The 230686-nt window shown below is 65.6% G+C and carries 185 protein-coding genes, 8 tRNA genes and 1 pseudogene (1 of these 194 cut by a window edge); 112 read left to right on the top strand and 82 right to left on the bottom strand.

All coding sequences use genetic code 11. The features are described 5' to 3' along the window. Together GTZ97_RS10350 and GTZ97_RS10345 are read left to right on the top strand one after the other, a co-directional pair. Positions 1-400, top strand: the final stretch of a protein-coding gene (locus tag GTZ97_RS10350) for an amidohydrolase family protein (RefSeq protein WP_161650513.1). The gene continues 983 nt to the left of window position 1, outside the view; 400 of the gene's 1383 nt are visible here — the last part of the coding sequence; its start codon lies beyond the left edge, outside the window; it ends in the stop codon at positions 398-400. A 29-nt stretch (positions 401-429) separates the two neighbouring features. Further along, a complete protein-coding gene (locus GTZ97_RS10345; RefSeq protein WP_201748244.1) occupies positions 430-939 on the top strand; it encodes a nucleoside deaminase in 510 nt (169 codons plus the stop codon). Positions 940-960: 21 nt separating this feature from the next. On the opposite strand, the gene GTZ97_RS10340 is transcribed toward GTZ97_RS10345, so the two are convergent. The 3 genes from GTZ97_RS10340 to GTZ97_RS10330 are packed head-to-tail and all read right to left on the bottom strand — an operon-like array spanning position 961 to position 3553. Further along, positions 961-1884 carry a prenyltransferase gene (locus GTZ97_RS10340; RefSeq protein ID WP_161650512.1) on the bottom strand — a complete coding sequence of 308 codons (924 nt, stop codon included), beginning with the start codon at positions 1882-1884 and terminating at the stop codon, positions 961-963. A 20-nt stretch (positions 1885-1904) separates the two neighbouring features. Then, complete coding sequence (locus tag GTZ97_RS10335; protein ID WP_161650511.1) at positions 1905-2450, bottom strand: DUF1415 domain-containing protein; 546 nt, start codon at positions 2448-2450, stop codon at positions 1905-1907. Between the two features lie 41 nt (positions 2451-2491). Continuing rightward, on the bottom strand, positions 2492-3553 hold the full coding sequence (locus GTZ97_RS10330) for an aromatic ring-hydroxylating dioxygenase subunit alpha (RefSeq protein ID WP_161650509.1): 1062 nt from the start codon (positions 3551-3553) through the stop codon (positions 2492-2494). A 212-nt stretch (positions 3554-3765) separates the two neighbouring features. Between GTZ97_RS10330 and GTZ97_RS10325 the strand changes: the two genes are divergently transcribed. Together GTZ97_RS10325 and GTZ97_RS10320 are read left to right on the top strand one after the other, a co-directional pair. Continuing rightward, positions 3766-4611, top strand: coding sequence for an urease accessory protein UreD (locus GTZ97_RS10325; protein WP_161650507.1), 846 nt, complete (start codon positions 3766-3768; stop codon positions 4609-4611). Between the two features lie 183 nt (positions 4612-4794). Continuing rightward, complete coding sequence (locus GTZ97_RS10320; protein WP_161650506.1) at positions 4795-5511, top strand: response regulator; 717 nt, start codon at positions 4795-4797, stop codon at positions 5509-5511. Between the two features lie 4 nt (positions 5512-5515). On the opposite strand, the gene GTZ97_RS10315 is transcribed toward GTZ97_RS10320, so the two are convergent. The 4 genes from GTZ97_RS10315 to GTZ97_RS10300 all read right to left on the bottom strand — a co-directional run bounded on the left by GTZ97_RS10315 (position 5516) and on the right by GTZ97_RS10300 (position 10226). After that, positions 5516-6478: an NAD(P)H-dependent flavin oxidoreductase gene (locus GTZ97_RS10315; RefSeq protein ID WP_161650505.1), complete on the bottom strand. Its 963-nt coding sequence runs from the start codon at positions 6476-6478 to the stop codon at positions 5516-5518. A gap of 119 nt (positions 6479-6597) precedes the next feature. Continuing rightward, positions 6598-8403, bottom strand: a complete 1806-nt coding sequence (locus GTZ97_RS10310) for an acyl-CoA dehydrogenase (protein WP_161650503.1) — start codon at positions 8401-8403, stop codon at positions 6598-6600. Positions 8404-8530: 127 nt separating this feature from the next. Next, entirely contained in the window at positions 8531-9463 is a 933-nt protein-coding gene (locus GTZ97_RS10305) for an electron transfer flavoprotein subunit alpha/FixB family protein (protein ID WP_161650501.1), read from the bottom strand. Positions 9464-9476: 13 nt separating this feature from the next. Continuing rightward, the gene (locus tag GTZ97_RS10300) at positions 9477-10226 is read right to left on the bottom strand and encodes an electron transfer flavoprotein subunit beta/FixA family protein (RefSeq protein ID WP_161650500.1); all 750 of its coding nucleotides are present in this window, start codon (positions 10224-10226) and stop codon (positions 9477-9479) included. Positions 10227-10373: 147 nt separating this feature from the next. On the opposite strand from GTZ97_RS10300, the gene murI reads away from it, so the two are divergent. After that, the gene (gene murI / locus GTZ97_RS10295) at positions 10374-11225 is read left to right on the top strand and encodes a glutamate racemase (protein WP_161650498.1); all 852 of its coding nucleotides are present in this window, start codon (positions 10374-10376) and stop codon (positions 11223-11225) included. Positions 11226-11274: 49 nt separating this feature from the next. On the opposite strand, the gene GTZ97_RS10290 is transcribed toward murI, so the two are convergent. Next, on the bottom strand, positions 11275-21441 hold the full coding sequence (locus tag GTZ97_RS10290; RefSeq protein ID WP_161650497.1) for an SPM autocatalytic domain-containing protein: 10167 nt from the start codon (positions 21439-21441) through the stop codon (positions 11275-11277). 341 nt (positions 21442-21782) lie between these two features. Here GTZ97_RS10290 and GTZ97_RS10285 point away from each other — a divergent pair, with 341 nt between their 5' ends. From GTZ97_RS10285 to GTZ97_RS10275, 3 genes are read left to right on the top strand one after another with little or no spacing between them, the layout of a single operon-like run. After that, a complete protein-coding gene (locus GTZ97_RS10285; protein WP_161650495.1) occupies positions 21783-23750 on the top strand; it encodes an O-linked N-acetylglucosamine transferase, SPINDLY family protein in 1968 nt (655 codons plus the stop codon). Position 23751: 1 nt separating this feature from the next. Beyond that, positions 23752-25005 (top strand): O-fucosyltransferase family protein, encoded by a 1254-nt coding sequence (locus GTZ97_RS10280; protein WP_161650494.1) that lies wholly within the window; start codon positions 23752-23754, stop codon positions 25003-25005. 8 nt (positions 25006-25013) lie between these two features. After that, positions 25014-26123, top strand: coding sequence for a glycosyltransferase family 92 protein (locus GTZ97_RS10275; RefSeq protein WP_161650492.1), 1110 nt, complete (start codon positions 25014-25016; stop codon positions 26121-26123). A gap of 2 nt (positions 26124-26125) precedes the next feature. Here the strand turns inward: GTZ97_RS10275 and GTZ97_RS10270 are convergent, their stop codons facing one another. From GTZ97_RS10270 to GTZ97_RS10245, 6 genes are all read right to left on the bottom strand, one after another. Then, positions 26126-27241, bottom strand: coding sequence for a glycosyltransferase family 92 protein (locus tag GTZ97_RS10270; protein WP_161650490.1), 1116 nt, complete (start codon positions 27239-27241; stop codon positions 26126-26128). Positions 27242-27253: 12 nt separating this feature from the next. Then, a complete protein-coding gene (locus GTZ97_RS10265; protein ID WP_161650488.1) occupies positions 27254-28600 on the bottom strand; it encodes a TolC family protein in 1347 nt (448 codons plus the stop codon). A gap of 46 nt (positions 28601-28646) precedes the next feature. Continuing rightward, positions 28647-29879: an HlyD family type I secretion periplasmic adaptor subunit gene (locus GTZ97_RS10260; RefSeq protein ID WP_161650485.1), complete on the bottom strand. Its 1233-nt coding sequence runs from the start codon at positions 29877-29879 to the stop codon at positions 28647-28649. A gap of 3 nt (positions 29880-29882) precedes the next feature. Next, on the bottom strand, positions 29883-32195 hold the full coding sequence (locus tag GTZ97_RS10255) for a type I secretion system permease/ATPase (protein WP_161650484.1): 2313 nt from the start codon (positions 32193-32195) through the stop codon (positions 29883-29885). 156 nt (positions 32196-32351) lie between these two features. Then, a tRNA-Cys gene (locus GTZ97_RS10250) sits at positions 32352-32425 on the bottom strand. 42 nt (positions 32426-32467) lie between these two features. Then, positions 32468-32543, bottom strand: a tRNA-Gly gene (locus GTZ97_RS10245). 145 nt (positions 32544-32688) lie between these two features. Here GTZ97_RS10245 and GTZ97_RS10240 point away from each other — a divergent pair. From GTZ97_RS10240 to GTZ97_RS10205, 8 genes are all read left to right on the top strand, one after another. Then, positions 32689-32780, top strand: a tRNA-Leu gene (locus GTZ97_RS10240). A gap of 194 nt (positions 32781-32974) precedes the next feature. Beyond that, positions 32975-33997, top strand: coding sequence for an FAD-binding oxidoreductase (locus tag GTZ97_RS10235; RefSeq protein WP_161650482.1), 1023 nt, complete (start codon positions 32975-32977; stop codon positions 33995-33997). Continuing rightward, complete coding sequence (gene rfbF, locus GTZ97_RS10230; RefSeq protein ID WP_161650480.1) at positions 33994-34767, top strand: glucose-1-phosphate cytidylyltransferase; 774 nt, start codon at positions 33994-33996, stop codon at positions 34765-34767. Before GTZ97_RS10235 ends, rfbF begins: the two co-directional genes overlap by 4 nt. 6 nt (positions 34768-34773) lie before the next feature. Further along, on the top strand, positions 34774-35859 hold the full coding sequence (gene rfbG, locus GTZ97_RS10225) for a CDP-glucose 4,6-dehydratase (RefSeq protein ID WP_161650479.1): 1086 nt from the start codon (positions 34774-34776) through the stop codon (positions 35857-35859). After that, complete coding sequence (gene rfbH / locus GTZ97_RS10220) at positions 35856-37193, top strand: lipopolysaccharide biosynthesis protein RfbH (RefSeq protein WP_236651127.1); 1338 nt, start codon at positions 35856-35858, stop codon at positions 37191-37193. The genes rfbG and rfbH overlap by 4 nt, the downstream gene beginning before the upstream one ends. After that, positions 37193-37741, top strand: a complete 549-nt coding sequence (rfbC, locus tag GTZ97_RS10215; protein WP_161650478.1) for a dTDP-4-dehydrorhamnose 3,5-epimerase — start codon at positions 37193-37195, stop codon at positions 37739-37741. Before rfbH ends, rfbC begins: the two co-directional genes overlap by 1 nt. Next, entirely contained in the window at positions 37734-38639 is a 906-nt protein-coding gene (locus GTZ97_RS10210; protein ID WP_161650477.1) for an NAD-dependent epimerase/dehydratase family protein, read from the top strand. Before rfbC ends, GTZ97_RS10210 begins: the two co-directional genes overlap by 8 nt. Then, the gene (locus tag GTZ97_RS10205; RefSeq protein WP_161650476.1) at positions 38636-39544 is read left to right on the top strand and encodes a hypothetical protein; all 909 of its coding nucleotides are present in this window, start codon (positions 38636-38638) and stop codon (positions 39542-39544) included. The genes GTZ97_RS10210 and GTZ97_RS10205 overlap by 4 nt, the downstream gene beginning before the upstream one ends. A gap of 13 nt (positions 39545-39557) precedes the next feature. Here GTZ97_RS10205 and GTZ97_RS10200 read toward each other — a convergent pair. Beyond that, positions 39558-39631 (bottom strand) — tRNA-Cys (locus tag GTZ97_RS10200). 102 nt (positions 39632-39733) lie between these two features. Between GTZ97_RS10200 and GTZ97_RS10195 the strand changes: the two genes are divergently transcribed. Beyond that, a complete protein-coding gene (locus tag GTZ97_RS10195; RefSeq protein ID WP_161650475.1) occupies positions 39734-40768 on the top strand; it encodes an SDR family oxidoreductase in 1035 nt (344 codons plus the stop codon). On the opposite strand, the gene GTZ97_RS10190 is transcribed toward GTZ97_RS10195, so the two are convergent. Next, a complete protein-coding gene (locus tag GTZ97_RS10190) occupies positions 40769-41164 on the bottom strand; it encodes a sensory rhodopsin transducer (protein ID WP_236651125.1) in 396 nt (131 codons plus the stop codon). It lies immediately after the preceding gene. A 144-nt stretch (positions 41165-41308) separates the two neighbouring features. Here GTZ97_RS10190 and GTZ97_RS10185 point away from each other — a divergent pair, with 144 nt between their 5' ends. Continuing rightward, positions 41309-41761, top strand: a complete 453-nt coding sequence (locus GTZ97_RS10185; RefSeq protein ID WP_161650474.1) for a CopD family protein — start codon at positions 41309-41311, stop codon at positions 41759-41761. Positions 41762-41795: 34 nt separating this feature from the next. Here GTZ97_RS10185 and GTZ97_RS10180 read toward each other — a convergent pair whose 3' ends face one another. After that, positions 41796-42281 (bottom strand): DUF2231 domain-containing protein, encoded by a 486-nt coding sequence (locus tag GTZ97_RS10180; RefSeq protein ID WP_161650473.1) that lies wholly within the window; start codon positions 42279-42281, stop codon positions 41796-41798. 33 nt (positions 42282-42314) lie between these two features. Between GTZ97_RS10180 and coxB the strand changes: the two genes are divergently transcribed. Genes coxB through GTZ97_RS10150 form a run of 6 tightly spaced genes read left to right on the top strand, consistent with a single transcriptional unit; the run spans position 42315 to position 49085 of the window. Next, positions 42315-42986 (top strand): cytochrome c oxidase subunit II, encoded by a 672-nt coding sequence (coxB, locus tag GTZ97_RS10175; protein ID WP_201748243.1) that lies wholly within the window; start codon positions 42315-42317, stop codon positions 42984-42986. Then, positions 42983-45523: a cytochrome c oxidase subunit I gene (gene ctaD, locus GTZ97_RS10170; protein WP_161650471.1), complete on the top strand. Its 2541-nt coding sequence runs from the start codon at positions 42983-42985 to the stop codon at positions 45521-45523. The genes coxB and ctaD overlap by 4 nt, the downstream gene beginning before the upstream one ends. Then, positions 45520-45882 (top strand): hypothetical protein, encoded by a 363-nt coding sequence (locus GTZ97_RS10165; RefSeq protein ID WP_161650470.1) that lies wholly within the window; start codon positions 45520-45522, stop codon positions 45880-45882. Before ctaD ends, GTZ97_RS10165 begins: the two co-directional genes overlap by 4 nt. After that, positions 45873-46730 carry a cytochrome c oxidase assembly protein gene (locus GTZ97_RS10160; RefSeq protein ID WP_161650469.1) on the top strand — a complete coding sequence of 286 codons (858 nt, stop codon included), beginning with the start codon at positions 45873-45875 and terminating at the stop codon, positions 46728-46730. Before GTZ97_RS10165 ends, GTZ97_RS10160 begins: the two co-directional genes overlap by 10 nt. Continuing rightward, entirely contained in the window at positions 46727-48565 is a 1839-nt protein-coding gene (locus tag GTZ97_RS10155) for a glycoside hydrolase family 15 protein (RefSeq protein ID WP_161650468.1), read from the top strand. Before GTZ97_RS10160 ends, GTZ97_RS10155 begins: the two co-directional genes overlap by 4 nt. A gap of 46 nt (positions 48566-48611) precedes the next feature. Next, a complete protein-coding gene (locus GTZ97_RS10150; protein WP_161650467.1) occupies positions 48612-49085 on the top strand; it encodes a DUF4426 domain-containing protein in 474 nt (157 codons plus the stop codon). 51 nt (positions 49086-49136) lie between these two features. On the opposite strand, the gene GTZ97_RS10145 is transcribed toward GTZ97_RS10150, so the two are convergent. From GTZ97_RS10145 to GTZ97_RS10110, 8 genes are all read right to left on the bottom strand, one after another. Continuing rightward, positions 49137-49212, bottom strand: a tRNA-Gly gene (locus GTZ97_RS10145). Positions 49213-49318: 106 nt separating this feature from the next. After that, the gene (gene lon / locus GTZ97_RS10140; RefSeq protein WP_161650466.1) at positions 49319-51751 is read right to left on the bottom strand and encodes an endopeptidase La; all 2433 of its coding nucleotides are present in this window, start codon (positions 51749-51751) and stop codon (positions 49319-49321) included. Between the two features lie 114 nt (positions 51752-51865). Beyond that, positions 51866-53143: an ATP-dependent Clp protease ATP-binding subunit ClpX gene (clpX, locus tag GTZ97_RS10135; RefSeq protein WP_161650465.1), complete on the bottom strand. Its 1278-nt coding sequence runs from the start codon at positions 53141-53143 to the stop codon at positions 51866-51868. Between the two features lie 135 nt (positions 53144-53278). After that, positions 53279-53887, bottom strand: coding sequence for an ATP-dependent Clp endopeptidase proteolytic subunit ClpP (gene clpP, locus GTZ97_RS10130; RefSeq protein WP_161650464.1), 609 nt, complete (start codon positions 53885-53887; stop codon positions 53279-53281). Positions 53888-54126: 239 nt separating this feature from the next. After that, positions 54127-55443: a trigger factor gene (tig, locus tag GTZ97_RS10125; protein ID WP_161650463.1), complete on the bottom strand. Its 1317-nt coding sequence runs from the start codon at positions 55441-55443 to the stop codon at positions 54127-54129. 37 nt (positions 55444-55480) lie between these two features. Beyond that, positions 55481-55567, bottom strand: a tRNA-Leu gene (locus GTZ97_RS10120). 103 nt (positions 55568-55670) lie between these two features. Continuing rightward, on the bottom strand, positions 55671-58820 hold the full coding sequence (locus GTZ97_RS10115) for an efflux RND transporter permease subunit (protein ID WP_161650462.1): 3150 nt from the start codon (positions 58818-58820) through the stop codon (positions 55671-55673). An 18-nt stretch (positions 58821-58838) separates the two neighbouring features. Beyond that, positions 58839-59972: an efflux RND transporter periplasmic adaptor subunit gene (locus GTZ97_RS10110; protein WP_161650461.1), complete on the bottom strand. Its 1134-nt coding sequence runs from the start codon at positions 59970-59972 to the stop codon at positions 58839-58841. Positions 59973-60083: 111 nt separating this feature from the next. On the opposite strand from GTZ97_RS10110, the gene GTZ97_RS10105 reads away from it, so the two are divergent. Further along, entirely contained in the window at positions 60084-60995 is a 912-nt protein-coding gene (locus GTZ97_RS10105) for a squalene/phytoene synthase family protein (protein ID WP_161650460.1), read from the top strand. Positions 60996-61040: 45 nt separating this feature from the next. Here the strand turns inward: GTZ97_RS10105 and GTZ97_RS10100 are convergent, their stop codons facing one another. Beyond that, positions 61041-62036 (bottom strand): TIGR03790 family protein, encoded by a 996-nt coding sequence (locus GTZ97_RS10100; RefSeq protein ID WP_201748242.1) that lies wholly within the window; start codon positions 62034-62036, stop codon positions 61041-61043. On the opposite strand from GTZ97_RS10100, the gene GTZ97_RS16490 reads away from it, so the two are divergent. Continuing rightward, positions 62035-62214, top strand: a complete 180-nt coding sequence (locus GTZ97_RS16490) for a hypothetical protein (protein ID WP_201748241.1) — start codon at positions 62035-62037, stop codon at positions 62212-62214. The genes GTZ97_RS10100 and GTZ97_RS16490 overlap by 2 nt on opposite strands. Positions 62215-62326: 112 nt before the next feature. Next, positions 62327-63079: an IclR family transcriptional regulator gene (locus tag GTZ97_RS10095; RefSeq protein WP_161650459.1), complete on the top strand. Its 753-nt coding sequence runs from the start codon at positions 62327-62329 to the stop codon at positions 63077-63079. Positions 63080-63124: 45 nt separating this feature from the next. Here GTZ97_RS10095 and pbpG read toward each other — a convergent pair whose 3' ends face one another. The 6 genes from pbpG to GTZ97_RS10065 form a co-directional block, all read right to left on the bottom strand. Continuing rightward, a complete protein-coding gene (gene pbpG / locus GTZ97_RS10090; protein ID WP_407926739.1) occupies positions 63125-64147 on the bottom strand; it encodes a D-alanyl-D-alanine endopeptidase in 1023 nt (340 codons plus the stop codon). Positions 64148-64577: 430 nt separating this feature from the next. After that, positions 64578-66119 carry a 2-isopropylmalate synthase gene (locus GTZ97_RS10085; RefSeq protein WP_161650458.1) on the bottom strand — a complete coding sequence of 514 codons (1542 nt, stop codon included), beginning with the start codon at positions 66117-66119 and terminating at the stop codon, positions 64578-64580. A 258-nt stretch (positions 66120-66377) separates the two neighbouring features. Further along, entirely contained in the window at positions 66378-67214 is an 837-nt protein-coding gene (gene pssA / locus GTZ97_RS10080) for a CDP-diacylglycerol--serine O-phosphatidyltransferase (protein ID WP_161650457.1), read from the bottom strand. Further along, complete coding sequence (locus GTZ97_RS10075) at positions 67211-67858, bottom strand: phosphatidylserine decarboxylase (RefSeq protein WP_236651123.1); 648 nt, start codon at positions 67856-67858, stop codon at positions 67211-67213. The genes pssA and GTZ97_RS10075 overlap by 4 nt, the downstream gene beginning before the upstream one ends. Continuing rightward, entirely contained in the window at positions 67855-69189 is a 1335-nt protein-coding gene (locus GTZ97_RS10070; RefSeq protein WP_161650456.1) for a mechanosensitive ion channel family protein, read from the bottom strand. Before GTZ97_RS10070 ends, GTZ97_RS10075 begins: the two co-directional genes overlap by 4 nt. 15 nt (positions 69190-69204) lie before the next feature. Beyond that, positions 69205-70140: a histone deacetylase family protein gene (locus tag GTZ97_RS10065; RefSeq protein WP_161650455.1), complete on the bottom strand. Its 936-nt coding sequence runs from the start codon at positions 70138-70140 to the stop codon at positions 69205-69207. 49 nt (positions 70141-70189) lie between these two features. On the opposite strand from GTZ97_RS10065, the gene GTZ97_RS10060 reads away from it, so the two are divergent. The 5 genes from GTZ97_RS10060 (at position 70190) to GTZ97_RS10040 (ending at position 76073) form a co-directional block, all read left to right on the top strand. Beyond that, positions 70190-71170 carry an AAA family ATPase gene (locus tag GTZ97_RS10060; protein ID WP_161650454.1) on the top strand — a complete coding sequence of 327 codons (981 nt, stop codon included), beginning with the start codon at positions 70190-70192 and terminating at the stop codon, positions 71168-71170. Continuing rightward, positions 71167-72198, top strand: a complete 1032-nt coding sequence (locus GTZ97_RS10055; RefSeq protein ID WP_161650453.1) for a DUF58 domain-containing protein — start codon at positions 71167-71169, stop codon at positions 72196-72198. Before GTZ97_RS10060 ends, GTZ97_RS10055 begins: the two co-directional genes overlap by 4 nt. After that, positions 72195-74348, top strand: coding sequence for a transglutaminase TgpA family protein (locus GTZ97_RS10050; protein WP_161650452.1), 2154 nt, complete (start codon positions 72195-72197; stop codon positions 74346-74348). Before GTZ97_RS10055 ends, GTZ97_RS10050 begins: the two co-directional genes overlap by 4 nt. A gap of 51 nt (positions 74349-74399) precedes the next feature. Beyond that, complete coding sequence (mltB, locus tag GTZ97_RS10045; protein WP_161650451.1) at positions 74400-75599, top strand: lytic murein transglycosylase B; 1200 nt, start codon at positions 74400-74402, stop codon at positions 75597-75599. Positions 75600-75731: 132 nt separating this feature from the next. Beyond that, positions 75732-76073: an H-NS histone family protein gene (locus tag GTZ97_RS10040; protein ID WP_161650450.1), complete on the top strand. Its 342-nt coding sequence runs from the start codon at positions 75732-75734 to the stop codon at positions 76071-76073. 114 nt (positions 76074-76187) lie between these two features. On the opposite strand, the gene GTZ97_RS10035 is transcribed toward GTZ97_RS10040, so the two are convergent. Next, a complete protein-coding gene (locus GTZ97_RS10035; protein ID WP_236651121.1) occupies positions 76188-78974 on the bottom strand; it encodes a M16 family metallopeptidase in 2787 nt (928 codons plus the stop codon). Between the two features lie 149 nt (positions 78975-79123). Between GTZ97_RS10035 and GTZ97_RS10030 the strand changes: the two genes are divergently transcribed. From GTZ97_RS10030 to GTZ97_RS10020, 3 genes are read left to right on the top strand one after another with little or no spacing between them, the layout of a single operon-like run. Continuing rightward, positions 79124-80260, top strand: a complete 1137-nt coding sequence (locus GTZ97_RS10030; protein WP_161650449.1) for an HlyD family secretion protein — start codon at positions 79124-79126, stop codon at positions 80258-80260. After that, positions 80257-83004, top strand: coding sequence for a ribosome-associated ATPase/putative transporter RbbA (gene rbbA / locus GTZ97_RS10025; protein ID WP_161650448.1), 2748 nt, complete (start codon positions 80257-80259; stop codon positions 83002-83004). Before GTZ97_RS10030 ends, rbbA begins: the two co-directional genes overlap by 4 nt. Further along, entirely contained in the window at positions 83001-84161 is a 1161-nt protein-coding gene (locus tag GTZ97_RS10020; RefSeq protein WP_161650447.1) for an ABC transporter permease, read from the top strand. The genes rbbA and GTZ97_RS10020 overlap by 4 nt, the downstream gene beginning before the upstream one ends. Before the next feature lie 18 nt (positions 84162-84179). Here GTZ97_RS10020 and GTZ97_RS10015 read toward each other — a convergent pair whose 3' ends face one another. The 8 genes from GTZ97_RS10015 to GTZ97_RS09975 form a co-directional block, all read right to left on the bottom strand. Next, positions 84180-84680 carry an outer membrane lipoprotein gene (locus GTZ97_RS10015; RefSeq protein ID WP_161650446.1) on the bottom strand — a complete coding sequence of 167 codons (501 nt, stop codon included), beginning with the start codon at positions 84678-84680 and terminating at the stop codon, positions 84180-84182. A gap of 76 nt (positions 84681-84756) precedes the next feature. Beyond that, complete coding sequence (ntrC, locus tag GTZ97_RS10005) at positions 84757-86490, bottom strand: nitrogen regulation protein NR(I) (RefSeq protein ID WP_236651120.1); 1734 nt, start codon at positions 86488-86490, stop codon at positions 84757-84759. 40 nt (positions 86491-86530) lie between these two features. Next, complete coding sequence (gene glnL / locus GTZ97_RS10000) at positions 86531-87628, bottom strand: nitrogen regulation protein NR(II) (RefSeq protein ID WP_161650445.1); 1098 nt, start codon at positions 87626-87628, stop codon at positions 86531-86533. 44 nt (positions 87629-87672) lie between these two features. Continuing rightward, positions 87673-88233, bottom strand: a complete 561-nt coding sequence (locus GTZ97_RS09995; RefSeq protein ID WP_236651119.1) for a hypothetical protein — start codon at positions 88231-88233, stop codon at positions 87673-87675. Between the two features lie 157 nt (positions 88234-88390). Then, complete coding sequence (gene glnA, locus GTZ97_RS09990) at positions 88391-89809, bottom strand: type I glutamate--ammonia ligase (protein ID WP_161650444.1); 1419 nt, start codon at positions 89807-89809, stop codon at positions 88391-88393. 300 nt (positions 89810-90109) lie between these two features. Beyond that, the gene (locus GTZ97_RS09985; protein WP_161650443.1) at positions 90110-90910 is read right to left on the bottom strand and encodes a competence/damage-inducible protein A; all 801 of its coding nucleotides are present in this window, start codon (positions 90908-90910) and stop codon (positions 90110-90112) included. Further along, the gene (locus tag GTZ97_RS09980; RefSeq protein ID WP_161650442.1) at positions 90907-91791 is read right to left on the bottom strand and encodes an EI24 domain-containing protein; all 885 of its coding nucleotides are present in this window, start codon (positions 91789-91791) and stop codon (positions 90907-90909) included. Before GTZ97_RS09980 ends, GTZ97_RS09985 begins: the two co-directional genes overlap by 4 nt. Next, positions 91788-92603 carry a TIGR00266 family protein gene (locus tag GTZ97_RS09975; RefSeq protein WP_161650441.1) on the bottom strand — a complete coding sequence of 272 codons (816 nt, stop codon included), beginning with the start codon at positions 92601-92603 and terminating at the stop codon, positions 91788-91790. The genes GTZ97_RS09980 and GTZ97_RS09975 overlap by 4 nt, the downstream gene beginning before the upstream one ends. A gap of 138 nt (positions 92604-92741) precedes the next feature. Here GTZ97_RS09975 and GTZ97_RS09970 point away from each other — a divergent pair, with 138 nt between their 5' ends. Both GTZ97_RS09970 and ubiE read left to right on the top strand, forming a co-directional pair. After that, positions 92742-94019 carry a BaiN/RdsA family NAD(P)/FAD-dependent oxidoreductase gene (locus tag GTZ97_RS09970; RefSeq protein ID WP_161650440.1) on the top strand — a complete coding sequence of 426 codons (1278 nt, stop codon included), beginning with the start codon at positions 92742-92744 and terminating at the stop codon, positions 94017-94019. A 16-nt stretch (positions 94020-94035) separates the two neighbouring features. Then, complete coding sequence (gene ubiE, locus GTZ97_RS09965; RefSeq protein WP_161650439.1) at positions 94036-94767, top strand: bifunctional demethylmenaquinone methyltransferase/2-methoxy-6-polyprenyl-1,4-benzoquinol methylase UbiE; 732 nt, start codon at positions 94036-94038, stop codon at positions 94765-94767. Here ubiE and GTZ97_RS09960 read toward each other — a convergent pair. Together GTZ97_RS09960 and GTZ97_RS09955 are read right to left on the bottom strand one after the other, a co-directional pair. Then, positions 94757-95383, bottom strand: a complete 627-nt coding sequence (locus tag GTZ97_RS09960) for a chalcone isomerase family protein (protein WP_161650438.1) — start codon at positions 95381-95383, stop codon at positions 94757-94759. The two genes, ubiE and GTZ97_RS09960, sit on opposite strands and share 11 nt — an antisense overlap. A 3-nt stretch (positions 95384-95386) precedes the next feature. Continuing rightward, on the bottom strand, positions 95387-97066 hold the full coding sequence (locus GTZ97_RS09955) for a long-chain-fatty-acid--CoA ligase (protein WP_161650437.1): 1680 nt from the start codon (positions 97064-97066) through the stop codon (positions 95387-95389). Positions 97067-97134: 68 nt separating this feature from the next. On the opposite strand from GTZ97_RS09955, the gene GTZ97_RS09950 reads away from it, so the two are divergent. Then, on the top strand, positions 97135-97998 hold the full coding sequence (locus tag GTZ97_RS09950) for a MerR family transcriptional regulator (protein WP_161650436.1): 864 nt from the start codon (positions 97135-97137) through the stop codon (positions 97996-97998). Here GTZ97_RS09950 and GTZ97_RS09945 read toward each other — a convergent pair. The 12 genes and pseudogenes from GTZ97_RS09945 to aceA all read right to left on the bottom strand — a co-directional run bounded on the left by GTZ97_RS09945 (position 97982) and on the right by aceA (position 109619). Next, positions 97982-98614, bottom strand: coding sequence for a flavin reductase family protein (locus GTZ97_RS09945; RefSeq protein WP_161650435.1), 633 nt, complete (start codon positions 98612-98614; stop codon positions 97982-97984). The genes GTZ97_RS09950 and GTZ97_RS09945 overlap by 17 nt on opposite strands. Before the next feature lie 75 nt (positions 98615-98689). After that, positions 98690-98766: transfer RNA gene (locus tag GTZ97_RS09940), tRNA-Pro, on the bottom strand. Between the two features lie 325 nt (positions 98767-99091). After that, positions 99092-99430: pseudogene (locus tag GTZ97_RS09935) on the bottom strand (MerR family transcriptional regulator); the annotation flags it as partial. A gap of 61 nt (positions 99431-99491) precedes the next feature. Continuing rightward, positions 99492-99851 (bottom strand): integration host factor subunit alpha, encoded by a 360-nt coding sequence (locus tag GTZ97_RS09930; RefSeq protein ID WP_161650434.1) that lies wholly within the window; start codon positions 99849-99851, stop codon positions 99492-99494. Between the two features lie 19 nt (positions 99852-99870). Further along, complete coding sequence (gene pheT / locus GTZ97_RS09925; RefSeq protein WP_161650433.1) at positions 99871-102300, bottom strand: phenylalanine--tRNA ligase subunit beta; 2430 nt, start codon at positions 102298-102300, stop codon at positions 99871-99873. Between the two features lie 23 nt (positions 102301-102323). Then, positions 102324-103355 (bottom strand): NADPH-dependent aldehyde reductase Ahr, encoded by a 1032-nt coding sequence (ahr, locus tag GTZ97_RS09920; protein ID WP_161650432.1) that lies wholly within the window; start codon positions 103353-103355, stop codon positions 102324-102326. Positions 103356-103466: 111 nt separating this feature from the next. Then, entirely contained in the window at positions 103467-104504 is a 1038-nt protein-coding gene (pheS, locus tag GTZ97_RS09915; protein ID WP_161650431.1) for a phenylalanine--tRNA ligase subunit alpha, read from the bottom strand. A 114-nt stretch (positions 104505-104618) separates the two neighbouring features. Continuing rightward, complete coding sequence (gene rplT, locus GTZ97_RS09910; protein ID WP_161650430.1) at positions 104619-104978, bottom strand: 50S ribosomal protein L20; 360 nt, start codon at positions 104976-104978, stop codon at positions 104619-104621. A 62-nt stretch (positions 104979-105040) separates the two neighbouring features. Continuing rightward, entirely contained in the window at positions 105041-105244 is a 204-nt protein-coding gene (rpmI, locus tag GTZ97_RS09905) for a 50S ribosomal protein L35 (RefSeq protein WP_161650429.1), read from the bottom strand. A 145-nt stretch (positions 105245-105389) separates the two neighbouring features. After that, entirely contained in the window at positions 105390-105938 is a 549-nt protein-coding gene (infC, locus tag GTZ97_RS09900; protein ID WP_161650564.1) for a translation initiation factor IF-3, read from the bottom strand. Positions 105939-106052: 114 nt separating this feature from the next. Then, positions 106053-107972 carry a threonine--tRNA ligase gene (gene thrS, locus GTZ97_RS09895; protein WP_161650428.1) on the bottom strand — a complete coding sequence of 640 codons (1920 nt, stop codon included), beginning with the start codon at positions 107970-107972 and terminating at the stop codon, positions 106053-106055. A gap of 330 nt (positions 107973-108302) precedes the next feature. Next, complete coding sequence (aceA, locus tag GTZ97_RS09890) at positions 108303-109619, bottom strand: isocitrate lyase (protein WP_161650427.1); 1317 nt, start codon at positions 109617-109619, stop codon at positions 108303-108305. A 223-nt stretch (positions 109620-109842) separates the two neighbouring features. Between aceA and aptA the strand changes: the two genes are divergently transcribed. Then, entirely contained in the window at positions 109843-111150 is a 1308-nt protein-coding gene (gene aptA / locus GTZ97_RS09885) for an omega-aminotransferase AptA (RefSeq protein ID WP_161650426.1), read from the top strand. Positions 111151-111250: 100 nt separating this feature from the next. On the opposite strand, the gene ppa is transcribed toward aptA, so the two are convergent. Further along, positions 111251-111784 (bottom strand): inorganic diphosphatase, encoded by a 534-nt coding sequence (gene ppa, locus GTZ97_RS09880; RefSeq protein ID WP_161650425.1) that lies wholly within the window; start codon positions 111782-111784, stop codon positions 111251-111253. A 228-nt stretch (positions 111785-112012) separates the two neighbouring features. Between ppa and phaP the strand changes: the two genes are divergently transcribed. The 3 genes from phaP to GTZ97_RS09865 all read left to right on the top strand — a co-directional run bounded on the left by phaP (position 112013) and on the right by GTZ97_RS09865 (position 114282). After that, the gene (gene phaP, locus GTZ97_RS09875; RefSeq protein ID WP_161650424.1) at positions 112013-112567 is read left to right on the top strand and encodes a TIGR01841 family phasin; all 555 of its coding nucleotides are present in this window, start codon (positions 112013-112015) and stop codon (positions 112565-112567) included. A 213-nt stretch (positions 112568-112780) separates the two neighbouring features. Further along, on the top strand, positions 112781-113518 hold the full coding sequence (gene aat / locus GTZ97_RS09870; RefSeq protein ID WP_161650423.1) for a leucyl/phenylalanyl-tRNA--protein transferase: 738 nt from the start codon (positions 112781-112783) through the stop codon (positions 113516-113518). Next, the gene (locus GTZ97_RS09865) at positions 113515-114282 is read left to right on the top strand and encodes an arginyltransferase (protein ID WP_161650422.1); all 768 of its coding nucleotides are present in this window, start codon (positions 113515-113517) and stop codon (positions 114280-114282) included. Before aat ends, GTZ97_RS09865 begins: the two co-directional genes overlap by 4 nt. A 50-nt stretch (positions 114283-114332) precedes the next feature. Here the strand turns inward: GTZ97_RS09865 and GTZ97_RS09860 are convergent, their stop codons facing one another. Next, positions 114333-115073: an SIMPL domain-containing protein gene (locus GTZ97_RS09860; protein WP_330863587.1), complete on the bottom strand. Its 741-nt coding sequence runs from the start codon at positions 115071-115073 to the stop codon at positions 114333-114335. Between the two features lie 189 nt (positions 115074-115262). Between GTZ97_RS09860 and ompR the strand changes: the two genes are divergently transcribed. Together ompR and GTZ97_RS09850 are read left to right on the top strand one after the other, a co-directional pair. After that, a complete protein-coding gene (ompR, locus tag GTZ97_RS09855; RefSeq protein ID WP_161650421.1) occupies positions 115263-116000 on the top strand; it encodes an osmolarity response regulator transcription factor OmpR in 738 nt (245 codons plus the stop codon). 3 nt (positions 116001-116003) lie between these two features. Beyond that, positions 116004-117332, top strand: coding sequence for a sensor histidine kinase family protein (locus GTZ97_RS09850; RefSeq protein WP_161650420.1), 1329 nt, complete (start codon positions 116004-116006; stop codon positions 117330-117332). Here GTZ97_RS09850 and ispF read toward each other — a convergent pair. Further along, a complete protein-coding gene (gene ispF / locus GTZ97_RS09845; protein WP_161650419.1) occupies positions 117316-117810 on the bottom strand; it encodes a 2-C-methyl-D-erythritol 2,4-cyclodiphosphate synthase in 495 nt (164 codons plus the stop codon). The two genes, GTZ97_RS09850 and ispF, sit on opposite strands and share 17 nt — an antisense overlap. A gap of 336 nt (positions 117811-118146) precedes the next feature. Between ispF and GTZ97_RS09840 the strand changes: the two genes are divergently transcribed. The 3 genes from GTZ97_RS09840 (at position 118147) to GTZ97_RS09830 (ending at position 120629) form a co-directional block, all read left to right on the top strand. Continuing rightward, on the top strand, positions 118147-119349 hold the full coding sequence (locus GTZ97_RS09840) for an ammonium transporter (RefSeq protein WP_161650418.1): 1203 nt from the start codon (positions 118147-118149) through the stop codon (positions 119347-119349). Between the two features lie 86 nt (positions 119350-119435). Next, positions 119436-119807 (top strand): type II toxin-antitoxin system Phd/YefM family antitoxin, encoded by a 372-nt coding sequence (locus GTZ97_RS09835; protein ID WP_161650417.1) that lies wholly within the window; start codon positions 119436-119438, stop codon positions 119805-119807. Between the two features lie 126 nt (positions 119808-119933). Beyond that, positions 119934-120629, top strand: coding sequence for an ATPase (locus GTZ97_RS09830; protein WP_161650416.1), 696 nt, complete (start codon positions 119934-119936; stop codon positions 120627-120629). Here GTZ97_RS09830 and ispD read toward each other — a convergent pair. Further along, positions 120568-121320 (bottom strand): 2-C-methyl-D-erythritol 4-phosphate cytidylyltransferase, encoded by a 753-nt coding sequence (gene ispD, locus GTZ97_RS09825; RefSeq protein ID WP_161650415.1) that lies wholly within the window; start codon positions 121318-121320, stop codon positions 120568-120570. The genes GTZ97_RS09830 and ispD overlap by 62 nt on opposite strands. 91 nt (positions 121321-121411) lie before the next feature. On the opposite strand from ispD, the gene mfd reads away from it, so the two are divergent. The 11 genes from mfd (at position 121412) to GTZ97_RS09770 (ending at position 135772) form a co-directional block, all read left to right on the top strand. Continuing rightward, positions 121412-124906 carry a transcription-repair coupling factor gene (gene mfd / locus GTZ97_RS09820; RefSeq protein ID WP_236651118.1) on the top strand — a complete coding sequence of 1165 codons (3495 nt, stop codon included), beginning with the start codon at positions 121412-121414 and terminating at the stop codon, positions 124904-124906. 340 nt (positions 124907-125246) lie between these two features. Further along, positions 125247-125771, top strand: coding sequence for a hypothetical protein (locus GTZ97_RS09815; RefSeq protein WP_161650414.1), 525 nt, complete (start codon positions 125247-125249; stop codon positions 125769-125771). A 924-nt stretch (positions 125772-126695) separates the two neighbouring features. Further along, on the top strand, positions 126696-128207 hold the full coding sequence (locus tag GTZ97_RS09810) for a caspase family protein (protein WP_161650413.1): 1512 nt from the start codon (positions 126696-126698) through the stop codon (positions 128205-128207). Positions 128208-128377: 170 nt separating this feature from the next. Further along, positions 128378-128761, top strand: a complete 384-nt coding sequence (locus tag GTZ97_RS09805) for a DUF3592 domain-containing protein (RefSeq protein WP_161650412.1) — start codon at positions 128378-128380, stop codon at positions 128759-128761. 297 nt (positions 128762-129058) lie between these two features. Continuing rightward, entirely contained in the window at positions 129059-129937 is an 879-nt protein-coding gene (locus tag GTZ97_RS09800) for an HNH endonuclease (RefSeq protein WP_161650411.1), read from the top strand. Between the two features lie 128 nt (positions 129938-130065). Continuing rightward, on the top strand, positions 130066-130503 hold the full coding sequence (locus tag GTZ97_RS09795; protein WP_161650410.1) for a hypothetical protein: 438 nt from the start codon (positions 130066-130068) through the stop codon (positions 130501-130503). A gap of 157 nt (positions 130504-130660) precedes the next feature. Further along, a complete protein-coding gene (locus GTZ97_RS09790) occupies positions 130661-131623 on the top strand; it encodes a DUF2971 domain-containing protein (RefSeq protein WP_161650409.1) in 963 nt (320 codons plus the stop codon). Positions 131624-131923: 300 nt separating this feature from the next. Next, positions 131924-132943 carry a toll/interleukin-1 receptor domain-containing protein gene (locus tag GTZ97_RS09785; protein ID WP_201748240.1) on the top strand — a complete coding sequence of 340 codons (1020 nt, stop codon included), beginning with the start codon at positions 131924-131926 and terminating at the stop codon, positions 132941-132943. 224 nt (positions 132944-133167) lie between these two features. Next, on the top strand, positions 133168-134046 hold the full coding sequence (locus GTZ97_RS09780) for a restriction endonuclease (protein ID WP_201748239.1): 879 nt from the start codon (positions 133168-133170) through the stop codon (positions 134044-134046). A gap of 76 nt (positions 134047-134122) precedes the next feature. Next, the gene (locus GTZ97_RS09775; RefSeq protein WP_161650406.1) at positions 134123-135238 is read left to right on the top strand and encodes a hypothetical protein; all 1116 of its coding nucleotides are present in this window, start codon (positions 134123-134125) and stop codon (positions 135236-135238) included. A 132-nt stretch (positions 135239-135370) separates the two neighbouring features. Beyond that, positions 135371-135772, top strand: coding sequence for a hypothetical protein (locus GTZ97_RS09770; protein ID WP_201748238.1), 402 nt, complete (start codon positions 135371-135373; stop codon positions 135770-135772). 884 nt (positions 135773-136656) lie between these two features. Here the strand turns inward: GTZ97_RS09770 and GTZ97_RS09765 are convergent. Next, a complete protein-coding gene (locus tag GTZ97_RS09765; protein ID WP_161650405.1) occupies positions 136657-137343 on the bottom strand; it encodes a TfoX/Sxy family DNA transformation protein in 687 nt (228 codons plus the stop codon). A gap of 56 nt (positions 137344-137399) precedes the next feature. On the opposite strand from GTZ97_RS09765, the gene GTZ97_RS09760 reads away from it, so the two are divergent. Both GTZ97_RS09760 and serB read left to right on the top strand, forming a co-directional pair. Beyond that, on the top strand, positions 137400-138335 hold the full coding sequence (locus GTZ97_RS09760) for a 1-phosphofructokinase family hexose kinase (protein WP_161650557.1): 936 nt from the start codon (positions 137400-137402) through the stop codon (positions 138333-138335). 34 nt (positions 138336-138369) lie between these two features. Next, positions 138370-139071, top strand: coding sequence for a phosphoserine phosphatase SerB (serB, locus tag GTZ97_RS09755; RefSeq protein WP_161650404.1), 702 nt, complete (start codon positions 138370-138372; stop codon positions 139069-139071). Positions 139072-139078: 7 nt separating this feature from the next. Here the strand turns inward: serB and rraA are convergent, their stop codons facing one another. After that, positions 139079-139576, bottom strand: a complete 498-nt coding sequence (gene rraA / locus GTZ97_RS09750) for a ribonuclease E activity regulator RraA (RefSeq protein ID WP_161650403.1) — start codon at positions 139574-139576, stop codon at positions 139079-139081. Between the two features lie 311 nt (positions 139577-139887). Between rraA and GTZ97_RS09745 the strand changes: the two genes are divergently transcribed. From GTZ97_RS09745 to GTZ97_RS09725, 5 genes are all read left to right on the top strand, one after another. After that, positions 139888-141687, top strand: a complete 1800-nt coding sequence (locus GTZ97_RS09745) for a glycosyltransferase family 39 protein (RefSeq protein ID WP_161650402.1) — start codon at positions 139888-139890, stop codon at positions 141685-141687. Further along, positions 141680-142432 carry a phosphatase PAP2 family protein gene (locus GTZ97_RS16985; protein WP_161650401.1) on the top strand — a complete coding sequence of 251 codons (753 nt, stop codon included), beginning with the start codon at positions 141680-141682 and terminating at the stop codon, positions 142430-142432. The genes GTZ97_RS09745 and GTZ97_RS16985 overlap by 8 nt, the downstream gene beginning before the upstream one ends. A 33-nt stretch (positions 142433-142465) precedes the next feature. Then, positions 142466-143587, top strand: coding sequence for a quinolinate synthase NadA (gene nadA / locus GTZ97_RS09735; RefSeq protein ID WP_161650400.1), 1122 nt, complete (start codon positions 142466-142468; stop codon positions 143585-143587). 15 nt (positions 143588-143602) lie between these two features. Beyond that, the gene (gene nadC, locus GTZ97_RS09730; RefSeq protein WP_161650399.1) at positions 143603-144511 is read left to right on the top strand and encodes a carboxylating nicotinate-nucleotide diphosphorylase; all 909 of its coding nucleotides are present in this window, start codon (positions 143603-143605) and stop codon (positions 144509-144511) included. 94 nt (positions 144512-144605) lie between these two features. Next, a complete protein-coding gene (locus GTZ97_RS09725) occupies positions 144606-144890 on the top strand; it encodes a late competence development ComFB family protein (RefSeq protein WP_161650398.1) in 285 nt (94 codons plus the stop codon). Between the two features lie 28 nt (positions 144891-144918). Here the strand turns inward: GTZ97_RS09725 and nadB are convergent, their stop codons facing one another. Together nadB and GTZ97_RS09715 are read right to left on the bottom strand one after the other, a co-directional pair. After that, positions 144919-146565 (bottom strand): L-aspartate oxidase, encoded by a 1647-nt coding sequence (gene nadB, locus GTZ97_RS09720; protein WP_161650397.1) that lies wholly within the window; start codon positions 146563-146565, stop codon positions 144919-144921. A 20-nt stretch (positions 146566-146585) separates the two neighbouring features. Continuing rightward, entirely contained in the window at positions 146586-148157 is a 1572-nt protein-coding gene (locus GTZ97_RS09715; protein WP_161650396.1) for an ArnT family glycosyltransferase, read from the bottom strand. A gap of 90 nt (positions 148158-148247) precedes the next feature. On the opposite strand from GTZ97_RS09715, the gene GTZ97_RS09710 reads away from it, so the two are divergent. Beyond that, the gene (locus tag GTZ97_RS09710; protein ID WP_161650395.1) at positions 148248-149225 is read left to right on the top strand and encodes an NADPH:quinone oxidoreductase family protein; all 978 of its coding nucleotides are present in this window, start codon (positions 148248-148250) and stop codon (positions 149223-149225) included. On the opposite strand, the gene queG is transcribed toward GTZ97_RS09710, so the two are convergent. Then, entirely contained in the window at positions 149215-150330 is a 1116-nt protein-coding gene (gene queG, locus GTZ97_RS09705; RefSeq protein WP_161650555.1) for a tRNA epoxyqueuosine(34) reductase QueG, read from the bottom strand. The genes GTZ97_RS09710 and queG overlap by 11 nt on opposite strands. A gap of 78 nt (positions 150331-150408) precedes the next feature. Here queG and tsaE point away from each other — a divergent pair, with 78 nt between their 5' ends. Beyond that, on the top strand, positions 150409-150951 hold the full coding sequence (gene tsaE, locus GTZ97_RS09700) for a tRNA (adenosine(37)-N6)-threonylcarbamoyltransferase complex ATPase subunit type 1 TsaE (protein WP_161650394.1): 543 nt from the start codon (positions 150409-150411) through the stop codon (positions 150949-150951). Then, positions 150948-152513, top strand: a complete 1566-nt coding sequence (locus GTZ97_RS09695) for an N-acetylmuramoyl-L-alanine amidase (RefSeq protein ID WP_161650393.1) — start codon at positions 150948-150950, stop codon at positions 152511-152513. The genes tsaE and GTZ97_RS09695 overlap by 4 nt, the downstream gene beginning before the upstream one ends. 12 nt (positions 152514-152525) lie before the next feature. Here GTZ97_RS09695 and GTZ97_RS09690 read toward each other — a convergent pair whose 3' ends face one another. Beyond that, positions 152526-153182, bottom strand: coding sequence for a DedA family protein (locus GTZ97_RS09690; protein ID WP_161650392.1), 657 nt, complete (start codon positions 153180-153182; stop codon positions 152526-152528). 63 nt (positions 153183-153245) lie between these two features. Here GTZ97_RS09690 and mutL point away from each other — a divergent pair, with 63 nt between their 5' ends. The 11 genes from mutL (at position 153246) to xth (ending at position 165508) form a co-directional block, all read left to right on the top strand. Next, positions 153246-155261, top strand: a complete 2016-nt coding sequence (gene mutL, locus GTZ97_RS09685; RefSeq protein WP_161650391.1) for a DNA mismatch repair endonuclease MutL — start codon at positions 153246-153248, stop codon at positions 155259-155261. Positions 155262-155277: 16 nt separating this feature from the next. Continuing rightward, positions 155278-156414 carry a pseudouridine synthase gene (locus GTZ97_RS09680; RefSeq protein WP_161650390.1) on the top strand — a complete coding sequence of 379 codons (1137 nt, stop codon included), beginning with the start codon at positions 155278-155280 and terminating at the stop codon, positions 156412-156414. Continuing rightward, complete coding sequence (locus GTZ97_RS09675; protein ID WP_161650389.1) at positions 156401-157663, top strand: multidrug effflux MFS transporter; 1263 nt, start codon at positions 156401-156403, stop codon at positions 157661-157663. The genes GTZ97_RS09680 and GTZ97_RS09675 overlap by 14 nt, the downstream gene beginning before the upstream one ends. Next, complete coding sequence (gene miaA, locus GTZ97_RS09670; protein WP_161650388.1) at positions 157660-158637, top strand: tRNA (adenosine(37)-N6)-dimethylallyltransferase MiaA; 978 nt, start codon at positions 157660-157662, stop codon at positions 158635-158637. The genes GTZ97_RS09675 and miaA overlap by 4 nt, the downstream gene beginning before the upstream one ends. 61 nt (positions 158638-158698) lie before the next feature. Beyond that, a complete protein-coding gene (locus GTZ97_RS09665) occupies positions 158699-159469 on the top strand; it encodes an oxygen-binding di-iron domain-containing protein (RefSeq protein WP_161650387.1) in 771 nt (256 codons plus the stop codon). A 73-nt stretch (positions 159470-159542) separates the two neighbouring features. Continuing rightward, positions 159543-161345, top strand: coding sequence for an ABC transporter transmembrane domain-containing protein (locus GTZ97_RS09660; protein ID WP_161650386.1), 1803 nt, complete (start codon positions 159543-159545; stop codon positions 161343-161345). A 76-nt stretch (positions 161346-161421) separates the two neighbouring features. Further along, entirely contained in the window at positions 161422-162111 is a 690-nt protein-coding gene (locus GTZ97_RS16980) for a YiaD family glycine zipper/OmpA-like lipoprotein (protein ID WP_330863585.1), read from the top strand. A gap of 72 nt (positions 162112-162183) precedes the next feature. After that, entirely contained in the window at positions 162184-163026 is an 843-nt protein-coding gene (locus GTZ97_RS09650) for a thymidylate synthase (RefSeq protein ID WP_161650385.1), read from the top strand. A gap of 165 nt (positions 163027-163191) precedes the next feature. Further along, on the top strand, positions 163192-164181 hold the full coding sequence (locus GTZ97_RS09645) for a MaoC/PaaZ C-terminal domain-containing protein (RefSeq protein ID WP_161650384.1): 990 nt from the start codon (positions 163192-163194) through the stop codon (positions 164179-164181). Between the two features lie 29 nt (positions 164182-164210). Continuing rightward, a complete protein-coding gene (locus GTZ97_RS09640; protein WP_161650383.1) occupies positions 164211-164732 on the top strand; it encodes a dihydrofolate reductase in 522 nt (173 codons plus the stop codon). Next, positions 164729-165508, top strand: a complete 780-nt coding sequence (gene xth / locus GTZ97_RS09635; protein ID WP_161650382.1) for an exodeoxyribonuclease III — start codon at positions 164729-164731, stop codon at positions 165506-165508. Before GTZ97_RS09640 ends, xth begins: the two co-directional genes overlap by 4 nt. 37 nt (positions 165509-165545) lie before the next feature. On the opposite strand, the gene mutY is transcribed toward xth, so the two are convergent. From mutY to mutM, 3 genes are all read right to left on the bottom strand, one after another. Next, the gene (gene mutY, locus GTZ97_RS09630) at positions 165546-166664 is read right to left on the bottom strand and encodes an A/G-specific adenine glycosylase (protein WP_161650381.1); all 1119 of its coding nucleotides are present in this window, start codon (positions 166662-166664) and stop codon (positions 165546-165548) included. Further along, positions 166661-168700, bottom strand: coding sequence for a dynamin family protein (locus GTZ97_RS09625; RefSeq protein WP_161650380.1), 2040 nt, complete (start codon positions 168698-168700; stop codon positions 166661-166663). Before GTZ97_RS09625 ends, mutY begins: the two co-directional genes overlap by 4 nt. 97 nt (positions 168701-168797) lie before the next feature. After that, positions 168798-169625 carry a bifunctional DNA-formamidopyrimidine glycosylase/DNA-(apurinic or apyrimidinic site) lyase gene (mutM, locus tag GTZ97_RS09620; RefSeq protein WP_161650379.1) on the bottom strand — a complete coding sequence of 276 codons (828 nt, stop codon included), beginning with the start codon at positions 169623-169625 and terminating at the stop codon, positions 168798-168800. Between the two features lie 56 nt (positions 169626-169681). On the opposite strand from mutM, the gene GTZ97_RS09615 reads away from it, so the two are divergent. The 8 genes from GTZ97_RS09615 (at position 169682) to GTZ97_RS09580 (ending at position 176286) form a co-directional block, all read left to right on the top strand. Next, positions 169682-171517, top strand: coding sequence for a tetratricopeptide repeat protein (locus tag GTZ97_RS09615; protein ID WP_161650378.1), 1836 nt, complete (start codon positions 169682-169684; stop codon positions 171515-171517). Then, a complete protein-coding gene (locus tag GTZ97_RS09610) occupies positions 171517-172074 on the top strand; it encodes a lipoprotein insertase outer membrane protein LolB (protein ID WP_161650377.1) in 558 nt (185 codons plus the stop codon). The genes GTZ97_RS09615 and GTZ97_RS09610 overlap by 1 nt, the downstream gene beginning before the upstream one ends. Positions 172075-172090: 16 nt before the next feature. After that, positions 172091-173008, top strand: a complete 918-nt coding sequence (ispE, locus tag GTZ97_RS09605) for a 4-(cytidine 5'-diphospho)-2-C-methyl-D-erythritol kinase (RefSeq protein WP_161650376.1) — start codon at positions 172091-172093, stop codon at positions 173006-173008. 129 nt (positions 173009-173137) lie between these two features. Next, positions 173138-173214 (top strand) — tRNA-Gln (locus tag GTZ97_RS09600). Positions 173215-173384: 170 nt separating this feature from the next. Continuing rightward, positions 173385-174347, top strand: a complete 963-nt coding sequence (locus GTZ97_RS09595) for a ribose-phosphate pyrophosphokinase (protein ID WP_161650375.1) — start codon at positions 173385-173387, stop codon at positions 174345-174347. A 93-nt stretch (positions 174348-174440) separates the two neighbouring features. Further along, complete coding sequence (locus tag GTZ97_RS09590; protein WP_161650374.1) at positions 174441-175061, top strand: 50S ribosomal protein L25/general stress protein Ctc; 621 nt, start codon at positions 174441-174443, stop codon at positions 175059-175061. A 105-nt stretch (positions 175062-175166) separates the two neighbouring features. After that, positions 175167-175796, top strand: coding sequence for an aminoacyl-tRNA hydrolase (gene pth / locus GTZ97_RS09585; RefSeq protein WP_161650373.1), 630 nt, complete (start codon positions 175167-175169; stop codon positions 175794-175796). Between the two features lie 31 nt (positions 175797-175827). Beyond that, positions 175828-176286, top strand: coding sequence for a hypothetical protein (locus GTZ97_RS09580; protein ID WP_161650372.1), 459 nt, complete (start codon positions 175828-175830; stop codon positions 176284-176286). Between the two features lie 8 nt (positions 176287-176294). Here the strand turns inward: GTZ97_RS09580 and GTZ97_RS09575 are convergent, their stop codons facing one another. From GTZ97_RS09575 to rsmD, 3 genes are read right to left on the bottom strand one after another with little or no spacing between them, the layout of a single operon-like run. Further along, positions 176295-176558 carry a YfhL family 4Fe-4S dicluster ferredoxin gene (locus GTZ97_RS09575; RefSeq protein WP_161650371.1) on the bottom strand — a complete coding sequence of 88 codons (264 nt, stop codon included), beginning with the start codon at positions 176556-176558 and terminating at the stop codon, positions 176295-176297. A 36-nt stretch (positions 176559-176594) separates the two neighbouring features. Further along, positions 176595-177098 (bottom strand): pantetheine-phosphate adenylyltransferase, encoded by a 504-nt coding sequence (gene coaD / locus GTZ97_RS09570; RefSeq protein WP_161650370.1) that lies wholly within the window; start codon positions 177096-177098, stop codon positions 176595-176597. A gap of 49 nt (positions 177099-177147) precedes the next feature. Beyond that, complete coding sequence (gene rsmD / locus GTZ97_RS09565; RefSeq protein WP_161650369.1) at positions 177148-177783, bottom strand: 16S rRNA (guanine(966)-N(2))-methyltransferase RsmD; 636 nt, start codon at positions 177781-177783, stop codon at positions 177148-177150. 45 nt (positions 177784-177828) lie between these two features. Between rsmD and ftsY the strand changes: the two genes are divergently transcribed. Next, complete coding sequence (ftsY, locus tag GTZ97_RS09560) at positions 177829-179025, top strand: signal recognition particle-docking protein FtsY (RefSeq protein ID WP_161650368.1); 1197 nt, start codon at positions 177829-177831, stop codon at positions 179023-179025. Here the strand turns inward: ftsY and GTZ97_RS09555 are convergent. Together GTZ97_RS09555 and ffh are read right to left on the bottom strand one after the other, a co-directional pair. After that, complete coding sequence (locus GTZ97_RS09555) at positions 179007-180005, bottom strand: DUF2726 domain-containing protein (protein ID WP_161650367.1); 999 nt, start codon at positions 180003-180005, stop codon at positions 179007-179009. The genes ftsY and GTZ97_RS09555 overlap by 19 nt on opposite strands. A gap of 173 nt (positions 180006-180178) precedes the next feature. After that, positions 180179-181558, bottom strand: a complete 1380-nt coding sequence (gene ffh / locus GTZ97_RS09550) for a signal recognition particle protein (protein WP_161650366.1) — start codon at positions 181556-181558, stop codon at positions 180179-180181. A 34-nt stretch (positions 181559-181592) separates the two neighbouring features. Here ffh and GTZ97_RS09545 point away from each other — a divergent pair, with 34 nt between their 5' ends. From GTZ97_RS09545 to GTZ97_RS09475, 15 genes are all read left to right on the top strand, one after another. Beyond that, the gene (locus GTZ97_RS09545) at positions 181593-182447 is read left to right on the top strand and encodes a cytochrome C assembly family protein (protein ID WP_161650365.1); all 855 of its coding nucleotides are present in this window, start codon (positions 181593-181595) and stop codon (positions 182445-182447) included. Between the two features lies 1 nt (position 182448). Further along, positions 182449-182763 carry a PP0621 family protein gene (locus tag GTZ97_RS09540; protein ID WP_236651117.1) on the top strand — a complete coding sequence of 105 codons (315 nt, stop codon included), beginning with the start codon at positions 182449-182451 and terminating at the stop codon, positions 182761-182763. Further along, complete coding sequence (locus tag GTZ97_RS09535; RefSeq protein ID WP_161650363.1) at positions 182756-184585, top strand: sensor histidine kinase; 1830 nt, start codon at positions 182756-182758, stop codon at positions 184583-184585. Before GTZ97_RS09540 ends, GTZ97_RS09535 begins: the two co-directional genes overlap by 8 nt. Next, positions 184582-186177 carry a sigma-54-dependent transcriptional regulator gene (locus tag GTZ97_RS09530; protein WP_161650362.1) on the top strand — a complete coding sequence of 532 codons (1596 nt, stop codon included), beginning with the start codon at positions 184582-184584 and terminating at the stop codon, positions 186175-186177. The genes GTZ97_RS09535 and GTZ97_RS09530 overlap by 4 nt, the downstream gene beginning before the upstream one ends. Further along, a complete protein-coding gene (gene ampD, locus GTZ97_RS09525; RefSeq protein WP_236651116.1) occupies positions 186164-186751 on the top strand; it encodes a 1,6-anhydro-N-acetylmuramyl-L-alanine amidase AmpD in 588 nt (195 codons plus the stop codon). Before GTZ97_RS09530 ends, ampD begins: the two co-directional genes overlap by 14 nt. A gap of 251 nt (positions 186752-187002) precedes the next feature. Continuing rightward, the gene (locus tag GTZ97_RS09520) at positions 187003-189903 is read left to right on the top strand and encodes a ribonucleoside-diphosphate reductase subunit alpha (protein ID WP_161650360.1); all 2901 of its coding nucleotides are present in this window, start codon (positions 187003-187005) and stop codon (positions 189901-189903) included. Between the two features lie 226 nt (positions 189904-190129). Then, positions 190130-191290, top strand: coding sequence for a ribonucleotide-diphosphate reductase subunit beta (locus GTZ97_RS09515; RefSeq protein ID WP_161650359.1), 1161 nt, complete (start codon positions 190130-190132; stop codon positions 191288-191290). A gap of 157 nt (positions 191291-191447) precedes the next feature. Beyond that, complete coding sequence (locus GTZ97_RS09510; protein WP_161650358.1) at positions 191448-191945, top strand: histone; 498 nt, start codon at positions 191448-191450, stop codon at positions 191943-191945. Between the two features lie 200 nt (positions 191946-192145). After that, the gene (locus tag GTZ97_RS09505) at positions 192146-192337 is read left to right on the top strand and encodes a hypothetical protein (RefSeq protein WP_161650357.1); all 192 of its coding nucleotides are present in this window, start codon (positions 192146-192148) and stop codon (positions 192335-192337) included. A gap of 205 nt (positions 192338-192542) precedes the next feature. Then, positions 192543-194207 (top strand): energy-dependent translational throttle protein EttA, encoded by a 1665-nt coding sequence (ettA, locus tag GTZ97_RS09500; protein WP_161650356.1) that lies wholly within the window; start codon positions 192543-192545, stop codon positions 194205-194207. A 232-nt stretch (positions 194208-194439) separates the two neighbouring features. Continuing rightward, positions 194440-195465, top strand: coding sequence for a hypothetical protein (locus GTZ97_RS09495; RefSeq protein ID WP_161650355.1), 1026 nt, complete (start codon positions 194440-194442; stop codon positions 195463-195465). A gap of 220 nt (positions 195466-195685) precedes the next feature. Next, positions 195686-196747 carry a putative solute-binding protein gene (locus GTZ97_RS09490; protein ID WP_161650354.1) on the top strand — a complete coding sequence of 354 codons (1062 nt, stop codon included), beginning with the start codon at positions 195686-195688 and terminating at the stop codon, positions 196745-196747. A gap of 108 nt (positions 196748-196855) precedes the next feature. Further along, the gene (locus GTZ97_RS09485) at positions 196856-199003 is read left to right on the top strand and encodes a TRAP transporter large permease subunit (protein WP_161650353.1); all 2148 of its coding nucleotides are present in this window, start codon (positions 196856-196858) and stop codon (positions 199001-199003) included. 101 nt (positions 199004-199104) lie between these two features. Then, complete coding sequence (locus GTZ97_RS09480; protein WP_161650352.1) at positions 199105-201927, top strand: zinc-dependent metalloprotease; 2823 nt, start codon at positions 199105-199107, stop codon at positions 201925-201927. A gap of 81 nt (positions 201928-202008) precedes the next feature. Beyond that, positions 202009-204066, top strand: a complete 2058-nt coding sequence (locus GTZ97_RS09475; RefSeq protein ID WP_161650351.1) for an ATP-dependent DNA helicase — start codon at positions 202009-202011, stop codon at positions 204064-204066. On the opposite strand, the gene panC is transcribed toward GTZ97_RS09475, so the two are convergent. Continuing rightward, the gene (gene panC / locus GTZ97_RS09470; RefSeq protein ID WP_161650350.1) at positions 204067-204954 is read right to left on the bottom strand and encodes a pantoate--beta-alanine ligase; all 888 of its coding nucleotides are present in this window, start codon (positions 204952-204954) and stop codon (positions 204067-204069) included. Positions 204955-204986: 32 nt separating this feature from the next. Beyond that, complete coding sequence (gene panB / locus GTZ97_RS09465) at positions 204987-205811, bottom strand: 3-methyl-2-oxobutanoate hydroxymethyltransferase (protein WP_236651115.1); 825 nt, start codon at positions 205809-205811, stop codon at positions 204987-204989. Positions 205812-205895: 84 nt separating this feature from the next. On the opposite strand from panB, the gene GTZ97_RS09460 reads away from it, so the two are divergent. Beyond that, the gene (locus GTZ97_RS09460) at positions 205896-207104 is read left to right on the top strand and encodes a PQQ-dependent sugar dehydrogenase (protein WP_161650349.1); all 1209 of its coding nucleotides are present in this window, start codon (positions 205896-205898) and stop codon (positions 207102-207104) included. 24 nt (positions 207105-207128) lie between these two features. On the opposite strand, the gene GTZ97_RS09455 is transcribed toward GTZ97_RS09460, so the two are convergent. Both GTZ97_RS09455 and GTZ97_RS09450 read right to left on the bottom strand, forming a co-directional pair. Continuing rightward, the gene (locus tag GTZ97_RS09455; RefSeq protein ID WP_236651114.1) at positions 207129-207959 is read right to left on the bottom strand and encodes a segregation and condensation protein A; all 831 of its coding nucleotides are present in this window, start codon (positions 207957-207959) and stop codon (positions 207129-207131) included. An 8-nt stretch (positions 207960-207967) separates the two neighbouring features. Beyond that, positions 207968-208171: a DUF3460 family protein gene (locus tag GTZ97_RS09450; RefSeq protein ID WP_161650348.1), complete on the bottom strand. Its 204-nt coding sequence runs from the start codon at positions 208169-208171 to the stop codon at positions 207968-207970. A 124-nt stretch (positions 208172-208295) separates the two neighbouring features. Between GTZ97_RS09450 and GTZ97_RS09445 the strand changes: the two genes are divergently transcribed. Next, complete coding sequence (locus tag GTZ97_RS09445) at positions 208296-209345, top strand: CYTH domain-containing protein (RefSeq protein ID WP_161650347.1); 1050 nt, start codon at positions 208296-208298, stop codon at positions 209343-209345. 35 nt (positions 209346-209380) lie between these two features. Here GTZ97_RS09445 and metG read toward each other — a convergent pair whose 3' ends face one another. Then, positions 209381-211480 (bottom strand): methionine--tRNA ligase, encoded by a 2100-nt coding sequence (gene metG / locus GTZ97_RS09440; RefSeq protein ID WP_161650346.1) that lies wholly within the window; start codon positions 211478-211480, stop codon positions 209381-209383. Between the two features lie 182 nt (positions 211481-211662). On the opposite strand from metG, the gene apbC reads away from it, so the two are divergent. The 3 genes from apbC to GTZ97_RS16975 are packed head-to-tail and all read left to right on the top strand — an operon-like array spanning position 211663 to position 216163. Then, positions 211663-212778 carry an iron-sulfur cluster carrier protein ApbC gene (apbC, locus tag GTZ97_RS09435; RefSeq protein WP_161650345.1) on the top strand — a complete coding sequence of 372 codons (1116 nt, stop codon included), beginning with the start codon at positions 211663-211665 and terminating at the stop codon, positions 212776-212778. A 16-nt stretch (positions 212779-212794) separates the two neighbouring features. Next, positions 212795-215422, top strand: coding sequence for a PAS domain S-box protein (locus GTZ97_RS09430; protein WP_161650344.1), 2628 nt, complete (start codon positions 212795-212797; stop codon positions 215420-215422). Positions 215423-215470: 48 nt separating this feature from the next. Then, positions 215471-216163 (top strand): response regulator, encoded by a 693-nt coding sequence (locus GTZ97_RS16975; protein WP_330863584.1) that lies wholly within the window; start codon positions 215471-215473, stop codon positions 216161-216163. Between the two features lie 36 nt (positions 216164-216199). Here the strand turns inward: GTZ97_RS16975 and GTZ97_RS09420 are convergent, their stop codons facing one another. Next, positions 216200-217657: a sensor histidine kinase gene (locus GTZ97_RS09420; RefSeq protein ID WP_161650343.1), complete on the bottom strand. Its 1458-nt coding sequence runs from the start codon at positions 217655-217657 to the stop codon at positions 216200-216202. Between the two features lie 142 nt (positions 217658-217799). Between GTZ97_RS09420 and GTZ97_RS09415 the strand changes: the two genes are divergently transcribed. Genes GTZ97_RS09415 through GTZ97_RS09405 form a run of 3 tightly spaced genes read left to right on the top strand, consistent with a single transcriptional unit; the run spans position 217800 to position 225820 of the window. Beyond that, positions 217800-221831 carry a response regulator gene (locus tag GTZ97_RS09415; RefSeq protein WP_161650342.1) on the top strand — a complete coding sequence of 1344 codons (4032 nt, stop codon included), beginning with the start codon at positions 217800-217802 and terminating at the stop codon, positions 221829-221831. Further along, positions 221828-224041 carry a putative bifunctional diguanylate cyclase/phosphodiesterase gene (locus GTZ97_RS09410; protein WP_161650341.1) on the top strand — a complete coding sequence of 738 codons (2214 nt, stop codon included), beginning with the start codon at positions 221828-221830 and terminating at the stop codon, positions 224039-224041. Before GTZ97_RS09415 ends, GTZ97_RS09410 begins: the two co-directional genes overlap by 4 nt. A 6-nt stretch (positions 224042-224047) precedes the next feature. Further along, positions 224048-225820, top strand: a complete 1773-nt coding sequence (locus tag GTZ97_RS09405; protein ID WP_161650340.1) for a GGDEF domain-containing protein — start codon at positions 224048-224050, stop codon at positions 225818-225820. A gap of 43 nt (positions 225821-225863) precedes the next feature. Here the strand turns inward: GTZ97_RS09405 and GTZ97_RS09400 are convergent, their stop codons facing one another. From GTZ97_RS09400 to GTZ97_RS17090, 3 genes are all read right to left on the bottom strand, one after another. Then, complete coding sequence (locus tag GTZ97_RS09400) at positions 225864-227360, bottom strand: NAD(P)H-hydrate dehydratase (protein ID WP_161650339.1); 1497 nt, start codon at positions 227358-227360, stop codon at positions 225864-225866. Positions 227361-227800: 440 nt separating this feature from the next. Continuing rightward, complete coding sequence (locus tag GTZ97_RS09395) at positions 227801-228499, bottom strand: PEP-CTERM sorting domain-containing protein (RefSeq protein WP_161650338.1); 699 nt, start codon at positions 228497-228499, stop codon at positions 227801-227803. A gap of 881 nt (positions 228500-229380) precedes the next feature. Further along, on the bottom strand, positions 229381-230238 hold the full coding sequence (locus GTZ97_RS17090) for a DUF4238 domain-containing protein (RefSeq protein WP_161650337.1): 858 nt from the start codon (positions 230236-230238) through the stop codon (positions 229381-229383). Between the two features lie 165 nt (positions 230239-230403). Between GTZ97_RS17090 and GTZ97_RS09385 the strand changes: the two genes are divergently transcribed. Beyond that, positions 230404-230686, top strand: a 283-nt coding sequence (locus tag GTZ97_RS09385; RefSeq protein ID WP_161650336.1) for a recombinase family protein, incomplete at its 3' end; no start/stop codon positions are given.

The raw sequence follows: 230686 nt of genomic DNA, 5'->3' as shown, positions 1-230686 counted from the left end.
GGACGGCGCGGCCTCGAACGAGGCGGCTGACATGGCCCACGAGGCGCACACGGCCTGGCTGGTCCACCGCGCCGTGGGGGGCCCAGCCGCCCTGACGACCGATGAGGTCGTGCACATGGGCACTGCGGGCGGCGCGCGTGTATTGGGCCTGCCCGGTGTGGGCACGCTGGCCGTGGGCCAGGCGGCAGACCTTGTGCTGGTGCCACTGAACGAGCCCCGCCACTGGGGTCTGCACGATGCGGGCGTGGCCCCGGTGGCCAGCGGCGCTTACAGAGCCCGCACGGTGCTGTGCGCCGGCCGCGTGGTCGTGGACAACGGCGAGATCCCGGGGCTGGACCTGGCGCAACTGCATGCCGAGGCCGACGCAGCCGTCCGGGTGATGATGGCCCATCACGCCTGATGCGGCCAGCGGGAAACCGGGAGAACCGCATGCCTTTCGACTCGCACACGCCCTTGTCGCACGAGCAGATCGTGGCCCTGCTGCGCCGCGCCAACGAGGTTGCCAGGCGTGCGCACGCCCTGGGTCGCCACCCTTTTGGTGCCTTGCTGGTCGCGCCCGATGGCCAAACCGTGCTGGCCGAGCAGGGCAATGTGGACACGGTCAACCACGCCGAATCCGTGCTGGCGCGAACGGCTGCGCTCAACTACCCGCCTGATTACCTGTGGCGCTGCACCCTGGTTACAACGGCCGAGCCCTGCGCCATGTGTGCTGGCACCCAGTACTGGGCACACATCGGCCGGGTGGTCTACGGCATCACCGAAGCGCGGCTGCTCAGCCTGACAGGTGACCACGCCGAGAACCCCACGATGAGCCTGCCCTGCCGCGAGGTGTTTGCGCACGGTCAGAAGCCCATTGAGGTGATCGGGCCCGTGCCTGAGGTGGAGGAGGAGATCGTCGCCCTGCACCGCGACATGTGGGCCACGGCGAGCGGGCACTGACCGGGGCGGCCACGCCGCCGCTCAGCCGTGCAGCCACAGGCCAGCGGCCATCAGCGCGGGTACCAGCACGCTCTGCGCCACATTCAGGGCCATGGCCTGCAAGGCGCTGAGGTCTTCCCGCGCCTGCCAGGCCCGCTGCAGCACCCACATCGACAGGGGCAAGGCCAACACCGCAAGCGCCGCACCTTGCGGCCACCAGCCCTGCCAGCAGCCCACGCCCAGCCAGAGCCAGGCAGCCACGCTTTGGCCGCCCATCACCAGCACCGACCGGCTGCGCCCGATCACCATGGGCAGCGTGCGACGCCCCACCCGCCGGTCGGCGTCCACATCCGGGAACTGGTTGAGCAGCAGGAGGTTGTTGACCAGCGCAAACGGCAACATCGACAAGGCCAGGCCATGCCATGACCAATGCCCCGTCAGCACCACTTCGGTCCCCAACAGCATCAAGGGACCGAAGCCCAGCCCGGGCGCGATGAGGCGCAACCAGGGGTGCCGCGTGACCCATGGCGTGTACGCGACCACCAGCAGCAAGCCCAGCCCACCCAGCAGCAGCAAAGGCATGTGCGCCTCGGGCCGCCAGAACCACAAGGCCAGACCGATCAGGGCGGTGCCGCCCACGCAGCCCCAGCCCACGGCCCTGGCCAGCCCCAGCTTGCCGGGATGCGACAGCAGCGCCCCGCTGCCGCCGCTGAAGGGCGTGCGCCAGGTGTGCATGTCCAGCCCGCTGCGGTAATCACCCACCTCATTGAGCACGTTCACACCCGCATGCGCGAGCAAGGCCCCGGCAGCGCAGGCCAACGCCGCCCAATGGGACCAGATCAGGCCGTGAACATGGGCCAGCCAGGCGCTCCAGCCAACCGCAAGCGCCATGCAGCTCAGTGTCAGCAGCAAGAACGGGGGGCGCAGTACGCCCCACCAGGGCACGTCCACGGCGGGACGCCCCATGCCGAGTCCACCGGTGCGGCTCATTCCTTCCAGAGGGCCTGCCAGCCCTCGTCACCGAGGCGGCGCATCGTGTCCTTGTTGGTTTCGAAGATGTCGGCCGCGTCCGGGAAGGCCTCCACCGCTTGCTCCAGACTGACCTCGCGCAACAAGTGCAGCGTGGGGTAAGGCGACCGGTTGGTGTAGTGGGTGATGTCGCCCGGCTCCTCGTCGCCGAACTCATAGTCCGGGTGGAAGCTGGCCACCTGGATCACGCCCTCCAGATCCAGCTCGTCGATGGCGGCATCAACAACGTCCAGAAAGTCGTTGAAGTCGAGAAAATCTCGCAGCACATCCGGGTGTACCAGCAGCGTGGTTTCGATCTCTTGCGGATCGGCATCGCGCAAGCGGATCAACTCCTGCACCAGGTCTTCCAGCAAGGCGTCGGGCGTGGTGGCCGCCGAGACGTGGTACCGGATCTGGTTCTTGACGTGAACCGCCTTGGCAAATGGGCAGAGGTTCAGGCCGATGACGGCCTGGGTCAGCCAGCGCTGGGTGTCGCGAACAATCGCATCGTGCTCGGGGTGCATGCCACCATTGTGCGCGAACTGACCCGCACCGGGCCAGTCGCTCACCCTTGTGCGGGCGCCAGCCGGATGGTCACCCCCGGCAGCCCACGATGCACTTCCTCTTCACCATGTGCCTGCAGGATGGCCATCAGCCGCTTGCGGATCAGCATGCCGGGCTTGTCGCTGTCCATGGAGTACTCGACCCCGCGGCGACGGGTGTCGACCCAGGCATCGGGGTCGGTCGATTCCAGGATCTCCTTGTCCTCGCGCGTGATTTCGGCGTCGAAGTCGATCAGCAACTGTGCGGGGCAGTCGGCTTCGGTGTCATTGCGGAACAGCCATTGGCACAACTGGATGCTGCCGTCGTCGATCGGCGTGAAGCAGTTGATGATCACGTGACGCACGCCACTGGGGTACTCGATGTCCAGCCGGCGCGAGAAGGGCTGGAAGTAGGCGTTGCGCATGTGGCGCGTGGTGACCGGATCACTGACCCCGCTCACGCGCTGGAAGGCCGGCGGGTTGACCGCCTCGATGATGGTCTCGGCGTAGAAGCCCTCTTCGTTCTCGACCAGCTCGTACTTGCTCGGCTGGGGCCGATCGGCCACCCCGAAGGTGGCGCGGTGCACGAAGCTGAAATGCGAGTTGTCGAACGAGTTCTCAAGCGCGCGCATCGGGCTGGTTTCCCAGCGCTCATAGAACTGAAAGATGGTGCGCCAGCCCGGCGCCTCGAACTCGGGCACCTCGGGCACATCGGCCACCGGGTCTTCCAGCGCCACCCACGCGTAACCGTAGCGGGCCTGGCAGTGGTAGGCCACGGTCTTGAAGTCAGCCGGAATGGCGCGACCCGCTTCGTACTGGGGCACGTGGGTGACCCGCCCATGGCGGTCGTACACCCAGCCGTGGTAGCCGCACTGGATCCCGCCCTTGGCACACCAGCCCTTGGACAGACGGGCCGTGCGGTGACAGCAGCGGTCACGCAAAGCGGCGGGCTGCCCGTGCTCGTCCAGAAAGACGACGATGGCTTCGCCCAGCAGGGTGAAGGGCTTGGGCCCGTCCGCCAGTTCGGACAAGGGCATGACGGCGTGCCAGAAACGGCGAAAAACGGGCTGCTGCGTGGTCAGCATGGGGGCTCCTCCAGGTCGAGCAAGTCGGTGCGTGCACCGCAAGGGTTGAACAAGAGGGAGCAATGACCCGCCACGCACCACCCTGGCACAGAACATGCACCATGTGGCGGCATGCGACTGAACGCTTCTACTCCGCATGTTGTCCGGTGCAAGCATCGTGCCGCCACGGCCGCGCTGCGCCATACTGCCCCACCGCTGTACACACCCCACCCATGAGCTGGAAAGGCCACCTGCAACTGCGCTACCGCCGCGACGGCGAGCGCACCACCGCCCACGACCGCCACGAAGGCCCGCTGCGCGTGCTGCAGCGGCTGTACCCCGAGGGGCCAGACATCTGTCACCACGTGCTGGTGCACCCCCCCGGCGGCATCGTCGGTGGCGACACACTGCACATCGACGCCGAGCTGCAAGCGGGTAGCCATGCGCTGATCACCACGCCGGGCGCCACGCGGTTTTACAAAAGCGCCGGCGAGCCCGCCGAACAAACCCTGGTCGCCCGCCTCGCGCCGGAAAGCCGCCTGGAGTGGCTGCCGCTCGAGACCCTGGCCTACCGCGGCTGCATCGCGCATAACCGCATGCGCTTCGAGCTGGCGCCTGGCGCAGAGATGATCGGCTGGGATGTGCTCGCGCTGGGCCTGCCCGCCGCGGGCGAGGCCTTTGACGACCCCCAGGCCGCGCATGGCAGCTACACCCAAGAGATTGAGCTGCCCGGCGTCTGGCTGGAGCGCGGCACGGTGCGGGCCAACGACCCCCTGCTGCTGGATAGCCCGCTGGGCTGGGCGGGTCGGCGGGTGCTGGCCACCATGTGGTTTGCTGCCGGCAGCGCCTTGCCGACGGCCAAACGCGACGCCCTGCTCCAGTGCGCGCGCGATGTCGCGCAGCGCAACGACGCGGGCCCGCTCAGCGGCGCCACCAGCCCCCATGCGGAGGTGGTCATCGTGCGCGTGCTGGCCGACCGGGTGGAGCCGGCCATGGGCTTGCTGGGTGCCACCTGGGCGGCGTGGCGGCAGGAGGCCTGGGGCTTGACCGCACCGATCCCCCGAATCTGGCGCATGTGATCAAGTTTTGGCGGCGCCGGATACAAAGCACACAGCCCGAAACGTTTGCTGACATACCCATTCTGCCTAGCCCCGGGCCGTATGGGAACACACCGTTATCATGGCGCCCGCGCGCCTGCCCCCCTCTTTGGAGGGAGCGACGCGCAGAGGTACACCAAACAGCAAGCGAGGGAGCGGGGCGCCATGAAGGTTCTGTTGATCGATGACCATCCACTGATTCTGGCGGCGCTGCAGTCGGTGATTCTGGGGTTGGGCGACCATGTGCGCGTGACAGCCGCAGACAGCGGCCGCGCAGCCCGTGAGGCCCTGCAGAACGACCCAGCGCACCAATTGGTTTTGCTGGATCTGCAACTCGGTGATGCCGATGGCTTTGACCTGCTGGTCGAGTTCCGCACCCGGTATCCTGGCCTGCCCATCGTGGTGATCTCGGCCTCGGATCGCACCAGTGACGTCATCCGCGCCATCGACCTGGGCGCCATGGGCTTCGTGCCCAAACGGGCGAGCAATGAAACCCTCTTCGAGGCCTTGCAACAGGTGCTGTCCGGCGGCGTGTACGTGCCCCCGATGAACATGGGCGACGCACAAGGCTGGACGGTAGACGCGGCCACCGCGGCCAACGTGCAGCAGCATGCGCTGGCCGCGGGCTACCAGACAGCGCCTTCGCTGGAAGAGCTCAGCCTGACGCCACGTCAGACCGACGTGCTCAACCTGCTGCTCAAAGGCCAACCCAACAAGCTGATCGCGCGCGAACTCGGCCTGTCGGTCGAGACGGTCAAGGACCACGTGGCCGCCGTGCTGCGCGCGCTGGGCGTCAACTCGCGCACCCAGGCGGTGATCGCCGTCAGCCAGATCCTGCGCCGGCAGGGCGGCATGGTGGACGCCGCCCTCGCCTTCCGCTGAAGCGTCAGCTGCCGCAGAGCGCGGCGCGCGCCTCGGCGTACTCGGCCTTCAGACGGGCCACGAGTTCGGCCGCTGGCACGACGGCCTTGACGGCCGAGATGCCCTGGCCGCAGCCCCAGATGTCCTTCCAGACCTTGACGTCGGCATCGCCCTTGCTGCCAAAGCTCATCTGGCTGGGATCACCGTCGCCCAGCGCGTCTGGATCCAGGCCTGCATTCACGATGGACGGCCGCAGGTAGTTGCCATGTACGCCAGTGAACTTGCTGGAATACAGGATGTCGGCACTGGTGCAGTCCACCACCATCTGCTTGTAGGCATCGGCCGCACGGGCCTCTTCAGTCGCGATGAAGGCCGAGCCGATGTAAGCGAAATCGGCACCCATGGCGCGCGCAGCCAGAATGGCGCGGCCGTTGGCGATCGAGCCTGACAGTGCGATTGGGCCATCAAACCATTCACGGATCTCTTGCACCAGTGCAAACGGGCTGGTGGTGCCGGCATGGCCGCCGGCACCAGCGGCCACCGCGATCAGGCCATCGGCCCCCTTCTCGACCGCCTTGCGGGCAAAGCGGTTGTTGATCACGTCGTGCAGCACCACGCCACCGTAGCCATGCACCGCCTGGTTCACGTCTTCGCGTGCGCCCAGCGAGGTGATGATGACCGGCACCTTGTACTTGACGCACAGCTCCAGGTCATGCTCAAGCCGGTCGTTGCTCTTGTGCACGATCTGGTTGATGGCAAACGGGGCAGCGGGCTGATCAGGATGGGCTCGGTTGTGCGCGTCGAGCGTCTCGGTGATCTCGGCCAGCCACTCGTCGAGCTGGGCTGCGGGCCGGGCGTTGAGCGCCGGCATCGAGCCCACCACGCCCGCCTTGCACTGGGCAATCACCAGCTTGGGCGTGCTGAGGATGAACATGGGCGAGGCGATGACCGGGAACGGTACGCGCTGCAGCACTTCGGGCAAAGGCATCTTCTTGTCTCCTTGGCAACAAAAAAGCCCCAGGCCGGCTGAACCGGTCAGGGGCTCGGTCAGGCAAGCGGGGCGCGATGCATGCCGCGCCCACTGACTGCCATGTTAACGGCTCACGCTCAGAAAGCGTCCACAGGCATCGCCGTCACGCTGTCGCCACCTTCCAGGACAGTGTCACGCAGCGAGGCCACGCGGGCCAGGATGTGATCGCCGTAGAAGCGGGCCGTGGCGATCTTGGCGGCCATGAACCCGCCATCTTCCCCAGCCGCCAGCTTGTCTTCGGCGACCATCAGCGCGCGGCCCATCTGCCAGCCCGACACCAAGTTGCCGGCCAGCATCAGGTAGGGCACAGACCCCGCGAACACAGCGTTCGGGTTGGCCTTGAAGTTGGCGGCCACGAAGTCAACCACCTGCAGGTAGGCCTCGCGTGCCGCCTTGAGCTGCTTGGCGTACTTCTGGCAAGCCGCGCTGCTGCGAGCGGCCAGCTGACCTTCGGTGTCGGCTATCTGGGCAGCCACCGCCTTGGCAACGGCGCCACCATCACGGGCGGTCTTGCGGCCGACCAGGTCATTGGCCTGGATGGCGGTCGTGCCTTCGTAGATCGGCAGGATGCGCGAATCGCGGTAGTACTGAGCTGCACCGGTTTCCTCGATGAAGCCCATGCCACCGTGCACTTGCACGCCCAGCGAGGTCACCTCGACCGAGTTCTCGGTCGAGAAGCCCTTGATCAGCGGCACCAGGAACTCATAGAACGCCTGAGCCTGCTTGGCCACGGCTGCCTCCGGATGGTGGTGCGCGGTGTCATAGGCGGCCGCACCGACCAAGGCCATGGCGCGCTCGCCTTCGATCAGGGCGCGCATGGTCATCAGCATGCGCTTGACGTCGGGGTGATGGATGATGGCCACCGACTCCTTGGCCGAACCGTCGACCGGACGCGACTGCACGCGGTCACGGGCGTAGGCCACTGCATGTTGGTAAGCGCGCTCGGACACGGCCAGCCCCTGCAGGCCCACGTCGTAGCGGGCCGCGTTCATCATGATGAACATGTATTCGAGGCCGCGGTTCTCTTCGCCCACCAGGTAACCGATGGCGCCAGCACCAACCTCGCCCTTGTTATCACCATAGACAAGCACGGCCGTCGGAGAGGCCTTGATGCCAAGCTTCTCTTCGATCGACGCGCAGTAGACGTCGTTGCGCTTGCCCAGCGAGCCGTCTTCGTTGACCAGGAACTTGGGCACGACGAACAGCGAGATGCCCTTGACGCCTTCGGGTGCGTCCGGCGTGCGGGCCAGCACCAGGTGCACGATGTTCTCGGACATGTCGTGCTCACCGTAGGTGATGAAGATCTTCTGACCGGAGATGCGGTAGGTGCCGTCATCTTGCTTGACGGCCTTGGAGCGCACCAGTGCCAGATCCGAACCGGCTTGCGGCTCGGTCAGGTTCATGGTGCCCGTCCATGCACCCTCGATCATCTTGGGGATGTAACGCTGCTTGAGTTCGTCGCTGGCTGCCGTCAACAGTGCTTCGGTGGCACCGGTGGTCAGGATTGAGCACAGGGAGAAGCTCAGGTTGGCTGCCATCGTGTGCTCGATGCAGGCCGCGCCGATGATCTTGGGCAGACCCTGGCCGCCGTACTCGGCCGGCTGCTGCAGGCCTTGCCAACCGCCTTCGGTCAGCGCCTTGTAGGCTTCCTTGAAACCGGCAGACGCGCGCACCACGCCGTTGTCCCACGAGCCGTGATCCTGATCGCCGCTCCAGTTCAGCGGGGCCACCACTTCTTCGTTGAACTTGGCCGACTCTTCCAGCACGGCTTGAGCGGTCTCAAAACCTGCGTCTTCGAAACCGGGGATTTGGGCGATCTTGTCGATGCCGGCCAGCTCCTTCATGCAGAACAGCTGGTCCTTGACGGGTGCTTTGAATGCCATGGTTTGCTCCATTGCCGCCGTTTAAAACGCCGCGGCGTGAGACGGAAAAAAGGGGCGCCTCGCAAGACGCCCCGTTTGAGGTGTTCAGCCAGAAACCGGTTCTGTCTGCATCACCTGCATGATGCCATCACAGGGACTTGACCAGCTCCGGCACAGCCGTGAACAGATCAGCTTCAAGACCGAAGTCGGCCACCTGGAAGATGGGGGCTTCGGGATCCTTGTTGATGGCCACGATGACCTTCGAATCCTTCATGCCTGCCAAGTGCTGGATGGCGCCGGAGATACCGACGGCCACATACAGCTGAGGCGCCACGATCTTGCCGGTCTGACCGACTTGCAGGTCGTTCGGGGCGTAGCCAGCGTCCACAGCGGCGCGCGAGGCACCGACGGCGGCGCTCAGCTTGTCGGCCAGAGGCAGCATGACTTCGTTGAACTTGTCAGCCGAGCCCAGGGCGCGGCCGCCCGACACCACGATCTTGGCGGCGGTCAGCTCAGGACGCTCGGACTTGGTGACTTCACGGCCCACGAACGACGAGGTGCCGGAGTCGCCCACGGCAGCCACGGTTTCGACCGCAGCCGAACCACCGGTGGTGGCAGCGGGATCGAACGCGGTGCCACGAACGGTCAGCACCTTGACGGCGTCGGCCGATTGCACGGTGGCGATGGCGTTGCCGGCGTAAATGGGACGCTCGAACGTGTCGGCCGAAATCACCTTGGTGATCTCAGAGACCTGGGCGACGTCCAGCTTGGCGGCCACGCGGGGGGCCACGTTCTTGCCAGCTGCGGTAGCGGGGAACACGATGTGGCTATAGCCCGAGGCCACGGCCAGCACCTGGGCGGCCACGTTCTCGGCCAGGCCGTCGGCGAACTGGGCGCCGTCAGCGTGCAGCACCTTGCTCACACCAGCGATCTGGGCAGCAGCGGCAGCAGCAGCACCGGCGTTGGCGCCAGCCACCAGCACGTGCACGTCGCCACCGGTTGCCTTGGCAGCGGTGATGGTGTTCAGCGTGGCGCTCTTGATCGAGGCGTTGTCGTGTTCAGCAATGACGAGTGCGGTCATGTTGTCAGTCTCCTCAGATCACCTTGGCGTCGTTCTTCAGCTTGCTGACCAGGGTGGCCACGTCGGGCACCTTGATACCAGCAGAACGCTTGGGCGGCTCGGCCACGCTCAGGGTCTTGATACGGGGGGCCACGTCCACGCCCAGGTCAGCCGGCTTCACGGTGTCCAGGGGCTTCTTCTTGGCCTTCATGATGTTGGGCAGCGTCACGTAGCGGGGCTCGTTCAGACGCAGGTCGGTGGTCACCACAGCGGGCAACTTCAGCGACACAGTTTCCAGGCCGCCGTCGACTTCGCGGGTCACGTTGACCTTGTCACCGGCCACTTCGACCTTCGAGGCGAACGTGCCCTGGGGCAGGTTAGCCAGCGCAGCCAGCATCTGGCCGGTCTGGTTGCTGTCGTCATCGATGGCTTGCTTGCCCAGGATCACCAGCTGGGGCTGCTCCTTGTCGACCAGGGCCTTGAGCACCTTGGCCACGGCCAGGGGCTGCACGTCGGCGTCGGTCTCGACCAGGATGCCACGGTCAGCGCCGATGGCCATGGCGGTACGCAAGGTTTCCTGGCACTGAGCCGGGCCGATCGACACGGCCACGATCTCGGTGACCACGCCCTTTTCCTTCAGGCGGGTGGCCTCTTCGACGGCGATTTCGTCGAAGGGGTTCATGCTCATTTTGACGTTGGCGATGTCGACACCCGAGCCGTCGGACTTCACGCGAACCTTCACGTTGTAGTCCACAACCCGCTTGACCGGAACCAGAACCTTCATGCGATGTTCTCCTGCGTCATGAGGAAGAGTTGATTAGATTGGACGCGCCAAAATAGCACGATCGTTCGATTCTAGCGCACACTTCTGGCTCCGCGGGCATCCGCTACGCCAGAAGGGATGAAAATACGTGGTTTATAGCGTGCATCCATGACACTGCCTCACCCGCTGCCAGAACAAGACCCCGAACTGACGACGTTCAATGCGTTGCGGGTGGGCGTCTTTGACTCGGGGCTGGGGGGGCTGTCGATGATGGCGGCGCTGCGCCACAGCTTGCCGGGTGCGACGTTTCATTATGTGGCGGATTCAGGCCACGCCCCCTACGGCGAGCGGGACGACGCGTTCATTCTGGCGCGTTGCGAGGCCATCACACAAGCCCTGCTGGACATGGGCGCGGACATGATCGTCGTGGCTTGCAACACGGCCACCGCGGTGGCCATCCGTGAGCTGCGCCACGCCTGGCCGCGCCTGCCCTTCATCGGCGTGGAGCCGGGCATCAAGCCTGCCATCACCCTGTCGCCCTCCGGGCGCATCGGCGTGCTGGCCACGCCCATGACCCTGGCCAGCGCGAAGTTCCGGTCGCTGGTGGACGCGCACGCCGCAGGCATGGCCCTGACACTTCAGCCGTGCCCCGGGCTGGCCGCCGAGATTGAGAAAGGGGCGCTGGACTCCCCTGCTTTGCGCGGATTGGTTCAGCGCTTCTCGGCCCCCCTGCTTCAGGCGGACGTGGATACCGCAGTGCTGGGCTGCACGCATTACCCCTTGATCCGCCCGCTGTTCGAGGCGGCGCTGCCGGGCGTGAGACTGGTTGACACGTCGGGCGCGGTGGCGCGGCACGCGCGCCGGCTGGCACAGGTGCTGGTACACACGGGTGAACGGAGCGCCGCCGCTGATGCAGCCGACCTCACGCTGTGGACCACCGGTGACCCGATGCACCTGCAAAGCGTGGCCCGGCAATGGCTCGATGCGCCCACGCTGCGCGCGAGAGCGCTCGGCGACTGAACAAAGGCGTCCGCACGGGCCCCAAGGGGGCCCGGCGGAGGCAGCCGGATCAGATCAGCGGGTTGTGGCGCGGGTCGAGCAGCGACTCGTCCGGAGACATCGGCTGGATGGTCAGCATCGTGGCGTCGGTCGCGCCGACCTGAGCGGGCGCGGGCGCCGCCGCAGCAGCCGGCTCGGGTGAACTCGGGGCCACGGCGTCCAGTGACAACGGTTGCCCCGGGTCGGTGAGCACATCGCCTGTGCTGACCGGCACCACCGGCAATGCGTTGCTTGTATCGCCACCATCCCCTGCCAGCGCCGCGGCCTGAGCCACCGTGTCCTTGGCAAACCACACGTCGATCATCTCGTGTGTGCTGCCGTCGGAACGGGTGTAGTCGGACACCAGACCCAGCAGGTTGCCGTTGTCCAGCGCCGTGCCCGCCACCGCGGAGAGGTTCAGGCTGCTGATGCCCAACTGCTCGAGCGTATAAAGCTCTCCTGCATCCGATACGCCATCACGGTTGGCATCCACCCAGATCCGCAGCTCGTGGAAGCGTGCGTCCTCGGCGGTGATGCGCCCGTCACCGTTCGTGTCCTCCAGCGCCAGGGCCGCGAAGCCGTGGCCAGAGCGCTGACCCTGCGCGTTCGGCGTGGCCGCACCGAAGAGCTCGCGCCCGTCGTTGATGATGCCGTCGCCGTTGCGATCGAGCACCAACAGACCATCCTCTGGCGAGGCCCAGCCCACACGGCTGGCAGTGCCCGTGCCGAGCAGGTCGAAGAACACGCCCTCGGAGGCCGCCAGTGTCCGCACACCGTCGCCATTCAGGTCCAGCACGATGGGCGAGCCGGCGATCATGGCGTCCAGCTGTGCGCCCGTCATCACCGCGATGTCTGCCGTCTCGAAGGCCGAGATCTGCTCCATGCTCATCGCTGCGATGTCGTGGGTCGACAGCACCGTGATGTGATCGGTGGTGAACGCCGCGATCTGGGCCGTGGTCAAGGCCGCGAACTGCGACGAAGTCATCGCGACGATGTCCTCTGTGGCCAGCGTGCCGAACTGCTCGGTCGTCAGCGCCTGGACCTGCTGCGTGGTCAGCGCAGCGATCTGGGTGGTCGTCAGCGCGACGATGTCCTCGGTCTCCAGCGCCTGGATGCCGGCGGTGCTCATCGCACGCAACGCCGAGGTGCTCAGCACCGCAACATCAGCGGAGTCGAGCGCCAGAACCTGCGCGCTGCTGAGAGCGGCCACCTGTACGCTGCTCAGCACGGCCACCTGGGCCGTGGTGAAGGCGGCCACATCGACGGTCTCCATCGCCTGGATCTGTGCCGAGGCGAGCACGGCGACCTGCGCCGTGGTCAGGGCCTCGACCTGCTCGGTCGTCAGGGCCTGGATGGCATCGGTGGTCAGGCCGCGCAGCGCTGAAGAGGTCAGCACACGCAGGTCATCGGTCTCAAGCGCCGCCACCTGATCGGTGGTCAGTGCCGCAGCCTGCCGGAAAGTCAGGGCTGCCGCCTGGCTGGTCTGCAGCGCAACGATGTCCGCCGTTTCGATGGCACGGATCTGCTCCGTGGCCAGCGAGTTGATCTGCGCCGTGGTCAGGGCACTGATCTGCTCGGTGGTCAGGGCCTGGATGGCATCCGTGCCCAGGCCGCGCAGGGCTGCCGTGGTCAGGACACGCAGATCCTCGGTCTCGATCGCCTGGATCTGCTGCGTGCCCAGAGCAGACAGCTGGCTGCTGCTGAGAACCGCAACCTGGGCCGTGACCAGCGCGGCCACATCCGCAGTCTCGATCGCCTGGATCTGCTGGGTGGTGAGCGCACTCACCTGGATCGTCGTCAGCTGCGCCACCTGCTCCGTCGTGAGGGCTGCCACGCCCTCGGTAGACAGACCGCGGAGGGCCGCCGTCGACAGAGCCCGCAGGTCGGAAGTCTCGATCGCCTGAACCTGAGCGGTGCCCAGAGCCGCCACCTGGCTGCTGCTCAGGACGGCCGCATGAGCAGTCGTGAGCGCAGCAATGTCGGCGGTTTCAATGGCCTGAACCTGCTGGGTGGTGAACGCCGCCACCTGCGTGCTGCTCAAGGAAGCGATCTGAGCTGTCTCAAGCGCCACGATCTGATCGGTGGTCAAGGCACGAACCTGCGCCTGCCCCAGCGCCCGGACCGCCTGGGTCGACAGCACCGCGACGTCGGCGGTTTCGATCGCCTGGATCTGCTGCGTGGTCAACGATGCGAGTTGCGCGCTGGTGAGTTCCGCCATCTGGTCCGTGGTGAGGGCGGCGATGCCCTCCGTCGCCAGACCGCGAAGCGCCGCCGTCGTGAGCACGCGGACATCCATGGTCTCAATGGCCTGCAGTTGCGCAGTGGTCATGGCCGCAAGCTGCGCGCTATTGAGCACCGCCATCTGAGCTGTACCCAGTGCGGCGACGTCTTCGGTTTCCATGGCCCGGATCTGTTGCGTGCTCAACGCGGCGATCTGGGCACTGGTCAACGCTGCAACCTGGCCGGTGGTCAGGGCGGCGACCGCATCGGTACCAAGGCCGCGCAAGGCTGCAGTGCTCAGTGCGGCCAGGTCGGCCGTCTCAATGGCCTGGACCTGATCCGTTCCCAGCGCAGCCACCTGCACACTGCTGAGCGCTGCCACCTGGGCGGTGCCCAGCGCCGCGATGTCGGCCGTTTCGATGGCGTGAATCTGCTGCGTCGTCAGCGCCGCCACCTGGCTGCTGGTGAGCTGGGCCACCTGTTCGGTGCTGAGCGCGGCCATGCCGTCGGTGCTCAACCCGCGAATCGCAGCCGTGCTCAGCACACGGAGGTCAGCCGTTTCGATGGCCTGAACTTGGTCGGTCGTCAGCACCGCCACCTGTGCACTGGAGAACGCCGCAAACTGCGCGGTGCCCAGGGCTGCCAGGTCGGCCGTCTCAATTGCACGAACCTGATCGGTCGTCAGTGTGGCGACCTGCGCGCTGGTGAGCGCACCCATTTGCGCTGTCTCCAGCGCCGCGATCTGCTCTGTGGTCAAGGCGCGGATCTGAGCGGAACTCAGCGAGCGCAGTGCCTGACTGTTGAGTACGCCGATGTCGCTCGTCTCGATGGCAGCCACCTGTTGTGTGCTAAACACGGAGACTTGCGCGCTGGTGAGCTGGGCCACTTGATCAGTGGTCAGCGCGGCCACGCCTTCTGTGCTCAGGCCGCGTACGGCCGTGGTGCTCAGAGCACGCAGGTCCTGTGTCTCGATGGCCTGGATCTGGTCGGTGCCAAGCGCGGCCACCTGGGCGCTGCCCAAGGCCGCCATCTGTGCAGTACCCAGCGCGGCAATGTCGGCGGTTTCCATGGCCGCGACTTGCAGCGTACTCAGCGCCGCAACCTGTGCAGTCGACAGCGCACCCACCTGGTCAGTGGTCAAGGCCACCACGGCATCGGTGCTCAGTCCGCGCAAGGCAGCCGTCGTCAGGGCCCGCAGATCAGCGGTTTCGATTGCCTGGACCTGGTCGGATGACAGCGCCGCCACCTGCGCGCTGCTGAGGGCCGCGGTCTGAGCCGTGCCCAGCGCAACGATGTCAGCCGTTTCAATGGCCTGGACCTGCTGGGTCGTCAGTGCAGCGACCTGCGCACTGGTCAGCGCGCTTACCTGGCTCGTTTCGAGCGCCACGATCTGGTCGGTGGTGAGCGCCCGGATCTGCGCGCTGCTGAGCGCCCTCAGACCAGCAGAGTTGATCACCCCCACGTCTGCCGTCTCGATGGCCTGGATCTGCTGGGTGCTCAGCGCAGCAATCTGGCTGCTGGTGAGTTGGGCCACCTGTTCGGTGGTCAAGGCCGCCACGCCATCGGTGCTCAGGCCGCGCAAGGCCGCGGTGCTCAGCACACGCACATCAGCCGTCTCGATGGCCTGGACCTGATCCGTCGTCAGGGCAGCCACCTGGGCGCTGCTGAGAGCGGCCATCTGGGCGGTGCCCAGCGCAGCAATGTCGGCCGTTTCGATGGCCTGAACCTGCTGCGTCGTCAACGCGGCGACCTGGACACTGGTCAGCGCGCTCATCTGGCCGGTTTCCAGCGCCACGATCTGGTCAGTGGTCAGCGCCCGCACCTGCGTGCTGCTCATTGCGCGCACAGCGGCGGTGCCCAGCACGGCCACGTCTTCCGTCTCGATGGCGCGGACCTGGCTGGTGCTCAGCGCTGCCACCTGGGTGCTGGCAAGTTGCGAGACCTGATCGGTCGTCAGCGCGGCCACCCCGTCGGTGCTCAAGCCGCGCAGCGCCAAGGTGGTCAACACGCGCAGATCGGCTGTCTCGATGGCCTGGACCTGGTCGGTCGTCAGTGCAGCCACTTGCGCACTGTTGAGCGCAGCCACCTGGGCGGTGCCCAATGCCGCGACGTCGGCTGTCTCGATCGCCCGGATCTGGCTGGTGCTCAGCGCAGCCACCTGGCTGCTGGTGAGTTGGGCCACCTGTTCGGTGGTCAAGGCCGCCACGCCATCGGTGCTCAGGCCGCGCAAGGCCGCGGTGCTCAGCACACGCACGTCAGCCGTCTCGATGGCCTGGACCTGATCCGTCGTCAGGGCAGCCACCTGGGCGCTGCTGAGAGCGGCCATCTGGGCGGTGCCCAGCGCAGCAATGTCGGCCGTTTCGATGGCCTGAACCTGCTGCGTCGTCAACGCGGCGACCTGGACACTGGTCAGCGCACTCATCTGGCTGGTTTCCAGCGCCACGATCTGGTCAGTGGTCAGCGCCCGCACCTGCGTGCTGCTCAGCGCCCGCACAGCGGCGGTACCCAGCACGGCCACGTCTTCCGTCTCGAGGGCGCGGACCTGGCTGGTGCTCAACGCCGCCACCTGGGTGCTGGCAAGTTGCGAGACCTGATCGGTCGTCAGCGCGGCCACCCCGCTGGTGCTCAAGCCGCGCAGCGCCGAGGTGGTCAATGCGCGCAGGTCCTGTGTCTCGATGGCCTGGACCTGCTCGGTCGTAAGCGCCCCCACCTGAATGCTGTTCAAGGCAGCGATCTGGCTGGTCCCCAGCGCGACGATGTCCTCGGTCTCGATGGCACGGATCTGGTTGGTGCTCAGCGCGGCCACCTGGCTGCTGGTGAGCTGGGCCACCTGTTCGGTGGTCAGGGCCGCCATGGCATCGGTGCTCAGTCCGCGCAAGGCTACGGTGCTCAGCACACGCACGTCAGTCGTCTCGATGGCCTGGACCTGATCCGTCGTCAAGGCGGCCACCTGGGCGCTGCTGAGAGCAGCCATCTGGGCGGTGCCCAGCGCTGCGATGTCGGCCGTCTCGATGGCCTGGACCTGCTGGGTCGTCAGCGCCGCCACCTGGGCGCTGGTCAGCGCACCCATCTGGCTGGTCTCCAGCGCAACGATCTGGTCAGTGGTCAGCGCGCGGAATTGTGTGGTGCTCAAGGCGCGCAACGCCTGCGTGCTCAGCACGGCGATGTCTGCCGTCTCAATGGCACGAATCTGCTGTGTTGTGAGCGCTGCGACTTGCGCGCTGCTCAGTTGCGCAATCTGGTCAGTGGTCAAAGCCGCAACCGCATCGGTGCTCAGGCCGCGCAAGGCCGCCGTGGTCAGCACACGGATGTCGACCGTCTCGATCGCCTGGATCTGGTCGGTCGTCAACGCAGCCACCTGCGCGCTGGTGAGCGCACGCACCTGGTTTGTGTCCAGCGCGGCGATGTCCTGCGTCTCGATGGCCCGGATCTGGCTGGTGTTGAGTGCCGCCACCTGGCTGGTGGTGAGTTGCGCAACCTGATCCGTGGTCAGGGCAGCCACCGCATCGGTGCTCAGCCCCCTCAGTGCGGCGGTGCTCAGGACGCGAATGTCAGCCGTTTCGATCGCCTGGACCTGATCCGTGCTCAGCGCAGCCACTTGGGCACTGCTGAGCGCGGCGACTTGGCTGGTGCCAAGCGCTGCCAGATCGGCTGTCTCGATCGCCTGAATCTGCTGGGTCGTCAGAGCGGCCACCTGTGCGCTGGTCAGCGCACCCATCTGGCTGGTCTCCAAGGCGGCGATCTGCTCCGTGCTCAGCGCGCGGATTTGCGTTGAAGTGAGCGCGCGCAGACCGGTGCTGCTGAGCGTGCCGACGTCGGCTGTCTCGATGGCGCGGATCTGCTGAGTGCTCAGGGCAGTGACCTGGCTGCTGCTCAGCGCGCCGATCTGATCGCTTGACAGCGCAACGATGGCGTCGGTGCTCAAGCCACGCATGGAAACCGTGCTAAGCGCGCGCAAGTCGTCGGTCTCGATGGCCTGAACCTGATCGGTCGTCAGCGCGGCCAGCTGTGCGCTGCTCAGCGCACGAGCCTGAGTGGTGTTCAGAGCCGCCACGTCCTCGGTTTCAAGCGCACGGATCTGCTGGGTGCTCATCACGCCGATCTGGGCGCTGCTCAGCGCGCCGACCTGCTCGGTGGTCAGCGCAGCGACGGCATCGGTGCTCAGGCCACGCAGTGCGGCGGTGGTCAGCACACGCAGGTCGGCCGTCTCGATGGCTTGAACCTGGTCGGTCGTCAGCGCGGCCACTTGCGTGCTGCTCAGCGCGGCGACCTGGCTGGTGCCCAGAGCGGCCAGATCGGCGGTCTCGATGGCCTGGATCTGCGCCGTGCTCAGTGCGGCCACCTGCGTGCTGCTCAGCGCGGACATCTGGGCCGTCTCCAGCGCCGCGATCTGATCGGTGCTCAGCGCACGCATCTGGGCCGTGGTCAGCGAGCGCAGCGCGCTGCTGCTCATCGCAGCCACGTCGGCCGTCTCGATGGCCTGGATCTGTTGGGTCGTCAGCGCAGCCACCTGGCTGCTGGTCAGCGCGTTGACCTGGTCGGTCGTCAGCGCCGCCACCGCATCCGTGCTCAGACCACGCAAGGCCAGCGAGCTCAATACGCGCAGGTCTTCGGTTTCAATCGCCTGAACCTGATCCGTGGTCAGCGCAGCGACCTGGGCACTGCTCAAGGCACGCACTTGCACGGTGCCCAAGGCGGCCACATCGGCCGTCTCGATGGCCTGAATCTGCTGCGTCGTCAGCGCCACCACCTGCGTGCTGCTCAGCGCCGCCATCTGGTCGGTCGCCAGCGCCACGATCTGGTCGGTGCTCAGCGCACGCATCTGGGCCGTGGTCAGCGAGCGCAGCGCGCTGCTGCTCATCGCGGCCACGTCGGCTGTCTCGATGGCCTGGATCTGTTGCGTCGTCAGCGCAGCCACCTGGCTGCTGGTGAGCGCGTTGACCTGATCGGTCGTCAGCGCGGCCACCGCATCCGTGCTCAGACCACGCAAGGCCAGCGAGCTCAATACGCGCAGGTCTTCGGTTTCAATCGCCTGAACCTGGTCCGTGGTCAGCGCAGCGACCTGGGCGCTGGTCAGCACGCGCACCTGAGCGGTTCCCAGCGCTGCGAGGTCGGCCGTCTCGATGGCTTGAATCTGCTGCGTCGTCAGCGCCGCCACCTGCGTACTGCTCAGCGCCGCCATCTGGTCGGTCGCCAGCGCCACGATCTGGTCGGTGCTCAGCGCACGCATCTGGGCCGTCGTCAGCGAGCGCAGTGCGCTGCTGCTCATCGCGGCCACGTCGGCCGTCTCGATGGCCTGGATCTGTTGCGTGGTGAGCGCAGCCACCTGGCTGCTGGTCAGCGCGTTGACCTGGTCGGTCGTCAGCGCCGCCACCGCATCCGTGCTCAGGCCGCGCAGCGCCAGCGAGCTCAGCACGCGCAGGTCTTCGGTTTCAATCGCCTGAACCTGGTCGGTTGTCAGCGCGGCCAGCTGAGCGCTGCCCAGCGTGCGAACCTGGGCTGTGCCCAGAGCGGCCACATCGGCCGTTTCGATGGCTCGGATCTGTTGCGTCGTCAGCGCAGCCACCTGGCTGCTGGTCAGCGCGTTGATCTGGTCGGTCGTCAGCGCCGCCACCGCATCCGTGCTCAAGCCACGCAAGGCCAGCGAGTTCATGACGCGCAGATCCTGCGTTTCGATGGCCTGGACCTGGTCTGTGGTCAACGCGGCAACCTGGGCGCTATTGAGCGCCGCAACCTGGGCGGTGCCCAGCGCTGCGAGGTCGGCTGTCTCGATGGCCTGAATCTGCGCCGTGCTCAGTGCGGCCACCTGCGTGCTGCTCAGCGCCGCCATCTGGTCGGTCGCCAGCGCCACGATCTGATCAGTGCTCAGCGCACGCATCTGGGCTGTGGTCAGCGAGCGCAAGGCGCTGCTGCTCATCGCAGCCACGTCGGCCGTCTCGATGGCCTGGATCTGTTGCGTCGTCAGCGCAGCCACCTGGCTGCTGGTCAGCGCGTTGACCTGATCGGTCGTCAGCGCGGCCACCGCATCCGTGCTCAGACCACGCAAGGCCAGCGAGCTCAATACGCGCAGGTCTTCGGTTTCAATCGCCTGAACCTGATCCGTGGTCAGCGCAGCGACCTGGGCGCTGGTCAGCACGCGCACCTGAGCGGTTCCCAGCGCTGCGAGGTCGGCCGTCTCGATGGCTTGAATCTGCTGCGTCGTCAGCGCCGCCACCTGCGTGCTGCTCAGCGCCGCCATCTGGTCGGTCGCCAGCGCCACGATCTGGTCGGTGCTCAGCGCACGCATCTGGGCCGTCGTCAGCGAGCGCAGGGCGCTGCTGCTCATCGCGGCCACGTCGGCCGTCTCGATGGCCTGGATCTGTTGCGTCGTCAGCGCAGCCACCTGGCTGCTGGTCAGCGCGTTGACCTGGTCGGTCGTCAGCGCCGCCACCGCATCCGTGCTCAGGCCGCGCAGCGCCAGCGAGCTCAGCACGCGCAGGTCCTCGGTTTCAATCGCCTGAACCTGGTCGGTTGTCAGCGCGGCCAGCTGAGCGCTGCCCAGCGTGCGAACCTGGGCTGTGCCCAGGGCGGCCACATCGGCCGTTTCGATGGCTCGGATCTGTTGCGTCGTCAGCGCAGCCACCTGGCTGCTGGTCAGCGCGTTGACCTGGTCGGTCGTCAGCGCCGCCACCGCATCCGTGCTCAAGCCACGCAAGGCCAGCGAGTTCAGCGCGCGCACATCGTCTGTCTCCATCGCCTGAACCTGGTCCGTGGTCAAGGCGGCCACCTGGGCGCTGCTCAAAGCACGCACTTGCACGGTGCCCAAGGCGGCCACATCGGCCGTCTCAATGGCCCGCACTTGATCAGTAGACAAGGCTGCGACCTGGTTACTCGTCAGCGCTCCCATCTGCGCGGTTTCCAGGGCCACGATCTGATCCGTGGTCAGCGCACGGACCTGTGCCGTGGACAAGGCGCGCAGCGCGCCGCTGGTCAGGGCAGCCACATCCGCTGTTTCGATGGCCTGGATCTGCTGGGTTGTCAAGGACGCCAGCTGAGCGCTGGTCAGCGCGTTGACCTGATCCGTGGTGAGCGCGGCCACCGCATCGGTGCTCAGCCCCCGCAACGCCAGCGAAGAAAGTGCCCGCAGGTCGCCCGTCTCAATCGCTTGGACCTGATCAGTGGTCAACGCAGCAACCTGTGCGCTGCTCAAGGCCCTGACCTGGTTGCTACCCAGCGCAGCCACGTCCTCTGTTTCGAGCGCACGAACCTGCTGGGTGCTCAAGCCCGCCACTTGCGTGCTGCTCAGATGCGTGACCTGATCGGTGGTCAGTGCGGCCACCGCATCCGTCGTCAGCGCGCGGATCTGCACAGAAGACATGGCCCGCAACGCGTTGCTGCCCAGCACGGCGACGTCTTGCGTCTCGATCGCCTGGACCTGCTGTGTCGTCAGCGCGGCCACCTGAGCACTCGTGAGTTGACTGAACTGCTCGGTGCTCAAAGCGGCAACGCCCTCGGTGCTGAGGGCGCGCAGGGAGAGGGTACTGAGGGCCCTCAAATCGTCGGCTTCGATTGCGGCCAGCTGATCGGTTGTCAGCGCTGCAACCTGCGTACTGGAAAGCGCCCTCGCCTGCGCTGTTGTCAGTGCAGCGATGTCCTCGGTTTCCAGCGCCCGAATCTGCTGGCTGTTCAGCGCGGCGATTTGCGATGTCAACAAGGCCTGCACCTGGTCGGTGGTCAGCGTGGCCACTGCGTCGGTGCTCAGCGAGCGCAGCTGCACCGAGGTGAAGGCGCGTACATCATTGGTCTCGAAGGCCTGCAACTGTGTCGAGGTCAACACCGCCAGATCCGCTGTCTGGATGGCCCGCACCTGCGTGGTGGTCAGGGCCATGATCTGGTCGGTCGAGAACGCTGCCCAGTCTTCCGTGTTCAGGTTGGCAATCGACGTGGTCGAGAGCTGGCTGATCTGGGTGGTCGACAACGAGTTGATGATGGAGGCCATTTATTTTCACCTTCCGAGATGCATAGGGGGTCTGTCCCGTTGGCCGCGGCCCTGCAACACATGAACAAGCAGGACGCACGACGTCAGGGAGAGGCTACGTGTGCCACCTCTGCAGAGAACGCGGGATAAGAACCCGTTTCCGCCCCCAACAGATGTGCGCAGCCAGACGACGCTGATCGCATATCGACGACGCCGGTTTGAACTTGAGTCGCCGCCCCCATCTCGCCTGCTTTTTCTCGTTTAAGGCGTCGGATGCCGCCGGAATCCCGGACTTTTCCGTGAAACGCTGCCGCTTCAGCGGTGGCAACATGGCCGTTCAGACTGACTCACACCCGTGCAACATGTCACACACCGCGCTCGCCAACGAACCGCCAGCATCGACCGCCGAGCCGACTTCAGAGCCGATGGTGGCCGATCGAGCCGCCCTGATCCGGGGTGTGGAGCTGCAGGGCCAAGGGCGGGTGGACGAAGCCGAAGTTCTCTTCCGCAATCACCTGCGTGCCGAGCCACACGATCCGATCGCGCTGTATTCGCTCACAGTGATCCTGCTGCAGCGCAAGCAGGCCGAACTGGCGCTGCCGCTGACCGAACGCGGTACCCAGGCCAATCCCGACTTCGCGCCGCTGTGGTTTGCACACGCCTCCGTGCAACAAGCGCTCGGCCTGCGCACCGAGGCGCTCGCCAGCTACGACCGCGCACTGGCGCTCAAGCCCGATTACACCGAAGTGCTGATCAACAGCGGCGCGCTGCTGCGCGAGTTGCACCAGCACGCCAAGGCGCTCGAGCGATTCAACCAGGTGCTGGCGATCAACCCGAACCATGAGTCAGCCATCGGCAACTGCGCCATCCTGCTCACCGAGTTCAAGCGCAGCGAAGAGGCCATCCGGATGTTCCAGCGCCTGCTGGCGCTCAACCCCAAGTACGACTACGGTCTGGGGCTGCTGTGCTATGAGCGGCTGCACGCCTGCGACTGGACCGATTTCGACATCACGGCACAGCGCATCACCGAGGGCCTGCGCGCCGGCGAACGCACCTGCAAATCCCTGGGCCTGATGGCGATTTCTGATTCCGCAGCCGATCACCAGCGCTGTGCACAGCTCTTTGCGCAGCACCGCTTCCCCTTCCGGGGCGAGCCACTGTGGCGAGGCGAGCGCTACCGGCATGACCGCATCCGCATCGCCTACGTGTCACCCGATCTTCGCGAGCACCCGGTGTGTCACCTGATGGCCGGTATCCTGGAGCAGCATGACCGCAACCGGTTCGAAACCACGGCCATCTCGATCGGCATCGACGACGGCAGCCGCCTGCGCGAGCGGATGAAGCAGGCTTTCGACCACTTCATCGACGCCCGAGGCATGGGCTCGCGCCAGATCGCCCAGCTGATGCGCGAGATGGAGATCGACATTGCCATCGACCTGGCCGGCTACACCTCGGATTCGCGCTCGGACATCTTTCTGCACCGTCCGGCGCCGGTGCATGTCAACTACCTGGGCTACCCCGGCACCATGGGGCTGGACATGATGGACTACATCATTGCCGACCCGCACGTGATCCCACCGGAACACCAACGCTACTACGACGAGCGGGTCATCTACCTGCCCGACACCTACCTGCCCACCGACGCCAGCATCCGGCCATCGGAGCGCACACCGACCCGGGCAGAATGCGGCCTTCCGGATGAGGGCGTGGTGTTCTGTTCGTTCAACCACGACTACAAGATCTCACCGCATGTGTTTGCGGTGTGGATGCGGCTGCTCAAGCAGGTGCCGGGCAGCGTGCTGTGGCTGATGTCGCGCAACGAGGTGTCGCAGCGTAACCTGCGTGCCCAGGCCGAAGCGCACGGTGTCGATGCCCAGCGGCTGGTGTTCGCCAAGCGCGTGCCCCTCGTCGAGGACCACCTGGCGCGCTACCGCCAGGCCGACCTGTTCCTCGACACACACCCCTACAACGCCCACACCACCGCTGCCGACGCGCTGATGGCGGGCCTGCCGGTGGTGACCTACATGGGACAGGCCTTCCCGGCCCGTGTGGCGGGCAGTCTGCTGCACAGTGTGGGCCTGAGCGAGCTGGTCACCGATTCGCTGGCCGCGTACGAAGCGCTGGCGCTGGCGCTGGCACGCGACCCCGCCCGCCTGGCCGAGATCAAGCAACGCCTGGCTGCCAACCGCGCCGGCAGCCCGCTGTTCGACACCCGTGGGTTCTGCCGCAACCTGGAAGCCATCTACACCAGCCTCTGGCGCGCCAGCCAGCTTGGCGGGCAGCATGATGCGCTGTGTCCGACATCATCCCGGACGGACAAGGCACACTGACATGGCGCACGCCACCCCCATCGACCCAGCCAAGGACACCGCAGAGGCCGCGCTCGCGCGGGGCAATCTGCAGTTGGCCGAGTTTCTGTGCCGAGACCGCCTGGAGCGCGGCGACGGCGACCTCCTGACCTGGCGCACACTCGCCGAAATCGCCACCCGCGCAGGCGTGCACCATGTGGCAGCCGATTGCTGGCAGGCGGCGCGGCAGATCGCTCCGCACGACCCTGCCGTCCTGGCGGCGTGGCATGCGGCCCGCGTGGCCCAGCAGCGCAGCGACGCGGCGCGCAGCGCACGCTCATCGCCCCGCTACCTGCTGATCAAGGCCTGGGGCTATGGCTTCTGGTCAGATCTGGACCATGTGCTCAGCATGCTGCTGCTGGCCGACCTGACGGGGCGCATCCCGGTCGTGCGCTGGGGCCGCAACAGCCTTTTCCGCGCGCCCGATGCTGACAACGCATTCACCGCCTTCTTCGAACCGGTCTCACCGGCCTGCCTGACCGACCTGCAACAGCCCGGGCAACGCTACTTCCCGGGCAAGTGGTCGGCGAGCAAGCTGGCGGACGAGGATGTGGGCAAGTGGGAGGGCCCCGGCTCGCGCTGTACCGGCCTGCACCTGCTCGGGCGCGACGAAGAAGTCGTTGTCAGCGACTTCCACACCAAGGTGCACGACCTCATGCCCTGGATCCCGGCCGACAGCCCCTACGCTGGGCTCACCCGCTCGCAGATCTACCGCGCAATCGTACAGAAGTACCTTCGCCTCAAGCCCCATCTGGCGCAGCGGGTCGACGGGCTGTGGGCAGAGCGCCTGAAGGGACGCCATTGGCTGGCCGTGCATGTACGGGGCAGCGACAAGGTCCACGAGATCCGCCACCTGCACGAGGTCAACGAGGCTTACTATGGCGCCATCGACAAGATCCTCAGCGTGAATCCCGCCCTGTCCATCTTCCTGCTGACCGACAGCGCGCCCATGCTGGCTTGCTTTCAGGAGCGCTATGGCGACCGCATCCTGTCGCTGGACGTGATCCGCAGCAGCTCGCAGACCGGTGTGCACTACGCAGGCCATTCCGGCGTCGAGGTCGGTGAACAGGTCATCCTCGACGCCTGGCTGGCCGCTCGATGCGATTTCTTCCTCGGCAATGGCGGCTCGAACGTGTCCGTGGGCATCCGGCATCTGAAGTCGTGGCCCGACGGCACCTTCTTCCTGATCGGCGAGGACTTCCTCGGCCAACGCAACAAGACCTTGCACACCTGGTGATCCCTGCCATGCTGCGCATCCATGTTCCCCAGCCCGTGTATGCCCCCCACTCGCACGAGCGACTCATCACACCAGACCTGTGCCGGCTGGACGACCGGGTCCATCTTTTCCCGGCCGTGTATCCGGACTTCGCTGCGCCCCGGCCGCTGCTGTCGCTGAAGCAGGATGGCCAGCCGCTGGATGGCCAGGACATCTGGACGGGCGACCCGATTGCTCACGAATACACACTGAACGCCCCCCACGACCAGCTCGAGATCGCCATCGGCGGTCGCGAGCTCGGCGTATACCGCATGAGCCGGCGGCCGGAGCTGGAGCCCGTTTACCTGACGGCCGCCACGCTCTTCAAGGATGACCTCGCGCAGTTGGCCTCATGGATCGACTTTCACGCCCACCATGGCGTCAACCGCTTCGTGCTGTACTACAACGGCACGCTGGACGGCATCCTGCCTCGGCTCAGTCAACGCGCCGACCTGCTGCAACATGATTTGCTGCTGATCCCATGGCCTTACAGCTACTGGGTCGACGGTGCGCCGCTGGGCAACGAGGCCCTGCTGGCCCAGCATGGTGACGGCACGGACATCTCCACTGTGCGCCTGAACTGGCATCACGCGCAGCACCTGATGCTCAACCACGCGTTGATCTTCCTCAGGGGCACGACCGAGTACATCGGGTTCTTCGATCTGGACGAGTATTTCTCCGTCCAGTCAGGCGACCGCCTGTGCGACTTCATCCGTGCGCATGGTCAGGACGTCTACATCTTCCAGAGCCGCTGGTCGGAGCTGAGCAGCAACCGCGTGCCCGGCTGGGCGGACGACGGCCGCTTCCTGGCGCATGAAGCGATCGAGGCGGCGAGCCAGTGGGAACCATTCCCTCATCGCACGAAGTACATCGCGCGACTCGATCACATCTGCTCCACGCGCGTGCACTATCCACGGCTGACCCGCGCCGCGGCCAGGACGGCCGTGGTTCAACCCGAACTGGCCAGCCTCTATCACTTCCACTGCTTCAGCGGCAAGGCGCCCCGGCGTGGTTTCGTGAATCCCGGCGGCGAGTGGGTGCCCGTGCACGACTTCTGCATGCCACCGGGTCTGGCGCTGCGCGAGGTCAGCGCCGCCTGACCTCAGGCGGTGGCCGCCTCGGCCGCCATGCCCTGAGGCAGAAAATCGGGTACCTCGGCCCACACACCACCGGGCGTGATCAGGTTGCGGCGCGGCGCCTTGCCGCTGAAGCAGTGAAAGTGGTACAGCCCCACCACCTCCGGCTCGACCTTGACCATGCGCGTGCCAGCCATCGTGGCCTTGGGCACGTGTGCCCCCGTGCTCGCAATGCATTCTGGCCGCGCAATGTACTTGGTGCGTGATGGAAACGGCACCCACTCCGGCGCAGCCAACACGGGATGACGGTCGAAGAAATGGCGATCATCGCCCCATGCTGGCACCTCGCTGCCAGGCAACTCTGCCCAACGGCTCTGGAAGATGTAGACGTCCTGCCCGTGGTGGCGGCACAGGTCGGCCAGTGAGTGCACCCCGGTAGCCGGACGAAAGTACTCGTCCAGATCGAAAAAACCCAGGTAGTCCGTCGTGCCGCGCAGCACCACCAGCGCGTGGTTGAGCATGAGTTGCTGCGCGTGATGCCAGTCGCGCCCGCGCTGAGACAGATCGGCCTGGGCGCCATGAACGGCAATCAGACCCTCTGCACCCAGCCCCAGGCCTTCGGCCCAGTACGCGAATGGCCAGGGTACCAGCAGCACATCCCGATCGCGCAGCGCCGCACAGGCCGCCACCTCGGGCAGGATGCGCGCCAACTCGCCGTTGAAGTACAGCACGAAGCGTTCAAACCCCAGCGCCGCATGGTAATCCACCCAGGTTTCCAGCTGGGTATAGTCGTTCTTGAACAGCGTTGCGGCCGTCAGCGTCACCTTGCGCGTCAGGGGCAGCGCGCGCGGCACGACGCGCCCCGCAAACTGGTCATGTAGCCAGATCTCCACCGCCGTCTCTGGCGCCACCGACTGCGGCAAGGTGTAGGCGTAGGCCAGGGTCTCGGGCGCACCCACCACCTCGGCCTTGAGGATTTGCCCACCCACACGCAGCGTCACCGCGTCGACTGGCGCCGCGAAATCGGGATAGTGCGCAGGATAGAGGTGAACCGTCTGGCCCGCACGGGTGCAGTCTGCCGTGATCAGCCGCTCATGCGTGTGCTGACCATACAGAGGTTGCGGCAAATGAACATTCAGCATGGCGATCACCCGTTACGGTTCCTGAAGGCCCAGCCAGCGCGGCAACCCGGGGCCGAGCGCCTGCAACTGCAGTGTAGAAAGCAAGCCATCGTACAGGGCATTGACCTGGGCGACCTGCAGGTTGAAATGCTCGCTTTCTGCCGACATCACGTCAAACAGCGAACGGCGCCCCAACTGCGCCCACTGCTGGATGGTGGCGCGCCGCACCTGCTCGCTGTCGCGCAGGATGAGGGCGTATTGATCGGCCCGTTCGAACGCCGTGGTGGCGGCATCATGCAGCTCGGCGGCCTGGGCTCGCCGTGTGGCCAGCACACCCTCCAGTTGCTCGCGCGTGGCCTGGGCCCGCCGCAGCGCGGCCAGCAACGCCGATTCATCCGCCCGACCGGTGTACAGCGCGTAGCTGACGCCCACGCCGGCCTGCCAGTTGGACACACGCGTCTCGCCCTGCTGGGCATCTGCGCCGTTGACCGACCAGAAGAACTGCGGCTTGCGACCCGCCTCGATGGACGCTGCCAACCGCTCTGCGGCCTCGGCCTGCGCCCGCAACTGCTGCAGCTCGGGCGCTGCATCCACCCCCTGCAGCACCTGCTCGCGCTCAGGCACCCAGCGTGTCACTGCGGCTTGTGGCAGGCGCGTCTCGTATCCGGGGCCCAACAGTTTCTCCAGCCGCAGGCCAATCTGCCGAACCTGAGCCTGCGCGACATCGCGGGCCAGCTCCGCCTGGGCGCGGGTCTTGCGCGCCTGCAGCAGTTCGCTGCCTCGGCCGCGATCCACCGCCACAATCTGCTCAAGCGAGGCGACCAGGCAATCGAGCGACTGCGCATACCGCGCATACACCTGTGCATGGGCGCGGTAACGGGACAGGTCTGCCACCGCGGCCACCGTGGCCAGCATCACTTGCTCGCGCGCGAGGTCGCTGCCGATGCGGGCGGAATCCGCCTGCGCCCGGCGCCACGCTGCGAGCTGGTCCAGGCGGCCCCAGTCATAGAGGCGGCCCGACACGTTCACGCCCAGCGAGGCCGTGTGTGTCGCGTCGCGGCGCTGTCCGTCCACACGCCCACCGGCGCCCACCAGATTGCCTGTGAGGCCGACCTGGGGCAAGCGCCCTGCCTCGGTTTCACGCAGATCATGCTGTGCCGCCTCAGCGAGCAGCCGCGCCGCCCCCCATTCGTTGCTGCGCTCGGCGGCCCGCTCGGCCAGCGGTCGCCACGCGGTGGCCAGATCGCGCTCGCCCACGATGGGCACCACCGGTTCGCTGGGCGTGGCGGCATCAGGCTGCGCTCGCCACAGCGCTTCGCGGCAACTGCTGGCCCAGGCCGTGGTCGTCATCGCGTTCGCGCAGACCATGATCAAGGCCATGGCCATGGTCGTCGCCACCCGCCTCACACACTGATGGGTTGGCACGTCAGCGCTCCCGGAAGGCTTCGCGCGACTTGAACAGCGGCCGCAGCAGGAACTGGAGCACCGACCGTTCCCCGGTCCGGATGTCCACCGTCGCCGTCATGCCCGGCAGGATCGGCAGGGGCTTGCCCTGCGCGCGCAACGTCGAGGCGTCGGCCTGGATCAGCGCGCGGTAATAGCTGCCATCGCTGCCCGGGGACCGGGTCTCGTCCATCAGCGCATCCGGGCTGATGGATTCGATCTGACCCTTCAGCCCGCCATAGGTGTAGTAGTCATACGCAGACAGCTTCACCTCAGCAGGCAGCCCGGTGCGCACGAAGCCGATGTCGGCCGGCTTCACGCGGGCCTCGATGAGGATGCGATCGCCCAGAGGCACGATCTCCATGATGGGCGCGCCCGGCGTCACCACGCCACCCAGTGTGCCGACCTTGATGCTCTTGACCACGCCCCTGACTGGCGATCGCAGCACCGTGCGGGTCAGCACGTCCTGCTTGACCACCATTTGCTCGTCGACCTGGGCCAGCTCGGCCCGGATGCGCACCAACTCGGTCGAGGCATCCTGCCGGAAGCGGTTGGTTCGCTCGGCGATCTGCAGGCTGAGGTCATTGGCCTGGCGGCGCAAACGCATCACTTCCACCTCAGACATCAGGCCCTGGGCCGACATGGTTTGCGCCATGGCCAACTCCTGGTTGACCAGATCGAGGCTGCGTCGATAGACCACCACGGCCTCGTCCAGCGCCCGCCGTCGTGCGGCATAGGCCTCGGTCTCGGCGGCCACCACATCACGCACCCGCTGGACCTCAGGTGGAAAGCGCAGCGCCTGGCCGGTGCTTTCGGCCGTGAGACGCGCCTGCGTGCCCAGCAACGCCACCCGCTTGACCTGCCCTTCGTTCTGCTGTGCCTCCACGCGTGTGCGGTCCAGCAGCAACAACTCCTGGCCGGCCTCGACCACCATGCCTTCCTTGACCTTCAACGTGTGCAGGATGCCTCCCTCGAGGCTGGCAATGACCTGGTCGCGGCCGTCGGCCACCACCTTGCCGGTCGCTCGGGCGACCTGGTCGACCTCCGACACGGCCGCCCAGACGATCACGGCGCCCACGACTGCCAGCATGAGCACCAACGCCAGGTTGCTGCGTGGTGTCGATTCAACCAGTTGGGCCTCCCGGATGCCCGCCAGAAAGCGCGCATCACCCTGTTGCGCCCGGGGCCCACTTCGGCCGATACCAAACCAGCCCATGCCTCAACCCTCCACCGGGGCAGGCACCCCGGCGCCCTGCCCGACCTCTGGCACCTGCGCAGACTCCACTGCTTTGACCGCCGCTTCCGCGCGGTTGGCCACAGGGCGCTGCCCCGCCAGCAAGGCCAGCACCTTGTCCTTCGGGCCATCGATCACGACGCGGCCGCCATCGACCACCACCACGCGGTCGACCACGTCCAGCACCGCAGGCCGGTGCGTCACGACCACCAACGTGCAGTCGTTCACCACATTCTTCAGATGACGGATGAAGCCCGCTTCGGCCTGCGCATCCATCGAGCTGGTGGGCTCATCCAGCAGCATCACGCGCGGCCGGGTGACCAGGCAGCGCGCCAGCGCCACCAGCTGCCGCTGACCGCCTGACAACATCGTGCCCATCTCGCCCACGGGCAGGTCGAACCCGAGCGGGTGCGCTGCAGCGATCTTGTCCAGCCCTGTGAGCATGGCCACCTCATGGAAGCAGGCGGGATCGGCATTGGGACGGTCCAGCAACACGTTGTCGCGCAGGCTGGTGTTGAACAGGCGCGGCTCTTGAGAGAGGTAGCCCACCTGCGCGCGGAAATCCGCGGGATCAATCTGACGCAGGTCCAGTCGATCCACCTCCACATACCCCTCGGTGGGCTGGTACAGACCGGCCATGAGCCGCAGGATCGTGGATTTGCCGCTGCCGATCTTGCCCAGCAGCGCGACACGTTCACCCGCCCGGATTTCGAGCTTCACGCCCTTGAGCACCATGGGTGGCGGCTCGCCCTGCGGTGTGGCGCCCGGGTATGCGAAACGGACGTCGCGCAGCGCGAGATCGCCTTTGAGGTTGGGCAAGGGCAGATAGCGCTTGTCCGGCTCGCGCTCGTCCGGCAGGGCCATCAGCTCATTGAGCGAACGCAGCGCGGCGCGGGCGCCCTGGTATCGGGTGGCCAGGCTCACCACGCTGCTCAGCGGCGCCACCGCACGGATGCTGAACATCATGGCGGCCACGATGGCGCCCGAGGTCAGCGCACCATCGCCCACCAGATGCACGCCCCACACCAATACCGACACAGTGACAATCTGCTGCGACACCATGGTCACGTTGTTCACACCGCTGGCGGCCATGCGGGCCCGCAACGATGACATGGCCGCCGCCGCGTTTGCCGTTTCATACCGCCGCAGGAAATGCCCATGCGCGCCTGCGGCGCGGATGTCTTCCATGCCCTCGACCGCCTCGACCATCACGCCGTGCAGGTCGGCATGCTGTGCCATGTTGGCTGCCATGAGCTTGCGCAGGCCGCTCTGGATGGCCCACGTCAGCCCCAGCAGAACGGGGATGGCCACCAGCGGCACCACCACCAGCGGCCCGGCCACCAGCCATGTCGCCAGCACGAACAGTGCGATGAATGGCAGGTCGCTGACCAGGGTCAGCGTGGCCGAAGTCGAGAAGTCCCGCACCAGCTCGATCTGTGCGAGCCGATGCGCGAAGCCCCCGGCCGAGTCCGGCCGTTGCTCCAGCCGGATGGCCAGCGCCTTGCGAAAGATCAGGTTACCCAGCGCCAGATCGGCCTTCTTGCCTGCGGTGTCAATCAGGTAGCTGCGAATCTGGCGGGCTACCAGGTCAAAACCGATGGCCACGAACGCGCCGACGGCCATGGCCCACAGAGTGACCAACGCCTGGGTGGGAATGATGCGGTCATATACCACCGACGCAAACAAGCCGGTGAACAGCATCAGCACGTTGCTCAGGAATGCCGCCAGCAGCGCCGAACGGTAGTACGGCAGGAAGCGACGAATCGTGCCCCACAACCAGTGGCCATGCCCCAGCCCGCTGTCTCGCGCGGCCTGCCCATCGGCCGATGCGGTGCGCAATCCGGCCAGCAACAGGTAGCCTGAGTAGCGCGCCGTCAGATCCGCCTCGCTGACCACGCGCACGTGGTCAGGATGAGCCGGGTCAAGGATCTCGTACAGGGCGCCCGTGTCAGCTTGCGCGGCAGGCAGGCGCCGCAACAGCACGCAAGCCTGCCCATCCGCCATCAACAGCACCACCGGCAGCAGCACGGACAGCACCTGGCTCGGCGCACGGGCGACGATGGCGGCCTCGAAACCCGCGCTATGCAGCATGGCCACCATCTGCGCAGGCGACACGGGCGACGGCGCCCCCGCCGCATGCAGCAGCGACATGGGAGAGCGATCCACGCCGTGATGACGGCACAGCCATGTCACAGCCGCCAGCAATGGATCAGCCGACAGCAGGTCCGCCGCAGGCGCGGCGTGTTCAGGCAAAGAGGCGGCGGGGCCCTGTGCGTCCAAAGTGTGTGCTCCCAGCACGCGCGGTCATGATCTCCATCGCCATGCCAGCGCTGCCAGCAGTCTCCCACTGCGCACACCGGGGTGATGAGGAAGAAACACGGCGTTTGCGGCGCCAATTCACGCCCACCGAAAAGCACAAACCCCGCTCCGGCAAGCCGAAGCGGGGTTCGAAGGTGGAGGCGCGGGCCGGAGTCGAACCGACCTACACGGATTTGCAATCCGGTGCATAACCGCTTTGCTACCGCGCCGTGTGAAAAAGGGAAGCGCTGGGCTTCCCTTTTTACGCAAACTGGAGCGGGAAACGAGGCTCGAACTCGCGACCTCAACCTTGGCAAGGTTGCGCTCTACCAACTGAGCTATTCCCGCATATCGCCTTGCCTCAGAGCCTTGCTCTGCTGCTTGACTGCGTTGGTGTCGCAATCAGCGAAGACCTGAACTATACACCGTTTTTGAGCCGCTTCGCAAGATGTTGCGCGTCGCCATCATCAGGCCCGGTACACTCAACACCGTCGCCCCGATGGTGAAATCGGTAGACACAGCGGACTTAAACTCCGCCGCTTCCAGAAATGGGGCGTGCCGGTTCGATCCCGGCTCGGGGCACCATCCGGGTAAGCCATGGTTGCGCTGGCGCCACCCCCAGACGCCCCCGAGCGATATAGGCGCACTTGACGCGCTTTTCAGCGTAACGCTCGACGAGGCCGCACCTAAAATCGGTTCCGCTCAAGGCGCGTGGCGAAGTGATGCCCGCGCGCCCATTCCCTACATTGCCGGGGCGGATCGCCCACCAAGAGACTCGCATGAGCTCTATCACCCTCACCTCCGGTGCAAGCTTTGATTGTCCGCCCGGCACCTCTTTGCTCGACGCAGCTGCGACCTCGTCGATCACGTTGCCGTACAGTTGCAAGACCGGGCGATGCAGCACGTGCAAGTGCCGCGTCGTCTCGGGCACGAGCAAGCTCTTGCAGCCTGAGATGGGTCTGTCCGAAAGCGAAAAACAGGCTGGCTGGATATTGAGTTGCGTACGCACGGCCGAGAGCGCCATGACACTCGAGGCGGAAACGCTTGCCGGTGTCACCCTGCCTGCCGTCAGGAACCTGCCGTGCCGCGTCAGCACGCTAGAGCGCGTTGCTCGCGATGTGCTCCGCGTGCGTCTGCGACTACCTCCTACCGCCGATTTCACGTTTTTGCCGGGGCAATACGTGGACATCACCGGGCCAGCAGGCATCAGCAGGAGCTATTCTCTCGCGAGCGCCTCAGTACAGAACAAGACACTGGAGCTGCACATTCGGGCGGTGCCAGGAGGCCTGATGAGCCAGTACTGGTTTGAGCAAGCGCAGCCAAACGACCTATTGCGCCTCAAGGGGCCACTCGGATCCTTTTTCCTCCGACCGGCGGCGGATCGCGACATTGTGCTGCTGGCAACGGGGACAGGTATCGCACCCATCAAGGCCATTCTGGAATCCCTCCCGGGGCTGGACACCTCCGAACGACCACGGTCGGTCACCCTACTATGGGGCGGGCGTAGCGAGACGGACTTGTATATGGACCTGAGACCGATGCTGCTGCCTACAGTGCGATACATCCCGGTCCTATCCAGATCGGACGCCTCTTGGACGGGTGCCCGCGGTCATGTACAAGACGCATTCCTTGCAGAGCCAGCCCCGCTGGACAACATCGTCGTGTATGCGTGCGGCTCGGAAGCCATGATCAAGAGTGCGAGCGAAGCATTTCAAGCCAGAGGGCTGAGCCCCGGACGTTTCCACTCCGACGCGTTCGTCTGTTCCGCCACCCCCACTCCCAACGCAGGATCAGCAACATGAAAGCAGTCATTCTTGCTGGCGGCCTCGGCACACGCCTGAGCGAAGAAACATCTACGCGGCCGAAGCCTATGGTGCCGATTGGCGGCAAGCCCATCCTCTGGCACATCATGAAGCTCTACTCTCACCACGGGATCAACGAGTTCGTGATCTGTTGCGGCTACAAGGGCTATGTGATCAAGGAGTACTTCGCAAACTATTTTCTGCACATGTCCGACGTGACCTTCGACATGCAAGCCAACACCATGCATGTGCATGAGCGCCGCGCTGAGCCCTGGAAGGTCACACTGGTCGACACGGGAGACGATTCCATGACGGGAGGACGCCTTGCGCGGGTTGCAGACCACATTCGCGACGAGGAGGCCTTCTGCTTCACTTATGGGGATGGCGTGGGCGACATCGATATTGGAAGGACACTCGACTTCCACCGATCTCACGGCAAACTCGCGACGCTCACAGCCACTTTTCCGCCGGGCCGATTTGGCGCCCTGGACATCCAAGGTGGGCGGGTGGCCAGCTTCAAGGAAAAGCCGAAAGGCGACGGTGCCATGATCAATGGCGGGTTCTTCGTGCTTTCGCCCAAGGTGCTGGATTACATTGATGGCGATGCCACCATATGGGAACAGGAGCCGCTGATGAGCCTGGCGCACGAAGGTGAACTGATGGCGTTCGAGCACCACGGTTTCTGGCAGCCGATGGACACGCTGCGCGACAAGCACCACCTCGAGGAGTTGTGGGCGAGCGGCAAGGCGCCTTGGAAGCTCTGGGACTGAACGGCCATGATCAATGTCAATCCGGCCTTCTGGAAAGGCAAGCGGGTCCTGCTGACCGGTCACACCGGCTTCAAGGGGAGCTGGCTGAGCCTCTGGCTCCAATCCTTAGGGGCTGAGCTGCATGGCCTGGCATTGAATCCTCCAACGTCGCCTGCGCTCTTCGACGAGGCGCACGTTTCTGACGGCATGAACAGTGTGATTGGCGACATTCGGAACCCGGAGGTGGTTGACCGGATGTTCAAAGCCTGTTTGCCGGAAATCGTGATTCACATGGCTGCCCAGCCGCTTGTCAGACATTCATATGCTGAGCCCGTGGAGACGTATGCGACCAACGTGATGGGCACCGTGCATGTCCTGGACGCGGCCCGCCGTTGTGAAAGCGTTCGGGCCATCGTCAACGTGACCACGGACAAATGCTACGACAACCGGGAATGGGTGTGGGGCTACCGCGAAGACGAGCCGATGGGCGGCCGGGACCCATACAGCAATAGCAAAGGCTGCGCCGAACTTGTCACCAGTGCCTACAAGCAATCGTTTCTGGCAAGCCAGGGCATCGCCGTTGCAACGGCCCGAGCCGGCAACGTGATCGGTGGCGGCGACTGGGCGGCCGACCGCCTGCTTCCAGACATTCTCCGTGCGTTTTCGCAACGAGAGCCTGTCCGCATCCGTCATCCACGCGCGATCCGTCCTTGGCAACACGTCATTGAGCCACTTTCGGGCTATCTGGTTCTCGCGGAACGGCTGTACGAGTTCGGCCAGGCGTATGCGGAAGCCTGGAATTTCGGCCCGAGGGACCAAGACGCCCGCCCCGTCATCTGGATCGTGGACAGGGTCGCCCAACTGTGGGGTCCGGATGCGCAATGGCAACAGGACGCAGGCGACCACCCCCATGAAGCCCACTACCTCAAACTGGATGTTTCCAAGGCCGGTGCCCGACTGAACTGGGAGCCGCGGTGGACGCTGGGCACGGCGCTGGAACAGACGACTCAGTGGCACCGAGCATGGATCAACGGCCAGAACATCCGTGGTCTCTGCCTGGATCAGATCGCATCACATCAATCGGTCATGCACCCCATCAAGGACCTCTCATGACAAGTACCCCGATCATGCAGCCAGCGGCTCAGGCCATTCGCGAACAAATCGCCAAGCTGGTTCAGCAGTACGCCGACCTCGCATTCGCGCCGCAGCCTTTTGTTCCAGGCCAGACCCCGGTCCCGGTATCGGGCAAGGTCATTGGCGCACCAGAACTCAAGAACATGGTTGAAGCCAGTCTCGACGGCTGGTTGACGACGGGACGTTTCAACGCCATGTTTGAAGAGCGCCTCGCTCGATTTCTTGGGGTCAAACACCTCATCACGGTCAACTCTGGATCGTCGGCCAACTTGGTGGCCTTCTCCACCCTCACTTCGCCACGCCTGGGCAACCGCGCCATTCAACAAGGCGATGAAGTAATCGGTGTGGCTGCCGGGTTTCCAACGACTGTCAACCCGATCCTGCAATTCGGCGCTGTGCCGGTCTTTGTGGACGTGGATCTGGCGACGCACAACATTGACGCTGGCAAGATCGAGGCAGCCATTTCGCCGCGCACCAAGGCCATCATGCTGGCGCACTCGCTGGGGAACCCGTTCAATCTGGACGTGGTGACGGCGCTGTGCAAGAAGCACAACCTGTGGCTGATCGAGGACTGCTGCGACGCGCTGGGCGCAACCTACCGGGGCCAGATGGTGGGCACGTTCGGTGACATCGGCACGCTGAGCTTCTATCCGGCCCATCACATCACCATGGGTGAAGGTGGCGCCGTGTTCACCAACAACCCCGAACTCAAGCTGATAGCCGAGTCGTTCCGCGACTGGGGTCGCGACTGCTACTGCCCGCCTGGCAAGGACAACACGTGCAACAAGCGCTTTTGCTGGAAGCTGGGCGACCTGCCTGAAGGTTATGACCACAAGTACACCTACAGCCACCTGGGCTACAACTTGAAGATCACAGACATGCAGGCCGCCTGCGCCCTGGCGCAGATGGACAGGCTCGACGAGTTCATCGCCATTCGCCGTGCCAATTTCGCATACCTTAAGGATCGGTTGCGCAGTTGCGAGGCGTTCCTCCATCTTCCTGAGGCCACGCCCCATTCCGATCCCTCATGGTTTGGCTTCCCCGTCGTCCTGAAAGAGACGGCTGGCGTGAAACGGGTCGATCTGCTGAACCACCTGGATCAGAACAAGATCGGTACGCGCCTCTTGTTTGCCGGCAATCTGACACGGCAACCCTACATGGTGGGACGCAACTTCCGCGTCAGCGGCGACCTCACCAACACGGATATCGTCATGAACCAGACGTTCTGGCTCGGGACCTACCCCGGCCTCACGAACGAACACCTGGACTTCATTGCCGAGAAGATCGAAGAATTTCTGGGCGTGAACTTCTGATGTTCACCGTACAGCACAGCGCACTAGCTGGCTGCCTTGAGCTCCAGCCTAAGGTCGTTGAGGACCCGCGTGGCCGCTTCGTCAAGCCGTTCCATGCGGACGAGTTCGCGCGGCTGGGCCTGGCCTCGGCATTCTGCGAGCAGTATTACTCCCACTCCCACCGGGGCGTGATTCGCGGCCTGCATTTTCAGACCCCCCCGCACGACCACGCCAAGCTGGTGTACTGCGTGGCCGGGGAGGTGTTGGATGTGGTGGTGGATATCCGCCAAGGCTCGCCTACCTTCGGACACGTGGCAACCTTCGCGCTCAGTGCAGCCAAGGGCAATGCGGTCTATATTGCGCCAGGTATGGCGCACGGTTTCTGCGTGCTCAGTGAGCAGGCCACTCTGATCTACAACGTGACGAGCGCTTACTCGCCAGCCCATGATGCGGGCATTCTCTGGTCTTCGATCGAACTGGATTGGCCGGTGCACGACCCCGTCGTTTCAGCCCGGGATCAGCAGTTCCCGACTCTGGCATGTTTCGACACGCCGTTTCGCCATGTCTGACACACCCTACGCGCCGCGACGGGTTCTCGTTACTGGTGCCACCGGCTACGTTGGCGGAAGGTTGACACGGCGACTGGTCGAGCAGGGCATCGAAACCCACATCTTGGTCAGAACCTCGTCGCAGCTCGCCACATTCGCCGATATCGAGAACTGCCTAGTCGTGCATTGTTACGACGGCAGCATCAGCAGCATGCAGGCCGCCGTTTCCTCAGCGAAGCCCGAGGTGGTCTTCCACCTGGCCTCGCTCTATCTCGCTCAGCACCGCGCCGAAGACCTGGACAGGCTGGTACAGAGCAACATCCAGATGCCGACACATCTGCTGGAGGCCATGGCCGGTTGCGGCGTCAGATACCTCGTGAACACGGGGACGTCCTGGCAGCATCAGAGCCACGATGAGAATCAGCCTGTGAACCTCTATGCCGCGACCAAGCAAGCGTTTGAGGCCGTCGTCGACTATTACGCAAGCGTCGGCAAGATGAAGGTCAGCACCCTGAAGCTGTTTGACACCTACGGACCAGACGATCCTCGCGGCAAGCTCATCTCACTGCTCTGGAAGACCGCGCTCGCGCAGCAGCCGCTGTACATGTCACCCGGAGAACAGGAAATCGACCTGGTCCATGTCGAAGACGTGGTGGATGCATTTGTGCATACGGCCGGCATGCTGCCTAATCAAGCGCAGGCGCACACCCGGTACGGCCTGTCATCGGGCCAACCAGTACCACTGAAATCTCTGGTCGAAGCGTTTGAGCTTGCCACTGGTTTGACAGTGCCGATCGTTTGGGGGGGGCGTCCTTACCGGGATAGAGAGGTCATGACCACATGGCGCGGGTACAGCCCACTTCCAGGTTGGTTGCCGACTCGACGCTTCGAGACTGCCATCGCCCACACAAGACCATGAGCCCAACGCATAGCACCGCAACCGCCGGACGCCCTCGCCCCGCACGCCCCTATCTGGTGATCATCCGCGCGGGCAGCAACGCGCTGCATTTCGACTGGTCCCTGCCCGCCGACCGCAAGTGGGACCTCGTCACGCTCGCATACGATCCGCGCGTCCTGGAGAACGCAGGCGTCGGTCAGCGAACGTTTGGCGATGCGTTGATCGACAGCTCTGGTTCCCCGTCCAAGTTCCATGGCTTGTCTCGCTTCTTTGCCGAGCGTCCTGAAACCGAGGATTACCGTGCGGTGATGATGCCCGACGACGACCTGCTGTTCGAGCCCGCACGCATCAATGAACTGTTCGAGGTCTTCACGGCCTCGGGTGCAGCAGTGGGACAGCCGGCTCTGACGCCAGACTCGTTTGTGTCTCACCTCGTCACGGTTCAGCACCACGCTTTCAGCTATCGATACACGAACTTTGTCGAGGTGATGACGCCGATGATGGACGCTTGGGCGCTACGCGAGTTTCTGCCCACATTCACTATCAACAAATCATCGTGGGGGATGGACTTGTTATGGGCGAAGCGTTGTGCCGACGCAGGGCGAAGGCAGGTCATCATCGACCAGACGCCGGTCAAACACACCCGTCCGGTAGGAGGCGGCGGTCTGTACGCCGCGCTGGGAGTGGACCCGCATGCCGAGATGGCCGAGTTGATGGCTCAACACGCCATTCCGCCTTTCCAGGGAATGGTCCTCGGCGGGAAGCTTGCAGCTGGTTATCCCCGTCCTTGGTCGGGACTGCTCATCGAGAGCTTCCTACGCGGCGCAGATCGGTTTTCAACAGAGCATCCTTCTTTCAAGAAGATGCTAAAAGCGTCATTACCGCATCTGCTGACACGCCCTGAAGAAGACCCGTCCGCCAGATAAAGAGCGGAGGGAGTGGAGGCGCGGGCCGGAGTCGAACCGACCTACACGGATTTGCAATCCGGTGCATAACCGCTTTGCTACCGCGCCTCAGGTGCCAACGCGACCTGCGTCAGCGCGCTGATTATGAACGAAGTTGCACGCGCGTGCTGAGCGGCACGCGATGGGCATGTGCCTTGCCGCATGGCGGCCATGAATCAGCCCACCACCACCCGCAGCAACCCTTCATCCGACGCGACCGCCCCTCCTGTGGTCGTCATCACTGGCGCATCTGGCGGAATCGGCCGTGCCACGGCATGCGTGTTCGCCAAGCATGGCTGGCGGGTCGCCCTTCTGGCGCGCGGCGCCGACGGCTTGGAGGGCGCACGCCGGGATGTGCTGGCGCTCGGCGGGCAGGCGCTGGTTGTGCAGGCCGACGTGGCGGACGAGCACCAGGTTGAAGCTGCCGCCTCGCGCGTCGAAGCCGCCTGGGGCCACATCGATGTGTGGGTCAACAATGCCATGGCGACGGTGTTTGCCGAGGCGGCGACCGTGGACCCGGCCGATTTCCGGCGCGCCACCGAGGTAAGTTACCTGGGCGTGGTGTGGGGCACACTGGCCGCGCTGCGACGCATGTCGCGCCGCGGTCGAGGCTGCATCGTGCAGGTGGGCTCGGCGCTGGCCTACCGCTCCATCCCGCTGCAGGCGGCCTACTGCGGCGCCAAGTCTGCCGTGCGCGGCTTCACGGATTCGTTGCGTTGCGAGCTCGAGCACCATCACAGCCCGATCAGGCTCACCATGGTGCACCTGTCGGCCTTCAACACCCCGCAGTTCGACTGGGGCCGCTCCAATCTGCGCCGACGGGCCCGCCCGATGGGCAAGGTCTTCCAGCCAGAACTCGCCGCGCGAGCCATCTACCATGCCGCTCGCCGCCCCCGGCGTGAGTGGTGGGTGGGCTGGCCTGCCCTGCAGGCCGCACTGGGCCAGCGGGTGATCCCTGGCTGGCTGGACACCTATCTGGCACGCACAGCGGTCAGCGGCCAGCAGACGAACGAGCCCGTGCCCGATGAACGCGAAGACAACCTGTGGCGCCCGGTAGCCGGAGACCACGGCGCCCGCGGACGCTTCTCGGCCGAGGCGCGTAACAGCAGTCTGCAACACTGGCTGAGTGTTCGACGAGGGCCAGTATGGTTGGCCATCGCAGCCGCCGCATTGGCGGGCGGCGTGGGCGCAGGGCTGCTCACCTGATCAGGCGGGAAACGCGATCGTGCTCAGCAAGGCCAGCGCAGGCTGACGGGAGTCCAGCCGCGTGTGCTGGACCACCACCGGCACATTGGCGATCAGCACACACGCGTAATCCGTGTCACGCGGGATGGGCTCGGGGTCCCAGAGGTCATTGAACCGAAGGTGCAAGGTACGCCGAGCAGGCACCACCACGCGATAAGGCCCCACGGGTTCGCGCTTGGCGAAGTACACCGTGATCTCGACATGCGCGTCGCGGTCGCCGGTGTTGAGAATGCAGGCAGCCTCGTGGCTTTCCAGCGCGCGACTCTGGTGGCCGTCACCCGAGGGGATGTAGCCCTCGGGAATGGCCCAGCGGGTATGCCCCAAAGCCATCTGGGGGATCGGCGTGGCGATGCTCATGGTTTCTCAGGCGGGGAGATGGTGCTGGCCCAAACGGGCAAGACGCGTTCCCGCAGCGGCTCGGGAACAAGGTTTGCCCACAGCCGGGGCGTCCAGCGCATGTCGCGCTGCCTCTCCCCTCTTGCTGCCCCACTCATCTGTCACATGCTCTGGATCAAGACCCTGCATCTTGCCGCCCTGCTGGTGTGGTGTGCCGCACTGCTTGGCGTGGTGGCGGCCCTGTCCTCCCACGCCCCCGATGCCGCGCACACCGCCAAAACGTCCCGATCGACCCCGTTTCATGACGAAGGCGCCACGCCCGTCCTGCCACACGGGGGCCTGCGCCAGATGTTCATGCTGATGGCCACACCTGCTGCCTTGATGGGCATTGCCGCAGGCACGGCGCTGTTTCCGTGGGTGCCGGTCACCGAAGGCTGGCTGGCAGCCAAGCTGATGGTGGTGGCCGTGCTGGCGGGCTGCCACCTGCTGGCTGGCTGGGCCATTCTGAGGCGGGAGGCGGATCAGCCGGTCTCGCCGGTTGCCATCACGGCCTTGGCCGGGCTCGCGCTGTCTGCCATGCTGCTCACTCTGTGGCTGGTGTTGGCCAAGCCCGCGTGAAGGGCCAAGGATGGCGCATCGCGGCTGCACGCTCTCATCGGCTCGTCACCACCCCCACCGCCTGCTCGTAGACCAGCCGCCCTCCCAGCATGCTGGCCAGCCCGACGAGCGCGGCCGCCAGCACGCTGAGCAAGACGGCCAGCCACAGTGGCTCTTCCGCAGGGCCGGCCAACCAGCGCCAGTACCAACTCAAGGTCGCGATCGACAGCATCATCACAGCCGCCACGCCATGACATGCGGCCGTCACCAGATTGCGGATGCGCCGGGTCAGCATCCAGTCGGCCGTGCCGACGGCGCCGGCCACCCAACCACCAGCGGCCCCCACGCCAGCCAGCCACAGCGCCGCACGCTGCCAAAACCCGTCGCCTGTCAGCCAGTGACCCAAGTCGGCCCCCAGGACAGCCAACAGCATCGCCACTGGAAAGTGCACCAGCATCGGATGCAGCGGGTGGCCGGCCAGGCGCACACGACTGTGGATGGGGTCGAGCACCTGGGCGGTCGGGGCGGGCCTGTCGGTCATGTGGCGTGTCCTCGGATAGGGGGGTGGATGGGGATGGCAGCGCTGCTGCCGTGGTTGAGCGCCTGCACGGGACCGCAGTCCATCGTCGACCCCGCCGGTCCCGCAGCCCGCACGATCGCGACGCTGTGGTGGGCCATGCTGATCTACGCCACCGTGTCCCTGCTGGTGGTTGCCCTGCTGTGGTGGCGCGGCCTGCGCCGCAGGGACGCGGCGCCGCGCCTGGGCTCCCCCGGGGCCACGCGATGGATTCTGCTGGGCGGGGTCGTCTGGCCCACAGCGAGCGTTGCCGTGCTCCTGGCATTCGGCATGCCTGCGGGGCATCGCATTCAGGCCCTGCCCGTGCCGGATGGCACGCCTCACCTTACGGTGGATGTTTACGCTCGCCAATGGTCATGGACCGTGCGCTACCCAGGCCACACCATCACCTTGACCGACGAATTGCGCATGCCGGCCGGTGTGCCGGTCGATGTGCGCGTGCATTCGGAGGACGTCATCCACAGCTTCTGGGTGCCGCGGCTGCAAGGCAAGGTGGACGCCATCCCCGGCCGCGTCAACGTTCTGCGCCTTCAGGCGGATGCACCCGGCGAACTGCGCGGGCAGTGTGCCGAGTTTTGCGGATTGGACCACGCCCGCATGGTGCTGCGCGTGATCGTGATGACACCCGATGACTTCAACCAGTGGCTCAAGGACCACCCACGCCCATGACACGCGACGTCGCCGCCTTGCACGATGAGATGAACCGCATTTGGGCCAATCCCCACGGCTGGCGGGCACTGTCCATCGTCAACCACAGCAGCATCGGCATCCGGTTCATGCTCACCGGCGCGGTGTTTTTCCTGCTGGCTGGCCTGATGGCCATGCTGATGCGCGCGCAGCTGGCCCGCCCCGAAGCGCAGGTGCTCAACGCCGAGGTCTACAACCAGCTGTTCACCATGCACGGCAGCGTGATGATGTTCCTGTTCGCGGTGCCCATGCTGCAGGGGTTGGCTGCCTACCTGATCCCCAAGATGATCGGCGCGCGCGACCTCGTCTTCCCACGCCTGAGCGCCCTGGGTTATTGGGCCTATCTCTTCGGCGGGCTCATCCTGCTGTCCAGTCTCGTGCTGGCGGTGGCACCCGACACCGGCTGGTTCATGTACGTGCCGCTCAGCAGCCAGCCTTACAGCCCGGGGCCCAACGCCGATTTCTGGCTGCTGGGCATCACCTTCGTGGAGGTGGCCACGATGGCGTCGGCCATCGAGATGGTGGTCTCCATCCTGCGCACACGTGCGTCGGGCATGAGCCTGCCCCGCATGCCCATCTTCGCCTGGTACATGCTGGTCACCTCGCTCATGATCATCGTGGGGTTCCCGCCGCTCATCCTGGGCAGCATCCTGCTCGAGCTCGAACGTGCGGCGGGCTGGTCGTTCTTCGATGTGACCCGCGGCGGTGATCCGGTGCTGTGGCAACACCTGTTCTGGCTTTTCGGCCACCCCGAGGTCTACATCATCTTCCTGCCCGCAGCGGGCATCGTGTCCACCGTGCTGCCCGCTCACGTCCGCCACCCGCTCGTGGGCTACCTCTGGGCGGTGGTGGCCGTCATCACCACCGGCTTCATCAGCTTCGGCCTGTGGGTGCACCACATGTTCACCATTGGCCTGCCGCATCTGGCGCAGGCCTTTTTCTCTGCGGCCAGCATGCTGGTGGCCGTGCCCACGGGTATCCAGGTCTTCATCTGGCTGGCCACGCTGTGGTCAGGCCGACCACAACGCACGCTGCCCATGCTGTGGCTCACGGGCTTCCTGCTGATCTTCGTCGCCGGCGGGTTGACGGGCGTGATGCTCGCGCTCGTGCCCTTCGACTGGCAGGTTCACGACACCCACTTCGTCGTCGCCCACATGCACTACGTGCTGGTCGGCGGCATGCTGTTTCCCCTGGTAGCGGGTCTGTACCACTGGTTCCCCCTGTTCACCGGCCGCATGCCCCTGCCGCGGCTGGGGCAGTGGGCCTTCTGGCTCACCTTCGTCGGCTTCAACGGCACTTTCCTGATCATGCACTGGACGGGCCTGCTTGGCATGCCGCGCCGCGTCTACACCTACGCCAGTGGGCTTGGCTGGGACACCCCCAATCTCATCTCTTCGGTGTTCGGCTTTGTCATGGCGGCCGGCATCGGGATGATCTGCATCCACCTTTACCTGTCGCTGCGCCATGGCCGCCAGGCCGATGCCAACCCCTGGCAGGCCGACACACTGGAGTGGGCCTGCCCGCTGCCGCCCCCGGCCTACAACTTCGCCAGCCTGCCCGAGGTGCGCACCCGACACCCGATGTGGGACGAGCCAGGACTGGCCTCGGCCATCGCACGCGGCGATGCCGCCCTGCCCCGCGCCGACCACGGTCGCCGCGAAACACTCGGCAGCGACCCGGTCAGTGGCGACACCCGCGAGGTCATCCACCTGCCAGGCAACAGCTTCCTGCCGTTGTTGTTGGGCTTGGCCCTCACGGGCATCTGCCTGTCGCTGCTGCTCAAGGCCTACCTGGGTGCTGTCGTCGCCACGCTGGCCGCCCTGGCGGTCGGCATGCGGTGGGCCTGGGTGAACGGCGCCCACCCCGGCGCGGCCAGCGAAACACACGGCTTGCCCGAAGGCCTCGCGTTGCATTCGCGCACCTGCGACGGGCCTGGGCTGTGGGGGGTGGGCATGACGCTGCTGGCTGACGGCGCACTGTATGCCTCACTGGCGTTCGGCTGGCTGTATCTGTGGGCAGTCGCGCCGGCCTCTGCACTGGGGGACCTGCCAGCGCCGCTGACGGCCAGAGTGGACCCCGCCGCCATACCCTCCACCATCTGGCCCGCCGCCATCGCGCTGGTCGCCGCAACGGTCGGGTGGCGCCTCATGGCGACCGCGGCAACCCGCCTGTGCCAGGGACAGGCACAGCACATCGCCCGGCGGCTGTTTGCCGCTGGCGCGTTGGGCGGCCTGGCGGCCGCCGGTCTGATCGGCTGGGCATGGATGACACCGTTGGCGCCGCGTCAGCATGCCCATGACGCCGTGCTGTGTGTGTTTCTGGCATTCGTGCTGCTGCATCTGATCATCGCGGCCATCGGCAGCGTGCTGCTGGGCTGGCGTGTGGCCCACCGCTTCGTCAGCCCCCATGCGCCCTACGAACCGTTGGTCCACCTCCAATGGTGGCGCTTCACCGTGGCCACGCTGTGGTGCAGCGTGGCCCTGACATGCGTGCTGCCGGTCTTATGGGGGCGCCCGTGAGAGACACCATGACGCGCTGGCAGCGGCCCACACACCCGCTTCAACTGATCTGGGGGCTGCTTATCTGGAGTGCCTGGTTCGTGCTGATCTATGCAGCCCAGGCGCTGAGCTGCACCCGCCCCACTGCGCACGCGCTCAGTGGCATCACCGCCCTCAACGGCATGCTGCTGATCGCGGGGCTGGTGCTGGCCGCCGCCCTGGTGGCCCTCATGTGGCGCTGCGTGCGCGCCACCCGGGTCCCCCGACTGCCCGCCACCGAGCGTTTCATCGCGCTGGCCGCAGCCGTATTGCACGGCAGCGCGGCGTTTTCCGTGCTGTTCGTGGCCGTGCCACTGTGGAGCCTGCCTCCATGCCTGTGACCCGCGCCCGGCCGTTCGCAGCCCTTCTTGCCCGCGCGTGGACACTGCTCGCTGCGGTCGCCATCGCGCCAAACCACGCGCATGCCCACGCGCCCGCCGCCGTCGGGACGTCGGGCGACTGGGCCGTTCCCTTGAGCTGGACACTCTATGCGGCGGCATGGGGCCTGTATCTGAGCGGCGCGTTGCGCACTGCGCCCGACCCGCGCGCCCGCGCCGCATTCCACGGCGGCATGCTGCTGACTGGCCTGGCCGTCTTCGGTCCCATTGATGCCGCTGCAGCCGACAGCACCGCCATGCACATGGTGCAGCACATGCTGCTCATCACGGTGGTGGCGCCCCTGCTCGTGCTCGCGCGGCCACTTCCCCAGTGGCGGGCAGGCCTTGCAGGGCCCCTGCGTCCAGCCATGGACCGCGCCATGCGCCCGATGTTGCGCAGCCTGCGACGGCCGATGCTGTGGGCCTTGCTGCATGGCGCCGCCCTGTGGCTGTGGCATCTGCCAGGCCCGTACACCGCAGCCCTTCAGCACGAAGGGCTGCACGCCCTGGAACACGCCTGCTTTCTGCTCAGCGCCTGGGCCTTCTGGTGGACCGTGCTGCGCGCGCCCGCCCCACAGCGCCCCCTTGCACTGATGGGCCTGCTGTTCACACTGATGCACACCGGCTTTCTCGGAGCGGTGCTGGTCTTCGCGGCCCGTCCGCTTTACTTCGCTGAAACCCGCTCGCTGGCCGACCAGCAACTGGCTGGACTCCTCATGTGGGCCCCCGGCGGAATCGTCTACATCGCCGCCGCGGCCTGGGTCGCGCGCCATTGGTTGACACACGCACACACCGAGAGGGTCCGCGCATGAGCACATCTCCACCGACGCTCTACCCGCCCATCGAGTCCTATGGCTTCCTCAGCGACGGCTCGGCATGCGCCCTGGTGAGCCGTGACGGATCGATCGACTGGTGCTGCATGCCACACATGTCGGACGACCCCAGCTTTGGCCGCTTGCTGGATTGGCAACGCGGCGGACACTGCCTGCTCGCGCCCCATCCTGACACCGTGGTTCAGACCCGCCGCGACTATGCCGACGACACCCTGGTCTTGCATACCCGCCATGTCACCCGCACAGGCCGCACTGAACTGACGGACTTCCTCGCAGCGCCGCCGCACCGCCCCGTCCCCCATCCCCGGTGCCTGGCCCGCAGGTTGCGCTGCACCGTCGGCGAAATCGACGCCGTGATCGAGGTGGCCCCCCGGTTCGACTTCGGCGAGATCATGCCCTCGGTAGATGACTGTGGCGCGACCGATGGCGGGCTGTATACGGCCTACGGCAGCAACAAGGGACTGCTGATCTGCTGCGATGTTCCGCTCGCCTGGTGTCCTGACCGCCAAATGCTGCATGCCCGCGTGCCGTTGAAGGCGGGCGAGCAGATCCGCCTGAGCTTGCGCTTCGTCGATCCGGCAGAGTTGGCGCCTCACGCCCCCGCGCATCCTGATCGGCCAGACGGCGTCGACCGCGCGCTGCGGCGCACCTTGGCATGGTGGCGCACCTGGGCGCGCCGCAACGGGGACCGCCACGAGCTGGACCGACAAACCCACCGCTCGGCCTTGATCATCAAGGGGCTCATTCACGCCCGCACGGGCGCCATGGCCGCGGCCGCCACCACCTCCCTGCCGGAGACGCCTGGCGGGGAACGCAACTGGGACTACCGCTACAGCTGGGTGCGCGACTCCGCGCTGGCGGTGCGTGCGCTTCACCTGTTGGGCTTCGAGCACGAAGCCGGTCGTTTCAACGACTTTACCGAACGCAGCGCGGCCGGCAGCGCCGAGCAGTTGCAGATCATGTACGGGCTGGACGGAAAACGGCGCTTGAGCGAGATCTGCCTGGACTGGCTGGACGGCTACCGCGGCGCCCGTCCCGTGCGAGTGGGCAACCTGGCAGCCCGCCAGACCCAGCACGACATTTATGGCAGTCTGCTGGAAGTGGCGGCGGTCTGGCACAGCGCCACCCAGCCCATCCGCCCAGCTTACTGGTCCTTCCTCGTCAGTGTGGTCGACCTGGCTTGCCAACGTTGGACGGAGCCGGATCATGGCATCTGGGAGTTTCGGGACAACCCCCAACACTTCGTGCACTCCAAGGTCATGTGCTGGGTGGCCATCGATCGAGGCCTGCAACTCGCCGCGCGGCATGGCCTGCAAGCTCCTGAGGCACGCTGGCGCGAGGCGGCCCAGGCCATCCGCGACGAGATCGACCGCAGAGGCTATAACACGCAGGCAGGCCACTTCGTGCAGGCCTTTGACGAGCCGCACCTCGATGCCGCCTTGCTGCTGCTGCCACATTTCGGCTACATCGACGCGTGCGACCCGCGCATGGTGCGCACCACCGACGCCATCCATGCGCGCCTCGGACGCAAAGGACTGCTGCTGCGCTACGACCGCGCCGACGGGCTCGATGAACCCGAGGGAGCCTTTCTGCCCTGCACGTTCTGGCTCGCAGAATGCCTGGCGCTGCAAGGGCGCAAGCAGGAGGCGCAGCAGGTCTACCGCCGCGCGCTGGCCTGCGCCAACGACCTGGGCCTTTTCTCGGAGGAGTACGCCGTCAGCGATGGACACATGCTGGGCAACTTCCCCCAGGCCCTGACGCACCTCGCACAGATCACGGCACGCTTGGTACTGGACGACATGGGCGAAGCCTGACCGGCACGGCGATTGCCCCTTGTGGAGCTTAACCAGGAGGATCGCCATGCACCAAACCTTCTCTTGCTTGAAGCGGCCACTGTGGTTGGCGATTGCGCTTGGCGCCTATGTGTCGCAAGCACAGGCCCAGGCACATGTCGAGACCCAGGGGGCCTACACCCTTCGCGTCTCCACAGTGGCGTCCACGCAGATACCGGAAGCGCAGGCGCGCGCTGCCGGCATCACACGCGCGCCTGACAAGGCACTGCTCAACGTGGTGGTGCAGCACCGAGTCTCTGCTGAGACCACACGCACCGTCGAAGCGAAGGTCGTTGCCCAGGTCGTCTCGCTCACAGGCAGAGCTCAGGAAGTGGCAATGCAGGCCAACCGTGAAAACGACCATGTCTCTTACCTCGGTCTGTACACGGTGGTGCCAAACGAGGTCGTCGACATCAGCGTGACAGCAACCCCGACGGACGCCGGCAAGCCCCTGACAGTACGCTTTCGAGAAAAAATGGCCCCGGCCGCAAAGTCGGACTGAGGCCAGAAACGACAAAGCCCCGGCCGGTCAGGCAGGGGCTTTGAGCAAATCTGGAGCGGGAAACGAGGCTCGAACTCGCGACCTCAACCTTGGCAAGGTTGCGCTCTACCAACTGAGCTATTCCCGCATTGTCTTCGCCTGCCGCAGATGCTCTGGCATGACTGCCTGCTTTGCTGCGTGGATCACTGCTTGGTGTCAGTGATCAGCGAAGACTTGAACTATACACCAGTTTCTCAGTGCTTCAGCATGTCGTTGCTCGTGGCCGACGCGCCTGCGGCTTCCGGCTTGGATTCCACCTTACCGTCAACCTTCACCTCTTCATCAGGCAAGGGCTCGGGCTGGCGCTCGAGTGCCACTTCGAGCACCTTGTCAATCCACTTGACCGGCACAATCTCGATCTGGCTCTTGACGTTCTCGGGGATCTCCTGAAGGTCTTTGACGTTCTCTTCAGGGATGAGCACCGTCTTGATGCCACCACGGTGAGCGGCCAGCAGCTTTTCCTTCAAGCCGCCAATGGCCGTCACCTCGCCGCGCAGCGTGATCTCGCCCGTCATGGCGACATCGGCCCGCACCGGGATGCCCGTGAGCGCAGAGACGAACGCGGTGGTCATCGCGATACCAGCCGACGGGCCATCCTTGGGGGTGGCGCCATCGGGCACGTGGATGTGGATGTCGCGCTTGTCGAACAACTCATCGGCGATGCCCAGGCGACGGGCGCGTGAGCGCACCACCGAGCGAGCGGCCTCGACCGATTCCTTCATCACGTCGCCCAACTGGCCGGTGCGGATGATGTTGCCCTTACCCGGCATGATCGCAGCCTCGATGGTCAGCAGGTCGCCGCCCACCTCTGTCCAGGCCAGTCCGACCACCTGGCCGATCTGGTTTTCCTTGGTGGCTTCGCCGTAGCTGTACTTGCGCACGCCCAGGAACTCATGCAGGTTGGCTTCGTCGACCACCACCGTGTCCGTGAACTGCTTGAGCGCGATGCCCTTGACCACCTTGCGGCAGATCTTGGAGACCTCGCGTTCCAGCGAACGCACACCGGCCTCGCGGGTGTAGTAGCGAATGATGCCGCGGATGGCACTTTCCTCGACCTTGAGCTCGCCGTCCTTGACACCGTTGTTCTTGATCTGCTTGGGCAGCAGGTAGGTCTGAACGATGTGGACCTTCTCATCTTCGGTGTAGCCGGCCAGGCGGATCACTTCCATCCGGTCCAGCAGCGCCGGCGGGATGTTCAGCGAGTTCGACGTGGCCACGAACATCACATCCGACAGGTCGAAATCGACCTCGATGTAATGGTCACCAAAGGTGTGGTTCTGCTCGGGATCGAGCACCTCCAGCAGTGCCGAAGACGGATCGCCGCGGAAGTCCATGCCCAGCTTGTCGATCTCGTCGAGCAGGAACAGCGGGTTGCGCACGCCCACCTTCGACAGGCTCTGCAGCACCTTGCCAGGCATCGAGCCGATGTAGGTGCGGCGGTGACCACGGATCTCGGCCTCGTCGCGCACGCCGCCCAGCGCCATGCGCACGAACTTGCGGCCCGTGGCACGTGCGATCGACTGGCCCAGCGAGGTCTTGCCCACACCAGGCGGGCCGACCAGGCACAGGATCGGTGCCTTGACCTTGTCGACGCGCTGTTGCACTGCGAGGTATTCGAGGATGCGTTCCTTGACCTTGTCCAAGCCGTAGTGCTCTTCGTTGAGCACCTCTTCCGCGTGAGCCAGATCGTGCTTGACCTTGGACTTCTTGCTCCAAGGCAGGTTGACCAGGGTATCGATGTAGTTGCGCACCACGGTGGCTTCAGCCGACATGGGCGACATCAGGCGCAGCTTCTTGAGTTCGGCCTCGGCCTTCTTGCGAGCCTCCTTGGGCATGCGCGCGGCCTCGACCTTCTTGGCCAGCTCTTCGAGATCGGCACCCTCTTCGCCTTCGCCCAGCTCCTTCTGGATGGCCTTGACTTGTTCATTCAGGTAGTACTCGCGCTGGGACTTCTCCATCTGGCGCTTGACGCGGCCACGGATGCGCTTTTCAACCTGAAGGATGTCGACCTCATGCTCCAGCTGCTCCAGCAGCTTCTCCAGGCGCTTGGCCACCGGGAACAGGTCCAGCACCGACTGCTTGTTCTCAAGCTTGAGCGGCAGATGGGCCGCGATGGTGTCAGCCAGACGGCCCGGATCGTCGATCGCGGCGATCGAGGTGAGGATCTCGGGTGGAATCTTCTTGTTGAGTTTGACGTACTGGTCAAACTGCTGGGTTACAGCGCGGCGCAGCGCCTCCACCTCGGGCGAGGTTTCGGTCTCGGGCTGAACCGGCACGACGACGGCGGTGAAGAACTCGCCCTCATCGGAAATGGATTGGGTGTTGGCGCGTTGCACGCCCTCGACCAGCACCTTCACGGTGCCATCGGGCAGCTTCAGCATCTGCAGGATGCTGGACACGCAGCCGACATCAAACATGTCTTCCGCCTTGGGCTCGTCCTTGCCTGCAGCCTTCTGGGCCACGAGCATGATCTGCCGGCCGGCTTCCATCGCAGACTCGAGCGCCTTGATGGACTTGGGGCGTCCCACAAACAGCGGGATCACCATGTGGGGGAAGACCACGACGTCACGCAGGGGCAGCAGCGGCAGCGTGATGGGATCAGAGGGAAGAATGGGGTGTCCTGACATGATGGGCTCGCTTTCTCTGATGCCTACTTGGGGCCTTGTCCACGAATCACAAGGGTGGCCACACATCCGACGCGTCGATGCGCGCCGGACTCACCCTAGCGCAACTGACTGGCGTCAGGCGCTGGCCTTCGCTTGCTCCCGGTACACCAGCAAGGGTTGGGCGTTTTCCTCGATGGTGGACTCGTCCACCACCACCTTCTGCACGCCTTCCTTGGCGGGCAATTCGAACATGGTGTCCAGCAGGGCCTGCTCAAGAATGGACCGCAAGCCACGGGCACCAGTCTTGCGCGCCAGCGCCTTGCGTGCGATCGCGGCCAGCGCTGCCGGGCGGATCTCGAGCTCGACGCCGTCCATGTTGAGCAGTTGCTGGTACTGCTTGACCAGCGCATTCTTCGGCTCGGTCAGGATGCGCACGAGCGCATCCTCAGTCAGCTCGCCCAGCGTCGCGACCACGGGCAGACGCCCGATCAACTCGGGAATGATCCCGAACTTGATCAGGTCTTCGGGCTCGACCTCGCGGAACACCTCGGAGACCTTGCGGTCTTCCTTGCTCTGCACCTCGGCGCCAAAACCGATGCCGGATTTGACCGACCGGCCCTGGATGATCTTCTCCAGACCGTCGAAGGCGCCGCCGCAGATGAACAGGATGTTGGTCGTGTCGATCTGCAGGAAATCCTGGTTCGGGTGCTTGCGGCCGCCTTGCGGGGGCACGGAAGCCATCGTGCCTTCGATCAGCTTGAGCAAGGCCTGCTGCACGCCTTCACCCGACACGTCACGCGTGATGGACGGGTTGTCGGACTTGCGCGAGATCTTGTCGATCTCGTCGATGTAGACGATGCCGCGCTGGGCCTTCTCGACCTCGTAATTGCAGTTCTGCAACAGCTTCTGGATGATGTTCTCGACGTCCTCGCCCACGTAACCGGCTTCGGTCAGCGTGGTCGCGTCCGCGATCACGAAGGGCACATTGAGCAGACGCGCCAGCGTCTGCGCCAGCAGTGTCTTGCCGGAACCGGTGGGGCCGATCAACAGGATGTTGGACTTGGCAAGCTCGACGTCGGGCTTCTTGCCCTCACCCGAGCCCATGTGCTTGAGCCGCTTGTAATGGTTGTAGACCGCCACCGACAGGGTGCGTTTGGCGCCATCCTGGCCAATCACGTACTGGTCAAGCGTGGTCTTGATCTCGGATGGCGTGGGCAGGTCGCTCTTGGGCGGACGCGTCTGCTCTGCCTCTGCGGCCACCTCGTCGCGGATGATGTCGTTGCACAGCTCGATGCATTCATCGCAGATGAACACGGATGGGCCGGCGATCAGCTTCTTGACCTCGTGCTGGCTCTTCCCGCAGAAGGAGCAGTACAGGATTTTTTCGCTGGAGGAGCCTTTTTTCTCTGGCATGGTGCGGCCTGTCAAGGAAGCGGCGTGTGGAAACGATGATAAGTCAAATGCGTCGGCGGCCATCCGGTCGAAGAGCCCCGCCTTGGTGCGGCATTTCCCGCATCACGACAGTGCCCACCGGGGTGCCGCCGCGCGTCAGGGCCGCTTTTCGAGCACTTTGTCGACCAGACCGTAGCCCACGGCTTCGGCGGCCGACATGTAGTAGTCGCGCTCGGTGTCCGCCTGGATCTTCTCCAGCGGCTGGCCGGTGCGGTCGGCCAGGATCTGATTGAGCTGCTCGCGGGTCTTGAGGATCTCGCGGGCGTGGATCTCGATGTCGGTAGCCTGCCCCTGAGCGCCGCCCAGCGGCTGGTGAATCATGACCTTGCTGTTGGGCAGGGCAAAACGCTTGCCCTTGGTACCGGCCGCCAGCAGGAAGGCGCCCATCGAGGCGGCCATGCCCATGCACAGCGTGGACACGTCGGGCTTGATGAACTGCATGGTGTCGAAGATCGACATGCCGGCGCTGACGCTGCCGCCCGGGGAATTGATGTAGAGCGAGATGTCCTTGTCCGGATTCTCGCTTTCGAGGAAGAGCAGCTGCGCGACCACCAGGTTGGCCGTCTGGTCGTTCACGGGGCCCACCAGAAAGATCACGCGCTCGCGCAGCAGGCGGCTGTAGATGTCGTAGGCACGCTCGCCTCGGCCCGATTGTTCGATGACGACGGGCACCATGCCCAGATTCTGGATGTCCATTGCGCTCATGGGGTTCCTTCAGGAGGCTGGCGCCCTCGCGGGCGCCGGAAGACGGGTGAAATGATTATGACCTGCCCGCCGGGCGGCCCGAGGCCGGGAAAAGACGCCCCAACCGGGCTGTCGTCAAACCGTTGCGTGGCGGCACCGAAACGTTGTCACAAAACAAAAGGCACCTGCCTCCGCTCGGGAATGCAGGTGCCCCAGGGCATCGCTGGGCGCCCCGGGCGCCCGACGATGGCGGGTGATGATCAGCCAGCCTGGCCCATCAGCTCTTCGAAGCTCAGCGACTTGTCGGTCACCTTGGCCTTCGACAGCACGAACTCGGCCACATTGCCTTCGATCACGACGGCTTCGACCTCGGCCATGCGCTGACGGTCGCTCATGTACCAGGCAACCACTTGAGCGGGCTGCTCGTAGCTCTGGGCCAGCTCCTGGATGTGGGCCTGCAGTTGCTCGGGCTTGGCCACCAGGTTGTTGGCCTTGACCAGCTCGGCCACCGTCAGGCCCAGGCGCACGCGGCGCTCGGCCTGGGGCTTGAACATGTCAGCGGGGATCGGCGCCTTGTCGGCGTCGGCCATGCCGCGGGCCTTCAGGTCGGCACGGGCCTGCTCGACCAGGCGGTCGGCTTCGGCGGCCACCAGCGACTGGGGCAGATCGAACTCGACGACCTTGAGCAGGCCTTCCATCACGGCGGCCTTGTTGCGGGCGGCCACGCGGAACTTGACCTCGCGCTCAAGGTTCTTCTTGATGTCGGCACGCAGGCTGTCGATCGAACCGTCGGCCAGACCCAGACCCTTGATGAAGTCTTCGGTCACTTCGGGCAGCTGCTGCGCCTCCACCTTCTTGACGGTCACCAGGAAGTCAGCTTCCTTGCCGGCCACGTCCTTGCCGTGGTAGTCGTCGGGGAACTTCAGCGGGAAGGTCTTGGATTCGCCGGTCTTCATGCCGCGCACGGCCTTCTCGAACGCCTCGAGCATCTGGCCTTCGCCAACCAGGAACTGGAAGCCCTCGGCCTTGCCGCCCTCGAACGGCACGCCATCGATCTTGCCTTCGAAGTCGATGGTGACGCGGTCGCCGTCCTGGGCACCTTCCTCGGCGCCACGTTGATTGAAGGTGCGGCGCTGCTTGCGCAGGATCTCGATGGTGCGGTCGATGGCGGCGTCGTTGACATCAGCCGACACGCGCTCTACCTCGATGGTCGACAGGTCACCGATGGTGACTTCGGGATAGACCTCGAAAGTGGCATCGAACTGGAGCTGGCCGTCCACGGGGCCACCGTCCTTTTCGGCGATGCGGGGCTGACCGGCCACGCGCAACTGGGCTTCCTGAGCCGCCTTGGCAAAAGCCTCGCCCAGTTGGTCATTGACCACTTCGTACTGAACCGACATGCCGTAGCGCTGAGCCACGATGTTCATCGGCACCTTGCCGGGGCGGAAGCCGTCGGCCTTGGTGGTGCGGGCCAGCTTCTTGAGCCGGGCGTCGACTTCGTTCTTGAGGACGTCGACGGCCAGCGACAGCGTGATGCGGCGCTCCAGCTTGTCGAGGGTCTCCACGTTGATCGCCATGATGTGAACTCTCAGATTGGATTGAACGGAAACAGTCTGGTGCGCGGGGGGGGACTCGAACCCCCACACCATTGCTGGCGTCAGGACCTAAACCTGGTGCGTCTACCAATTTCGCCACCCGCGCACTGACCAGGAATGCCGGGGCCTGGCCCAGACATGCAATTCGGTCGGAACCGGCGATTGTAAGCGCAAGCGCACCAGCTTCCGCCGTGCGCTGTCGCCCCTCGTCAATCCGGCCGACGCACGCGGAACCAGGCGGCGTACATCGCCGGCAAGGCCAGCAAGGTCAGCACGGTGGCTGCGATCAGGCCGCCCATGATGGCCACGGCCATCGGGCCCCAGAACACGCTGCGGCTCAGCGGGATCATGGCCAACACGGCCGCGGCCGCGGTCAGCACGATCGGACGGAAACGACGCACCGCCGCACCGACGATGGCCTGCCAGTCGGGCACCCCGCGCGCCCGATCCTTCTCGATCTGGTCGATCAGGATGACGGAGTTGCGAATGATCATGCCAGTCAGCGCAATCACGCCCAGCATTGCCACAAAGCCAAATGGCCGGTCCAGCAGCAGCAAGGCGCCCGCGACCCCGACGATGCCCAGCGGCCCGGTCAGGAAGACCAGCAGGGCCCGCGAGAAGCTCTGCAGCTGCAGCATCAGCAGCGTGAAGATGATGAACAGCATCACCGGCACGTTGGCAAAGATGGAGCCCTGGCCCTTGGCGCTTTCCTCTGCAGTGCCGCCGAGTTGGATCCGGTAGCCCTGCGGCATCTGCGCCTGCAGCGCCTGCATCTGCGGCCACAGCGCCTTGCTCACCGTCGGGCCCTGCACGCCATCACGCACGTCGGCCTGCACCGTCACGGCAAACTCACGCCCCTCGCGCCACAACACACCGGGCTCCCAGACCAGTTGCGGCCGGGCCACCTGGCTGACCGGGATCATTTTGCCGCTGGCCGTGGGCACGTAGGCGCTGGCCAGGTCCTCCAGCGTCTCGCGCTCGGACAAGGGCGAGGTCAGCACGATGTCGATCAGACGGTCGTCCTCGCGGTACTGGGCCACCACATTGCCGGAGTTGCGCACCCGGCTAGACTGTGCGATCGACTGGGTGCTCACACCCAGTGCGCGCGCCTTGTCCTGGTCAACCACCAGGCGCACGGCCTTGATGGACTGGTTCCAGTTGTCGTTGACGCCGTAGAGGTCAGGATGCTGGCGCAGGATCTCCTTGGCCTTGTCAGCCTGGGCGCGCAGCACAGCCGTATCAGGCCCCACGATGCGGAACTGCACCGGATACGGCACGGGTGGCCCGTTGGGCAGCAGACGCACGCGGCCGCGCGCCTCGGGAAACTCGGCGGCCAGCACCTCGGGCAGGCGCGCGCGCAGGGCTTCACGCTCGCGCAGGCTGTCAGGCAGGATGACGACCTGCGCGATGTTGCTCTGCGGGAAGATCTGGTCCATGGGCAGGTAGAAGCGCGGCAGACCCGAGCCGATCCATGCGCTGACGCTGCGCACGCCTTCTTCGTTGAGCATGCGGGCCTCGAACCGACGCGCGACGGCCTCGGTTGCATGGATGCTGCTGCCTTCGGGCATCCACAGGTCGACGATGAGCTCAGGCCGGCTCGAATCCGGGAAGAACTGCTGCTGTACCTTGCCCATGCCCAGCACGCCCAGCACCAGCGCCAGCACCGTCAGACCGATGGTGATCCAGCGGTGGGCCACGCACCAGTTCACGAGACTGCGAAAGCGGTTGTAGAACGGCGTGTCGTAGAGATCGATCTGCCCCTCCACGCTCACCTTGGACTTCGTCTTCAGCAGCCCTTTGCCCAGATACGGCACAAAGTAGACCGAGACGATCCACGAGATGATCAGCGCCGCCGCCGTGACGGCGAAGATTGCGAAGGTGTATTCGCCCACGGCCGAATTGGCCATACCGATGGGCAGGAAGCCGGCGGCCGTGATCAGCGTGCCTGTCAGCATGGGCATGGCGGTGATCTCGTAGGCGGCGATGGCGGCGCGGAACTTGTCGTAGCCCTCTTCCAGCTTGTGGACCATCATCTCCACGGCGATGATGGCGTCGTCCACCAACAAGCCCAGGGCGATGATGAGCGCGCCCAGCGAGATCTTGTGCAACCCGACATGCCAGAAGTACATGACCAGAAAGGTCACGGACAGCACCAGCGGGATCGAGATGGCCACCACGAGACCGGGCCAGATATCCAGCCGCAAGGGCTTGGTGTGCAGGCCCAGGCTGAGGAAGCTGACCACCAGCACGACCACCACTGCCTCGATCAGCACCTTGACAAACTCGCCCACCGACGCTGACACCGCCTCAGGCTGGTTCTGGATCTGCGCCAGCTCGATGCCAACGGGCAACTCGCCGCGAATGCGCTCGGTGGCCGTCTTCAGCGCCTTGCCCAGCGCAATGATGTCGCCGCCTTTGGCCATGGACACGCCCAGCGCGATCACGGCCTTGCCCTGGTGTCGGACCATGGGCGCTGGCGGATCCTGATAAGCGCGCCGCACCACGGCGATGTCGCCCAGGCGCAGCGTGCGGCCCTCACCCGTCTGCGGGTTCACGGCGCGCACCGGCAGGCGCTTGAGGTCGTCGATCGACTGCAAGGCACCGTCGACCCGCACCGGCACACTGAGCTTGTCGCTCGTGTGCACGCCACCGCCTTCGATGACGTTCTGTGCATTAAGTTGGGCCACGATGCTGCTGGCCGTGATGCCCAGCTGAGCCAGTTTCTGCGCTGGCAGCTCGATGTAAAGCTTTTCCGGCTGCACGCCGAACATCTCAACCTTGGCCACGCCGGGTACACGCAGCAACTCCGAACGCGTGCTGTCGGCAAAGCGCCGCAGCTCCTCGGTGCTGAACCCGTCGGCCGACAGCGCATAGATCGAGCCGTACACATCGCCGAACTCGTCGTTGAAGAACGGCCCGACCACACCCTGCGGCAAGGTATGGCGCATGTCGCTGATCTTCTTGCGGGCCTGATACCAGAGGTTGGGGATCTCCTTGGGCGGAGATGAATCCTTGACCATCAGCAGCGTATACGACTCACCCGGCTTGGCATATGACTGGATCTTGTCCGCATATGGCACCTGCTGTAGCGTGCGCTCGATCTTGTCGGTGACCTGCTCGGCCATTTCCTCGGCGGTGGCCCCCGGCAGAAAGGCGCTGACCACCATGATCCGGAAGGCAAACGGTGGATCTTCGTCCTGGCCCAGCTGGAAATAGGCGGCCGCCCCCAGCAGCATGAGCACCACCATCAAGTAGCGCGTCAGCGCGGGGTGCTCCAGCGCCCAGCGCGAGATGTTGAAGCGGCTGACCGGCTCGGCATGGGCGCCCGCAGGCGTCCCGTGGTTGTCGGGTGTGTGCATGGTATGGCGCGAGCTGGATCAGGAACGCGGCGCGGAGGCGCGCTGGGCGGCCGGCACGTCACCCTGATAGCGACGCACCTTCTGACCGGGCTGCAGCACATGCACGCCGGCCGTGACCACTTCCTGCCCCGGCTTGAGGCCCTGCGCAACCAGCGCCACATTGCCCAAGATGTCGCCCAGCACCACCGGGACCGGCTGCACCGTCATGGCCTTGGGGTCCAGTACCCAGACCACTGACCGACCGCCCTGCTCTGCCACCGCATGCATGGGCACGTGCAGGCCGTTGACCGCCCGCGCCGGCACCTGAATGCGCACCGTGGCAGTCTGACCCAGCGCAAAAGGCGCAGTGCCCACATCGGCCTTGATCTGGAACGTGCGCGCCAGAGGGTCGGCCGAAGCCGCCACCTCGCGCACCGTGACGGGCAGCCAGTCGGACGTGCCCCAGCGGCGCACGGTGACCGGACCGGTCTTGCCCTTGAGCGCGCGTGCGCCCTCCACCACGTCTTCAGGGACGGAGAACACCACATCGCGCGGGCCGTCGTGGGCCACGGTGATCACCGGCATCCCCGCGGCCACCACCTGCCCCGGCTCCACCGCGACCGAGGTCACCACACCGGCCGACGACGCCACGAGGGCGGCATAACCAGCCTGGTTGAGCTGCACGCTCGCCTGAGCGCGGGCCTGATCCAGCTGCGCGCGGGCCGCTCTTGCGGCCGTGTCGTAGGTGTCGAGCTGGGCCGCGCTGATGAAGCCCTGTTGCCGCAGCTCGGTGAAGCGCATGAGGTTGGCCTCGGCCTGGGCGGCCTGAGCCTGCGCGGCGGCCAGCCCGGCCTGGGCCGCCTGGGCACCCAGGCGAAGGTCGGCCGGGTCCAGTTCGGCCAGCAACTGGCCGGCGCTCACGGTATCGCCCACACTCACCAGCCGGCGCACCACCTTGCCCGGCACCCGGAAGCCCAGTTGCGATTCAACCCGGGCACGCACCTCTGCAGCGTACTGGCGCTCACTCAAGCCGCCGGCCTCACCCACGACCAGCGTGCGCACCGCGCGCACAGGCTGAGTGACTTCGGCGCGCTGACCACACGCGGCCAGCATCAGCACGGCCAGAGACAGGGCGCCCCAATGCAGGCCCCTGGAGAAGGTGTTGACAATCATGAAAAAATACGTCGCAGGTTTGTAACTGACCGGGCGGTCAGTAATGTAGGCAAACCCTTCACGCCCTGTCAATCCAAGGTGTTGCGACAATGGCGGCTCTTGAGCCCCGCCATGTCAGCATCCGAAAACCCGACTCACCCCGCCCATCCTGCCGCCCCGGTCACCGACACGGCCGCCACGCCGCGGGATGGCAGCAGCCTCTACTATGCGCTGCGTATTGTCCCCGCCCGCCGCCGTGCGGCCCTGGCCGGGGCCGCCCAATGCTGGCTGACCGTGGTTCGCGTCCCGATGACGGTGTCGGATCCAGGTGTAGCAGAAACGAAACTGCGCTGGTGGCAGCAGGAATGGGAACGCGCCGCCAACGGGCAACCCCAGCACCCGCTGACACGGCATTTTGCAAACGCATGCCCTTCGGCTGAATGGCCGATGCCAGCGTGGCGCCAAGGCCTCATCGACGCCACCATCCAGCAGCTCCATCAGACCCGCTGGCTCGACGAGGCCAGCCTGGCGCAGCACCTCGCGCAGGCCGGCGGGCTGGCTGGCATGGCCGCCGCACGACTGCTGGGTGCAGACAGCGCGCCTGCGCATGCGGCCGCTGCGGCTTTGGGCACGGCACTGCATCGGGCCCAGCTGCTTGCAAGACTGGGCCAGGACGCCCGCGCCGGGTGGATCCACGTCCCGATCGACCAGTTGCAGCGCCATGAGGTGCGGGCCCACCAGATCAGTCGACCCGAGAACCCCATGCCTGCGGGCTGGCCCGCCTTGCTGGCAGAACTGGTCAGCCAGACGCACACGGCTCTGCGCGCTGCCTGGCAGCAAGCCATGGCCTTGCCGCCGGCAGAGCGTCGCGCCCTGCGACCGTTGCTCGCGATGGCCCGATGCGCCGACGCGCTGACCGGTCAGATTGGGCAGGCCGGCGACCGGGTGCTACGTGAACGCCTGATGCTGACCCCATTGCACAAGGCGTGGCTGACCTGGCTCACGAGCAAGGGCTGGGGTGGGCTGCCGCCTCCGGGGCGCTGACCCCACGCGCAACGGGCAAGTACTCAACGCGCAAGTAGCAAGTACTTAACGCGCAAATGGCGCCGCCAGGGGTTCACCGACGAACAGCCCCTGTTGTGGCCATTGCACGCTTTTCCAGTAAGCCTCGAGGGCAGACGCACCCTGCACATAAAACAGCAACAGCGCCTGGGGATGGGGAAACTTCTGCAGGTGGGCGCACGGCTCGCTCGTGGTGCCATAGCTGGCCGTGGCACCCGCTTCGATCCAGGACAGCACGTTCATCTGGCCAGTCGGCCGGTCCAGCAGGCCGCCAAACGAGGTCAGGTGATCCGCCAACGCCCCGGGCAGAAAGCCGACCTTGTCGAGATGCGGCACGCTCACGGCGCCGGTGAGGTACATCAGCACCCGATCCACATCGCGCACGCCGGCAGTCTTGTCCAGCGAGACGTCCAACCCGAACTGGGGGACCGGGCCAGCCGGCGGGAACAGCACCTGGCGCCGGCTTCGTACCTCGTCTGGCGTGGTCACAAAGTGGACCCGTGCAGGCAGGCCGCCTCGCAGCCCCAGTGTCCCGTCAGATTGGGCGCCCCGGTCGATGAGGGCCTTGGCTTGCCCGACATCGGGCGCTGCCAGCAACATGCTCAGCCGCATGCCGTGGTCGGCCAGAGGCCGCGTCGAGTGCGAGCCGAAGTAGCTGGAGGGACGCGAAGGCGCGCAGGTACTGCTGCAGAGCTTGGCGTCGAAACCCATGGTGAGCGCGCCCGTGATCGAATTGCACTCGACCGCGAACGGCTGCTTCCACGCCAGCGCCAGGCCCTGCACCCGCTCGCCGAAGAACTGGTTGACGCGTTCTTCAAGCCGGGCGAACTCGGCAGCGGAGAGCGTGCCGCGCACAGGTAGCGACACGCGCAGGATGCGGCTGTCGGGGATGCCGCGCACCTTGGCGTAGTGGGAGCCGACCTGGACCGAATACGGGTCGTCTTCATTGACGATCAGGCCCAACTCGCCCGGCGTGATGCGTCCGTACACGCGCGGCACCTTGGCCCACTGGCGCCGGGGCATGACGCTCCAGGCTGGCACAGGCTCGCTGGCCGATGGGGAGGGGGACGTGGAGGCCGGCTCGGCCGCGGGAGGCGGCGAAGACCCGAAAGCCAGCGGGCTGGTCACGGTCACAACACACGCGGCCGCAAACCGCAAGAAACGCATCGTCTGGGGGCTGTTGAAACGCATGTGCGTATGAAATGCCAAAAAGGGCCAGGAGTGGATCAGGAAGTGTGCTCAAGCTTGGGCTTTTTTCGCCGATTGACCGGGGATCTCACTTCCCAAAAACCCTTCCCACAGAGGAAAACCCGATGAGCGAGCCCAAGCAGCACAGCACTTCGATCCAGGTTCTCGGCAGAATGTTCTCGTTGCTGGATACGCTGGCGCACGAAGGGGACGCGGTGTCGCTGAAACTGATCAGCGAGCAAACCGGACTCCACCCCTCCACCGCCCACCGCATCCTTAACGACCTGGCAGCCGGCGGCCTGGTGGAGCGCTCGGGGCCAGGCGCGTATCGCCTGGGTCTGCGCCTGATGCAACTGGGCAACCTGGTGCGCGCGCGCCTGCATCTGCGCGACCTGGCGCCCAAGCCCATGCAGGACCTGCATCGGCAGACCGGCCAAGTCGTCTCTCTCTATGCGCGTCAGGATGACGACGCCGTGTGCATCCTGCGCACGGCCAGCGAGCGACATGGCGTCGGGGTCAGCCGCATCAACGGCGTTCGCATGCCCCTGGGCAGCCACGTGGTGGGCCGCGTGCTGCTGCTGGACGAACCCACGCTGGGCTTGAGCGCCCTGGCTCAGAGCCAGGGTCTGCGCCCCGAAGGCATCCAGGCTGACCTGGCTTCCCTGCGCCAGCAAGGCGTGCTGATGGACCTGGATCAACCGGACGACGGACACCCTCACCATGCGGTGGCACCGGTCTTCGACGACCAGGGCCGTGTGTGCGGCAGCCTGTGCCTGCACCTGAGCAGCCGGCTGTGTCCACCCGAATGGATTGATCTGCTCAAGGACACGGGACGGCGGGTATCGGCCACGCTGGGCTACGAAGCCTCTAACGCGTGAGCACTGGCGAGCGCCCAGGCAGGTAAGCCTGGGCGTTTGGCATGATCAGGACGTGAGTTTGGCGCGGGGCAGGTAGATGCCCAGCGAGCCCTCTTCTGCAGCCATTTCGATCCAGCGGCGGATGCGCTCGGCGTCCGACAGGCGGGCTTGCTTGCCGTTCGAATCGAGGAACACCATGATGAACTTGCGGCCGGCCAGGCGCGCCTGCATCACCAGGCAGCGACCGGCTTCAACGATGTAGCCCGTCTTCTGCAAGCCGATGTCCCAGGCCGGGTTGCGCACGAGGCCATTGGTGTTGCGGTATTGCAGTTGGCGGCTGCCCACCGTGACCAGGTGCTCAGGCGAGGTCGACAGATCGCGGATCAGCGGGCTCTGATAGGCAAAGCGCGCCAGCGAGGCCAGATCTCGTGCAGACGCCTGGTTGCGGCTGCTCAGGCCGGTGGGATCGACAAAGTGCGAGTCGTTCATGCCCAGCAGACGGGCCTTGGCGTTCATCGCGCTCACGAACGAGCGCAGTCCGCCGGGATACGTGCGCCCCAGCGCATGCGCTGCGCGATTCTCGGACGACATCAACGCCAGATGCAGCAACTCGCCGCGGCTCAGTGTGCTGCCCACGGCCAGGCGCGAGCTGCTGTGCTTCTCGGTGTCCACATCGTCCATCGTGATGGTGATGAGCTCATCGAGCGGCAGTTGGGCCTCGGTGACGATCACGGCCGTCATCAGCTTGGTGAGCGACGCGATCGGCAACACGGCCTCGGAGTTCTTGGCGAACACCACCTCGTTGGTGTCCTGATCGACCACGAACGCCACGTTCGAGCGCAGTTCAAGCGGATCGGGCGTGTTCTGCAGGCCGTACAGCGTGCCGAAAGAGGTGCGCACACCGTTGGCCGGCATGGGCATGGCCCGGGCGCCCCCCCGGGGCAGCCCCTCGGCAGCCACCGACATCGGCGCGAAGGCCGGCAGCGCGCTGCGAGCGGGGGCCACCGCCGCAGGCGCCACTGCAGCGGCCACGGCAGCGCGTTCGACACGGCTGCTACGCGCGGCGCGCTCAGGCTTCTTGCCTGCCACCAGGATGTTGCGATCGTTGTGAGACTTGCCTGTACGCGCCACACGCTCGTTCTTGCCGGCGCGATCTTTGCGTTTGGCCACCTTGTCGGTCTGCTTGGCCTTGGCGCCGGCGCGGGCGGCTTTCTCGTCGCGGTCACGCTTGGCGGACGCGGTGGCGGTCTTGCTGGACTTGGCTTGCTTGGCCTGCTGCTTGTTGCGTGCTTCCCGCGATGCCGATTCCTTGTTGCCCGCCGCCTGGGCGCCTCCGGGTACGGCGATGGCCAGTGAGACGGCGCACACGAGGGCCGGCAACAGCCCCTTGAGGATCAGCTTGATGTTCGGCACGGCACAGCCCCTTCGAGTTGTCGCTAGTGTAAATAAAAAACGCGCAAGATCAAAGACTTACGCGTCTTTCATCAAGTGGCCTGTCGACACGGCCACCGTACCAGGGTCAACCCTGAGCAGCGACCTTCTCGGCTTTGCTGTGCAGCTTGTTCAAAGCAGACAGATAGGCCTTGGCAGACGCCACAACGATGTCCGGATCGGCACCGACCCCATTGACGACGCGCCCGCCATGCTGCAAGCGAACCGTCACCTCGCCTTGAGATTCTGTGCTTCCGGAGGTGATGGCATTCACCGAGTACAGGACGATTTCCGCGCCACTTTTCACGACAGACTCGATGGCCTTGACACTGGCGTCGACCGGACCGTTGCCCTGGCTGCTGGCCTTGTGCTCGGTCGAGCCTGCGGCGAACACGACGCTGGCTTCGGGCCGCTCGCCGGTCTCAGAGTGCTGCGACAGCGACAGCAGGCGATAGTGCTCCTGTTCGCTGGTCACGCTCTCGTCACCGACCAGCGCGATGATGTCTTCGTCGAAGATCTCGCTCTTGCGGTCGGCCAACTCCTTGAACTTGGCAAATGCGGCGTTCACCTCGGTCTCGGATTCGAGGTCGATGCCGAGTTCTTCCAGGCGCTGCTTGAAGGCATTGCGGCCCGAGAGCTTGCCCAGCACGATCTTGTTGGCCGCCCAGCCAACGTCTTCGGCCCGCATGATTTCGTAGGTGTCGCGCGCCTTGAGCACGCCATCCTGGTGGATGCCCGAGGCGTGGGCAAACGCATTGGCGCCCACCACGGCCTTGTTGGGCTGCACCACAAAACCAGTGGTCTGCGACACCAGGCGCGACGCAGGCACGATCTGCTGGGTGTCGATGCCGACTTCGAGGCCAAAGTAATCGCGGCGCGTCTTCACGGCCATCACGATCTCTTCCATGGCACAGTTGCCGGCCCGCTCACCCAGGCCGTTGATGGTGCACTCGACCTGGCGCGCGCCGCCGATCTTCACGCCGGCCAGCGAGTTGGCCACGGCCATGCCGAGGTCGTTGTGGCAATGCACCGACCAGATGGCCTTGTCGGAATTGGGCACCTTCTCGCGCAGCGTCTTGATGAAGTTGCCGTACAACTCGGGAATGGCGTAGCCGACCGTATCGGGGATGTTGATGGTGGTGGCGCCCTCAGCGATCACGGCCTCGCAGACGCGCGCCAGGAAGTCGATCTCGGAGCGATAACCATCTTCGGCTGAAAACTCGACATCGCTCGTGAGGTTGCGCGCGAAGCGCACCGAACGCTTGGCCTGCTCCAGCACCTCTTCAGGCGACATGCGCAGCTTCTTTTCCATGTGGAGCGGGCTGGTCGCGATGAAGGTGTGGATGCGCCACGAATTGGCGCCCTTGAGCGCCTCGGCGGCGCGGGCGATGTCGCGGTCGTTGGCGCGGGCCAGCGAACACACGGTGGAATCCTTGATGACGTCGGCGATCGCCTTGATGGCCTCGAAATCACCGTTGGACGAGGCGGCAAAGCCGGCTTCCATCACATCGACCTTCATGCGCTCCAGCTGACGGGCGATGCGCAGCTTTTCCTCACGGGTCATCGAGGCGCCGGGCGACTGTTCGCCATCGCGCAAGGTGGTGTCGAAAATGATGAGCTTGTCGGTCATGGTGGTCTCCGTGAGGAAAAGTGGCCGCCTGGCTCTTTCGAAGATGCCGAATTGGCTGGCTTCACTTCACCAAACAAAACGGCCCGCAAGAAGCGCTTGGCGGGCCGTGATGCAAATGGACTGATGTACAGACGTCAGCGATCAACGCGCCCGGGGCACTCCCAGTAGTAGCAGCAGCGATGCGTTGAACGTGTTCATAGGAATCAATATAGCACGCAGCTTTCGGTCTGCGCGGCAAGGCGGGCTGGGTTTTTTCTATCAGCGATGTAGGCCGGCTTCATCGGGCTCGTCGGTCGAGGTCGAGATGACCGACACCGGCTTGCCCTTCATTCGTTTCCAGACATACACACCGTAGCCCGAGACACCATAGACCACGAAGATCGCAAACAGCACGATGGGTGGGTGGATGGTGATCACCGCCAGGCCCAGCGCAATGGCCACCACCACGATGAACGGCACGGTGCGGCGGAAGTTCACGTCCTTGAAGCTGTAGAACGGAATGTTGGTGACCATGGTCAGGCCGGCATACAGCGTGACCGCAAAGGCCAGCCAGACCATCCATGGCAGCGTGCGGGTCGTCTCGCCCATGTCGGTCACCACCCAGATCATGCCCATCACCACACCGGCGGCAGCCGGGCTGGGCAGACCCTGGAAGAAGCGCTTGTCGACCACCGCGATGTTCGTGTTGAAGCGGGCCAGGCGCAGGGCCGCACACGAGCAGTAGACAAAAGCGGCAATCCAGCCCCACTTGCCCAGGTCCTTCAGGGCCCACTCGTAAATGATCAGGGCCGGCGCGGCGCCGAACGAGACCATGTCGGACAGGCTGTCCATCTGCTCGCCGAAGGCGCTCTGGGTGTTGGTCATGCGTGCGACCCGACCGTCCAGGCTGTCGAGAACCATGGCGCAGAAGACGCCGATGGCGGCCAGCTCAAACCGGCCGTTCATGGCCATCACGATGGCGTAGAAGCCCCCGAACAGGGCTGCCACGGTGAACAGGTTGGGCAGGATGTAGATGCCCTTACGGCGCGGGCGAACGACCTCATCGACGTCGTCGTGCGGCAGGTCGGCCTCATGGGGCGTGGGCTGTCGGTTCATGCGGGGCTCAGGCTGGCAAGAATGGACGTGGTGGCCGAGACGCGGTCGCCCGGGCCGACACGCGGCACGGCATGGGCTGGCAGGTAGACCTCAAGCCGGGCGCCAAAACGCACGCCGCCGTAGCGCTGCCCTCGGGTCAGGGTGTCGCCAGGCCGCACCTGACACAGGATGCGTCGCGCCAACCAGCCAGCCACCTGCACCAGCGTGATGGTCTGGCCGGCGCTGTCGATCACGACCGCATTGCGTTCATGCATCGGCGAGGCCGGATCCAGACTGGCATGAAAGGCCGGGCCCGGGAAATACTGGACCGAGCGGATGACGCCGTCTACGCTGGCGCGGCTGACGGGGCTGTCCACCCAACCGGAATCGAGGCTAATGCGCAGGGCATCGCGGTCGGCGTAAGGGTCGCGCACGCGGTCAATGCGCACGATGCGCCCATCGGCGGGCGCCAGAACCACGCCGGGCTGGCTTGGAACCACGCGCGGGCGTTGCCGCCAGCGCCACGCCAGCACGCCGATGGCAAGTAGCAGAGGCGGTGCAAACCAGACCGGCAGCACGGCCACGCCCACGGCAGCGGCCCCCATGGCCACCGCCGCCCAGGCGGGATGCTGCCGGGCGATCAGAACAAAAGAAGGCGTCATCATGTTGACGCGGAGGATACCCCAGACGGACGCGCTTGATGCACCACCCGCTGCGGGAAGGGGATCTCGACACCCAGCTGGTTGAGCTTGCTCAGAATGGCGAGATTCACGGCCGAGCGCACGCCCAACTGGCCGTTTTCGGGGTCACCGATCCAGAAGGAGAAAGTCAGCTCGAGCCCGTCGGCCGCAAAATTGGTCAGGAAGACGTTGGGCGCCGGGTCGTCCAGGACGCGCGGCACGGCCTGGACGGCCGCCTTGAGTTCGGGCATCAGCGCATCCAGGTTGGTACCGTAGGCCACCTGCACCGTCGTGTTCAGCATCAGCTTGTTGTCGCTGAGCGAGGCGTTCTCGACCCGTTGCGTGATCAGCATCTCATTGGGCACGATGATTTCGCGCCCGCCGGGCGTGCGCAGCACCGTGTAGCGGGTCTTGATGTCGGCCACGCGGCCTTCGAAGTTGTCGATGCGCACCAGGTCGCCGATCCGCAGGCTGCGCTCGGCCAGGATGACGAAGCCGCTGACGTAGTTGGCGGCCAGCTTTTGCAGACCAAAGCCGATGCCGACGCCCACGGCCCCACCCAACACAGACAGTGCCGTCAGGTCGATGCCGGCGGCCGACATGGCCATCATGAGGCCCACGCCCAGCAAAATGGCGCGGATGGCATTGGCGGCGATCTTGCGCAGCGAGAGGTTGTCGCCCGCCCCCCGCAGCAATCGCGCCTCGATGGCCGACGACAGCGACAAGGACAGGATCAGTACCAGCACCGCGCTGACCACCCCTTCCAGAAAGTTGCGCAGTGTGATCTCGGTGCTGCCCATGTGCCAGCGGATGGCGTCCATTTCGGCCAGGATGATGGGCAGCAGACCCAGAATCCACAGGATGGACGCCAGCCAGGCCACCCAGGACACGGTGCGCTCGATGACACGCACATGTGTCGAATCGGGCAGGAAGAAGCGCAGGACTTTGACCGTCAGCCGGATGACGGCCAGTGACACCAGCATCGGGATGGCCACACGGAAGACGGTGGAAGGCTCGGCATCGGCCAGCAGCCGGCTGGCCATGAAGGCAAAGGCCAGCGCCATCAAGGGGAAAAGCCCCCCGTCGACGACGTGGTGGCCCAGCCAGATGGAGGCGGTGTCGCCCGGTTCGCGCCCGCGCCATGCGCGCACGATCACCCATGCCAGCAGCAGGCTGCCAAGCAGCGCGGCCAGGTCCAGCAGGCTGGCGGGCTGCATCAAGAGCGCCCACAGTTCGGGCAACTGGCGAAGGTCAACCACAGGCGCCGAGGGCGCAGTCAAGACAGAGGGCAACACAGAGGGCAACGCAGAAGCCATGGCCCCGCAATTCTGTCACGCCTCCATCAGCGCCTTGACATGGGCCGCCACGCTGCGGCCTAGCGCACTGAGGTGATAGCCCCCCTCCAGGCACGAGACCACCCTGCCCTGGGCATGGCGACGGGCCACATCCAGGATCTTCTGGGTGATCCAGACGTAATCGGCCTCGACCAGCCCGAGACCGCCCATCTCGTCCTCGCGGTGGGCGTCGAAGCCGGCCGAGATGAAGATCATCTCGGGCTTGAAGTCTTCCAGGCGGTACAGCCAGTAGCTTTCGACGACATCGCGCACCAGGTGACCGTCGCTGCGGGCCGGCACCGGCACGTTGACCATGTTGCCCGCACGGCTGTCGGCCCCGGAATAGGGATAGAACGGGTGCTGGAACAGGCCCACCATGAGCACCCGGTCGTCGCCGGCCAGGATGTCTTCGGTGCCGTTGCCATGGTGCACATCGAAATCGACCACGGCCACGCGTTGCAATCCCCGGCGGTCGAGCGCGTGGCGGGCCGCGACCGCCACATTGTTGAAAAAGCAGAAACCCATGGTCTGGCCGCGCATGGCGTGGTGGCCGGGCGGCCGCACGGCACAAAAGGCGTTGTCGAGCTTTCGGTCGATCACGGCGTCGGTGGCCGCCACGGCGGCCCCGGCGGCCCGCCAGGCCGCCGAGCGGGTCCCAGGGCAGGCCCAGGTGTCCGGGTCGAGCGCCCGGGTGTCACCACTGGCCTCAAGGTGCTGCAGGAAGTCGTCCAGCGTCAGCACGTAGTTCAGTTCGTGGGCAAGCGCCAGATCGTCGTTGCTGGCCAGCGGCACCTCGCCCGGCACCAGCAGCGCGTCCAGCCCGTGGGCGCGCAACTGGTCTTCGATGGCGTGGATGCGCTGGGCGCACTCCGGGTGTCCCGTCCCCATGTCATGCGCAAGGCAGTCGGGATGAGAGAAATAGCCGGTCGCCATGGGTCTGCCTCGGTCTGCACGCTGAGCGTGTTTGCGTTATGTTGTCGGGATGCTCCGTCACGATGCCCCGCCCCCCGCCACGTTTGCCCGCCCATCCGAGCCGGACGCCGCGCCCGGGTTGCCATCGCTGTCACATCTTGTGACTCAGGTTAGCACGATCATTGTCGGCAAGCACGAGCAGGTGAGCCTCAGCGTGATCTGTCTGTTGGCTGGCGGCCACCTGTTGATCGAAGACGTGCCCGGTGTGGGCAAGACCACCCTGTCGCAGGCGCTGGCGCGCAGTCTGGGGCTGGTGTTTTCGCGGGTGCAGTTCACCGCCGACCTGCTGCCATCCGACCTGATCGGCGTGAGCGTGTTCGAGCGCCAGAAAGACGCCTTCATCTTCCATCCGGGCCCCGTCTTCGCCCAGGTGCTGCTGGCCGACGAGGTCAACCGTGCCGGGCCCCGCACACAGAGCGCCTTGTTGGAGGCCATGGAAGAGCGCCAGGTCAGCATCGACGGTGTGACCCACCCCTTGCCCGCGCCCTTTTTTGTGATCGCCACCCAGAACCCGACCGAGCAGCTCGGCACCCACCCGCTGCCCGAATCGCAACTGGACCGTTTCGCGATGCGGATCTCGCTGGGTTACCCGGACCCGGAAGACGAGCGCGCCTTGCTGGCCGGCCAGGACCGGCGCGAAGCCCTTCAGGCGCTGCAGCCCGTGATAACGCTCGAGGGCTGGCAGCGCTGGCAGGCGCGCGTGGGCAGCGTGCATGTTGCCGACGCCTTGCTGGATTACCTGCTGCGCCTGCTGGCCGCCACACGCGACGGGCGCTGGTTCGTCCAGGGACTGAGCCCGCGCGCAGGCCAGTCACTGCTGCGTCTGGCGCGGGCGCGGGCGTTGTTGCAGGGCCGGGCGCACGTCTCGCCAGAAGACATCCAGGCGCTGTGGATACCAGCCGCGGCCCATCGCCTGCAGCCGCTGCCTGCCAGCGGGCGCAGCGCCGCCGCACAATGCCGCGCCCTGCTGGAGGCCACACCGGTGCCATGAGCGTGCGCGAGCGGCTACAGCAACGGTGGCAACGCTGGTGGGAAGCAAGGCTGCCCCGCAGCGACACCCTCACCCTCACCCACCGCAACCTCTACATCCTGCCCACGCGGGCGGGCTGGGCGTATGCGGTCGTGGTGGTGGTGCTGCTGCTGGCCTCGATCAACGAGCAGATCAACCTGGGCTATGGTCTGACCTTTCTGCTGGCCGGCACAGCGCTGGTCGGGCTGCACCAGACCCATGCCAACCTGCATGGGCTGACGCTGCAATTGCGTGCGCCCACGCCGGTGCATGCGGGCCAGCCGTTGCCGCTGCAGGTGCAACTGCAGGTCGCCGACCGGCGCCCGTCCAGGCTGGGCTTGCGTCTGCGTCTGGCCGCCACGGCCATCGACGCTGAGCTCGACGGCCACGCCACCACCACGCTGCAGCTGGATCTGGCCACCGACACACGTGGCTGGCTGGCCCTGCCGCGCATCACGATCGAGACGCGCTACCCCCTGGGCCTGTTTCGGGCCTGGGCTTACTGGCGGCCCGCGAGCACCGCGCTGATCTGGCCCGCTCTGGACGCAGCGGCGCCGCCCTTGCCGCGGGACGCGTTGGGCGACGTGGCGCAGGGCCGCGTGGCGGCGCTGCAGCGCACGGGCCCGCTCGAAGGTCTGCGCGATCACCGCCGTGGCGATCCGCTGAAATGGGTGGCCTGGAAGAAATCCACCCACACGCTGGCCTCGGGCAGCGGCCTGGTCACGCGTGAGCCCGTGGCCCAGGGTGGGCCGGACCAGTGGCTTGACCTGGATCGCTCGTCCGGGCTGGAGGGCCTGACGCGGGAAGCGCGTCTGTCGCGGCTGGCCACGTGGTTGCATGAGGCCGAGGCGCAGGCCAGCGATGGTGGACCGGCCTATGGGCTGTTGCTGGGGGCCCACCGTGTGCCGGTCGGCCGCGGCACGGCCCACCTGCTGGCCTGTCTGGATGCACTGGCCGTGTGGCCCGACGCCCCGGGCGCCCGCCCGGCACCGAGTGAGGTGAGTGCATGAGCGCAAGCCAGGGATCACTGCGCGCCGCGCTGCATGGCATGGGCGCGCTCAGCCGTGAAGGCCGTGACACGCTGTGGCTGCTGCTGTTTCTGGGTCTGAGCATGGCCCCTCACCTGCCCCGTTTGCCGCTGTGGTGCAGCCTGGGGGCCGGGGCGGCGCTGGCCTGGCGCGCGTGGCTGGCCTGGCGGGATGGCCCCCTGCCGCGCCGCTGGCTGCTGTTCACGGCGTTGATTGCCAGCGTGGCCCTGACCGCGTCCACCCACCAGACTGTGCTCGGGCGTGAAGCCGGGATCACGCTGGTGACGGTGCTGGCCAGCCTCAAGACGTTGGAGTTGCGCGCGCGCCGCGACGCCTTTGTGGTGACGGCCCTGGGCTTCTTCATGGCGCTCACGCAATTCATCTACTCGCAAAGCCCCTTGACCGCCGCACTCATGCTGGTGACGACCTGGGGGCTGCTGACGTCGCTGGTACTGGCTCAACGCCCGCTGGGCCGACCGGGGCTGGGGGCCGTGGGGCGTGCCACGGCGCGCACCATGCTGATGGGGCTGCCCGTGATGCTGGTGCTGTATGTGCTGTTTCCGCGCATCGGGCCCTTGTGGAGTGTGCCCACGCTGCAAGGCGCCCGGACAGGGCTGTCAGATCGGCTGGAGCTGGGCCAGGTGTCCGAGCTGGCCCTCGACGACCGCATCGCCATGCGCGTGCGCTTCGAGGGCGCCGCCCCTCCACCTCAGGCCCTGTATTTTCGCGGCCCGGTGCTCGGCGAGTTCAATGGCCGCACCTGGCTGCCGCAACGCCCGGGGCAGCGTGCGGGGGAAGCCACAGACGCACGCTGGCTGCCCCGCGCTGGCCTGCCGGCCGTGCGCTACCAGGCCACGCTGGAGCCACAGACTGTTGCCAGCCTGCCGCTGCTGGACGGCACAGTGGCGGCCCAGCCCGCGCCGCCCTTCTCTGAGCCCCGCCCCCAGTTACGCGGCCGGGACTGGTATCTGGCCCAGCCCAGCCGGGAGCGCGCGGTGATCGACGCCATCGCCTACCCTGGCGTCTCGCAAGGGCCCGACGGCGAGAACGCCATCAGCCTGCGCGACTGGCTGCAACTGCCGCCGGGCTACAACCCACGCACGCTGGACTGGGCTGCCCGCCAGCGCCAGCTGCCCGCGCTGCGCGAGGCCGACCCACGCGCCACGGTGCGCAACCTGCTGACCCACATCCGCACCGCGGGCTTCCGCTACACCCTGAGCCCGGGCGATGCGCAGTCGCCCACGCTGCACGCAATTGACCGATTCTGGCTGGACACCCGCGCCGGCTTCTGCGAACACTTCGCCACAGCCTTTGTCGTGATCCTGCGCGCAATGGATGTGCCGGCCCGCGTGGTGACGGGCTTCCAGGGTGCCGAGATCAACCCCGTGGACGGCCTGCATGTGGTGCGCAACAGTGACGCCCACGCCTGGGCCGAGTTCTGGCAACCGGGCGAGGGTTGGGTGCGGGTGGACCCCACGGCTGCGGTGGCGCCCGATCGGGTCGAACGCACAAGGCCAGCCGTGCGTTTCCCGGATGCCGGCGGTGCGGGGCTGGTGGGCAATGTGTCACCGCTGTGGCGCTCGATGCGCGCCTATCTCGATGCTGGCAACCACCGCTGGAACCTCTGGGTGCTGTCCTACTCGCGCCAGCGGCAGATGGATCTGCTGCGCGACCTGGGGCTATCCAGCCCGGACACCAGCGACCTGATCCGCCTGACGGCGATTGCCGCGTCTGCCGCCGCCTTGGTCGGGGCCGCCCTGCTGTGGTGGGCACGGCCACGGGTGCGGCGCGTCTCGGTCTGGCAGCGCCCGCTGGCGCGTCTGCATGCGGCCCTGCTCGCCACTGGCGCCCCGGCCCCGGCGAACTGCCCCGCCCCGGCGCCCGCAGCCACCTGGTACGCCCACCTGCGCAAGGCGCCACCGGGCGGCCCAGGGTGGACCCAACACGGCGATGCCATCCTGGCCGAACTGCAGGCGCTGGACGCGCTGCGCTATGGCGTGGCAACCCACAGCGCGCGCCAGGCCACGCAGGCCGTGGCCGCCATCGAGCGCCTGTGCCGGCAGTGCGAGCAGGCCAACCGCGCGCGCACCGGGGCCCGCGCCTCGGATGGCGTGCAGCCGACCGGGCGCTGACTTGCGGCACACTGGGCGACCCTGTTGTTTTGGCCCCGATTCCGCCTGCGCATGCGTCTGCCCCGCTTTTCCCGTCTGTTGCCGACACGCTCCGTGCGCTGGCTGATCTGTTCGTCGACCGTGTTGCTGCTGGCCGCTTGCGGCACCGCCGATGCGCCGCTCTCTTCCGCCGTCCCCGTCGATGCGCAACCGGACATGACGACACCAAGCGCCGAACTGGCCCCACCTGCCCTCAGCATGGCCGAGCGGCTCGCGGCCTTGTCTGAACCGCCCGGAATGGAGCCTGGGCAGTACGGGCTGCGAGCAGACGCGCGCGAACTGGCGCTGCAGATCGCCGACGCCCACCGGTTGCCACCCGACTGGGTGTGGTCTCAACTGGCGCAGGCTCGCTTTCGCGAGCGCATCCCTGTGCTGATGATGCCCCCCGCTGGCGGACACACCGCCAAAGACTGGGAAGCCTACCGGGCCCGTTTCATCGAACCCATTCGCACCCGCGCTGGCGTGCGCTTCTGGCAAGAGCATGCCGATACGCTGGCACGTGCAGAGCAGCAATGGGGCGTCCCCTCGCGCATCATCGTGGGGATCATCGGTGTCGAGACCATCTATGGCCGTCAGACGGGCCAGTACAGGGTGATCGATGCGCTGACCACGCTCAGCCTGGATTTCCCCCGCGGCCGCAGCGACCGCAGCGCCTTCTTCCGCCGCGAACTTGGCCAGTATCTGGCATGGTGTCATGACCAGCAGCGCGATCCCCAGACCGTGCGTGGCTCATATGCCGGTGCGATCGGCTGGCCGCAATTCATGCCCAGTTCGATCCGGCGGTTTGGTGTCGACTTTGATGGCGATGGCCGCGTGGATTTGATGAACAGCCCGGCCGATGTGATCGGCAGCGTGGCCAATTACTTGGCCCAGCACGGCTGGCAGAGCGGCCAATCCACCCATTTCTCGGTGGTCACGCCTTCGGAAACCGCATCGCTCGAAACCCTGCTGGCGCCCGACATCGTTCCGAGTTTCCTGCCGACTGAAATGCAGGCCCTGGGCGCACAACTGCCCGCCGCAGCGCTGGCCCACCCCGGCAAGCTGGCATTGGTGGAGTTGCAAAACGGCGGTCGGCGACCCACGCGTGTGGCCGGCACCGCCAACTTCTTCGCGATCACACGCTATAACCAATCCAGCTATTACACAATGGCCGTGATTCAGCTGGGCGACGCCGTGGCAAATGCCCTGCCTGGAGCAGGCGCAAAACCTTGAATCAAAAAACCGGTTTGCACCCCTGGACGAGACAGCCTATTGGCACGGGCAATTCGTCTGTGTATAAAATGCGCTCTGCGTGATGCACCTTACCGGCCCGAATCGAGGTCGGCCAAAACCCAAAGGACACCCATGAGCAACTATCAAGAACTGCTGGCACAAAAAGCAGCCCTGGAAAAGCAGGCTGCCGAGCTTGAAAAGCAACTCCAGGAAGCACGCCGCGCAGAACGCGCTGCCGTGATCAACCAGATCAAGTCGCTGCTGTCCGAGCACGGCCTGACCGTGGCCGATCTGGGTCTGAAATCGGGTGCAGGCCCCAAGGCCGCCGGCGCCGCTGGCAGCACGGGCCGCAAAGTGGCTCCGAAGTATCGCAACAAGGAAACCGGCGAAACCTGGACGGGCCGGGGCCTGCAGCCCAAGTGGATTCAAGCGGCCGTCGCAGCTGGCAAGAAACTCGAAGATTTCGCCATCTGATATCGCGCCGCCCGCGACACAGCGTATACAGAGAAACCGGCCCCGCGGGGCCGGTTTTTTCATGGCCGTTCAGACCGGCCGCCCGCATCGGTCAAAGGCCATTGGCGGGCCTGCTCAACGCCCGGCTGCATCCGGAAAATCACCGGCCCAGCCCCAAACCATTTTGTCTGGGTCGAGATAGCGTCGCAGCGCGCTGTTGACCTGCTCGAGCGTCAAGGCCGACAAGGCAGCATCCAGCCGCGCGGCTTCATCGAACGTCCTGTCCAGATCCAGCAGTCCCACCCAGGCGCCCGCCAGGCGATTGTCCTGAGCGCGAGCCAGACGCCGGAAATTCAGCAGCCCCTGCCGGCCCGCTTGAAACTCGCGTTCGCTGAAACCCTCGCGCAACGCGCGCGTCAGCTCTTCACGGAAACCACGCTCGACCCGATCACGATTCTGTGGCGCAAAGATGGCTTCGGCATACCAAGTCGAATGCAGATCGCGCGACTGCCACTGCACGGCGCTGTAAACGTTGTAAGAAAGGCCATCGGTTTCACGCAGACGATTCCACAAGCGCGAATCGCCGCCCGAACCGAGCAGATGATTGGCCAGCATCAGCGCCGGATAATCTGGGTGGCGGTCATTCAAGGCCAATGGCAATTGCACCAGCAGCGCAGCATTCTGACGGTCCGGTGTATGCAGGCGGATCGTGCCGGGCGTGACGGGCTGCAACGGCTGGGGAATCGGCTCACGCGCTTCGCTGCCGCGCCAATCCCCAAACCGGGTGTTGAGCACCGGCATGACCGCGGTCACATCCACATCGCCCACCAGCGCGAGCTGCCCATGGCTGCCTGCGATGAAGCGCGCATGGAAGGCTTTGACCTGCTCCAGCGTGAGAGCCTGCCAGTCGGCGGCAATCTCATCGAAACTGCGCGCGTGGCGCACATCACCACGGGGATACGGGTTGTCTCGGCGGCCGATGGCCTCGGCCAGCACGGCCTGAGGTTCCTTGCGTTGTTCGGCCAGCGCAGCAAGCGCCTGATCACGCACCTCATCCAGAGCGGCCTGGGTCAGCGCCGGCTCGCTCAGCGCCTCGTGGACCAGAGCCAGCACCTCGGCTGCCGCTTCACGGCGCGTGACGACGCTGGCGCTCAAGGTACCAGCCGACATCCCGAATCGCACATCGGCACGCAGGGCATCAAGGCGATCCTGCCACTGTTGTCGGCTACGCTGGCGGGTGCCCTTGTCCAGCATCGCGGCCAGCGCGGTGGGCGCCTCGCCCCAGCCTTTGAGGCTGTCGGCCGTGCCGTGGCGCAGCGCCACGCTGATCTGAATGGCCTGGCTGCGCGTGGGTTTGGGCAACAGCGCCACCTGCATGCCCGAGGGAAGGCGCAGGCGCTGCGTGCGTGCATCGATGTTGGCTGGCGAGGGGTCGAATGCTGCCACGCGCTCGGGCGCGGGCGCTGGCTGGAAGCCCTTCATGACCTCGGCCAAGTCCACGCGTTGCGGCGCGGGCGCGCGGCGTGGCTCGGCAGTCGGCAGGTAACGCCCCAAAGTGCGGTTTGCCGGCAGCAGATACTGATCGGCCACCCGCTGCACATCTGCCAGGGCAATCTGGCGCACCCGGTCGCGCGTGTAGAAGAACAGCCGCCAGTCTCCTTGTGCCACCGCCTCCGACAGCGCCACACCGACATGCTGCGGATCGGCAAATCCACGGTCCCAGTCCTTGAGCCATTTCGCTCGTGCGCGCTCGAGCTCCTCGGCCGTCACGGGCTGCGCGCCGAATGACTCGATGGTCTCGATCATCACGCGCGACGCAGCCGCCACATCCTGCTCGGGCGTCAATTGCGCGCCCAACAGCAGGAACCCCGGATCGCGCAGCCCCTCCGTGAAGCCGAACACCCCTGCGGCCAGGCGCTGTTCGGTCAGGCGCTGGTGCAGGCGGCCCGACGGCGTGTCCGCCAGCACCAGCGACAGCAGTTCGACGGCGGCGTGATCCGGGTGCGCCCCCGGTACGGTGTGGTATCCGGCGTACAGCAGCGGCACCCCACCCACCCGTCGCAGCGTCACCTCACGCTCACCGTCCTGAACCGGATCCAGCGTGTACAGACTGGGCAGCACGCGCTTGGGCTTGGGAATGGCGCCGAAGTAGCGCTGCACCCAGGCCAGCACCTTGGCCTCATCGAACTGGCCCGAGACGATCAGCGTGGCGTTGTCGGGCTGGTAGTACTGGCGGTAGAAGGCCTGCAGGCGCCCGATGTCCACGCCCTCTACATCGGTGCGCGCGCCAATGGTGGACTTGCCGTAGTTGTGCCACTGGTACATGGCCGCCAGCGTCTTTTCGAGCAGGATGCGGCCCGGGTTGTTCTCGCCCATCTCCATCTCGTTGCGCACCACGGTCATTTCGCTGTCGAGGTCTTTGCGTGCGATGAAGCTGTTGACCATGGCATCGGCCTGCCAGCGCAGGTACCAGTGCAGGTTGTCCTCGTTGGCCGCGAAGCTCGCGAAGTAGTTGGTGCGGTCAAACCAGGTGCTGCCATTGGCACGCAAGCCCCGCTGGTTGAACTCAGCCCAGACGTTGGGGTGCCGCGGCGAACCCTTGAAGATCAGGTGCTCCAGCAAGTGCGCCATGCCGGTTTCACCGTAGTTCTCATGCAGCGAGCCCACCCGGTAGGTGACGTTGACGGTGGTGGTGGGCTTGGCATCGTCTGGCACCAGCAGCACCTGCAGGCCATTGGCCAGGCGGTACTCGGTGATCCCCTCGACTTGCTGCACGGGGCGCAAGGTCGACGTCTTGGCGACCGGCGCGATGGCACCGCGCGTCGAGCTGGCGGAAGCGGCGGGCGCAGCCATGCTGCTCCAGCTCAGGCCGGCCGCGACGGCCACGAGGATCAGACTGCGCAGACGGGCAAGGGGCTTCATGCGATGGGTGGCAAGTGATCAAGTTGGGTGAGTGTAGGGCCCGGGGGCAAAGGTTCCGCCGCGCGGCGCGCAGCGGAACTTGAGCAACATCAGGTTGGCAAAACTTGCCCCATGTTAAAAAAACCGCCATCACCGCTCGCCCTGCTGTCATGCCTCTTCTCCCAGCCTTCCTCCAGCGCATGCCGTGGCGTTGGCTTGCCATCCCCATCGTGGCCGCAGCGGCGTACGCGGTATGGCAGCTTCGCGCCCCGGCTGACGGCGTCAGCAACCTTGCCAGCGGCAACGGCCGGCTGGAGGCCACGCCGGTCGACATCGCCTCGCGCAGCGGCGGCCGCATCCTCGAGGTGCTGGCGCAGGAAGGCGACGAGGTGCGGGCCGGTCAGGTGCTGGTGCGCATGGACACCGCCACACTGCAGGCCGAGGCCGACCGGGCTCGGGCCAGTGTGCGTCAGGCCGAGCAGGCCCGCGCCACCGCACAGGCCCTGCTGGCCCAACGCCAGCAGGCCATCCAGACTGCCAGCGCCGTGGTGGGACAGCGCCAGGCCGACGTGGCGCTCGCGTCACGCCAGTGGGACCGCACGCAGGAACTGGTCGCGCAGGGCTTTCTGCCCCCGCAGAAACAGGATGAAGCCCGCGCGCAGCTGCAAGGCACCCGCGCCGGGCTGGCCGTGGCGCAATCACAGGTGGCCGAAGCCCGCACCGGCTTGAGCACGGCCCAAGCGCAGATCACCGAGGCCGAGGCCGCCATTGAGGCCGCGCGGGCCAGCCTGCGGCGCGTCGAGGCCGATCTGGCCGACACCGAGCTCAAGGCCCCACGAGACGGGCGCGTGCAAGTGAGGGCTGCACAGCCCGGCGAAGTGATCGGCGCCGGCGCGCGCGTGCTGTCGCTCGTCGACCTCAGCGATGTCCACATGAGCTTCTTCCTGCCCGAGGCCGCTGCCGGCCGGCTGGCCATCGGTGCCGAAGCCCGCATCGTGCTTGACGCCGCCCCGCAGTACGTGATCCCGGCCAAGGTCTCGTTCGTGGCCAGCGTCGCGCAGTTCACCCCGAAGACCGTCGAAACCGCGTCCGAGCGCCAGAAGCTCGTCTTCAAAGTGCGGGCCCAGGTGCCGCCGGACTTGCTGATGCGCCACCGCGCACACGTCAAGACCGGCCTGCCGGGCGTGGCCTATGTGCGCATTGACGCCAGCCAGCCCTGGCCCGCGCGGCTGGCCGTCGCCCTGCCGGCCGAACCGCCCCCCGGCGCCGCCCGCCCCGACTCCGCCACCAGCGCGCCCCGTCCGTGAGCACCGACGGCGGCATCCGGCTCGCGCAGGTCTCCCACCATCACGGGGCCACGCGCGCGCTCGACGACATCAACCTGGCGTTGCCCACCGGTGGCACCGTGGGCATCATCGGCCCCGACGGCGTGGGCAAATCCACCCTGCTGTCGCTGCTGGCTGGTGCCCGCGCGATCCAGCAAGGCACCGTCAACGTGCTGGGCGGGGACATGGCGCAAGCCGCCCACCGGCGCGCCGTCTGCCCGCGCATCGCCTACATGCCGCAAGGGCTGGGCAAGAATCTGTACGCCACCCTGTCGGTCCACGAGAACGTCGACTTCTTTGGTCGACTCTTTGGCCACGGCCCTGCCGAGCGCCGCCACCGCATCGCGGAGTTGTTGGAAGCCACCGGCCTGAACCCATTTGCCGACCGCCCTGCCGGCAAGCTCTCAGGTGGCATGAAGCAGAAGCTGGGCCTGTGTTGCGCCCTCATCCACGACCCCGATCTGCTTATCCTGGACGAGCCCACCACCGGCGTCGACCCGCTGTCGCGCCGCCAGTTCTGGGAGCTGATCGACCGCATCCGCCAGCGCCGCCCCGGCATGACGGTCATCGTCGCGACCGCCTACATGGAAGAGGCCGACCGCTTCGATTACCTCGTGGCCATGGACGGCGGCCGGGTGCTCGCCACCGGCAGCCCGACCGAGCTGCGCGCGCGCACCGGCACCGACCGGCTGGAGGCTGCCTTCATCGCGCTGCTGCCGCAAGCCCGGCGCGCGGGTCACCACGCGCTGGTCGTGCCGCCCCGCCCCCCTCACCACGACGGCATGGCCATTGAAGCCCATGGACTGACCTGCCGCTTTGGTGACTTCACTGCGGTCGACCGCGTCGATCTGGCCATTCAGCGCGGTGAGATCTTCGGCTTCCTTGGCTCCAACGGCTGCGGCAAGACGACCACGATGAAGATGCTCACCGGCCTGCTGCCGGCCACCGAGGGCACGGCCACGGTGTTCGGCCAGGCCGTGGACGCGCAGGATCTGTCGACCCGGCGGCGCGTGGGCTACATGTCGCAAGGCTTTTCGCTGTATGGCGAGCTGACCGTGCGCCAGAACCTCGTGCTGCACGCGCGCCTGTTCGGGCTGGGCGCCGACGAGGTGGCGCAGCGCACCGCCGCGATGCTGTCGCGCTTCGAGCTCGAACAGGTGGCTGATCAGTTGCCCGAAGGCCTGCCGCTGGGCGTGCGCCAGCGCCTGTCGCTGGCTGTCGCCATGGTGCATGGCCCCGACTTGCTCATTCTGGACGAGCCCACCTCCGGCGTCGACCCCGTGGCGCGCGACCGCTTCTGGGAGTTGATGATCCAGCTGTCGCGCGAGGACGGCGTCACGCTGTTCATCTCGACCCACTTCATGAACGAGGCCGAGCGCTGTGACCGCATCTCGCTCATGCATGCCGGTCGCGTGCTCGACAGCGGCACGCCCGCAGCCCTGGTGGCGCGCCACGGCCACGCCAACCTGGAAGACACGTTTGTGGCGCTGCTGCAGGCAGCGCAACGACCTGCCCACGTTGCCAGCCCGCCCCCAGCCGCCGACTCCGCCCGCGCCATCACGCCAGCCCCGCCCGCGCGCCCCGCCACCGCCACCCGCCTGCCTCGTTTCAGCCTTGGCAGGCTGCTGAGCTACGCCCACCGCGAATCGCTGGAGTTGCGCCGCGATCCCATCCGTCTGACCCTGGCGCTGCTGGGCACCGCCTTGCTGATGCTCATCATGGGCTATGGCATCAGCATGGACGTGCAGGACCTGCGCTTCGCCGTGATGGACCGCGACCAGACCACACTGAGCCGCAGCTACGTCAACCACCTGGCTGGTTCCCCCTACTTCATCGAGCAGCCTGCGATTGCCAGCGAAGCCGACATGGACCGCCGCCTGCGCTCAGGCGAACTCAGCGTGGCGCTGGAGATCCCGCCCCGCTTCACCGAAGACCTGATGCGCGGCCGGCCCGCGCGCATCGGCGTGTGGGTGGATGGGGCCATGCCCCAGCGCGCCGAAACCATTGCCGGCTACGTGCAAGGCCTGCATGCCAGCTTCCTGGTTGACGAACTCAGCCGGCGGGGCCTCGCGCCCGTGCCCGCGGCCACCGTCGAGGTGCGCTACCGCTACAACCCCGACGTGCGCAGCCTCAACGCCATGGTGCCGGCGGTCATCCCCATCCTGCTCATCTTCATCCCGGCCATGCTGACCGCCCTGGGCGTGGTGCGCGAGAAGGAACTCGGCTCCATCGTCAACCTCTACGTCACCCCGGTCACACGGCTGGAGTTCCTGCTGGGCAAGCAGCTGCCTTATGTGCTGACCGCCATGGTGAACTTCGCACTGATGACGATCATGGCGGTGTGGCTGTTCGGCGTGCCGCTCAAGGGCAGCCTCTGGGCGCTGACGCTGGGCGCCTGGCTGTACGCGATGGCCGCGACCGGCCTGGGCCTGCTGATGTCCACCTTCACCCGCAGCCAGATCGCAGCCATCTTTGGCACGGCGCTGGCCACCATGCTGCCGGCCATCCAGTTCTCGGGGATCATCAACCCTGTCTCGTCGCTTGAAGGCGCCGGGGCCATCATTGGTCAGATCTACCCCACGGGGCCGTTTCTCATCATCAGCCGGGGCGCCTACTCGAAAGGCCTCGGGCTGACCGATCTCTGGCCCCAGTACCTGCCCCTGATTGCGCTGATTCCGGTGCTCACCGTGGCCTGTGTGGCCCTGTTGAGGAAGCAGGACCGATGAGCCACGTCCCCCGCCCAGCCCTGTCCATCGTGCCCGCCTTGCGCCGCGTCTGGGAGCTCGGCGTCAAGGAGCTGCGCAGCCTGTGGCGCGACCGCCTGTTGCTGCTGTTCGTGATCTGGGCGTTTTCGGGGGCGCTTTACACGGCTGCCAAGGGCGCCCCTGACCGGCTGCACCGCGCCGCCATGGCGGTGGTGGACGAAGACCAGTCCACCCTGTCGCAACGCATCACCGGGGCCTTCTATCCGCCCCACTTCATGCCCCCCGAGCAGATCAGCCTGCAGGGCATGGACGCAGGCATGGATGCCGGGCGCTACACCTTCACGCTCAACATCCCACCCCAGTTCGAACGCGACGTGCTGGCCGGACGCAGCCCGGCCATCCAGCTCAATGTGGACGCCACGCAGATGAGCCAGGCCTTCCTCGGGGCGGGTTACATCAACCAGATCGCACTGGGCGAGGTCAACGAATACGTGGCGCGTGTGCGCCAGCAGACCCTGAGTCCCGTCGAGCTCGACCTGCGCATGCGCTTCAACCCCGCGCTGGACGAGAGCTGGTTCATGGGGGTGATGGAGCTGATCAACAACGTCACGATGCTGTCCATCATCCTCACCGGTGCCGCCCTCATCCGCGAGCGCGAGCACGGCACCATCGAACACCTGCTCGTGTTGCCGCTGCGCCCCGTCGAGATCATGCTGGCCAAGGTGTGGTCCATGGGGCTGGTCGTGCTGGTGGCCACATATGCGGCCCTGCACTTCGTGCTGGCCCAGGCGCTGCACATGCCCATCACCGGCTCGGCCGCGCTGTTCATGGCCGGCTGCGCGCTGCACCTGTTTGCCACCACCTCAATGGGCATCTACCTGGGCACCGTGGCGCGCTCCATGCCGCAACTGGGCTTGCTCATGATCCTGGTGCTGCTGCCGCTGAACATCCTCTCAGGCGGCACCACGCCGCGAGAGAGCATGCCCGAGTCGGTGCAGACGGTGATGCTGGCTGCGCCCACCACCCACTTCGTCGCCTTCGCCCAAGCCATCCTGTACCGGGGCGCCGGGCTGGACATCGTGTGGCCGCACTTCGCGGCGATTGCCGCCATTGGTGCGGCCTTCTTCTACGGCGCACTGCACCGCTTCCGCCGCGCCGTCAGCCAGATGCAGGGCTGAGCGCGCACGCCATGCAGGTCAGCGCGGCGCCTGGCGGGGCGCGTGCATCACGCGCGTCTTGCCCCCTGTGGTGACCAGAATCACTGCGTCACCCGGCTTGAAGGCTTCTTCGCCCTTGGCCTGCACGATGGCGCGACGGTCGCCATTGGGCATCTGCAGCAGGATTTCGAGCGCGTCTTCGCGCGTGCCATAACGCTCGACCGCGTTGCCGACGACGCCACCGACCACCGCACCAGCCACACCGGCCAGCACGGCACCACGGCTGTTGCCGGTCGAACCGGCACCGGCCACGCCACCCAGCACCGCGCCGGTCGTGCCGCCCAGGCCACTCTGGCTGCCCTCGACAACCACCGGCCGTACCGACAGCACCACGGCATCGGACACCTGAGACAGACGCTGCGCATCACCCGGCTTGATCACATCGGGGCTGGTGGTCGAACAGGCCGACAACACAACAGCGACACCCAACACAGCAGCCCGCAGGGCTGTCGCGCGACGGTTCACAGCAGAAACAGACATGGCACACCTTCTTCCAAAAGTGGGGCCGGCCATTTCCGGCCCTCACCATGTCGGATGGTAGCGCAGCCCGCCTGGCTCAGTCGTCGATGCCCAATTCCTGAATCTTGCGCGTGATGGTGTTGCGCCCAATGCCGAGCTTCTGCGCGGCCTCGATGCGGCGTCCGCGGGTCAGCTCCAGCGCCGTGTGGATCAGGCTGGCTTCGAACTGGCGGGTCAGGCAATCCCAGACGTCGTGCTGACCGGCCTCCAGCCGGGCGCGCGCGTCGCGCTCCAGATCGGTTAGCCAGCGCGCAGCCGGGGCCGTTGTACCGGGCGCCCCCTCGCCTGCTCCCGCGCCATTGACACCGGTGTATGAAGCCCCGGCGCCCGGCACGGGCTCGCCCGAAGCGGCACCTGGAGGCAAACCCGTGGCGGAGGCCGCCCACGCGGCGTCCCGTGGAGGTTCTCTGAACGACTCCCTGAGCGATTCACGCCCGGCATCGCGTACCGGCTCGCTCCAAGCCGTGGCGCCGCTGGCGGCCCACTCTGCAGGCGTGTCGGCAGATGCCGGGGCCGATCCCGGAGCCGATACAGAGGGCGACGAACCGGCCGGAACGAAGGACGCGGGGGACGTGGTCGCCGCCCCGGACGCCGGCATGAGCGCCGACGGCGCCCCGACCTGGCCCAACAACTCCGGCGGCAGATCCTTGACTTCGATCACCTGCGCGGGCGCCATGACCGTCAGCCAGTGGCAAACGTTCTCCAGCTGACGCACGTTGCCCGGGAAATCGAAGGCCTGCAGCCGCTGCAAGGCCGCATCCGAGATGCGCTTGGCCTCCACGCCCAGATCCTTGGCGCTCTTTTGCAGGAAGAAGCGTGCCAGCGTCGGGATGTCTTCGCGGCGCTCACGCAGCGCGGGCAGGCGCAGCCGGATGACGTTCAGACGGTGGAACAAATCCTCACGGAACACGCCCTGGCGCACGCGGTCTTCCAGGTTCTGGTGGGTGGCCGCGATCACGCGCACATTGCTCTTGAGCGGGTGGTGGCCACCCACGCGGTAGAACTGGCCATCACTCAACACGCGCAGCAGCCGTGTCTGCAGGTCGAACGGCATGTCGCCGATTTCATCGAGGAACAGCGTTCCCCCATCGGCCTGCTCGAACCGTCCGCGGCGCATGGTCTGCGCACCGGTGAAGGCGCCTCGCTCATGGCCGAACAACTCGGACTCCAGCAGATCCTTGGGGATCGCTGCGGTGTTGATGGCCACGAACGGCCCGTTGCCGCGGGGGCTGTGTTTGTGCAGCGCACGCGCGACCAGCTCCTTGCCCGCGCCCGACTCGCCGGTGATCAGCACCGTGACGTTGCTCTGACTGAGCCGGCCGATGGCGCGGAACACATCCTGCATCGCCGGCGCCTGGCCCAGCATCTCGGGCATCTGGGTGACGCGCTCGTCGACCACCTCTTCGCGCAGGCTTTCATCGACCGCGCGCCGAATCAGCTCTACCGCCTTCGTCAGGTCGAAGGGCTTGGGCAGGTACTCGAACGCCCCCCCCTGAAAGGCCGACACCGCCGAATCGAGGTCAGAGTAGGCGGTCATGATGATGACCGGCAGGCCAGGCAGGCGCGCCTTGACCTTGCTGAGCAGATCAATGCCAGAGCCGCCCGGCATCCGGATGTCCGACACCAGCACCTGGGGCTCGTCCTCGTCCAGCGCGGTCAGCACGTCGCGGGGGTTCGTGAAACTGCGTACGGGCAGCCCGTCGCGGGCCAGCGCCTTCTCCAGAACGAAGCGGATGGATTGGTCGTCGTCAACGATCCAGATGGGTTTCATGCTGGCAGTCACAGATGTCGCACCCTGACCAGCCGAGTGCTCACGGCAAGGGGATCGTGATCTTGAAGACCGTGCGTCCCGGCTCGCTTTCGCATTCGATCGTGCCCTGGTGCTGTTGAACGAAGGTTTGCGCCAGTGTGAGCCCCAGACCGGACCCACCATCCCGCCCGGATACCAGCGGGTAGAAGATGCGGTCTCGAATGGACTCGGGGATGCCTGGCCCGTTGTCTTCAATATGCAAGACGAGTGCCAACCTGTGCAACTGGCGGTTGATCGTCACACGCCGGGCCACGCGCGTCTTGAAGGTGATCACGGCATCGCCCTGGGCGATGCGCTCGGCCAGCGCCTGTGCCGCGTTGTGCGCGATGTTGAGCAGAGCCTGGATCAGCTGCTCGCGGTCGCCGCGGAACTCGGGGATGGACGTGTCGTAGTCACGCCAGAGCTTGAGGCCCTTGGGGAACTCGGCCAGGATGAGCGAGCGCACCCGCTCGCAGACCTCGTGGATGTTGACGTCGCCCACCAGATGCGGCCGCCGATGGGGGGCCAGCAGGCGATCGACCAGCGACTGAAGGCGATCCGCCTCGTGGATGATGACCTGCGTGTACTCGGTCATCGACTTGTCGTCGAGCTCCATCTCGAGCAGTTGCGCGGCCCCGCGGATGCCGCCCAGCGGGTTCTTGATCTCGTGGGCCAGGTTGCGGATCAGCTCCTTGTTGGCCTGGACCTGATCCAGCGCCCGCTCTTCACGATCCTGCCGGGTCTGCTGCTCCACCTCGACCAGTTCGACCAGCACGAGATCGCCGCGACCGTAACGCGTCACGATGACCTGAACGTGCAGCCCATCGGCATACACGTGGGGATGCCGCTTGAGCTCGGCCTGCAGCCGGCTGGTCGCATACTCGTTGCGCGCCACGGCCGTGAACACCTCGCGCAACAGCGCCGGATCGGTGAACCAGTCAAAGATGGCTTCGCCCACGACCGCGCGCCGCGACAGGCCCAGCACCTCTTCGAACGCCGTGTTGGCAAACAGGCAGCGCCCATCGGCCTCCACAATGGCCACCATCGACGCCAGATGGTCGAGCACCACCCAGTGGGCGGCGTCGTCAGGCAACAGATGGGCGCCCGCCCTCAAGCCCATGCGGGGCGACCGGCTGGCCACCGGGGGGATATGGGCACCGCGACTCACTGTGCAGCCTTGCCGGAAGCACCGCCGCCGAGTTTGCCGAGTTCGCGCCGCAGCGAGGCCACATCGGCCTCCTTGCGCGTGATGGCCGCCTTCATTTCCTCGACCCGGTCGAGGTACTTCTGATAGTTGCGCTCGTCACCCCGGCGCTCGGGCTGGCCGTTGTTGAACTCTTTCTGGAGCGCGGCGAGTGCCTCTTCCTCTTTGCGCAACTCGGCTTCGAGGATGCGGCGCGCATCTGCATCGCGCGCGCGCTGCTCGTCGGACGACACCCGTTCTCCGCCGCCCGATGGCGCACCACCGGAGGCCCGGGGCGCCGCCGTGCCACTGCTGCGAGGCACCGACGACTGGATCACCGTGATCGGCGCGCCATCCAGCGTGCGACAGCCACGGGCTTGCGCCTCCTTGGCAGACAGCGCGTCGGTGTAGAGGTTGCCCGGGCAGCGGTAGACGGGATTGGACTGCGCCTGCAAGGCCGGCACGGTCAGGGCCGCCGCCAGTCCCACGGCGAGCCAGGACGGCGGAAATGCAATACGGCCTGGTGTGTCGTTCTTCGGCATGGTGCGTCTCATCACTGCGGCTCCGGTTGGAGACCCTCAGACCCGAGTATGCCCCCAAGCCCGGACGCCTGGCGTGGGCCTCACCCCTGGCTGTGTGAAGTTGCGTGAAAACAAAAAGGGCGGCCGAAGCCGCCCTCGTTCCGATGCCCCTGCGGGATCAGAGCGCGTAGTACATGTCGAACTCGACCGGGTGGGTGGCCATGCGGAAGCGGGTCACTTCCTGCATCTTCAGTTCGATGTAGGCGTCCAGGTAGGCATCGGTGAACACGCCACCCTTGGTCAGGAACGCACGGTCCTTGTCCAGGTACTCCAGGGCCTGATCCAGGCTGTGGCAGACGGTCGGCACCAGCTTGTCCTCCTCGGGAGGCAGGTGGTACAGGTCCTTCGTGGCAGCCTCGCCCGGATGGATCTTGTTTTCCACGCCGTCCAGACCGGCCATCATCAGTGCAGCGAAGGCCAGGTAGGGGTTGGCGGAGGGATCCGGGAAGCGCGCTTCGATGCGACGGCCCTTGGGGTTGGCCACGTAGGGGATGCGGATCGAGGCCGAGCGGTTCTTGGCCGAGTAGGCCAGCTTCACCGGGGCTTCGAAGCCGGGCACCAGACGCTTGTACGAGTTCGTACCGGGGTTGGTGATGGCGTTCAGGGCACGGGCGTGCTTGATGATGCCGCCGATGTAGTACAGGGCGAACTCGCTCAGGCCGGCGTAGCCGTCGCCTGCGAACAGGTTCTTGCCGTCCTTCCAGATCGACTGGTGAACGTGCATGCCGGAGCCGTTGTCACCAACGATGGGCTTGGGCATGAAGGTGGCGGTCTTGCCGTAGGCATGGGCCACGTTCTGGATCACGTACTTTTGCAGCTGCAGCCAGTCAGCACGCTGCGTCAGCGTGCTGAACTTCGTGCCGATTTCCATCTGGCCGGCGTTGGCCACTTCGTGGTGGTGCACTTCGACCGGGATGCCCAGGCTTTCCAGGATCAGGCACATTTCCGAACGCATGTCCTGGCCGCTGTCGACCGGGGGCACGGGGAAGTAGCCGCCCTTGACGGTGGGACGGTAGCCGGTGTTGCCGTGCTCGTACTTGGTGCCGGTGTTCCAGGCGCCTTCTTCGGATTCGATCTTGAAGAAGCTGCCCGACATCTCGTTGCCCCAACGGACAGAGTCGAACACGAAGAACTCGGGCTCGGGACCGAAGTAGGCGGTGTCGCCCAGGCCCGAAGCCTTCAGGTAGGCTTCAGCGCGCTTGGCCAGCGAGCGGGGGTCACGCTCGTAGGGCTTGCCGTCGTGCGGATCGATGACGTCGCAGGTCAGGATGAGCGTGGGCTCTTCGAAGAACGGGTCGATGTTGGCGGTGTTGGCATCCGGCATCAGCAGCATGTCGGAGGCTTCAATGCCCTTCCAGCCGGCGATGGAGGAACCGTCGAACGCGTGGCCCGAGGTGAACTTGTCTTCGTCGAAGTGGGAAACCGGCACGGACACGTGCTGTTCCTTACCACGGGTATCGGTGAAGCGGAAATCAACGAACTTGACCTCGTTGTCCTTCACCATCTTCATCACGTCGGCGACGGTCTTATTGGCCATCAGGTGCTCCTAGCGAGAGGCTTGAGTGAATACAAGTGAAACTGGGCTGTTTCTTTCAGAAACCGCACGGGAGTGTAATAGCAGAAAGCATGCCGGACGCTCGGCGCGCCGAAGGACAGACGCGGAAGGGCCCGGAAGGGGCGCACCAAACCGGCCCCCACCGCCACCCGCCTCGTCACCAGGCGGGCACCTCGGGCAAGCGGCCGCTGCACCGAAGCCGCGCCCGTCCTGTCACACAGCCCTCAGCATGCACCGAAGCGCACCCGACGCACTCGGCCAAACTGCACCACAACAGTGCATTCAATCGCCTCGCACCAATTCAGGGCCCAATGATGCACCACTATGGTTCAACTCGTCCAGCAGGTAAGTGAAAGCCGGATCGACCAGCTCGGGCGGGCCCTTTACCCCCAGATCAATGTGGCGCCCATGCTCGGGGTGGTCCACGCTGGGGAGACTGAACACCTTGACACCGGGAAAGCGGGTCTCAATGTCCTGCATCAACGGCGTCAGGCGCGATTCGATGGCACGGTAGACGATCACCGACCGCTCCCGCGTGCGCGCAGAACCATGCAGGCCCATGTGCCGCGTGTCGAGCAGCCAGGCCATCATGGGCCACGCCATGACGGGAAAACCGGGCAGGAAGTGCACGCGCCCATCCAGGCTGAAGCCGGGAATGCGGTTGTAGGGATTGGGAATGATCTCTGCGCCACGGGGAAAACAGCCCATCTGGAGTCGGCGCTGCACATCCTCGGATGCAGGCTCGAAGGGCAGCCCCTCCTGCCGGGCCATCTCCTCGCACCGAGCGAGGATCAGCTCGCGAGCTTGCGGGTGAAGGGCCAGTTCGGTGTCCCAGGCCTGCGCGGCGCAGGCGCGGGTGTGGTCGTCCGGCGTGGCACCGATGCCGCCGCAGGAGAACACCACGTCGCCACAGGCCCGCGCCTGGCGTAGCTCGGCGGTGATGCGCGCAGGATCGTCGCCCACATAACGTGCCCAGGACAGCGCCATTCCGCGCTCGCCCAGCAGTTCGATGGTCTTGACCAGGTGCTTGTCCTGCCGGCGACCGCTGAGAATCTCGTCGCCGACGATGATCAGTCCGATCATGCTTCGTGCTCCATGTTGACCGGCGCGCGGCGCAAGGCGTCCAGCGCGGCCAGCAGGTAATGTGCAAACCACAGCGCAGCCAGAGCGAACACCAGCGTGTAGATCCAGACCGAGGCGAGCAGCAGCAGCGGCGCCATGGCGAGCGCCATCACACCTCCGATGGCCCACAAGGCACCCGGCGCCGCGCCGAACAAGCCGCAGGCCACGCCCATGGCCAGCAACGGCCCACGGTGGTGCGCGCGCAGGATGGCCCGCTCTTCATGGGTGGCCCAATCGGCCAGCACATCGAGCAGCATCACACGGTAGGTCAGCCAGCCCCAGATCAGCGGGGGCAGCACCAGCGCCAGCGGTGGCACCAGCCACAGCGGCAGCGAGACGATCAGAGCCAGCAGCGCCCAGGCCGTGAGCCCCAGGGCTGCCAGCAGCGCCCGCCACCACGGCATCGGCTCGCGGGCCTGCAGCGCCGGAAAGCGCCGCTGACGCACCAGCGCGCTCATCGCTGGCGCCGTGATGGCCCCCACCGCCAGCAGACAGACGATGACGACCACCGGCACGCTGATCGCCACGATCAACAGGGGCACCACGGCCGTACGCAGGGCCGTCAGGCCGACCTGATCCAGCCATGACGTCAGCCACTGGCTCCATGCCCAGCTGTCCAGCAGCCCGCGCACGGCCACGTTGGCCGCATCCCAGCCCCACCAAGCCAGGCCGCCCAGCAAGACAGCGCTGGCCAGCAACGGCAGCAGGCTCAGCCAGATGACACGTGGCAAGAGGCTGTAGGCCAACGCCCGCCACCACGCGTCGGCCACCGCCCACCAGGTCGACCCACCGTCTGCCGTCAGACCGGCTGGCACGCCTGCGTGCCGATTGCCATCGTTCATTCGCTGTCGCCGCCCAACAGGCCACCGAGCATGCCGCCCGCGGCCACACCGCTCAGCAGCCCGCCCTGCTCACGCCCACCGCCGCCAGTCTGCGGCGCGGCAGCAAAAATGCGCGAAGCCAGACGGGAGAATGGCAGACTCTGCAGCCACACCTGACCGGGGCCGGTGATGCGCGCGAGGAACAGGCCCTCGCCGCCAAAGAGGGCCGTCTTGATCTTGCCCACGTACTGGATGTCGAAGTCGACGCCGGCTGTGTAGGCCACGATGCAGCCGGTGTCGATCAGCAGCGTCTCGCCCGCCTTGAGCTCGCGGCGCACCACGGTGCCACCCGCGTGCACAAAGGCCAGGCCATCGCCCTCAAGCTTCTGCATGATGAAGCCTTCGCCGCCGAAGAAGCCGGTGCCGAGGCGGCGCTGCAGCGCGATGCCCAGCGACACGCCGCGCGCAGCACACAAAAAGGCATCCTTCTGGCAGATCAGCGTGCCACCCAGCTGGCTCAAATCCATGGGCAGGATCTTGCCCGGATACGGCGCCGCAAACGCGACGCGCTTCTTGCCCTGGGCCTGGTTGGTGTAGATGGTCGTGAACAGGCTTTCACCGGTGACCAGTCGCTTGCCGGCCCCCAGCAGCTTGCCGAAGATGCCGCTGGTCTGCTTCGAGCCGTCGCCGAACACGGTGTCCATCTCGATGCCCGCATCCATGAACATCATGCTGCCGGCTTCGCCGATGGCCGCCTCGCCAGGGTCAAGCTCGACCTCGACGAACTGCATCTCTGCGCCCTTGATTTCGTAGTCCACCACATCCATGGCCATGATTGCGTTTCTCCAGTGCTCACTGCGTGTTGAGCGCCGCGCGGCCCGGGTACCACGGCCGGCTCCGGCGGCGCAGCGGCGATTGTGGCGCAGTTCAGCCAGCCGCGTGGTGCGTCGCCCAGCGGTGACAATGGCGTCATGTCATGCATTGTGGATGTCGCCATCATCGGGGCCGGCGCGGCCGGTCTGTTCTGCGCCGGGGTTGCCGGCCAACGCGGCCTCAAGGTGCTGCTGATCGACCACGCACCCAAGGTGGCCGAGAAAATCCGCATCTCGGGTGGTGGCCGCTGCAACTTCACCAACCGCGAGGTCGGGCCGGCGCAGTTCCTGTCCGACAACCCGCACTTCTGCCGCTCGGCGCTGGCCGGCTACACCCCGCAGGACTTCATCGCACTGGTCAACCGCCATGGCATCGCCTGGCACGAGAAGCACAAGGGCCAGCTGTTCTGCGACCACAAGGCCGACGACCTGATCCGCATGTTGCTGGCCGAGTGCGACGCCGGCGGCGTGGCGCGCTGGCAACCCTGTGGCGTGCACGCGGTACGTTGCATCACCAGCGACCAGGGCGAGCGTTTCGAGCTCGACACGGATCGCGGGCTGGTACGGGCGCATCAGCTGGTCATTGCCACCGGGGGGCTGTCCATCCCGAAGATCGGCGCGACGGATTTCGGTCAGCGACTCGCCCAGCAACTGGGCCACCGCATCGTGCCGCTTCGGCCTGCACTGGTGCCGCTGACCTTCTCGGCCGACACCTGGGCCCCCTTTGCCGCGCTGGCCGGGCTGTCCTTGGAAGTGGACATCCAGACCGAGGCCCTGGAGGCGGGCAAGCGCCCACGCCCCTATGCGATGCACTTCCTGGAAGACCTGCTGTTCACCCACCGCGGGCTGAGCGGGCCGGCCGTGCTGCAGATCTCCAGCTACTGGCGCGAGGGCCAGCCCATTGTGCTGGATCTGGCGCCGCAGCGCGAACTGGCGGCCCTGTTGAAGCAGGCCAAATCGGGCTCGCGCAAGCAGCTTTCCAGCGAGTGGGCGCTCGCCCTCGGCCCGAGCGCGCCGCAGCGCCTTGCCCAGACCTGGCTGGAGCAGCAGGCACAACACGCGCCCGGCCTGCGCCCCGTCGCGCCACTGGCCGAACACAAGGACAAAGACCTTGACGCCCTGGGCCAATCGGCCAACGCGTGGGCCATCGTGCCCTCGGGCACCGAAGGCTATGCCAAGGCCGAGGTGACGGCGGGCGGCGTTGACACGCGCGACCTGAGCTCGCAGACCCTGGGCAGCAAGCTGGTGCCGGGGCTGCACTTCATCGGCGAGGTGGTCGACGTGACCGGCTGGCTGGGCGGCTACAACTTCCAGTGGGCCTGGGCCTCGGCCATGGCCTGTGCACGCGCCTTGCAGCCGCTGCCGCAGGCCACCTGACGGGTAAGATGTCGACATGAGCGACACACACTTCGGTTTCCAGAAGGTTGACGAGTCCGAGAAGGCCAGCCGCGTGCGCGGCGTGTTCGACTCGGTGGCCAACAAGTACGACGTCATGAACGACCTGATGTCGGCCGGCATGCATCGCCTCTGGAAGGCCTACACCATTGCGGCCAGCGGTGTGCGCGAGGGCCACAAGGTGCTCGACATCGCCGGCGGTACCGGCGACCTGTCGCAGGCTTTTGCCAAGCGCGTGGGCCCCGCCGGCATGGTGGTGCACACCGACATCAACGAGGCCATGCTCAGCACCGGCCGCGACCGCCTGCTCAACCATGGCCTGGCCCTGCCCACCACGCTGTGCGATGCCGAGAAGCTGCCCTTCCCGAACAACACCTTCGACATCGTCACGGTGGCCTTCGGCTTGCGCAACATGACCCACAAGGACCGGGCACTGAAGGAAATGTGCAGGGTGCTCAAGCCGGGTGGCCGACTGCTGGTGCTGGAGTTCTCCAAGGTGGCCAAGCCGCTGGAGAAGGCCTACGACTGGTACTCGTTCAACATCCTGCCCAAGCTGGGCAAGCTGGTGGCCAACGACGAGGCCAGCTACCGCTATCTGGCCGAATCCATCCGCATGCACCCCGATCAGGCCACGCTCAAGGCCATGATGAAGGACGCCGGCTTCGGCCACGTCGATGTGCACAACATGACCGCCGGCGTCGTGGCCCTGCACCTCGGCATCAAGTGCTGAGCCCCAGCAGATCCTGACGCAAGCCCCGGTCGGTGGGCCGCTCGCCCAGCCAGATGCGCAGCAGCGCCCGGTAGAAATCTTCCCCGGGGATATCGGCCCCCACCGCTTGGCCGTTCACGCTGATGCGGGTGCCGGCACCGGGCACGAAATCCAGCGTGATGGCGTCACCCTTGCGGGCGGTGCCGAGCTTGAGCATGTCGGTCTGCAGCGTCGCCAGGCGCGACTGCAGGCCGGCCAACTCGGCCGCCGAGGTGTTGTCCCGAATGCCCGTCAGCAGGTTATCCACCAGGCGCTCGGCCGACACCTGACGCAACAGCACGATGCGCAGGCGCTTGGCGCCACCTTGTGACAGCACTGCGGCGGCGGCCGTATCGGCACGGGGCAGATACAACGCGATCGCGTACACCTTGACGATCATCATGGCGCGCAGCCCGGCGCCATTGAGTACCAGTTGCTGGCCTTGCACGGCGGCGCTGGCCTCGAACGGGATGCCCTCTACCGTGCGCGGCACGGAGGCCACCGCTGCACCGGACGCCCCCAGGGTCAGCACCATCAGCCAGCGGACGGCCTGCATGCGGGCCACGCGAACGGCTACAGCAGCGTATGCGCGCGCCATGGGTCAGGCCGCCTTCTTCACGTCGGCATCCCGCAGTTCGCGCCGCAGGATCTTGCCCACATTCGACTTCGGCAGTTCCTCGCGGAACTCGATGTACTTCGGGCGCTTGTAGCCCGTCAGCCGTTCGCGGCAAAAGGCGGCGACGTCATCTTCGGTCAGCGTGGCATCGCGCTTGACCACGAACAGCTTCACGGCCTCGCCCGAATGCGCATCGGGCACACCGATGACCGCCGCCTCAAGCACACCCGGGTGCTGCACCGCCACGTCTTCCACCTCATTGGGATAGACGTTGAAGCCCGATACCAGCACCATGTCCTTCTTGCGGTCGACGATGCGCACCTCGCCGGCTTCGTTCATCACACCGACATCGCCGGTCTTGAAGAAGCCGTCATCGGTCATGACCTTGGCCGTCTCTTCGGGGCGCTTCCAATAGCCGGCCATGACCTGCGGCCCGCGGATGCAGATCTCGCCAGGCTGACCCAGCGGCACGGGCAGGCCAGCATCGTCGCGGATGCTCACCTCGGTCGACGGCAGCGGCAAGCCGATGGTGCCGGAGTAGCCCGTCAGGTTATTGGGATTGCACGTGGCCACGGGCGAGGTCTCGGACAGACCATATCCCTCGATGATGGGCACGCCGGTGAGGGCCTGCCAGCGGTCAGCCACTGCCTTCTGCACCGCCATGCCGCCGCCAATCGTCACGCGCAGGCTAGAGAAATCCAGCCGCGCAAAATCCGGGTGGTTCATCAAGGCGCTGTACAGCGTGTTGACCGCCGGGAACATGTGGAAGCGGAAGGTTGACAGCTCCTTGATGAAGCCAGGAATGTCGCGAGGGTTGGGCACCAACAGCATGCACGCGCCATTGCGAATGCCCATGAGCGCGCAGACCGTCAGCGCGAAGATGTGATACAGCGGCAACGCGCACACCACATTGAGCTGTCCTTCCTGCTTGCCCAGGCCGTTCATCAGCCAGGCCTCGCACTGGAGCACGTTGGCCACGAGATTGCGGTGCAACAGCGTGGCGCCTTTGGAGACGCCTGTCGTCCCCCCCGTGTACTGCAGAAAGGCCACATCGTTCAAGCCGGGCTCGGCCACGCGCTGCGCGCGGATCGCCTGCCGCACCACGGCAGCAAAGCGCACATGCCCAGGCAGCGACCAGGCTGGCACCAGCTTGCGCACCCGCCGCACGACCAGGTTGGTCACCGGGCCCTTGAGCCAGCCCATCAGGTCACCCATGGCCGCCACCACCACGTGCTTGAGCGCACCACGGCTGCCGACGGCCTGCAGGGTCGACGCGAAGTTCTCCAGAATGAAGATGGCTTCCGCACCGCTGTCGTGCAGCTGGTGCTCCAGCTCGCGCGGCGTGTACATCGGGTTGACATTGACTACCACGCAGCCCGCGCGCAGGATGCCTGCGACGACCACCGGGTACTGCAGGATGTTGGGCATCATCACCGCCACCCTTGAGCCGGGCTTGAGCCCCTGCAGCTGCAGCCAGCCGGCCACCCGCTCGGACAAGGTATCCAGCTGGGCATAGGTCAGCGAGGCTCCCATGCAACGGAACGCCACGCGGTCGGCATACACGCGCATGGCCTCATCCAGCAGATGCACCAGCGAGCGATAGGTGCTGAGGTCCACGTCGTGTGGCATGCCCTCGGGGTAGCTGTCGAGCCAGATCTTGTCCATGGGTGTCTCCGAAAGTGCACGGGCGCCCCTGCAGGCGCCCGATTTTGATTTGACACACACGATGTTACATGAACTCTGCAATTAACGGTCGGTATCATGCCCAGGCCTTTGTGAGTTCTGCCATGCCCGCCCCGTCCAACTCCGCCTCGCGCGCCCGCACCAACCGCCCCCCTTCGGGCGGACCGGAATACACCGTCGAGGAGCTGGCCGCCCGAACGGGCGTGAGCGTGCGCAACATCCGCGCCTATCAGACGGCGGGCTTGCTGCCCCCGCCGCGGCTGCGCGGTCGTCTGGGCCTGTATGGCCCCGCTCATCAGGGCAAGCTGGAGTTGATCCGTGACCTGCGCGCGCAGGGCTTCCGGCTGGAAGCGATCAAGGGCATGCTGTCGCAGACACCGGATGGCGCCTGGTCGGAGTATTCGTTGATCAGCGACCTGTTTTCGACCACCTTCTTCACGGTCGAGACGCCACGCCGCAAGGCCTTGTCCGAGATGGCGGCCCACTGGGGCACGGAAGCCACGCCCGAGCAGAAGGAGCGCCTGCGCAAGAACGGGCTGTACCGCCAGATCGGGCCCGATGAAGTCGAGATGCTCAGCCCGTCGCTGGAGCGCATCGGCATCCAGCTGGCAGAACTCAACGTGCCGCTGGACACCGTGCTCGACCTGCAAGATGTGCTGATCCGGCATTGCCGCGCCGTGGCGCGACACTATGTCGAAGAGCTGTTTCTGAACCTGGCTCAGGGCATTGCCGCAGCGCAGGCCGAAGCGCAGGCGCGCGGGCTGCCGCCCGACCCGCAGGTCATCGCGCCCATGCGGGCGCTGTTCGAGCGCCTGCGCCCACTGGCCATCGGCTCGATCAGCGCGGCCTTCCCGGTGGTCTTGCAGCAGGAATTCGACCGCGCCATCCAGAAGCAGCTCAAGAAGGCGCGCTGAGCGGATCGTCGTTGGGCGCGAGCAAGGCGCCCGAGCAGAAGAACGTGCCGCCGGCCACATGATGCAGGGAGCGCAGCGCGGGCGACGGCGTCTCGCGCCAGCGCCCTTCGGCAAACACACGCGGATCGGCCCAGGCGGCCACCACCTCGACCAGGAACAGGTCATGGTCGGCTGCGAGTTCCGGCTTCGGCAGCACGCGGCCAGCCAACCAGGCAAGGCATCCCGCCACCAGCGGCGCCTGCCCCACCCCGCTGTCTTCGGCAACCAGCCCGCACGCCGCGAACTTGTCGACCTCATGGCCCGTCAGCGTCCCAGCCTGAACGACGGCGTCACGCAGCGCCGCCGGTGGCACCTGGATCACCAGTTCACCCGACGCGTCGATCAGCGTGCGCGTGAAGGTCTGCTTGTCGATCACCACCGCGAGCTTGGGCGGATCAAAGTCCAGCGGCATGCACCAGGCCGCGGCCATCACATTGCGTTGCCCGTTGTGCGCGGCACTGACCAGCACGGTCGGCCCGTGGTTCAGCAGCCGATAGGCGTGTGGCAATGCCACCGGCAGGCGGGATACCAGCGGCGAGGGCTCGGTGCGTTCTGGCTGTGTGGCGCGTTCGGACATGGTGAGAGCAAGGATAACGCGGGCCCACCAGACAAAAAGCCCAGCAGATTGCTCTGCTGGGCTCATGTCGTTCTTTGGTCGGGGTGGCGGGATTCGAACTCGCGACCCCTTGCACCCCATGCAAGTGCGCTACCAGGCTGCGCTACACCCCGACGAAGACTTGAACTATAGCATGCTTTCCGACCCGATTCAGGCCAGCAAGTCGCGGATCGACAACAAGGTTTCACGCAGCGCCGCCACCGACTCGGGCGAGGCCGACGACAGGCCGGCCAGATCGGGCGATGTGGGCAAACTGCCGGAGGCGACCGCAGGCGTGGCCATCAAAGGCTGTGCGGCCACCGGCGCCCAGGCCACTGCGCGCGCAGGTACCCGCACACGGCCCGCCTGGCGCGTGTCGATGGCCACGTCGGCCAGCGCAGCGCCGTCGCGAAGGCCAGACTCATCCGCGCCGTCGAGCATGTGGTGGCCATCCATGCCATCCACACCCATGGCCCGGGCCAACGCCGCACGCGCGGGCTCGGCCACGACGCCTTGGGCAGCGAGCTCATTGCGCGCCCCACTGATGGTGAAGCCGCGCTCATACAGCAGCTCGCGGATGCGCCGGATCAGCAAGACCTCATGGTGCTGGTAGTAGCGGCGGTTGCCGCGTCGCTTCATGGGGCGCAGTTGTGCGAACTCCTGCTCCCAATAGCGCAGCACATACGGTTTGACCAGGCACAGTTCGCTCACCTCACCGATGGTGAAGTAGCGCTTGGCGGGGATGGGCGGCAAGCCTCCCTCCACACGCCCTGTTTCCGAGCGTTCCACATTTCCCATTGCGGGCACCTGTCCTGTGTGACGTACCGGCCGCCTGGCCGGGCCGGCAAGACGTCAGACTTTACTCCAAGTCCTCGCTGCCCGGAACCTCGCCCTGCACCATGCTCTTGAGCTTGGCGCTGGCGTGAAAGGTCACCACATTGCGGGCCTCGATGGGGATGGCCTCGCCCGTGCGCGGGTTGCGCCCCGGGCGGGCGGCCTTGCGGCGGATCTGGAAGTTGCCAAAGCCCGACAGCTTGACGTCATGGCCCTCGACCAGCGCGTCATTGATCAGCTCGAAGAAGGCCTCGACCATGTCCTTTGACTCGCGCTTGTTCAAGCCCAGACGCTCGAACAGCATCTCCGACAGCTCCGCCTTGGTGAGCGTCGGCGTCTCGATGGTCGGCAGCAGCACGGTCAGGTCACTGATCTTGTCGTTCATGGGCGGGCCCTCCCCTGGCTCACGCGCGCACTCGCGCACCCACACGCGCGGACAGGCTCTGCTGCACGGCCTGCATCGCGGCGTCGATGCGCTCATCGGTCAAGGTCTGCTCGTCGTCGCGCAGTTCCACGCGCACGGCCAAGCTGCGCTCATTGTCACCGATGCCGGCCACCGGGGTCTTGGGCTTGTAGATGTCGAACAAGCGGGCACCACGCACCAGCCCATCGGTCGGCGCATCGGCCACGGCAGCCATCAGGGCATCGTGGGCTGTCTGATCGTTCACCACCAGCGCAAGGTCACGGTACACCGACTGCATTTTCGACACGCCGGCATAGCGCGGCACCGGGTGCTGCGCCAGCACCACCCCGTCGAGCTCGAACAGCACGGGCGCCTGAGGCAGGTCATAAGCCTGACGCCATTTCGGGTGCAGCTCGCCCATCACGCCCACGGTCTGGCCGTTGAGCACGATGCGGGCGCAGCGGCCCGGGTGGAAGGCGGGATGCTCGGCTGCTTCGAACTGCACGGGCTGCGCGCCCAGCAGCGCCTCGACATCGCCCTTCACATCAAAGAAATCCACCGGGCGGGCGGCCGTGCCCCACTGCAGCGCATCCGCCGCGCCATAGGCCAGGCCCGCGACCTTCACCGGCTGGTCGAAGCCGCCGACGGTCTGGTCGCCGTCCTGCACGCTGGCATCGCGGCGGAACACACGCCCCACCTCGAACAGGCGCACGCGGTCGGCCTTGCGAGACAGGTTGGTGCGCAACACCTCCACCAGCGAGCCGATCAGCGTCGAGCGCATGACCGACAGCTGGCTGGCAATGGGGTTGAGCACCTTGATCGGGTCGGCGTTGCCCGCGAAATCGGTCTCCCACCGGGCCTCGACAAAGCTGAAGGAGATCACCTCCTGGTAGCCTCGCGCCGCGACCGCACGACGCACGGCATACATGCTGCGACGACCTTCTGCGGGCACATGCGGCACGATGGGCGCCTGCGGCGCGCGCCGCGGCAGCTTGTCGAAACCGATCACGCGCACCACTTCCTCGATCAGGTCTTCCTCGATCTGCAGGTCGAAGCGCCAGCTGGGCGGGGTCACGACAATGTGGGCATCGCCCTCGACCTGACGGGTCTCGAAACGCAGACCCAGCCGCTGCATCACGCCTTCGCAGTCCGCCAGGCTCACCGGCATGCCGATGACGCGCTGCGCGCGCGACAGGCGCAGTGTCACGGGCGCGCGCTCGGGCATGCGCACCTGCTGGTCCGTGACCGGGCCAGCCTGGCCGCCACAGATTTCGAGGATCAGTTGCGTGATGCGCTCGAGGTGTTGCGCGGTGGGCGCCGGATCGACGCCGCGCTCGAAACGGTGCGACGCATCGGTCGAGAAGTTGTAGCGGCGCGCCCGGCCGGCAATGGCCTTGGGCCACCAGAAGGCCGCCTCAAGGTAGACGTTGCGCGTGTCGTCGCCCACGGCCGTGCTGTCGCCGCCCATCACACCGGCCAGCGATTCCACCTGCTGCGCATCGGCGATCACGCCGACCTGTTCGTCCAGCGTCACCGTGTTGCCGTTGAGCAGCTTGAGCGTCTCGCCGGCCTGCGCCCAGCGCACGGTCAGGCCGCCGTGGATCTTGTCCAGATCAAACACATGCGAAGGCTGGCCCAGCTCGAACATCACGTAGTTCGAGATGTCGACCAGCGGCGACACCGCACGCTGGCCGCAGCGGGCCAGGCGCTCGACCATCCAGTCGGGCGTCTTGGCCTGCGGGTTCACGCCCTGGATCACGCGGCCCACGAAACGGCCACACAGGTCCGGCGCGGTCACGCTCACCGGCACAGTGGCATCGATGCCCGGCTGCACGGGGGCCATGGCTGGCATCGTCAGGGGCGCGCCAGTCAGCGCCGACACCTCACGTGCAATGCCGGCGACGCTCAGGCAGTGCGCCAGGTTGGGTGTGAGCTTGAGCGTGAACAGCGTGTCATCGAGCCTGAGGTGATCGCGGATGCTGACGCCCACGGGCGCGTCGTCGGCGAGGATGTGCAGGCCGTTCGATTCTTCGGCCACGCCCAACTCCTTGGCCGAGCACAGCATGCCGTGGCTTTCCACGCCGCGCAGCTTGCCCTTCTTGATGACGAAGGGCTTGCCATCCGCACCGGGCGGCAGCTCAGCGCCCACGGTGGCACAGGGCACCTTGATGCCCGGGCGCACATTGGGTGCGCCGCAGACGATCTGCAACGTCTCACCCGTGCCGGCGTCCACCTTGCAGACGTTGAGGCGGTCAGCATCGGGGTGCTTGGCCACTTCCAGCACCTGCGCGACCACCACGCCCGTGAACGGTGGCGCCACCGGCTGCAGCTCTTCAACCTCCAGGCCGGCCATGGTCAACAGATCGGCCAGTTGCTGGGTGCTCAGGTCAGGGTTGCAGAAACTGCGCAGCCACGACTCAGGGAATTGCATGACAGGAATCCTTGGAAATCAGTTCATTGCGCCGCCGGCTCGGCATCCAGCACCACGCGGTAGCGGGCCTTGCCGGCACGCAGGTGGTCCAGGGCCTCGTTGATGCGGCTCATGGGAAAGTGTTCGGTCTGCGGCTCGATGCCGTGGCGGGCGGCAAAGGCCAGCATGGTGTCGATATCCTGGCGCGAGCCCGTGGGCGAGCCCGAAACGCTGCGCTGGCCGCCGATCAGCGGGAAGGCCTCGACCTCCATCGGCTGCGGCAGCACGCCCACCAGGTGCAGGCGGCCATGGGGCGCCAGCGTGCCCATCAGCGCCTTCCAGTTCAGCATCACGTTGACGGTCACCAGCACCATGTCGAGCTGGCCGGCAATGCCCTTCATCGCGCCCGCATCGACGCTGGACACCACGCGATGGGCGCCCATCTGCAGCGCCTCATCGCGCTTGGATTCGCTCGACGTGAAGGCCGTGACCTCACAGCCCCACGCGCGGGCAAACTTGACCGCGAGATGGCCCAGGCCACCAATGCCGACCACGCCGACACGGTGCACCGGCTTGATGTCGAAATTCAGGAAGGGCGAAAACACCGTGATGCCGCCGCACAGCAACGGGCCGGCCTTGGCCGGGTTCAGGCCTTCAGGAATGGGACACGCCCACAACCAGTGGGCACGAACGCGCTCGGCAAACCCGCCGTTGTGGCCGACGATGGTCGGCACGCCGGCACGACACAGATGGGGCTCGCCCCCGATGCAGCTGCGACAGGTCATGCAGCTGCCGGCCATCCAGCCCACGCCGACCTTCTGGCCGAGCTTCAAACCCTTGGCCTGACTGCCCAGCGCCACCACCGTGCCGATCACCTCGTGCCCGCCAACGATCGGGTAGGCCGAAAACCCCCACTCGTTGTCGATCAGGGACAAATCGGAATGGCACACGCCGCAGTGGTCGACACGGATCTCGACCTCTTCTGCGCCGAGTGCGCCCGGATCGTAGCTGTGCGGCACCAGCGGCTTGCTGGCCTCCTGGGCAGCCCAGGCACGGATGGCGGTGGTCTCGGTCATGGGATCTCCTTCTCAGCGGCGGCGTCGGGGCGCCTGTGTCGACATGGGGAAGCAAGCATCACACAGACTGGGCAAGTTGTCGCGCGCAGGTCTGCGGCGACAGCCCTGCCCTCACTGAAACTGCTGCAGGAAGCGCAGATCGCCTTCGAAGAACAGGCGCAGGTCATTGACGCCGTAGCGCAGCATCGTCAGGCGATCCGGCCCCAGGCCGAACGCGAAGCCGATGTAGCGCTCCGGGTCGAGACCGAAGTTGCGCACCACGTTCGGATGAACCTGGCCGGCGCCACCCACCTCCAGCCAGCGACCCTTCAGCGGGCCGGAGGCAAAGGCGATGTCCACCTCGGCCGAAGGCTCGGTGAAGGGGAAGAACGACGGCCGGAAGCGGATATCCAGGTCGTTCGTCTCGAAGAATGTGCTGAAGAAATCGCCCAGCACGGCCTTGAGGTCGGTGAAGCTCACGTTCTCCCCGATCCACAGGCCTTCGCACTGGTGGAACATCGGCGAGTGGGTGGCATCGCTGTCGACGCGGTAGGTGCGACCCGGCGCGATCACGCGGATCTCGGGGATGCGCTCGCCACGGGCCAGCGCCTCGGCGTGCCGCTTGACGTGTTGCACAGCGTAGCGCACCTGCATCGGGCTGGTGTGCGTGCGCAGCAGGTGGCCGCCCTCGACGTAGAAGGTGTCGTGCATGGAACGCGCGGGATGGTCTTCCGGCGTGTTCAGCGCGGTGAAATTGAACCAGTCGGCCTCGATCTCCGGACCGTCGGCCACGGCAAAGCCCATCGAGCCAAAGATGCCTTCGATGCGCTCAATGCTCAGCGAGACGGGGTGCAGCCCACCCTCGCCACGGCGGCGGCCCGGCAGCGTCACATCCAGACGCTCGGCCTGCAGCTGTTGCGCCAGTTCGGCATCGGCCAGCGCCTGACGGCGGGCGTTGAGCAAGGCCTCGACCTGTTGCTTGGCCTGGTTGATGGCCGCGCCCCGGGTCTTTTTCTCTTCGGGGCTCAGCGCGCCCATGCCCTTGAGCAGCTCGGTCAGGCTGCCCGACTTGCCCAGGAAGCGGGCCTTGGCGTTTTCCAGATCGGCGGGCGTGCCGGCTTCGGCGAAAGCCGCCTGGGCCGATTGCACCAGTTGGTCGAGGTCGTTCATGGATTCGTGTCGAAAAAAAAGGCCAACCTGGGGTTGGCCTTTGGATCACCGCATGGTGGCAGGCCGAAACCCACCTCGCATGCGGCGCAGCATCTTGCTGCCTGCCTGGATCGATCAGGCAGCCAGTTGAGCCTTGGCCTTTTCAACGATGCTGGCAAATGCAGCGGGGTCGTTGACGGCGAGGTCAGCCAGCACCTTGCGGTCGATCTCGATCGACGCCTTCTTGATGCCAGCCATGAACTTGCTGTAGGTCAGACCCAGCGAGCGGCTGGCGGCGTTGATACGCGCGATCCACAGACGGCGGAACTCGCGCTTCTTGGCGCGGCGGTCACGGTAGGCATACTGACCTGCCTTCATGACCGCCTGTTTGGCGATGCGGTAGACGTTCTTGCGGCGACCACGGAAACCCTTGGCCAGGGCGAGAACCTTTTTATGACGGGCGCGGGCTGTTACACCACGTTTGACGCGAGGCATGAGTGACTCCTTCGGCGTTGACTATCTGAACTGAGACGACGATCGTGCTTGTTTGCAGCCGATTACAGGCCGGCAAACGGCAGCATCTGAGCCATGTGGCCCATGTTGCTGTCATGCACGTTCACGGCACCACGCAGGTGACGCTTGTTCTTCGTGGTCTTCTTGGTCAGGATGTGACGCTTGAAGGCTTGACCGCGCTTGACGGTACCACCCGGACGCACGCGAAAACGCTTGGCAGCGCTCTTCTTGGTCTTCATCTTGGGCATGTTGATGCTCCTTATGGTTTGTTCCTACCAGGCGCCCGGAATACCACTTCCGGGTCTTGATGGCCTGCAGGCACTTGGATCCCTCGGTGGGGCGACCAAACCCCACCAGGGTGATGACACCGGTTTCCCGGCGTCATGACTGAATTCACTTCTTCTTCTTCGGGCCGAGCACCATGATCATCTGGCGCCCTTCCAGCTTGGGCATGTTCTCAACGACCGAGCAATCGGCCAAGTCGTCGCGTACGCGCTCCAGCAGCCGCATGCCCAGCTCCTGGTGGGTGATTTCGCGGCCACGGAACCGCAGGGTCACCTTGCCCTTGTCGCCGTCTTCCAAGAAGCGGCGAAGGTTGCGCAGCTTGATCTGGTAGTCGCCTTCGTCCGTCGCGGGACGGAATTTGACTTCCTTGACTTCAATGACCTTCTGCTTGAGCTTGGCGTCGTGAGCCTTCTTCTGCTCCTGGTACTTGAACTTGCCGTAGTCCATCAGGCGGCAGACCGGGGGGTCGGCCTGGGCGGCAATTTCAACCAGGTCCACATCGTATTCGGCAGACAGGCGCAGGGCTTCCTGAATGCTCACGATGCCGAGTGGTTCGTTCTCCGGACCATTCAGACGGACTTCGGGTGCAGTGATCTCGCGGTTCAGCCGATGCTTGCGCTCATCATTGCGCGTACGGCGGTCAAAAAAGTTAGCGATGTCGAATTCCTCAGGCCACGGGCCAGGGCCCGCACCGGTTAACCAAGTTCACACGCACCCGAACAACACCAGGGTCGCGCCTTTGCCAAACCTGCGAGGCAAAAGCGCGGCCCATCAGGCCTTGCTGGCGATGTCTTGAGCGATCTTCAGGGAGAAGTCATCGAGTGACATCACACCGAGGTTCTGGTTGCCTCGGGCGCGCACGGCGACGGTGCCATCAACCTTCTCCTTGTCACCGACAACGATGAAGTACGGCACCTTCTGCAACGCATGCTCGCGGATTTTATACGTGATCTTTTCGTTGCGCAAATCCAACTGGACCCTAAGTCCTTGTTTCTGGAGCGTTTTAGCCACTTCCGCCGCGTAATCGGCCTGTGCATCGGTGATGTTGAGCACCACGGCCTGCACGGGTGACAGCCAGACCGGCAGCGCGCCGGCGTGCTGCTCGATCAGGATGCCGATGAAACGCTCGAGCGAACCCAGGATGGCGCGGTGCAGCATCACCGGGTGCTTGCGGTCGCTGGACTCGGTCACGTACTCGGCGCCCAGTCGCTCAGGCATCGAGAAATCGACCTGGATGGTGCCGCATTGCCAGTGGCGGCCCAGCGCGTCCTTCAGCGTGTACTCGATCTTGGGGCCATAGAAGGCGCCGTCGCCGGCAGCGATGGTGAACTCGCTGTTCGTGGCACGCAGCGATTCCATCAGGGCGTTTTCGGCCTTGTCCCAGATCTCGTCCGAGCCGATGCGCTTTTCCGGCCGCGTGGCCACCTTGTAGATGATGTCGGTGAAGCCGAAGTCGGCGTACACCTTCTGCAGGAGGGCCGTGAAGTCCACACACTCCTGCAGGATCTGGTCTTCGGTACAGAAGATATGGCCATCATCCTGGGTGAATCCGCGCACGCGCATGATGCCGTGCAAGCCGCCCGTCGGCTCGTTGCGGTGGCACTGACCGAACTCACCCAGGCGGATGGGCAGGTCGCGGTAGCTCTTGATGCCCTGGTTGTAGATCAGGATGTGGCCGGGGCAGTTCATCGGCTTGAGCGCGTAGTCGCGCTTTTCTGACTCGGTGGTGAACATGTTCTCGCGGTACTTGTCCCAGTGGCCGGTCTTCTCCCACAGCGTCTTGTCGATGATCTGCGGGCCTTTGACCTCCTGGTAGCCGTTGTCGCGGTAGACCTGGCGCATGTACTGCTCGACCGCCTGCCACACCGTCCAGCCCTTGGGGTGCCAGAACACGACGCCGGGGGCGTGGTCGTCGATGTGGAACAGATCCAGCTCGCGGCCGAGCTTGCGGTGGTCGCGCTTTTCGGCCTCTTCCAGGCGGGTGAGGTACAGCTGCAGGTCTTCCTTGCTCGTCCAGGCCGTGCCGTAGACGCGCTGCAACTGCTCGTTGCGGTGGTCGCCGCGCCAATAGGCGCCTGCCACCTTCATCAGCTTGAAGTGCTTGAGCTTGCCGGTGCTGGGCACGTGGGGGCCGCGACACAGGTCGGTGAAGGCGCCTTCGCTGTACAGCGACACATCCTGATCAGCCGGGATGCTCTCGATGATCTCGGCCTTGTAGTGCTCGCCCAGGCTCTTGAAGTAGGCCACCGCCTCGTCGCGCGGCATCACCTTGCGCTCGACCTTCTCGTCCTTCTTCGCGAGCTCGCCCATCTTCTTTTCGATGGCTTCAAGGTCTTCAGGCGTGAACGGGCGCTTGTACGAAAAGTCGTAATAGAAGCCGTCTTCGATGGTCGGGCCGATGGTGACCTGCGCCTCGGGGAACAGCTCCTTCACCGCATAGGCCAGCAAGTGGGCCGTCGAGTGGCGAATGATGTCCAGGCCATCGGCGTCTTTCTCGGTGACGATGGCCAGCGGCGTGTCCGCCTCGATGCGGTAGGAGGTGTCGACCAGGCGGGCAGCCTCGCCCTGCCCCACGCGGCCTGCGAGCGCGGCCTTGGCCAGGCCCGTGCCGATGGAGGCGGCCACTTCGGCGACGGTCACAGGGCCCGGGTACTCGCGTTTGGAGCCGTCCGGCAGTTGAATCGAAATCATGGGGTGTCCTCAATAGGGGCTGGGGCGCGCGGCTCAAGGGCCAGATGCGCCGCCAAGGCAACAAAAAAGCGCGGTGGGCGCCGCGCTTTCTGGATCGATCAGGAAAGGAATGCGAAAGCAGCGGCCAGCCGACTAGACCTCGGTCGAGGTTGCAGTGGAGGTCGAAGTTCGCGGTGTCATAACCGATCGTGCCTTTCTACGTTTCTTACGAGTGAGCCCTGCACGGGCGTTCATCGAATTCAAGATTATAAGGCCGCCAATGAAAACGGCGCCCGAAGGCGCCGTCTCTGTTCAAGCCGATCAGGCCACGGGCCCGAAGGCCCGCGCAGATCAGTGGAACTGTTCTTCTTCGGTCGAGCCGGTCAGGGCCTTCACGGAAGACGAGCCACCTTGGATCACGGTGGTCACGTCGTCGAAGTAGCCAGCGCCCACTTCTTGCTGGTGCGACACGAAGGTGTAGCCCTTGTCGCGAGCAGCGAATTCGGGCTCTTGCACCATTTCGGTGTAGTGCTTCATGCCTTCGCCGCGAGCGTAAGCGTGGGCAAACTGGAACGTGTTGTACCAGTTGATGTGGATACCAGCCAGGGTGATGAACTGGTACTTGTAGCCCAGGGCCGACAGCTCGTCCTGGAACGCAGCGATGGTCTTGTCGTCCAGGTTCTTCTTCCAGTTGAAGGAAGGCGAGCAGTTGTACGACAGCAGCTTGCCGGGGCACTTGGCGTGCACGGCTTGGGCGAATTCACGGGCGAAGCCCAGGTCGGGCGTGCCGGTTTCGCACCACACCAGGTCGGCGTAGGGCGCGTAGGCCACGCCACGGCTGATGGCTTGCTCCAGGCCGTTCTTGACGCGGTAGAAGCCTTCTTGCGTGCGCTCGCCGGTCAGGAAGGGCTTGTCGTTGGCGTCGTGGTCGCTGGTCAGCAGGTTGGCGGCTTCAGCGTCGGTACGGGCCAGAACGATGGTGGGCACGCCCATCACGTCAGCAGCGAAACGAGCAGCGATCAGCTTCTCGATGGCTTCTTGCGTGGGAACCAGCACCTTGCCGCCCATGTGACCGCACTTCTTCACAGCGGCCAGCTGGTCTTCGAAGTGAACGCCAGCAGCACCAGCGGCGATCATGTTCTTCATCAGTTCGAAAGCGTTCAGCACGCCGCCGAAACCGGCTTCAGCATCCGCCACGATGGGCAGGAAGTAGTCAACGAAGTTCTCGTCGCCGGGGTTGATGCCACGCGACCATTGGATTTCGTCAGCACGCTTGAACGTGTTGTTGATGCGGCGAACCATGGTGGGCACCGAGTCGTACGCGTACAGCGACTGGTCGGGGTACATGGTTTCCGAGGTGTTGCCGTCGGCGGCGACTTGCCAGCCCGACAGGTACACGGCTTCCAGGCCAGCCTTGGCCTGTTGCATGGCTTGACCGGCGGTGATGGCGCCGAAAGCGTTCACGTAGCCCTTCTTGGCACCGCCGTTGACCTTCTCCCACAGCTTTTCAGCGCCGCGCTTGGCCAGGGTGTACTCGGGCTGCAGGCTGCCACGCAGGCGAACCACGTCAGCGGCGGAGTAGCCGCGCTTGACGAGCTTCCAACGGGGGTTTTCGGCCCAGTCTTTTTCCAGGGCAGCGATTTGCTGTTCACGGGTGAGTTGAGTCATGACGATCTCCGGATTGGTGGGAGGTGCTAGAAAACCCGCAATTGTAGTCACAGCTCAGCCTCGCGGCAAAGACTTATGTCTTATATAAGACCTGGCTTTCATCACGCGCAGCGGAAGACCGTGCGACGGTGACGCAAAACGGCAACACTGGCAGGGTCACGGGCCCCCATCCGCGGGGCGCGGTGCAAGGATGTGAACAGTAAGACCCTCGCCGGAGCCCGCCATGGACCTGCCACTCGACGCATTCTGGATGCCCTACACGGCCAACCGCGACTTCAAGCAAGCGCCCCGGCTGGTGAGCAAGGCGCGCGACATGCATTACTGGACGCCCGATGGACGCCAGATCCTGGATGGGACGGCGGGGCTGTGGTGCGTGAACGCCGGCCATGCGCGCCCACGCATCGTCGAGGCCATCGCCAGGCAGGCGGCGGAGATGGATTTCGCCCCGCCCTTTCAGATGAGCCATCCGCTGGCGTTCGAACTGGCCGAGCGCCTGACCCACATCGCGCCGGCCGGGCTGAACCGCGTGTTCTTCACCAACTCCGGCTCCGAATCGGTGGACACGGCGCTCAAGATCGCACTGGCCTATCACCGACTGCACGGCGAGCCCCAGCGCACGCGCCTGATCGGCCGCGAGCGCGGCTACCACGGCGTGAACCTGGGCGGCACGGCGCTGGGCGGGATCGGCCCCAACCGCAAGCTGTTCGGCAGCGCGCTGTCTGGTGTCGACCACCTGCGCCACACCCACGACCCGGCACGCAACGCGTTTTCGCGTGGGCAACCGGCGCACGGGGCGGAGCTCGCCGACGACCTCGAGCGCCTGGTGGCACTGCACGATGCCTCGACCATCGCCGCCGTCATTGTCGAGCCCATGGCCGGCTCCACCGGCGCGCTGATGCCGCCCCATGGCTATCTGGAACGCCTGCGCAGCCTTTGCGACCGCCACGGCATCTTGCTGATCTTCGACGAGGTGATCACCGGCTTCGGGCGCCTGGGCGCCCCATTCGCGGCGCAACACTATGGCGTGACACCCGACATCATGACCACGGCCAAGGGGCTGACCAATGGGTGTGTGCCCATGGGGGCGGTGTTTGTCCGCCAGGCCATTCACGACGCGTTCATGCAGGGCGGACCGGGCATCGAGCTGCCCCACGGCTACACCTACTCGGGCCACCCGCTGGCCTGCGCGGCTGCGCTGGCGACGCTGGACACCTATGAAGAAGAAGGCCTGTTGACCCGCGGCGCGGCGCTGCACAGCAAGCTGGAAGATGCTGTCCACAGCCTGCGCGGCCTGCCGCACATCATCGACATCCGCAACACGGGCCTGGTGGCGGCGGTGGAGCTGGCGCCCCGCCCCGATGCGCCCGCAGGCCGACGTGCCTTCGAGGTCTTCCTGGCCTGCTGGGAGGCCGGCGTACTGGTGCGCGCCACGGGCGACACCATCGCGCTGTCGCCACCCTTGATCATCTCGGAAGCGCAGATCGACCAGCTCACCGACACGCTGCGCCAGGCCATCGCCCAGGTCGCGTGATTCACGCACGCTAACCATGAAAAAGCCCCGCCAGGGCGGGGCTTTCTGCAGCGCGCGCCGGCAACAGACGGGCCGGCCACGCAGGTGATCAGTGCTGCGATCAGTGCTGTTTCTTGAAGTTCTCGAGGCCGGTCACGACCTCGGCCTTGGCCGCGTCGATGCCCTCCCAGCCCACGACCTTCACCCACTTGCCGGGCTCGAGGTCCTTGTAGTGCTCGAAGAAGTGCTTGATCTGGTTGATCAGCAGCTCAGGCAGGTCTTCCAGCTTCTGGATGCCCTTGTACATCGCGCAGATCTTTTCCGTGGGCACGGCGACCAGCTTGGAATCACCGCCGGCCTCGTCTTCCATCTTCAGGATGCCCAGCGGGCGACACGGGATCACCACACCCGGTTGCAGCGGGAAGGGGGTCACCACCAGCACGTCGACCGGGTCGCCGTCTGCAGCGATGGTCTGGGGCACATACCCGTAATTGCAGGGATAGTGCATGGCCGTGCCCATGAAGCGGTCCACGAAGACCGCGCCGGTCTCGTGATCGATCTCGTACTTGATCGGGTCGGCGTTGGCGGGAATCTCGATGATGACGTTGAAAGCGTCGGGTGCCTTGGCACCGGCAGGAACATTCAGCAGGCTCATGATGGTTGGATCACCAGTTGGACATTCGGTCTGACATTCGGTCGACGCGCAAGTGTAGGCGACGCCCGGCTGACATGCCGCAACACTTTTTTGCTGCACCGCACAAAAAATACTTGCAATCCGGCCGAGCGTCCGTATACTTAGAACCATGTTGCGCTGCAGCAAAGGCAAACCAGCCCCAGGCGTGACACTCAGTTCTATCAATCCAACCTTGACGGAGAACCTCTCATGCTGACCGCTGAACAACTGCTGGCCGCCCAGAAAGCCAACATCGCGACCCTGTTCGATCTGGGTCAGAAGGCCTTCGAAGGTGTGGAAAAGCTGGTCGAGCTGAACATGCAAGTGGCCAAGACCTCGATGGACGAAGCCGCCGAGCATGCCAAGGCCGTGCTGGCCGCCAAGGATCCTCAAGAGCTGCTGGCCCTGCAAGCTGCCCTGCTGCAACCCAGCGCCGAGAAGGCTGCCGCTTACGGACGCCACCTGTACGACATCGCCTCGGCCACCAGCACCGAAGTCGGCAAGCTGGCTGAAGCCCAAGTGACCGAAGCCCAGAAGAAGTTCATGTCGGTCGTCGACAACGCCGTCAAGAACGCCCCGGCTGGCACTGAAAACGCTGTGGTGCTGGTGAAGTCGGCTGTGGCCGCTGCCAACAACGCATTCGACACCGTGCAAAAGGCTGCCAAGCAAGCTGCTGACGTTGCTGAAGCCAACTTCCAAGCCATCACCAGCACCGCTGTGAAGGCCACCCAGGCTGCTGCTGCCAAGCCCCGCAAGGCTGCCTGATTGCCGCTGATCCGATCCGCAGCGTCGGCTGCCTTACACAACTTTGCGTGGTGTGGGCACGAACTTCGGCCCAGCCTGCGGATCACACGGGATGCCACCCTGGACAAGTGGCAACTCCCTGGAAAGGTTGTCTCCTCGGTACCCGATGAACCTTTTCTAAGGTACCTTTGCAGCCCGATGGCCCTGCCATCGGGCTTTTTTTATGATCGGCACATGATTGCCTGGCTAGAGGACGACACCCCTTTCCCCGATACCGCCCTGGCGCTGGGTGAGGGCTCGGACGCGCCCGGCCTGCTCGCGGCTGGCGGAGGGTTGGACACCTCACGCCTGCGTGCGGCTTACCGGCGCGGGATCTTCCCCTGGTTTGGTGAGGGGCAACCCATCCTCTGGTGGAGCACCGCGCCTCGCATGGTGCTGCCGGTCGACCAGTTCAAGGTGTCGCGCTCGCTGGGCAAGACGCTGCGTCGCTTCGCGCGCACGCCCGGCTGCGAGATCCGCATTGATCACGCCTTCGACCAGGTGCTGGCCTGCTGTGCGGGCACGCCGCGCGCAGGCCAATCCGGGACGTGGATCCTGCCCGAGATGCAAGCGGCCTACCGGCGCTGGCACCGCGAGGGTAGCGTGCACTCGTTCGAGACCTGGATCAACGGCCGGCTCGTGGGCGGCCTCTACGGCGTCAACATCGGGCGAATGTTCTTTGGCGAGTCGATGTTCAGCCACCAGACGGATGCCTCAAAGATTGCCCTGGCCGCGCTGGTCGGTTTTTGTCGCAGCAATGGCATCACCGTCATTGACTGTCAGCAGCAAACCAGCCACCTGGCCTCACTGGGGGCCGAGCCCTGGAGCCGCGAACGGTTTGAACACCACCTCAAGACGGTGGTCGACCTGCCGGAGCCAGTGAATTGGACCTATGATCTGTCGCTATGGTCCTCACCTGAGTCGAGCGCGTGACCCTCCTCAAAGAGCTTCCGCTGGCGTCCCTGCAGTTCTATGCGACGGCGCCCTACCCTTGCAGCTATCTGGAAGGTCACACGGCGCGCTCCCAGGTGGCCACGCCCAGCCACATCATCAATGCCGATGTGTACTCGGGTCTGGTGGCCAACGGCTTCCGCCGCAGCGGCATGTTCACTTATCGCCCCTATTGCGACGGCTGCCGCGCGTGCGTTCCGCTGCGCATCCCGGCGGCGCGGTTCAAACCCAGCCGCAGCCAGCGGCGCGCCTGGCGTCAGCACGGCAACCTGGAAGCGCGTGTGCTGCGGCTGTGCTTCACCCCCGAGCATTACCAGCTCTACCTGCGCTACCAGGCCGGCCGTCATGCTGGCGGCGGCATGGACCAGGATTCGGTGGACCAGTACTCGCAGTTTCTGCTGCAAAGCCGCGTGAACTCGCGCCTGGTGGAGTTCCGGGCGCCGCCCGAGCCGGGTCAGACGCAGGGCGCGCTGAAAATGGTGTCCATCCTGGACATCCTCAACGATGGCCTGTCGGCCGTCTACACCTTCTACGAACCCGAAGAAGGCGCCAGCTACGGCACCTACAACATCCTGTGGCAGGTCGAGCAGGCCCGCTCGCTGAACCTGCCTCATCTGTACCTGGGCTACTGGATTGCCCAGAGCCGCAAGATGGCCTACAAGGCGCAGTTCCACCCCCACCAGATCCTGGTGGGCGGTCAGTGGCAGGACGCCCCGGGGCCCTTGTTTTCAGCAGCCCCGGTGTAAGGCGGGCCCGGGCCGCGATCGCCGACCCTCAGCCAGGAGGGGTCAGGGCGTCAAGGCGTCAGCACGATCTGGCCACTGACCGTGACACTCAACACCCCCTTGCCCGGCTCGACGGGCAGCGGCGCATCGGCCGCCATCTCCGCCGACTTGGCGCGCATGGCCATCATGACCGGACGGGCCTCGAAGCCAGGATCGGTCGATGACACGGCCACTTCTCCAAGGCTGTAGCCCTTGAAGCCGAATTCGCGGGCGAGCTGGCCAGCTCGGTCACGGAACTGGCGAATGGCCTGGGCGGTCAGTGCGGCCTCTTGTTGCTCACGCAACTGGCGCGACAGCCCGTAGCTGACCTGCCCCACCTGCAGCATGTTGAGCTTGCCCACGGCCTGCGCGATGCGGGCCGTGTCGGTGCCTTCGAGCACGACTTGCGCGCTGCCATACCAGCCGGCAATGCGCCCCTGGTTGCTGTAGCGCGGATGCACATTGAAGCTGCCCGTGCGCACGCGCATGCCGTCCTGCCCCTGGGCGAGCTTGCGCGCCTCGGTGAGCGCGGCGTCAACGGTTTCGCGCAGCGTGCGCTGCACCTCGGCGGCGTGCGTGCCGTCGCGCTGGGCGTGCAGCGTCACGGTCATCCAGTCCTGTGTCAGTTCTTCGGTCGCAGTGGCGCTGAAGTTCACGACGTTGTGGCGCAACGGCCCCGGCGCGTCGGCATGGGCGCTGGCCGCGCCGAGTGCCAGCATGGCGGAAGCAGCAAGCAGCGGAAGGCGGTTCAGTCGCGAGGGAAATCGGGTCACGTAATGGCTCCTGAAGTGGCTCACATGTGTACAACGCACGCCATCCCCATGTGGACGACGCGGCTCAGATCATGCGCTTGACGGATGGCGACCAGAGCCGCAATATTTGTAACAGGTGGTCAGCACCCCGGGAAACCGGGCTTCAACCTGCGCACAATCCCCGCTTGTTACAAATGCCGAGGAAGAACCATGACCGCTGTCTCTGTGAGCCCGCGCCCGGACCGCATCCTCGTCGTCGATGACGACGCACGCATCCGGGACCTGCTCCGCCGCTACCTGAGTCAGGAGGGCTTCGATGTGCTGTTGGCCGAAGACGCCAAGGCCTTGAACCGCCTGCTGACCCGTGAGACGGTCGACCTGATCGTGCTGGATCTGATGCTGCCCGGCGAGGACGGCCTGTCGATCTGCCGCCGCCTGCGCGCTGCCAACGACGTGACGCCCATCATCATGCTGACGGCCAAGGTCGAGGACGTGGACCGCATCGTCGGCCTCGAAGTGGGCGCTGACGACTACCTGCCCAAGCCGTTCAACCCGCGCGAGTTGCTGGCCCGCATCCATGCAGTGTTGCGCCGCCGTCCGGCGCCGGAAGCCCCCGGTGCACCGGCCAAGGAGGCCCAGACGGTGGCCTTCGGCCCCTTCGAGTTCGACCTGGCCCTGCGCCGCCTGAGCAAGGACGGCGAGCCCATTGCGCTGACCACAGGCGAGTTCTCGATGCTCAAGGCGCTGGTGCGCCACCCGCGTCAGCCGCTGTCGCGCGACAAGCTGGCGCAATTGGCGCGTGGCCGAGAGTTCGAACCCTTCGACCGCAGTCTCGACGTGCAGATCTCGCGCCTGCGCAAGATGATCGAGCCCGATCCGGCACAGCCCCGCTACATCCAGACGGTCTGGGGTGTGGGCTATGTGTTTGTGCCGGATGGCGGGGCTTGATCGATGCCAAGAAAGCGCTTTGCGCTCAGCCTGTTCTGGCGAACCTTCATCCTGCTGGGGCTGCTGCTGACAGCCGGCATCGTGGCGTGGGTACAAACCTTCCGCGCGCTCGAGTTCGAGCCGCGGTCGGTCCAGGCCGCCCAGCAGATCGCCAGCCTGGTGAACCTGTCGCGCACCGGCCTGCGCTATGCAGACAGCATCAGCCGGGTCACGCTGATCAAGACCCTGTCGGATCAGGAAGCCATCATCCTCAAGCCCCGCGAGCCGACCGACCGCTACGAGCCGTTCGAGGTCAGCCGCTTCACGCGGGCCATTGCAGAGGAGCTGCGCAGCCGCTTGGGGCCCTCCACCGTGGTGGCCAGCAGCGTCAACGGCATACCGGGACTGTGGGTGGGCTTCCACATCGAGCGCGACCAGTACTGGCTGCAGGCCGACACCCGCCGTATCGAGCCCATGACCGGGCGCACCTGGTTCGTCTGGGTGGGCATCGCGATGATCGCGACGCTGCTGGGCTCGGCCGTGATCGCAAGGCTGATCAACCAGCCGCTCAAGGAGCTGTCGTTCGCGGCCAGCCGCATCCGCGAGGGTGAATACGACTCGGTGCTGGATGAGTCGATGATCACGCGCGAGATCCGCGAGGTGAACCAGGGCTTCAACCGCATGGCGCGCGAGCTGGCCAAGGTGGAAGAAGACCGCGCGGTGATGCTGGCGGGCATCTCGCATGACCTGCGCACCCCGCTGGCCAGACTGCGGCTGGAGGCCGAGATGAGCGTGGTGGACGAAGAGGCCAAGCGCAACATCGCCGCCGACATCGACCAGCTCGACGCCATCATCGACAAGTTCATGGACTACGCCAGGCCGGGCGAGGTCGAGCTGGTGCCAGTGCATCTGTCGTCGGTGGTGGACAAGGCCATCAGCCAGTTCCGAGACACCAAGCGCATCCGCATCACGGCCAAGCTGCCCATCGACACCAAGGTGCTGGCCGACGAAACCGAACTGGGCCGCGTGCTGACCAACCTGTTCGAGAACGCGCGACGCTATGGGCGCAACACCTACACGGGTGTGACCAATGTGGACGTGAGCTACACGCGCTCGGGTTCGTGGGTGATCCTGAGCGTACGTGACCACGGTCCGGGGGTGGCGGTCGAAAAGCTCGCGCAGCTGACCACGCCCTTCTTCCGGGGGGATGCGGCGCGCACGGCTGCCTCGGGCGCAGGGCTGGGCCTGGCGATTGTGGAGAAGGCGCTGCAGCGCATGGGCGGCGCCTTCGAGCTGGCCAACGCGCCCGGCGGCGGGCTGGTGGCCCACATCAAGCTCAAGCGGGCGGCCTGAACAGCAGACAGACGGCGCGCGTCTCGATGGCGCGCCCCTCGCCCACCGGGCCCATCTTCTCGGCCGTCTTGGCCTTCACGTTCACGGCGTCGACGCCCAGGCCCAGTGCCTGGGCGATGCGCTCGCGCATGGCCGTGATGTGGGGCGCCATTTTGGGCGCCTGGGCCACGATGGTGCTGTCCACATTGCCGATCTGCCAGCCGGCTACGCGCACACGGCGGGCGGTTTCGGTCAGCAGCACCACTGAGTCGGCCCCCTTGAAGGCCGGGTCGGTGTCCGGGAAGTGGCGGCCAATGTCACCCAGCGCGGCGGCGCCCAGCAAGGCATCGGTGATGGCGTGCAGCAAGGCATCGGCATCGGAATGGCCGAGCAAGCCGTGGCTGTGCGGAATGGTGATGCCGCCGAGGATCAAAGGGCGGCCCTGAACGAGGGCGTGGGTATCCCATCCTTCACCGACGCGGATGGCTGGCAGGTTCATGTCTTTGCGAAGCAGAGTGACGTGCAAGCTGCATTGTCAGGCCGGATGGCGCCGACGGCTGCCCAGTTGACGTGGGCGTGACAGCGCCCGTGCCGCGCGTCCAGTTGCACGGCTGTGGCAGGCGCACCATTCTTGCGCACACGAACCGCGGCGCACCAAATCTGAGCCGATTAGATCACCAAAGCGGCGCATTGACGCACCAGAAACGCCACTGGACGCAGCCAAACGCCCCAAACTCAGGCCCATGTCTTGCATGCCTGGTGCGCCATGTCCTTCCCTGGTGCGCTCGCCAACGCGGTGGCGGCGCCCCTTGCTCTTTAAGAAGAAAGCGTGAGCATGGAACAACTCAAACAGGGCGCAGATGCGCTGTTCATCCTTCTGGGCGCGGTGATGGTACTGGCGATGCATGCCGGCTTTGCCTTCCTGGAACTCGGCACGGTGCGCCACAAGAACCAGGTCAATGCGCTGGTCAAGATCCTGGTGGATTTCTGCGTGTCGACGCTGGTCTACTTCTTCGTGGGCTACACCGTGGCCTACGGTGTCGATTTCTTCACCGACGCCGGCACGCTGGCGCAGGCCAATGGCTATGCACTGGTGAAGTTCTTCTTCCTGCTCACGTTTGCGGCGGCCATCCCGGCGATCGTGTCAGGGGGCATTGCCGAACGGGCGCGCTTCGGCCCTCAACTGCTGGCCACGGCGGTGATCGTGGGCCTGTTCTATCCGCTGTGCGAAGGCGCCATCTGGAACAACAAGTTCGGCTTTGCGGACTGGCTGCAAAGCCTCAACGGCGTGCCCATGCACGACTTCGCCGGCTCGGTGGTGGTGCATGCCTTTGGTGGCTGGATCGCCCTGCCCGCGGTGCTGATCCTGGGGGCGCGGCGCAATCGCTATCGCAAGGACGGCGCCATGTCGGCCCACCCGCCCTCGAGCATTCCGTTTCTGGCGCTGGGCTCCTGGGTGCTGGCCGTGGGCTGGTTCGGCTTCAATGTGATGAGCGCACAGACGATCGACAAGATCTCGGGTCTGGTGGCCGTCAACTCGCTGATGGCCATGGTGGGCGGCACGCTGGTGGCCGTGCTCATGGGACGCAATGACCCGGGCTTCGCCTACAACGGGCCGCTGGCCGGCCTCGTGGCGGTGTGCGCCGGATCGGACATCATGCACCCCGCCGGCGCACTGGTGGTGGGCGGCATCGCCGGGGCCCTGTTCGTCTGGCTGTTCACGCTGGTGCAGAACAAGTGGAAGATCGACGACGTGCTGGGTGTGTGGCCACTGCATGGCCTGTGTGGCGCCTGGGGCGGGGTGGCGGCCGGCATCTTCGGCCAGCAGGCACTGGGCGGCATCGGGGGCGTGAGCGTCTGGACGCAGCTGGTGGGCACGCTGTGCGTGGTAGCGTTCGCCTTGCTCACGGGCGGCCTGGTCTACGGCCTGATCAACAAGCTGATGGGGGTGCGCCTGTCGCAAGAAGAAGAGTTCGACGGAGCCGACCTGTCGATTCACCGCATCAAGGCCACACCCGAGCAGGAAGTCGCGTGGTGACATCGCCCGCTGATGGACAAAATGGCCAAATTGGCTAAAATGGACCTCGGCAATGTCGCCACAGCTGACCAAGAAGGCTGACCATCATGACTGCCCTGCCCCTGCGCAACCCCCTGGGCGACCACGTCGATGTGCCCGAGTTTTCGGCCACCGAGGCGAAGAACAGCTTTGGCCGGGTGCTGGACACGGCGTTCAGCCAGGGGATGGTGGCCATCACCAAGCGCGACCGCACCACCGCCGTGGTGCTGTCGCTCGACGCGTATCAGGCGCTGATCGACGCCCGCGACCAGGCCCTGGGCAGTCTCAGCCAGGAGTTCGATACCTTGCTGCAGCAGATGCAGTCGCCTGCCTCACGTGCAGGGGTCATGGATGCCTTCGACGCCTCGCCCGAAGAACTGGGGCTGGCAGCCATGGCGGCTGCACAGGCATCCAGCCCGTCGTCGGGCCACTCGCATTGACGCGGCGCCGACCTCGCGCGCAGACCTGACATCCCGACTGACCGGGGGGCACCTTGCGCCCCCATCTGATGGCACCGCGCCAACGCAGCGCGGCTGCCTGCGCATCATTTACACAGAGAGCACACCGTGGCCCCAGACCACACCCCACGCCTGTTCGTGCTGGCCGGCACCAATGGCGCCGGCAAGAGCAGCATTGGCGGCGCGATGATTCGCGCCCGAGGCGCGCAGTATTTCAACCCCGATGAGGCCGCCGCGCGCATTCGCGCGGCACAGCCGCATCTGAGCGCCACGCAGGCCAACAGCGCCGCGTGGCACGAAGGCAAGCGCCTGTTGCAGCACGCCATTGCGCAGCGGCTGGACTACAACTTCGAAACCACGCTGGGCGGACAGAGCTTCGCGCGTCTGCTCAAGCAGGCGGCCGAGGCCGGCTTCGAGCTGCGCATCTGGTATGTGGGGCTGGCCAGCCCGGAGCACCACCTGGCGCGGGTGAAGGCGCGCGTGCGCAAGGGCGGACACGACATTCCCGAGGCCGACATCCGTCGGCGCTTCGACCAGAGCCGGCTGCAGCTGATCAGCCTGTTGCCGCTGCTAACCGAGCTGCGCGTGTACGACAACAGCGACGAGGCCGATCCCCATCAGGGCCAGGCGCCCCGCCCGCGGCTGGTCTTGCACTGGCAAGCGGGGCAGGTGCGTCTGCCGGCAGACGCGACAGCGCTGGCCGCCACGCCCGATTGGGTCAAGCCCATTGCGATGGCGGCGATCAAGCTCGCGTCGACAGCAGGCGCTCGGCCAAAGCGAAATCGCCCGGCCACGTCAGCTTGATGTTCTCGAAATCGCCTGTGACCAGCCGGGGCGTGTGGCCCAGCATCTCGATGGCACTGGCCTCGTCGGTCACAGCGGCCGCCTTGACAGGATCAGACAGAGCAGACACCAGCGCGGGTTGAAGCAGGCCGAGGCGGAACATCTGCGGCGTCTGGGCCGCCCACTTGGCCGTGCGGTCCACCGTCTGCTGTGCGCGGGGCTCGCCGTGGGCGCCAGGAGCCGCCGCTTTCAAGGTGTCTGCCAGCGGCAGCGCCAGCAGCCCGCCCACCTCGTCGTCGTCGCAGGCCGCGATCAACCGGTCGACCCATTCCGGGCGCAGCAGGCAACGGGCCGCGTCGTGCACCAGCACCCAGTCATGTGGCTGGGCACCGCGCGCCAGCAGCTCTTGCAAGCCATTGGCCACGCTCTCGGCCCGACTGGCGCCGCCCACACGCGCCACCCAGGCGCCCTCGCCCGTGAAGTGGGGTGTGTGCCGCTCAAAGGCGGCATCTTCGGGCGACAGGACCACCAGCGTGGCCGTCAGGCGAGGCACGGCCTGCAAGGCAGCCAGCGTGTGAGCCACCACCGCCTGACCTGCCACCGCGTGATATTGCTTGGGGCCGCCAACGCCCGCGCGCTCGCCCACGCCCGCACAGGGCACCAGGGCATAACAACGGGGCTGAAACGAGGGTGACGCGACGGTGTACGACATCCCGTCATTCTCGCCCACCTACAATCTGCAGCCAGTGAACTGATTCGCCCGGCCACCCTTGTGCCCGGGCGCTTTGTCTTTTCTGACCGCCATGCTGCCCGCCCTGCCCCTGCCCTCGATCGCCCAAGGCAAACGCTACACCGTGCCCCGCCCTACCGGCTCGGCCGATGCCCTGTTGCTGGCGCAGTTCGCGCAGGCCCGCAAGGCCCAGGGGCAGTTGACCACGCTGATGACGGCCGATCCGGCCGATGCCGTGCGGTTGATGGACGAGATCGCCTTTTTTGCGCCGGGCCTGCGCTGTGCGATCTTCCCGGACTGGGAAACGCTGCCCTATGACACCTTCTCGCCGCACCAGGATCTGATCTCGGAGCGCCTGGCCACGCTGTGGCGCATGCAGCAGGGCGTGAAGGGCGAAGGCGAAACCGGTGTGGATGTGGTGCTGCTGCCCGCCACCACGGCCCTGACCCGGCTGGCGCCTCCGTCCTTCCTGGCGGCCTACACCTTCCATTTCAAGCAAAAGCAGAAGTTGGACGAGGCCGCGCTCAAGGCCCAACTCACGCTGGCGGGCTACAACCATGTCAGCCAGGTCGTGTCGCCTGGCGAGTACGCCGTGCGCGGCGGCCTGATCGACCTGTTTCCCATGGGCTCGCCCGTGCCCTACCGGGTGGACCTGTTCGGCGACGAGGTCGATTCCATTCGCACCTTCGACCCGGACACGCAACGCAGCCTCTACCCCGTGCCCGAAGTGCGGCTGTTGCCGGGTCGCGAGTTCCCGATGGACGAGGCTGCGCGCGGTGCCTTTCGCAACCGCTGGCGCGAGCGCATCGAAGGTGACCCGACCAAATCGCGCATCTACAAGGACATTGGCAGCGGCGTGGCAACAGCCGGCATCGAGTACTACCTGCCCCTGTTCTTCGACGAAACGGCCACCTTCTTCCAGCACCTGGGCGACCCGGGCAAAGGCGGGGCAGCCGTGGTGCTGCATGGCGACATCGACGAGGCGCTGCGCCGCTTCTGGACCGAAACGCGCGAACGGCACCGCTTTCTGCAACACGACCCCGAGCGGCCCATCCTGCCGCCCGAGACCTTGTTCCTGAAGCCTGAAGACTTCTTTACTCTGGCCAACGCCCATGCGCAGCTCGTGGTGCGCGGCAGCGAGCCGGTGGACTGGGCGCGCCCACTGCCTGCGCTGAGCGTGGAGCGCGGCGGGCAAGACCCGCTGCGCAAGCTGGAGCAGCACATCGCCCAGACGCCGGCGCGCGTGCTGGTGGTGGCGGAGAGCCCGGGCCGCCGCGAAAGCCTGATGGAGCTGCTGCGCGATCACCGCATCGACCTGCCCAGCCTGGACGGGCTGCAGGCCTTTGTGGACAGCGACCACCGTCACGCCATCACCGTGGCCCCGTTGGCCGCGGGCTTCATCTGGCACGACCCGACCCAACCCGAGCGCAGTCTGCACCTGGTCACCGAGACCGAGCTGTTCGATGCCGCTCCCGCCACACGCCGACGCCGCAAGCACGACCAAGCCACCGACATCGACACCCTGGTCAAGGACCTGTCCGAGCTCAACGTGGGCGATCCGGTGGTGCACAGCAACCACGGTATTGGGCGCTACCAGGGCCTGATCAACCTCGACCTGGGCGAAGGGCCTTCGGAGTTCTTGCACCTGGAGTACGCAGACAAGGCGGTGCTGTACGTGCCCGTGTCGCAGTTGCATCTGATCAGCCGCTATACCGGCGTGAGCGCCGAAGAGGCGCCGTTGCACAAGCTGGGCTCGCCACAATGGGACAAGGCCAAACGCAAGGCCGCCGAGCAAGTGCGCGATACCGCCGCAGAGTTGCTCAATCTGTATGCCCGCCGCGCCGCGCGCGAGGGCCATGCCTTCCGCTTCAGCGCGCAAGACTATGAGGCCTTTGCCACCAGCTTTGGCTTTGAAGAAACCCCCGACCAGCGCGCCGCCATCCACGCCGTCATCCAGGACATGATCAGCCCCCGCCCGATGGACCGCCTGGTCTGCGGCGATGTGGGCTTTGGCAAGACAGAAGTGGCGCTGCGCGCCATGTTCGTGGCCGTCACCAGCGGCAAGCAGGTGGCCCTGCTGGCGCCCACCACGCTGCTGGCCGAGCAGCATTACCAGAACATCGCCGACCGCTTTGCGCAGTGGCCGGTGAAGGTGGCCGAGATGTCGCGCTTCCGCTCGGCCAAAGAGATCAAGGGCGCCATGCAGGGGCTGGAAGACGGCACCATCGACATCGTCGTGGGCACCCACAAGCTGCTCAGCGACTCCGTCAAGTTCAAGCGCCTGGGCCTGCTCATCATCGACGAAGAACACCGTTTCGGCGTGCGCCACAAAGAGGCCATCAAGGCCATGCGCGCCGACATCGACGTGCTCACGCTCACCGCCACGCCCATCCCCCGCACGCTGGGCATGGCCATGGAGGGCCTGCGCGACCTGAGCGTGATCGCCACCGCGCCGCAGCGCCGCCTGGCCATCAAGACCTTCGTGCGTAGCGAGAACAGCAGCGTCATCCGCGAGGCCGTGTTGCGCGAGCTCAAGCGCGGCGGCCAGGTCTACTTCCTGCATAACGAGGTCGAGACCATCGAGAACCGGCGCGACAAGCTTGCCGAGCTCATCCCCGAAGCGCGCATTGCGATTGCCCACGGCCAGATGCCCGAGCGCGAGCTCGAACGCGTGATGCGCGACTTCGTGGCCCAGCGCCACAACGTGCTGCTGTGCTCGACCATCATCGAGACGGGCATCGACGTGCCCTCTGCCAACACCATCGTCATCACCCGCGCCGACAAGTTCGGCCTGGCCCAGCTGCACCAGCTGCGTGGCCGCGTGGGCCGCTCGCACCACCAGGCTTATGCCTACCTGCTGGTGCCCGATGTGGAAGGCCTGACCAAACAGGCCGCGCAACGCCTGGACGCCATCCAGAACATGGAAGAGCTGGGCAGCGGCTTCTATCTGGCCATGCACGACCTGGAAATCCGCGGCGCGGGCGAGGTGCTGGGCGACAACCAGAGCGGCAACATGATGGAAGTGGGCTTCCAGCTCTACAACGAGATGCTGGCCGAGGCGGTGCGCGCCCTCAAGTCGGGCAAGGAACCCGATCTGTTGTCGCCATCAGGCATGTTCGGCAGCAACACAGACATCAACCTGCACGCCCCCGCCTTGCTGCCCGATGCCTACTGTGGTGATGTGCATGTGCGCCTGAGCCTGTACAAACGCCTGGCCACAGCCGACTCAGTGGACAAGATCGAGACCATGCTGGAAGAGATTGTGGACCGCTTCGGCAAGCTGCCCGCCCAGGCCCAGACCCTGTTCGACACGCACAAGCTGCGCGTGTTGTGCAAGCCCTATGGCGTGGTGAAGATCGATGCGGCGCCCGGCGTGATCAACGTGACCTTCCGGCCCAACCCACCGGTCGACCCGATGCGCATCATCGAGCTGGTGCAAAAGAACCGTCACATCAAGCTGGCAGGCAACGAGAAACTGCGCATCGAAAAAGAGCTGAAAGACCCGAAGGACCGCGCGCAGTATGTGCGCGATCTGATGCGGCAACTCGGGCAGCCGCTCGCGCACTGACGGCGGTTCGCGAAATCTCCCGCCCATTGGGACCGGCCTGTGGGCAGGCCGCTCCTGCGCATGCGCGCCCACGCGGCAAGGCGCGGAAAGCGCCCCGTGCAGCACAGTCACACGTGTAGACTGTTCATCACGCAGAACACGACGCCACATATCCTGGGAGGGACATGGAGCCAAATGCCCATTACTGCTTGCGGGTCAAGCACTTACGACGGAACGGCCTGTCCAGGTTAGCCGTCACGCCGGCCCCTGCCTCACAGGTTATCCGTCACTTTTGGCGGCAAAAATCGTCGCTTTTGCGGTCTATATCCAGTTAGGCCATTCACCCTGTCTTGCCGACCAAATGAACAACTCTATTGATTTATTTGAGCTTGAAAGTCCGCTGGATCTCTTCAAGGAAGTTCAGAAGGCCATCGTCGAATATGATCATGAACCAACCAGTCGGGTGCTTTTGTTTCTGCTCTTTTCCTTGAATCATTTACGCGAATGGATTGCAGGGAGCAGCCATGAAGCGATGGAGAAAAAGCGAGCTACTGGTGCCGCGCTTTTGCCTCAAGAGCAACTTTACTTTGACATCGGTGCATTGGAAGAGTTTCGCACCATTAAGTCTTTATGCAATCGAAGTAAGCACCACAACGTCAAGCGCGGTGGCAGCACATCTGTGACGAGAGGCATGACATGTGACAGCCCCTGCACAGATTCGCTGGGGCAGGTCTACTACCGCATCGACGGAGTTGACTCTCGAGAAATCTTCTACCCTGTCATGCGCAAGTACTATGAATGGTTTGTAAATGAATTGCCTCCCAGGCAGGAAACACAAGAAACTACGCACCCAATGCGTGATGCATCTATCACCAGCGTGGATTGACACGTAAAGTACAACACCAAAAATGCAGGCCGTCGTACTATCAAAACCTTCCACTCCGCGCCCCAGCCTAACTGTCAGGTCAACGCGGACGCAACCAAGGGCCATGCCTGCGGCATTTTCATGGCCCTTGCTTGTGCCCTCCGCCCTGGCGGGCTCCGGCGCCGGTTACCTTGGTAGTTAGGCCCCTCCGGCGCCAGTTACCTAGTTCGTTAGGCCCTCCTACAACTCGTCAACAAACAAGAATGGAAAGCATTCTTAACAATCTGCGCGATCCTGCGTGGTGGTTTACCGCCTTCGTTCCAGCGCTATTGATCATGCTCGTCCCGCGAGTTTGGAGATACCTCTCGCCTATAGTCCGCCGGTTGTTCCGAGGCTCCCGGGCCAAGTCGCTTCGACGAGTCCGCGAACTTCGGCGTGACGATCTGCTTATTCAGAGGGAGATGCTCTCTGCCCAAGCTGCCTTCTTTGTCTTCATCATGTTCGTCGCTGTCGGACTTGTACTGCTTGTACTTAGTCCATTCAGCACACAGCCAGGTGTCAACCGGCTTTTCGCCTTTCTCCTAAGTCTTCCCATTTTTTGGTCAGAAGGCGTATGGCTGTGGAAGGATGTTCGCGTACAAGAGCTGCTTAAGTTTCGGCGGCGACTTGCCCCTCGCAGCAGAGGAGGGTCCACACCGTGATGCGGACTTCACACGTCAAGTGCGACCCCCAACACCCAAGCTAGCCACTATGAAAGCCGTGCCCCTGCCCCCCTGCCTAACTGGGCGTTCAACGTGGACGCCGTCATGGGCCATGCCTTCGGCATTTTCATGGCCCATGACGGTGCCCTCCGCCCTGCGGGATCCGGCGCCAGTTAACTAAGGCGTTAGGCACCGGCAGTAGTTTTGAGCACAGCAAAATATCTTCATCACACAGGAGATTAACTTGAATATCGCAATCCTGATTGGAATATCAAACTACCTATCAGAAATTCCATTACCCGCCTGCAAGCTAGATGCAGAGAACATGCGAACACTGCTGTCCGCAACCAGGAAATATGACGATATTCAAATTATCACAGACCAAACAACCGCAAGCCAAGTCAAAGACTCGCTGAGAAGTTTCTTTGCAAAATACCAAGACAGAGAGGACATCGAAGAGGCCTTCATTTACTTCTCTGGCCACGGCCTATTCCAGAATGATGCATTGCTATGCTGCAGTGACTTTGACTCCGCTCGACCCGCTACAACATCTATAAGTAACGCAGAGCTCGACGACCTCTTGCGAAGCGTAAAGCCTAATGTGGCCGTCAAAATTATTGATGCATGCCAATCAGGCTCACCTTACATTAAGGATGCAAACGCGGGATTTGAAAAAGCACTCGGCCGCAGTCAACTGAAGTCATTTATCTGTATGGCATCAAGCCGACAGGATCAATCCTCCTATGCCTCTGCCACAGAAAGTTTCTTTACATCCAAATGGATAGAGGCGGCACTATCGAAGAGGGAAGGGGCCATCCTTTATCGGGACATACAAGCAGCACTCGCAGATGCCTTCGTAACCTCCAGCGATCAAACACCATTTTTTGTCAACCAAGGCAGCGGATTGGAAGTCTTTTGCCATGTCGGTGAAGATATAAGGTCTCTGCACGACGCACGAACCAAGTCGACGACTGCTGAAAAGCCAGAACTCACCATCGCCAATCAGATAGAGATAGAAGTTAGGCACCGCGATAGCCAGTTTGTGCCCCACGAACAGGTTTTGCAAGCAATCGAGTCAACCAAAACGAGCATCATTAACGCAAAAATATCTGACTCAATCGTAAGCCGCTTTTACTCTCTCTCCGCAAAGATAGATGGCAAACTTGCGCAAATTCCAAAATCAAAAGCCGTCGCAACCTTTGCTGACGAGCAGGGCTGGCCCAAGAGGTACTTTGCCAAAGTCAGCCAAGAAGCATACAAAGTTCGCGTCCCCAAAGATCCGATTGGCTCAATCTTAAGTGGTGGCCTAGGGAGGAAATGGATAGTAACGAAAGAGAATGATGACGAATACATTGTTGAAACTCGTTATCGACCCAGCACACTTGAAGTTACTGAGTCATTGCCCATGGAGGTGGCCGAACTCTCACTGGTTTCCCAGCATCCCTCCCTTCCGGCATTCAACATATATATTGGGCTCGTGCACTCCCTTACCGATGTAATGGTGCTTTCAGCAACCGTACGCCTTACTCAAAAAGGGTGGAATGCAAAAGCACCTGAACTTTCCGAGGTTCAGTGGAAATATCAGAGCTATCCGTGGCGCAGCGTGGTTGCTGATCCAGACATCGTGTGGCGAGAAGCGGCCCGGAACGGTGAACTAGACATCCGAAAGTACCTGGAATCATTAGCCACTCAGACTGAAGCAAACGCTGAAACTGCATTGGTTGCGAATGCCCCGCCAAATCCAGCGCCTAACTGATCGGTCAAGCGGACGCCAACAAAGCCCATGGCTTCGCCATTTTCATGGGCTTTGATGGTACCCTCCACTCGCTGCGCTCCTTCCGGCGCCGCTTACCTTGGGCGTTAGGCCCAAAGACCGCTCATTGCATGCCCGCCCTTATTCGTATGCACACTACCGCCATGGTTCTCATGGCCACAGCTCTCGCCGGTTGCTACAACAACGCATCGGAGTTCCAAGCGTTGGCGGAGCGAAGCGTTCCTATCGAGGGTACGGTCTACTCGTTGAACTGCAATAACCACGGACAGTATTGGTACGAGTTCTACTTCAACGGCAAGCGACACATTGGCACCAATGAGCCCAACGCCCCAAAGCACTGCACCGACGTTAGCGTTGGAGCAAAGGTGACGGTACACGTCGACCCCAAGAACCCAGACGTCCACACGCTTGCGACTCCGAGCGTGGCCTACGAAAGTAGGCGCGGATTTTATGTACCAACATGGGCCATCATCGTGATCGGTGGGCCACTCATCATCGCCTTTCAAGTTTGGCAAGCGGTGCGTCGCTCAAAGTGACCTGCCGCCCTCGCCGCACGGGTTAAACGTACGTTAGATTGAGGCATTCGTCAGCGCGTGGCTGACGCCATACGCAAAGGGAGGCGTGATGGCACGGTTCATCTCGGAAGCTGCCACTGCAGCTGATCGCACACACCAGGCTGGCGCCTCGTGTGTGGGCTCGCTGGCCGCGCAAAGGCCCTGCTACTTGCACCTTGGCCTAACTGGGCGTTGCAGGGGACGCTCACACGTCGCATCGCTCCGGCCATGCCTTATGGGCGCCCCTGAACTTGGGCGTTAGACATTTCAAGAGCGTCAATGCCGTACTGCCCCTATACAAATTCGCTCCTAAGGCAGGATCAGTGCTCTCCTGAGCACATCATTCCTTTGGCTTTGGGAGGTCTGAACGCCTTTGTCATCCCAGTTGACAGAGCTTTCAACTCTGCTGTTGGAAGCAAAATAGATGGCGCAATGGCAAATGACTTTTTCATTCTCAATCGCCGAAACAAGCACGCGACAAAAGGACATAGCGGCAAAAAACCAGTTTTTGTAACAAAGAATGCTCGGGGAATGAGTAGCAATCGCCCGTTACGGATTAGTTTGGATCAGCACGGAGGCCTAAAAGCTTGGGATCCAATATCAAAGACGGCATTCAATAATCAACTTCCCGAGAACATAACGTTCTCAGTTGAAGTTGACATCCATTTATGTATTAGGTTCTGTGCAAAAGTTGCGCTATCAGCAGGGCAATTTGTTTACGGAGAAAAATTTCAACACCACGTAAAGCATGATGAATTGCGAATGCTGATGAACAGATCTCTCAAAGAATTGAGGGATACATTAAAAAATTTCGAGACATTAGTTGACACCGATCTGCAATCGGAAAACCAACCTCAAGTTCAAATATTTCGAAAAATATGCGAACTGGCGTCGCCCTATTCAGTTGTAGGCTTAGTTCCAAGCAAGAACAGATTGGCGGTTTTTGTTGGGGTTCTGGGAAGGTATGTTGGCATGCTGAACGCGCCAGCATTTACAGATGAGTTGCCGCATGAAGGTGATTTCGATTTGGGTCAAGTTATATATCTAAATCCAGATCATGGGTTAGTAAAAATGTCATTTCGGCGAGTTCTGGTCGAAATAGTATCGCCTAACATTAAAATATCTGCAAAACAGCCGCTTGAGGCGAAAAATGTCTAACTGTAGGTTGAACGCGGACGCCAACAGAGGCCATGCCTTCGGCATTTTCATGGCCTCTGTTGGTGCCCTGCGCGCTTCGCGCTCCGGCGCCGGTTAACCAGAAGTTAGGCCACTCAATAAATCGACCTATGCAAACCGTCACTATTCGCATGGACCGCGTATTCGATGTTCAGCCAAAAAACTTCTCAGAAAACACTCGAGAGACCTGGTTTAGTTTTGAATCGGATGGGGAGAAATATTTCTCGATTTCGGTGAAGGGAAATCCCGAATTGATTTCCGGCCAAACAATCACCGCTGTTTTGGATCGAGAAAACGATTGGCAAAAAGTCCTGGGGATACGAATACATGAGACCGGAAAAATACACGCACCGCACGTCGATTTAAATTTATGGATACTGTTGCTGATCACATTCTTTGCGGGTGTGTTGTACATGGATCTGCAATATAGTCGTCCAGATGCAGTGCTACCGGCATTTTTTGGCTACCTTCTCATAGCAACTTTCTTTGTACATAACGCAGTGTTCGCTAAACGCATCCGTCGGGCGTTAACAGCCGACGCACAGTGAGCCGACGTGAGAAATCAGATAATCATCAAATATGGCACTTGATTACGCTTTAATTGCGTCCGATCATTCCGGCCGATGCCTAACCGGTTGTTCAACAGGACGTCTACCGGCTCCGCCGGCAGTCGCCTGTTAACGCGGGCGTTAGGCCCATTAAACCATGTCTGTTGCCTCACCCCTTGATCCCAAAACAAGATTATTCCGGTTTGTGTCTTTATTCGATTTTTACGAAATAGCAGGACGAAGAAGAATTCGTCTATCGAAGTTCGCCACCTTTGAGGATAAAAACGAGGGCGTTGGTAGCATCTTAGTAATGCAAGACAACACCATTTTTCGACAAAAGTACATCGATAGAGCAGAAATAGAGAAGGAGCACGCCCTTACAAGAGAAAATCACTATGCCACATGCTGGACTACCGAGCCGGACAGCATAGCAATGTGGTCTCTATATTCTTCTGATAAATCCGGCATTCGCGTCAGCACGACTGCAGGCAAGCTATGCGATGCTCTGAATAAGTGCCTGAGCCAGAGGAGTTGGACAAATCATGCCCACGAGCATGGGACGAGAGCTCCGATTGCCTGGCACTACCAAGTAAAACCGGTGAGGTATGTAAACTACTTTACGCTAAGAGACGTCATCCGTGAGCGCTACAGCAAATCCCACAATGCAACAATGGAAAAAGCTAGCGCAGATCCCACGTATCTTTCTGACCCTACCAAGTTTCGCGCTGACTATCTTGAATTTCAGGCTAACAGCGCCGCAAATGGTGATGGTGTTTTCTTAAAAGACGCCGCCTTCAGCCACGAACGCGAAGTTCGTGGCGTGCTTTATGCCGGCGTCCGCAACGATCTCCCTCATGAAGTGTGGCTCAAAAGAAATAATCCTCTTCAAAACCTCTTCGAATCGGCTCAGGCTGGTGAACTGGAAGACTACATCTTCGCTGAAATCCCTCATGACTTCATAGATTCTATTTGCTTTGATCCAAGAATGCCTCAGTATAAGCAAGACATCCTCACGAACTTATTGCCTACCCAAGGTTACACGGTTGAACATTCAAAGGCATTCGGCTATGCATTAGCGCAAGAGTCATTTGCATCCAACTACGATGGTCTTTCAGAGTAATGCGTGGCTCAAAAATGTGTAGCAACACCTAAAACTAATATCCGTGGTGCGTGCGTTTTCAAACACGAAATGCGACACTCAAAAGTGCAGGCTTACGCATTATGAAAACCTTCCACTTCGCGCCCCAGCCTAACTGTCAGGTCAACGCGGACGCAACCAAGGGCCATGCCTTCGGCATTTTCATGACCCTTGCTTGTGCCCTCCGCCCTGGCGGGCTCCGGCGCCGGTTACCTTGGTAGTTAGGCTTCATGGCGAACCATTCGAGAGCCACCCCCAACCACAACTTTTGTGGAGAACAACTTGGCAGAAGAAAAAGACGTCATTGACACCCCCCTTACCAAAGCCGCCAACCCGCTGGTATTTATTAGCCACGACACTCGGGATGCTGAATTAGCGGAAGCCTTTAGCAATCTACTCAAGAGCGTAAGTGCAGGTGTACTTAAATCTTTTCGCACCTCGGACAGACGAGGCAATCAGGGGATTGAGTACGGGGTTGAGTGGTATCCAGAGATCATCAAAAACATTCAGTCTGCGTCTGATGTTGTGTGCCTGTTAACTGACCGCAGCGTTAACCGGCCATGGATCCTCTTTGAGGCAGGCATGGCCAAGGGAAAGCTGGACACGCCCATCCTGGGAGTTGCGCTCGGAATCGAGCTCAAGAACGTTTCCACAGGGCCATTTGCGCAGTTTCAGAACTGCGGAGACGACGAAGACTCTTTAACGAAGCTGGTGTTTCAACTAGTGAATCGAATCCCTGGGTCTGAGCCCGACCGGGACACGATTCGCTTCCAAGTAGGGAAGTTCAAAACTACCGTTGATGGCATTCTCAGCACTTTGTCTGCTGGCTCGCCGCAGCCTCACGCATCAAAGCGCCAGAACATCGACGAAATCGAAAACTCTTCTGCGAAGCTTTTCGAAGAAATCAAGATCATGTTCCAAGATCTTCCCTCGAGAATTGAGCGCAGCGAAGCCTCCCGCTCCATGAAGCGCCGTCGTCGCTTTCATCCCGGAATGATGGAGGAACTAATGTTCGGCTCGAAAAGTCCATCACTTGGCATTCGTGTCGGCCTAAGCTTGCTACGAGAAATAACGCCATGGATCTACGATGAAGGGAATGTTCTTCTGGCGAAGTTGCAGGCCGCCAAGACACCCGCAGCGAAAAAGCGTGTCATAGGCGAGTTTGAAGAACTCCTTATGGTTAGCACCCACAACCCCTACATAGAAAAATTCCTGGTCGACAATGAGGAAGACTTCAGGCTTGTTCGAGAGGTGCCAAGAATGATTCTCCATGCACTTGAACGTATGCTGCATGAAGCATGATTTCTAAAAAAAGCCTAAGTTGACGAATCAAGCAAATGCAATATTTTTGCATTTATCACCAGCCTAACTGGGCGTTCAAGCGGACGCCAACACTGGCCATGGCTTCGCCATTTTCATGGCCAGTGTTGGCACCCTACGCCTTATCGGGCTCCGGCGCCGCTTAACTTGGGCGTTAGGCCTCAGAATCATGCTCTATGACGTTCCCTAGTGATATCAAGCTGTGCATGCGCGAGTGCATCCTGAAGGTGCTATGGCCAAAGGACGACATCGTCTCGTTCTTCGAGAACAACAGTTGCACAAAGTCGGACATTCGAGCGCTTGGTGACTACAAGACCATGCATCGCTACGCAATCGTCGATGCCATGTTCGATCATTTGTCCGCGAAACCTGATGAAGGTCTTGGCCAGTTCCGGGCAATGCTTCAATCGCTGCTCAACTGGAAGCAGTTTGATTCCTACTACTTCGACAAACTAAAGAAGTTGGACAGATCAGAAGCAGAACGCTCAATTGCTCAGCTAAAGATCCTGCAAGAGATTCGCGATCACAAAATACAGGAACAGCGCAAAGAACGGGAGCGGAAAGAAGCAGCAGCCAGATCTCCGGCGGTCACTCTCCCTAATCTGAAGGCCCGCTTTATCTCCCTACTTCAAGGAGAAACTGCGGGAGCGAAACGTGGTTATGCACTGGAAGAAATTCTTCAAGAGCTAGCCAAACTCAATTCGCTAGATGTCACGGAACCGTTCCGTGTGAACGGTGAACAGATCGACGGGTCGGTCAAGTACGACGGCGAGCACTACATCATCGAGGCGAAGTGGCAGGACAAGAGTGCGGCGAACGAGGCGGTCTATCAGTTCGCAGGCAAGATCGAGGGAAAGATGTATGGGCGCGGCCTCTTCTTTTCGATCCACGGCTATAGCGAGCATGTTGTTGGATCGCTGGTAGCTGGCAAAGCAATAAAGACTGTGTTTATAGATGGTGCAGACTTGATCGTAGTCTTGGAAGGACTAATGACTTTTTCACAGATGCTGGATCGCAAAATCAAAGCAGCCCAAACGAAGGGCCTCATCTACATCGATGCCATCACGGGCAAGTCCAAGCTATGACGCCTAACATGTTGTTCAACAGGACGTCTACCAGCTTCGCTGGCAGCCGTCTGTTAACGTGGCGTTAGGCAACTACATGAGCGATGAAAACATCACTGGAGCAGTATGGGTACCGATTACGCCAGAGGACTACATGGCACTTCGGAATTTATTAAATGAAGCATCCCCACTCGTAACAGGAAACTACGAGGACAGTTATTCATTTGATCTCTCGGAGTACCTTTCTGCCGGAAGAATCGGGGGTGTGGAATTCAAAGCACTGTTTGATAGAAATCTGCTTTCACCTCTGGCTGAGTTGGCCTCGGGGAAGCGCCTCGTGGGCTCCATAGAATCAACCAAAAGTACCCGCATTGCATGCGCTTGCGCAGCATTCTGCATACTAGCCGACATTCTTATCGAGCCATCAATGGCGCTTTATGAATATGGGTCAACACAAGGAAACTCGGCTGCACTAGAGGATTACTCCAACTTCAGGATAGCCGACAACGCAGACCCAGCATTTTTTATCGATGTGGCCCTTGGTCGCGCAGACCAAATCCCGCAGGATCACTTGTCTGATATCCGATCAGACCCTTCCGTACTCACGCCATCAATAGAGTCGAACTTTGAGAAGCGACTGACGTTATGGCGACCTAACTACCTGTACGTGCTAAAGATTGCAGCACTTAGACGCGGAGGGCTCCCTCCTCTTGATGCCGCCCTTGAGTTTCACCGCTGGCAGGCCGAGGAGTCTTTCTATAATGCGGCAGCATCTTTATATTGCATTGCGTCCGCATCGCATCAGCCTCCAAAAGGTCAAATGCTAAAAGGCATCAACTCACCTTCGACGGAAAAACTAAGAAGGGGTTTAAGGAACGCCACCTGGGATATATGCCTAGTTCAGCAATTCGGCAAGTATTCGTCCACCCCCAACGAGGCGTCTTGGAGTCTTTGGTCGCTTGATGTGGCAGTTCGCGCCATCGCTAAAGCTCTCCTCGCACGTGAGGAGCAGTCTCAGTACGATGCGTTGGCAGATTTCTATAAATGTTGCTGGGGTCGTGATGGACCGACTCTTCACGCGTCTTACCTAAATTACTCCATGCGAGCGAAAATCGGCAGCGATGCTAGGCGCCAAGCGACTTCGGTAGCATTCGCACGAATTAACGATGATATTTGTAAACTGGAGGCGCAGCTTGGCATCAACGTTGCCTAACTCGGCGGTCAAGCGGACGCCAACAAAGCCCATGGCTTCGCCATTTTCATGGGCTTTGTTGGTACCCTCCACCCGCTGCGCTCCTTCCGGCGCCGCTTACCTTGGGCGTTAGGCCCCATCTGCTGTGCGTTGATGAACCTCGAAACTCTGGTCCGTATCGGCTCACTTTGCTTGCTACTCGCCTCCGCCGAGACTTTGCACGGCATTGCCAGGACCGCACTTGTTACGCCTTGCATCGGCAAGGAAAGAGCAATCAAACTCAGTGCAGTGACCGGAACCGTTCTTGCCTTTGGAATTTGCCTGTTTCAGGTGCCGAGCATCGGTCTGCACACGCCATTAGCGCATCTGGCCTTAGGCATCGGCTTAGCGCTGTTCATGGCTGCCTTCGACATTGGCATGGGTCGATTGCTCATGCGTAAGCAATGGCGCAAGATCTGGCCTGACTTCGATCCCCGCACAGGAAATTATCTAACTTACGGCCTCGTATGCTTATGCTTCATTCCCTTAATGGTTTGGCTCCTGCATAGTAACTAGTCCCAGTCCGTCTATGAAACAGAAACGCCGTGCCTTCGCGCCCCAGCGCGGATTGACACGTGAAGTGCAACACCCAAAAAATTCGGGCTATGCGTACTTTTCAAACCTTCCACTCCGCGCCTCAGCCTAACTCGGCGTTGCACGCGGACGCAAAAACCGGCCACGCCTTTAACATTTTCAGGGCCGGTTCTTGTGCCCTCCGCCATTACGGGCTCCGGCGCCGGTGAACTCGGTGTTAGACCTCAACAACGTATGCCGATTACTCCATTCCATTTTGGGCTGGGCGCTGCACTACATGCTGCGTCGCCTCGAACTGTCAGCTTCCTATCGTTTTGTGCAACCAATGTGCTTATCGATTTGGAATCGCTCTATAACTTGGTCCACCACAGAAACCCAGTTCACGCCTTCCTGCACACATACGCAGGAGCAACCTTAGCCGCGTTGGGTGCGATCACCATGTTCCTTGCACTTCGCTGGTTTGCATCTCGCTTTTGGCTCCCCGATCTCTTTGGATGGCGCTCACTGGGAGTAAAGCAAGTGGCGGTCGGCGCATTTCTCGGCGCGTACACCCACGTGGCGCTCGACAGCATCATGCACAGCGACATTGCACCATTTAGCCCCTTTAGTGCCAGCAATGGTCTTTACCGAATCGTCTCCCTGGACCACCTTCACCTGCTTTGTGTCTCCCTGGGCATCATTGGCTTGGCTGTCATCTGGCTAAGGCGTGCTCTAGCTAAATCAAGTCGATCGAACTAGGACGCTCACAAGAAAATCAGCATTTCGTGTGCCGCAACACTTTCCACTCCACGCCCAAGCCTGACTATCAGGTCAACGCGGACACGAACCTTGTCTGAAGCTGATGGACAACCTCGCAGAGAGCGCCCTCACCCTCGCAACAGCTTCAAATCCTCCAGCGCCATCAACAGACTGGCCCGGTCGGCTTCGGCCACCTCCTGCCAAGGGCGGTCGCTTAGCGCGCCTTCGATGGCCCAAAGCAGGTTGAGCGAGGCTTTCGGCTCGCGCTGCCGGACTTGGTCGAACGCGCGCACGGCGCCCAGTTTGCGCAGTTGAGCCGGCGTGCGGATGCCCGCGTTCAGCAGCATGGCGGCGCTGGCCGGCCCCAGGTTGCGAAGCTCGGCCAATGCGGCGCCCGCTGTGGTTGATCGCGTAGCCCGGGCCTTGCTGCCGCTGGCTGCAAGCCGACGCCCTGCCTTTTTCGACGTCGCTTTCGCGTTCGCGCGCACGGCCGCCTCAAACCCCACACGCGCCCATTGCGCCATGATCTGCGGGTCTTCAAACGCGTCCGGCGGCGCCTCGTGGTAGCGCAGGCTACCGGTCTTGCCATCCTTGGTCACGTAGGTGAAGGGCGGCAGGCCCTGGGCGTCAAACAGCGCCTGGTTGTCGTCATCCACCTTGAGGTACAGGCGCTCGTCGAGCAGCAGCGCAAACATCAGCCCATCGCGGTAGAGCCCGTGGCCGCCGAACATCGCGCGCGCCTGCACGCTGGCAAAGGCGCGCATCAGGTCGACGATGTGCTGCGCAAACGCTGCACGGGCGAGGGATCGGCTCATGCCCGCATTGCACCACATCACCCCGGCGTGGCATGCTGGTCATGAAAGAGCCCCGCATGACCGCCATCCTCACCCTGACCTTCAATCCGGCACTCGACATCTCGACCACGGTGCCACGCATCGAGCCCTCCCACAAGCTGCGCTGCAGCGAGCCGGTCATGCACCCGGGTGGCGGCGGCATCAACGTGGCGCGGGTGCTCAAGCGGCTGGGTGCGGAGGTGCGGGCGGTGTTCCCCTCAGGGGGCCCCACGGGTGCCACACTGGTGCGGCTGCTGCAGAAAGAGGGCGTGCCCATGCACGTGGTGCCGACCTCGCAGGACACACGCGAGAGCTTTTCTGCCATGGCCACCGAAACGGGCGACGAATACCGCTTCGTGTTGCCCGGCCCCACGCTGCGCGCGCAGGAGTGGCAGGCCTGCCTGGACGCCTGCCTGGCCAATGCGCCTGCCTACCTCGTGGCATCGGGCAGCCTGTGCCCAGGCATGCCGGATGAGGCCTACGCCATGCTGGCCGAGCCCTGTCGAGCGCAGGGGACGCGTCTGGTGCTGGACTCTTCGGGACCAGCCTTGCGGGCTGCGTTGGATGCTGGCGTCTTCCTGTTCAAGCCCAGCCTGCGTGAGCTGCGGGAACTGACCGGGCAGGCGCTGACCACACCGGCTGAGCGGCTGCAGGCCTGCCGTCAACTGATCGCACAAGGCAGCGCCGAAGCGGTTGCGCTCTCGCTGGGCGAGGCCGGCGCCATGCTGGTCAGTGCCGATGAGGCCTGGTCTGCACCTGCGCTGCCCGTGGCTGTTCACAGCACCATCGGCGCGGGCGACAGCTTTGTGGCCGGCCTGGTCTGGGGCTTGTCTCAAGGCCAGCCGCTGCGCGACGCGTTTGCGCTGGCCATGGCCGCCTCGGCCGCCGCGCTGGCTGCGCAAGGCACCGCCCTGTGCGACCCGGCTACCATCCAGCGCTTGCGCCCTCAGGTGGTTCCCACCCCGCTTGCCTGACGCCATGACCCCAGACAGCGGGGATAATTCGGTCATGTCTACCGAATTTGCTCCCGGGCTGGTCATCCAGCGCTTCACCCCGCCGCTGCGCCTGACCGATTTCAAGGTCATCGCGTTCGACATGGACTCGACCCTGATCAGCATCGAGTGCATCGACGAGATCGCCGACGCGGTGGGCAAGAAGGCCGAAGTGGCCGCGATCACGGAAGCCGCCATGCGCGGCGAGATCACCGATTTCAAGGACAGCCTGCGTCGGCGTGTGGCCCTGCTGCGTGGCGTGCCGGCCGAGGCCTTGCAGCAGGTCTACGACGAGCGGTTGAAGGTCAACCCGGGTGCCCATGAGCTGATGGCGGCAGCCCGCGCGGCCGGTCTGCAGACGCTGCTGGTCTCGGGCGGCTTCACCTTCTTCGCCGACCGCGTGCGCGAGCGCCTGGGCATGCACGAAGCCCATTCCAACACCCTCGAGATCGAGGGCGGCCTGCTCACCGGGCAGGTGCTCGGCGACATCGTTGATGGCGAGGCCAAAAAGCAGCACATGTTGGCGCTGTGCGCCCGGGTGGGCTGCGCGCCGTCGCAGGCCATTGCCGTCGGCGATGGCGCCAACGACCTGCTGATGATGGGCGCCTCGGGCCTGAGCGTGGCGTATCACGCCAAGCCGAAGGTGCGCGAACAGGCGATGGTGGCGATCAACCAGGGCGGTCTTGACCGCCTGCTCGAAGTGGTGTCTGCGGCCTGACGGCCTGTCAGATCAGCGCCTTCGAGGCAATCACGATGCCGTCTTCGTCGGCATACAGCCAGTCGCCGGGGCGCACCCACACGCCCTGAACCTGCACGGCCACGTCGCTCTGGCCCTCATTGCGCTTCTCGGTGGGCAGCGGCATCAGACCCAGCGCCCGGATGCCCACATCGCATTCGGCCAGCTCGGCCGAATCGCGCACGCAGCCATCTACGACCACACCGGCCCAGCCGTTCTTGGCCGCGGCCTTGCCCAGGTTGCCGCCCACCAGCGCGCGGCGCAGCGAGGCACCGCCGTCCACCACCAGCACGCGGCCGTGGCCGGGCGAGTCCACCGCGGCCTTGACGAGGGTGTTGTCTTCGAAGCATTTCACCGTCGCGACCGGGCCGGCAAACTTGATGCGCTTGCCGTAGTCCTTGAACACCGGGGGCAGCACACGGAAATCGCCGTCCGTGTCGTTCTTGTGGGCATCGCAGAGGTCGCAGGTCGCAAAGTCGAGGCTCATGGCTGTTCCTGATGAAGGTGGCGGATACGGGGATAGGGGAACTGGGGAATCGCACACATGGCCACGGCACCCCGTGCGGGGCGTGGGCCTTTTGCATCATTATCGCGCTCGCGCCCCTCAGTTGATGCGGTGCACCACGGCTCGCGCGCCCCCCGCCCTATCATCGGTCGCCTGTACCCCTCATCCGGGGCCCTCTAGGCGAAAGTGCCAATGCGCTGCAGGCTGCTTGCACCGCACAGTACGGGTGCCGGTATGGCCGGTCGTCGTTCCCTGCCGTTCTGCGGCGTGGCACCGCAGCAATCAGTACCCCCATGGCCACCACCACTGCTCCCGCTACTCGGTCGTCCTCCTCTTCTACGCGCACAGCGGGCCGCTGGCCCAGCATCGTCGGGCCGCGCCTGTGGATGCTGCTGGCTCTCCTTGCCGCGCTGTTGGCCATGCGGATGGGGATGTTCAGCTTTTCGAGCATGTCGCTGTTCTTGGACGAAGCCCAGTATTGGGACTGGTCGCGCGAACTGGCCTGGGGCTTCCATGACAAGCCGCCTCTGATTGTGGCGCTGGTGCGGCTGAGCACCGCCCTGTTCGGCTCGGGCGAACTGGGCGTCAAGGCGCTGGCCATGCTGTTGTATCCCATCACGGCCTTGTGTCTGGTGGGCTTCGCCCGCGCGCTGTGGCCCACCAGCAGCGGGGTGCGCACGGGCATCGTCGCCGCGGCGCTGTACATGACCCTGCCCGGCCTGGCCGTGCTGGGCCTGCTGGCCACGACCGACGCACCGCTGCTGCTGTGCTGGGCGCTGGCCTGCTGGGCCCTGTGGCGCGCCCAGGTGACCGACCGTCTGAAGTACTGGGCATGGCTGGGCGTGGCCGTGGGCTTAGGCCTGCTGAGCAAGTACACGATGATGGCCTTCGTGCCCACTTTCATCTGGGCCTTGTGGGGCATTCATGGCCCGAAGAAAGGCATCCTGCGTCTGGGCCCCTGGGCCACGGTGGCCATTGCGCTGGCCGTGGTGTCGCCTCACCTGGCCTGGAACGTCCAGCACCATTTCCCAACGCTGCACTACACCGCGCAGGTCACGGCGGCGCAGGACGCAGCCGGCGGCCCACAGGGCGCCCTTGGTTTTCTTGCCGGTCAGATCCTGATGCTCGGGCCGCTGACCATCCTGGCCGGTCTGTGGCTGTGGTGGCGCCCCGTGCCGGCCATCACGCCCGGCGCCGCAGGGCCCACACGGCCATCTTCTGTCAGCGCTTCGCAATGGGCGAACAGCACCCAGCTGTCGTCCCGCCTGGAAGGTGCCTCGGCCCCGCCCTCCACGCTGCTCACCCAACCGGGCGGCGTCGGCCAGCGCAAGCCTGTGGCGCGCGGCTCGGCCTACTACCTTGCGGCGGTCAGCAGCTACCGCTTTCTGTGGGCTTGCAGCGTGCCCTTGCTGCTGATTGCGTTGGTTCAGGCTTTCCGGGCTGGCTCGCTAATCCACTGGGCCGCGCCGGCCATGGTCGGCCTGAGCCTGCTGGTGGCTTCGCGCCTGAGCCAGCCCATGGTTCCGCTGGCGGCGCCGCGTCCGAACATCTGGCTGATGATCGTGCTGGCGGGCAACATCGCCGGCAGCGTGGGCACGGTGTACGTTCGCGAGCTGGTGGGCCCCAACCTGCCGGCCCAGGCCGACGTGCTGGCACGCACGCGCGGCTGGGAGGCGGTCTTTCATCAGATCACACCGGCGGTCAACGAGCCGGTCGTGCGCGGGTTGCCCTTCCTGACCGATGATCCCGAGTTGATGGCCCAGTCCATCTACCACCTGCGTGGCATGCGGTTGCAGCATCTGTACTGGAACCCCACCGGCGCCCAGACCCATCACTACGCCACACAACAGAGCTTGCCGAACCGGGTGGGCGCCGATGTGCTGCTGCTGACCCATCCTGGCCAGGAAGCCGCCATCGCAGCGCGCTTCGCCTGGGTACGGCCGCTGCAAGACGTGGTGGTGCGGACGGAAGACGGCGCCGAGCGGCAGTTCAAGCTGATGCTGCTGCGCGGATTCCTCGGCTACGATGACGCCACTTACCGTCAGCAAAGCGGCACCGCCGCGCCCAGCATGGAGACCCCGGTGAATGACTGACCCCCGCGGCCGCGCGCCCTCGGACGCGGCCCTGGAAGAAGCCCAACGGCTGGATCGCTACCTCTGGGCCGGATTGCTGTTTTCTGCGGCGATATTCGCCAAGTTCCCCGCGCTCGACCTGTTGGTTTCGTCGCGTTACCACCACCCCGAGCGCGGCTTCGTGCTGGGAGAGGCGACCTGGGTGCAGGCCCTTCACGCCTGGACACCCCGGGTCGGCCTCACGCTGGTGGCCCTTTTGCTGCTGTTTCTCACACTGAGCCCGCTGCTGGCCTGGGTGCTACGCCACCGTGCGGGCTGGCGCGATCACTTGATGGGCTTCGGCCGACGCACAGCCATCCTGGCCCTGCTGGTGGCAGCGTGCGGTCCGGGCCTGCTCAGTGAGGGTCTGACCAAGCACACCGTGGGGCGCCCCCGGCCAGTGCAGACCGACGTCTTTGGCGGCGCCGCACCGTTCCAGGGGCCATTCCAGATCGGCGACAATCCTGCCGTGCACCGCAGCTTCGTCAGCAGCACGGCGGCGGCCGGCTACGCCCTTTTGGGGCTGGGCCTGGCATGCGGCCCGTTGTGGCGACGCCGTTGGTTGCTGATCGGGCTCGCCACGGGAAGCGTGGTGGGGCTCGGCCGCATCCTGCAAGGCGGGCACTATCTCAGCGACGTTGTCTTTTCGTTTTATGCGGTGTGGCTGGCCAGCCTGGCGATCAGGTGGGCTGCCGACTCGTGGTTCCCCCCGCGGTCGGCTGCCTGAAGCACAGCATACGCCGCGCCGCCCGTGAGCACCATGGCCACCCCACTCACCGTTTCATACGATTACGACCGGCAGGATGCCCAAGGCGCCACCTGCACGGCCCACGCCTGGGCCAAGGTGCCGCCCGCGCTGGATGCCGAGACCAAGGCGCAGGTGCGCGCGCGCATCAAGGAGCAGCTCAAGGCGCACAACGCCGTGCTCGTCGCGCATTACTACGTCGACGGCGACATCCAGGATCTGGCCCAGGAAACGGGTGGCTGCGTCTCGGACTCGCTCGAGATGGCCCGTTTCGGTCGTGATCACCCCGCGCAGACGCTGATCGTGGCGGGCGTGAAGTTCATGGGTGAATCGGCCAAGATTCTCAGCCCCGAAAAGCGCGTGCTGATGCCGGATCTCGACGCGACCTGCTCGCTCGATCTGGGCTGCCCCGCCGACGACTTCACAGCATTCTGCGATGCCCATCCGGACCGCAAGGTTGTGGTGTATGCCAACACCAGCGCGGCCGTGAAGGCGCGTGCCGACTGGATGGTGACCTCGTCTTGTGCGCTGGCCATCGTCGAGCACCTCAAAGCGCAGGGCGAAAAAATCCTGTGGGCGCCTGACCGCCACCTGGGCCGCTACATCGAGAAGCAGACTGGCGCCGACATGCTGATGTGGAACGGCGCCTGCATCGTGCATGACGAGTTCAAAGCACTCGAACTGGATCTGCTGCGCAAGGAGCACCCGAAGGCCAAGATCCTGGTGCACCCGGAGTCGCCCGAAAGCGTCGTGGCCCAGGCCGATGTGGTGGGCTCGACCTCCCAACTGCTCAAGGCCGTCGTCGAGATGGATGCGCCCGAGTTCATCGTCGCCACCGACAACGGCATCCTGCACCGCATGCGCCAGATGGCGCCGAGCAAGGTGCTGATCGAGGCGCCCACGGCGGGCAACAGTGCCACCTGCAAGAGCTGCGCCCACTGCCCCTGGATGGCGATGAACGCGCTGCAAGGCATCCTGGATTGCCTGGAACAAGGCACGGGCGAGATCACCGTGCCCGAAGACATCCGCGCCAAGGCCCACGGCTGCATCGACCGCATGCTGAACTTCGTGGCCCGCAACCCTTCTGCGATTGCCAAGCCTGCTCAAGGCTTCGTACCCAACATCGGCGCGGCCTGAGCCGCCCGGATCATCATGTTCGATCACAACGAAACCCTGGAAGAAGCCCGCGCGCGCAATGTGCGCGACGCCCTGTTCGAAGACGTGGGCGTGTGCGACTGGACGGCCCAACTGGTGCCTGCCGGCCAGCGCGTCAAGGCGCGCCTGATCGTGCGCGAACCCGCCGTGCTGTGCGGCCGCGAGTGGTTTGAGGCCGGCCTGTTGCAGCTGGACGCCAGCGCCACGGTGCGTTGGGCTTACCAGGAAGGCGACTGGATGCAGGCCGACACCGAGGTGTGCCTGATCGAGGCTGACGCGCGCGCGTTGCTGACGGCCGAACGCCCGGGTATCAACTTCCTGCAGACCCTGTCGGCCGTGGCCACGGTGACTCGCCGACACATGGAGGCCATCGAAGGCGCCTCGCCCAACCCGCGCGGCTGTGTGGTGCTCGACACGCGCAAGACGCTGCCGGGCCTGCGCCTGGCGCAGAAGTACGCCGTGCGCGTGGGCGGCGGCGCCAACCAGCGCCTGGCCCTGTATGACGGCATCCTCATCAAAGAGAACCACATTGCCGCAGCCGGCAGCGTCACGGCCGCCGTGAAGAACGCGCAGGCGCTGGTCGCGGCCCAAGCCTCACCGCTGCGCGAGCAGATCACCATCCAGGTCGAGGTGGAAAACATTGCCGAGTTGCGTGAGGCGCTCGAAGCGGGCGCCCGCAGCGTGCTGCTGGACAACTTCAGCCACGACATGATGCGCGAGGCCGTCGCGCTGAATCAGCAACTCACCCAGGGCGAGGCCTTGCTGGAAGTCTCAGGCGGCGTGACCCTGGAGCAGCTGCGCGGCATCGCCGAGACGGGGGTGGACCGCATCTCGATCGGCAAGCTGACCAAGGACGTGCGCGCCATCGATTTTTCTCTGCGCGTGCTGGAAAGGCTGGCCGCCTGACGCCGCGCGCACGCAAATCCCCATTTTTCACGCCAGGGGCGGCTGCCGCTCGGTCACACTGTGGTGTGGCGCCCTGAGGCGCTTGAGCCGAGCCATGCCCGCCGATTTCACGTCCCTGCACAACTTCTACGAGCACCAGGTCATCCAGATGGTGATCGACTTGGCCCCGCACTACCCCGTGCTCACCGAGTCACAGCACCCGGACGTGGCCTGCGTGGCGCTGAACCGGCTGCCGCCCCGCTACATCCGCCACAAGGTGGATCTGGCGTTTCACATGACCGAGAAAGAGCGCAACGACAACGAGCAGTTGGTGCGCGAGGCGGTGGCCTTCGCGTTCGAGTTCGTGCAGGCGCGTTACGCGATGCGCGCGCGGCGCTGAGCCGCCCTGGCCCGCGCCTCTGAGCGGCTCAGGGCAGCCAGGCGTCCCGCTTCTTGGGCTTCTTGCACAAGATGGTCGGAAAGCTCACCGGCAGCGTGCGCGGGTAGTCGCGGCTGAAATGCAGCCCCCGGCTTTCCTGCCGCGACAGCGCCGAGCGCACGATGAGCTCGGCGCAATCCACCAGGTTGCGCAACTCCAGCAGGTCGCGGCTCACGCGGAAGGCGGCGTAGTAGTCGTCGATCTCCTGGCGCAGCAGCTTGATGCGATGCAGGGCCCGCTCCAGGCGGCGCGTGGTGCGCACGATGCCCACGTAGTTCCACATCAGCAGGCGCAACTCGTCCCAGTTGTGGGCGATCACCACCTCTTCATCGGCGTCGGTGACCTGGCTTTCGTCCCAGTCGCGCACACGGGGCGCTGCATCGGGCAAGCTGGCCTGGATGTCTTCGGCACAGGTGCGGCCCAGCACCACGCATTCGAGCAGCGAGTTGCTAGCCAGACGGTTGGCACCGTGCAGGCCGGTGTAGGTGGTCTCACCGACGGCATACAGCCCGGGCAGATCCGTGCGGCCGTGCAGATCGGTCACCACGCCGCCACAGGTGTAGTGGGCTGCGGGCACCACGGGGATGGGCTGCGTCGCGATGTCGATGCCCAGCGACAGGCAGCGGGCATGGATGGTGGGGAAGTGCTCCTTGAGGAAGGCTTCACCCAGGTGCGTGGCATCAAGCCAGACGTGGTCCAGGCCGTGCTTCTTCATCTCGAAGTCGATGGCTCGGGCGACGATGTCACGCGGCGCCAGCTCACCGCGCTCGTCGTGCGCGGGCATGAAGCGAGTGCCATCGGGCAGGCGCAGGATGGCGCCCTCCCCGCGCAGCGCCTCGGTGATCAGGAAGCTGCGCTCTTGCGGGTGATACAGGCAGGTCGGGTGGAACTGGATGAATTCCATGTTGGCCACCCGGCAGCCGGCCCGCCAGGCCATGGCGATGCCATCGCCAGTCGACGTATCGGGGTTGCTGGTGTAACGGTACACCTTGCCCACGCCGCCCGAGGCCAGCACCACAGCCGAGGCAGCCAGGGTCTCGATGCGGCCGTCGGTGATGTCGAGCGCATAGACGCCATGGCAGCGGCCCGCTTCATGCGGACGCATCACCCCTTCTTGCGGCGCGCGCTTGAGGTGGCGGTTGGTGATCAGATCGATCGCCATCCACTTCTCGCGCAGCGTGATGTTGGGATGGCGCTTGACCTCGTCAAGCAGCACGTCATGGATGGCCTTGCCGGTGGCATCGGCTGCGTGCGCAATGCGGCGCACCGCATGCCCGCCTTCGCGCGTCAGATGCAGACCCAGCGGACCATCCGGATCCGGAGAAAACGGCACGCCGCGCTGCACCAGCCACTCCACGGCCTCGGCGCTGTGGCGTGCGATGAATTCGGCCGTGCGCTCATCGACCAGGCCGGCGCCGGCCTCTTGGGTGTCGCGCACATGGGATTCGACGCTGTCGTCGCTGCCCAGCACACCCACGATGCCCCCCTGAGCCCAGGCGGTGGCGGCCTCTTCCAGCTGGCGCTTGGCCAGCACGATCACGGGCTGGCGGTCAGCCAGGTGCAGCGCCACGGTGAGCCCGGCCAGACCGGCACCAATCACCACCACGGGCAGGGAAGAATCCGTTACACCAGACATGAATGCGACACACCTTGAGGCTAGGGGTGAGGCGGGATTCTATCGCCGCCCTCCACCGGACAGCGCGCGGCGCCGCAAAGGCGTTGGCAGAAGGGGCAATCCCACACGGGCAACCAGTCGGGAAAGGCGTAGTAGCGGGCGTTGACAGGCAGCAGCACCGCCTGCCGGTAGGCCGGGTAGTTGAAGCCCGTGCCTTCCACCGCGTAAAAGGTGGCGCCACGCTGGGTGACGGTCAGCAGGCGCACCGAATCGAAATAGGCGCGGTAGGGCGCGAGATCCGGCTCGCGCACCTGGAGGATGCGCACCGTCCGGCCGTGCAGCGCGGCGTAATCGACGTTGAGGTCGTCCTGCCGGGCGTGGACGCTGCCGGGCCCCACCACCGGCACATGGCGCCCCAGCGCATAGCCGTACACGGAGCCGGAACCGTACGAACTCGCGGCGATCACGACGCCAGGCGCATCGAAACGGGCCACGATGGCGCGCGCGTCCACCGCGTTGACGATGCGGGGGTAGAGCTTGTGACCCTGCCAGTGGCTCAAGGGCACGGCCGCCAACACCGCCACGACGAGCAGGTGCAGCGCCAGAAAGGCCGCCATGCCCTGCGCTGCCCGGCGCCACACGGCTTCAGGCCACACCCACACAGCCAGCACGAACAGGAAGGGATAGAAGGCCATGACCCAGTGCAGCCCGATGTCCTTGCGCAGCGCCACCAGCGCAAAACACAGCAAGGGCACCAGCGCGGCACACGCCGCCAACGGCTGGGCGCGCAGCGCACTGCCCCATGCCCGACGATGGCGCCAGCTCAGCCAGAGCCACACCGGCCCGGAAAGGTAGGCCATCATGCCGACAAAGGCCAGCAGGCCCGACCACGACAGCTCGCTGCCCTCTGTGCGGTTGACCAGGTTGAACATGATGTTCGTCCAGCAGTGCTGGAGGTTCCACACCACGTTGACCACGGCGGCCGGCAACGCGCAAGCCACCAGCACGATCAGCCCGCGCCAGCGGGCCCTCGCCCATCCGGCGAAATAGACCAGGTAGGCCACGCCCAGCAGCACGGCAAAGTACTTCGACAGAAACGCCGCGCCGATGCACACCCCGCTGAGCGCGTACAGGCCCCAGGGCATGCGCCCTTGGGCCGCGCCGTGCTCTGCCCGCACCAGCGCCGCCACCGAGGCCGCGACCCAGAAGATCAGCGGCGTGTCGGTGGCCACGAGCGAGACCAGCCAGTTGAACGGCGTGAGCCAGAACAGCAGCACGGCCCAGGCCGCACGCGCCCTGTCCATGGGCGACCACGCCCACCAGATCAGACCGCCGACGGCCAGTTGCAGCAACACCGCCGGCATGCGCACGGCCCAGGTGGCTTCGCCCAGCAGCGCCCTGGCACCCGCGATCCACCAGGCCACCATGGGCGGGTGGTCGTAATAGCCGTAGTCCAGAAACCGCGACCACCAGTAGAAGAGCGCCTCATCACCCGTCAGCGGCAAGGCGGCAGCCAGCGCCCACCGCGTGGCCAGTGCGCCCAGGGCGACCCACCACAACCAGCGGGCGGGCGGCAAGGTGGCGGCAGAAGCCGCTGGGTGGGGCAGGCGCATCGTGTCAGTGGCAGTCGGGCTGTGAGCCGCGATTCTAGGGGGGCGCTGCTAACATGCTCCGGTTCCAGATCATCACAACGGAGACACCCCATGCAAGCCTGGATCTGCAGCGAATTCGCCGGCCCCGATGCCCTGACGTGGCAGACGCAGGCCACCGCCGAGCCCGGCAAGGGCGAAGTGCGTGTGGCCATCAAGGCCGCCAGCCTGAATTTTCCTGACCTGCTGATCGTGCAGGGCAAGTACCAGATGAAGCCGCCCCTGCCCTTCGTGCCGGGCGCCGAGTTCGCTGGCGTGGTCGAGGCCGTGGGCGAAGGGGTCAAGCACCTCGCTGTGGGCACGCATGTGGCCGGCTTCGCGGGCACCGGCGGCTTCGGCACGCACGCCATCGCACCGGCCTTTGTGCTGATGCCGCTGCCGCCGGTGTTTTCGTTCGAGGATGCCGCGGCCTTTCTGTGCACCTACGGCACCACCTACCACGCGCTGATGGACCGCGCTGCGCTCAAGGCGGGCGAAACGGTGCTGGTCCTGGGCGCCGCGGGCGGCGTGGGCACCGCCGCCATTCAGATCGCCAAGGCGGCTGGCGCGAAGGTGATCGCGGCTGCGTCGACAGACGAGAAATGCGCGTTGTGCCGTGAGTTGGGCGCCGACGCCACGATCAACTACAGCACCGAGAATCTGCGCGACGCGCTCAAGACCCTGACCGAAGGCAAGGGCCCCGATGTGGTCTATGACCCGGTTGGAGGCGACCTGACCGAGCAGGCCTTCCGCTCGATTGCCTGGCGCGGACGCCACCTGATCATCGGCTTTGCCAACGGCCCCATCCCGGCTCTGCCGCTGAACCTGCCGCTGCTCAAAGGCGCCTCGGTGATGGGCGTGTTCTGGGGCGAGTTCGCCAAGCGCGAACCGCAAAACAACGCGGCCTGCCTGATGCAACTGGCCGCCTGGTACATGGAAGGCAAGATCAAACCCGTCATCGAGCACAAGCTGCCCATGTCGCAACTCAAGGAGGCGTTCGCGCTGATGGGTTCGCGTCAGGTGCGCGGCAAGGTGGTGCTGGTCAACGACTGACCTGCGCCAGCGCCCAGTCCACGTGCTCGGCGACCAGGGCGTGATCGTCCTGTCGCTCGGGCGCGTTGAACAGCCCGCGCGCGCGCCAGCCATGCAAGGCCGCGATCAGCGCCTCGCGGTCAGCGGCACGCAGCTGCCCTGCCCCGTCGCCTGAAGGTTGTCGCAGCGCGTTGCCCATGGCCACAGCGATGTTGCGCTGCCAGCGCGCCAGACCGATGCGACGGATCGGGCTGCCTTCGGTCAGCCGCAGAAACTGCGATTCGTCCCATTGCCACAGCGCCAGCAGGCTGGGCGCGGCCAAGGCCGGTCGCACATCGAAGTCGGGCACCTGCGCCCGGCGCGCGTACTTGTTCCAGGGACAGGCCAGCTGGCAATCGTCACAGCCATAGATGCGGTTGCCCATCATCGGGCGCAGCGCCTCGGGGATGGCGCCCGGATGCTCGATGGTGAGGTAGGAGATGCAGCGCCGGGCATCGACCACCCGCTCGCCCACGATGGCCTGGGTGGGGCACACATCGATGCACGCCCTGCACGCCCCGCAATGGGCGCTCACCGGCTCGGTCACAGGCAGGGGCACATCGACATAGATCTCGCCCAGAAAGAAGGTGGAGCCAGCTTCACGGGACAGCAACAGCGTGTGTTTACCGCGCCACCCTGCGCCACTGCGGCTGGCCAGTTCGACCTCCATCACCGGCGCCGAATCGGTGAAGACGCGGTGGCCAAATGGCCCGATCCAGCCTTGCAATGCATCGGCCAGTTTCTGCAGACGCGCGCGCAAGACCTTGTGGTAATCGCGCCCTCGTGCATAGACCGACACGGTGGCATCGGCTGGCCGGGCCAGCCGCGCCCACTCGACGGCTTGCCAGCCATCCGCGAGGGCTGCGGGCAGGTAGTCCATGCGCGCGGTGATCACGCGCACCGTGCCAGGCACCAGCTCGGCTGGCCGCGCGCGCTTGAGTCCATGTGCGGCCATGTAGTGCATCTCGCCATGAAAACCATGGTGAAGCCACGCGAGCAAACCCGGCTCAGCACTTGACAAATCCACATCGGCTACGCCAATGTAGGAAAATCCGAGTTCCTCCCCTTTGCGACGCAGGGCCGACATCAACGCGGCGGCGTCCATCGCGCCAGGGCCCGACGCTGTGGCGGACTCATGCGCGGCATGAGGGGTGAAACATTGACGATGCATGCACCGATCCTAGCAAGCGAAGGCTTTGCCCCTGTCATCGAGGCCCAATGGGCCAGCGAGTCGGCCTGTTGCGAGTGGGCAACGAGGCTGGCTGCCTGCTTGCGCCCCACGCTGGAACAGGGCGGCTCGGTCGATGTGTCGCTCGACGGGCCCTTGGGCGCGGGCAAGACGACGTTCACCCGCCATCTGTTGCGCGCATTGGGCGTCGCGGGCCGCATCAAGAGCCCCAGTTATGCCGTGGTCGAGACCCATGAGCTGCCCGGCTTCGCCGTCCACCACTTCGACTTTTACCGCTTCAACGATCCTCAGGAGTGGGAAGACGCGGGCTTTCGCGACCTGTTTGCGAGCCCGGGCCTGCGCCTGACCGAGTGGCCAGACAAAGCTGCCGGGCTGCTGCCCACGCCCGACCTGAAGATCGAAATCGAGCCCGTCAGCGACACGGGTCGGCGCGTGCGCCTGCATGGTTTGAGCCGCGCGGCTGCGCCCTGGCTTGAGGCGATGGCCCAACCCGCGCAGCCCCTGGGGGAGCCGGCATGAGCCGCAGACCGTCCGACCGCAGCCGCCGCCGCCTGCTGACGCAGGGCATGGGGGGCGTGGCCTTGCTGGTGCTGGGCCCCAACGAGCTGGCCTGGGGCGCGCAACTGGTGGCCGTACGCGTGTGGCCGGCGCAGGCCTACACGCGCGTGACGCTGGAATCCGATGTCCCGCTGAACGCGACGTTCTTCCAGGTCGACAACCCCAACCGGCTGGTCATCGACATCGACGGGCTGGAGCTGAGCGCGCAGCTGCGCGAACTGGTCAGCAAGGTGAAGGCCGATGACCCGTTCATCGGCGGCGTGCGTGTCGGTCAGAACCGACCCAAGGTCGTGCGACTGGTGATCGACCTCAAGCAGTTGGTCAATCCGCAGGTGTTCGGGCTGCCGCCGGTGGCGGCCTACCAGCACCGGCTGGTGTTCGACCTTCATCCCAAGCATGCCCCCGATCCCTTGCTGGCCCTGATTCAGCAGCAACCCGCCCGCACGGCCCCCGCGAATTCGGCCCTGCCCTCGCCTGAAGTGCCAGCCTCCGGCGCAGCCGCCAGCCCTGCCGCGCCCGGGCCCCGGACGACAGAGCCCCCGCCAGCGCGCCCCACACCGCCGACCAGTGCCAGCCCGGGCGCCTACATGCAGGCGCCAGCTGGCGACAGCCCGCGTGGCACGGCCCAGGCTTCGGCCGACGCGGCCGAGGCCGTCAACGATGCGCTGGACCAGTTCGTCGAGCAATTGCGCCAGACGCCAGCCGGTCGTGACACACGCACCGCGCAGCAGGCCGACCGGCCTGCTGACAGGCCTGCGGAGACGGGTCAGACCCGAAAGGGAGATGCACCGGGCCGCGGGCCGCGCGTGCCCGAGCGCATGATCATCGTGGCGCTCGACGCCGGCCATGGCGGCGAAGATCCGGGCGCCATCGGGCCGACGGGGCTGTTCGAAAAAGACGTGGTCCTGGCCGTGGCGCAGAAGCTGCGCGCCCGCATCAACGCCGAGCCCGGCATGCGCGCGTTCATGACGCGTGAATCGGACTACTTCGTGCCGCTGCACGAACGCGTGAACAAGGCGCGCCGTGTTCAGGCCGACCTGTTCATCTCCATCCACGCGGATGCGTTCATGAATCCGCAGGCGCGTGGTGCGTCGGTGTTTGCGCTGTCGGAGAACGGCGCCACCAGCACCGCGGCACGCTGGCTGGCCAAACGCGAGAATGCGTCGGATCTGGTCGGGGGGGTGAACGTGAAGGTGCGTGACGCTCACGTCATGCGCGCCATGCTCGACATGTCTACCACCGCCCAGATCCAGGACAGCATGCGCCTGGGCAGCGCGGTGCTGGGTCAGCTCGGCAAGGTTGGCCGTCTGCACAAACCGCGCGTCGAACAAGCCGGCTTTGCGGTGCTCAAGGCGCCTGACATCCCGTCCATCCTGGTGGAGACCGGCTTCATCACCAATCCCCAGGAAGAAGCCAAGCTGCGCGACGAGGCTTATCAGAACCAGTTGGCCGACGCACTGATGGCCGGCATCCGCCGCTACTTCGCCAAAAACCCGCCGCTGGCGCGCAAACGGACGCTGTGATGCCGAGCGCGCTCAGGCCCCGGCCGCCTGGCGCGGCTGACGGCTGGCCTTCCAGCCGCCATACAGCGCAATCAGGCCCGGGATCAGGATCATTGCCCAGATGATCTTGCTGAGGTGCTGTTGCACGATGGGGATGTTGCCGAACAGGTAGCCGATCACCGTCAGGCTCACCACCCAGATCACCGCGCCCAGCACGTTGTAGAAGGTGAACTTGGCGCGATCCATCTCGGCCACGCCGGCCACAAAGGGCGCAAACGTGCGGATGAAGGGCATGAAGCGCGCGATGATGATCGTGATGCCGCCATGGGTGTTGTAGAAGCGGTTGGCCGCGTCAAACGCCCGGCGGTTGAACCAGCGCGAGTCTTCCCACTGAAACACCTTCGGCCCGAAGTAGCGCCCGATCGAATAATTGACCTGATCACCCACAATCGCCGCCACCAGCAGCACGACGATCGACGTGGGCAGGCTCATCGCCCCCGCGCCGCACAGCGTGCCGACCATGAACAGCAGCGAGTCGCCCGGCAGGAAAGGCATCACCACCAGACCGGTTTCGACGAAAACGATGAGGAACAGCAGGCCGTACACCCACGCGCCGTAGGCCTGCACGAACTCGGTCAGGTGCTTGTCGACGTGCAGGATGAAATCGATCAGGAAGTAGATGAGGTCCATGGGCGAGGATTATGGCGGCCCGGCGTCCACACGCCGACGAGCACCACCTTCTACAATAGCCCGATGACAACCGAGCGTGCCGCCGAGCCCCTGCCAGCCACTGGTCTTTCCCCCGCATCTGAGGGGCAGGCTGGGGATCAGACAGCACCGCGGCGCAGCATCCGCGAGCTGCCGGACGAACTCATCAGTCAGATCGCGGCCGGCGAGGTCGTGGAGCGCCCGGCCTCGGTCGTACGCGAACTGGTCGACAACGCGCTGGATGCCGGGGCCACCCAGGTCACCGTCAAACTGCTGGCCGGCGGGGTGCGCCAGATCCTGGTCGAAGACGACGGCTGCGGCATTCCGCTGTCTGAACTGCCCCTGGCGCTCAAGCGCCACGCCACCAGCAAGATCCGTTCGCTGAACGACCTCGAACACGTGCTGACCATGGGCTTTCGGGGCGAGGCGCTGGCCGCAATCGCCTCGGTGTCGGATGCGTCAATCAGCAGCCGCACCGCCTCTGACGCCCACGCGCACCGGCTCGATGCCCGCTCGGGCGAGGTCGGCCCCGCGGCCCGCGCGGTGGGCACCAGCGTCGAGGTGCGCGAGCTGTTCTTCAGCACGCCGGCGCGGCGCAAGTTCCTGAAAACCGACGCCACCGAGCTGGCGCACTGCGTGGAGGCGGTGCGCCGTCACGCGCTGGCCCGGCCGGATGTGGGCTTCAGCATCTGGCATGAAGGCAAGCTGGTCGAGCAATACCGCCCTGGCACGGCCGAACAACGCGTGCTCGACGTGCTGGGCGAGGACTTCGTGCGGCACAGCCGCGTGGTGCAGTTGCAGGTTGGTCCGCTGAGGGTACACGGCCGGGCGGGGCTACCCGAAGCCGCGCGGGCGCGGGCCGACACGCAATACTGCTACGTCAACGGGCGTTATGTGCGCGACAAGCTGATTGCGCACGGCGTGCGTGCCGCTTATGAGGATGTGCTGCATGGCAACCGGCAGCCGGCTTACGTGCTGTTCATCGACATTGCGCCCGAGCTGGTCGATGTCAACGTCCACCCCACCAAGATCGAGGTGCGCTTTCGGGATTCGCGCGAGGTGCACCAGGCGGTGCGGCGCGCGGTGGACGCCTGTCTGGCCGACACCCGACCAGGGGCGGCCGGCGATGGCGCCAGCCCGGCCCCAGCCGCTACATCGCCGACTACGAACACATCGCCGGTCACGACCGGCCAGGCCGCCGCAAGCATCAGCCCTGGCCTGATCGCGGCCGAGCAGGCGCCCCTGCCCTGGCGTCGAGACACCGATGCACCGCAGCAGCGCTGGGCTGGCTGGCCTGCTGCTTCTGCGGCCCCGGTGGACGCCTTTGGCGATCTGACACTGCCGCGCGTGGTCGCGCGTGACGGCGAGGTGGTGGCCGCACCCACAAGCTCGCCCGGCTCGCTGTTGACGTCGGCAGGCGGCGCGAGTGCCGCAGCCGGCGCCGAGGCAGCCCCAGTCGACCATGCCGCCCAGGAGCAGTGGCCGCTGGGCCGCGCCATCGGCCAGGTGGCCGGCATCTACATCCTGGCTGAAAACGCCCAAGGGCTGGTCATTGTCGACATGCACGCGGCACACGAACGCGTGGTCTACGAACGGCTCAAGGCCCAATTGGCCCATGCCCAGCTTGACAGCCAGCCCCTGCTGATCCCGCTGAGCTTTGCCGCTACGCCACAGGAGATGGCCACCGCCGAGGCCCACCGCGACACGCTGATGGCCCTGGGCCTGGACGTGGATGCACTGGGGCCTTCCAAGCTGGCGGTGCGCGCGTTGCCCATGGCGCTGGCCCAGGCCGATGGCATCGAGCTGGCGCGCTCGGTGCTGGCCGAACTCGCCCAGGTGGAAGCCAGCCACGTGGTGCAGCGCGCCCAACATGAACTGCTGGCCACCATGGCCTGCCATGGCGCCGTGCGGGCCAACCGCCGGCTCACCCTGCCCGAGATGAACGCCCTGCTGCGCGACATGGAGGCCACCGAGCGGGCCGACCAGTGCAACCATGGCCGCCCGACCTGGCGCCAACTGAGCGTGCGCGAACTCGACGCGCTCTTCCTGCGCGGCCGTTGAGGCCGCCACCCTGAACATGACTGAACGCAAGAAGATCGGCCTGCCCGCCCGCCCCCATCCCGATGAGGCCGGCGAGGCCCCGCGCCGCCACGCCCCCGTGCGCGGCGTGGCCCCGCGCAAGCGCATGACCGCGGCAGAAGCCGAAGAGGCACGTCAGGCCCGCCAGGCGCGTGCGGCCGAACAAGCGCAACACGCCGAGCGAGCCGCGCCCGACGGGCGATGGACGGAGCGCCCTGAACGTCAGGCGCGCCACGAACGCCACGAACGCCGTGAACCGGATCGCCGCACGTCGGAGCGCCAACGCCCGCCCGTGGCCGAGCAGCGCGCGCCCCGCCCTGCCCCGCGCCCTGCCCCTGCACCGGTGGAGGCGCGCGAGCCCGTTGACCACGACGGCCGCGTCCGGCTGTCCAAGCTGATGAGCGAGCGCGGTCTGGCATCGCGGCGCGAGGCCGACACCTGGATCGAGCAAGGTTGGGTGCGCGTCGATGGCGAAGTCGTCAGCGAACTGGGCGCGCGGATCTACCCGCATCAGCAGATCACCGTGGATCGGGCCGCCCGTGAGGAGCAGGCGCAGCGCGTGACCATCCTGCTGCACAAGCCCATTGGCTACGTGTCGGGGCAGGCCGAAGACGGCCACGACCCGGCAGTCGTGTTGCTCACCCCTGAGAACCGCTGGAAAGAGGACAAGACGCCCATCCGCTACAGCCGCGCCCATTTGCGCAAGCTGGCGCCGGCTGGCCGGCTCGACATCGACTCCACCGGCCTGCTGGTGTTCACGCAAGACGGTCGCGTGGCACGCGAGCTGATTGGGGAAGACTCCGACATCGAGAAAGAGTATCTGGTGCGCGTGCAGTGGCTGGCCGAGCCCGAGGCGGAGAACGTCTCCGCCGTCGTGCCCGAAGAGGTCATCGAGCAGATGCGCCACGGGCTGGAGCTCGACGGCCGGCAGCTGAAGCCGGCCAAGGTGTCATGGCAGAACGAGCACCAGTTGCGCGTCGTGCTCAAGGAAGGCCGCAAGCGGCAGATCCGCCGCATGTGCGAGCTGGTGGGCCTGAAGGTGGTGGGCCTCAAACGCGTGCGCATGGGGCGCATCCCGCTGGGGCGCCTGCCCATGGGTCAGTGGCGCTATCTGCGACCCGATGAGCGTTTCTGAGCATTCACGGCGCGGGCCGCTGCCGGTGTGGGTGGTCGTGGTGGCACTGGGCTGCCTGACCGGCCTGCAACCCATCAGCACCGACCTCTACCTGCCCGCGCTGCCCGATCTGCAGCGCGGCCTGGGCATGAGCCCCTCGCTGGCGCAGTGGACGCTGTCGGTGCTCATCCTGGCCTTTGGCGTGGGCCAGTTGATCTGGGGGCCGATCTCCGACCGCTTCGGCCGCCAGCCGGTGCTGCGCTGGGGGCTGGCGGGCTATGTGCTGGCGAGCCTGGCCGCCGTGCTTGCGCTCGATGCGGTGATGATGCTGGTGGCCCGGGCCGCGCAGGGCGCCTGCCTGTCGGCCGCCGTGGTCTGTGGCCGTGCCATGGTGCGCGACCTGTACCCACCCGAAGACGGTGCACGCATGATGGCCCGTGGCATGAGCGTGCTGGGTGTGCTGGCGCTGGTCGGCCCCATCACCGGCGGGCTGACGGCCACCCTGGGCGGCTGGCGCCTGACCATGGGTGTGATGGTGCTGGCCGGTGGCACGCTGCTGGCCTTTGTGTGGCGCATGCTGCCCGAGACCCTGCCTGACGACCGGCGCCAGCCCCGGCTGCACTGGGGTGGCCTGATCCGCCAGTGGTGGCAGGTCGCACAACACCCGACCTTCCGGGCACACACACTGCTGACCTCGTCCACCTATGGTGGGCTGTACGTCTACCTGGCGCTGTCGGCTTTCGTGTTCCTCGATGTGTTGCACCAGTCGCGCAACTGGTATGGGCTGTCGGCCGCCACGCTGTCGCTGTCCTACCTGCTCGGCACGGTGGTGTGCCGCAAGGTGTTGCCCCGGCGCGGCCTGCCCGGCACCGTGAAGCTGGCCGGCTGGTGTTCGCTGGCTGGCGGGCTGGCCATGGCCGGTATCTCGGCCTGGCACGGGCTGGGCGGCTTCGATGTCTCGCCCTACGCGCTGCTGCCGGGGATGTGGCTTTATGCCTTTGCGCACGGCATCCACCAGCCCTGCGGTCAAACCGGCGTCGTGGCCGCCTTCCCCCGCCAGGCCGGCGCGGCGTCAGCCCTGTCGGGCTTTGTGCTGTCGGCCATCGCCTTCGGCGTGGGCGCCATCATGGCCTGGTGGTCGGGCCTGCCCGGCTGGGCCGGCACGCTGCACCCCATGGCGCTGGGCGTGGCCGCCGGAGGGGCGCTCACCGCCTGGACCGCCCTGCGCCGCGTTCAGCGCGACGGCCTGCCACACCACGCCACGCCATGACGACAGCGCACACCCCGCCCCTGTGGATCCTGGCCGGCCCCACAGCCTGCGGCAAGACCGCCGCTGCCCTGGCGTTGGCCGACGAGATCCCGCTGGAGGTCATCAGCGTCGACTCGGCCCTGATCTACCGCGGCATGGACGTCGGCACGGCCAAGCCCACGCCCGACGAGATGGCGCGCGTGCCGCATCACCTGATCGACATCCTGGACCCAGCCGAGTCATACAGCGCCGCGCGCTTTGTGGCCGACACCCACCGCCTGGTGGCCGAGATTCGCGCGCGTGGCCGCACGCCGCTGCTGGTGGGCGGCACCATGCTGTACATCAAGGCACTGCTGGAAGGGCTGGACGAATTGCCACCCGCCGACCCGGCCGTCCGCGCCGAACTCGATGCGGCCTTTGCCGAGCGTGGCACGCCAGCCATGCATGCCGAACTGGCGCAGGTGGATCCGGTCACGGCGGCACGCCTGGCCCCGGGAGACACACAGCGCATCCAGCGGGCACTCGAGGTGTGGCGCAGCACCGGCCGGCCGCTATCGAGTTACCACACCCGCACGGCATCCGACACCGCCGCGCCACCCAAGGTCGCTGCACGCCTGGTGTCGCTCGAACCCGATGATCGGGCCTGGCTGCATCGCCGCATCGCGCTGCGCTTCGAGCAGATGATGGCGCAGGGCTTTGTGGACGAGGTGCGTCGTCTGCGCGCGCGCCCCGACCTGCATGCCAGCCTGCCGTCCATCCGCTGCGTGGGCTACCGCCAGGTCTGGGAGGCACTGGACGCCGGACTTGATCTGAACGACCCCGGCCACCTTGCTGGGGTGACCGAACGGGGCATCGCCGCCACCCGTCAGCTCGCCAAGCGGCAGATCACCTGGCTGCGCAGCATGCCGCACCGCGTCGTCGTGCGATGTGATGCGGATGACGCACAAAAGCGCGTGCGTGAGGCCTTCCTCGCGCCAGAACACGCCACGTCTTGACCTGGGTTAAGTCCGCTTGAGGGGCCGCTGCCGATACTGGCCCCCTTGCTGGAAATCACCCATGCCGTACGAACTGTTCCGCAGCCCGGGCCACGTGTGCCTGATGTTCTCCGACCTGTGCAACGAGGGCGGCGAAGCCGTCCAGGCCAACCAGTTCCTGGTGGTCAACGAGGACACGGGCGCCATCATCGACCCCGGCGGCAACCTCGCTTACAGCGAGCTGTATCTGGGCATGACGCGGCACTTCCCGCCCTCGCGCCTGTCGGCCATCCTCGCATCGCATGCCGACCCCGACATCATCGCGTCGCTGGACCGCTGGATGACAGCCACACCCACGGCCAAGCTGTATGTGTCCACCCTGTGGGAGCGCTTCGTGCCCCACTTCTGCAAGCCCGGCAAAACCTCGGGCCGCATCGTGGGCATCCCGGACAGCGGCATGCGCATCCCCATTGGCAACAGCGAACTCATTGCCCTGCCGGCGCACTTCATGCATGCCGAGGGCAACTTCCAGTTCTATGACCCGATCAGCCGCATCCTGTTCTCGGGTGACCTCGGTGTGTCCATGGTGAGCGGCGCGGCAGCAAGCGAACCCATCCGCAGCCTGGACCCGCTGCCGCCTGGCATGGACGCCTTTCATCGGCGTTACATGGTCTCGGGCAAGATCCTGCGGCTGTGGGCCCGGATGGTGCGGCAGCTGCCCATCGACATGATCGTGCCGCAGCATGGCGCGCCGCTGGCCGGCCCGGCCGTGCAGCAGTTCATCCAGTGGGTCGAAGGGCTGCAGTGCGGCGTCGACCTGATGGACGAAGCGCATTACGCCGTGCCGCGCTGAGGCAGTGAGCCTGGCTGCGGCCGGCAGGTTTTCCCGGCACAGCCCATAATGGCCGGCTGCTTTCAGCCTTGTCATGAGCCAAGCTGCCCACCGTTCCGACCAACGTCCCGCTGACACCCGTTCGTCGCCCCGCGCGCTGCGTGCGCTGGGGCCCTTCATCCGACCCTACCGCGGGCGCATCGCGCTGGCCGGCATCTTCCTGGTGCTGGCGGCCGTCACCACCCTGGTGCTGCCGATTGCCTTGCGCGCGCTGATCGACCAGGGTCTGATCTCGTCCGATCCGGCTGAGCGCGTGGCGCTGATGCAGGAGCACTTTCTCGCGCTGTTCGGCGTCGGGGCGGCGCTGGGCGTGTTCTCGGCTGCGCGCTACTTCATGGTGAGCTGGCTGGGCGAGCGCATCACCGCCGACCTGCGCGAGGCGGTTTACCGTCATGTGCTCAGGCAGAGTCCAGCGTTCTTCGAGCGCACGCAAACAGGCGAGGTCGTCTCGCGCCTCACGGCCGACACCACGCTGATCCAGACCGTCGTGGGCACCAGCGTGTCGCTGGGCCTGCGCAACAGCATCATGGGCGCCGGGGCGCTGCTGATGCTCATCATCACCAACCCCGTGGTCATGGCCCAGGTGCTCGGGGCGCTCGTGTTGATCCTGATGCCGGCCATCCTGTATGGACGGCGCGTGCGCAAGCTGTCGCGAGCCAGCCAGGACCGCATCGCCGACGCCAGCGCGATTGCGGCCGAGGTGCTCAATGCCGTGCCCGTGGTGCAGAGCCATGCGGCCGAGTCGCGCGAGGCGGCCCGCTTCGGCGCCTCGACCGAGCAGGCCTTCCGCACGGCCGAGCGCCGCATCCGGGCCCGCGCCTTCCTCGTGGCCTTCATCATCACGGCCACCACCGGTGCCATGCTGTGGGGGCTGTATCAGGGCACACAGGCGGTGATGGCCGGCCGCATCAGTGCCGGTCACCTCGGCCAGACCGTGCTGTATGTGATCCTGCTGTTGGGCTCGGTCGCCGCGCTGTCCGAGGTCTACAGCGACATCCTGCGTGCAGCCGGCGCCACCGAGCGGCTGATGGAACTGCTGGCTGCGAAGTCACCCATTGCCGATCCTGCCCGGCCGCGCGCCCTGCCCGCCGTGCAAGGCGGCGCACGGGTCAGCCTCGACCACGTGGTCTTCCACTACCCTTCGCGGCCGCAACAGGCGGCGCTGCACGATGTCAGCCTGGACGTCGCCCCGGGTGAAACCGTGGCACTGGTCGGCCCCAGCGGCGCGGGCAAGACCACCGTCTTCCAGTTGCTGCTGCGTTTTTACGATCCGCAATCGGGCGACATCCGCATCGACGGCGTGTCGGTGCGCGAGCTGAGTCTGCACGCGCTGCGCGAGCGCATTGCCATCGTGCCGCAGGACAGCACCATTTTCTCGGCCTCGGCCATGGACAACATCCGCTACGGCCGACCCGACGCCACAGATGACGACGTCGTGGCAGCCGCCCGCGCCGCCCATGCAGACGGCTTCATCCGCCAGTTGCCCGAGGGCTATGCCACCCACCTGGGCGAACGTGGCGTCCGCCTGTCGGGCGGGCAACGCCAGCGCATCAACATTGCGCGCGCCATCCTGAAGAATGCCCCCCTGTTGCTGCTGGACGAAGCCACCAGCGCGCTCGACACCGAAAGCGAGCGCGCCGTGCAGGCGGCCCTGGAGGAAGCCATGCAGGGTCGCACCACCCTGGTCATCGCCCACCGGCTCAGCACGGTGGTGCATGCCGATCGCATCGTCGTGCTCGATGGCGGCACCATCGTCGACATGGGCACCCATCAGGAGTTGATGGCCCGCAGCGGCCTGTACGCGCGGCTGGCTGCCATGCAACTGCATGACGCGTGATACTGTGTCATCGCGGTGGCCTGCTGCCGCGTTGAATGAGTGCGTGAGCTGCACGCTGCAAGACAGGAGACACCGCATGCTGCAAACAACACCCCGCCACATTTCCATGCCCCACGCTGCGCGCGGTATCACCGCGGCCACCCTCGCCGCCGTGCTGGTGCTGTCAGGCTGTGCCAACATGACACCCGAGCAGCAAGGCACGGCCAAGGGCGCCGCCATCGGCGCAGTCGCTGGCGCGGTCATCGGCAAGGCCACGGGCAACAAGGCGGCCACGGGCGCTGTGATCGGTGGCGTGGCCGGCGCCGTGGCCGGTAACGTGTGGTCGCGCCGCATGGAAGAGCAACAGCGCGCCATGGAGCAGGCCACCCAGGGCACCCCGGTCGAGGTCACCCGCACGGCCGACAACCAGCTCAAGCTGCAGATCCCCAGCGACATCTCGTTCGACCGCAACAGCGCCACACTCAAGCCCGAACTGCGTGGCGTGCTCGATGCCTTCGCGGGCAACCTTCGCCAGAACGGTGCCGGCCTGATCGTGCGCATCGTCGGCCACACCGACAGCACCGGCACCGACGCCATCAACGAGCCCCTGTCGCAGCGCCGTGCCGACACCGTGCGCGACTACCTGACCGACCGTGGCATCCCGGGCAGCCGCATTGAAACCGCCGGCCGTGGCTCACGCGAGCCCATCGCCAGCAATGCCACGCCCGAAGGCCAGTCGAAGAACCGCCGCGTCGAGATCTTCCTGCGCGAGCCCGGCGCGTCCTGATCCGCCTGAAGCGATCCGAAGCCCCCCAGACCTACAATGGGGGGCTTTTTCATTCCTGATGCGAGCCCGTCCGTGAGCCAGCCGTCCACGCGCCCCGTGCGCAGCCAGTACGAAGATTTCATGCGCCTCGTGCACACCACGGGCGTGCTCAAGACCGACCGCACTGGCACCGGCACGCGCAGCGTCTTCGGCCACCAGATGCGCTTCGACCTGCGCGAGGGTTTTCCGCTGGTCACCACGAAGAAGGTGCACCTCAAGAGCATCATCATCGAGTTGTTGTGGTTTCTGCGGGGCGACGACAACGTCAAGTGGCTGCAGGAGCGCGGCGTCACCATCTGGGACGAATGGGCCCGTGAAGACGGCTCGCTCGGCCCGGTCTATGGGGTGCAATGGCGCAACTGGCCCAAGCCCGATGGCACGCATGTCGACCAGATTTCGGAAGTCGTCAAGCAGCTCAAGCAGAGCCCCGATTCGCGCCGCATCATCGTCAGTGCGTGGAACGTCGGCCTGATCGAGCAGATGGCCCTGCCTCCCTGCCACGCGTTCTTCCAGTTCTATGTGGCGCCGCCACAGGCCGAAGGCGAGCGGCCCCGCCTGAGCTGCCAGCTCTACCAGCGCAGCGCTGACATCTTCCTCGGCGTGCCCTTCAACATCGCCAGCTATGCCCTGCTGACCCACATGCTCGCCCAGCAGTGCGACATGGACGTAGGCGACTTCATCTGGACCGGCGGCGACTGCCACATCTACAGCAACCACACCGAACAGGTCGAGTTGCAGTTGAGCCGGCAGCCCCATCCCTACCCCGTGCTGAACATCAAGCGCAAGCCGGCGTCGATCTTCGATTACGAATACGAAGACTTCGAAGTGCTCGACTACCAGCACCACCCCGCCATCAAGGCCCCGGTCGCGGTCTGACCCGTCTGCCGCCCCCCGGGGCGGTCGCACGATGTTCCGCATCATGCAAGTTTTTACTCGCCCCACCCTTGTCAGGGTCGGCCCAGGCTCCCTAAAGTGCGCGCCATCAGCCCGATGGCCCGGCCGCCATCACGGCGCAACACAACACAACAGGGAAGCCAGGCCATGACGACACCGCAACACGGCGCCGCAAGGACGCCCACGTCCCCCCCATTGTTCGCGCAACACGCTGCGCGCGAACTGGACACCTGGCGCGCCTGGCACGGGCTGGCCTATCAGGCCAGGCTGCTGCCCAACATCCTGCGCGCCCACCGGCTCAAGGCAGCCACGCACGGCCATGTGTACGCGCAGCCATTCACACTGACCGAGCGCCTGCATGCGCAATGGCGCCACGCCTTTCAGGCACCCACGGGGCACGGCGGGGTGCTTCAGACCTGCCATGTGCATCTCAGCCGCGACTACTTGTTCACCACGCTGGCGCGGCTCGGTCTGAACTTCGCCAACGTGATGCACCTGGGCGTGCGACTGGGTTGGGAGGCCGACTTCCACGGCTACAAGGCACGCCAGCCCTACGTCTTTCATGCCCGGCTCAAGGCCTGCGTGCGCATGGGCGAACGGCGTGTGGCACTCGATTTCGAAACCGAAATCACCACGCTGTCAGGCCGATCGCTGATGCGTCAGGACGACACCATGCTGGTCGACCGCCTGCCCCCCGCGTTGCTGGATCAGCTCGCACCGGTTCAGCACGGGCCGGACGCAACCTGGTACGAGGCGCTGCGCGGCCTGCGGCATGCGCAACCGCACCTGCAGCCCGATCACGCCAGCGCCAGGCAGGCCATCGTGATCCCCAAGGATCAGGGCCGGCGCTACGGCCAGCTCTCGGGCGACCTCAACCCACTGCACACCCAGCACTGGCTGGCACGGCGGCTCGGCCACCCGGCGGCCTTTGTGCAGGGCCTGTACACGGCCAACCTGATGCTCGCCCACCTGCGGCGCCATCAGCCCGCCAACCGGCATCTGGCCATACGCTTCTGCCGCCCGGTGTTCACCGGCCAGACGGTCGAGCTGCTCAGCGACGCCGCGCGCTGCGAGCTGCACGACGCGCGCCGGCAGTTGCTGGTCTCGGCCAGCATGGCGGCAGCCGAAGCCGTGTAAGCTTGCGCGCCTGATCGCCGCAAGCCCGCATGCCTTCCAAGAAACCCGACACGCTCAGCCTGATTGCCGCCGTGGCCGCCAATGGCGCCATCGGCCGCAACAACGACCTGCTCTGGCACGACAGCCGCGACCAGAAGCACTTCCGCGCCACCACCATGGGCTGCCCGGTCATCATGGGCCGTCGCACCTGGGATTCGCTGCCCGAGCGCTTTCGCCCGCTGCCCGGCCGGCGCAATGTCGTGGTCACGCGCAACTCCAGCTGGCAGGCCCAAGGCGCCGAAGTGGCCCACAGTCTGGACGCGGCGTTGGCCCTGGTCGCCGATGCACCGAAGGTGTTTGTGATGGGGGGCGGCGAGCTGTACGCGCTGGCGCTGCCCATGGCCGATGAGCTCGAGCTGACCGAGGTCGACGCCACATTCGAGGCCGACACCTTCTTCCCGGCCTGGCCGCGCGAGGCGTTCGCGACCATCCACCGCGAGGCCCACCCCCCCGGCCCAGCCGGCGAGCCCGGCTTCGCCTTCGTCACCTACCGCCGCCGTACGACACCATGAAGCTCGCGACCTGGAACGTCAACTCGCTGTCGGTGCGCCTGCCTCAGCTGCTGGCCTGGTTGGCCGACAACCCGGTCGACGCGCTGGTGCTGCAGGAAACCAAGCTCACCGACGACAAGTTCCCTCACGCCGAGCTGGCCCAGGCGGGCTACCACGCGCAGTGGTTCGGCCAGCGCACCTACAACGGCGTGGCCCTGCTGACGCGCACACCGGCTGTCGACATCGTGCGCAACATCCCGGGCTTTGCCGACGAGCAGGCCCGTGTGATCGCGGGCACCGTGCCCCACCCCACGGCCGGCAGCATCCGCGTGATCGGCGCCTACTTCCCCAACGGGCAGGCGCCCGGATCAGAGAAGTTCGCCTACAAGATGGCCTGGCTGAGCGCGTTGCACGACTGGGTCCAGGCCGAGTTGCAGCAGCATCCCCAACTGGTGTTGATGGGGGACTACAACATCGCGCCCACCGATGCAGACGTGTATGACCCCGTCGCGTGGAAAGACCAGATCCACTGCACGCCTGAGGAGCGCGCCCACTTCCAGCGCCTGATCGACCTGGGGCTGCGTGACGCCTTCCGCCTGTTCGAACAGCCCGTCAAAAGCTGGAGCTGGTGGGATTACCGCAACCTGGCCTTCCGCAAGAACCAGGGTCTGCGCATCGACCACATCCTCGTCAGTCAGGCGCTGGCCGGACAGGTGTCTGCCTGCGTGATCGACAAGGGCCCGCGCAAGAACGAGCGCCCTAGCGACCACGCGCCGGTGATCGCCACGCTGGGCTGACCGGCACGCCCGCGCTGTCAGGCGCTGTCAGGCATTGTCAGGCGCCAGTCAACACCTTGCGCACCGCTGCAGGCAGGCCCCAGCGCGCCAGATCGCGCTCGGCCACCCACTGGCCGGCGCCGCCAGCGCCCGGCCGCGCGCGCAACATGACCGTGAGGCAGTCAGCTTCTGCATCGGTCACCTCGACGCGATGCGCCTGCAGCCACCAGTCCAGGTGGGTCAGCACATGCTTGAAACGCGGCTGCGCCTCCACCCGGCCCTGACACGGCTCGGGCAGGCAGGCACGCAAGGCTGCTTCATCGTCGAACAGCGGCAAGGTCCACAGGCCGGCCCACAGGCCTGTCTGCGGCATCTGCTCCAGCCACAGACAAGGGCCGTCTTCACGCGACCAGACCAGCCACGCCCAGGCATTCTCGCGCTGCCCCCGCACCAGGCGGCGAGACTTGACGGGCAGGCGCTGCGGGTCGCCCGTGCGACGGCCTTCGCACACATCTGACCAGGGACAGGTCAGACACATCGGCTGTCGGGGTGTGCACACGGTGGCGCCCAGGTCCATCAGACCCTGCGTGTAGGCCGGCATGGCCTGGCTGGTGGCTGGCAACAAGCGTTGGGCAGCCTCCCACAGGGCACGCTCGTGCGCCTTCACGGCCAGATCCTGCTCCCAGGCCAGCACACGGCTGAGCACGCGTTTCACGTTGCCGTCGAGGATGGAGATGCGCTCGCCAAAGCAGAAGGCTGCGATGGCCGAAGCCGTCGAGGGCCCGATGCCCGGCAAGGTCTGCAGCCCAGCCGCCGTGCGCGGGAACTCGCCGCCGTGATCGGCGACCACAACCTGGGCGCAGCGGTGCAGGTTGCGTGCGCGGCTGTAATAGCCCAGACCAGCCCACAAGGCCATGACCTCGTCTTGCGGGGCGGCCGCAAGCGCCGCCACATCGGGAAAGCGTTCCAGAAAGCGCGCGTAGTAGCCCATCACCGTGCTGACCTGGGTCTGCTGCAGCATGATCTCTGACAACCACACGCGGTAGGGATCACGCGTTTGCTGCCACGGCAGATGATGCCGCCCCTGCTGGCGCTGCCAGGCCACGAGCCGGTCAGCCAGAAAGGGCGACAGGGCCTGCGCCCGATCGGCCAGGCCCTGGGCCAGATCCAGGGTCATGGGCGGCGAACGTCGTCGTCGAGCGAGAGAGACAGGCTGGCCAGCGCGGCGGGCACGGTGCCGCCATCGTCAAGACCAGTCTCGAAGCCGGCCTCATCGCCTGCCTCCGCCATCGGCAGCACGGGCTGCACCTGGGCCATCACCTCGTCGACAAGCTGCGCCAGACGCGTCTGCAACTGCAGCACGCGCTCGTCCAGCGCCTGGACCTCTTGCAGCCGGTTATCCAGTTCGGTCGACGCTGACTGAATGCGGTCCAGCGACTCATACCGCCGCTTGAAGTTGCGGCGCCGCTCGCGCAGCTGACTGTCCACCTGGGCCGAGGCTGTCTTGTTCCACAGCTCGATGTCGTTGCTCACTGTCTCGAACACCACGCGCAGGCGCGACACCAGCATGCGGCGGAACTGCTCCTGAAAGCCCGGCTGCGCCAGGCGGAAGGCCTGACTCAGCCCGAGGTATTGCACATAGTTGCGCTCGATGAGTTCCAGGTCTTCGGTGTACTTGCGCACATCGAGCTGCGCATCGGCCACCAGGCTGAAACCGAATTCGGCGTTGAGCTTGGCAAACGAAGCGACCAGCATGGCGTGGATCTCTTCGTTGCGCTGCTGGGCCTGCTCGATCAGCATGCGCAGCCGTTCGCACAGCTCCAGAAACGCCTTCTTCGCGCCCAGGGGAAGCCACGAGCCACCCAGCACCTGATGCAGCTGGTCGACCTCCTGGCGCAGCCGGTCGGCCGACAAGTCGTGCAGCACATGGCGCAGCATGCGCGCATGCACCGAGCGCATGGCCTGCAGCCGGGCGGTGCACTGCTCGAACTCGCCCGCCTCGGCTTGCACGCGCTGCAGCATCAGCTGCACCTTGCCTGCGCTCTTGCCTTTGAGGCCGCGCAGCTCCAGCAACTGGTCAGCATACAGGCGCCGCATCTCGCCGAAGCGGCGCGAAAGCTGGTGCTGCAGGCGCTGCGCGCCCTCGCGTGCCGACTGCGCCAGGTTGTCGCGTCGGCGCGGCAACAGGCCTTCAGACAAGGCCTGCTCAAAGGCTTCCAGCCGGCTGCCGCTCAGCGCATCGGCGTCGCCCTGCAGCCGCGCGGCCAGCGCCTGCCGAGCCGAGATCGGAAACACGTGCGCAGGGGGGATCTCCAGCGTCTGCGCCACGCTCTCGCACTGGCGTCGGATCACGGCTTGCACCTCGTCCGGGCTGCTCAGCGGATCGGCCAGGGCATCGATCTTGTTGAGGGCCACGAAGCGGGCCAGGGCCGGACCGGAGAGGTGATCGCGCCAGATGGCCAGGTCCGATTTGGTCACGCCCGTGTCGGCGCCCAGGATGAACACCGTGGCATGCGCCTGGGGCAACAGGCCCAGTGTCAGTTCGGGCTCGGTGCCAATCGCATTCAAGCCGGGTGTGTCGAGCACCACCAGCCCGCGCTTGAGCAGCGGATGTGGCAGATTGATGCGGGCGTGTCGCCAGGCCGGCACCTCGACCAGCCCGTCGTCACGCTGCGGCGGGTTGTCTTCCGGGTGCTCGGCGTCCCAGAAACCCAGCCGGGCCGCCATCTCGGTGTCCACCCAGCGCGTGCGCATGACCTCGCCCAGCACCTCGGCCATCTGGTCGGGGTTATTCAGGTCGAGTTCGAAGCGATGCCAGGTGCCCGGCTGCATGCGGTACTCGCTCAGCGACAAGGCTTCCAGTCGGGTCTCGATGGGCAGCAGGCTGAGGCCCACCGGCTCATCTGCCTCGTAACCCAGCTCGACCGGGCACATCGTCGTGCGCCCGGCTGACGCCGGCATGATGCGGCGACCCTTGTCCGAGAAGAAGATGGCGTTGATCAGCTCGGACTTGCCGCGCGAGAACTCGGCCACGAAGGCCACCATCAGCTTTTCGCCCGCCAGGCGCTGCCGCATGGCTTCGAACCACTCGGCCGAGGCATCGTCCAACAGGTCGTGCTCGCGGGCGAATCGCGCCAGCGAGGCCAGCCGCGCATCGGTTTCGGCGCGCCACTGCCCGAGGGCGTCGAGTTGACTGACGAAGGAGGGCATCATGGACGACGATGCTAGCGCATCAGCGGCGGCGGGGATACCTCGAAGAAGTGCCCAGCGGCCCACTCTTCTGCAGCAAATCAGCAACTCGTCGCGTTTGTCACCTTTTCTGACAACCTGGACAGAAGAATGTGGCCCGCTGAGCCTGCACCGTCCGCGTCACCGGGTGTCCGCAGCGCAGGCAAGGCAGCCCGGCGCGGCCATACACCGCCGTGAGATTCTGAAAGCCGCCGAGGTGGCCATCCGCCCGAAAGTCTTTTAGGCTGCTGCCGCCGGCGTCGATGGCCTGGGCCAGCACCTCCTGCAGCGCGGCGAGCAGACGCGCGCTGCGGGGCCGACTCAGCCGCCCGGCCGGCATGCGCGGATCGATGCCCGCTCGATACAAGGCCTCGCATGCGTAGATGTTGCCCGCGCCCACGACCACATCGCCCGCCATCAACGCCGGTTTGATCGCCACGCGTCGCCCGCGAAAAGCCTGCCACAGCGACTCCGCTGTCAAAGACGGATCGAAAGGCTCTCGTCCGAGGCGCGCCAGCAGGCGAGCGGGCATCCCGTCGTCCAGCGCAGCGCCCCAGACCACCGCACCGAAGCGGCGTGGATCGGTCAAGCGCAGGCAGCCAGCAGAGGTGAGCAGATCGAAGTGGTGATGGGGCCCCGGCGGGCTGTCCGTAACCGCCACGGCCAACGAACCGGACATGCCCAGATGCCACAGCAGCCCACCTGCCGGCGCGCCGCCGCGCGACAGCGCCAGCCACAGGTACTTGCCTCGGCGGCTGACTGCATCGATGCGCAAACCGGCCAGCGACGACGCCTCGCATCCGAGCGGCCAGCGCAAAGGCTTGCCCACTCGCGCGCCCTCAACGAGCGCGCCCTCCAGCCGGGGCGCCAGTGCCCGGCGTGTGACTTCGACTTCAGGCAATTCCGGCATGAACCGATTATCACGGCGCCGGATCCATAGAATGTCTGCATACCGCTGGAGACCCCATGCACTGCTTGCCTCTGATGCCACCTTCCCGCCTGTCCCTGCCCATCCGCCCTGGAGGACGGGCCGTGGCCCGGCTGGCGCTTGCGGTGGCGCTGACCCTGGGCGGTGCGGTGCAGGCCACCACGCCGGACACCGTTGCACCGACGCCAGCGCCCGCTGCAGCCACCGTCGGCACAAGCAAGGCGCCGGTCATCAATTCCACGATGGACGCGCCGCTGTTCTACCAGTTGCTCGTGGCCGAGATACAGGCGCGTCAGGGGCAACCAGGCGCCGCCTACCAGCTCTATCTCGAAGCAGCGCGCCGCAATCAGGACGCCGCGCTGTTTCAGCGTGCCGTCGACATCGCCCTGAGCGCACGCGCGGGTGAGCAGGCGCTGGCCGCCGCCAAGGCCTGGCGCCAGACGCTGCCGCAGTCGCGTGAGGCCTCGGAGTACACCGCCCAGATCCTGCTGGCGCTGGGGCGCAGCGCCGAGCTGGCCTCGCCACTGCGCAGCCTGATCCAGCTGAGCCCCGCTGCGCAGCAGGGGCAAGTGCTCGCCTCGCTGCCGCGCAGCCTGCAGCGCATCACCGACCGCAAAGCCGCCGCCGAAGTCGTCGACGAGGCCACCCAGCCCTGGCGCAGCGCACCGCTGGAGCGCGTCGAGGCCTGGGCAGCCAGTGCCGATGCGTGGTCACAAGCCCGCCAGCCCGCCAAGGCCCTGCCCGCCCTGCGGCGCGCCTTCGAGCTGGATCCAGCCAACACCCTGGCAGGCCTCCACGCCGTCGAACTGATGGACCAGAGCCCCGATGCCGAGCCCTTGGTGCGCACGCTGCTGGCGCGGGCAGATGCGCCGCCGCTGGTGAGGCTGGCCTACGCGCGCAAGCTGGCTACCACGCAACGCTTCGACGAAGCCGAACGTGAACTGCTGCAACTGGTCGAGGCCCAACCCGATGCGAACGGCACCCGCGTGCTGCTGGCGGCCATCCAGCTGGAACGCAAGCGGCCCGAAGCGGCCGAGGCCACGCTCAAGCCTGTGCTGGCAGGCCTGCCCGCGCCCGGCGCCAACACGGCGGCCGCTCCCCTGCCCCCTGATCTGGAGCAGGCCTGCCTGCTCCAGGCACAGATCGTCGAGCAACGCGGCCAGACGCGGGTGGCCCTGCAATGGCTGGAACGGGCCGACCCGGCGCGTGTACGGCTGCCCATTCAGGCCCAGCGTGCCCGCCTGATGGCGCGAGATGGCCAGCTTCAAGCCGCACGCGCGCTCATCCGCGGCCTGCCCGAGACCGAGCCGCGAGACGGCCTGGCCAAGGTCCAGGCCGAAGCCCAGCTGCTGCGTGACGCACGCCAATGGCGCGAGGCCCATCGCGTGTTGAGCGAAGGCGCACAGCGCTTTCCGGACGTGGGGGAGTTGCTGTACGACCAGGCGATGATGGCCGACAAGATCAAGGATTACGACGAGATGGAGCGGGTGCTGCGCCGCCTCATCGAACTCGAGCCCGACAACGCCAACGCACACAACGCGCTGGGCTACAGCTTCGCGGAGCGCGGCCTGCGGCTGCCTGAAGCCCGTGCGCTGCTGGAACGCGCCATCGCCCTGAAGCCCGGCGATCCGTTCATCACAGACAGCCTGGGCTGGCTGGCCTTCCGAGAAGGCCGCATCGACGAAGCGCTCGCACAACTGCAACAAGCGTGGGATACCCGCCAGGACGCTGAGATCGGTGCCCACCTTGGTGAGGTGTTGTGGACGCTGCAGCGGCGCGACGACGCCATGCGCATCTGGCGCGAATCCTGGCAGCGCGACCGCGACAACGATGTGCTGCAAGAGACGCTGCGCCGCTTCAAGGTGCGCTTCTGATGCGTGCCGGTTTGCGCGCAACGCGCCGCGCCTGGCTGGCCGGCGCCCTGTCCCTGGCCCTGGCCGCCTGCAGCCACCTGCCCCCGCCGCCTGCGCCCGAGGCCAGCGCGCGCACCTGGGAGGGGCAGATGAGCGTGCGCCTCGACGCGCACGCGGGCCGTCCTGCCGACGGCAGCAGCTTCACTTTTGCACTGACCGTGTCGCCCGGCGCCGCCGGCCACCTCGCGCTGATGACACCCATGGGCACGCAGGTCGCGCAGGTCAACTGGACATCTGATGGCGCCCAGTTGCACGACGGCCAAGGGCAGCGCGACTACCCCGACCTCGACCACCTCAGCGCGGCCCTGCTCGGCGAAGTGCTGCCGCTGCGGGCGTTGCCGTTCTGGCTGGACGGCCTACCCGATCCCTCGCTGCCTTCTTCGCCCATGGCCGCAGGCTTCGAGCAGGCTGGCTGGCAAGTGGACCTGTCGCAGTTCGACCAGCAACGCCTGAAGGCAACCCGCGCAGCCACCGAGCAGCAGCGCGGCATCCTGATCCGCGCCCGCCTGACCCGTTGACGCACAGCCGCCCGTCATGCCTGCCCTGTACGACCTGCCCGCCCCGGCCAAGCTCAACCTGTTTCTGCACATCGTGGGCCGGCGCCCTGACGGCTACCACCTGCTGGAGTCGGTGTTCGCGCTCATCGACTGGCACGACACGCTCCACATCGAAACCCGCGCAGACGAGCGCATCGCCCGCCATGATCTGGGCGAGCCCTTGCCTGCCGATGACTTGTGCCTGCGGGCGGCCCGACTGCTGCGCGATGCGGCACAACACCGCGGCGGTTGCGACATCCACATCGACAAGCGTCTTCCGTCCGGCGCCGGCATGGGTGGCGGGAGCTCGGACGCCGCCACCGTGTTGCTGGTCCTCAACAAACTGTGGGGCCTGGAATGGCCACTGCAGCGGCTGGCCGATCTGGCGCTGCAGCTCGGCGCCGATGTGCCCTTTTTCATCCACGGCCAGACCGCGTGGGTGACCGGTGTGGGCGAGCAGATCACACCCCTGCCCGAGCACCCCGCACTGAGGGAGGTGCTCGGCGTGCCGGTGGCTGTGGCGAAACCGCCGATCGTCGTGCCGACCGCCGCGATTTTTGGTGCGCCCGGGCTCAAACGCGACACTCCCCATGCTATAGTCGCAGACTTTCTTGCAGCGCCCCGGGGCTTCGGGCGAAATGACCTGCAGGGCCCTGCCGAGGCTTACGCGCCGGCAGATCGCCCGGATCAAGCAGGCCAGATCACACAGGCTCTGGCGATCATGCAGAACCAGTACGGCAACAGCCGGATGACCGGTTCAGGCAGCGCGGTGTTTTCCTGGGTTCAGCCCGACGCCACCGCAGCCACCCCGGATTCCTGCCCGATGCCGCTGGCACTGCCTGATGCACAGTGGCAAGGTCGAGTGTGTCGCACACTGGCTAGACATCCACTTCACGCGCGGCTGTTGTCCGTTTGAACAACAGGCTGCGCAGATGATGGATCCGAGCAACAGCTTGCGATGACATAAAAAACCTGGCTATAATGTGAGGCTCTGAACAAGAGTGCAGCTTACAAGGTTGCAGCGCCTAAACGCTGTGACCTGTGTAGGGGAGTCGCCAAGTTGGTTAAGGCATCGGATTTTGATTCCGACATTCGAGGGTTCGAATCCTTCCTCCCCTGCCAAATCTCTACACACTGTGGTCTTCGCCGGGTTGACTGATCTGATCTTGTCCTCCACGGCGCACCTGCCCGACACCTTCCTCGAAGGCTGATTCTGACCAGCGCTCAGCTGGCATCTCCCCGGGCAAGGTGAAGGGCAGACGTTTTTTGTTCACCGTCCGTCGCCCGCCGCCATGCTCTCCGACACCGTTCTGTTCACCGGCAATGCCAACCCGGCATTGGCTCAGGAAATCGCCAACAACCTCGGCATCTCGCTGGGCAAGGCAGCTGTGGGCCGTTTCTCGGACGGCGAGACCACGGTCGAGATCCAGCAGAACGTGCGCGGTCGCGAGGTGTTCGTCATCCAGTCGACCTGCGCCCCGACCAACGACAACCTGATGGAACTGCTGATCATGGTCGATGCGCTCAAGCGTGCGTCGGCTCAGCGCATCACGGCCGTCATCCCTTACTTCGGCTACGCGCGTCAGGATCGTCGCCCGCGCTCGACCCGCGTGCCCATCTCGGCGCGTGTCGTGGCCAACATGCTGGAAACCGTGGGCGTCAGCCGCGTGCTGACAATGGACCTGCACGCCGACCAGATCCAGGGCTTCTTCGACATCCCGGTCGACAACATCTACGCATCGCCTGTGCTGTTGTCCGACCTGCAGGCCAAGCGTTACGAAGACCTCGTCGTCGTCTCGCCCGACGTGGGCGGCGTGGTGCGTGCCCGTGCGCTGGCCAAGCAGCTCGGCTGCGATCTGGCCATCATCGACAAGCGTCGTCCCAAGGCCAACGTGTCGGAAGTGATGCACGTCATCGGCGAAATCGAGAACCGCAACTGCGTGATCATGGACGACATGATCGACACCGCCGGCACGCTGGTGAAGGCCGCCGAGGTGCTCAAGGAACGCGGCGCCAAGAGCGTCTACGCTTACTGTACGCACGCCGTGTTCTCCGGCCCGGCCATCGAGCGCATCAAGGCCTCGCATCTGGATGAGGTGGTCATCACCAACACCATCCCGCTGAACGAGGCCGCCAAGGGCACGCCGAAGATCCGTCAACTGACGACGGCCTTCCTGTTTGCCGAGACCATCCGCCGCATCACCGACGGCGAGTCAGTCACATCCCTCTTCTCGGAGCAGAACAACAACTTCTGATCCGGCAAGCCGTGACCGGTCGCGCGACGCAAGTTGCCGACCGGTCAGTTTCAGCGCCTGGTCGCGGGCGCTTCATTCAACTGGAGCACATCCATGAAATTCGTCGCATTCGAGCGCAATCTGCAGGGGACCGGAGCGAGCCGCCGCCTGCGTGGCGCAGGCAAGACCCCCGGCATCGTCTATGGCGCTGGCAAGGCCCCCCAGAACATCGAGGTGGACCACAACGCCCTCTACCACGCCATGCGCAAAGAGGCTTTCCATTCGTCCATCCTGGACATGGAAATCAACGGTCAAGTCGAACAGGTTCTGCTGCGCGACTTCCAGAAGCACCCGTTCAAGCCCCTGGTGCTGCACGTGGACTTCCAGCGCGTCGACGCCACCACCCGCATCCGCAAGAAGGTTCCGCTGCACTTCATCAACGAAGCCGAGTCGCAAGCCGTCAAGCTGGACAAGTGCATCATCAACCACGTGGTCACCGAACTGGAAATCGAATGCCTGGCACAGCAGCTGCCTGAGTTCCTGACCGTCGACCTGTCGGGCGCCGTCAAGGGCCAGACCATCCACGTCAACGACCTGAAGCTGGACAGCCACATCAAGGTGCTGACCCATGGTCGCAAGAACCCGACCATCGCCACCGTGGTGGAGCCGGTCGAGGAAGTGATCGTGGCCGCCCCCACCACCGCCGAGCCGGCCAAGGGCAAGAAGAAGAAGTAATCTTCGCCCCGATCCAGCGGCCCGAGCCATCGGGCTGCGGTGTCAAGCCCCGCTTTGGCGGGGCTTTTGCTTTGCGCAACCACCTGCGGATAATCGCCACCCATCATGATTCGCCTGTACGTCGGCCTGGGCAACCCCGGCCCGCAATACGAAGACACCCGCCACAATGCCGGCTTCTGGTATGTGGATGCGCTGGCACGCCAGCTGGGCGTCACGCTGCAACCCGATCGGGCGTATCACGGCCTGGTCGCACGGGCCAATACGCCGCAGGGGCCGGTCTGGCTGCTGCAGCCACAGACTTTCATGAACCTCTCGGGCAAGTCGGTGTCGGCGCTGGCACGATTTTTCAAGGTGAACCCAGCGGAGGTGCTGGTCGCCCATGACGAGCTCGACTTGTTGCCGGGCCAGGTCAAGCTCAAACAGGGCGGCGGCCACGCCGGCCACAACGGCCTGCGTGACATCCATGCGCAACTCGGCGACCCCGGTTACTGGCGGCTGCGCCTGGGCATCGGCCACCCTGGTGTGAAGGCCGAAGTTGCCGCCTATGTGCTGCGCAAGCCGCCGGCCGCCGAACGTGAGGCCATCGACAAGTGCATCCAGCAAGCGCTGGACGCCACCCCCTGCTTCCTGCAAGGCGACATGGCCCAGGCCATTGCCCGCGTGCACGCCCAACCGCAACGTCCCAAGCCCCCGCGCCCTGCCGGGCCTGCCACGCCGCAGGATCCAGCCACCTGAGCGCGGCCACACGCCTTCACCACACTGGTCCATGCCACAGCCCACGCCCGCACTGGCCTTTGCGCTTGCCGCGCTCATCACCCTGCCCACCCATGCGGCATACCGTTGCGACGGCGGCCCGGGCGAGGCCCCCACTTACAGCCAACTGCCTTGCGGCCACGCAGCGCGCGCCGTGCGCACCGACGACGCACGCACCGCGGCGCAGGTGCGCGACGCGCGTGATCGACATGACACGGCGCAACGCGAGGCACGCCGCTATGACCGACGCATACGCCAGGAAGCCACCGCCAGGCGTGACGAGCGCGCTACCGCCATCGATGGCCCCGTGCGGCAGGTTGCCCAGCCGACCGGCAAGACTGCCGGGGCGCGCACGGCCACCACCACCGCAACAGACGACCGCCACGCCGGCACGGTCGTGCGTTCGCAACGGGTGTTCAAGGCGCGTGTGCCGAAACAGGAGCGCGACATGCGCTACCCTGTCCGGCCCTGAGGCCCCAATCAGGTCGAGGTTTTGGCGTCAGCCTGCAGGCGCAGGTACTTGGCCATCAATTGGTCCTGGGTTTCGACCCGTTCCGGGTTGACCGGAATGCACTCGACCGGGCAGACCTGTACGCACTGCGGCTCACCGAAATGGCCCACGCACTCGGTGCAACGATCCGGGTCGATCACATAGTGCTCATCGCCCATCGAGATGGCCTGGTTCGGGCACTCCGGCTCGCAGACATCGCAGTTGATGCATTCGGAGGTGATCTTCAGTGCCATGGCGGCCTCGGTTGCCTCAGTGGATGGACTGGATGCTCACGTGCCCTGGCGGGCCACGCGCTCCTTCAGGCGGGCCAGCACGGTGGGAGCCACGAACTTCGAGACGTCGCCGCCCAGCATGGCGATCTCGCGCACAAAGGTGCCTGACACGAACTGGTACTGGTCGGACGGGGTGAGGAACACCGTTTCCACATCCGGCATGAGTTGCCGATTCATGCCGGCCATCTGGAACTCGTATTCGAAATCGCTGACGGCGCGCAGGCCCCGCACGACGACCTTGCCGCCATGGCCGACCACGAAATCGCGCAGCAGGCCCGAAAACGCCACCACCTCCACGTTGGGATAGTCACGCGCCAACTCGGTGGCGATGTCCAGCCGCTCTTGCAGCGAAAACAGCGTCTTCTTGTGGTGCCCGGCGGCCACGGCGAGAATGAGCCTGTCCCACAACTGGCTGGCGCGCCGCATCAGGTCGGCATGACCCAGCGTCATGGGATCGAAGGTACCGGGATAGACGGCGGTGAGCTTGGCAGAAACAGTCAATCAGGACTCCATCGCCGCGTGGCGCGGACATGAGTTTACGCGTCGACCATCAGGCGGACGGGGCATCCGCCGCCGCAGCCACACGCTGGAAAAGGTGAAAGTACACGGCGCCGGCCTGCCCGCTGCGCCGCAACTGCAGTCCCGGCCCCGCTTCGACGCGGCGCGGCGCCTCCAGGTAAATCCAGCCGCCCTCCGGCACGCAGCCCTGGGCAGCCGTCAGCGCCGAATCGAACAGATCGGCCTCGAACGGCGGATCCAGAAAGACGAGGTCGTAGGCGCCCTGGGCCTGGGGCTGGCGCATCCACGCCAGTGCGTCACCCTGACGGAGCTGCACCACATCGGCGGCCTTGAGTTTGAGCACCACCCACTGCAGGCTGCGCAGCAGCCCCGCATCCCGCTCGACCAGCCAGACCGGCCCGGCCCCGCGCGAGGCGGCCTCCAGGCCCAACGCCCCGCTGCCGGCGAACGCATCGAGCACCCGCCAGCCGCTCAGATCCTGCCCCAGCCAGTTGAACAGCGTCTCGCGCACCCGGCTTGGTGTCGGGCGCAGCCCGGCTGCGTCGGCCACTGGGAGAGGGGTACGCTTCCACTGCCCCCCGATGATGCGCACCTCGTGCGGCGCGTGGCGGGTTGCGGCAGCGGGTCGCGTGGAACGGGGATGGCGTGGATCGCGGGCAGTAGACATGTATGGCCCGCATTGTAGAAACCCCAGGCGCCTACAATCGGGCCCATGTTCAGTTTCATCAAGAAAAAGCTGGGTTGGGGCAGCCAGGACAAGGATGCAGCCGACCCGGCCGGCAACGCACCCGCCCCTGCTGCGGAGGCCAGCCCCGCTGTGCCACCCGTGGCCGAGCCGGCCCGCCAAGCCACCCAGGCGACCCAGGGCCCTGCCACCACGGCCTCCGCGGCACCGTCGTCCCCCTCGCCTGTCGTGCCCCGCCCGGACGCCGCGCCGCCCATGGCCCCTGCGCCCGTAGCGGCACCCGTGGCGGCAACTACCCCACCCGCTCCCGAGCGCCGCTCGTGGCTGGACAAGCTGCGCAACGGGCTGCGCAAGACTGGCTCGAGCATTGCGCAGGTGTTCACCGGCACACAGATCGACGATGCGCTGTACGAAGAGCTCGAAGCCGCCCTGCTGATGGCCGATGCCGGCGTGTCGGCCACGGAGCACCTGCTGGCCGACCTCAAGCGCCGCGTGAAAGAAGCCAAAGCCACCGACCCATCCCAGGTCAAGGGCTTGCTGATCGACGCCATCACCGAGTTGCTGGCGCCTCTGGAGCGCAGCCTGGAGGTCGGCGCCCACACGCCAACGGTGATCATGGTGGCCGGCGTCAATGGCGCAGGCAAGACCACGACCATCGGCAAGCTGACACGCCACCTGGCCGATGCGCAGCAAAAGGTGCTGCTGGCCGCAGCTGACACCTTCCGCGCGGCGGCACGCGAGCAGCTTCTCGTCTGGGCAGACCGCAACCGGGTGGAGATCGTCTCGCAGGAGGGCGGCGACCCGGCAGCGGTCACGTTCGACGCCGTGCAGGCCGGCCGCGCGCGTGGCTGCGACGTGGTGATCGCCGACACGGCAGGCCGCCTCGCAACGCAGCTGCACCTGATGGACGAGCTGCGCAAGATCAAGCGCGTGATCGGCAAGGCCATGGACGGCGCGCCGCACGAGATTCTGCTGGTGGTGGACGGCAACACGGGCCAGAACGCGCTGTCACAGGTCAAGGCCTTTGACGAGACGCTGGGGCTGACCGGCCTCATCGTCACCAAGCTCGACGGCACCGCCAAGGGCGGCGTGCTGGCAGCCATTGCCTTGTGGTCGCGCCAGCAGCAACGGCCCGTGCCGGTCTACTTCATCGGCGTGGGCGAGAAGCTGGAAGACCTCCAGACCTTCAGCGCACGCGAATTCGCTCAAGCTCTTCTGGCGTGAGATTGGGCTTGAGGTCGGACCTGGGGCCTGTCTTCGAACATCGGCGGCCGGATGATCTGACCGGACATCGGGGTCTCCGGCACCAGACCGGTGGCGGGATCGGTGTCCAGGTCGTCGAACCAAGTCGAAGGCGGCGGCTCGCGGTGCGCAGGCTCGCCCGACGCTGCGGTCTCATCACCCTCCGCCTCGTCGGGCTGTGCGCTGCGCATCCACGCATCGATGTCGAAATCCAGTGGCGATTCGCGCACGTCCATGCCCTCGCCGCCTACCGCCGCCCCTGAAGCCATCGGTAGGGCTGCGGCCTCGGGCGCCTGCATGGCCGCCACCACCGCGGCAGCCTGGGCGTCGCGTCGCGCGACACTGAGGTCGGCATACCCAGCTCGGCCAGAGGTCTGGATGGCCGCACCGAGAATCGCCTCGCGCGCCACGGCGGGACCGGGCAGCGCGCCTTCCAGCCAGACATGCACCGGGATGCGGGCTGCCTGCAGCACCTTGTCCATACGGGCCTGGCGCTTGAGGGCGTTGTCCTTGCTGCCACCAGCGCCCGGGCGCACTTCGACCACGGCCACGACCTGCGACGACATGTCGCACACCACCAGATCCGCGCACAGCGAGCCCACCCGGCGCAACCACTCGGAATACGAGTTGCGAGTCGGCACCTTGATGAAACGCGCCAGCGGCACCTGCGCCAGGATGATGTGATCGGGCAGCGCGCGGCGCAGCACCTGATAAGCCTCGCGCTCGGGCGTCTTGAGCACGCGCGTGGCGACGGGCTCCCAGGCGGCCAGGGTGTCGAGCGCATCGTCGTGCGCGGTGGTCGCGCGGCGCGGCCGGCGTCGACCGCGGACGCGCCCCACGCGCGCACCGGCGTCCGCCCCATGCGCGCGCACGCGGCTTCGTTGGTACCACCAGGCACCGGCCAGGCCGGCCGACCCCAGCGTGGCGGCCAGCACAAGGGGCCACATCGAGATCATGTCCATCTTCGGGCCTTCTCTGCATCAAGCGTGTCGCGCCGACACGCGGCCTGCCTGTATTCGGCAGGCGGCAAGCCTTCTGAAGGCCCGCGCAGCGTCACGTCACGAGAGTGACATACGCTAACAGGCGGCGCCGGAAACGCCATCCGGGTTATCCGGCGGGATTGTGAGCAGCCGTATCAGCGGCCCATGCCGGGCAGGCCCTTCATGCCACCCATGCGCTTCATCATCTTCATCAGGCCGCCGCCCTTCATCTTTTTCATCATGCCCTGCATCTGCTCGAACTGGTTGAGCAGGCGGTTCACATCCTGGATCTGCACGCCGGCACCCGTGGCAATGCGGCGCTTGCGGCTGGCCTTGCTCTTGCCATCCATCAGCAGCGCGGGCTGGCGGCGCTCTTTGGCGGTCATGGCATTGATGATGCCTTCCATGCGGCGCATGTCGCGCTCGGCCCGATCCATGTCGGCCTGTCCGGCCTTGGCGGCCAGCTCGCTGGGCAGCTTGTCCATCAGGCTCGACAACCCGCCCATCTTCTTCATCTGGCTGATCTGCATGAGGAAGTCTTCGAACGTGAAATCGGCCCCCGATTTCACCTTCTCGGCCAGCTTCTGGGCGGCGGCCATGTCGACGCCCTTTTGCACCTCCTCGACCAGCGCCACGATGTCGCCCATGCCCAGCACGCGGCCGGCATGGCGGTCGGCATCGAACACCTCCAGGCCGTCAATCTTCTCGGACACACCGGCAAACTTGATCGGCACGCCCGTGACCTGACGCACCGACAGCGCCGCGCCACCGCGCGAGTCGCCGTCCAGCTTGGTCAGAACCACGCCGGTCAGCGGCAGGGCTTCCTTGAAGGCCTTGGCGGTGTTGACCGCGTCCTGGCCTTGCATGGCATCGACCACGAACAGCGTCTCGACCGGGTTGAGCTGCGCATGCAAGGCCTTGATCTCGGCCATCAGCGCCTCGTCAATGGCCAGGCGACCAGCCGTGTCCACGAGCAGCACATCGAAGTAATGGCGGCGGGCGTGGTCGATGGCTGCGGCGGCGATGTCAGCGGGCTTCTGATCCGGCGCGGACGGGAACCACTCGGCGCCGGCCTGGCCGGTCACGGTCTTGAGCTGCTCGATGGCAGCAGGGCGGTAGACGTCGGCCGAGACCGTCAGCACTTTCTTCTTGCGCTTTTCGATCAGGTGCTTGGCCAGTTTGGCCGTGGTGGTCGTCTTGCCCGCGCCCTGCAGGCCCGCCATCAGGATCACGGCTGGCGGCTGGGTGGCCAGATTGAGGTCGGCCACGCCTTCGCCCATCGTGGCCGCGAGCTCCTTCTGGACGATGCTGACCAGCACCTGCCCCGGTGTCAGCGAGGAGACGACCTCCTGACCCAGGGCCTTGTCCTTGACCCGGGCAATGAAATCCCGCACCACCGGCAGGGCGACGTCGGCTTCGAGCAGCGCCATGCGCACCTCTCGCAGCATGTCCTGCACGTTGGATTCCGTGATACGGGACTGGCCCCGCATCGTCTTGACGAGCCGGCTCAGCCGTTCTGTGAGGTTCGATGCCATGAAATCGACGCGTGCGCTCTTTTAAACTGATCGGATGATTTTATCGCCCGCCCTTCATGCAACCTGGCCGTCGGGTCTGGCCGTCCTGGCTTATTTGGTCGCCGCCCTGTGGCCGGTGGCCGCGCATCGCACGGCCCCGCGGGAGGAGCGTGGCGTCTGGGCCGTGCTCGCCCTGGGGTGGCTGGCGCAGGGCGTGGCCCTCGGTCTGGACGTGTTTCCACCCGAGGCCGGCAGCAGCAGCCGGTTCGGATTTGCCCCCGCCTTGTCCATGACGCTGTGGGTGGTACTGGCCGTCTACGCGCTGGAAAGCCGGCGCCTGGGCTGGCCGGCCGTGCGCCGCTGGCTGGCCGTGCTGGCGCTGCTGACCGTGGGGCTGGCGTGGCTGTTCCCGGGCAAGGCGCAACCCCTGGCGGGCAGCACCTGGGCGCCATTGCACTGGTTGACGGGGCTGGCGGCCTACGGGCTCTTTGGCGCCGCCCTGCTGCACGCCGTGTTCCTGCGGCACGCTGAGCGCCAGCTGCGTCAGCGCCGCGAACCGGGTGGCGCCGCCGCAGCCATGCCGCCGCCGATCGGTGAGGCCCTGGGCATGCCCCTGCTGCAACTGGAGTCGCTCACGATGAAGTTCGTGGCCGCCGGCTTCCTGATGCTGACCTTGACCCTGCTGCTGGGCGCCGTGTTCGCGCAGCCCTGGCGCTGGGACCACAAGACCGTGTTCTCGGTCCTGTCCTGGCTGGTGTTTGCCATGCTGCTGTTGGGCCGGCTGCGCTTCGGCTGGCGCGGGCGCCAGGCCACGCGGTGGCTGATGGCGGGCTCGGGCCTGCTGCTGCTGGCCTATGTGGGCTCGCGCTTCGTGGTCGAAGTGCTGCTCAACCGCACCTCTGGAGGCTGAGTTGCTGAAATACCTGCTGCTTGTGCTCTTGCTGGTGTGGCTGTGGTATTCGCCCGCGGTGCGCCGGCTGTGGCGCCCGCGCCCACCCGAGCAACCCGCTCAGCACCCGTCCGCCCAGAGCTCCGACGCCAAGGGCCCGAACGCACCAGGCACGCCGACCGGCGCCCCCGCCCACGGCCTGATGGTGCGCTGCGGGCACTGCGGCATCCACCTGCCACAGAACGAGGCGCTCATGGGTGCAGATGGCCAGCGGTACTGCTGCGAGGCCCACCGCCAGGCGGGCCCGGCATCGTCAGACCGGGCACCCCATGGCTGACCCCTCGTCCCGCACGGATCAGGGCTCCTGGTTCGGCTCACTGGACGAGGACAGCACCGGCATCTGGCCGCACAGCGTCCAGACACCCGCACCCGGGCCCGCCGACGCTGCGGCCCGTCCCGGCACCGCGCTCAATGCGGCGAGCTGGCCATCGTTTCACCGCATCCTGCGCGCCTTCCTGACCGCCCGCGTGGCGGTCTCGATCGTGCTGGCCACGCTGATGCTGATCAGCGGCTTCATGGGCAGCGCACCGCCCGGCTGGCTGCTGGCGCTGGCCGCCACGCATGCGCTGATGGCCATGGCGGCCTGGAGCTGGCCCGCCATGCGACAGCCGCGGCCCGGTGACGATGCTGCGCTCAGCGCCTCGCAGGCGCTGGCCACCATCGGGGTCGACCTGGGCATCTTCGCGCTGCTGCACCACCTGACCGGCCCCAACCTGAACTCGCAGGCACTGCTGGTGCTGCCCGTGCTGATGGCGGCGGTGCTGCTGAGGCGGGGCATGGCGCTCGGGGTGGTGGCCACGGCAGCCATCACGCTGTTGAGCGCCGCCTGGGTGCAGGGACAAGGACAGGCCCAACCGGCGGCCATGCTGATCCAGGCCGGACTCACCGGCTTTGGCCTGTTCGTGATCGCGCTGCTGGCCTCCGAGCTCTCGACGCGGCTGGCGCGAGAAGAACGCAGCGCGCGGGGCAGCCTCGAGATGGCGCGGCAGCAGGCGCGCCTGAATCGCCTGGTGATCGAGGAGATGAGCGACGGCGTGATGGTGGTCGACCGGCAAGGCCGTGTGCGCACGGCCAACCCGGCGGCCCGGCGGTTGCTGGCCGCCCAGGGCATGACCGAGCCGGCGCCGTTTCGTCTGCGGGGCGTACCCGCATGGGCCCCGCTGACGATGGCCATCGACCGCGGAGCCAGCGAGCGCCGCACGGAAGACGACGGCCAGGAACTTGCCCTGCGGTTCGATGACCAGAGCGTGCGCAACCTGCGGGTGCGACTGCGCTTCACGCGGGGCCATGACGAGCGGCACGCAGAAGCCATGTGCGTCGTGCTGCTCGAAGACCTGCGCACCGTGCGCGCACGCGAGCGTCAGGCCAAGCTGGCGGCCATGGGCCGCATGTCGGCCGGCATTGCCCACGAGATCCGCAACCCGCTCGCGGCCATCGCACAAGCCAACGCACTGCTGGAAGAAGACCCGCTGAGCCCGACGCAGCGCCGTCTGACCGGCATGATTGCCGCCAATGTGGCCCGCCTCAAACACATCGTCAACGACATTCTGGCCGTGGCGCCGGGCGTGCGGCCGCCCGCCCCCCTGATCGAACCGGTGGCGCAGGTGGTAGCCATCTGCAACGAATGGCGTGGCATGCACGGCCTTGGTCAAGGTGAAGACAGCCTGCTGGAGGTCGATCTCGGCAACACCCCGCAGGTGATGGCGCAACGCGCCATTCGCGCCCGCTTCGAGCCCGAACACCTGCACCGCGTGCTGGTCAACCTGTTGGACAATGCCTTGCGCTACCACAGCGGCCACCCAGGGGCCTTGCTGGTCAGCCTGCGCTGGCTGCCCGGTCACGCCGGCCATGACCTGCTCATGGTGTCGGTCAGCAACGATGGCGAAGCGATTGCGCCCGAGCATGAGCGTGCCCTCTTCGAGCCCTTCTTCTCGACCAGCAGCCGTGGTACGGGCCTGGGCCTGTATATTTGCCGCGAACTGTGCGAGCGCCATGGCGCCAGCATCGATTACCGGCAACACCCGCCCTCCGTGCGGCACCGCAATGAGTTCTTTCTGACACTCCCGGTGGAGCCCGCGCCGCCTGCGACCGACCCATGACCCCAGCCCTTGGCCAGAAGCTGCTTGTCATTGATGACGAGCCGGACCTGCGAACCCTGTACGAGCTCACGCTGCTGCGCGAGGGCCACCATGTCGACACGGCCGGCTCGGTGAGTGAGGCGCTGCAGTGTCTGCAGGAAGGCCCCTACGGCTGCGTGATCTCCGACATGCGGCTGCCCGATGGGCTGGGGCTGGAGGTCATCCAGTGGCTCGACGCCCACCAGCGTCAGGACAAGGTCATCGTGATCACGGCCTACGGCTCGGCCGAGAATGCGGTCAGCGCGCTCAAGGCCGGTGCCTACGACTACCTGACCAAACCGGTCGACCTCAAGCAGTTCCGGCAGGTGGTCGCCTCGGCGCTGGGCCGCCATGGCTCGCTGGCTCAGACCGATGCCCGCGCTGCGGAAGCAGGCGCGTCCGAAACGGCAGCAGTCGTCACACCGTCATCAGCCTGCCCTGCTGTTTCGGCAGCCCCGGCAGCAACGGACACCGCCCGTGGCGCGGGCCGCCAGCTGCTGGGCCACAGCCCGGCCATCCAGCAGGTACGCGTGCTGATCGACAAGGTCGCACGCAGCATGGCGCCCGTCTTCATCTCAGGCGAATCCGGCACCGGCAAGGAGCTGGTCGCTCGCGCCATCCACGACCATAGCGACCGGCGCAACGGCCCCTTCGTGGCGGTCAACTGCGGCGCCATCCCCGAGCATCTGCTGGAGGCCGAGTTCTTCGGCTACCGCAGGGGCTCGTTCACCGGCGCGCAGGAAGACCGCATCGGCTTCTTCCAGGCCGCCGAAGGTGGCACCCTGTTCCTGGACGAGATCGGCGATCTTCCCCTGGCCATGCAGTCCAAGCTGCTGCGGGCCATTCAGGAGCGGGCCGTGCGCGGCATTGGCTGGACGCAGGAGACGCCGGTGGACGTGCGCGTGATCAGCGCCACCCACAAACACCTGCCCGATGAGGTGCAGGCCCAGCGCTTCCGGCAGGATCTGTACTACCGGCTCAACGTCATCCAGATCAGCCTGCCGGCACTGAGAGAACGCCCGGAAGACCTGCCGCTGCTGTGCGAACGCATTTTGACGCGCCTGGCGCAAGAGAACCACCTGCGCGACACGCCGCGCCTGGGCGCCGACGCGCAGCAGGCGCTCGCCGCTCACCGCTTTCCAGGCAATGTGCGCGAGCTCGAGAACCTGCTGCAGCGCGCGGTGGCATTGAGCAACAGCGTCACGCTCTCAGCGTCAGACCTCGGCCTGACGGTACCGGCCTCGCCCCAAGCCGCATCCGGCACGCCGACCGCAGACGCCACGGGTGTCCCAGCGGCCCCTACTCCCTCCGCACGCCTGAGCGCAGACACCCCGCCCCTCGCCGCCCCCCTGCCCAGCGATCTGGTATCCCATCTGGATCAGGTCGAGCGGGACATCCTGGTGCGTGCCCTCGAACAGCATCGCCTCAACCGCACCGCGGCAGCTGCGAGCCTGGGCTTGTCGTTGCGGCAAATCCGCTACCGCATGGCGCGGCTGGGTGTGCAGGTAACCGATCAGGGCGTGACGCTGGGCGAGCGCTTCGAACCCGAGGCCGATGGCGATGCCAGCGCCTGAGCCAATCTGGGATGCCGGCTGGCACCGCCGCGCCACGCGCCATCCCTCGCCCAACTTCGGACCGCGCCCCCAGGGCGGCCCGATCGATCTGGCCGTGGTGCACTCGATCAGCCTGCCGCCGGGCGTGTTTGGCGGGCCGGAGATCATCCAGCTGTTCACCAACCAGCTCGACTGGTCGGCCCACCCCTACTTCGAACAGATTCGCGGGCTGGAAGTCTCGGCCCATTTCCTGATCCGACGCAACGGCGAGGTGATCCAGTTCGTCTCGGTCAGCGACCGGGCCTGGCACGCCGGTCGATCGTGCTGGCGGGGGCGGGACAATTGCAACGATTTCAGCGTCGGCATCGAACTGGAGGGCCTTGAAGGCGGGCAGTTCGAGCCGTCGCAGTACACCGCGCTCGCGGCCCTGTTGCGCGACATCCACGATCAGTGGCCGCTGGCCGGTGTCGTTGGGCATGAACACATCGCGCCGGGCCGCAAGGCCGACCCTGGCTCCGGCTTTGACTGGTCACTTCTGCAGACCCTGGCAGGGTGGCCTGCGCAGCGGTTTCCCGGACATTTTTCGACGAGCTGAACGCCTGCGTCGACGCTGCGCAACGCGCCATCCGGACGATGCCTCTCCGCGATTTCCCGCAGTTCACAACGCGGCCTCGCCGGTCTCGTAAAAAGGCGTTATAGTGCCGCTCAGACACTATGGGTAGCGCCAAAACGCAACCCGAACACCAGATCTAGTGTCCTCGTCGTTCCCCCTCCGACCATGTGGAGGGACCCGTTTCGTCGGGCCGTCCTGACCCTGGCCGGCCCCACGTCTTCAAAGGGATACACATGCAAACGTCCACGCCCAGCACCCTGTCGTCTAACCCGTCGGCCTTTCCCGGCGCTGCTGCCGATGCAGCCCAGCCGCGTCAGTCGGCCTATGCCGCCTACCAGATCATCCGACGCAACGGTGCGGTCGTCTCGTTTGAACCCAGCAAGATCGCCGTGGCCCTGATGAAGGCCTTCCTGGCTGTGCACGGCACCCAGGGCGCCGCTTCCGCGTCGGTGCGCGAAACGGTCGATGGCCTGACCGAAGCCGTGGTGCGCGGCCTGCTGCGCTCGCGCCCGGGCGGCGGCACCTTCCACATCGAAGATGTGCAGGACCAGGTCGAGTTGTCGCTGATGCGCGGCGGCCACCACGAAGTCGCCCGCGCCTACGTGTTGTACCGGGAGCGCCGTTCACAGGAGCGCGCCAAGCAAGGTGAGGCCCAGCAGGCTGCCACGCTCAGCACGCTGCACGTCGTCGACAATGGCCAGCGCGTGCCGCTGGACCTGGGTCGCCTTCAATCGCTGATCGAAGCCTCGTGCGAAGGCCTGGGCGCCGATGTGCAGCCTGGCCCCATCCTGGCCGAGACCCAGCGCAACCTGTACGACGGCGTGCCGATGGACGAGGTCTACAAGGCCGCCATCCTGGCCGCGCGCACCCGCATTGAACACGACCCGGCCTACACCCGCGCCACCGCTCGCCTGCTGATGCACACCATCCGCCGCGAGATCCTGGGCGAAGAGGTCACGCACGCCGAGATGGCCACGCGCTATGCCGACTACTTCCCCGGCTTCATCAAGAAGGGCATCGAGGCCGAGCTGCTCGATGAGAAGCTCGCCCAGTTCGACCTGGCCCGCCTGGGCGCGGCGCTCAAACACGAGCGCGACCTGAACTTCGACTACCTCGGCCTGCAGACCCTGTACGACCGCTACTTCCTGCACACCGACGGCAAGCGCATCGAGATGCCGCAGGCCTTCTTCATGCGCGTGGCCATGGGCCTGGCGCTCAACGAGATCGACCGCGAAGCCCGCGCCATCGAGTTCTACGAACTGCTGTCGTCGTTCGACTTCATGTCGTCCACTCCGACGCTGTTCAACTCGGGCACCCGCCGCTCGCAGCTGTCGTCGTGCTACCTCACGACCGTGCCCGATGACCTCGACGGCATCTACGAGGCCATCAAGGAAAACGCGCTGCTGTCGAAGTTTGCCGGCGGCCTGGGCAACGACTGGACCCCGGTACGCGCCCTCGGCTCCCACATCAAGGGCACCAACGGCAAGTCGCAAGGCGTCGTCCCCTTCCTGAAGGTGGTCAACGACACCGCTGTGGCCGTCAACCAGGGCGGCAAGCGCAAGGGCGCCGTCTGCGCCTACCTGGAATCTTGGCACCTGGACGTCGAAGAGTTCCTGGAGCTGCGCAAGAACACCGGTGACGACCGCCGTCGTACCCACGACATGAACACGGCCAACTGGATCCCCGACCTGTTCATGAAGCGCGTGATGGAAGGCGGCGACTGGACGCTGTTCTCGCCCTCCTCCTGCCCTGACCTGCACGACAAGTTCGGCAAGGCCTTTGAAGAGGCATACACCGCTTATGAGGCCAAGGCCGACCGCGGCGAGATCAAGCCCTTCAAGCGCATGAAAGCCACCGACCTGTGGCGCAAGATGCTGACGATGCTGTTCGAGACCGGCCACCCCTGGATCACCTTCAAGGATCCTTGCAATGTGCGCTCGCCCCAGCAGCACGTCGGTGTGGTGCACTCGTCCAACCTGTGTACCGAGATCACGCTCAACACCAACGGCGGTGAGATCGCGGTGTGTAACCTGGGCTCGGTCAACCTGGCGCAGCACATCAAGGACGGCGGCATCGACCACGACAAGCTCAAGAAGACCGTGCGCACTGCCATGCGCATGCTCGACAACGTCATCGACATCAACTACTACGCCGTCAAGAAGGCCCGCGATTCCAACCTGCGCCACCGCCCGGTGGGCCTGGGCATGATGGCCTTCCAGGATGCGCTGTACCAGCTGCGCGTGCCGTACGCCAGCCAGGAAGCCGTCGAGTTTGCCGACCGCTCGATGGAAGCCATCTGCTACTACGCCTACTGGGCCTCGACCGAGCTGGCCGAAGAGCGTGGCCGCTACAGCAGCTACCGCGGCTCGCTGTGGGACCGGGGCATCCTGCCGCTGGACTCGCTCAAGCTGCTGGCCGAACAGCGTGGTGGCTATGTCGAGGTCGACACCTCGGCCACGATGGACTGGGACGCGCTGCGTGGCCGCATCGCCCAGCATGGCATGCGCAACTCCAATTGCGTGGCCATTGCCCCCACCGCCACCATCTCCAACATCATCGGTGTGGACGCCTCGATCGAGCCGTGCTTCGGCAACCTGTCGGTGAAGTCGAACCTGTCGGGCGAGTTCACCGTGATCAACGAGTACCTGGTGCGCGACCTCAAGAAGCTGGGCCTGTGGGACGACGTGATGGTCATGGACCTCAAGCACTTCGACGGCTCGCTGCGCCGCATCGACCGCGTGCCCGAAGACCTCAAGCAGCTGTACGCCACGGCCTTCGAGGTCGAGACGCAATGGCTGGTCGAGGCCGCTGCGCGTCGCCAGAAGTGGATCGACCAGGCCCAGTCGCTCAACATCTACATGGCCGGCGCATCGGGCAAGAAGCTCGATGAAACCTACAAGCTGGCATGGGTGCGTGGCCTGAAGACCACCTACTACCTGCGCACCATCGGCGCCACGCATGCCGAGAAGTCGACAGTGAGCCGCTCGAATCTCAACGCGGTGTCCAGCCATGTTGGCGGCGGCACGGGCGTTGCTGCAAGCAGCGCACCGGTTGCCGAGGTCGCCGCGAACGAACCGGCCACCGACGTGAAGTTCTGCTCCATCGACAACCCCGACTGCGAAGCCTGTCAGTAAACCCCATCGCCCGGAAACCCCGATGAACACGGGCTTTCCGGGTGATCAGCCCGCATGATGCGCATGCGTGCGGGCCCTTTCATGAAGACATTGCAAGCACGTGCGTCGCGGCCTGATCGCCTGATGTCCGATGCAAGCCAGCAACAACCACTGGTCCGCAATGTCAAGAAGTACTTGGTGTTTTTCACAACACCCTTCCATAATCCACCTTCATAGGATGTCAACCATGTTGGTCTGGGAAGACGATTCGTCCAAATCCTCATCCAAGCCTCAAGGCTTTGCAGCCACATCGCGCGACGATGTGCGCGGCACCCCTGTCTCCGCATCGCCCGCTGCATCGGCTTCCACAGCTGCTTCCGGCGGCACCTCGCGTCGCGTGAACGTGGCCGACAAGCGCATCATCAATGGTCAGACCGATGTCAACCAGCTGGTGCCCTTCAAGTACAAGTGGGCCTGGGAAAAGTATCTGGCCACTTGCGCCAACCACTGGATGCCGCAAGAGATCAACATGTCTCGCGACATCGCGCTGTGGAAGGACCCGAACGGCCTGAGCGAAGACGAGCGCCGCATCATCAAGCGCAACCTCGGCTTCTTCGTCACCGCCGACTCGCTGGCTGCCAACAACATCACGCTGGGCACCTACCGCCACATCACGGCGCCCGAATGTCGCCAGTTCCTGCTGCGTCAGGCCTTTGAAGAGGCCATCCACACGCACGCCTATCAGTACATCGTTGAGAGCCTGGGTCTGGATGAGTCCGAGATCTTCAACGCGTACAACGAAATCCAGTCCATCCGCGACAAGGACGAGTTCCTGATCCCGTTCATCGACGCGATCATGGACCCGAACTTCAAGACCGGCACCACCGAGAACGACCAGACGCTGCTGAAGTCGCTGATCGTCTTCGCCTGCCTGATGGAAGGCCTGTTCTTCTACGTGGGCTTCACGCAGATCCTGGCCCTGGGCCGTCAGAACAAGATGACGGGCGCCGCTGAGCAGTACCAGTACATCCTGCGCGACGAGTCGATGCACTGCAACTTCGGCATCGACCTGATCAACCAACTCAAGCTGGAGAACCCGCACCTGTGGACGCCTGAATTCAAGGCCGAAATCAAGGCGCTGTTCATCAAAGCAGTCGAACTCGAGTACCGCTACGCTGAAGACACCATGCCGCGCGGCGTGCTCGGTCTGAATGCGTCGATGTTCAAGGGCTACCTGCGTTACATCGCCAACCGCCGCGCCGTCCAGATCGGACTGGAGGAGCTCTTCCCCAACGAAGAGAACCCCTTCCCGTGGATGAGCGAGATGATCGACCTGAAGAAGGAACGCAATTTCTTCGAAACCCGCGTCATTGAATACCAGTCGGGCGGGGCCCTGTCCTGGGACTGATCAACGTGCCGCAAAGAGCACCGGATCACCCGTTCAGGCCTGACCGGCCTACCCCATTCACTGCACCGCACTCAGATCCTAGGGGGTGTCGGGTGGTGAATCCTGTGTTGCCAGACAGCAGCACAGTGCTCTTTGCAACTTGATCAAGGAGATCCGTATGGCAACTGCGAAGAAAGTGGCAGCTAAGAAAGCCGCCCCGGCCAAGAAGGCCGCTGTGAAGAAGGCTGCGCCCGCAAAGAAAGCCGCCGTGAAGAAGGCGGCCGCTCCGGCCAAGAAGGCTGCAGCACCCAAGAAGGCTGCACCGGCCAAGAAAGCCGCCGTGAAGAAGGCTGCACCAGCCAAGAAAGCCGCCGTGAAGAAGGCCGCACCCGCCAAGAAGGCTGTGGTGAAGAAGGCCGCTGCACCGGCGAAGAAGGCTGTTGCACCCAAGAAGGCTGCCGCACCGGCCAAAAAGGCCGCCGTGAAGAAGGCCGCACCCGCCAAGAAGGCTGCGGTGAAGAAGGCGGCAACGCCCAAGGCTGCCGCTCCCAAGAAGGCGGCTCCGGCCAAGAAGGCAGCGGCCAAGAAGCCCGCTCCTTCCAAGCCTGCCCCTGCGGCCAAGACCACCCTGAGCCCGCAAGCTGCCTGGCCGTTCCCGACCGGCAACAAGCCCTGAGGCTCTGCGGCGCACGCTGCACTGAAACCCGGCTCCGGCCGGGTTTTTTTATTGCCAGGCGAAACGCTTTCCCCTCACTTGGGCGCTGTTCCCCGTGACAACCCGCGGCTAAAGTCATTCTGACGGCCGCGATTGCGCGATCACCCCCGCCCGACGGCCGCCGCGCGTTACCGCGCCAGAACGGGGTCAGGAGCCCAAGCATGTCTGCCCACACGCCGCACGATCCCACTCCCTCGCAGATCGCCGAAATGCAGTCGGCGCTGTTCACGCTGCGCGACAGCCTGATGAACCTGAAGATGTCGCTGCTGGATCTGGCCGCCATGACGGACGAGCAGATCCAGCGCCAGGCCGAACTGGAAACCGACAACCTGCTGGCCCGCCTGCGCGGCTGAGCGCACACGGCGCCTGAGACATTCCAAGTCGAATTCACTCGGCTGATGGCCTCAGCTTGCTTTAAGCTACAGGGTTTGGCGCAGGATCGCGCGCGCAGCCCCTGAACTGGTTGCTCGCCTGCGCTGCGCATTCCAACACTGATGTCCAACCGGTGGGCCGCAAGGCCAGCACCGGTTGTTCTTTTTTCCGGAGGTCCATGTCACCATGGCACAGTACGTCTTCACCATGAACCGCGTCGGGAAGATCGTTCCCCCGAAGCGACAGATTCTCAAGGACATCACCCTGAGCTTCTTCCCGGGCGCCAAGATCGGCGTGCTGGGTGTCAACGGTTCGGGCAAGTCCACCTTCCTCAAGATCATGGCCGGGGTGGACAAGGACATCGAGGGCGAAGCCGTCCCGATGCCCGGCATCAAGATCGGCTATCTCCCCCAAGAGCCCGAACTCAACCCCGAGCAGACCGTGCGTGAAGCGGTTGAGGAAGGCATTGGCGGCGTGCTGGCAGCCAAGAAGCGCTTGGACGAGGTGTATGCGCTTTACGCCGAGCCCGATGCCGACTTCGACGCGCTGGCCGCCGAGCAGGGCGAGCTCGAAGCCATCATCGCTGCAGCCGGCTCCGAGAACACCGACCTGCAGTTGGAACTGGCCGCCGACGCACTGCGACTGCCGCCTTGGGACGCCAAGATTGGCCCGCTGTCCGGCGGCGAAAAGCGCCGCGTGGCCCTGTGCCGCCTGCTGCTGTCCAAGCCCGACATGCTGCTGCTCGACGAACCCACCAACCACTTGGACGCCGAATCGGTGGACTGGCTGGAGCAGTTCCTCAGCCGCTTCTCTGGCACCGTGGTGGCCATCACCCACGACCGCTACTTCCTGGACAACGCTGCCGAGTGGATTCTCGAACTCGACCGCGGCATGGGCATCCCGTACAAGGGCAACTACTCCGACTGGCTGGACGCCAAGGAAAAGCGCTTGGAGCAGGAGCAGAAAACCGAAGACGCCCGCGCCAAGGCCTTGAAGCAGGAACTGGAATGGGTGCGCAAGAACGCCAAGGGTCGCCAGGCCAAGAGCAAGGCCCGCCTGGCCCGCTTCGAAGAGCTGAGCGACGTCGAGTACCAGAAGCGCAACGAGACCAACGAGATCTTCATCCCGGTGGCCGAGCGCCTGGGCAACGAAGTGATCGAGTTCAAGAACGTCACCAAGTCCTTCGGTGACCGCGTGCTGATCGACAACCTGAGCTTCAAGGTGCCCGCGGGCGCCATCGTCGGCATCATCGGCCCCAACGGCGCCGGCAAGTCGACGCTGTTCCGCATGATCCAGGGTGTCGAGAAACCGGACAGCGGTGAAGTCGTCATCGGCAAGACCGCGCAACTGGCCTTCGTCGACCAGAGCCGCGAAGGCCTGGACGGCAGCAAGACCGTGTGGGAAGACGTCTCGGGCGGCCTCGACAACATCGTCGTCGGCAAGTTCGTGATGCCCTCGCGCGCCTACATCGGCCGCTTCAACTTCAAGGGCAACGACCAGCAAAAGCTGGTGGGCAACCTGTCGGGCGGTGAGCGCGGCCGTCTGCACCTGGCCAAGACGCTGGCTCAGGGCGGCAACGTGCTGATGCTCGACGAGCCCTCCAACGACCTCGACGTCGAAACCCTGCGCGCGCTGGAAGACGCGCTGCTCGAGTTCGCCGGCAGCGCCATGATCATCTCCCACGACCGCTGGTTCCTCGACCGCATCTGCACGCACATCCTCGCGTGCGAAGGCGACTCGCAGTGGTTCTTCTTCGATGGCAACTACCAGGAGTACGAAGCCGACAAGAAGAAGCGTCTCGGCGAAGAAGGTGCGCGCCCCAAGCGCGTGCGCTTCAAGCCCATCCGCTGAAACCCCGAGCCCCCGTACAAGCCCGTCCCTGGACGGGCTTTTTTGTGCCAGGCCGACCATGCAACTGCAGGTGATCGGGGGCTATCCCTAGTGGGTGTGCACTCGGTCACGCCAGTGTGCAGGGCTAGAATTTCCCGCGTACCTGTCTGTGAACAGTTCACGCCACAGACCCCTTCCGGCGCGGCCCGCCGCCCGACGCACCATTACGCCAATCTCGCTGGAGACCTCTTCCATGACCTCACGGATGCCCCGTCTGCTCACCTTGATCGCAGCGGCCACTTCGGCCCTGACGCTGGGTGGCTGTGCCTTGATTCAATCGAACGTCAGCGGCACCACGCTGAGCATCCTCGAAGACGGCTTCACCCCGCCCACGCTGCAGATGAGCGATGTGGAGATGGTCTGCAACTTCTCGGCCGTGAACACCCCGCTGGTCGGAGCCGCGCGCAACTTCTATGGCGACCCGTCGCTGATGGAAACCGTGTTGCTCTCGTCGGCTGGCGTGTGCTCCGAGAACGCAGCATTGGCCGAAGAGATGCGCTACTTGCGCGCCTCGAAAGAGAAACGCTCGGATGAAGCCATCGACGCCCGTGTGGCCCAGAAGCGCATTCTGGCCACCGCCGCAGAGCGGCAGTACACCGCCTTCTTCCGCATGAGAACGAAGATGGAGCAGAAGTACTTCATCAAGTACGGCAGCAGCTGCCCCCGCTTCAAGCGCGACTTCGATGAACTGGTTTACTTGCTGGGCTCGGTCGCAGGTCTGCAGGCCATGCAGAACGACATTGCAGGCCAGCAGACGGTGGGCGTTCCGACCGATACGGCCCCCCTGGTCGAGAAGGCGATGAACTGCCTGGACAACACCAAGTGGTGGGGCGTGCCCAAGGCCGCTCAAGCCGTGGTGTGGAGCATCATCCCCGGCGCGAGCGATGGCAAGGACGTAGACGGCACCTTCGATGCAGCCATGAAGCTGGGCGAACGCAACGGGGTGCGCCTGCCGCACGTGATGGCCGCCGTCGCTGCACAGTCAGCCGACAACAAGGACAAGCTGCGCGCCGTGATCAAGCGCTTCACCTCGGTCCAGAACTTCAAAGCCAATCCGGACTACCGCCTGCTCGACGCCATCGCGGTTTCGCAGATCACCAACATGTCAGACCGCATGTGGACCCAGAACACCGGCACCCGCACGCCCATCATGGGATTGGGCAAGTTCTGGGACGACAAGGCGGGCGGGGACATCGACGCTGACAGCTTCCTCAACTGACCAATCTGGTGCATGCAGGTGACCCATAGGGAATTCCCTTCCCCTATGCGTGTGGGGAGGGGTTTGCCTGGAGAAACTTCGTCCCCGATATAGTTACAAAGTGTCATCGCTGGCGCTGGCGCGCAAGCCGTCGCAGGAACGGAGCGTGCTAACCCAACACCGAGACGCAGTCGAGGGCCCGCGGTCAGGGCCCTCGGCTTTTTGGTTCCGAGGAGACAACATGAACTTGGTCAAGAAGACGGGGGCGATCAGCGTCATTGCGCTGGCCGCCATGGGTGCAGCGAAGTCTGCACAGGCTCAAGGTGCGGCGCAGCGGATCTGCGTCTATGACCTGCTGGGTGCTGCAGGCGACCTGTTCAACATGGCCAAGGACTACCAGGTGGCCATGCAGCGCCACGGTGTCAACATCGAGCTCAAGGGCTTCACTGACGAGCGCGTCGCTGCTGACGAATACCGCACCGGGCAATGCGCTGGCTTCATCGCCACCGCCTTCCGCACACGGCCCTTCAATGCCGTGGCCGGCTCGATCGACACGCTGGGTGCCACGACCATCGTGCGCGACGGCAAGATCGACATCAACGCGAGCTACGACGTGGTACGCAAGCTGGTGCAGACCTTTGCCGCACCGGCTGCAGCCAAGCTGATGGTGGAAGGCGCGCACGAGGTGGGCGGCATCATCCCGCTGGGCGCAGCCTACCCCATCGTCAATGACCGCCGCATCAACACGGTCGAAGCGCTGGCCGGCAAGCGAATCGCCTCGTTCGACTACGACAAGGCCCAGGCCGTGATGATCCAGCGCATTGGCGCACAGCCGGTGTCTGCCGACATCACCAACTTCGCGACCAAGTTCAACAACGGCTCGGTGGACATGATTGCTGCGCCGACGCTGGCCTACCGCCCGCTGGAGCTGCACAAGGGCGTCGGCACCAAGGGTGCGATGGCCCGCTTCCCCATCCTGATCCTCACCTATCAGGTCATCCTGAACCACAGCAAGTTCCCGCAGGGCTTCGGCGAGAAGTCGCGACAGTATTGGGCTGGACAGTTCGATCGCGCACTGCAGCTGGTCAAGCAGGCCGATGCCAGCATCCCGCCCAATGTGTGGATGGACCTGACGCCCGAGAACTCCTACAAGTACACGCTGATGCTGCGTGAGTCGCGCATCGACATCGCTCAGCAAGGTCTGTACGACAAGCGCGGTCTTCGCATCATCAAGCGCGTGCGCTGCAATGTGAACCCAGCCGACCCCGAGTGCTCGACCAAGTCGGAAGAAGACTGGAAGTGACGCTCGGCCGGTCCATGAGCCCGGCTGAACCCGGCGCACGAATCGGTTTCGTGCGCCTTTTTTTGGGTTGACGGTCGCCGTTGATCCACACCTCACCCCACACATCCCATGCACGCACCCAACTCACGCAAGCTCCTCGGGCGCACCTTCCTGGAGTGGTTCTCCAGCCTGCCGGTCTTCGCCCTGTTGCTGTTGACGCTGATCATCGGCACCGGCGAGATGGTCCATGGCCAGCTGCTGCGCCTGGGCGAGTCGATGTTCGGCGACCCCGCCAAGCAGGTTCAGTACTTCATGCTTCGCGCCGACCCGGTCAAGCCTGACTGCGATGCCAACCTCGACATCGATGCCGAGGTGCAACGCCAGCTCAATGGCGGCGCCCGCGTCGACGACGACCTCGACGCCCTGTTCGGCGACAGCGGGCCGGCCGACCCGGCTGTGCTGCGCCAGTCCATCGAACAGGCGCAGGCCATCTGCAAGGCCAAGCACAGCATGTACGAGCGCGTGTCTGCCAGCCTCACGCCCGAGGTCAAGGCCTACCGTACCCTAGAGACGAGCTTCTTCGGCCTGTTCAAGCTGGGCATGGAGAACCGCCCATTGATCCTGCTGATCATGGTGGCCATCGGTGCGGTGACGACCACGCTGGGCTACCACCACATCGGCATCCGTCCCGCCGTGTTCACGCGTGACTTCAAAGCGCAGACGTGGTCGCAGGTGTTCGCCAATGCGCTGTTGTTGTTCTCGACGGTGCGTTACTACCAGATCCTCGGACAAGGCGGCACGGTGGAGGATGCCCATCTGCACTTCATCTGGATGGCCACGTTTGCGGCCATGCTGGGCATCAATGCATTCCGCCTGTTCAAGCCACACCCCAAGGCCTCTGAGGGAGACGGCAGCTGGGGCAAGGCGCTGCTGGCCGTACCGCTGTATGCCAACATGGCCATCATCGCAGGCATCTACTTCCTGCTGATTGGTCACCCATCCGGTCTGGCGATCTACATCAACCAGTTGATGGCGCTGCCGAGCATCTTCATGAACCTGGCCCTGTTCATCTGGGCGGGCATGCTGCTCAAGCAGAGCCGCGTGATCGATCTGGTGCTCAACGTGATCCGGCCGTGGAGCCTGTCGCCGCAGCTGCTCACCTACATCATCCTGATCATCGCGTCGATCGGCACGGCCTACACCGGCGCATCCGGCATCTTCGTGATCGCCGCTGGCGCCGTGATCTACCACGAGGTGCGCGCAGCCGGCGGCAGCCGCCAGTTCGCGCTGGCCGCCACAGCCATGTCCGGCTCGCTGGGCGTGGTGCTGCGGCCCTGCCTGCTGGTGGTGATGATTGCCGCGCTGAACAAGCAGGTCACCACCAATGGGCTGTATCACTGGGGCTTCTATGTCTTCCTGCTGACCTCGACGCTGTTCTTCCTGGTTTCGCAAATGCTGCGTACCCAGCGTGCCGCCATCGAGTCGCCAATGGTGGCCATTCCGGGCATGTTGCGCGAACTCATCCCGCTGGTGCCCTACATTGCCGTGACGGCCGGCATCATCGCCTTGTACGAGTACGGTCTGGACACCAAGCTCAACGAGATCACGGCACCCACCATCATCCCTGTGATGCTGCTGCTGATCCTGATCTTCGACAAGGTGCTCAACAAGGGCAAGGCCGAGATCACGCCAGACTACGCCAGCCACCGCCAGGAGGGTGTGGAGCGCTCCGTGCGCTACGCCACCACCGAAACCATTGGCCACATCGGCGCCCTGTTGAGCTTGATGACGCTGTCGCTGGCCGTGGGCGGTGTGATCGAGCGTTCGGAGGTCATGGAGCTGTTCCCGCAGGTCTTCGACAGCCGCTGGACGGCGATGGCCTTCCTGATGGTCGTCATGGTGTTCGTCGGCATGATCATGGACCCGCTGGGCGCAGCCATCCTGGTCTCGGGTACGCTGGCACCGGTGGCCTACGCCAACAACATCGATCCGCTCCACTTCTGGATGATGGTGCTGGTGGCCTTCGAGCTGGGTTACCTGTCGCCGCCCGTGGCGCTGAACCAGTTGCTGACGCGTCAGGTCGTGGGCGACAAAGAAGTGGCCATTGCCGACAAGGAAGTCCAGCATCTCGGCTTCTTCCGGCGCTACGAGCGCTGGATCCTGCCGCTGATCGTGATGGCCAGCGGCCTGACCATCGTGGGCTTCGGTCCGCTGGCAGTGCAGGACTTCGAAGCACTGTCGTTCGTGAAGGACTGGTTCCCGGCCGCGCCTCACTGATGCACAACGGCGCGCCATCGAGGCGCGCCCCCCTGCACACGCACACCCGGTGTGGTCGTCCTGGCCCACCGGGTTTTTTCATGGGTGGTAAGGTCATGGTCATGAACTCCCGGTTTCCGTGTCGCCCGACGGCCGGCCTGGCCGTCTTGCTCGTGCTGTCGGCGTGCAGCCAACTGCCAACAGGCGCCCCACAGACGTCTTCCTCAGGCCTCGCCGCCCACCCGCCCAATGCCGCAGTAGCGGCCCAGACGAGGCCGCAGACGGCGCCCGCGTCGATCACTTCCCCCGCGGCCCCCGCTGCCCCGGCGGCCCCTGTAGCGCCTGCAGGCACCGCACCACCCGGCACACCACCGGCCTTCGATGTCCTGACCCGCGGGGCGCAACGCGAAGCTGGCTGGCTCCCCATCTGGCGCAAGCAGGACAAGGTCTGGATCGAACTGGCGCCAGACCGCTTCGGGCAGCCCCTCTTTCTCTCACCCAAGCTGTCCAGCGGGATCGGCGAAGCCGGCATCTTTGGCGGGCTCATGCAAAGCCGCTCGGCCAGCGTGGGGCGGCCGCAATGGGTGGCATTCCACCGCGTGCACCAGCAGGTTCAGTTGTTGGCCATGAACGCAGCCTACGTGGCGCAATCGGGCAGCCCGCAAGCCCGGGCGGTTCAGCAGGCCTACTCCCCCAGCCTGGTGGCCAGCCTTCCACTGGCGTCGGCGCCCCATCCTCAGACCGGGGCGGTGCTGGTGGATGCCTCGCAATGGCTGTTCACCGACTGGATCGGTCTGAGCCCGCGTTTGCAGCACGCGTTCCGGCAGGGCTACGCACTGGACGCCCGTAACAGCCAGATCCTGCAGGCCAGGCCCCAGGCGGGCAGCCTCGTGCTCGAAGCGCGTCTGCACTACGCGACCCCCTCGCTGGCACAGGGCGGCAGCGGCAGCAACCCACCCGTGCTGCCCAGGACATTGCCCGATCCCCGCAGCCTGTTCATCAACGTGCACTACACGTTGTCGCCGCTGCCGGCCCAACCGATGCGCCCGCGCCCAGCCGACGCGCGTGTGGGCTACTTCACCACCACCGTGACGGACTTTGGCCAGGAGTTCACCCGCCAGCCGCGTCTGCGCCACATCCATCGGTGGCGGCTGGAGAAGGCCGACCCAACCGCAACTCGCTCGCGTCCGAAGAAGCCGATCGTGTTCTGGCTAGACCCGAGCATCCCGGTGGCCTACCGAGGCGCCATTCGCGAGGGTGTGCTGGCCTGGAACTCGGCCTTCGAGGCCATCGGCTTCGAGGACGCGATCCAGGTGCGCGAGGCCCCCGATGCCGAACAATTCGACACACTGCAGACCGAGCACGCCTCCATCCGCTGGATGACCAATGCGCGGCCCGTGTTTGGCGCCATCGGGCCCAGCCATGTGGACCCGCGCACCGGTGAGATCCTCGACGCCGACATCGCGCTGGAAAGCCTGTCGTCGCGTGCGGTGCGCACACTGCGCAGCCAGTTCTGGACACCGGATGGTGTCGTGCAGTCGGGCGGCGAGGCCATCGAAGACAGTGTGAGACCGTCGCTTGGGCACGCGCATGAGGCCCCGCACGATGACGCCTGTCTGCACGGCCTGCATGCCCGCGAGCAGCTGCAATGGGGCCTGGAAGCATTGGCCGCGGAGCGGCCCCTGGCGGCCGACGACCCTGAGGTCGAAGCCTTCGTGCTCGCCTACCTCAAGGACACGACCATGCACGAGGTCGGGCACGCGCTGGGTCTGAGGCACAACTTCAAAGCCTCGACCTGGCGCAGCCTGCAGGCGATGTCGCATCCTGTGCTCACACGAGAGCAGGGACTGGCCGCTTCGGTGATGGACTACCTGCCCATCAACCTGCCCCGGCCGGGCCAGTCTGGCGGTGCACCGTTCCAGACCGTACTGGGCCCCTATGACCACTGGGCCATCGCCTACGGCTACGGCGACCACGGCACGGACGTGGCGGCCGAGCGCGCCGCCCTACAGCGCCTGGCGGCCCAGGCTGACGATCCGGTGAGCGGCCGCGCCCTGCGCTACGGTACCGACGAGGACAACCTGCTGGGTATGGACCCCGAGGTGATGACCTTCGATCTCGGCGACGACCCCGTGGCCTTTGCCGAACTGCGCATCGCGCTCGTACACGACCTGATCCAGCGTCAAGCCGCTCGCCCCGTGCAGCCAGGCGACGAGCCTGGCGCGTTGCGACGCGCGATGGCGCTCGGCCTGAGGGAGTTGCAGCGCGCCAGTGCCGTGCTGTTGCGTCAGGTTGGCGGGCTGCACACCCCCCGTCTGGGCGCCGACAGCCCGCGCGACACGTTGATCCCTCAGACAGGCGAGGTGCAGCACGCGGCGCTGCGCATGTTGGCCCAGCACATCTTGCAGGCCGATGTACTGCGTCTGCCTCCGGATGTGCTGCGCCGCATGGGTCCCAACCACCTCGACCGTCAGGATGATGGGCTGGACAGCCTCGTCATCACCGACTTTTCGGTGGCTGACCAGCAACTCGCGCTGCAGCGCCCGATTCTTCAGCATCTCATGGGCGAGCCCCTGGCCATGAGGCTGCTCGACAACGCCGAGAAGCTGCGCGACCAGCCGGGTGCCGCGCCCGGGTTCGCGGACGTCCAGCGCCACCTGAGCCGCACGATCTGGGCCGAAGCCGACGCACGGCCCGACATGGCCGCGTGGCGCCGCAACCTGCAACGCGAACATGCTGGGCTGTTGGCAGCAGCGGTGCTGCGCACTCAGCACGCCCGTGCGGACACCCGCGCCGTCTACCTGCAGGAAGCGCGCTGGCTGATGGACTGGCTGCGCCGCCACCCCGGCACGGGCCTGGGCCCGCAAGAGCGCGTTCATCGCCAGGACGTTCTGGACACCTTGCAGCGTGCGATGGCAGCCAGTTGGATCCGCGCCGCCGGCTGAGCCCCCAATGAGGGTGAAGCCGGGCCGCACCTTGCGCGGCCCATCCGGCCGCACAATGCTGGCTTCGACGCACGCATTGCCATGGATCTGCCCACCCTGTTTTCTGCCACCGGCCCGCTCGCCCGCGCCTTTGATGGCTACCGCGTGCGCGTCGAACAGATCGAGATGAGCCAGGCGGTGCAGGCCGCCATCCGTGATGCGCGCACCGTGGTGCTCGAAGCGGGTACCGGCGTGGGCAAGACGGCCGCCTACCTGGTGCCTGCCCTGCTCGAAGGCGGCAAGGTCATTGTGTCGACCGGCACCAAGGCGCTGCAGGACCAGCTTTACCACCGCGACCTGCCAGCCATCCGCGACGCGCTGGCCGTGCCGGTCAAGGTGGCGCTGCTCAAGGGGCGCAGCAATTACCTGTGCTGGCACCACCTGGAGCGCACCAACCAGGACGCTACCCTGCTGGGCAGCCGCCAGGAGGTGCGCGACCTGTCCGAGATCAACCGCTTTGCGCCGCTGAGCGCCACGGGCGACAAGGCCGAGTGCCCCACCGTCCCCGAGCACGCGGCCATCTGGGCCCGCGTCACGTCCACCCGCGAGAACTGCCTGGGCAGCGACTGCCCCCGTTACGCCGACTGCTTTGTCGTGCGGGCCCGGCGCGAGGCCCAGGATGCCGACGTGGTCGTCGTCAACCACCACCTGTTCTTTGCCGACCTGATGCTGCGCGAAGAAGGCGTGCCCGAGCTGCTGCCGCAGGCGCAGACGGTGATCTTCGACGAAGCCCACCAGTTGCCCGACACCGCCACGCTGTTCTTCGGCGAAACGGTATCGACCGCGCAGTTGCTCGATTTTCTACGCGACACGCTGGCCACCGGCCAGTCGCAGGCCCGAGACGGCGCGAACTGGAACGATGTCCTCGCGCCGATGGACCGCGCCACGCGCGACCTCCGTTTGTGCTTCGGCATGCAGGCGCAACGGCTGTCATCTGCGCAACTGGGTGCCGACCACCCGCTGCTGCCTGCGCTGACGACGCTGCGCGAAGCGCTCGCCCACGTGCGCGAGGTGCTCGACAGCCAGGCCGAGCGCAGTGCCGACCTGCAGCAACTCCACCGCCGCGCACACGACCTGCTGCAGCGCCTGATCGCCTGGGGCGCTCCCGAGCGGGCGCACGAGCCCGAGCTGTGCTGGGTGGATGTGGGCACGCACGGCGTCCAGCTGCACCGCACGCCCATCTCGGTGGCCGATGTCTTCCGCCGTCAGCGGCTGGGCGCCGATGTGGCCGACGACGAGTCAGCCCTGCACAACGAGCACGCACCGACTGATGACGAGGACGAAGGCGATCTGCAAGCCCTGTTCGAAGGCGCCCCCGACGCCGACGCGCCGCCATCCAACCGCCCCCGCCAGGCATGGGTCTTCACCTCGGCCACGCTGGCCGTGAAGCAGGACTTCCGCCATTTCACCGACGCGCTGGGCCTGGAAGACGCCGAATGCCAGTCGTGGTCCAGCCCGTATGACTACCCCCAGCAGGCCATGCTGTATGTGCCGCAGGGGCTACCGCTGCCATCGCATCCGCGCCATACCGAAGCCGTGGTCGATGCGGCCCTGCCGCTGATCCGCGCGAACCGCGGCCGTGCGTTCGTGTTGTGCACCAGCCTGCGCGCCGTCGACACGGCCACGGCCCGGCTCAAGCAGTTGTTCGAGGCGGCGGGCGATCCCTTCCCCGTGCTGCGCCAGGGCGACGCGCCCCGCCCCACCCTGCTCGACGACTTCCGCCGGGCGGGCAATGCTGTGCTGGTCGGCAGCCACAGCTTCTGGGAGGGCATCGACGTCAAGGGCGATGCGCTCACGCTCGTGGTGATCGACAAGCTGCCCTTTGCCCCACCCGACGACCCGGTGCTGGCCAAACGGCTGGAGCTGCTGGCCCAGGCCGGCGGCAACCCGTTCATGAGCCACCAGGTGCCGCAGGCCATCATCGCGCTCAAGCAGGGCGCCGGCCGCCTGATCCGCAGCGAGACCGACCGCGGCGTGCTGATGATCTGCGACACGCGCCTGATCGACAAACCTTACGGCCGCCGCATCTGGCAAAGCCTGCCCCCCATGCGTCGCAGCCGCGTGCAGGACGAAGCCGTGGCCTTTCTGGCCAGCCTCTGATCAGATTTCGAGGTTGTCGATCAACCGCGTGCGGCCCAGCTTGGCCGCCACCAGCGTCACCAGCGGCGTGGTGGTCAAACCGGCGGCCAGCTCGTCGGCCGTGGGTGCATGCAGGTCCGTCTGGCGGCGCACCATCACATAGTCGGGCGCCCAGCCGCGCTCGCGCAGCCTGGCCATCGCTGCCTGCTCCCATTCGGCCAGCAAGGCGGGCGTGAGCGCCGTGGCGCCACGGGCCTGCGACTGGATCTGGCGCAGCAAGCCGATCAGCGTGAGCGCCTCGGCGCGCTCGTCATCGCTGAGGTAGCCGTTGCGAGACGACAGGGCCAGTCCTTCGGGCGAGCGCATGGTGTCGCCCCCGACGATGTCGATGGGCAGGCCCATCTGCCGCACCATGTTGCGGATGACCATGAGTTGCTGGTAGTCCTTCTTGCCGAACACCGCGGCACGCGGTTGCACGAGGTTGAACAGCTTGTGGACCACGGTGCAGACCCCGGTGAAGAAGCCGGGCCGGAAAGCGCCTTCGAGGATGTCGGCCAGCTCTGCGGGCGGCACCACCTTGTAACCCTGCGGCTCGGGGTACAGCTCGGCCTCATCGGGCGCAAACAGGATGTCGCAGCCCGCGCTGGCGAGCAATTCGGCGTCACGCGCCAGCGTGCGCGGATAGCGGTCGAAATCCTCGTTCGGCCCGAACTGCAGCCGGTTGACGAAGATGCTGGCCACCACCGGGCTGCGCCCGGTCGCAGCGGCGGCATCGGCCAGGCCCACTGCCTGGCGGATCAGGGCCAGATGTCCCTCATGCAGGTTGCCCATCGTGGGCACGAAGACAGGTGCCGCCGGCGCGGCCGACAGCGTGGCCCGCAGCTCGGCCACGGTGTGGATGGTTTTCATGGCAGATGCGCTGGGTGGATCGGGTGGGTAGATCAATAGCCGTGAACAGCCTCGTCAGGGAAGCTGCCGTCCTTGACCGCATGCACATAGCGCCGGACGGCCTCTTCGATGCTGCCACCTTCAGCCATGAAGTTGCGAACAAAGCGGGGCAGCTTGCCGCGCGTGACATGCAGCATGTCGTGCAACACCAGCACCTGGCCGGCCGTGCCAGCGCCCGCGCCGATGCCGATCGTCATCACGCCCGGGTTGTCCGCCTGCACCTCGCGGGCCACGGCAGAGGGCATCAACTCCAGCACCATCATGGCGGCGCCGGCATCGGCCAGTTCACGAGCATGGCGGCGCAGCGTGGCCGCACCGGCCTCGTCACGCCCCTGGATGCGGTAGCCGCCCAGCGCATGCACGCTCTGCGGCGTCAGGCCCAGGTGGGCACACACCGGGATGCCGCGCTCGGTGAGAAAGTGCACCGTCTCGGCCGTCCAGCCGCCGCCTTCCAGCTTGACCATGTGGGCGCCGGCCTGCATCAGGGCCACGCTGCTGCGCAGGGCCTGCTCGCGGCTTTCCTGGTAGCTGCCGAAAGGCAGATCACCGATCACCCACGCCGTCCGGTTTCCCCGCGCCACACAGCGCGTGTGATAGGCCATCTCCTCCATGGACACCGGCACCGTGCTGGCGTGGCCCTGCACGATCATGCCCAGCGAATCGCCCACGAGGATGCAGTCCACGCCAGCTTCGTCCACCAGGCGCGCAAACATCGCGTCATACGCGGTGAGCATGGTGATCTTCTCGCCCTGGGCCTGCATCTCCCGCAGGCGATGCAGGGTCATGGGCTTGCGGCCGGGCTGTTGGGCAGGGTTCATGCTGTACTGTGCTGCAGCGTGCAGCCGTCATGGAAGAAGTGGCGGGATTCTAGGGCAAGGCCATGTTCACACGGGGGTTACCAGATGCATCACAGCCATTCCACGCACAAGGGCTTGCGAGCGCTTGGCGCCGCTTTGCTGATCGGCAGCCTGACGCTCGGCGCCTGCGGCGGCGCCAAGCAGGGCAACGATACCCCGCCCGTGGGATCCACCCCGCCGGCCGAGGCGGCCCGCGTCGAGGTGGTGGCGTCCGGCCTGCGCAACCCTTGGGGCCTGGCATTCCTGAGCGATGGCAGCATGCTCGTGACCGAGAAAGGCGGCCGCCTCTGGCGTCTGAGCGCCAATGGCCAGCAACGCGAAGCCGTGTCGGGCGTGCCCACGGTTCACAACCAGGGCCAGGGCGGTCTCCTGGATGTCGTGGCCGAGTCAGGCAGCTCGCCGTGGGTGTACTGGAGTTATGCGGAGCGAGGCACGGGCGCACAAGCCAGCCTGAGTGGCACAGCCGTCGCGCGCGGGCGACTCCATGGTGCGCAGCTTGACGAGGTGCAGGTGCTGTTCAGGCAGCAACCCAAGCTGGACGGCGATGGTCACTATGGCGCCCGGCTGGCATTGGGGCCCGACGACACGCTGTTCATCGCGTTGGGCGACCGCATGAAGGACAATCCGCGCTCCCCCACGACCGACTTCGCCCAGAACCAGACCACGCATCTGGGCAAGGTCGTTCGCATTCGCCGCGAAGGCGGGGCAGCGCCGGCCAACCCCGCCTGGGGCACGCCGGGCGCGCTGCCCGAGATCTGGAGCACCGGCCACCGCAACATCCAGTCCGCCGCCCTGCACCCCGACACGGGCGAGCTCTGGGTGGCCGAGCACGGCCCACAGGGTGGTGATGAAGTCAACATCGCGCGCCCGGGCAGCAACCATGGCTGGCCGCTGCGCAGCTACGGCTGCCCGTATGGCTCGGTCCCGACCGAAGGGTGCCGCCTGGGCGCAGGAACGCACGCGCCCGACTTCAGCGAGCCCCTGACCTACTGGGAGCCGTTCTCGATCGCACCCAGCGGCATGGCCTTCTACACAGGCGACGGTTTTCCCGAATGGCGCGGCAGCCTGTTCGTGGGCGCGCTGGCTGGCAAGGCACTGTGGCGGCTGACACTGGAAGATGGCCGCGTGGTCGGACGCGAAACGCTGTTCAAGGGCGAATGGGGCCGCATCCGCGATGTGCGCCAGGGGCCCGACGGTTGGCTGTACTTGCTGACCGACGAGGAAGACGGCAAGCTGCTGCGCGTGCGTCGCTGAATGCAGACGGGCCGACCAGGCAGATCAGGCAGGTTGATATGCGAGGCGCACGTAGATGGGCGCAAACGCCTCGGCCTGCGTGATCTCGATGAGGCGCTCGCGGGCGAGCTCCAGCATGGCGATAAACGTGACCACCAGCACCTGCGGGCCGCGGGTGACGTCGAACAAGGCCTCGAACTCGACAAAGCGCCGGCCCTGCAGCGTGCGCAGCACCAGGCTCATGTGCTCACGCACCGACAGCTCTTCGCGGGTGATCGTGTGATGGGTATGCAGTCGGGCCCGCTGCAGTATCCCGGCCCAGGCTTCACGCAGATCGACCAGCGTGACCTCGGGCAGCTGGACGTTCAGCGAGGGGTCGCTGTAGGCCTGTACGCGTAGAAAATCGCGTCCCATCAGCGGCAGCGTGTCGAGTTGCGCCGCGGCGAGCTTCATCTGCTCGTACTCGATCAGGCGACGGACCAGCTCGGCCCGTGGGTCTTCGGCCTCTTCGCCATCATCGGTCTTGCGCGGTGGCAACAGCATCCGCGACTTGATCTCGATGAGCATGGCCGCCATCAGCAGATACTCGGACGCCAGTTCCAGATTGCGCTTGCGAATCTGGTCGACATAGGCCAAGTACTGGCGCGTGACATCGGCCAGCGGGATGTCCAGAATGTTGAAGTTCTGCTTGCGGATCAGGTAGAGCAGCAGATCCAGCGGGCCCTCAAAAGTCTCGAGAAAGACCTCCAGGGCATCCGGCGGGATGTACAGATCAGACGGCAGGTCGAACAGCGGCTCGCCGTACAGGCGCGCCACGGCCACGTGGTCCACCACCTGGGGCAGACCTGCGTCGTCGACCTCGCTGACCGGGTGCAAGCCTGACCTCAGGCTTTGGTCTGATAGACGTAAGGCTGCTGCGGCACGCGGCCTTCGCGCACGGCGCGCTGGGCCTCGGCGTCCTGCGGCTGGCGATCCCACAGCAGAGCGCGCCCCTGGCGCTGGCGCTCTTCCATCTGGGGATCGCGCTGCTTGAGGCTGTCGAGGAACTGGGTCACGTCAGACTTGTAGGGCTTCCAGAAAAGCGGCATGGGAGATCCGGTCAAAGTGGTCGAGGTCGTGCGCCGCACAGTGTGGCGCCAAACCTCTCATTCTATCGGCCAGCCGGGCGGCGGGGCACTCGCGCGAGAGCAGCCGGCGCGAGACAATGTCACGATGAAGGAAATCGAACTGAAGTTCCAGGTGCCCGAGGCATCGTGGATGGTGCTGCAGGACGAGTTGAGCGCCCTGCCGGGCGGGCAATGGCCGCTGCAGACGCTGGAGGCCATCTACTTCGACACCCCGGACCGTCGGCTGGCCCGCGCCCGGGCGGCCCTGCGCATCCGCCGGGAAGACGATGACTGGGTCCAGACGCTCAAGGCCGCCGGGGCCAACCCGATGGTGCGTCTGGAGGACAACCAGCCCTGCCCCGCTCCGGCTGACGGTCAGACCGCGTCGCCCGACCTGTCGCGCCACCACGGCCACGCACGCGACGCGCTGGTGCGCGACCTGGGCTGGGATCCTGTGACCGATCCCGCTGGCGTGGGCACGGGCTTGACCGCCCTGTATGGCACGGCGATGCAACGCCAGCGCGCGCAGCTGGCGGTGACCGTGCCCGGCCAGCCCCCGGCCTTCGGCACGGTCGAACTGGCGCTGGACCAGGGCGAGATCCGGGCCGGCACGCTGCAACGTGCCGTGCGAGAGCTGGAAATCGAGCTGATCGAAGGCGCCCCCCGGGCCGTGCTGGTTGTGGCGCGAGATCTGGTGGTGCGCCACGGTGTGTGGCTCGACGTGCAGACCAAGGCCCATCGCGGCGACCAGCTCGCGCGCGAGGCCAGCAGCGGCCGGCCCAGCCCGATGCCGCCTGCGCGGCCGCGCGCACGCCAGGCCGCGTGGACGGCCGGGCTGCAGGCAGCCGTCGACCAGATCAGCCACAACGCCAGCGAGGTGGCGCAATCGACCACCAGCGCAGGGGCCGAACTGAGCCCCTGGGCGCACAGCTGGGTCAGCGGACTGCGCCGAGCGCGCATGCTGTGGCGCCATGCGCCTTCGGCGGTGCGCGCCCATGCTGCACACGGTCAGGTCAGCGCGGGGCTGGATACGCTCACCGCGTCGCTCCAGGGCACAGCCAGCCTGACGGCTGGGCAGCTCCGGGCACTCGCCCGCTCTCAGGCCCACACCCTGTTGCTGCTGGCCTTGCTCGACACGCTGGTTCAGCCGGGCTGAGCGCCAGCGCACGCGCGGGCGCCGATCCCTCCGGCTCAGCGGATGCGCATGCCCGGCTCAGCGCCGGGGAAGGGTTCGAGCACATACACGCCGGGGTTGGCCTTCTCATCGGCGTGCGACGCGGCCAGCACCATGCCTTCACTCACGCCGAATTTCATCTTGCGCGGCGCCAGGTTGGCTACCAGCACGGTGAGCTTGCCGATGAGCTGCTCGGGCTGGTAGGCCTCCTTGATGCCGCTGAACACGTTGCGGTGGCGGCCCTCGCCCACATCCAGCGTCAGGCGCAGCAGCTTGGTGCTGCCCTCCACGTGCTCGGCGTTGACGATCTTGGCGATGCGCAGGTCCACCTTGACGAAATCGTCGATGGTGATGGTGGGGGCAATGTCCTCGCCGCCTGGCTTGGGCAGTTCAATGACAGGCGCCGGCGGCGGCTCAAACAGCGCATCCAGCATCTTCACGTCCACGCGTTGCATCAGGTGCTGGTAGGTGCCAATCGTGTGCACGCCCAACAGCTCCTGGCTCTTGGCCATGAACATCGGCGGCACGTTCAGGAAGGCTTCGACCTGCTCGGCCAGCGCGGGCAGCACGGGCTTGAGGTAGATCGTCAGGATGCGGAAAGCCTCGATGCAGACCGTACAGACCTCGTGCAGGCGGGCGTCCTGCCCCTCCTGTTTGGCCAGCTCCCAGGGCTTGTTGGCGTCCACATACTCGTTGACGCGATCGGCCAGCAGCATGATCTCGCGCAGGGCCTTGCCGAACTCACGCTGCTCGTACAACTCAACCACCGTGTCATGGCGCGCCTGCAGCGCACGAAGCATCTCTTGCGCAGCGATGGTTTCGGGCGTCTCCTCGCGCGTGCCGCCCACCTGGCACAGGCGCCCGCCAAAGCGCTTGTGCAGGAAACCGGCAGCGCGGCTGGCGATGTTGATGTACTTGCCCACCAGGTCGGAGTTGACCCGGGCCATGAAGTCGTCCTTGTTGAAGTCGATGTCTTCGACGTTGGCGTTGAGCTTGGCAGCGATGTAGTAGCGCAGCCATTCGGGGTTCATGCCGATGCTCAGGTACTTCAGCGGATCAAGCCCGGTGCCACGGCTCTTGGACATCTTCTCGCCGTTGTTGACGGTCATGAAGCCGTGCACATTCACCTGGTTGGGCAGCTTGCGGCCGCTGAACTGCAGCATCGCGGGCCAGAACAGGGTGTGGAAGTAGGTGATGTCCTTGCCGATGAAGTGGACCTGCTCCACAGCCGGGTCGGCCATGAACTCGTCGAATGAGCGAGACTCGCCGTACTTGGCCTTGGGCCCGCCAGATGCGAAGTAGCTCTTGAGCGAGGCCAGGTAGCCGATCGGCGCGTCCAGCCAGACGTAGAAATACTTGCCTGGCGCCCCGGGAATTTCGATGCCGAAGTAAGGCGCGTCGCGGCTGATGTCCCAGTCGCCCAGGCCGCCCTCGCCGTTTTCGTCCTTGGTGAACCACTCCTTGATCTTCTTGCTGACGGCCGGCTGCAGCTTGCCGTCCTGCGTCCATTGCTCCAGAAAGCTCAGACAGCGCGGGTCAGACAGCTTGAAGAAATAGTGATCCGACGTCTTGAGCACCGGTGTGGCGCCCGACAGCGCCGAGTACGGGTTCTTCAGTTCCGTGGGCGCGTACACCGCGCCGCACACCTCGCACGAATCGCCGTACTGGTCCTTGGCCGCGCACTTGGGGCACTCGCCCTTGATGAAGCGGTCGGCCAGGAACATGCCCTTTTCGGGGTCGAAGAACTGCTGAACAGGGCGGACGTCGATCAGCCCCTGGTCTTTCAGCGCCACATAGATGCTTTGCGCCAGTTCGTGGTTCTCGGGGCTGTCGGTGCTCGACCAGTGGTCGAAGCTGATGTGAAAGCCATCCAGATACGGCTTGCGGCCCGCCGCGATGTCGGCCACGAATTGCTGTGGCGTCTTGCCCACCTTCTGGGCCGCGATCATGATGGGCGCGCCGTGCGCGTCATCGGCGCCCACGAAGTGCACCTGGTTGCCCTGCATGCGCTGGAAGCGCACCCAGATGTCGGCCTGGATGTATTCCATGATGTGGCCAATGTGGAAATGGCCGTTGGCGTAAGGCAGCGCGGTGGTGACGAAGAGCTGGCGGGGCATACGTGGTGCGAACCGGTGAGTAAGAGCGGGATTTTAGGCCGCGCGCACCGGCCGCTTGGCCGATCGCCCATTCATCCCGAAGGGCCGCCCTTCCGGGCTAGACTGTCTGACCCGGTTCGGTCTCGCGCCAACCGCCACCAGATCCCTGCTGTTCGACCCCGTCGCCTTCGCCGTCTGCCCGCATGAACGCCGCTTCCCCGCTCGAAACCGCCGTCCAGGATGCCCTGCGCACCGTCCCCGACCCGCTGACCGGGCAGGACTGGGTCAGTGGCCGCCAGCTCAAACGCGTCGCGGTTGACGGCAGCAAGGTAACACTGGACATCGCCCTGGGCTATCCCGCCCGCTCTCAGTGGCCGGCCTACACCGAGGCCATCCGCCAGGCCTTGAACGCCTTGCCGGGCGTCGATCAGGTGGAGGTCAACTGGTCGACCGCCGTGCAGACCCATGCGGCCTCGCGCGGCCAGGCCTTGCTGCCTGGCGTGCGCAACATCATTGCCGTAGGCTCAGGCAAGGGCGGTGTGGGCAAGAGCACCACCGCCGTCAACCTCGCGCTGGCGTTGGCCGCCGAGGGCGCCCGCGTGGGCATGCTGGACGCCGACATCTACGGTCCCAGCCAGCCGCTGATGCTGGGCCTGTCGGGCAAGCCCGACAGCCCGGACGGCAAGACCATCACCCCACCGGTCAATCATGGCCTGCAGATGATGTCCATCGGCTTGCTGGTGCAGGACAAGGCCCCCACCATCTGGCGCGGTCCCATGGCCAGCCAGGCCTTCGACCAGCTGCTGCGCCTGAGCAACTGGGGCGAGCCTAATCGGCCACTCGACTACCTCATCGTCGACATGCCCCCCGGCACGGGCGACATCCACCTGAGCATCAGCCAGCGTGCCCCGCTGACGGCGGCCGTCATCGTCACCACCCCGCAGGACATCGCCCTGCTGGATGCGCGCAAGGGCCTGCAGATGTTCGAGAAGGTGTCGGTGCCGGTTCTGGGCATCGTCGAGAACATGGCGGTGTTCTGCTGCCCGAACTGCGGCCATGAAGAGCACATCTTCGGCCAGGACGGCGGCAAGCGCATGGCCGAAGAATGCGGTGTGCCGCTGCTGGGCTCGATGCCGCTGACGCTGGGCATCCGCGAACAGGCCGACAGCGGGCGCCCCACCCTGGTGGCCGAGCCCGACGGCCGCATCGCTGGCCTGTACAAGGCCATGGCGCGCCAACTGGCCGCCAGCCTGTCGCTGCGGCCGAAGGACTACTCGGCGAAGATGCCCGCGGTGGCCGTACAGCAGCCCGCCAACTGAGCGCACAGGCACCCGCATGGCCACCTCGCTGTCGATGCACATGGACGACGCCTGGTTCGACGTCGTGCCCCTCGCACTGCTGGAGTTCAACGCGCACGGGCGCGTGCTCCGCGGCAACTCGGCGCTCAGCGCCCTGCTGGGTTACGCCACCCCCGCTGGCAGCAACCTGGCCGACTGCCCGCAGGCGCTGCAACGCCTGTGCGGCTGGGATGCCCCGCTGACCTTGCTCGCCCTCGGCCCGGAAGACCCGCCGCTGCAGGCCCAGGTGGCCCAGGCCCGCGCCGGACAGGCGCCCGCCACGCTGCGCAGCCAGGTCTGGGCTCAGGCCCAGGCCAGCCAGCAGCAGCCGCGACGCTTTCTGTGTGCCATCCGAGAAACGGCATCTGACATCACCGCGGCTTTGCCGCACGCCGCAGGTGCCGGCATCGTCTCCGACGCCGATGCCGCGCCCGTCCCGGATCAGGCACAACTGCTGCACGAACTCAGCACCATCCTCGAGAGCACACCCGCTGGCATCGCCTACCTGCGCGGCAACGTGCTGGTGCGCTGCAACCGCCGTTTCGAGCGGATGCTCGGCCTGACCCCCGGCACGATGGCCGGTCAGAGCCTGGAGGCGCTGCTGGCGGCGGATCCGCGCATCGACCAGGTGGTCGCCGAAACCACTCACGAGCTTCAGCGCACGGGCCAGTTCGAAAGCGAGCTCGAGATCGTCATTCCTTCCCACCCCACACGCTGGTACGCGTTGTCAGTACGCCGCATCGGCGGCACGCCCGGGGCGGAGGAAGTCATCGTGGTGCTATCAGACATCACCGGCATCCGATCGCAGCAGGCGCAACTCGAAGCGCTGGGCCGTGACCGCGACCTGATGTTCACGCTGTCGGGTGTCGGCATTGCCTTCGTCAAGGACGGCCTGATCCAGAGCGCCAACCCCGCCCTGGCCCAGCTGCTGGGCGAAGATGGGGTCGACCTGGCTGGCCGCCCGCTGGTCAGCGTGTACGCCAGCGACCTCGACCCCAATCTCGAAACCGACGTGATGAGCGTGCTGCGCAGTCTGGGCCACTGGCAGGGCGAGCGCGCGCTGCGCCATGCAAGAAGCGGGCACGGCATGTGGGCCGAAGTGGCGCTGCGGCTCGTCCAGCCCGGGCGCCCGGAAGAGGGGCTGATCGCCTCGTTCGTCAATGTGGATGCCCGTCACCGGGCCGAGCACAGCCTCACGCTGCAGGCCGACCGCACCCGCGCCATTCTGGACTCGGTGTTCGTCGGCATCGTCACGCTCGACGCGCACGGCATCGCCTGGATGAACCGCTCGGCGCGGCGCATGTTCGGCGGTGACCTGGCCGACTTCCTCGGCCAGCCGCTCAGCACGGTCGCTACGCCCGACCTGGATCACCCCTTCCGGCTGACAGACTATCTCGATGAGCTGGAAGACGGGCAATCACACACCTTCGAGTGTCAGGTCGTCGGTCGGGACGGCCGGGTGTTCTGGGTGGTCGGCAATGCGGTCGTCACGCTCGACGAATCGAACCAGCGCCACATCACCTACGCTTTGCTGGACATCGATCGCCGCCGCCAGGCCGAAGCGCAATCGGCCGAGGCGCAGGCCACGCTGCAGCGCATCATCGAGATGGCGCCGATGGCCATCCAGCTGGTCGACGCCCACGACCTCCGGCTGCTCCAGGCCAACCAGGCCGCGTCGGCCTACATGGGGCGCGAAGCCGCCCACGCGCTGCAGCTCGCACCCGATGCGCTGTACAGCCCGGACCGGGCTCGCCTGACCCGCGGCGACCTGTTGGCCTGCCTGGATGCCGGCCAGGCGCTGCATCGTGAGTACAGCCTGCCGCAGCCGGGTGGAAACCGGATCTGGGACGTCAACTACCTGCCGCTTGCGCGAGATGGTCAGGGCACCGACCAGGTCCTGGTCGTGGCCTCGGACATCACAGAGCAACGCGCTGCCGAGCAAGCGCGCCTGGAAGCCGCCATTGCGCAACGCGAAATGCTGGTGCGCGAAGTGCACCACCGCATCAAGAACAACCTTCAGGGCGTGGCAGGTCTGCTGCAGCAGATCGCCTCGCGCAAACCCGAGGTCGCGCCCGCCATCGCCGAGGTCGTGGGGCAGGTTCAGGCCATTGCGCAGGTCTACGGGTTGCAGGTCGGTGCCGGCGGGCCCTTGCGGCTGCGCGCCGTCGTCGAGGCCATCGCGCATTCGGTACAACGCACTTTTGGCCGCACCATCGAGTTGCAGGTACTGGGTGACGAAGCGGGATCCTGGCTGCTGCCCGAAGCCGAATCCATTCCCATTGCCTTGAGTCTGAACGAGCTGTTGACGAATGCGCACAAGCACGGCCCGGGGGCCGACCCGCTGCTGTGCACCTTGCGGGCGTCGGAGACAGCCGTGGAAATCGACATCGACAACCCGGGTCAGCTGCCGGAAGGTTTCAGCCTGGACCGCGTCCGAGGGGGCGTCTCAGGCCTCGGCCTGGTGCGGGCGCTGTTGCCACGGCGTAGCGCGCGCCTGACCCTGACCCCTGAGGGCGGCCAGGTGCGCGCCCGCGTCACACTGACGCCGCCGGGCATCCATCTGGCACCTCCTCCCCCCTCGACGGGGGAACCCACTGGTCATCAGATCGCTCTTTGGCCACAATAGGCGTTTTAAACGTCTGGCCGGGCGCGTCTTGCGCCCAGGGGACGAAACGTGGGTGGCGACGTGGAACACGACGTGGGGCACAAAGGCAAGATTCTCGTGGTCGATGATGACCGGCTGGTGCTGGCCACCTTGACCCATGGCTTGTCGGAAGCCGGCTACGAAGTCATCGACGCAGACAATGGCGACGACGCCATCCTGCTGGCCCGGCAGCACAAGCCCGAGCTGGCGCTGCTCGACATCCGCATGGAAGGCAAGAGCGGCTTCGATGTGGCGGCTTACCTGCGCGAGTATTGCCAGATCCCGTTCATGTTCCTGTCGGCCTTTTCGGATGAAGCCACGGTCAACCAGGTCAAGCAGCTCGGAGCCCTCACCTACCTGGTCAAGCCGCTGGACATCCAGCAGATCGTGCCGGCTGTGGAGTCGGCATTCGCCAATCGTCTCAACGCCCGCAGCCTCGCCGCTGCGCCGGTGAGCGCCGGCGCCACGCCAACACCCGCCCCTGCCGTGGTGGAGACGCCCGGTGCGCAGGCACCTGCGCCCGCCGCAGCAGCCACCGCAGATCCGTTGTCACAGACTGTCTCGATCGCCATTGGCATCGTGATGCACCGCCATTCACTCAGCCGCAAGGACGCGCTGACGCGCCTGCGCCAACAGGCCGATCAGGCCGGCACCAGCCTCGACGCGGTCAGTGAACGCATCCTGACCGCCCAGGAAGTGCTCTCGGGCCTGGGTTCGCTGTAAGTCCCTGGCCGGCCGGACCTGCGGCCCGCGGGTGACTCAGGCACCGCGCCGTTGAGCCTGTGCGATGTCCATCAAGGTGAAATAGAAGCACGCGCCCTGACCGGGCCTGGCCTCGGCCCAGATGCGGCCGCCATGGCGCCGCACGATGGCCTGCACCCCTGCCAGTCCCACACCTGTGCCGGGAAACTCCTTGGCGCTGTGCAGCCGCTGGAACATCCCGAACAGCTTGTCGGCGTGCTGCATGTCAAAACCCGCGCCGTTGTCGCGCACGAAGTACACCGGCGGATTGGTCGCGGGCATGGCGCCGAACTCGATGCAGGGTTGATCGACCTTGGCGCTGTACTTGAGCGCGTTGCCCAGCAGGTTTTCCAGCACGCGACGCACCAGCCCCGCGTCGGCCTCGGTGGTCAGCCCCTCGGCCAACCGCCATTCGACCGGTGGGGACTTGTTGTCGCGTAGCGCGCCCAGATCTGTCGCCACTTCGCGCGCGAGAGCGCTCAGATCGACCGGGCTGCGCGCAACGGGCTCCGCAGCCAGTTGGGCCTGCGCCAGGACCGCGTCGATCATGCCGTTCATGCGCGCTGAAGCAGCCAGCACACGGTCCAGATGGTCTACCCCCACCTTGTCCAGCACACCTGCGTAGTCTTCCTTGACGATGCGGGTGAACCCATCGATCACCCTCAGCGGCGCCCGAAGGTCATGCGACAGCGCATACCGCAGCACCTCCTGCTCCGCGTGGCGTAGCTGCAGCTCTTCCTGGGCAATCTGCTGCATCACCTTGTCGCCCAGGGCCTCGCCGGCAGGCACGGGCAGCGGGTCGCAATGTGGCACCAGGACCCCGTGAAAGCCCATCCAGGCGCCGTCTGGCGCCAGGCGCGCTGCCCCCATCAGGCGGCAACCCGGGCCGGTTCGTCCCTGCGCCAACTGCCAGCCAGGCAGTGCGTCAGGCCAGGGAAGGCTCAGCACGCCGGCCCACGCCTGGCGCTGGGCCAGGTGATAGGCGAGTTGCCCGAGCGCCGTCTCGTCCTGCCACAGACTGGTCAACACGGGGCGCTGCGCCAAAGCGGCCGCCAGCGACGGCCAGTCCAGCGCGAGCCAGTCCGGCAGATCCGGCCCTGGCCGCAACACCGTCAGCCGGTGCTGCTCATCGGTTTGCCAGTACCAACCCGTGACCCACTGGGCCCAGCACGGCTCGCTGGCCGATGTGGGTGCAGACGCGGCAGTCGGTGCCGGCACCGTCCCGGCAGCGGTTGCGGGGGCCGCCGCCGCCCCAGGCAAATGTGTAACAGCCCGGCGCACCTCGTCGCGGCGCCACCACACCCGGAAGGCGCAGCCCCAGATCAACGTCGCCATCGCCGCCATCACCCAGCTGCCGCCTGCCTGCACGACCAGCCACAGCCCCGCCAATCCCACAGCCACCCAGGCGAACACGCCCCAGCCACCGCGGTCAGGCGGCGAGGCGGCGGGCACAGCAGAGTCGGCTTCAGGACGCATCCAAACCATTGTAAGGACGGGTGGAAGGGGTTTGTTCTGCTGGCTGCCGTTTTCGTGGAGCTTGTAAAGTTCGTGAACAAATTGGCTCAACGGCGGCCCCCTCGGCCGCACTGCCCGGCCTGTGTGCCGCAGGAATTCGTCAATGCCCACCCCGTGGATCGTGTTGTACCTGACGATGGCCGCCGCCCTGACCGTGGGCGCCGGCTGGCAATGGGGCCTGGGTGGCGCCGGTCTGACGCTGTCGCTGATGACAGCGGTGGCCATTGGCTACTTGGCACGCACCCGCCTGGAGCCGCCGGTCGACTCCCTCCCGCTGACCAGCACCCCACCGGACACCATCACGCCAACAGCGCCCGTGAGGGAAGCCACCGAGCAGGCCGCCGCTGCACAGCATCAGGCACGCCTGATGGCACTGACCCAGCGCATCGTGGATCTGGCTCAAGGCGCAGGCAGCCTGGCGCAGGCCATGCACCGCATCGGTGAGGCCCTGCATGTGCATCTGGGTTCCCGCGCGTGGATCGGGCTGCGGGTGGAAGGCTGGAACGGCGAGTCGGCGCTGGTGCGCCCATGGGTCGACACCGGCGCGGAAGGCACCGATCTGATCGACGTCACCGCAATTGCGTCAGTCCACCGCGACGACCGGCCGCTGGGTGAAGCCCTGTGCACGCTGCGGCCCACCATGGCCGAACTCGGTGGAGCGCCGGCCGGCTCGTCGCCGTGGCGTGAAACCCGACCGCAGCGTGTGCTGGCCCTGCCGATCGCCGTGGATCGCTGGCCACTGGGCGTGATGGAGTTTGCCGACCCGCGCCAATCGCCTGAGGAGCTTGCCGCCGTGTTGGCCATTGCCGCGGCCCAGTTGGGTTTCGTCGCTCAGCGCGAAGCCCATCTGGCGCACATGGCCAGCAACGCCGAACACCTGGGCCGTCTGGCGCTGGTGGCCACGCGCATCAGCAGCGGGGTGGCCATCACCGACCGCGATGGGGTGGTGGAATGGGTGAACACCGCATTCACAGCCTTGACCGGCTGGCCCGAAGACCGCGTGATCGGTCGTCGCCTGCATGAGCTGTTGGCTGACGAAGAAGGCGACCGTAAGGCGGCCCGCGAACTCCATGAGCAACTGCAGCGCGGCGTGCCTTTCCGTCTCTCTTACGAAGCCAGCCGCAAGGGCCCTCAGACCCTCACCCGCTACTGGGGCGAGATCGACGCCATCCAGATGCTCGACGAAACCGGTGGGCGTGGCCAGTACGTCTGCCTGTTCAACGACATCACCAAACGCAAGAGCCAGGAGCATGTGCGCGAGCAGGAGCGCGAGTTTCTGGAGGCGCTGCTTGGCAACCTGCCGGTGAGCCTGTTCGTGCTGGATCCCGTCAATCTGAATGTCGTGGCCATCAACCGCTACACCGAGATCGAGTTCGGGGTACAGCGCGAGCGTGTGGTGGGACGCTCCATCGAACAGGCGCTCGGCCCCTCGGTGCTGGAGCGTGCCCAGCCCTGCATGCAGCAGGCCATCGATACCGGCGAAACGGTGGAGCATGACCTCAGCTGGGACACGCCCAAGGGCCCTCGCTCGGTGAATGCCCGTCACTTTGCCCTGCGCCACGCCAACGGCCGACCGCGGCTGCTCATCTCGCTGGTGCGCGACATCACCGCGTCGCGCCAGGCGCAGGCAGACCTGGAAGAATCCGAACGCCGGTTCCGTGAGCTCATGGAGTCGATGGACGATGCCGTGTACGTGGCCAGCGCCGACCGACAGGCCTTCCTGTACCTCAGCCCGCGCGTCGAAGCCCTGCTGGGCACCCCGGCAGATCGCCTGATGACCGAGCCGCAGGCGGTGCGGGCCTTGATCACGCCGGAAGACCGGCCGCTGCTGGCCGAGCAGGAGCGCCTGGAGCGCCAGGGGCAGCCGACCGACACACTGTTGCGGCTGGATGTGCCGGGCAAGGGGCAGCGCTGGCTGCGCCACCGCACGCGCACCCGAAAGCTGGACCACGGCGAGTTGCGGGTGTACGGCCTGATGTCGGACATCACTGACGAGCACAACCAGGCGCTCGAGTTACAGCGCGCCCGCGATGCGGCTGAAAGCGCCAGCCAGGCCAAGAGCCAGTTCATGGCCAACATGAGCCATGAGATCCGCACACCGATGAACGGCATCCTCGGCATGACCGAACTGCTGCTGGGCACACCACTCACCGACAAGCAGCGTCGCTTCGCCCAGGCGGTCTACCGATCAGGTGAAAGCCTGCTGGAGATCATCAACGACATTCTGGATTTCGCCAAGATCGAAGCGGGCCGGCTGGAGTTGGCCACCTGCGACTTCGTGCTGCGCACACTCGTGGAGGACACGCTGGAGCTGATGGCGCCCCGGGCCCACGAGAAAGGCCTGGAACTGAGCTTCCGCGAGCAACCTGGTCTGCCCAGCGTCATCCACGGCGACCCGTTGCGCCTGCGCCAGGTGCTGACCAACCTGGTGGCCAACGCCATCAAGTTCACCGAACACGGCGAGGTGGTGGTCGACATCCGCCGCGGCCTGGGCGATGGCATGCTGAGCTCCGACGGCGCCGCCACACCGGCCATCGAGCTGGAATTCATGGTGCGTGACACCGGCATCGGCATTGCCCCAGAGGCGTTGCCTCGCCTGTTCAGCGCATTCGTGCAGGCCAATGGCGGCATGGCGCGCCGTTATGGCGGCACCGGCCTGGGGCTGGCGATCTCCAAGCAACTGGTCGAACTGATGGGCGGTCGCATCGACGTGCACAGCGCGCCGGGTGTGGGATCCGAGTTCGTCTTCCGTGTGCCTGTGCGCGTGGGTGACAGCCATGCCGACATGGCCATGCTGGAAGAGCCCGAGATGCCCTCGTTCAGCGTGCTGGTGGTCGACGACAACGAGACCAACCGCACGGTCATCGAGAACATGCTGTCGGCCTGGGGCATGCACGTCGTCCAGGCGCGCAACGGCCGCGAGGCGCTGGAGTTGCTGATGGCCAATCCGCGTCGCGACGAGGACTTTGATCTGGCGCTCGTCGACATGAACATGCCCGAACTGGATGGCATCGGACTGGCCCGTGCCGTGCGCGGCAGCGGCCGCTACCCGCACCTGAAGATGGTGCTGCTGTCATCGGTGTCGTCGCCGGACGACGTGCGCCGCGCGCAGGAGGCCGGCTTCCAGCGCTTCGTGCCCAAGCCGCTGCGCAAGGCCGAGCTGCGGCAGGCCATTCTTGGCATCTCCGCAGAACTCGGCGGCGAAGGGCAACAGGAGCTGCCGCGCCTGCACAAGCATGTGCTGGTCATTGAAGACAATCCGGTCAACCAGGAAGTCTGCTCGCAGATGCTCAAGCGCCTGGGCTGCGACGTGCGCGTGGCCAGCTCGGCCCTGGAGGGACTGCGCCGTCTTGGCGAAGCCCGTTTCGACCTGGTGCTGATGGACATTCAGATGCCAGGCATGGACGGCATCGAGGCCCTCAACTGGTTCCGCCGCGGCTCCAGCACCCGTTTCACCTTCCTCACCCCGTCGGATACCCCGGTCATCGCCGTGACGGCCAACGCCCTCGAAGGCGACGAACAACGCTTTCTGGATCTCGGCTTCACCGACTACCTCTCCAAGCCTTTCCGCCAGAGCCAGTTGCAGAAGGTGCTGATGGAGCACACCCACGTCGAGCCTCACTTGCTCGGCTCGGCGACACATCCGCAGGCACCCGGGTTGCCCAACCAAGACGAAGCGGCATCACACCCGGCCCCGCAAGCTGTTGCGCCCGGTCCACATCACAGCGCTCCGCAGGCGAACCTGCCCGCGGGTCAGGAGAATCCCGATATGGATCTGCATGCCCTGTTCGACCCCGAAGCCCTGCGTCGTCTCAAGGAGCTCGACCCCAAAGGCGACAACCGCTTGTTCGAACGGGTGGCCAAAGCCTTTGAAACCTCGGTGGGCCGACTGCTGCCGCAACTCGAAGATGCGATTCGTGCAGATGACATGCACGGAATCCTGCATGTGGCGCATACACTGAAGTCTTCTTCGGCCAGCATCGGCGCACTCAAGTTGTCACATTTGTGTGCCGAAATCGAGACCATGATTCGGCGCCAGACAGGAGAAGACTTGAGCTCGCGACTGCACGACCTCCCGCGTGAAGTGGAGCGCGTGCTGCTCGGGTTGCGCACGCTGCTGGAGAACCAGACATGAACCAGCACGCCGCCTTCGCCGGAGACGACCTGATGGAGCAGCCCCGCGTGCTGCTGGTCGACGATGACGAGGTGAACCTGTTGCTGACCTCGATCGCGCTGCGCGAGCGCGGGTTTGCGATCACCGAGGCCAATTCGGGTGAACAGGCGCTGCAACTGATCACCGACTGGCTGCCCGATGTCGTGGTGCTCGACGCCGTGATGCCCGGCCTGGATGGCTTTGCCACCTGCCAGGAGCTGCGCCACCTGCCGGGCTACGAATCGGTGCCCGTGCTGATGCTGACCGGGCTGGATGACGATGCCTCCATCACGCGCGCCTACGAAGTCGGGGCCACCGATTTCTTTGTGAAGAGCAACCAGTGGAGCCTGCTGGCCGGCCGGCTGCGCTATCTGCTGCGCGCCTCGCGCACGCGCCACGAACTCGAGCGCAGCAAGGCCAAACTGGCCCGCGCACAGGATCTGGCGCGCATGGGGAGCTTCGACTGGCGCAGAGGTGCCACCGTGGTGTTCTCGATCGAGGGCTTGCGCGTCTTCGGTCTGGGACCGAACGAAGAACTCAACCTGCGCCGCATCGTGCGCATGATGCCCAAGGAAGACCGACGTGGCTCGCTGCGTATCCTGCGGCAGGTGATCGACCATGGCACGGTGCTGTGCAACGACATCCGCGTCACGCTGGACGACGGTCGCGAACGCATTCTGCATCTCGAGGCCGAGCCGGAGTTCAATGAACTGGCCAGTCTGACGGGCTACACCGGCATCGTGCAGGATGTGACCGACCGCCGCGTGGCGGAAGACAAGATCAAGCATCTGGCGAACTTCGACACCCTCACCGGCTTGCCCAACCGCCGACAGGTGTTCTGGCGCGCTGAACGGGCCATCGAATACGCCAAACGACTCAACCACAGCGTGGCGCTGTTGCAGGTGGGGCTGGACCGCTTCAAGGTCATCAACGAAAACCTGGGACACCACGCGGGCGACGAGCTGCTGATCGAAGTGTCCCGAAGGCTGCGCAACTGTGTGCGCCACTCTGACCAGGTGCTCGAAGGCAGTGCCGACACGCCGGGCCAGCGCACCCACCGTACGCTGGAGGCGGTAGGCCGCCTCGGCGCGGACGAGTTCGTCGTGCTGCTGCCCGAAGTGGCCTGCGAGGCCGACGCCATGACCACGGCCGATGCCATCCTTGCTGCCCTGCGCGAACCCATGATGGCCTCGGGCCAGGAATGCTTCATCACGGCCAGCGTGGGCGTGGCGTTGTTCCCGGCACATGGCCTCAACGTAGCCGACCTGTTGCGCCATGCCGACGTGGCGATGGACCTTGCCAAGAGCCAGGGGCGCAACACCGTCATGCGCTACGACCCCCAGTTGGCCAGCAAGGGTCGCGTACGCCTGGACCTGGATACCGCACTGCACAAGGCCATGGAGCGCAACGAGCTCGTGCTGTACTACCAGCCCAAGATCGATGTGCAGAGTGGCAAATGGGTCGGCGCCGAGGCGCTGATGCGCTGGCAGCGCGACGGCCAGCTCGTGCCACCGGGCGATTTCATCCCACTGGCGGAAGCCACCGGCCTGATCAACGAAATGAGTCTGTGGGCCATCGAGGAGGCCGCGCGCCAGGCCAAGGAGTGGGAGTTGCGGCTGGGCTTCGACGCGTCCATCGCCGTCAACCTGCCCAGCCGGCTGTTCGAACAGGGCGAGCTCGTCGAGAAGATCGAGGCCATCCTGCTCAAGCACGATGTCTCGCCTCGCGCCATCGAACTCGAAATCACCGAAACCGGCCTCATGAAGGACTTGCAAGGGGTCGTGCCTTCGCTGCACCGCCTCAATCAGCTCGGCACCGAGATCTCGATCGACGACTTCGGTACTGGCTACTCGTCTCTGGCCTACCTCACCACCCTGCCCATCAGCGAACTCAAGATCGACCGCTCGTTCGTGCGCGACCTCGGAGACACCCCGCAGAGTTCGGCCGTCGTGTCGGCCATCATTGCGCTGGCCCGCGCGCTGGGCCTGCGGGTCATCGCCGAGGGCGTGGAGAAGGTCTCGCAGATGGAGGTTCTGTACGACCTGGGCTGTCACATCTGTCAGGGCTTCCTGTACGCTCGTCCCATGCCGCCGCGCGAGTTGGAGCAATGGGTGGTCGAGACCCTGGCGCGCCAGACGCTGCCCAGTATCGGCAAGCGCAGCGGCCCCACCCGCGTCCTGCCGCACAACTGAACCAACATGCCTTCGTCACCCGGCGCGTCTCCCACCAAGGATGCCCCTGTGAGCCCGGCCCGCCCGGAAGTGCCTCCGACGCCCGCATTGCTGGCCAAGGCCGCCCTCAAGCGACTGGCCGAAGAGCGCAAGGAACCCACCCCCGATCACTACCGCGCAGCGTATGAGGCTGAGGCCGGTATCGCGCCTTTGCCCGACGCCCACGCGGCCCCATCGGCAAGCGACCCGACTCGGCCGGGCTGGCCAGACGATGAAGCCGGGCCCAAATGGGCTGCGCTGATCGAGCGCATCGTCAGGGGCGCAGAGCGAGGCGGGCGCCAGTGGACGGCTGCACGCAAAAAGGACAGCCTCCAACGGGTGCTCAGCGGCAGCCGCCAGTCTGCCCAACGCCTGCACCAACGACTGTCACAACTGGTGGCCAGTTGGGACAGCGACACCGACGACCCCACACTGATGGACCTGGATGGCTCAGCAGGCGCCATCGCAGCGGACGCGCTGGCCCCGGCGCCGTCCTCTGTGGAACCTGCCGTGGCGCCGGTATCTGATCCCGCGCTGGCAAGCTGGGCGCAACTGGCCAGCCACGCGGTGGCACAGTTGCATCGCACCGTCGGCCAGGCCCTGCCGACGGAGGCTGCGCCCGCTGTCGAAGCAGCCAGCGTGCTGGACACCCGCATCAAACAGCTGCACGCCAGTCAGCCCACGCTGCCGCAAGCTGAACCGGTCAACCCGCTGGCACAGGATCTGAGTGAAGCCTGCGAACAGGCCCGCCGCGTCATCGAGCATCGCCATCACCTGACCACCCAGCTGACCGAACTCGTTCACGCGTTGACTGACAGCCTGGCCGACCTGGCCGAGGACGACTCGTGGGTCCAGGGCCAGTGCGTGGCCATGCGCCACCAGATCGAAGAGGGCCTGAACCATCGCGGCGTGCGCCACGTGCAGCAGTTGCTGGAGACCACGCGCGCGCGCCAGCAGCGGCTCAAGGCCGAGCGCGCCCACGCCCGGGATGCGCTCAAGGCCCTCATTCATACCATGCTGCAGGAGTTGGCCGAGTTGGGCAGCACGACCGACCGCTTTCAGGACAACCTCGGGCGCTACGCCGACACCATCGGGCAGGCTGACAGCCTCGAAAGCCTGACGGGCGTGGTGCGCGAGCTGGTCGAAGAAAGCCGCGCGGTGCAGACGGTTGTGTCGCAGACCCAGCAACGACTGCACACCGAACATGCACGCGCCACCGAGCTCACCGAGCGCGTGCGCGAACTGGAAGACGAGATCCGCAAGCTGTCGGACGAGGTCTCGACCGACCCGCTCACCCAGATCGCCAACCGCCGAGGCATGATGCGCGCCTTTGAAACCGAGCAGGCGCGCGTGGCTCGCCAGGGCACGCTGCTGGCCGTCGGTCTGCTCGATGTCGACAACTTCAAGAAGCTCAACGACCAGATGGGTCACCAGACGGGCGATGAGGCACTGAAGTTCCTCGCTCGGCGCGTCAGCGAGTGCCTGCGGCCGGTCGATGTGGTGGCCCGCTACGGGGGCGAAGAGTTTGTCGTGATGCTGCCCGACACCCCGGCCGATGAAGCCCAGCAGGTGCTGACGCGGCTGCAGCGCACACTGAGCGCGGAGTTCTTCACCCACGAAGACCGCAAGGTGTTCATCACCTTCTCGGCCGGAGTCACGCAGTACCGCAGCGGCGAGCCGATCGAGGCCGCGCTCGAACGCGCCGATGTCGCCCTGTACGAGGCCAAACGCACCGGGAAGAACCGCACCTGCATGGCCTGAGCCGGCCGCCCAGCGCCGGGTTCAGGTCACACAGGCCACACGCTCAGCGCCGATCAGCCAGGCGGCGCAACACGCCTGGCACGGCCTCGGACAGGTCGTCGGCAATCAACCCTGGCCCGAAAGCATGGGCCGCATCCCCATGCACCCACACCGCCGCGCTGGCGGCCTCCCAGGCCGGCATGCCCTGGGCAAGCAAACCCAGGATCAGCCCAGCCAGCACATCGCCCGCCCCGGCCGTGGCCAGCGTGGCGGGCGCGTGGCGGTTGATGCTCGCCCGCCCGTCGGGTGAAGCGACCACGGTGTCCGGCCCTTTGAGCAACACGGTCGCGCCCGTCCAGGCCGCCAAGGCACGCGCGCGGGTAAGCTTGTCCAGACCTGGCTTGATCCGGTCGCCCATGAGGCGCGCGAACTCGCCCTCATGCGGCGTCAGCACCACGGGCCGCTCCGGTAGCGCCCCAATGGCGGCGCGCAGCGCGTCTGCGTCGTGCTCGAACGCCGTGAGCGCGTCCGCATCCAGCACCACGGCGCGACCACTGACCAATGCGGCGTGTACCAACGCCCGCACCCCTGCGCCGTCGTGCCCCCCCAAGGCTCCGGGGCCCACCAGCACCGCGCGGTGGCGCGAGTCGGCCAGCAGCGCGGCCAGACCGACGTCCGGCGCGTCCTTCACCGCATGCACCATGATGCTGTCCAGCGCCGCCGCGTAGATCGCCCAGGCGGATTCAGGCACGCACACCGTCGTCAGCCCGGCACCGATGCGCGCGGCCGCGCGCGCCGCCAGCCGAGGCGCCCCGGTCATGCGTGCGCCGCCCCAGACCACCGCATGGCCGCGATGGTATTTATGCCCGCCTGACGCGGGCGTTGGCCACGCGGCACACCACAAGGCAGGCTGGTTGTCCCAGGCCTGAACGCCCAACTGTGTCAACACGGCATCCGGAAGGCCGATGTCTGCCACCACCAGTTCGCCGCACAGGCTGCGCCCGGGCATCAACGCATGCCCTGGCTTGGCCCGAAAGAAAGTGACCGTCAGCGCGCTCGCCACAGCCCCCGTCACAGCGCCGGTATCGCCCCACACGCCGCTGGGCACATCCACCGCCACCACCGGCAGGCCCCGGCGTTGCGCCTCGGCGAGCACCGCAGCAGGCTGGCCTTCCAGCGGGCGGGTCAAACCGGCCCCGAACAGCGCATCCACCACGAGCGCAGCGCCGTCGAGCACAGACACGGTCAGGGGCTCGACCGCGCCTGTCCACTCGGTGCCCGCCAATCGGGCATCGCCACGCAGCTGGTCGCGCCGCACCAGACTGCTCAGCGTGACGGGCCAGCCGGCCTGTTGCAGCAGGCTCGCCACCACCCACCCGTCGCCGCCGTTGTTACCCGGTCCGCATAGCACCACCGTGGGCCGAGGCGACCAGCGCGCCTGGATCGCGTCGCACACGCTTTGCCCAGCTCGCCTCATCAGCGCAATACCTGGGGTGCCCGACGCCATCGTCAGGGCATCGGCCTGACCCATTTGCGCCACCGTCAGCAACTCGCCTGCCATGCCCTGCCCTCGCCCAACACAATGCACATGACCACAGTGTGCACCGGATGCCAGGCCTCGCCTGCCTGGCTCACGCAGACGCTGATCACGTGCATCCTGTCACGCCTTGCGGCCTCTGTTGCACGCGCAAGCGCACACAGACAGCTGCCCACGTGGCACACTGAAATCGTGGTTGGGTGAGGTGGTCACCACACCACGCGGAGGCCGGAACACGGCCCCAATCGGATGCACGGCCCGCTCGACGGGTCACACAAGGTGCGCTTGTTGCATCCGCCACCGGTGAGGTGGATCCGTCTGTCAAGATGGCAAGGCTCGGGGGGCACCCCACCCGACCAGGCCCGCCGGTGCGGCGGGCCGAACAACGACCCATGACTCGTCACGAGCATGGGTCGTTTTGTTTGTGTGATCTGGCGCGTTTGTCAGGTCACGCGCCAGGCGCTTCAGGCGCGGCGAGCGCGACGCGCTGCGGCCGCCACACCCACCAGCCCCAGGGCCATCAACGCGTAGGTCGACGGCTCAGGGATCGCCGGCGTCAGAGCAGTGAAGCCAATGCCGGCGAGATAGTAGTCTTCCTTCGACTTGAACTTGGCATAGCCGAAGGTGAAGCTGGTGCCGACCAGACCACCACCCAGCGTCACAGGCAGGCCGCCATTGGTGCCAAAGCTGAACTCCTGGAAGGCGCCGCCATTGACCGACACGGTGAAGCCGTCGATGCTGTCGAGCTCGCGCAGCGTGTTGGTGCGATCGTCGGCAAAGAAATACGCCTGGGTCAGCTTGACTGCCGAGCCGAAGGTCAGCGTCAGCGTCTCCTTGTCGGTGTCCAGCGAGAAGTTGCCGTCGGTCACCTTGAACTGACCGCTCTTGTAGTACCCCTCCACCACACCCAGACCGGCGTTGCTGTTGCCTTGGAACACCAACGCGGCGGTGTCGACGTCGGGGCCGTCAGCGGCCGTCACGCGCAGCGTGCCGGCGGAGGTGCCGAAGGTCAGCGCTGCGCCACAGGTGCCCGCCACATTGCCGAAGGGATTCACGCAAGCCGAACCACCGGCGCCGATGACCTGGGTACTGGGCAGGCTCACCAGATTGGAGTTCGTGAACATCAACGTCTCGGCCATGGCCGCAGGCACTGCGAGGGACATGGCAGAGGCGAAAAGCGTGAATGCAAAGCGGGTCATGTTGAGTCCAATGCGTGAACGCGTTAGGGATGACCCGAATGCTATAGGGGGTTCATGACGGCACCAAGGCCCCAAGCCCCCTCATTCGGGCGGCTCCGCCACGCTCGGCTCGGCGAAACCGGCACGATTTCACGCCTAAAAGAGAGCCGATCAACTTGGACTGGCGGGTGCGGTGAGATTCGAACTCCCGCCCTACCCTGCGTTGACCCAGCAAAATCAACGTCTTATGGGGGGGCGCGTGTTCCCCAACTGTCACACCCAAGCGGCACACGTCGAATCTCAAGTTTAACGACGTAGGCCAGGGTGCCCGAAATAATCACCAGGAATTTCCGAGCGGTCTCCCTGATATCGCCCCGGCCGCTCTTCCCCCCGTGCCCCCCCCTCGCGTCTGTGTCGTGGGGCTGGTGCAACGGAGGTGCAATCCGTTCTTCTTCCCTGCTGGTGGACGGGCCGCAGGTGACAACCTGGACCAGAGAGGGCGACGGGACACCACAACGCACCAACGGTCCAACGAGGGGGAGCCCTCCCGGGAGCGGGACCCATGGTCTTTCCATGTCAGGGCCCTCCTAACGGGGCAGCATGGGCATGCGTCGACGTTGACGCGACACCAGAGATACCACCATGCAAGCCACTACCCACACCCACACCGTCCCCGTCCTTGATGGCCTCAGCAGTGCCTGTGCGCATGCCCTGTCTAAGGTCTCAAGGGTCACCGGGGCGGGCCTCTTCTGGCTGGCTGGTGCCCCCACCCTCTGGGGTGCCTGGACCGACCACAGCGGCATAGGCGGGTCACTGACCGTTCGCGTGGGACGGCTTGAACTGGTCGTTGATTGGCGGGACTGACCTTAGGTAGGCCTTCGTAACCTTCGCTCGACCAGGGGCCTTAATGACGAGTCTGCGCCATACACCCAAAGCGCCGCCTGCTCACAGGTCTGCCGATTAATGAGCTTGACTAAGCCGTGATCCGTGACCCGTGCAAGTCGCTCCTGTGTGGCGGGTGAACTATAGGCACAGAAAACCGAGTGTGGCCCCAAAGGCAGCACAAGAAGGAAATCGCGGTCGAGACGCCCAGCATAGAAAAGCGGAACGTCCCCAAGCACAAGGCGAACGGGGGAGCGGGATAAATCACGCACCTCCCAGCGTGCAGCCAGACACGGGGCGTTGAGTACATCGGAGTAAACCAAAGAGGGCAGCGTGAGGACGCCCAGGTCCTCAGGGGACAACGGGTTCAACATCTCCGCCCAGGTCAGCCCCCACGGCCCAAGCTCCTCAACCTCACCGTCTGGGAGCGGTCTGTGCCCCCCGTCAGAGGCAGAAACACCTTTGAGGATATCCACACCACGCGCCCTGATGTAGCTAACGGCGCGGGGCACTCGCAGAAGCTGGGCGACCAAGAAGCGCGACCAGACCTCCCTCTCGTGTGCAGTCAGCGGGCAGACGCCCTCGGTCAGCATCTTCGCGTGGACAAGGGCAGCAGGGTCATCTACAGACGGGCCCCAGAAGTCTCGTTCGATTGATGCATCCATTTCCCCGGCTGACGACCTAACCGAGTACAGGTGCTCCTGAAAGCAAACGCTGCGAGGGGAGCACTCCTCAGCTTTCACCCCCCCGTTGCGCCAACAGAACCGTATGCCCGCGCCATCGGGGCCCGCCCAGCCCCTTAGCAAAAAAACGGGGACGTAGTGGTGCCGCTTGTGAGTCATGGGAAAAGTCTAACCAGCACAAGGCCAGGGCCCAGGATGACTCATAAGTTGTACCTTGTGAGCCAACCAACACAAGCCGCCCCCACATAGCTTAAAACATACTTGACACAACTTATGGGCCTAGCTCATAATTTGCTCATACCTTTTGAACCACAAGGAGCCCCTATGTCCCGCATCGCCTACTTCCGCGTATCGACCACAGACCAATCCATCGCATCGCAACGCACGGCCATGGGCGGAGTGTTCGACAGGGAGTTTGCAGACGAAGGCGTCAGCGGAGCGACCCCCGCGAAGGACCGCAAGGGGTTCGCAGCCCTGCTCGAGTACATCCGGGAGGGGGACTCCCTGCATGTCTACGCCGTGGACCGGCTGGGGCGGGATGCCCTGGACGTGCAAGCCACGGTGCGCCTGCTGCTGACCAAGGGGGTCGAGGTCCACGTGCATGGCC

The organism is Aquabacterium fontiphilum, from assembly GCF_009909205.1.
Lineage (GTDB): Bacteria > Pseudomonadota > Gammaproteobacteria > Burkholderiales > Burkholderiaceae_C > Aquabacterium > Aquabacterium fontiphilum.
The sequence above is the reverse complement of the archived record's forward strand: the minus strand, read 5'-3'. Positions and strand labels throughout refer to the sequence as shown.

What these genes read in the sequence shown, in the direction of transcription:
- GTZ97_RS10345 (WP_201748244.1), top strand. Translation starts at nt 430, where the DNA reads ATGCCTTTCGACTCGCACACGCCCTTGTCGCACGAGCAGATCGTGGCC.
- GTZ97_RS10340 (WP_161650512.1), bottom strand. Translation starts at nt 1,884, where the DNA reads ATGGGGCGTCCCGCCGTGGACGTGCCCTGGTGGGGCGTACTGCGCCCC.
- GTZ97_RS10335 (WP_161650511.1), bottom strand. Translation starts at nt 2,450, where the DNA reads ATGCACCCCGAGCACGATGCGATTGTTCGCGACACCCAGCGCTGGCTG.
- GTZ97_RS10330 (WP_161650509.1), bottom strand. Translation starts at nt 3,553, where the DNA reads ATGCTGACCACGCAGCAGCCCGTTTTTCGCCGTTTCTGGCACGCCGTC.
- GTZ97_RS10325 (WP_161650507.1), top strand. Translation starts at nt 3,766, where the DNA reads ATGAGCTGGAAAGGCCACCTGCAACTGCGCTACCGCCGCGACGGCGAG.
- GTZ97_RS10320 (WP_161650506.1), top strand. Translation starts at nt 4,795, where the DNA reads ATGAAGGTTCTGTTGATCGATGACCATCCACTGATTCTGGCGGCGCTG.
- GTZ97_RS10315 (WP_161650505.1), bottom strand. Translation starts at nt 6,478, where the DNA reads ATGCCTTTGCCCGAAGTGCTGCAGCGCGTACCGTTCCCGGTCATCGCC.
- GTZ97_RS10310 (WP_161650503.1), bottom strand. Translation starts at nt 8,403, where the DNA reads ATGGCATTCAAAGCACCCGTCAAGGACCAGCTGTTCTGCATGAAGGAG.
- GTZ97_RS10305 (WP_161650501.1), bottom strand. Translation starts at nt 9,463, where the DNA reads ATGACCGCACTCGTCATTGCTGAACACGACAACGCCTCGATCAAGAGC.
- GTZ97_RS10300 (WP_161650500.1), bottom strand. Translation starts at nt 10,226, where the DNA reads ATGAAGGTTCTGGTTCCGGTCAAGCGGGTTGTGGACTACAACGTGAAG.
- murI (WP_161650498.1), top strand. Translation starts at nt 10,374, where the DNA reads ATGACACTGCCTCACCCGCTGCCAGAACAAGACCCCGAACTGACGACG.
- GTZ97_RS10290 (WP_161650497.1), bottom strand. Translation starts at nt 21,441, where the DNA reads ATGGCCTCCATCATCAACTCGTTGTCGACCACCCAGATCAGCCAGCTC.
- GTZ97_RS10285 (WP_161650495.1), top strand. Translation starts at nt 21,783, where the DNA reads ATGTCACACACCGCGCTCGCCAACGAACCGCCAGCATCGACCGCCGAG.
- GTZ97_RS10280 (WP_161650494.1), top strand. Translation starts at nt 23,752, where the DNA reads ATGGCGCACGCCACCCCCATCGACCCAGCCAAGGACACCGCAGAGGCC.
- GTZ97_RS10275 (WP_161650492.1), top strand. Translation starts at nt 25,014, where the DNA reads ATGCTGCGCATCCATGTTCCCCAGCCCGTGTATGCCCCCCACTCGCAC.
- GTZ97_RS10270 (WP_161650490.1), bottom strand. Translation starts at nt 27,241, where the DNA reads ATGCTGAATGTTCATTTGCCGCAACCTCTGTATGGTCAGCACACGCAT.
- GTZ97_RS10265 (WP_161650488.1), bottom strand. Translation starts at nt 28,600, where the DNA reads ATGGCCTTGATCATGGTCTGCGCGAACGCGATGACGACCACGGCCTGG.
- GTZ97_RS10260 (WP_161650485.1), bottom strand. Translation starts at nt 29,879, where the DNA reads ATGGGCTGGTTTGGTATCGGCCGAAGTGGGCCCCGGGCGCAACAGGGT.
- GTZ97_RS10235 (WP_161650482.1), top strand. Translation starts at nt 32,975, where the DNA reads ATGAGCTCTATCACCCTCACCTCCGGTGCAAGCTTTGATTGTCCGCCC.
- rfbF (WP_161650480.1), top strand. Translation starts at nt 33,994, where the DNA reads ATGAAAGCAGTCATTCTTGCTGGCGGCCTCGGCACACGCCTGAGCGAA.
- rfbG (WP_161650479.1), top strand. Translation starts at nt 34,774, where the DNA reads ATGATCAATGTCAATCCGGCCTTCTGGAAAGGCAAGCGGGTCCTGCTG.
- rfbH (WP_236651127.1), top strand. Translation starts at nt 35,856, where the DNA reads ATGACAAGTACCCCGATCATGCAGCCAGCGGCTCAGGCCATTCGCGAA.
- rfbC (WP_161650478.1), top strand. Translation starts at nt 37,193, where the DNA reads ATGTTCACCGTACAGCACAGCGCACTAGCTGGCTGCCTTGAGCTCCAG.
- GTZ97_RS10210 (WP_161650477.1), top strand. Translation starts at nt 37,734, where the DNA reads ATGTCTGACACACCCTACGCGCCGCGACGGGTTCTCGTTACTGGTGCC.
- GTZ97_RS10205 (WP_161650476.1), top strand. Translation starts at nt 38,636, where the DNA reads ATGAGCCCAACGCATAGCACCGCAACCGCCGGACGCCCTCGCCCCGCA.
- GTZ97_RS10195 (WP_161650475.1), top strand. Translation starts at nt 39,734, where the DNA reads ATGAATCAGCCCACCACCACCCGCAGCAACCCTTCATCCGACGCGACC.
- GTZ97_RS10190 (WP_236651125.1), bottom strand. Translation starts at nt 41,164, where the DNA reads ATGAGCATCGCCACGCCGATCCCCCAGATGGCTTTGGGGCATACCCGC.
- GTZ97_RS10185 (WP_161650474.1), top strand. Translation starts at nt 41,309, where the DNA reads ATGCTCTGGATCAAGACCCTGCATCTTGCCGCCCTGCTGGTGTGGTGT.
- GTZ97_RS10180 (WP_161650473.1), bottom strand. Translation starts at nt 42,281, where the DNA reads ATGACCGACAGGCCCGCCCCGACCGCCCAGGTGCTCGACCCCATCCAC.
- coxB (WP_201748243.1), top strand. Translation starts at nt 42,315, where the DNA reads ATGGCAGCGCTGCTGCCGTGGTTGAGCGCCTGCACGGGACCGCAGTCC.
- ctaD (WP_161650471.1), top strand. Translation starts at nt 42,983, where the DNA reads ATGACACGCGACGTCGCCGCCTTGCACGATGAGATGAACCGCATTTGG.
- GTZ97_RS10160 (WP_161650469.1), top strand. Translation starts at nt 45,873, where the DNA reads ATGCCTGTGACCCGCGCCCGGCCGTTCGCAGCCCTTCTTGCCCGCGCG.
- GTZ97_RS10155 (WP_161650468.1), top strand. Translation starts at nt 46,727, where the DNA reads ATGAGCACATCTCCACCGACGCTCTACCCGCCCATCGAGTCCTATGGC.
- GTZ97_RS10150 (WP_161650467.1), top strand. Translation starts at nt 48,612, where the DNA reads ATGCACCAAACCTTCTCTTGCTTGAAGCGGCCACTGTGGTTGGCGATT.
- lon (WP_161650466.1), bottom strand. Translation starts at nt 51,751, where the DNA reads ATGTCAGGACACCCCATTCTTCCCTCTGATCCCATCACGCTGCCGCTG.
- clpX (WP_161650465.1), bottom strand. Translation starts at nt 53,143, where the DNA reads ATGCCAGAGAAAAAAGGCTCCTCCAGCGAAAAAATCCTGTACTGCTCC.
- clpP (WP_161650464.1), bottom strand. Translation starts at nt 53,887, where the DNA reads ATGAGCGCAATGGACATCCAGAATCTGGGCATGGTGCCCGTCGTCATC.
- tig (WP_161650463.1), bottom strand. Translation starts at nt 55,443, where the DNA reads ATGGCGATCAACGTGGAGACCCTCGACAAGCTGGAGCGCCGCATCACG.
- GTZ97_RS10115 (WP_161650462.1), bottom strand. Translation starts at nt 58,820, where the DNA reads ATGCACACACCCGACAACCACGGGACGCCTGCGGGCGCCCATGCCGAG.
- GTZ97_RS10110 (WP_161650461.1), bottom strand. Translation starts at nt 59,972, where the DNA reads ATGATTGTCAACACCTTCTCCAGGGGCCTGCATTGGGGCGCCCTGTCT.
- GTZ97_RS10105 (WP_161650460.1), top strand. Translation starts at nt 60,084, where the DNA reads ATGTCAGCATCCGAAAACCCGACTCACCCCGCCCATCCTGCCGCCCCG.
- GTZ97_RS16490 (WP_201748241.1), top strand. Translation starts at nt 62,035, where the DNA reads ATGACGCTCCAGGCTGGCACAGGCTCGCTGGCCGATGGGGAGGGGGAC.
- GTZ97_RS10100 (WP_201748242.1), bottom strand. Translation starts at nt 62,036, where the DNA reads ATGCCCCGGCGCCAGTGGGCCAAGGTGCCGCGCGTGTACGGACGCATC.
- GTZ97_RS10095 (WP_161650459.1), top strand. Translation starts at nt 62,327, where the DNA reads ATGAGCGAGCCCAAGCAGCACAGCACTTCGATCCAGGTTCTCGGCAGA.
- GTZ97_RS10085 (WP_161650458.1), bottom strand. Translation starts at nt 66,119, where the DNA reads ATGACCGACAAGCTCATCATTTTCGACACCACCTTGCGCGATGGCGAA.
- pssA (WP_161650457.1), bottom strand. Translation starts at nt 67,214, where the DNA reads ATGAACCGACAGCCCACGCCCCATGAGGCCGACCTGCCGCACGACGAC.
- GTZ97_RS10075 (WP_236651123.1), bottom strand. Translation starts at nt 67,858, where the DNA reads ATGATGACGCCTTCTTTTGTTCTGATCGCCCGGCAGCATCCCGCCTGG.
- GTZ97_RS10070 (WP_161650456.1), bottom strand. Translation starts at nt 69,189, where the DNA reads ATGGCTTCTGCGTTGCCCTCTGTGTTGCCCTCTGTCTTGACTGCGCCC.
- GTZ97_RS10065 (WP_161650455.1), bottom strand. Translation starts at nt 70,140, where the DNA reads ATGGCGACCGGCTATTTCTCTCATCCCGACTGCCTTGCGCATGACATG.
- GTZ97_RS10060 (WP_161650454.1), top strand. Translation starts at nt 70,190, where the DNA reads ATGCTCCGTCACGATGCCCCGCCCCCCGCCACGTTTGCCCGCCCATCC.
- GTZ97_RS10055 (WP_161650453.1), top strand. Translation starts at nt 71,167, where the DNA reads ATGAGCGTGCGCGAGCGGCTACAGCAACGGTGGCAACGCTGGTGGGAA.
- GTZ97_RS10050 (WP_161650452.1), top strand. Translation starts at nt 72,195, where the DNA reads ATGAGCGCAAGCCAGGGATCACTGCGCGCCGCGCTGCATGGCATGGGC.
- mltB (WP_161650451.1), top strand. Translation starts at nt 74,400, where the DNA reads ATGCGTCTGCCCCGCTTTTCCCGTCTGTTGCCGACACGCTCCGTGCGC.
- GTZ97_RS10040 (WP_161650450.1), top strand. Translation starts at nt 75,732, where the DNA reads ATGAGCAACTATCAAGAACTGCTGGCACAAAAAGCAGCCCTGGAAAAG.
- GTZ97_RS10035 (WP_236651121.1), bottom strand. Translation starts at nt 78,974, where the DNA reads ATGAAGCCCCTTGCCCGTCTGCGCAGTCTGATCCTCGTGGCCGTCGCG.
- GTZ97_RS10030 (WP_161650449.1), top strand. Translation starts at nt 79,124, where the DNA reads ATGCCTCTTCTCCCAGCCTTCCTCCAGCGCATGCCGTGGCGTTGGCTT.
- GTZ97_RS10020 (WP_161650447.1), top strand. Translation starts at nt 83,001, where the DNA reads ATGAGCCACGTCCCCCGCCCAGCCCTGTCCATCGTGCCCGCCTTGCGC.
- GTZ97_RS10015 (WP_161650446.1), bottom strand. Translation starts at nt 84,680, where the DNA reads ATGTCTGTTTCTGCTGTGAACCGTCGCGCGACAGCCCTGCGGGCTGCT.
- ntrC (WP_236651120.1), bottom strand. Translation starts at nt 86,490, where the DNA reads ATGAAACCCATCTGGATCGTTGACGACGACCAATCCATCCGCTTCGTT.
- glnL (WP_161650445.1), bottom strand. Translation starts at nt 87,628, where the DNA reads ATGGGCTTGAGGGCGGGCGCCCATCTGTTGCCTGACGACGCCGCCCAC.
- GTZ97_RS09995 (WP_236651119.1), bottom strand. Translation starts at nt 88,233, where the DNA reads ATGCCGAAGAACGACACACCAGGCCGTATTGCATTTCCGCCGTCCTGG.
- glnA (WP_161650444.1), bottom strand. Translation starts at nt 89,809, where the DNA reads ATGGCCAATAAGACCGTCGCCGACGTGATGAAGATGGTGAAGGACAAC.
- GTZ97_RS09985 (WP_161650443.1), bottom strand. Translation starts at nt 90,910, where the DNA reads ATGATCGGACTGATCATCGTCGGCGACGAGATTCTCAGCGGTCGCCGG.
- GTZ97_RS09980 (WP_161650442.1), bottom strand. Translation starts at nt 91,791, where the DNA reads ATGAACGATGGCAATCGGCACGCAGGCGTGCCAGCCGGTCTGACGGCA.
- GTZ97_RS09975 (WP_161650441.1), bottom strand. Translation starts at nt 92,603, where the DNA reads ATGGCCATGGATGTGGTGGACTACGAAATCAAGGGCGCAGAGATGCAG.
- GTZ97_RS09970 (WP_161650440.1), top strand. Translation starts at nt 92,742, where the DNA reads ATGTCATGCATTGTGGATGTCGCCATCATCGGGGCCGGCGCGGCCGGT.
- ubiE (WP_161650439.1), top strand. Translation starts at nt 94,036, where the DNA reads ATGAGCGACACACACTTCGGTTTCCAGAAGGTTGACGAGTCCGAGAAG.
- GTZ97_RS09960 (WP_161650438.1), bottom strand. Translation starts at nt 95,383, where the DNA reads ATGGCGCGCGCATACGCTGCTGTAGCCGTTCGCGTGGCCCGCATGCAG.
- GTZ97_RS09955 (WP_161650437.1), bottom strand. Translation starts at nt 97,066, where the DNA reads ATGGACAAGATCTGGCTCGACAGCTACCCCGAGGGCATGCCACACGAC.
- GTZ97_RS09950 (WP_161650436.1), top strand. Translation starts at nt 97,135, where the DNA reads ATGAACTCTGCAATTAACGGTCGGTATCATGCCCAGGCCTTTGTGAGT.
- GTZ97_RS09945 (WP_161650435.1), bottom strand. Translation starts at nt 98,614, where the DNA reads ATGTCCGAACGCGCCACACAGCCAGAACGCACCGAGCCCTCGCCGCTG.
- GTZ97_RS09930 (WP_161650434.1), bottom strand. Translation starts at nt 99,851, where the DNA reads ATGAACGACAAGATCAGTGACCTGACCGTGCTGCTGCCGACCATCGAG.
- pheT (WP_161650433.1), bottom strand. Translation starts at nt 102,300, where the DNA reads ATGCAATTCCCTGAGTCGTGGCTGCGCAGTTTCTGCAACCCTGACCTG.
- ahr (WP_161650432.1), bottom strand. Translation starts at nt 103,355, where the DNA reads ATGACCGAGACCACCGCCATCCGTGCCTGGGCTGCCCAGGAGGCCAGC.
- pheS (WP_161650431.1), bottom strand. Translation starts at nt 104,504, where the DNA reads ATGAACGACCTCGACCAACTGGTGCAATCGGCCCAGGCGGCTTTCGCC.
- rplT (WP_161650430.1), bottom strand. Translation starts at nt 104,978, where the DNA reads ATGCCTCGCGTCAAACGTGGTGTAACAGCCCGCGCCCGTCATAAAAAG.
- rpmI (WP_161650429.1), bottom strand. Translation starts at nt 105,244, where the DNA reads ATGCCCAAGATGAAGACCAAGAAGAGCGCTGCCAAGCGTTTTCGCGTG.
- thrS (WP_161650428.1), bottom strand. Translation starts at nt 107,972, where the DNA reads ATGATTTCGATTCAACTGCCGGACGGCTCCAAACGCGAGTACCCGGGC.
- aceA (WP_161650427.1), bottom strand. Translation starts at nt 109,619, where the DNA reads ATGACTCAACTCACCCGTGAACAGCAAATCGCTGCCCTGGAAAAAGAC.
- aptA (WP_161650426.1), top strand. Translation starts at nt 109,843, where the DNA reads ATGGACCTGCCACTCGACGCATTCTGGATGCCCTACACGGCCAACCGC.
- ppa (WP_161650425.1), bottom strand. Translation starts at nt 111,784, where the DNA reads ATGAGCCTGCTGAATGTTCCTGCCGGTGCCAAGGCACCCGACGCTTTC.
- phaP (WP_161650424.1), top strand. Translation starts at nt 112,013, where the DNA reads ATGCTGACCGCTGAACAACTGCTGGCCGCCCAGAAAGCCAACATCGCG.
- aat (WP_161650423.1), top strand. Translation starts at nt 112,781, where the DNA reads ATGATTGCCTGGCTAGAGGACGACACCCCTTTCCCCGATACCGCCCTG.
- ompR (WP_161650421.1), top strand. Translation starts at nt 115,263, where the DNA reads ATGACCGCTGTCTCTGTGAGCCCGCGCCCGGACCGCATCCTCGTCGTC.
- GTZ97_RS09850 (WP_161650420.1), top strand. Translation starts at nt 116,004, where the DNA reads ATGCCAAGAAAGCGCTTTGCGCTCAGCCTGTTCTGGCGAACCTTCATC.
- ispF (WP_161650419.1), bottom strand. Translation starts at nt 117,810, where the DNA reads ATGAACCTGCCAGCCATCCGCGTCGGTGAAGGATGGGATACCCACGCC.
- GTZ97_RS09840 (WP_161650418.1), top strand. Translation starts at nt 118,147, where the DNA reads ATGGAACAACTCAAACAGGGCGCAGATGCGCTGTTCATCCTTCTGGGC.
- GTZ97_RS09835 (WP_161650417.1), top strand. Translation starts at nt 119,436, where the DNA reads ATGACTGCCCTGCCCCTGCGCAACCCCCTGGGCGACCACGTCGATGTG.
- ispD (WP_161650415.1), bottom strand. Translation starts at nt 121,320, where the DNA reads ATGTCGTACACCGTCGCGTCACCCTCGTTTCAGCCCCGTTGTTATGCC.
- mfd (WP_236651118.1), top strand. Translation starts at nt 121,412, where the DNA reads ATGCTGCCCGCCCTGCCCCTGCCCTCGATCGCCCAAGGCAAACGCTAC.
- GTZ97_RS09815 (WP_161650414.1), top strand. Translation starts at nt 125,247, where the DNA reads ATGAACAACTCTATTGATTTATTTGAGCTTGAAAGTCCGCTGGATCTC.
- GTZ97_RS09805 (WP_161650412.1), top strand. Translation starts at nt 128,378, where the DNA reads ATGGCCACAGCTCTCGCCGGTTGCTACAACAACGCATCGGAGTTCCAA.
- GTZ97_RS09800 (WP_161650411.1), top strand. Translation starts at nt 129,059, where the DNA reads ATGCCGTACTGCCCCTATACAAATTCGCTCCTAAGGCAGGATCAGTGC.
- GTZ97_RS09795 (WP_161650410.1), top strand. Translation starts at nt 130,066, where the DNA reads ATGCAAACCGTCACTATTCGCATGGACCGCGTATTCGATGTTCAGCCA.
- GTZ97_RS09790 (WP_161650409.1), top strand. Translation starts at nt 130,661, where the DNA reads ATGTCTGTTGCCTCACCCCTTGATCCCAAAACAAGATTATTCCGGTTT.
- GTZ97_RS09780 (WP_201748239.1), top strand. Translation starts at nt 133,168, where the DNA reads ATGCGCGAGTGCATCCTGAAGGTGCTATGGCCAAAGGACGACATCGTC.
- GTZ97_RS09775 (WP_161650406.1), top strand. Translation starts at nt 134,123, where the DNA reads ATGAGCGATGAAAACATCACTGGAGCAGTATGGGTACCGATTACGCCA.
- GTZ97_RS09770 (WP_201748238.1), top strand. Translation starts at nt 135,371, where the DNA reads ATGAACCTCGAAACTCTGGTCCGTATCGGCTCACTTTGCTTGCTACTC.
- GTZ97_RS09765 (WP_161650405.1), bottom strand. Translation starts at nt 137,343, where the DNA reads ATGAGCCGATCCCTCGCCCGTGCAGCGTTTGCGCAGCACATCGTCGAC.
- GTZ97_RS09760 (WP_161650557.1), top strand. Translation starts at nt 137,400, where the DNA reads ATGACCGCCATCCTCACCCTGACCTTCAATCCGGCACTCGACATCTCG.
- serB (WP_161650404.1), top strand. Translation starts at nt 138,370, where the DNA reads ATGTCTACCGAATTTGCTCCCGGGCTGGTCATCCAGCGCTTCACCCCG.
- rraA (WP_161650403.1), bottom strand. Translation starts at nt 139,576, where the DNA reads ATGAGCCTCGACTTTGCGACCTGCGACCTCTGCGATGCCCACAAGAAC.
- GTZ97_RS09745 (WP_161650402.1), top strand. Translation starts at nt 139,888, where the DNA reads ATGGCCACCACCACTGCTCCCGCTACTCGGTCGTCCTCCTCTTCTACG.
- GTZ97_RS16985 (WP_161650401.1), top strand. Translation starts at nt 141,680, where the DNA reads ATGACTGACCCCCGCGGCCGCGCGCCCTCGGACGCGGCCCTGGAAGAA.
- nadA (WP_161650400.1), top strand. Translation starts at nt 142,466, where the DNA reads ATGGCCACCCCACTCACCGTTTCATACGATTACGACCGGCAGGATGCC.
- nadC (WP_161650399.1), top strand. Translation starts at nt 143,603, where the DNA reads ATGTTCGATCACAACGAAACCCTGGAAGAAGCCCGCGCGCGCAATGTG.
- GTZ97_RS09725 (WP_161650398.1), top strand. Translation starts at nt 144,606, where the DNA reads ATGCCCGCCGATTTCACGTCCCTGCACAACTTCTACGAGCACCAGGTC.
- nadB (WP_161650397.1), bottom strand. Translation starts at nt 146,565, where the DNA reads ATGTCTGGTGTAACGGATTCTTCCCTGCCCGTGGTGGTGATTGGTGCC.
- GTZ97_RS09715 (WP_161650396.1), bottom strand. Translation starts at nt 148,157, where the DNA reads ATGCGCCTGCCCCACCCAGCGGCTTCTGCCGCCACCTTGCCGCCCGCC.
- GTZ97_RS09710 (WP_161650395.1), top strand. Translation starts at nt 148,248, where the DNA reads ATGCAAGCCTGGATCTGCAGCGAATTCGCCGGCCCCGATGCCCTGACG.
- queG (WP_161650555.1), bottom strand. Translation starts at nt 150,330, where the DNA reads ATGTCGGCCCTGCGTCGCAAAGGGGAGGAACTCGGATTTTCCTACATT.
- tsaE (WP_161650394.1), top strand. Translation starts at nt 150,409, where the DNA reads ATGCATGCACCGATCCTAGCAAGCGAAGGCTTTGCCCCTGTCATCGAG.
- GTZ97_RS09695 (WP_161650393.1), top strand. Translation starts at nt 150,948, where the DNA reads ATGAGCCGCAGACCGTCCGACCGCAGCCGCCGCCGCCTGCTGACGCAG.
- GTZ97_RS09690 (WP_161650392.1), bottom strand. Translation starts at nt 153,182, where the DNA reads ATGGACCTCATCTACTTCCTGATCGATTTCATCCTGCACGTCGACAAG.
- mutL (WP_161650391.1), top strand. Translation starts at nt 153,246, where the DNA reads ATGACAACCGAGCGTGCCGCCGAGCCCCTGCCAGCCACTGGTCTTTCC.
- GTZ97_RS09680 (WP_161650390.1), top strand. Translation starts at nt 155,278, where the DNA reads ATGACTGAACGCAAGAAGATCGGCCTGCCCGCCCGCCCCCATCCCGAT.
- GTZ97_RS09675 (WP_161650389.1), top strand. Translation starts at nt 156,401, where the DNA reads ATGAGCGTTTCTGAGCATTCACGGCGCGGGCCGCTGCCGGTGTGGGTG.
- miaA (WP_161650388.1), top strand. Translation starts at nt 157,660, where the DNA reads ATGACGACAGCGCACACCCCGCCCCTGTGGATCCTGGCCGGCCCCACA.
- GTZ97_RS09665 (WP_161650387.1), top strand. Translation starts at nt 158,699, where the DNA reads ATGCCGTACGAACTGTTCCGCAGCCCGGGCCACGTGTGCCTGATGTTC.
- GTZ97_RS09660 (WP_161650386.1), top strand. Translation starts at nt 159,543, where the DNA reads ATGAGCCAAGCTGCCCACCGTTCCGACCAACGTCCCGCTGACACCCGT.
- GTZ97_RS16980 (WP_330863585.1), top strand. Translation starts at nt 161,422, where the DNA reads ATGCTGCAAACAACACCCCGCCACATTTCCATGCCCCACGCTGCGCGC.
- GTZ97_RS09645 (WP_161650384.1), top strand. Translation starts at nt 163,192, where the DNA reads ATGACGACACCGCAACACGGCGCCGCAAGGACGCCCACGTCCCCCCCA.
- GTZ97_RS09640 (WP_161650383.1), top strand. Translation starts at nt 164,211, where the DNA reads ATGCCTTCCAAGAAACCCGACACGCTCAGCCTGATTGCCGCCGTGGCC.
- xth (WP_161650382.1), top strand. Translation starts at nt 164,729, where the DNA reads ATGAAGCTCGCGACCTGGAACGTCAACTCGCTGTCGGTGCGCCTGCCT.
- mutY (WP_161650381.1), bottom strand. Translation starts at nt 166,664, where the DNA reads ATGACCCTGGATCTGGCCCAGGGCCTGGCCGATCGGGCGCAGGCCCTG.
- GTZ97_RS09625 (WP_161650380.1), bottom strand. Translation starts at nt 168,700, where the DNA reads ATGATGCCCTCCTTCGTCAGTCAACTCGACGCCCTCGGGCAGTGGCGC.
- mutM (WP_161650379.1), bottom strand. Translation starts at nt 169,625, where the DNA reads ATGCCGGAATTGCCTGAAGTCGAAGTCACACGCCGGGCACTGGCGCCC.
- GTZ97_RS09615 (WP_161650378.1), top strand. Translation starts at nt 169,682, where the DNA reads ATGCACTGCTTGCCTCTGATGCCACCTTCCCGCCTGTCCCTGCCCATC.
- GTZ97_RS09610 (WP_161650377.1), top strand. Translation starts at nt 171,517, where the DNA reads ATGCGTGCCGGTTTGCGCGCAACGCGCCGCGCCTGGCTGGCCGGCGCC.
- ispE (WP_161650376.1), top strand. Translation starts at nt 172,091, where the DNA reads ATGCCTGCCCTGTACGACCTGCCCGCCCCGGCCAAGCTCAACCTGTTT.
- GTZ97_RS09595 (WP_161650375.1), top strand. Translation starts at nt 173,385, where the DNA reads ATGCTCTCCGACACCGTTCTGTTCACCGGCAATGCCAACCCGGCATTG.
- GTZ97_RS09590 (WP_161650374.1), top strand. Translation starts at nt 174,441, where the DNA reads ATGAAATTCGTCGCATTCGAGCGCAATCTGCAGGGGACCGGAGCGAGC.
- pth (WP_161650373.1), top strand. Translation starts at nt 175,167, where the DNA reads ATGATTCGCCTGTACGTCGGCCTGGGCAACCCCGGCCCGCAATACGAA.
- GTZ97_RS09580 (WP_161650372.1), top strand. Translation starts at nt 175,828, where the DNA reads ATGCCACAGCCCACGCCCGCACTGGCCTTTGCGCTTGCCGCGCTCATC.
- GTZ97_RS09575 (WP_161650371.1), bottom strand. Translation starts at nt 176,558, where the DNA reads ATGGCACTGAAGATCACCTCCGAATGCATCAACTGCGATGTCTGCGAG.
- rsmD (WP_161650369.1), bottom strand. Translation starts at nt 177,783, where the DNA reads ATGTCTACTGCCCGCGATCCACGCCATCCCCGTTCCACGCGACCCGCT.
- ftsY (WP_161650368.1), top strand. Translation starts at nt 177,829, where the DNA reads ATGTTCAGTTTCATCAAGAAAAAGCTGGGTTGGGGCAGCCAGGACAAG.
- GTZ97_RS09555 (WP_161650367.1), bottom strand. Translation starts at nt 180,005, where the DNA reads ATGGACATGATCTCGATGTGGCCCCTTGTGCTGGCCGCCACGCTGGGG.
- ffh (WP_161650366.1), bottom strand. Translation starts at nt 181,558, where the DNA reads ATGGCATCGAACCTCACAGAACGGCTGAGCCGGCTCGTCAAGACGATG.
- GTZ97_RS09545 (WP_161650365.1), top strand. Translation starts at nt 181,593, where the DNA reads ATGATTTTATCGCCCGCCCTTCATGCAACCTGGCCGTCGGGTCTGGCC.
- GTZ97_RS09535 (WP_161650363.1), top strand. Translation starts at nt 182,756, where the DNA reads ATGGCTGACCCCTCGTCCCGCACGGATCAGGGCTCCTGGTTCGGCTCA.
- GTZ97_RS09530 (WP_161650362.1), top strand. Translation starts at nt 184,582, where the DNA reads ATGACCCCAGCCCTTGGCCAGAAGCTGCTTGTCATTGATGACGAGCCG.
- ampD (WP_236651116.1), top strand. Translation starts at nt 186,164, where the DNA reads ATGCCAGCGCCTGAGCCAATCTGGGATGCCGGCTGGCACCGCCGCGCC.
- GTZ97_RS09520 (WP_161650360.1), top strand. Translation starts at nt 187,003, where the DNA reads ATGCAAACGTCCACGCCCAGCACCCTGTCGTCTAACCCGTCGGCCTTT.
- GTZ97_RS09515 (WP_161650359.1), top strand. Translation starts at nt 190,130, where the DNA reads ATGTTGGTCTGGGAAGACGATTCGTCCAAATCCTCATCCAAGCCTCAA.
- GTZ97_RS09510 (WP_161650358.1), top strand. Translation starts at nt 191,448, where the DNA reads ATGGCAACTGCGAAGAAAGTGGCAGCTAAGAAAGCCGCCCCGGCCAAG.
- GTZ97_RS09505 (WP_161650357.1), top strand. Translation starts at nt 192,146, where the DNA reads ATGTCTGCCCACACGCCGCACGATCCCACTCCCTCGCAGATCGCCGAA.
- ettA (WP_161650356.1), top strand. Translation starts at nt 192,543, where the DNA reads ATGGCACAGTACGTCTTCACCATGAACCGCGTCGGGAAGATCGTTCCC.
- GTZ97_RS09495 (WP_161650355.1), top strand. Translation starts at nt 194,440, where the DNA reads ATGACCTCACGGATGCCCCGTCTGCTCACCTTGATCGCAGCGGCCACT.
- GTZ97_RS09490 (WP_161650354.1), top strand. Translation starts at nt 195,686, where the DNA reads ATGAACTTGGTCAAGAAGACGGGGGCGATCAGCGTCATTGCGCTGGCC.
- GTZ97_RS09485 (WP_161650353.1), top strand. Translation starts at nt 196,856, where the DNA reads ATGCACGCACCCAACTCACGCAAGCTCCTCGGGCGCACCTTCCTGGAG.
- GTZ97_RS09480 (WP_161650352.1), top strand. Translation starts at nt 199,105, where the DNA reads ATGAACTCCCGGTTTCCGTGTCGCCCGACGGCCGGCCTGGCCGTCTTG.
- GTZ97_RS09475 (WP_161650351.1), top strand. Translation starts at nt 202,009, where the DNA reads ATGGATCTGCCCACCCTGTTTTCTGCCACCGGCCCGCTCGCCCGCGCC.
- panC (WP_161650350.1), bottom strand. Translation starts at nt 204,954, where the DNA reads ATGAAAACCATCCACACCGTGGCCGAGCTGCGGGCCACGCTGTCGGCC.
- panB (WP_236651115.1), bottom strand. Translation starts at nt 205,811, where the DNA reads ATGAACCCTGCCCAACAGCCCGGCCGCAAGCCCATGACCCTGCATCGC.
- GTZ97_RS09460 (WP_161650349.1), top strand. Translation starts at nt 205,896, where the DNA reads ATGCATCACAGCCATTCCACGCACAAGGGCTTGCGAGCGCTTGGCGCC.
- GTZ97_RS09450 (WP_161650348.1), bottom strand. Translation starts at nt 208,171, where the DNA reads ATGCCGCTTTTCTGGAAGCCCTACAAGTCTGACGTGACCCAGTTCCTC.
- GTZ97_RS09445 (WP_161650347.1), top strand. Translation starts at nt 208,296, where the DNA reads ATGAAGGAAATCGAACTGAAGTTCCAGGTGCCCGAGGCATCGTGGATG.
- metG (WP_161650346.1), bottom strand. Translation starts at nt 211,480, where the DNA reads ATGCCCCGCCAGCTCTTCGTCACCACCGCGCTGCCTTACGCCAACGGC.
- apbC (WP_161650345.1), top strand. Translation starts at nt 211,663, where the DNA reads ATGAACGCCGCTTCCCCGCTCGAAACCGCCGTCCAGGATGCCCTGCGC.
- GTZ97_RS09430 (WP_161650344.1), top strand. Translation starts at nt 212,795, where the DNA reads ATGGCCACCTCGCTGTCGATGCACATGGACGACGCCTGGTTCGACGTC.
- GTZ97_RS09420 (WP_161650343.1), bottom strand. Translation starts at nt 217,657, where the DNA reads ATGCGTCCTGAAGCCGACTCTGCTGTGCCCGCCGCCTCGCCGCCTGAC.
- GTZ97_RS09415 (WP_161650342.1), top strand. Translation starts at nt 217,800, where the DNA reads ATGCCCACCCCGTGGATCGTGTTGTACCTGACGATGGCCGCCGCCCTG.
- GTZ97_RS09410 (WP_161650341.1), top strand. Translation starts at nt 221,828, where the DNA reads ATGAACCAGCACGCCGCCTTCGCCGGAGACGACCTGATGGAGCAGCCC.
- GTZ97_RS09405 (WP_161650340.1), top strand. Translation starts at nt 224,048, where the DNA reads ATGCCTTCGTCACCCGGCGCGTCTCCCACCAAGGATGCCCCTGTGAGC.
- GTZ97_RS09400 (WP_161650339.1), bottom strand. Translation starts at nt 227,360, where the DNA reads ATGGCAGGCGAGTTGCTGACGGTGGCGCAAATGGGTCAGGCCGATGCC.
- GTZ97_RS09395 (WP_161650338.1), bottom strand. Translation starts at nt 228,499, where the DNA reads ATGTCCCTCGCAGTGCCTGCGGCCATGGCCGAGACGTTGATGTTCACG.
- GTZ97_RS17090 (WP_161650337.1), bottom strand. Translation starts at nt 230,238, where the DNA reads ATGACTCACAAGCGGCACCACTACGTCCCCGTTTTTTTGCTAAGGGGC.